Origin of the sequence: Zobellia sp. OII3 (genome assembly GCF_002211465.1) — a bacterium.
GTDB lineage: Bacteria > Bacteroidota > Bacteroidia > Flavobacteriales > Flavobacteriaceae > Zobellia > Zobellia galactanivorans.
Map to the genome: position 1 here is coordinate 173015 of NZ_MWRZ01000005.1, position 168770 is coordinate 341784.

Here is a 168770-nt window from a genome sequence, read left to right on the forward strand (position 1 = left end):
ATATAAAAATATAAACCCAAAAGAACCCTCTAAGACATGAATAAAAAAACAATAGTAATCTGTATAGGAGTCATGCTTTTGGCCACCTTTATGGGGCATTCGCAACTATTCGTTTCTCCCGAAGGCGGAGATAACAACAAAGGAAGCCGATCGGACCCTACCTCCTTTGAAGGGGCTATCGAGAAGGCTTCGGAAATCTTAAAACGGAAAGGAGTACCTAAAAAAGGACTTACCATTACGCTTGGCGGAGGGGTCTATCGATTTAAGAAAAAAATAGTTCTAGGTCCTGAATTTAAGGGGACAGAGGATAGGCCGATAATCATAAGGGCGGCAGCGGGGGAAAGTGTGTTGTTCGATGGAAGTATGCTCATTTCGCCCGAAAATTTCAGTGCGGTAAAAGCCCCCGATGAATTGGCCAGGCTATCCGCCCGAGCGTCGAACAAGATTATGGTGGCCACCATTACCGATACTACAATGTTGGGCAGGTTCAACAAAGACCTGATGCTCAACCTAAGCTATGACGATGTAGAATATTTACCTTCCGTTTTCCCGAATGAAGGCTATGCCAGTTTTGTGGAAGAGACGGTACGGGCAGAAGTGTCTCCTCCGGCCATTCCCGTAGGAAAACAAGATTATGGGGTTCGTGCAGGCTATGTGCCATATTTGGCGAAAGATAAGCCCAGGGGCTGGAAAGGTTCACTGCAAGACCCCCGTGGAGCCCAGGCCCAAATAGGGGATAAGGCAGACGAAATGGCCGGCAGTTGGCAACAATGGGAGAACGAACTTAAAAGAAACAATACCAGAAACCAGTTAACCGGTTTTATTGAAGCCAGTTGGCTGTTAAGCTCCCAACCCGTTTACGGCGCTGATGCCGCAACGAAATCCATTCATCTGACCCGTGCCTTGGGCTATGGGTGGGCTTGGAGAAAGAACGACAAACCTTTTCGTGTTTTTGGACTTCTATGTGAACTTGACCGGCCCGGTGAATGGCATTTTGATCCATTGACCAACCGCTTGTTCGTTTATCCGCCAAGCAATATAAACGGGAATACACAGATTGGATTATCGGTAGCGAATGGCTTTTTGGTCCTAAATGGAACCCGTCATGTTAAGGTAATAGGTCTGTCCGTTAAAAATGTAGGCAGCGGCAGCGTATATACGATCAAAGGCGACCATAACCTTGTGGCCGGTGCCCAGATTACCAATTCTACGGCGGCGGGAGTTGAAATTCTAGGAACCGACAATGTCGTTAAGAGTTGCGATTTGGTTGACTTAGATGTGCATGTACGACTAGAGGGAGGACTACGTTCCCCTGACCAAATTACCCCAGGGAATAACTTGGTGGAAAACTGCCAAATCTATCAAGATAGTTTTAAACACGAAAAGGTCAATATTGTAATGAATGGGGTAGGGAACATATTTCGTCATAATATGATCCATAATTCCTTGGGACAAGCCATGGTGGTTAACGGTAATGACCATTTGGTCGAGTATAACGAACTCTTTAATATCGGTTATGAGGAAGGCGATGGAGGAGCCATATATTCCGGAGCTGATTTGGGCGGTTTCGGAAATACATACCGCTACAACTTCTTTCATCATTTGATGCACGTACCCGGAAAGGTAGAACGTGCCGGATTGCATTTAGACGATGGACAATCGGGGGCGACCGTAATCGGAAACGTATTCTATAAATCGGCATCCAAAGGCGCATTTATGTTCGGAGGGGCCGGTCATACCGTAAAGGAAAACGTATTTCTAGAAGGCGATAGGGGAGCCTACTTCGTACAGAGCCTAGGGAATAAAATGTTCGATATTCAAAAGGAAATTGCAGCAGACCCCAATCATCATCGCAAGGGAACTAAGGAAGATTATATCGGCCGCGTAGAAGTGTACACAGGAAAAAGAGGATGGACCAAATCGCCATGGAAGGATAAATACCCATTGATGCGTACCATTTTGAGCGATACTTTGGAGTTTGGCCGCTTATGGCCGATCCATATAAAAGTAGAGGATAATTTTAACTATGCGAACAAGCGGGGCATCGATAAAATTATCGATTATCGCGTCGCTCCCGAAGCTATTGCCAAGTCTAGCGTGAAGAACAATAAAGAGGTTACACCCGATGACTTCGTCCATTACGATGCAATGAATTTTGCCTTCAAAGATGAGAAAAAACATGCGGCCATTCCTTTTGCACAAATCGGATTGTATGTCGATAGTTACAGGAAAAACACACCGGACAAAACCAAATACAGAACGGCCATAAAAGAACATTTTAAAGGTATAGTTAGCGGTCATCCGGGTACCTTGCTTCGAATCGATACGGCAAAATTGGTAAGGGAGGAAAAATAGGGGCGGCCTAGAAAATACTTTAAGCCCGTTTTGTACACCTTGTTTTTAGGAAGGCCTTATCGGTAGGCCGGTACTAGGCAAGCTGTCTTTTCAGGTAGCCTTGTTGGGTTTGAATGCCCCACGTTTTTCTTGATCTGAAATTTTAAGTTTCAATAGGGGAGTTGACTGCTTGGTAGGATACTACTTAAAATTAAAAGGTTTATATCATGAAAATTCAAAGTATTGCCCTATTGATGTTTTTGAGCATAGTTCTTGCTTCCTTCCAAGTCCGTGCTCAAAGTGAAGAACACGGTAATGAGCTGTCGGTGACCTTGCACGGGGCCAAGGCTACTTTTAAAAATAAGATACTGCAGGTAACAACCGGAAAAGTGGAGCGTACTTGGGAGTGGAGCGGTTCTGGCTTCAAGACGGTGAGTTTTAAAAATACGCGTTCGGGAAAGGAATGGTGCACGGAAAAATCGCCTTATGATAGCGATTGGGATTTGCCGACCAAAATCGATAATGCTTCCCCGGCCCGTTTGATAGCTGTGGAAGGTGTCAGTACCGATGATGAAAAGTTCACGACCGAACATATCTTGGTAAGGGCCTTGGTGAGATACGACTCCGGCATTGAACTGAACTATTTGGTTCGCGTTTACCCTAATGCTCCGGGAATATGGACGGCCCTCGAGGTCAGGGCCATTGACGGGTTTTCGCCAGAGGGCATTCCTGAAGATTTGGCCATGTATAAGTCCTATGGATCGAACCAGCCCATAAAAATTGCGAGAAACGAGTTTATTCCGGTCGATTTTTCGCAACCCAACCAACGACGGTATTGGGGAATTTACAACAATCCCGGAAACCGCTTGAATACCGATGACATGGTCAAGGAGCGTATTGTAAAGGGATACCCTATTTTTCAGGATGAGCAGAATACCTGGGCAAACGGCCTTGTGGTACAGGCCGGAGACGAAGGCTTGATTTTGGTCAAGGAATCGAATAAGACGGTAAACAAATACGGGCACCAGACCGGTAGCTTTTATTGCACGCCCACAGGTGTCGAAGTAACGGGATGGGGATTGAAGCCTAAGGAAATTACATCGGAGTTCAAACGTACTTGGGCTACGTGGAGTATTTTGTACTCAGGAGGTAGTGATGCCTCTGAATTGGCCTTCAAACGTTTTGATCGTATACGTTATCCTGTACAGTTAGATCGAGATATGCATATTTTGATCGATACCTGGGGTAGTGATTGGCAAAATGGCGAATATGATAAAATCTATGGTCGGGAGAATTCTGAATTTTCGGTTATCGAAAAGGAAATAAAATCGGCCGCCGATCTGGGTATAGATATCGTTCGTATCGATGACGGTTGGCAAGAAGGGGCCACTAAGAGCAAAAATTCATGGCATCCCAATACCAACGTGGGCTATGATGCCCACTGGAAGAAAACCAAAAAACTGTCGAAGAAATACAATGTGGGTATCGGCCTCTGGGCGGCCATCCGCTATATCACTCCAGAAGAGTTGATAAAGAACCAAGAACAACTGAATGTGGCTACCTGGAAGTTTGACTTCGATAAACTCGAAGATCACGATGCCTTTGCCGATCGCATTAAGGGGATTCGTGAATTCATCAAAAAAACCGATTATAGCACACAAACATCGTGGTGCCCCGAATACGATGATCAGCGATACGGTTGGTACAGTCCGGCACGTGAGGTCGGCCCGATGTACTTTCAGAACATACAGAACAACTTGCCATCGCATTTGGCCTATGTGCCCTATATCACGCTAAGACATCATTGGATGATGGCAAAGTATTACAATATGAACGATTTACAGGCCCATTGGCAGAATACCTCGAGAACCAATCCCAAATATTCCGATGCACATTTGCACAGCCAATCCTATGCGGCCATGTCGGCCTTCATGGCGGCACCTTCCTGTTTTATGCTGACACAGCTGCTAAAGCCCGAAGAACGCGACGAACTTCGTGATGTAATCGGAGTTTATAAGGAACACCGTAAGGGGATTTGGGAAAACTATGTGTTTCCTATCGGGGAAGAACCCAACAATGCCGCGTGGACAGGCTTTCAAATTGCCGATCCCGAGAAAAAGGAGGGATATCTCATGATATTCAGGGAAATCGGTAACAAGGATTCCCAAGGAAAAATAGCCCTTAAATTCCTAAACGGAAAAAAGGTAAGCCTAATGGATCTTGAAAAGCCCAAGGCTAACGCGTCTGAAGAAATGAAGGTCGAGAACGGAAATCTTATCCTTACCATTCCTGAACCTGCAGGTTACCGGTTTATTAAGTATGAAACCAATTAAAGGAGGCAGGTGTTCGTAAAGGACAAGATTATAACATAAGTAGATTTCGATAATAGGGGGCAATATTCCTTCTCTAAAAAAACGTTTTACAGACTATGGGAAAATCAGATGCAGTACTAAGGGGAATTTACAAATGCGCATTGATGACTTTTATAATGCTATTGTTTTCATGTGTAGATAAGAATCCCCAAGCATTGATGCTACATACTTCCGGACTGACATTGGGGTTTAATGCAGAAGGGGAAATAAGCAAGGCGATATTTGAAAAAGGGCAGGTTGAAAAAGCGCTTGCAGGGCATTCCTTGCTTAAAGGATGCGTAGTGACCGATGTTCGATTGGAAAAGAAATCGGATGACGAGATCGTATTCTTGAAAACGGTGGAGAACAGTACCACAAAACAGACATTTCAGCTTACGGAAACTTTTAAGGCAACAGAAAATAGCATTCGTTGGGAAATACAGATCAAAGATGATGGTGAAAATTGGTCTACACCCATTCAAACCATTTTGAACTATCCAGCTTCCGAAAATGTAAAATTTTGGGCCCCATGGGCCGACCCAAGGGGCGATTTGAGTGGCGGAGGAACGGATAATAAGGAGATTGCCAATGCCATTATCGGTGAAGGAGACCTAGATGATTTAATGAGTTGGGCCGACCCATTGGAGCCTATAGATGTGGCTGATGGACTTTGGCATTATGGCGCCCCTCGCTATGAATATGAAAATCCAGGTTTGTTGTATTGTCCGTTTCAAGGAGATGTAATAACCATTCCCATGGTAAGCTTTTGGGAGGAAAAAGATGATATAGGACTAAGCTTGGTGCTTTCGCCAGAAGATACTTTACTGGATATTAACGTGCAGACCACTAAGGCTGGAGAAGTCACTTTTTCAAGGTACAACCATAGGATAGGACAAGGAAAGGAACTCACCTTTGCCATGGATATTGTACCGCATCAAGCCGATTGGCGTAGTAGTCTTGGTTGGGTGGTAAACCGTTATGAAAATTATTTTCAGCCCGTCAATCCCTTGGCGGATCAAATAGCAGGTACGGGCGCATACTCCAATAGCGATGTCTCATTTGACGTAGAAAAGATGAAGAAAATGGCTTTCCGGGTAAATTGGAGGGCTTCCTTTGATTTTCCGTATATGGGCATGTTCGCCCCTCCGGTCGACGAAACGGCCGAATGGTCAAGCTTCGTCCGTTTTCGCAATAGGGGTAAAGTGGCCCGAAAAACCACTTCAATGCCTATTATGCAGAACTACGCCAAAAAGATGAAGGATGCCGGTTTTTATGTGCTGAGCTATTTCAATGTAACGGAGTTCGGTACGCAAATCGAATATCCACGGCCAAAATCCACTCGGACAAAAGATACCCCGCTTTGGCGAGATGCAAATGACTACCTCTACGAAAACTTGGCCGATGCTATACTTTTTGCCCCTAAACAACAGAAGGCCGTTTTAGATAAAGGCATATATAGCGTAAAGCCCGGAGATCCTTTTTTTACTTGGGAAAAGGCAATAGCCCTAGATCCCGGTGTTGAGAGCTATCAAAATTTTCTGGTCGGACAGGCCGAGCGTACGGTCGAGGGAATACCCGATTCCTTCGGAATTTGCATTGACCGAATGGATTGGACCCGCTTTTATAACCATAGCACCGATGATGGCGTAAGTTGGATGGGAGAACAACCCGTAGGGTCTTTGTTTATGTCGTGGATGGGCATTATGGAAAAGCTCCATCCCATATTTCACGACGCCGATAAGGTTATCTATGTGAACAACCATGTAAAACGTATTGAACAGCTGAAATATGTAGATGGTATTTTTGACGAGTTCACCTATTCCGGTTCCGCCTTGAATGCCATTGCCTTTTTGGGCAACCAAAAACCAACCTTGGGTTGGATGAGTACCGACAAGCAATTGCTTCCCGATCCCGATCAGGTAATTCAAAAATTCATTTACATGGGCGTTTTTCCCATGGCGCCGTTTCCGGGGAATGACCATTCCATGCGACCTTCGGATCTGGCCGATAAGGTGTATTTAGATTATGGCCCCTTGTTCGATCAAATGCGGGGAAAGAAATGGGTGTTCGAGCCACATGTGATCGCTATTACCAAGGGAGAAGCAAAGGTAAATCTGTTCAAGACCAATGGTGGGTATAGCATTCCGGTGATGTATGCGGGCGACGGGGAAGCTGTTGAGGTGACCGTGCGAAAAGAAGACTTGGTGAAAGAAGGATTAAAGGTGGTAGCCTATTATCCTGGAGATGAACAGCCAACAGTGCTAGAGACAAGTGTAGAAGCGGGGGAACTGAAAATCAAAACTCCCATCAAACGGGGCTGTGCTATGATCAAGATTGAAATATAAAAAAGGGAAATCTAAAATATGGTGAAATTTATACGTAATTCCGTTTTAACGCTCAAGGGTATAGGGGTAATCTGTAGCTTATTCATGGTTCAGCTTTCCATTGCCCAAGATAAAAAGAAACCCAATATCATTTTTATTATGACCGATGACCATGCTGCCGGGGCAACGGGAATATACGGAGGTCGTTTGGCCGATCTGGGGGCTACGCCAAACCTAGATGCTTTGGCAAAGGAGGGTATGGTTTTTGAAAATTGCTTTGTGACCAATAGTATCTGTACGCCAAGTCGAGCCTCGATCATTACGGGGCAGTATAGTCAGACCAACGGTGTTCTCGATCTGTGGAACGAATTGGATGCCAATAAACAATACCTCCCCCAAGAAATCAAAAAACTGGGCTATGAAACGGCCATGATCGGAAAATGGCACTTGCACCAAGAACCAAAGGCCTTTGATTATTACAAGGTCTTTCCCCTGCAGGGTACATATTTTGATCCTGAGTTTAGGGCTAAAGATAAAGGAAAGTGGCCCGATAATACGGTGCAATACAAAGGACATAGTTCTGATGTGGTCACGGACCAAGCTTTGAATTGGGTGCATAATCGTAAGAATCCCGAAAAACCGTTTTTCCTAATGTATCACTTTAAGGCACCGCATGATATGTTTGAGTTTAACCCCAAGTATGCTTCGTATCTTGAAGACATAAAAATACCTGAGCCCCAAAGCCTCTACGATCAACCTCATTGGGGCTCTGAGGCCACACGTGGTAAAAATGATAGTTTACTGCACGTGATCGGTTCTTCAATTTCGAGTCGCCACCCGAACCGAAATTATGTGGATATATATAAGACAGGGAATTTGCCTACGGAAAAAGAGCGAACAAGTGCCGCCTACCAAGAATATTTAAAACGCTACCTGCGCTGTGTCAAAGGGGTAGATGATAATTTAGGCCGTTTTTTTGAGGATTTAAAAAAAGAAGGACTTTGGGAAAATACCATTATCGTTTATACCTCGGATCAAGGCATGATGCTGGGCGAACACGACTTTGAGGATAAGCGTTGGATGTATGAAGAATCGATACATATGCCGTTTATCGTGAGATATCCAGAAAAGATAAAGGCAGGTTCACGAACGAGTTATCTGATCAACAACACCGATTTTGCACCTACCCTGATTGAACTGGCCGGGGGAAGGGCTCCCGTTTATATGCAAGGGAAAAGCCTAAAACCCATTATGGAAGGAGAGCGACCCGATGACTGGCGTAAGGCAACCTATTACCGCTATTGGATGCAGATGATCCACCACGACATACCCGCACATTTTGGATTACGGAGTGAAAATTACAAATTGATCTTTTTCTATGGACGATACCATAACCTAGAAAAAGAAGGAAGTCTTTCTATGTATTGGAACGATGAGGAGCATTCCAATAAGGTGGAACCTACTCCCGCTGCCTGGGAATTCTACGATTTGAAAAACGATCCCGGAGAACTGGTCAACGCGTACGGAAATCCGAAATATCAAGACATCATTAAACAAATGAAAGCTGAGCTGAAAAGCACGAGGAAAGAACTGAATGAAGAAGATGATAAATATCCCCATTTACAGGAAATCATAGTCCGCCATTGGAACGACGAATAGGTCAAACGACCATATTCGCATGGCCGGAACTTTAGAATAAGGCCCTATATCCGCGACCTCGTTGAACGACGTTTGGGTTTTGGCCGGACCGAATACAAGTTTCAGACAACTACTCTTAGGTAAGATCACGGCTACTTTTTGATAGGCTGTGGTTACCTCGTTTTTGTAATTACATATTTTTTGAGGGATAATCTTGATATTTTAACATATTATGAGCTTTATTTTTAATAAAAGGTTATTTTTTATTTGCACAAATAATATATTATTATAATATTTGAGGGAATAAAAATAAAAGCAATGCCAGCAACCCGATCCCTTCCGACAGAACAATTAGAGGCTGTACCTACAGATGCTCCGGATCGCTTATTGGTAGGGAAGGTAAAGTTGGGGTGTGCCCTGTCTTATGCCAAGCTCTTTGAGCTTTACGGCGACAAACTTTATTATTTCGCCTTGGGGTATATAAAATCGCCAATCGAGGCAGAGGGTGTGGTACAAGACGTTTTTGTAAAGGTTTGGGAGAAGCGCGAATCGTTAAAATTGGAATGCTCCTTTAAGTCTTACATTTTTACAATTGCCTTTAATTTGGTAAAAAAGGTCTTCAATAAGAGGAAGCGTTTGCGTAAGTATATTGATTCAAAGGAAATTATACATGGGTTTGATTTTTCTACGGAGCATCAAATCGAATATAATTTTATGATGGAATGGTTGAATAACCTAGTGGGCGAAATGCCGGAACGGAGAAGGGAAACCTTTATCCAGAGTCGGTTCAATGGTCTTCCCGTAAAAGAAATCGCCAAGGAGATGAACGTTAGTCCCAAAACCGTAGAGAACCAAATAACGGCGGCCTTAAAATTTATCAAGGCGCATTGGGATATCGATGTGGTGTCTAAACGGTACAAGGCCAAGCCGAAGGTCAAGTTGGCCCAAATCGAAGCGGCAGAATTAAGTTGCTAGTGTATACAGAGACATTGAAGGGCATGGTAGATTATATTATTATATTTTTTAACGTAAATTCCGGTATTTTGATAAAAACACATTTTAATTCAGGAATTTGAAGAATAAAATACCACTATACCATAAGGTTTACGACTACCTTTTAAAGAAGATAGAGAAGGAATTCAATCCAGGGGATCTACTGCCCACCCAATCTGAAATCGCCAAAGAAACGGAGACTAGTTTGATTACGGTCAAAAGGGCCATTAAGGAATTGGAAGCTATGGGCTATGTAGAATCTAAGGCAGGAAAGGGCACAACGGTCAAGAAGCCCCAAATTGTCGATAGCCATGTGGGCGTATCAAGTTGGACGGACTCTATAATCGGTCAGGGGAAAGTACCGAGTACGGCTTGGACGAAAATAGAAAAAAGGGCGCCGAGCCATAAAGTTTCGGCGGCTCTGGGTCTAAAGGCCCGTCAGAAAACCATTTATGTAGAACGGCTCCGATTGATCGATAGTAGGCCTATTTGTTTAATGTACAATGAAATGCCCATGCACTTGGTGCCGGGGTTTAACGAAGAAATAAAACTAGAGGAATCGATCTATACCTATTTGGAAGAGAATTACGGACTTATCGGTGTTTCGGCCGATGAGGAAGTATATGCAAGGGAGGCTACCGCTTATGAGATCAATATCTTAAAACTAAAATCGCCCATCGTTTTGGTTATCGAAAGAACATCGTATCTGCAAGACGATACGCCTTATGAGGCGTCTTGCATCATTGCTGCCGCCGATTCTTACGTTTACCGTTCCAGACAGATCAATAAAACGGTAGACACCGAAATATTACGAAACTTATTAACCGAATAAACATACTATGAGCCTAACATTTCCAGATCAACTAGATATAGTGAAGGAAGGTCTAAAAAAACAAGAAAAACTATTAAAACAAGTAGCCGGATTTTACGCCGACGCTATAGAAAGTGGAGGTTTGGTGCATTTATATGCTAACGGGCACTCCCGTCAATCGGTAGAGGAGACGGTCATACGTATGGGGGCACTTACCGGCTTTAAGCCCATATTGTCCGATGCCATCACCACTTTTAATGACGTTACCGGGGCCAACGGTATACGGGTAGACCAGTTTTACGAAAAAGTAGAGGGCATAGGAAAGATACTTTTAAAGGAAATCCACTTCGGCCCTAAAGATGTACTTGTAGTGATTACCGCTACGGGCACGACCCCTGCCGCGGTTGACATGGCCGCCGAGTTTAGTAAGCAATACCCTGGTCTAAAAATTATAGGTATTGCCAGCGCGACCCAATCGGCCAAGATTCCGCCACGCCATAGCGGGGGAAAGAACCTGATCCATATTCTGGAAGAGAACCCTAATGGCTATTTTATTGATAATTCTATGCCCAATGGTGACCTGTCGGTAGAGTTTCAAGGTAATACGGGGCGATATAATGTATGCCCCCTGTCTACGGTAGGCGCCATTTCGGTAACACAAAGCCTAAATGAATTGACTATTAAGGAGCTGGATAAGAGAGGGGTAAAACACTATGTGTTACGGAACATGCATATCGCCGATACCACTGATAATTATGACGAATGGCTGGATGATCAAAGAAAGCGATATGCCCTTGCCAGCCATAACCCTAACCGCGTGCAACCGATTCAATAAGGCCTGGTGGCCCGGCCATTTCAGAAAACCTGTATGCCCTGTGCATAAATGGCACAATGATCCAAGAAATGAAAGACAAGATTTTTATTATAACAGGCTCTTCCGGTATTGCGGCGGAAACCATTAAGATGGCCCTTACACAGGGGGCAAAGGTGTTTTACATTGGTCGTGATGCCGAGCGCTGCCAAGACTTTCAAGATCAACTAAGAAAAGAGGGCCTTGATGCCGATTATATCGTTGGCGATTTGGTCGATCCAGAGGTAGCCCCCGCCTTGGTAAAGGCCTGCATTGAAAAATACGGTCGTATAGACGGACTTTTCAATGTCGCGGGAATAAGTGGCCGACGTTTTGGTGATGGTCCGGTACACGAGTGTACGGAAGAAGGATGGAACATTACCATGACGACCAATGTAACCACCCAATATAGAATGTGTCGCGAAGTGGTACGGCAAATGTTGGATCAAGACCCTGATAATGATGGCTTGCGGGGCAGTATTCTCAATATGTCGAGCATTTTAGGGCTATCTCCCGAACCGAAATTTTTCAGTACGATAGGGTATGCCGCCGCTAAAGGGGCTATAATCAGTATGAGTACCTCTATGGCATCAAAGTATGCACTGAACAAGATTCGCGTAAATACGATCGCACCCGGACTGGCATTGACGCGAATGAGTGCCAGGGCCACCCAAGATGAGGCCATTACGGCCTTTATGAAAGAGAAACAGCCCCTTGAAGGAGGGGTTATGGATGCCAAAGACGTGGCTTCCTCAGCTATATTCCTGCTAAGCAATCAAAGTAAATCTATTACAGGGGAAGTACTAAAGGTCGATGCAGGCTGGAGTATTTCCTAATCAAAATTAAGAGAGGTAAAATTATGCAAATATACAACAGATCATTGCCTATATCCGATAGTTACGACCTAATTGTGGTAGGCTCGGGCTCGGCAGGTTGTCCTGCAGCCATAGCGGCAGGTAGAAGAGGGGTGAAAGTATTACTATTGGAACGTTTGGGCTTTTTAGGAGGCACCAGCACCGCCGTTTTGGATACGTTTTATGGGTATTACACCCCTGGTAACCGTTCAACAAAAGTAGTGGGTGGTATTGCCGACGATGTTGTAAAAGGTTTGGCGGGCTACAATGCCTATTTGGAACGCCCGAATTCTTTCGGGGCGGGTACCGGGGTTACCTACCATCCCGAATATCTCAAAGTGGTATGGGAACAACTGGCCAAAAACGCTGGGGTCGAAATCCTGTTGAACGCTTGGGTACAAGATACGGTAACCGACGGCGACAAGGTAGTCGGTTTGGTGGTGGCTACAAAAAGCGGACTCCAATATATTAAATGTAAACAACTGATCGATGCTTCCGGTGATGCGGATATTTGTCATCAGGCCGGCATCCCTTACGAATTGGCGGGGGCTATCGATCCGGCACAGACCTTGACTACCACGTTTAAAATGGTGAATGTCGATTTGGTCAAACGAAAAACGATATCCAAGGCGGAAATCAATACTTTAATGGAAAAAGCTGCGGCTACGGGGCGGTTTAACTTACCACGAAAAGAAGGTAGTGACCATATTACCCCGGTAGATCATATGACGGCAACCATCATGACCCGCTTGTCGTCCTACAAAAAAGACGTCAATGGAAGTGTTATCAATGCTGCTGACCCGAAATTATGGTCCGATGCCGAAATGGAAGGACGATTGCAGGCTTTGGAGTATATTCGGTTTTTAAAGGAATATGTTCCAGGCTATGAAAAGTCGGAACTCTCCACTTTCGGGGTTCAGATAGGGGTTCGTGAAACCCGCAGGGTACACGGGCATTATAGACTGACGGCAGAAGACGTCTTAGGGGCCCGTAAGTTCAAAGACCAAATCGGACTCTGCGGTGCACCAATGGAAGACCATCACGATGGTGAGGGCGTTCGCTGGCAATATATTCCCAATGGGGAAACAGTGGGAATTCCATATCGTACCTTGGTTCCTTTGGAAAGTAGCAATATTTTGGTGGCCGGCCGCTGTTTTTCGGCTAACCACGTGGCACAAAGCAGTGTGCGATCTATGGGGCAATGCATGGTAATGGGGGAGGCCGCAGGTGTGGCTTCGTCAATGGCATTGCAAAAAGGGTGTGCTCCCATCGATATCGATACGGATGAATTACGGGCAATCTTGAAAAAACAAGGCGCCTTGGTAGATGCTCCCCAATAAGGAGCAAAATTATGCGAATGAAAGACTACACAATAGCAATAGATGTTGGCGGTACCCGAATAAAGGCGGGAATTGTCGATTCGGAAGGGAAACTATATCGTTCTGAAGAAGTAAACTCCAATGCGCATTTGGGAGCCGATGCTATGCTCGAAGTGGTAAAGGAATTGATAAAAGATCGCTTGCCCAAATCCGAAGAAGATGGTGTCTGTATCGGAATTGGACTGGGACTTACAGGTCCGGTAGACCCCCATATGGGAGTAGTTTTGTTGCCGGGAAAGTTTGAAGGACTCGAGGGATTTCCTATAGTGCCTATGCTGAGGGAGGCCTTTGACCTCCCCGTTCTTGCTGAGAACGATGGCCGTTTGGCAGCTTATGCGGCCAAATATTACGGAAATGCCAAAGATGTCGATTGGGCAGTGGTCATTACCTTGGGTACCGGCATTGGTTCTGGGGTTATCATCAATGGACAGATTTTGGTTGACCCGCATTTTAATTTCGGTATTCAAATGGGGCATCTGGTGATGGACGCCAGTAATAAGCAATTTTGCCTGACCGGAAATTATGGTACGGGAGAAACCTTGTGCTCGGCTACCGCCTTGGTAAATCAAGTGAAGACGGCAATTCAAAGAGGCCTCCCCTCGGTCTTGTCCGAGAGTTATTTTAAAAACCCTTTCCAAATAGGTTTTAAAGAAATAGCTGAGGCCTGTAGAAATGGTGACGCATTGTGTCTTAGAGAATTAGAGATGTGGAAGGAATACCTGGCGGTATTGCTTGTTAATGCTACCCATGCCTACGGTCCCCAAAAGATCATATTGAGCGGTGGGGCTACCTTGGCGGCGGACCTTTTTCTAGACGATGTCCAGGAAAAAGTAAATAAACGCGTATTTCGCTATCCGAAAAATCAAGGCGTCCCTATTGAGATATCTACCATAAAAGAGTATGCGGGAGTCTATGGCGCCGCGGCCATGCTAAGGGAAAAACTTTCCGCAAAGGACTAAATCGGCAGGGTTATGAGCATCCTGTTAGGGGCTAGACCTCTTTTTAGGATATAATCTATATATGTCTTTTTTTCAAATAGAAGGAAAACCTTGGAACCATAGTAAACTATCTCGGGGCAAGCCCGAGCGGTATTAAAAGGAATACACCTTGATTTCGAAGCAAGTCTTGGAGTATTTAATCTCGATTATCGAGTAAACAGAAAGTGGCTTTAAAACAGTAATCTATATAAGCGAGCAAATGAAAGAGTGGCTAAAATTGACATCGGAAGAGATTGGGAAACTAGATAGGGCTATACCGGTTATAGTACCCTTAGGTTTAGTGGAGGCCCATGGGCCACACTTGGCTACGAGTGTCGATATCGATACCGCCAATTATTTTAGCAGGAAAGTCGCCGAAAACACGGGAGCGATTCTCGCACCTTGCGTAAACTATGGTTTTGCGGATGAAATGCGCGATTACCCCGGTACGCTTGGGGTGACCGTCGAGACCTTTATGGCCATAGTTCAAGATCTGATACAGCGTTTCTATAAAACCGGATTTAAGAAAATCGTTTTTATAACGGGGCATGGGGCCAATAAAACGGCCTGCGAATTGGCTTTCTTTAAAATATGGGAAGCACATCCAGATTTTAAAGGCGTCTGTTGGAACTGGTGGAGCGATTGTGGCATAACGGGCATTCACCATGCGGATAAGGGGGAAACAGAGGTAGCCATGGCCGTTGGTACACCGTCAAAAATGGAAGCCGTACGTGATTTTGAGGTAAATAAACCGTGGTATAAAATAGCTTCCCGATATGAGTTGGATCCAGATTCGGGCGGTATTAACGGAAAACCGAGTCTCGCCGATATTGAAAATGGAAACAAGATTTGCGATAAGGCGGTTGAAGCACTGACCGAGAAAGTTAGGCAAGCCTTCAAATAGAAACAGTTAACATTTTTAAAACAGAGCATGCAGCACAAATTCAATTTTAGATATATCTTTTTTATATCGATTACTTCGGCAATGGGAGGCCTTCTTTTTGGTTATGACTGGGTGGTTATAGGTGGGGCCAAACCATTTTACGAACGGTTTTTTGAAATCGCCGACCTTCCTTCCTTACAAGGATGGGCCATGAGCAGTGCCCTGATCGGATGTATTGTTGGGGCCGCCTTCGCAGGTAAAATAACCGAGCGTTTCGGTCGAAAGAAACCATTGGGGCTGGCCGCTTTTTTGTTTGTGGTTTCCGCTTTTGGTACAGGTTGGTTTGATGATTTTAATATCTTTATCCTATTTCGAATTTTAGGAGGCCTGGGTATCGGACTGGCATCTACCATTTCGCCAATGTACATTGCGGAAGTGTCCCCCTCAATTTATAGGGGAAGATTGGTGTCTCTCAATCAACTGGCGATTGTAGTCGGTATTTTGGCCGCTCAGGTTATTAATTTTGGAATTGCCGAACCTGTAGTGGCAAATGCTTCAAACGCTCAAATACTGGATTCTTGGAACGGTCAGATGGGATGGCGATGGATGTTTTGGGCGGAATTGGTACCTGCGGGACTGTTCTTTATCTTGATTTTTGCCATTCCTGAAAGCCCTAGATGGCTATCGAAAAATTCACAAAATGAACTTTCCTTAAAAATACTATCGAGCATAGGAGGCGACGATTATGCGCGACAGACCCAATCGGAGATAAACGATAACCTTGTAGGAGCCGAAAATAAAGTGAGTTTATCGCAATTGTTCAAAGGGAAAAATAAAAAACTTGTGATTACCGGGGTTGTATTGGCCTTTTTGCAACAATGGTGCGGAATCAACGTCATCTTTAATTATGCGGAAGAGATTTTTACCAGTGCGGGATATGGGGTAAGCGATGCCCTTTTTAATATTATTCTAACCGGTGTCGTGAATTTGGTCTTTACCCTTTTGGCCATGCAGGTAATTGACCGATGGGGAAGACGTAATCTGTGGTTGTTGGGATCCGTTGGGCTGGGACTTTCATATGTCTGTATTGGATTATTCTACTTTTTTGCATTAAAAGGATTTGCCTTAGTGGTCTTGGTAGTCATTGCAATCGCTATTTACGCCTTGACGTTGGCCCCGGTTTTTTGGGTGCTGATATCGGAGATTTTCCCGAACCGAATACGAGGGGCAGCTATGTCATTGACCACCACGGGGCTATGGGTGGCCTGCTTCTTGTTAACGTATAGTTTCCCAATATTAAATGTATCAATGGGTTCGTACGGTACTTTTTGGTTGTTTAGTGGTATTTGTGTTTTGTGTTTTCTTTTTGTGAAGTATTGGATTCCCGAAACAAAGAATAAATCCTTGGAAGAGATTGAAAAAATATTTGATGCTTAAGAACATAAAGGGAAGCGCCTTATAAGTAGTTATTCGAGGGGAGGACTATATACTGAAATGACAGGGAAAGTGTTACCGATTTTTGAAGGTTTGGTTTGTTTCCCTACATAAAAAAGAGGAGATTATACAAAAAAGGGCACATCATAATTGAACCAAGGTGGCGCATAGAAAAAACGATATAAGAAGAACCCAAATCGATGGTCATACTATTTTGGAATGCATCGATAGTGAAACGGAAAATTCATTTTCGGTCATACCCGATTATGGGGGGAGCCTTAATTCTTTTGTCTGTAAGGGCGAGGAAGTACTCTTGGGGGCGCGTACTGAAAAGGAATTTCAAGAGTTTACCGTAAATAGCTATGCCGGGGCACAGCTGTTTCCTTACCCCAACAGGATCAAAGGAGGGAATTATACTTTTGACGGTGAAGAATTTTCATTGCCACTCAATGATCATCCCTATAAAAATGCCCTTCACGGTTTAATTTATAATCGCCCGTTCAAGGTTGTCGATATAGCGGCAAGTCATGGTCGGGTAAAATTGGAATACCGATATCAACACGATCATGGGGGCTACCCTTTTGATCTGTTGTTGTCCAATACCTATCGCCTTTCCGGTAATACGCTTTCAATCTACACGGTAATTGAAAACTTAGGTAGTGATACGGCACCGGTGGGGCATGGGTGGCACCCTTATTTTATGGCGCCTGAAAAAGCGGATGTCTATAGCTTGGAAATGGAGCAACAGGGATATTATGTCATTGATCATGATTTGATCCCTACAGGTGAATTGGTAGATACCTTTATCGCTTCCGATTTGAAGCCTATTGGATCTACTGAACTAAATCATTGTTTTGCTTTGGAAAAAGGGAAGGCCTCAAAAGTAAAATTGATAAATTCAATAAACGGCAGGGAGGTAGAAATTAGTACAAAGGGATATCCGTATATGCAAGTATATATTCCTCCAAATCGGAACTGTATAGCCCTAGAACCCTGTACTTGTATTCCTAACGCATTTAACAATCAAGTAGGATCCCGATATCTGGAGCCTAGTGAGGTCTGGGAATTACAATTTGATATCACTATCAAAGCTTAGGAAAGACATAAAATAAACCATACTTTGAATCAATGGCCAATGCCATATAAGTAAAGGGTGTATCGATTTAATCCGAATTAAAATTGTATTGCTTTCTGTAAAGGGTAGGGGTTTTTCCTGTGATGGTTTTAAACGAGCGACTAAAATAGGTGAAACTGTCAAATCCACATTCATAGCAGATTTGACTGGTCGACAAGTCATTGCTTTGTAAAAGCTTACAGGCATATCCGATTCTCGCTTCCTTGACAAATTGGGAAAATGTTTTTCGGGTCTTCTTCTTAAAGAATCTACAGAATGCACTCTTGGAAAGGTTCAAGAGTTCTGCCGCCTTGTCCAAGTCTATTTTTTCGGTCAAATGTTCCATAACGTACTCATATACCTTATCCAGTCTCTCGTCGTTTCCTTTATTGAACGATTTGACAAAACCGGAAGTCGCCAAGACCTGGTGGTCGGTATTCGTTGCAATATCGTTCAACACCTCAAAGAACAACATCAGCTTTTCAAAACCTTGAACATGGGTCAACTTCTCGATTTTGGCACCGATTTCAATTCGGGCGGGACCATCTATGCGAATCCCGTATTTTGCCTTTTTCAGCAGGTCGTCTATAGCTTTTAGGCCTTCGAGGGTCAAGAACCGGCTTCCCCAGAGTTCAGGTTCAAAATGGATGATTATTGCCGAAACGTGGTTGCCCGAAGTATTCTCGTAATAGGGGGCTTCGTTCTGCCAAAGGTGGGGTAGGTTAGGCCCTATTAAAACCAAGTCGCCGGGCAAGAACTGATCAATATGATCACCGATAAACCGCCTTCCCTTACTTTTTAATATTAGGGTGAGTTCAATTTCACTGTGAAAGTGCCATGAATTGTAAAAATGGGGCAATTCATCCTTTCGAATTTCAAAAGCCTTATTAGAGGATAATGTGATTTTCTGTGAAATGGCCTTCATAATTGTTTATATTGTCATAATTTGACTTCATTTTTTATTAAAATGTAAATATAGTGTATTTTAATGTGAATAATGTGCAGGTGTGGAGTGCTCCTGTACATTAGCTTTGAGTTTCTAACCTATTTTAAAATAAAGAGTATATGAATGTACTTGATCTGACGGACGAAGAATTGTTCGCAGCGGCGCGAAAAGAATTATTTACGGCCGTAGTTGGCGATGCTATGGATAAGATGAAACTGTACCATCAGTTTTTGCCGGCTCGAATACAGCCGCTTAAACCTGACATGTTGTTAATCGGAAGGGCCATGACCGTGCTTGAAGCCGATACTTTTGAGGAAACCCCGACTTTTACGAACAATCCTATTCTAAAAAAACCTTTTGGGCTAATGCTCGAAGCTTTGGACGACCTTAAAAAAGATGAGGTCTATATATGTACGGGAGCCTCTGATCACTATGCCTTGATCGGGGAAATTATGATGACGCGCGCCCAAAAACTCGGTGCCGCCGGTGCCGTGGTCAATGGCTATTCAAGGGATACCCATGGAATGCTGGATCTCGACATGCCTATTTTTTCCTATGGAAATTATGCGCAAGACCAAGGGCCTAGGGGCAGGGTAATCGATTTTCGGGTGCCTATAGAAATTGAAGGGGTGCGAATCGAACCCGGAGATATCGTGGTAGGCGATGTAGATGGGGTATGTATCGTGCCCAAAGCTCATGAAAAGGAAGTTTTTGAACGGGCCTTTGAAAAAGCAAGGGGCGAACGAAAAGTATTGAAAGCGGTACAGGAGGGGATGAGCGCCGTAGATGCCTGGAATACATATGGCATCATGTAATCCTTTAAATAGTAGAAACGAAATAAATAATTCGAATATAGTATAATGAAAATAACCGAAGTAAAAGTTTGGCTGGTAGAAGGGGTAAAGTATAACTGGACACTGTTAAAAATATATACCGATACTGGCCATACCGGTGTTGGCGAATCAACAAACTGGCCCGGTAGCCAGATTGTAGAAGCCGCTACCCGCGAACTTGGGGAGCGAATTATAGGATTGGATCCTATGCGTACCGATTTTATATGGACAAAACTTTATCGTGATTTAAATTGGGTCGGACCTTATGGCGCCAGTATGTGTGCGATAAGTGGCATTGATATGGCCCTTTTGGACCTTAAGGCCAAGGTGTTAGGGGTTCCTATGTACGACCTGTTAGGTGGGCAGTACCGAACTGAAATTCCCCTATACGCCAATTATTGGTTCATAGGAGGGGGGCATAATACCGAAGATTATGTGCAACAAGCCAAACAAGTAAAGGAGGCCGGCTTTAGCGGATTGAAATTTGATCCCTTTGCGCACACCAATTATTTTTACGGGGATGACCTTGCTACGGAGCTTTCCCTTACCAAAACACAACAAGACCTGGCCTTTAATATCAGTAAGGCCGTACGTGAGGCCATCGGTCCGGATATGGACATGATGATCGAAACGCACGCCATGTTGAATTTTAAGGTGGCCGTAGCCATGGCCGAACGATTTGCCGCCTTGGATATCGCTTGGTTTGAAGAGCCGGCAGGACCGGAAAGTACGAAGACCCTTAGGGCCTTTAGGGAGCGCATCGACCCTAAGGTTTCTATCTGTGTTGGGGAAAGGCACTATACGCGCTATGGAATACGCGATGTTCTCGAGAGCTATGTGGCCGATATTATCATGCCCGATATAACGAGGTGCGGTGGGCCTAGTGAAATGAAACGTATGGCTACAATGGCGGAAGCCTACAATGTTTTGGTGGCCCCGCACAACCCTAATGGACCTTTGTCTACATTGGCGAGTTCACATGTTTGTGCTTCTATTCCCAATTTCTTCCGCCAAGAGTTTATTTTCAACGATGTGCCTTGGAGGGATGAGGTGTTGAGCCACCCCCTGAATATTCAAGAGGGTAAACTGGTACTTTCGGATAGACCGGGATTAGGGGTGGACCTCATTGAGAGCGAAATGGAAAAACACCCAGGAATACGAAAACACAAGGAAGGGTATTACATTTAATAAAAATACTAAGCATATATGGTCGAAACGGTTCTAAATACTACAGCAACACTGGGTGAAGGTGTTTTTTGGCATCCCAAGGAGAATAAAGTCTATTGGGTGGATATCTATGGCAAGGAAATACATGCTACCGATCCAAAGACCGGAAGCAACCAGATTTTTAAGCTTCCCGAATATGTGGGCACTATTGCGCCCATTCGTTCAGGAGGATTGCTGGTAGCCTTAGAAAATGGCGTAGTGGAACTGGATACCGAGACAGGCGGTTTTTCCTCCGTTTTAGAACTCGAAAAAGACAAACCCGATAATAGGTTTAACGACGGCAAGTGTGATCCAAAGGGCCGCTTTTGGCTAGGAAGCATGTGTCGCCAAGGCCTAAACGCAACGGGGGCTTTATACAGTATCGAGGCAGGTATGGGCCATGTAAAAAGAGCCGACCATAATACGGTGTCAAACGGTATTACTTGGAGCTTGGATCATAAGACCATGTACTATATAGACTCGCCGACAAGAAAAGTGGTCGCTTATTCCTACGATGTGGAAACAGGAGCTATATCCAATCCGATAAAAGTGATCGACATACCTGAAGAATTTGGTTTTCCCGATGGAATGACCATTGATAATGAGGGAATGTTATGGATCGCGCTGTGGGGCGGAAGTGCGGTATCCCGATGGAAGCCTGATACAGGGGAGCTTATCCAAAAGATAGGGGTGCCGGCCCCACATGTAACATCATGTGCTTTTGGGGGAGCGGATTTGAACAAGCTTTATATCACGACGGCAAGGGAAGGGCTTACCGAAGCACAGTTGGCCGAATACCCATTAAGTGGGAGCCTTTTTACCATAGACCTTCCTGTCGGAGGTCCGGAGGTCTTCTTTTTTAATGAATCAATGGGCCCTAACAATTAATTATATATCGATATGCTGAACATAGACTTAAAGAATAAGGTAGTACTGGTCACAGGGGTGACAAGTGGTATAGGGGCTGGAATAGCCGCTATATTTTCCCAGGCCGGCAGTGTCGTCTCAGGTTGTGGAAGAAGGGAAGAATCCCATACCGATGTGCAAAACTTCCACGGCAAAGGGGCCGAATACGGAAGGGATACCCTGTACACCCAAACCGATGTCACCAACGATGATGACCTAAAAAACCTAGTGGATCGTACCGTAGATAAATTTGGGAAAATCGATTTTTTGATATCCAATGCAGGGGCGAATTCCTTTCAGGGCAGTAAGGAATGTAGCGATGGGGATTTTGATAAAAACCTGAACCTGAATTTGAGATCGCATTGGAAAATAAGCCAATTATGTGAACCCCATTTGAGCAAGAGCGATAATGGAACCATAGTTATTATCACCTCAAACCATGCCTTTTCCACCATACCGGGGTGTTTTCCATACAACACCACCAAAACGGCATTAAGGGGGCTGGTACAGTCCTTGGCCATTGAATGGGGCCCAAAGATAAGGGCAGTGGGTGTAGCTCCGGGATTTATAGAGACTGCGGGAACACAAACCTGGTTCGACTCTTTTCCCGACCCAGGGGCAGAACGCGAGAGAACCAATGCCTTTCATCCTAGCGGAAGGATCGGAACGCCCGATGAAGTCGGTGCCTTTTGCGCTTTCTTATGTAGTGAATACGGAAAATTCATGAACGGAACCACATACCTAATGGACGGGGGAAGGTCCGCACTAATGCAAGATACCTGAGCACTTTAAGGCAAAGGCACATATAAAATTAAAAAAACAACGATTGTTATGAATACTAGATTTCTTTTAATGGGCACTTTCCTCTTTGCGCTACTGGTTATCGGTGGGTGTGGAGCAGTGAAAAAAACGGATATACCGAAATCTTTTTCCCCTGATGGGAACATTGAAGTTTTCTTGAAACTTGACGAGGGGAGTGGGGCATTGCGCTTTTCCGCCCGACTGTTCGACAATACGGTTTTGGAGGCCTCGCCCCTAGGAATTATCATGGCCGATAATGAACATCGTTTTTCCGATCAACTAGAGTTTGTTCAACATGAGCGTAAGCGTATTGATGAGCGCTATGTGATGGTAACGGGTAAACAGAAAGAAAGGCATAACTACTGTACTGAATCGCGATACACCTTTAAAAATACCAAGAACGAAACCTTTACGGTCGTATTCAGGGTTTTTAACGAAGGCATTTCATTTCGATATGAACTGGAAAACCAAAAGGAAACAAGCGTAACCAAAGAAATGTCCGCCTTCAATTTTAAAGGCTTGAAAGCATTATGGTCTATCGATTACCAGTCTGGGGACGAGAATATTTTTGAAAAGAAAACGGGCACCCAAACCGTACAGAACAAAGCCTTGTCCTTCCCTGTTTTGGTAGAATCAAATTTAGGGAATTGGATGCTGGCCTCCGAATCGGATGTCTCCAATTTTCCCTTGGCAGGAGCCATGTTCAACAACGATCAATTGAACCTGATATATCCGGGAGGTAAGAAAGGTGAAAATGTAGTCGGGGCAAATTTTAAATCGCCTTGGCGCATATTGATGATGGGCAAGGAACTTAGTGCCATCGCCCAAAATTCTATGGTGGACCATTTGGCCCGACCATCGGCTATCCCCGATATTTCATGGGTCGAAGCGGGAGTCACTTCATTTCCCTGGTGGGGAGACAATCTCGCCAATAGCTCTCCGGAAACCTTAAAAAAGTACATCGACCTTTCGGCTACAATGGGGTGGGGTTATATAGAATTCGATGTTCCCCTTATCAATTCTCCGGCCCATGCCATTGACGACTGGAAAACGACCCCTTGGGTAAAAGATGTAGTAGATTATGGTCTCGCCAAAGGTGTGAAGTGCTATGGGTGGGATGAATTTAAAAATTTAGATACCCCGGAAAAAAGAAAGGATATTTTCGGAAGGTACAATCAGTTGGGTATTGTCGGGTGTAAAGTCGATTTTATCAATGATTATTCACAAAGGGCAAGAAGAATCTTGGAAGAGATCATCAAGGATGCGGCAAGATATAAGCTCATGCTAAGTTTTCACGGAGCCCAAGCGCCAAGAGGTTTTGCCCGTACCTATCCCCACATTATGAGTTATGAGGCCGTAAAAGGTTCTGAATACTACCTAAGTATCAATGGGGCCAAGGGATTAACCCCCTACCACAACGCTACCTTACCGTTTACGAGAAACGTACTGGGGAGTATGGATTATACCCCAGTGGCATTTTCAACCCCTTTAAGAACGACTACAATGGCCCATGAATTGGCACTTTCGGTAGTTTTTGAATCAGGTTGGCAAGGCATGTGCGATATCCCTGAGGCCTATCTTGACTCACCGGGAAGGAAGTTTCTAGAGAATTTACCCGCGGCTTGGGACGAAACGAAATTGTTGGCGGGCTACCCTGGGGAGTACTGTGTTATGGCACGAAGAAAGGGAGATGATTGGTATGTAGGCGGAATAAGCGCCGTGGGGAAACGGGAATTTTCCATAGACCTTTCTGAAATAGTTTCAGGCCCTAAAGAGGTCATTGTATATCAAGATGTTCTTGATGAAGACAAATTGAAACTCGAAAAAAGGCAGTTGACGGAAAAAGGAAACCTTAAGGTGGCCTTAAAGAAAAATGGAGGTTTTACACTTGTGCTAGAAGGAAGTGGGCAATAGTGTAGGCTGTAGGTAAGAGTGTCTGTACAAAGCAAAAATAAAATATGATGGAAGAAAAGGATAAAGTTCTGGTAGGGAATTTGAAAACGGGGGATATAAAAGCTTACGAGGCTCTATATGAAAAATATAGGGGCAGACTCTATCACTTTGCATTTGGATATTTAAAATCGCACGTGGAAGCGGAAGGTTTGGTTCAAGATGTTTTTGTCAAAATATGGAAAAAGAAAGCCGACCTCAAGCCGGAATGCTCCTTTAAGTCCTACATCTTTACCATAGCTTTCAACCTGATTAAAAAGACATTTATAAAACGAACGGCCCGGAAAAACTATATCAACTCCGAAGCAGACCGGGAAAGTATCGATTACTCTACATTGAACCTGGTCGATTATACTTTTTTAATGGAGAGCCTCATGGGGCTTGTTGCCCAAATTCCGGAACGAAGAAGGGAAACTTTTACCAAGAGTCGGTTCGATGGTCTTTCGGTAAAGGAAATTGCACAAGACATGGAAGTCAGCCCTAAGACGGTAGAGAATCAGATTACGCTCGCATTAAAATTTATAAAATCAAATTTGGCGGTTGAAAATAACCAAGTGAATTAACCCTGACCCCTATTTGATTTACGAACACCAAACTCATCTAACAGCAAAACAAATATTATCTTACTATGAACACCAAAAAACTACTTCGTCCCCTTTTATTGATTTTAACCCTGACCTTCATTTCGTGCTCCAATTCCGAAATCAAGGTAGAGAGTCCTGATGGAAACTATACATTGGTTTTCAACCTCAATGAAAAATCCGAAGCCATTTACCATGTAGATTATAAGGGAACTGGCATTATTGAAGCATCTAAGTTAGGTTTGGGTATAGATGGTCTGCCAACGGAAGGCTTGAAAGCGACTTTGGTCGAAACCAAAATGCATAATGCTATTTGGAAACCTCCCTATGGAACTAAAACCGAATATCCTGAAAAGTACTCGGAAGCCTTGGTCAAAATAACGACGGATTCTGGAGAACCCCTTTACAACCTCCGCTTTCGTGCCTATGATGAAGGCATCGCCCTTCGATATGAATTTCCTGAAAATAAGGAAAAGGTCACTATTGAAAAGGAACTCACGGAGTTTTCGGTAAAGCAGGGAGCTATAGCTTATACCACCCGAGTTTCCCAAGGCGTGATCGAAAAAACTCCTGTTGACGAAATTAAGGAGTGTATGGAACGTCCTCTGTTGATCAACCTATCGGACTCCTTGTACGTGGCCATTGGCGAAGCGGCACAAATCAACTACTCGCGAATGAAACTCAATTCTTATGGAAGCCATACGCTTCAAGCCGATATTGAGGGAGAAGTGACTTTTGACCATCCTTTTGTTTCCCCATGGCGTTTTGTAATGGCAGGTAAGACTGCGGGAGAAATCTTAGAGAACAATTATTTGGTTTTGAACTTGAACGAACCCAATAAAATTGCCGATACCTCCTGGATGAAACCGGGCAAGGTGATCAGGGACCTTACCTTGACTACCGAAGGGGGAAAGGCCTATATCGATTTTGCGGTAAAACACAATATCCAATATGTGATAGAAAGTGCCGGATGGTATGGCAATGAATTTACAAAAGAAGCAGATGCTTCGACCGTTACCGTCGATCCAGAAAGGTCAACAGGACCGCTTGATATGCCGGAAGTCATTCGCTATGGCAAAGAACAGGGTGTAGATATTATGGTATATGTCAACCGTAACCAATTGGAAAAACAACTGGATGATATTCTTCCCCTATATCGCAGTTGGGGCATTAAGGGTATAAAATACGGTTTCGTGAGAACCGGTGACCAATACTGGACCAATTGGATGCACGAGGCCGTTCGAAAGGCTGCGGATCACGAAATGGTATTGAGTATTCACGATGACTACCGTCCGGTAGGGTATTCGAGAACGTATCCTAACCTTATGACCATGGAAGGGATTCGGGGAGATGAAGAAAGTCCGTCGAACGAACAGACCCTAATGACCATGTTTACCCGTATGATTGCCGGGGCGGGGGACAATACCGTCTGTTATTTTGCACCAAGGGTTACCGAAAAAATGGGTTCCCATGCGTCACAATTGGCAAAAACCGTTTGCTTATATAGCCCCTTGTTGTGGCTGTATTGGTATGACCGACCGGAAACCGCAACTTTGGATAGTGGTGGTGCAGGGGGGGCAAAATCCATTATTAAGGAAGTGCCCGAACTGGAGTTTTTTGATAACGTACCGACCGTTTGGGACGATATCAAAGTGCTTCACTCAGAAGTAGGGGAATTGGGTACTATAGCCAGAAAAAGTAAGAATGACTGGTTCATAGGAACAATAAACGGTCAGTCTGCAAAAGACGTAAGCCTTCCCTTGGATTTTCTTGACGATGATACGGCCTATATCGCTACGGTCTATTTCGATGACCCTTCGGTCGATACCGAAACCAAGGTAGGTATAGAGCGATTGGAGGTCAACAGTACCTCTTCTATCCAAAGAAAGATAGCTGGCAATAATGGAATGGCGATTCATATTACCTACAAGACTGACGCCAAATAGTCGGGATGATATCTTATTTCGTGCGGAAAAATAACATGATAAGTACTCACATTTTCTATTGGATTGAGTAGGTCTTTATTTCCTTGAAAAAGCGGAGTAGAATTTTATAGGGACGCATTGTCCTGAATTCGACAACATACCACACCAAAATAACCCAAATTTTAAGGTGTGTAGATTAAAGAAATGCCCCCGACCTCTAGAAGGTTGGGGGCATATGCTTTTAAGGGCTTAGGCTTCATCAAGTCTTATCTCGAACAGGCATACATCCGCTCCGTGATAGTGCGTCGGTAGGCCCTCGGTGTTTTTTAGCTTTTTTATTCCCAAAAAATCAAAGCCGCAGCGCGTATAGTGATCGATCAACCTTTGGTTATTGCCGCAGGTATCCATTCTGATGAATTGTCTGTCTTGCCCTTTAGCAAATCCTATGGCCCAATCCACAATGATTTTTACAAAGTTGTTGCCCCTAAAATCGGGATTCGTGGCAATTCTATGGATATATATGGAAACAGGGTTGTCATCTTCTTCCCAAATATTGGGATCGCTGAAGGTTATCGCCCAAACACAGGCGATTTGATCGTCGATCAGTAATTTAAACTGTCTGTTCTCGGTAATCTCGCCACGTATCAAGGCTTCCTCGAAAACCGGCCATTGGTTTTCGGGGAATTTGATTTTCTGAAAATCGGTAGCGACTTTATAGAGCTCGAAAATCTTTGAAGTATCTTCCTTGGTACAGTTTTGTATTTCCATTTTTTCTTCGATTCATCTAGGTTTGTATTCCTTTCTTAGCAACTTTTTTGCTGTCCAGATCCGTTATTTTCCTTGCGTGTTCTAAGGTAAATCTTTTCTATGGACTTGCTTTTGTGGTGGCGAGGGCGATTTGCTTTAAAATGTGCGCTATGTCTTCCTTGTGTTTTTCAATAAGGGGCGCTTGCAACTTATGATATGCCCTGAGCGCTAAGCCAAGGCCTGCCAATTGCCAAAAAAAGTTGGGATCTTTGGGATAGGGGATGCGAAACGAATCGTTTTTAAGGGCCGTATTGTGAGCTTTCTGATAGGTGGGTGAATGCCATATCGCGTAGATGTAGCCCATTAGGTCTTTGTGGTCAAAGGTGTCTTTGTACTCGTTTCGGACTTCGGGATTATTGGCCATACACACGTTTCCGTGTTCGTCTTTTTCGGGAAGAAAGCTCAGTCCTAATGCCCTTTCCATGTTTGGGACAATTTTAGGGCCAAGGTCAAAGGGGGGAGGGGCCTTCTCCGGGTTTTCCGTGGTAAGGGGCTTGAGTAGGGTCTCTATGTTTTTTACATAGGTCATAAGCATAGCCCCCGAAACGCAAAAGTCCGTTGTTGCTTCCGATGCTTCCCCCATGTTTTTTGATGCTTTGCCATCGGCCTTATAGCTCATGTTTCAGTTCTTTTTCCAAGGTCTTGATTTTGGGGAAAAGGATGTTGTTCTCTAAATGGATATGTACCAACAGGTCGTTCACGAATTCTTGAAGCGCCGTAAAGGCGGTTTGGTAGGCATCGCGGCCATCATCGGGTAGGGCATAGTTGTTGGTTAGCTCCACAATATGACTGAAACGCTCGCTTTCGGTCTTGTGGGCGTTCTTCATCTTTAAAACAGGGTTTTTCAGGCTCCCGAATTGACTCTTGGTCAATTTTACCCTTGAGTGTTCGGCCTTTACCATTTTACGGACAGACGGAAAAAGAAAGAGTTCTTCATTCTCCATTTGGCTCGTAAATTTTATAACGGAATCATTGAACTGTTCGGAAAGGGCTATGAGTTCAGGATGTCTTTCGCCATTTGTTTCGGCCAGTTCTTCTAACTGCGCCTTGACGATCGGTGCGTTTTTCTTTATGTAGCGGTGATGTTTTTTTTCAATATAATCGACCAGCAGGTCTAAAGGCCAAGATACAAAGTCGATGTTTTCCTCGCTTTCGAGACTTTGAATGGCTTCTACTTCCTCTAGCAGGAGTTGGGCATCCAGTTGATGTTCTTCGGCGACTTGGGGAATCGTTCTATTTCCTAAAAAATAAAAATTGATTCCGTGCTTTTTGAAGATTTTGACCGTGCGAAAATCCTCGGCAACGATTTGTCCGATAGGTTTTTTCGATAAAATATGCATCATTGATTTGAAGTTAAGTAAGGGGGCAGCTTGTTGACATGGACTTTAGTCGCAGGCTGTCCCAAAATAGCTGCTTGCCACGTTGCAGACGTGTTCGGGTTTATTCATGACGATTGTTAGAACAAGGCTAGGCCCGTGAAAAACAATCTAGGTTTTTTAAAGAATATTTTTTGTATCAAAGCTTGTCAAAGCTTCTATTATTGCAGGAAATTCAGGGTTGACAAAAGATTGATATCGGTTGAACTACAAAAATAATAAATTGATCGTATTTGAGGGCTATGTTGACCCTTCCTAATTTGATTTAATACTTCGATTTTATGTCGAGATGGTCTGTGTTCGCTGTCGGATACTTATATTTTATTCCGCATATTTGTGATTTTTTCCATCGATAAAAATTAAGGAGGAGATCTTGCTCCTTTAAGAATAAGGCTCGAAAATTCTTTTCTATGATGCTCATTTATAGGGGTAAAAAACAATTCGGAAGGGCAGGGCTACTTGAAGGAAGCTGCTGATAAAAGGGGAGAACGACGGTGCTTAAAGTGTAGGGTTTCGGTTTTCCGTTGAGGAAATATACGTATTATTGTACATGTTCGATTTTCGCTTAAAAGTTTTTTATACGGTTGCAAGAAGGCTCAACTTTACCAAGGCGGCCGAGGAGCTGCTGATATCGCAACCCGCGGTAACCAAGCATATCAAAGAATTGGAAAGTGGTTTCAACTTGGCACTTTTTGACCGAAAGGGCAACAAGGTCGTGCTCTCTCCCGCAGGGGAGGTATTGTTGAAACATACCGAGGATATCATGGATATCTACAGGCAAATCGAATTTGACCTGAACCAGTTTAACCAAACCCTCAAAGGGGTATTGCACATCGGTTCAAGTACCTCCATTACCCAATACATCCTCCCTCCCTTGTTGGCCCGATTCCATAGCATTCACCAAGACGTAAAGGTGGAGTTGCTCAGCGGTAATTCCGAACAGATAGAACAGGCCCTCTTGAACAAAAGTATTGAGCTCGGGGTCGTCGAGGGAAAATCCAAAAGGCGTGAGATCCACTATACCCCGTTCTTGAAAGATGAGATCGTTTTGGTGTGCAGTAGCAAGAACCATCTGATCAAAAAAGAGGAAATCCGTCCCGAGGAACTGAAAAACATCCCCTTGCTTCTTAGGGAACCGGGTTCGGGAACCTTGGAAGTGATCGCCAATGCCCTAAAGGAAAAAGGGATTCGTTTGGCCGATCTAAAAATTGAAATGCAATTGGGCAGTACGGAAGCGATCAAGTCGTACCTACAGCATTCCGATTGCATGGCTTTCTTGTCTTTGCATGCCGTTCTTAAAGAGCTTGAGAATAATGAACTGAAAATAATAGAAATCAAAAAAATGCCCATTCCCAGACATTTTTACTTTATTACGCCACAGGGTCCCGAAGGCGGCTTACCGGCCTTGTTGATCCAGTTCTTGATCCGAAATCACAAATTGTAAAACCTCATTGTTGCACAAGGTCTAAGCAAACGCTTATCGCGTTCAAGGGCTTCTTTCTTACATTTTATCATAACTATTTTATTGGAAATCTCGCATTAGTATAACTTCAGGTTATTATGAATCAAAATTTGCTATGAGCGATTCATCGGGCTGGCGGTTACCTTTGTCTTCACGGAAAGCTAGAACCGACAGGTACGATGCTTTAATACATAACCAAATAAAAAGTAAAACAATGAGTTTAAGAATTGGAGACTACGCACCTAATTTTTCAGCCCAGACCACGCTAGGGGAGATTGATTTTCACCAATGGTTGGGAGATAGCTGGGGAATCATTTATTCCCACCCCGCCGACTTTACCCCTGTTTGTACCACCGAGCTTGGCCGTACCGCACAGCTAAAGGACGAATTTGAAAAAAGGGGCACCAAGGTAGCCGCGATAAGCACCGATGATTTGGATTCCCATATCGGGTGGATCGATGATATCAACGAAACCCAAAACACTCAGGTTGAGTTCCCTATAATTGCCGATGCCGATAAAAAGGTAGCTACGCTCTATAACATGATCCATCCTAATTTTTCTACCACGGCAACCGTACGTTCGGTGTATTTTATAGACCCCGACAAAAAGATACAGGCCATCATTACCTATCCGGCCTCTACCGGAAGGAACTTTGCCGAAATTTTACGCGTACTCGATAGCTTACAGCTTACGGCCGAACACAGTGTGGCTACGCCAGTAGATTGGGAGCTAGGGCAAGATGTTATTATTTCCCCTTCGGTAAAGCAGGAAGATGTCGAGGCTAAATTCCCAAAAGGACATCGCGTTATAAAGCCTTATTTGAGGTATACGCCACAGCCTAACAAATAACCTGAAATTATTATAAAGCATGGAACTGAAAAAGGGATTGGAAAGAGGTCCGTTCAACGATAGGCAGGCGGAAAAACTCAGTGAGGCACTGTCGGGACTCGATACGGAACAGCTTTCTTGGCTTAGCGGATATTTTTCGGGCCTCGGCCAAACATCGGCGACAACTGTTGCTGTAACCGATACGAATGTAGGCATTCCAGCCCAGGCCCTTGCCGAAGCAAAGCCGGAAAAACTGAATATTTTGTTCGGCACCCATACGGGAAACAGTGAGGCCCTGGCCCAAAACCTTGCCTTACAGGCCAAGGAAAGAGGAGTGGAAGTCGAGGTTTCCGATATGGCTTCCTTTAAGACCCGTGACCTGAAGAAAATCAAAAACCTGGCAGTAATCGTGAGCACCCATGGATTGGGCGAACCCCCTGTACAGGCCGAAGACCTTCATAAATACCTTCACGGTAAAAAGGCGCCCGATCTTTCCCATCTCAATTTTTCGGTTCTAGCGCTTGGTGATAGCAGTTATGTCGATTTCTGCCAGACCGGTAAGGATTTTGACGCCGTTCTGGAAAAGTTGGGGGCAAAGCGACTCGCACCCCGTCAAGATTGCGATGTAGATTATGGGGAAACGGCGGAGGCCTGGCAAAAAACACTTTTGGACAGCCTTGTAAAGTTAACTCCCGAAACGGGCACCCCAACTGTGCCGAGCAATGAAACCGCAACGGTCGGGGAGGTGAAGTACTCCCGGAAAAACCGCTTTGAGGCGACGGTTTTGGAAAAGATAAACCTTAACGGAAAAGGCTCCTCAAAAGAGACGGTACATATTGAATTGGACCTGGAAGGTTCGGGCCTAAAGTATGAGCCAGGGGATGCTTTGGGCGTATACGGCAGCAATTCCCCCAAATTTGTCCAGTCCGTTTTAGAGGCAACAAACCTTTCGGGCGAAGAATTGGTGGAAAGCCATGCAGGGGAAAAAACCTTGCGCGATGCCCTTACCTATGATTATGAACTCACGCCCTTATCTAAAACCACCCTATCGAAATATGCCGAGTTGACCGACAGTGCACGATTAAAGAACATATTGGCAGACCCTACCTCGCTTCCTGAATACCTCCAGGGACGTGATATCTTGGATCTGATAAAAGAGGAAGCCCACGATTTTTCGGCCAAGGAACTGATTTCGGTCTTACGGAAAAATACCCCGCGTATGTATTCGATCGCTTCTTCGCAAGAGGCGGTAGAAGACGAAGTGCACCTATTGGTGTCGGTAGTGCGCTATCAAGCTTATGGAAGGGATAAGGAAGGGCTCTGTTCAACTACCATTGCTGACCGCTTGGAAGTGGGCGACAAGGTGGAGGTATTTGTGGACAGGAACACCCGTTTTAAGCTTCCGGAAAATCCTGATGCCCCTATCATAATGGTAGGTCCAGGTACGGGGGTTGCCCCTTTTAGGGCCTTTATGCAGCATCTTGAGGTATCCGAAAATAGAAGGCCTTCGTGGCTTTTCTTCGGAGATCGGAATTTTACCACCGACTTCCTATACCAAACCGAATGGCAACAATACCTGAAAGAAGGGGTGCTGACCAAGGCCGATGTGGCCTTTTCCCGAGATCAGGAAGAAAAACAGTACGTGCAACACAGGATGTTGGAAAATGGCAAGGAATTGTTCGATTGGCTGGAAAACGGCGCCCATTTTTATGTTTGTGGCGATGCCCAAAAAATGGCCAAGGACGTAGACCTCGCCCTAAAAGAGATCATTCGGCAGCAGGGAGGCGTAACGCTTGAAAAAGCGGAAGAGTATGTGAAAAACCTTCAATTGGCAAACCGGTATCAAGCGGATATTTATTAACTCGGTCGGGTATTGGTAGCAACAGCCCGTAAAATACAAGTATGGACAAACAATTTGCACAAGATAATCTGTCGGAAGACGAACATATCAAAGATAAAAGTGACTTTCTTAGGGGAAGCATAAAGGAAAGCCTAAAGGATCGTTTGACCGGGGCCTTAGACCCCGACGATGTCAAGCTTATCAAATATCACGGGTCGTACCAACAATACGACAGGGACCTCGAGAGCGAGCGGAAGCAACAAAAATTGGAGCCCCTATACCAGTTCATGGTCAGGGTAAGGGCCGCTGGTGGCATTACCACCCCTGAACAATGGTTGGCCCTCGACGGACTCTCCGACGAACACGGCAACGGTACGCTGAAACTGACCACGAGGCAATCCTTCCAGTTTCACGGGATATTAAAGCGAGGGTTAAAACCAACGATCCAGGCCGTGAACGAGGTCTTGTTGAGTACCCTTGCCACCTGTGGCGACGTGAACCGAAATGTAATGTGCAACCCCAACCCCTACCAATCGGCCATACACCAGGAGGTCTATGCCCTCGCCGGTGAAATAAGTAATTATTTCCTTCCGAAGACCACGGCCTATCACGAGATCTGGCTCGACAAGGAAAAAGTGGCGGGGACACCCGATTTTGAACCCCTTTACCACCACACCTATTTGCCTCGCAAATTTAAGATCGCACTGGCCATTCCGCCCCATAACGATATCGACGTTTTTGCCAATGACCTCGGGCTGATTGCCATTGAGGAAAACAATAAGCTGAAAGGTTTCAATATTTGTGTCGGAGGCGGACTCGGAAGTACGCTAGGGAACAAGGCCACTTACCCACGGCTGGCCGATGTCATAGGTTTTGCACCTAAGAACAAAGTCATAGAGGTGGCCGAAACCATAATCGGTATCCAGAGGGATTACGGGAACCGATCCGACCGCAAGCTGTCTAGGTTGAAGCATACCATAGACGATAGGGGACTTGAGTGGTTTGTAAGCGAACTGAACACCCGATTGGGATGGAAGCTCCAGAGTCCGAAACCCTATCGGTTTGTGTCGAATGGCGATACCTATGGCTGGCTCAAAGGGGTAAACCAAAAATGGTTCTATACCTTGTTCGTAGAACACGGAAGGGTCAAGAACGAAGAAGGTTATACCTTAAAGGAGGCGCTAAGGGAAATCGCCCACATCCATAAGGGGGACTTCAGGTTGACGGGAAACCAGAACCTGATTATTGGAAACGTCGAAGAAAAAGATAAGGAAGGGATTGAAGCTATCTTAAGGAATCACGGGATCAAAGACCACAGAAAGCTTACCGGCCTTCGAAAAAACTCCATGGCCTGTGTGGCTTTGGGTACTTGCGGACTCGCCTTTGCCGAATCGGAACGTTACCTTCCTTCCTTGATCGACAAGCTCGATGTAATCATGCAAAAACATGGACTTGAGCAAGACGAGATCAATATTCGAATGACCGGCTGCCCCAATAACTGTGCCCGTTCTTCCCTCGGGGAAATCGGTTTCGTGGGCCGTGCCATTGGGCGCTATAACCTGTACTTGGGAGCGAGCCACAATGGCGATAGGTTAAATTCACTCTACAAGGAAATGTTGTCTGAGGAAGATATCCTTGCGGAATTGGAACCCATTATAGCGGCCTATGCGCAGGAACGGGAAGCCAAGGAAACTTTTGGCGATTTTGTGATCCGAAAGGAAATCGTGGAAACCAGCCATCGCCCGTTACAGTTGCTTCAGTAGGGGAAGGACCACACCGGGAGGGCGATGAAATAATGTGATGCCCTAGGGAACCGACGTGGGAAATTCTTTATTCCGATAATTTTGTCCGAAATAAAAAAGCCATTATCTTTGCCGTATCCAATAGACAAAAAATGTTTTCAAAAGCTTGTGAATACGGCATCAGGGCAACGACCTATATCGCCCTACAGTCCATGCAAAACAGAAGGGTAAGCCTAAAGGAGATCTCTGAAGAAATCGGATCTCCTACGGCATTTACGGCCAAGGTGCTGCATCAATTGGCCAAAAACAACATCTTGGACTCAACTAAGGGGCCTTCGGGCGGGTTTCAGATTGCAAAGGAACGAATCGACGGTATAAAACTGGGCGATGTCGTCTTCGCGATCGATGGTGATTCTATCTATGAAGGTTGCGGTCTAGGCCTGGATAAATGTAGTAATGATAGGCCTTGCCCCGTACACGATAAGTTTGCCGTGGTTCGCGATGAACTAAAACATATGTTGGAGCATACCAGCCTCCTTGAATTGGCAACAGGTTTGGAAACCGGGGAAACCTATTTAAAAAGGTAAAAACCTTCCCATTAATGATGATATAATGGTCAAAATATCTAAATCTGTAAGCTGGCGGAAGCCCAAACCCCTAAAAGCCCTTTTTTGATGAAACGAGAGATACTGCATTTGGAAGATGTACAACTTTTGGTAGATACCTTTTATACCAAGGTAAGGCAAGATGGGCTATTGGGGCCCATTTTTGAAAATGTGATACAAGACCAATGGTCGAAGCACCTGAATAAAATGTACACTTTTTGGCAAACCGTACTCTTGGGCGAACATACGTATTCGGGACATCCGTTTATGCCCCATATCGATCTTCCGATTGAAAAGCGGCATTTCGAGCGCTGGCTTGAACTTTTCTACCAAACTTTGGACGAAAATTTTGAAGGGGAAAAGGCGGATGAGGCTAAATGGAGGGCGTCGAAGATGGCCGAAATGTTCCTATACAAACTTACCTATTTCAGAAATTCAGGTTCAACCCATCTCATATGACCATAAAAGTCAAGTATCCCCTGGCATTGGCGTCCGTGTTTCTGTGGATCGGCTTCGTTGGGGCCATTAGTTTTATGGAGGCCTGGCTGAAATTCAGGGCACCGGGGATTACCATTCCCTTGGGGCTCGGTATAGGGCGCTTGGTTTTCAATGCCCTCAACAAGGTCGAATGGGTTCTGGCCCTCGTGGTTTTAATCAACCTCCTAATCGTAAATGAAGGTGTTTTTTCCAAAAGGAACATCACTTATTTTATTGCGCTCTTGGGCTTGGCGATTCAAACAGGATGGCTTTTGCCGGCATTGGACCTTCGGGCGGAACTGCTTATTCAAAACTTAGAGCCGGGAGCTTCATATCTTCATTTTTATTATGTCGGGATTGAGATGGTCAAAATACTTTGCCTCTTTATCTTTGGCATCAAACTTTTTAAAACCTAAGAAATGTCCGATACAGGAAATAAAATCAAGGAAAAGTACGAACAGCTGGGAGAGAACCCCGAAACCTATCTTGAGGGACTTCTACATGCCAAACCTATTAATTACTGGGATTATGTAGAGGTTGATACCTTGCTTTCGCTTCAAAAGCCCCGTACGGATTTTAAGGACGAAACGATCTTTATCATGTACCATCAGGTGACAGAGCTTCTGCTAAAGATGATGCGCCACGAATTGGAACAGATCGTTGATGAGGAGAAGATTACCGAAGCATTTTTATTGACCAAATTGGGAAGGGTCAACCGCTATACCACCATGCTGATCACTTCTTTCGATATCATGAAAGACGGTATGGATTATGACGATTACAACCAATTCAGAAAGGCATTGACACCGGCCAGTGGCTTTCAGAGTGCCCAGTTCCGTTATATCGAAATTCTTTGTACAAGTCTTGATAACCTGGTCAATGACGAAGGAAAGAAAAGGTTGCCGACCGAACCCTCGGTCGAAGATTACTTTGAACAGATCTATTGGAAGGATGCCGGGTTGAACCGAAAAACGGGCAAAAAGACCCTGACGATGGAGCAGTTTGAGGAAAAATACCTGGAAAGCCTGATGGCCTGGGCCCAAAAAGTGCAGGGCCGTACGGTTGAAGATAGGGTGTTGGAGTTGCAAAATCCGTCCGTAGCGCTCACCGAAAAGCTTAGGGATTTCGACCGGCTATACAATATAGAATGGCCCCTGGTACATTTAAGGACGGCGGAACACTATCTGAACAGCAAAGGGGAGAACAAGGCCGCTACAGGGGGTTCGGAATGGAAAAAATACCTGCACCCCAAATACCAACAACGCAAGTTTTTCCCGCTATTGTGGACCGAGAGTGAAAAAAAGCACTGGGGAGAAACCGCAGACCTTAAGTAGGGAAACTGGGGTAGGGGATATAGGGAAGTATAAAAGGGGGCTTCCCTTCCGACATTAAACCACAATATGCCAATCTTTTGCCTATCCCATAGATGTCCCGATTTTTTGTGTTCCAAAGAAACCAGACCTTCCTTGTCCCTTCAGCAACTAGGTTTACACCGCTTCAAAACCTGTTTAGGGGATGCAATGGGGGAAATCGGTATATTTGATGCTGATACCCTTGGTTTTAGAGGTTTGAAAAACGTTGACAATGGATTATTTCAAGAAGGTTTGGCGCTACTTGCTCGTAGTAACGGTTTTTACTTCCTGTGGAAAGGATGCGGTTGATACTTCGCCCCTTGTACTGTCATATGTGCCCATAGATTTTTCAAAATTGGAATCCGTTGTGGCTTTTGGGGAAGAGATCAATGCCGAAAAGAAGAGTCCCGCCATAGAATACATCCTTCTCGATGCCAATGCCGATATCCATGCCATGGCATCGGGCTATGTTGAAGCTTTGGTCATGAACGAAGGTATTGCCGATTATGAAATACGGGTAAGAAATAAGAAATCGCCCGACTGGCTCGTCATTTATGACCATGTTTTAGATGTAAAGGTTTCCGAGGGCGACCCTATTGATCCGGGAATGGTCTTAGGTAAGGTAGGAATCGGTCAACGAACCGAAATACAGCTCAATGTAAAGACCAAGGGAACCGAATTGTCGTATTGTCCCTTGGGCAACGCAAGCCCTGAATTTGTAAGGGAACACCAAGCGTTTATATCAGATTGGTGTCTTGAAGATTCGGTAGTGCCATAGCGTTCGCAGCCGACCGATATGCTAGACTAGCGCTTTTTGTGTAAACATAAGGGCCGTGAATTGCTTCTTTTTAAAGGTAGAAACCGATAACATCCTTTGGCGGGGTAGATCGTAAAAAAAAATCCCTTTTAATTTTTTTAAAACTGACGAAGGTCATTCTTGGCCTCGGGAAAAATGCTAAGCTTTGTAACCAAAGTTACTTCGCAGATTATCAATCCGTTGTAATTTTACCCTAATTAAAAATAAAGCAAAGCATAATGAAGATAGAACAAATTTATACGGGATGTTTGGCACATGCGGCCTATTACTTGGAAAGCAATGGGGAGGCAGCTATTTTTGATCCACTTCGTGAGGTGCAGCCTTATATCGATAGGGCGGAAAATGACCATGCGAAAATTAAATATGTATTCGAGACCCATTTTCACGCCGATTTTGTGAGTGGCCATTTAGACCTGAAAAAGAAAACGGGGGCCGAGATCGTTTTTGGCCCTACCGCAAAACCGGGTTATGATGCCTTGATTGCCGAAGATGGTCAAATTTTTACCGTAGGAGCCTATAAGGTGAAGGCCATCCACACCCCAGGGCATACCATGGAGAGTACCACATACCTCTTGATCGACGAAAAAGGTAAGGAACACGGACTCATTACGGGGGATACCCTTTTTATTGGCGATGTGGGTAGGCCGGATTTGGCCCAACACGTAGTGGCCGACCTCACGGAAGAGAAATTGGCAGGCCATCTTTACGATTCGCTCCGCAACAAGATCATGCCATTGGACGATAACCTGATTATATACCCTAACCACGGTGCAGGTTCTGCTTGTGGAAAGAAGATGAGTAAGCAAACGACAGACACCCTACGTCACCAAAAAGCGACCAATTATGCCTTGCGTGCCGATATGGGCAAGGAAGAGTTCATTAAGGAACTGTTGACGGGTTTGACCACGCCTCCGAGCTATTTTCCACAAAACGTGATGATGAACATTAAGGGCTATGATAGCTTGGATACGGTTATGGACCGCGCCAAAAAACCGCTGTCGGCCGAAGCTTTTGAAGTGCTTGCCAATGAAACCGGGGCATTGTTGCTCGATACCAGGGATGCTAAGGATTTTGCCAAGGGCTTTGTTCCCAACAGCGTTAATATAGGCCTTGATGGAAGTTTTGCCCAATGGGTGGGGGAAATGATCCCCGATGTAAAACAGGAAATTTTACTGATTACCTATCCCGGTAAACAAGAAGAGGCCATCACCCGATTGTCGCGTGTAGGTTATGACAATACCATAGGCTATCTCAAAGAAGGATTCGACACTTGGAAAAATGCCGATAAAGAAATTGAAACCGTTGGTCGTATTACTCCCCAAGAATTGGAATTGGCCTATGCTTCGGAAAAACCGCTGATCATCGATGTGCGGAAGAAAAGCGAATTCGATTCCGAGCATGTTATCGGGGCAATCAATGTTCCGCTCAATGAAATCAATAGGAATTTGGCCCGCTTTCCAAAAGACCGGCCCTTTGTTATCCATTGTGCGGGCGGGTATCGGAGTATGATCGCAGCGTCTATTTTAAAGCAAAGGGGCTGGGACGATTTTGTAGATGTCGCCGGCGGATTTGAAGAGATGAAAAATACTGGGATACGAATATCGGAATACGTCTGCCCGACCACACTACTCTAAAGCGCAAGCTTGAATACCCGTAATTTCCTGTAGATAAAAACGGAATGTCGGGACATAAAAAACAAAAACAGTAATTGAATTTGGTTGGTTATTTTTATGGGAAGCGGTCTTATTGATCAGGCCGTTTCCTTTTTTAAATCCCTTCCCTTAAAATAAAAACTATGTCATTCTTAAGTACAATATTCGGTCATAATAACGAAGCCTCCGATAAGATAGTGGTCTTGGACAAGACCGATTATGCATCGGCCATTTCAAATAAAAAAGTGCAATTGGTAGATGTGCGTACCGCTAATGAATTCAGCGGCGGACACATCAAGAACGCTTTGAACATCGATTTTTTCAATGCGGCCAATTTTGAGATTTCTTTTTCAAAACTTGATAAAACAAAACCCGTCTACATCTATTGCCGTTCAGGGGCAAGGAGTCAGAAAGCTGCCAAAAAATTAGTAGATATGGGCTTTTCGCAAATCTTTGACTTGAAAGGGGGCTATTCAAGATGGTCATAAATACGATTCACAACGAACAGGTTTAGCTTGATACAATAAAAGGTAAAATCAATATGAAGACAACGATTATAGTACAGAATTTAAAGTGCGGTGGCTGTGCCCATACCATAACCTCCAAAATTTCAGGGATGGAGGGTATATCTAACCTTACGGTTGATGTAGCATCGGCCAAGGTGTCCTTTGTTCACGAGGATATTAACGATGCCTTAGTGGTAAAAGACCGCTTAAAGGCCTTGGGATATCCCTCTATCGAGAGTGATAATTCCATGGCGGCCAAGGCCATTTCCTTCTTTAGCTGTGCAACGGGCAAGATGTCGAAATCGTAAAAAGGCCTCTTGTCAGAGGTCAATAGAGTGGGGAAGCTAGGCGAGATACGCGTACAAAGATCTAGAAACAACTAAATTTTATATATTATGAGAACAAATATGGGGCGTACAGATCGTATAATTAGGCTTATTTTCGCAATCATTGTAGGGGTGTTGTTTTGGCAACATGCAATAGGAGGTATTTTGGCCTATGTGCTGTTGGCAATAGCGGCTATTTTTGTGATAACAAGTTTTATAGGTTTTTGTCCGCTGTATACCCTCTTCGGCTTTTCAAGCTGTAAAATAAAGGAAAAGTAAACCGCTTTAAGGGATGAAGCTTGATTGGGCAAGGAGCAAGGTCGATCGCCTATAGGGAAAAGGACTGAATTATTAGAATGAACCAACATTTAAAAGAGAAGTACGGACATATTTTTGAGAGCGACCTTCTTCAAGAAATCGATAGGGTGGCTACCTATAAGGAAATACCCGAAGGGTTTAAGCTTATTGAAATAGGGGAATTTATCAAAACGATGCCGCTCTTGGTTTCGGGGGTGGTAAAAGTACTTAGGGAAGATGATAAAGGAGATGAATTGCTGCTTTATTTCCTTGAGCATGGCGATACCTGTGCCATGACCTTAAGCTGTTGCGTAGGCCATAAAAGAAGCGAGATCCGTGCGGTGGCCGAAACCGAAGCCGTATTGATTATGGTGCCCGTGGGGAAAATGGAGGAATGGATGGCCAAATACCCAAGCTGGCGCAACTTTATTCTACAAAGCTACCACAACCGTCTGAATGAAATGCTGGAAACCTTGGATAGCATCGCATTTTTAAAGATGGATGAACGCCTATTGAAATACCTAAGGGAAAAATCACGGGTTACCGGCAGTAGCACCATTAACAGCACCCACCAAGAAATTGCCTACGAACTACATACATCGCGCGTAGTGGTGTCGCGTTTGCTCAAAAAACTTGAGAATATGGGCAAGGTAAAACTACACAGATACCATATTACCCTGGTGGACCTATAAATTTTTCGATAGGGCGGCATCTTCCTTGTAAAGATTTAACCTGTTGTAAGCTGTCGCGAGATAGACTGCTCAATGTTCTACAACTTCATTCAAGCTATTGTTTTTAATTCGTATGGGACTAGCCCCAAAGCAATTGAATCAAGGGACAGGGGTTGATTTACAGACCCGGCATTAGTTTTTTGCAAATTCAATTAACTGTTTATAATTGCCATTGTCTGCTTCTCTTAGGGCTTTTATATATTGTTTTCTTGTTTCATTAGCTTCAACCATATTTGATTGATGCCAAGAAAATATTTCATTTCCAAATATTGATTCCATAATAATGTCGGCCATCATTCTAGAGTGTCTTCCATTTCCATTTGGAAAGCAATGAATGGATACTATGCGATGTTTAAATCTTATAGCTATTTCTTCAGGTGGAAAAGTTTTGTTTTCTATCCAATACTTAGTGTCGTCCAGTAAATTTTTTAATTCAATTCCAATTTGCGTCCACGGAATTCCAATGTTCTTTTCGGTCTTTCTAAAATCGCCTGCCCATTTCCATACATCACCATACATTCTTTTGTGCAAGCCTCTTACAAACTTTTCAGTTAAAATTTTTTCAAGTTTGAATTTTGTATGAATAGTCCATTCCACTGCTTTTTCAATATTCAATTGCTCAAATTCATCTAGTTCTCCTTGAGTAGTAATAGACTTTATTTTAAGGCCTTCCTTTTCTTCTTCGTCTAAAGGTGTTTGTCCATCTTTATAATCGAACTCTAATCCCATAATGATTTTTTCATCTCTCGTTTTATTTCACTAGCAAGTTCTTTTATGGTTTTATTTAATTTTTCATCCCCAATTCCTTGGTTCTCTAATTTCATGTTTTGATTCGTCCTTAAAACTATTTTTCGTGCTAGCTTTTCGGCCTTTAAGTTTACTAAGCTTTCAATCGTCCCATCTTTCGGAATAAAACCATAGACAAGTTTCATATTCAAAGCATTACCGACATCTTTTAATTTATTGAGGGTTATCTGGCCTGTAGCTTCACGTTCCTCGATTTTTTGTATAGCTCCTTTAGTTAAGTTAAGTTTGGTCCCTAATTGGTCCCTCGTCATATTAAGGGTAGTTCTAATAGTATTCACCCATCCCTTTTGTGGGACCAGGACCGTTCCGGCATCTTTAAAATTCGCCAATTTTTGGTCTAGTTGTTCTATGAGCAGTTTTTTCTTGTTTCTCATTTGTTCGTATTTTATACATATAAGTATGTAATTTAATTTAAAAGTATACATATAAATATAAAAAAAATAATAAAAGAATACTTATATGTATCTTTTTTGGATTTTGATTATACAAATACGTATTACCAAGTTTGTGTGAGAGCCTAGGTTTTAAATTAATGTCAAGGGTCTTGGCTAAGCGTAGTTGCGTGGGTTAGCACTTACATTTTGCAAGTACGCACCAAGCTGACACGGGCGCAGCGACCTGGCGCAAGCAAAATCTGCGGGGATTTTCAGAAGTAGGTGAGAACAAGCAATTATTTATGGCCATTGTGCCTGTTGCGCAACTATGAATTCCATCTGCCTAATCTTGACGTTTCGGAGCGTATTCTGTGAGAAATATATCAACGTAAACTTGCTCACGTTTCCGTTTATATACACTTGCTAAAATCCGTTTGTGTTTTATCTTTCTGTAAGCTTCCAGTTAGCTGTCTTTTGACATTTCAATCTTCCGCGAAAGTGAATAGCAGCTTTACAAGAAACATTTTGCAATGGAGTAAAAAACAATGCTCATGTTAACCTATTATTTTTTTCTTCATCAAATGGTCAATCATAATACTAGAGGTCATGAGAAAAATAGAGATAATTACGATAAAAATTTTAGCACTTTGCTTAATTGTAAGCTGTTCGGCACCAGAAGTTGAAATTATTCCAGAAACCGAAACCCAAGGAGAATACGTAAACCTTATAAACCAGCAGTCAGAACTAAAGCCTCAAGGTGGAAGGGGTACATGTATTGTGTTCGCAGCGGTAGCAGCTGTGGAGGCCAACTTGAAAAGAAAGGGTTTTGGAGAAGTGGATCTGTCTGAAGAATTCGTAAACTATGCCAGAAAGGCATTTTATATTCATCCCGTAATGCAAGATTATGTAGATGGAAGAAAAACAGAAAATCAATTAGGATCACAAGGCGGTGGTGGAGGTTTTTATACTGCTTCGCATATGCTAGCCGGATTAAAAGTGCCAAAGGAAGTGGTTATGCCCTATCAAACGAGTAATAATTACTACACACAAAATTACCCTATACTAAATCGTTTATTGAATGAAGACGAATTTAAAACCCAATTTAATTACAATACTTTTAACTTGAATCCTGAAATTTTAACTGACGATTTGTTGAGGGGGGAGCATACTTGGTATTCCGTTACCGGTGTTCAAGAAATTATTGACCCAAGGCAAAATATCGACCAAATAGAAAATGCCCTGCGCAATAGAAATGAGGTCATTATAGATTTTAGGGTTCCTGTAGATTTTAACCTTGATGAAAATAATACGTGGAGAGCCTCATCTAATGATTCGGCAAATGGTGCCCACTCGGTGCTATTGGTTGGTTTTGATAAGAGAAATCCAGATGCTTCAAAACATTATTTTATCGTAAAAAATTCATGGGGAAATGTTCGTACGGATAAACGGGAAGAGTATGCTGGGTACACTACTTTTAGCTATGATTTTATTCAGAAAAATGTTACTGTTGCAGGTTTTATCAAAGACGTTAAAACCCTTAGTTTTGGAAATGATGGATTTAAATGGCCAGAACTAAAATTTATTGGGCGTTGGAAAACAGTTTTTCATGGACAAAACGGAACTTTAGACATCTATAATATTCCAGGATTGAATGATGCCGTGATTGAAAGTCATTTTCAACAGGGCAGAATAAGTTCCAAACATGAAGATTATCGTATTGGGACTTATTATGACGAAAATGGCACTGTTTATCGCGTTAATGGAAAAATGGAAGGAAATAAATTAACATTCAGTCTCAATTATGAACAGCCCATATTACCATGGGAAGAGCCTTTTCCCGGTATATTTTCAAACGAGGAGACCTATGCGAGAGATGGTTATAAAAAATTCACATTCTACTTAGATAAAAATAATTTTATGGGTGGTTATGCCACCAAAGGGGAGTATTATAGCAGTGCGCATAAATATGTAGGTGGATTTGCAACAAAGATGGAACGCCCTAATATTAATTATACCATATTAACACGTACAACACCTTCCAATTATTTACAAAGACCGTTTAAATTTTATTCAGAATTGATTGAGGGTGATATATATTTTGATAAAACAAGCTTGTATTCTAGTTCATATTTTGAAGTGAGTGGTCAATTCATAAGCGAAAATAATTTTGGTGTCTCGGTTAAGCTGTTAGTGCCAAGGGATGCTAATGAAAATACTATTTTTAAAATTGTATATCCTAATAAAGAATTACGTTTTGAATGTAAATTAGCACAACGAAAAGATGCATTTATAGGGATTCTCCCAGATGCCGATGAAGATAAGGTTATCCCCTTTTTACTATACGTTAACGAGTAATAAACTCTGATACGAAATCAGCATAGGATAGGTTTTTCGTAACTGTTTTCCGGTCAAGATAATTTTTATGACATAGGCCCGGAAACTGGGCTAGGGCTTTTCTTTCCGCAAACTTTCTAGCGTTGGCAGAAGACATACTCTTTTGAAATTTTCGGCGTAGTTGTTGGCTGGAGCAATTGCGAATGTGTATCGCTTTTTAGTGTTGGTTATTTCAAGTATAAACCGATTCCTAAACTAATTCCTATTGCCATTAAAACAACGACTAAAATCTTCAATGTTTTCAATTTTTTAGATTGTAATTCAAATCGTTCTTTTATTTTACCTTCCATTGTGCTAAAGTTAGAGTTCAAAGTAGTTTCAAATGCTCGCTGTATTTGTGTTCCTTCGTTTCTAATTTCAATTTGAATGTCAGATTTATGTTTATCAAGTCTTGTTATAAGTGTTGCGTCAAGCTCTTTTTGAAAAGATTTATTGTCTTTATAAATCTCTCCTATTTTTTGCTCAAGAAAGTCATTCGCAACTTTTAATTGTTCTGTGTTTTCTTCCGTTTTCTTCTTAATGACGTCACTAACAGAATTTAAGCTTTTATTATTTTCTTCAATTAACTCCAAGTTGCGACTTATATTCGATTGTAGTGTGCTTATTTCTGAATATACAGCTGTAAAACCTTTTAGTTGTTTGGAATTATGTTCCAATTCATTAACAACATTATCCAATTTTTCTAAATCCATAGTCTATATTTTTATTAATGTTTTTAAGTCTATTGTTGTAATGAATTAATATCGTTTCTGTGTCTCCTAATTCTTTAGCAAATCTTAGTTTCTCTTCTTCTGTTCTACTGAATTTGTATAGGAACTTTAACAATACTATTTTCCCTTTTTTGTCTATTTTTTTCGATATTTCAAGAATGTGGTCGATAATAAAATCAACGTTTTAATCCTCCGTCATTTTTAGCTTCATTGTTTACAGGCCATTCATTCCCGTTTTTTCCATTTAGAGAAAAATCAAGAGCTTCTAAAACAGAACTTTTCCCAACTCCATTTTCTCCGATTAAACTAGAAAAGTTTTCTCCTTCTGAAATAGGGACAAAATTTATTCCTTTATATATCTTGAAATTTTTTATGAATATCGATATAATCATTTTTTAGATTCTGTTTTTCTAATTAGGCACAACGTACGTATATGTGTACAATTACACATATACCTCTATATTTGGGTATAAATGTAATAGTTTTGCTTGCCCAAATACATGCCAATATAAAAATTCTTACAATTCTGTTCTTACAGAAAAGCGTAATCCTATTAAAACAAAGTGGTTTAAGATTATAGTTTAAGCCCCTTTTTAAGGTTTAAAAATTTGCGCTTCCGATACTCTAAAAAAGGGGAGGGGCACATCAAAGCAATTTGTTGTTGCTCTTCAGGGGGCGTTGAGTCGAACCTTGATTGAACAAAGAAATATTATAGACGGTCGCTTATGGGGAGCTATTCTTTAATTAAAGGTTTTCCGGAACTCCAAGGGAGACATTTCCGTTTTGTTCTTAAACAGTTTGTTGAAGGAGCTTGGGTATTCAAAGCCTAAATTATACGCAATCTCGTTAATGGGCAAAGGGGTGGTTGAAAGCTGTTCTTTTGCTTTTTCGATCAGTTTGTTATGGATATGCTGTTGGGTGCCCATTCCGGTCAAAGACTTCAACATACTGCTCAGGTAACTTGGGGAAAGGTGGAGTTCTTGTGAAATATGTTCTACCGTCGGTAGGCCGAGTTCCATTAAGTTTTCTTGATTGAAGTACGCTTGCAATAGCTGTTCTACCTGCGCTAAAAGTTGATGGTTCGGGGTGTTGCGCGTGATAAATTGACGTTCGTAAAACCGTTCGGCATAGTTGAGCAAGAGCTCCAATTGCGATACGATAATTTTCTGGCTGAATTTATCGATTGGGGAGCGATATTCTTGTTCTATACGCTTAAAGATATCGATCATCATCTCTTCTTCCTCTTCCGACAAGAACAAAGATTCGTTGATGTCATATCCAAAGAATGCATAAGATTTCATGGTTTGGGCCAAGGAGGTATTCCACAAAAAGTCAGGATGAACCAAGAGGAGCCAACCCGTAGGTTTTGATGCTCCCTTTAAATTGATATTCGGATTCCTTTCCATGCCCATCACTTGGTCCGGGGCCAAAAAGGTCATTATGCCCTCGTTAAAATCGTACTCCTTTTGTCCGTAAAACAGTTTATAGGGCACGTTTCGCTTTAAACCGATGGTGTAGTATTTCTGCACCAATTTCAGTCCCTTTAGGTCTTCGGGAAACCTTACCTGGCCAAAATCGATCAGACTTATTAAAGGATGTCTGGGGGCGGAAAGATTCGCAAAACGGTGAAAGTCCAGAATTTTCGGAATGTATTTGAGATGGCCCATATTCGTATTTTACTCGATAATCGAGATGACATGCCCCGAGGCTTGCCCCGAGGTAGTTTACGGTAAGGTATATTTTTTTTTGATACTGCCCCGTGGAATATCTTCCGATTGGCAAAGATAAGTTCCAAAATACTATAGGTATTCCACTTAAAACGCTTTGTGCCGAGGCTTTCTTCGATTAGGCCATGCCGCCGTTGACCCCAATATTCTGGGCATTGATCCATTTGGCTTCGTCACTCGCTAAAAAAGCTACCACCTGGGCGATATCAGGGGTTTCGGCAATGCGTTGAAAAGGGGAAAGTGCGGCCAAGCGGTCTACGGTCTCTTTTGTTTTTCCTTGCATAAACAACTCGGTATTTGTCGGTCCCGGGGAAACCGAATTTACATTGATCCCACGACCGCCTATTTCTTTGGAAAAAATCCGTGTAAGTTGCTCTACGGCCGACTTTGTAGCGACGTATGTACCGTAGGTTGGGAGCATCAACCGGTTTACCGAGGTGGAAACATTGATGATGCTTCCGTTTTCCGAAAGCTTTGTAGCGGCCTCGCGAAGTGTATTGAAAACGCCCTTTACATTGGTGTCAAATTGAAGTTCGAAAGCTTCGTCAGTGGTGTCTTTTATCAATTGATTGACCATAATTCCGGCATTGTTCACCAAAATATCCACTTGGCCAAAATGGGCAATGCTTTGGTCGAATAAACGGCTTACGTCTTCCTTTGACCTTACATCGGCCTGAATTTGTATGGCTTCGCCGCCTTCGGCGATAATCGCGTTCACTACATTTTTAGCGGCTTCTTCGTTACCGGCATAATTGACTACTACCTTTGCCTTGTTTTTGGCCAAGGTTTTAGCGATTTCCGCACCGATTCCTTTAGATGATCCCGTTATTAAGGCCACCTTGCCTTCTAGATTACCCATGTTTTTTTCGTTTAAGATTCATACGACAAAGTTGGGGTATTTGGTCGACTTAAACTTGTCCAAATCGGGTTTTTACTTGTCCTTATTTGCTATGGTTTGAGTTGCGAATAGTGATAACTTCATACGTCTAGTGAATTGGTTTTTATTTAGGATGTAGGAAGGCCCCTTTGTTATAAAGAAGACCCCATACATAACAATATTATGAAGATGTGGTGACAGAAAGATGGACAAACTTCTTGAAAGCATGGACAATCTTCTTATTTAGTTGTCAAATCCTCAAATTAATTACATTTGATTACTAATTTATAAAAATGAAAACAATAAAAATGATAAAATAGCAACGCAAGGCTTCCTTTTTTTATTTTTTTGACCGCCTAGATTCGTTCTAGGCCTTATTCTTATTGCGATTGTCGGTGTCTTGTTGATGAAATGCCAAAATTGATTTTGGAAATTTTGGAAAACTATAACGGGGCTTTAAGCCTTTATATGTAGTTTTTTCTCTGGTATTTGAACTCCGCACATTTAAATTATTCAAAGGTTTTGAACGATTTTTCCGGATTAAATGAGGGCTAAGGGATTCGTTTTTAAAGCGCTGTTTAACGAACGGAAAGGTTAATTTTAAAAGGAAATCTATGGGCTCAAAGCATAAAGCGAAAAAAGGCCTACATTAGCCGAAACCAATAAGATTACCATGAGCGAATTACAAGATTTTCAAAAACTGGTCATTTCAAATGCGGCCCATGTCAAAGGATTGTCAGTAGGCGACAAGGCTCCCGATTTTTCCTTGCCGAACGCCGTAGGTAAAAACGTCTCGCTTACCGAAATGTTAAAATCAGGAATTGTAATCATCAAGTTTTACCGTGGGGAATGGTGCCCTATTTGTAATCTAGACCTAAGGGAGGTACAAAAGAATTTGGCGGAAATTAAATCGTATGGAGCTTCATTTTTGGCGATAAGTCCGCAAAGTCCCGATAACGCCCTTACCGCAAAAGAAAAGAACAGTTTGGATTATGAGGTGCTTAGTGATGCGGATCAGAAGGTAATCAAGGCCTACAAGCTTCAGTTCGATCCAGGAGATGATTACCACGGAAGACGCGATTTGACCCTTTTGAACGGTGATGGATCAAAAACCCTTCCCGTACCCGCCACTTTTATAATCAATACCGACCAAACCATTGAGGCGGCCCATGTTGAAGCCAACTACACCGAAAGAATGGGAGTGCCTGAAATATTAGCGGCACTAAAAGTATTGACCGAACAAGCCTAAAACAAAAGTGTTTTTCGCTGTTCAAAAGGAAATAGGAATTATCCTGTTCTAACCTATTGTAACATATTGTTGAGGTATTCGGTAGGCGATTTTCCGTATTGTTTTTTGAATGATTTGCTAAAACTCGAGGGGTTTTTAAAACCGACCTGCCAGGCAATTTCAGAGATGTTGAATTTTCTTTCCAAGAGCAGTTTCATTCCATTTTGCAATCGAATGTAGTAGATGAATTCTACAGGACTCATTTTTGAGATGCTCTTTACTTTTCGAAATAAGTTACTTCGGCTCATCGACATTTTTTCACTAAGTTCTTCCACGCTAAAGTCCCCATTATCCAAATTCGCTGTAATGTGTTCTACAACTTTCTGTATAAAGGCTTCGTCTAGAGGGTTTTTGGTAAATGCCGAAGAATCCACTACCTGTTCCTTGACCAGTTTTTGAATGAGCATTTTCCTGCTTTTTACCAATGCATGGATGCGAGTTTTAAGGATGTCGGGGTCAAAGGGTTTTTCCAAATAGGCATCCGCTCCAAGATGAAGTCCTTTCATCTTTTCTTCGGTCATAGTCTTGGCAGTCAGTAAGATAACGGGGATGTGTAGGGTCTTTTGATTTTCTTTAAGGCTTTGGCATAGGCCATATCCGTCCATTTTGGGCATTAACACATCGCTAACGATTACGTCAGGAGGTGTTTTCCCCACCACTTCGAGGGCTTCAAGGCCATTACTGGCCGTTTTTATGATAAAATCGTCCTTCAGTAACAGAGTTAGGTATTCTAGAAGCTCGTTATTGTCATCCACTAGTAGGATATTCATTTTTCCCGATTCCCCATAGGTAGTTTCATGGGGTTCGTCAAAGGACCGGTCATCACCCAGATAGGGTTCCAAAGCAAGTATTTTTGAAAATGATGCGGGATCTGTATTCGTATCCTCTAGGGGGGAAGTGGCATTTCCTTTTGGAAGGAGGATAGTAAATTCGGTTGTCTGGTGGTCGCTTTTGGCGTGGATGCTTCCGTTGTGTAGTTCTACGAGTTCCTTGGCTAGCGATAAACCTATGCCCGTTCCTCCATGGGCGTCGTTTCCTTTGTAATAGCGGTCAAAAATACGTACAAGGTTTTCCTTGGAAATACTAGGTCCCGAATTGCTTACGGAGAGACGAATCCACGAATCGCATATTTCCTTTTGGGGGACATCTAGTTTTTTCTGGGCCTTGATCTTGATTTGTACCACCGAACCTTCGGAACAAAACTTTAGGGCATTGGCCATTAGGTTGTTGATCGCTTTATAGAGATGGGTGGCGTCGGCCAGTATTACATTGTCTTTTAAAAGGCTGTGACAATTGATGATGACTTCCTTTCCTTCAGCGAACAGTTGGAAACTTTCACTGATTTCTTGCACAAAATGAAGAATATTGATGGGTGTCGGTTTAAGGACAAGCCCCCCTTTTTCAAGTTTCCTAAAGGTAATCAGCTCGTCGATTAAGTGTATGAGCTTGTCGCTGTTCCTCTTGATAATCTTGGCCTTTTTTCGAATATCGACAGATATGGTATTGTTGGAGATGATATCCTTTATTGGCCCTGAAATCAAGGTAAGCGGGGTTCTGAACTCATGGGAAATGTTGGTGAAAAACTGTAATTTTAAATTGTTCAGTTCTTTCATTTGTTCTTTTTCCCGCTTTTCAAGGAGAAGTTCACTCTCTTTTCTTGCATTTGCCGTTCGGTATCGGATAAAAATGTAAATGAGTCCGTTTATAATGGCCACATAGGTCAAAATGGCCCACCAGGTCTTCCAGGGCGGGGGTAAGACGCCGATGCTAAGTTTGGTAGGTTTTGAGTTCCAAGAGCCACTATGGTCTTTGGCCTTGACTATAAAGGTGTAGCTGCCCGGACTAAGGTTGGTATAGGTGGCTGTATGTTCCTCGCTTTTATTGTATACCCAATCATTGTCAAATCCCTCTAGTTTATAGGCGTAGTCCCTACTTTTTTCGAAACTGCCATTAATGTTGGCATATTCCAAAGTGAACATATCGTTTTTATAATTTAGGGTGATGTTTTCGGTATTGAAGATTTGTTTGTCAAGTATAATATCACCATTGATACGTTCTTTGACTTTGACGGGTTTGTTTAAGATCCGAAAACCTGTAATGAGTACGTCGGGCGGGCTTTTAGTAAAGGAAATTAGCTTGGGGTCAAAACTGATAAATCCATTGGCATGACCAAAGAAAAAGTCGGTATCGCTTTTCTTATAAAAGCATGAGGGACTGAAGATTAAACTGGGCAAGAAATATTCAAAATGCTTTTCTTTATCGCTATACCTCATTAACCCCTTGATGCTGCTGATCCAAAGGTTGTTTTCGTTGTCTATAATCAGGCCGTGTACCGATTTATCGGCGAGGCCTTCGCTTACACCGATCAATTCGCAGGTATATGGCTTGCTTCCGATTTTGGTGAGTTTGTTGAGGCCACTTTCCGTACCGATCCACAAATGGCCGTCGTTATCCTCTTCCATGGCATTGATCATAGAGCCAAAAAAGCGGTCAGGTATGGCTAAGGGGACAAAGTCTCCTTCTACATCTTTTTTATAGATGAAGGGGCCATCTATTCCCGAATATATGGTCCCATTTGGCGATTTGTAGAGCGATCGTACAAATCCTTTCAGTAAGGGGAGCTTGCTGGCCAAAGTGTTTTTTTGCATATCGTAAACGAAAAGTCCGCTTATGGTGCCAATGTAGACTTTGTTGTCGGCGGTGTCGAGTAAAAGACTGAACACATTCTTACTAGGTAATAGATGTTGTACTTGGCCGGTTTTCAAGTCTTTTATTACGAGGCCATCTAAAGACCCAATAAACAATTTTTGACCCATAGACGCTATAGAACGCCCCATATTGGCCTCGGCCCCCATATTCAGTGCCAATTTTTTAATGGTTCCATCTTCATTTGAGATACCCGATGTTCCCTTTGAGGATGTGGTATACCATAGGTCGCCTTCGGGTATGGCCGTGATGCCCCTTACTTCGTCTTTGTTCGTACTTTTGGTGAAACTGAAATTTGAAAAATTCCGGTTTCGATTGAGCAAGGTGCTTAATCCGAGATTGCTGCCGATCCATAAATTATTACCTGCATCAAAGTTTAGCTTGAATATTCGGTCGTTGCTTAGACTGTAATCGTTTAGATAATGTTGCTGATAAAAAATAATCGGGCTATCGTTTCCATTAGGTTTTTGTCTTTCTATTTTACCCAATCCCTGCGTGGTTCCCAACCAAATATCCCCCGAATTGTCCATGGTGAGGTCATAAATTTCAAGATTCGGGGAAACCCCATCGCCAAGAAATAGTTTTTGAAAGGCACTCCCCCCGTGAGCGGTTAGCGAATCGGTTTTTGAACGATAGATACCATCACCGCCACTGGCGACCCATAGTTCGTCTTGTACAAAAAGTATATCCCATATTCTATCGTTATAGGCGTTGGGTTTTACATTAAAGGGGAAATAGGTTTGGGATAGGTTTTTTTTCTCAAAGCGTACGATACCTGTTTCACAACTCACCCATATATGTCCCTTTTCGTCAGGAACGATAACATTTACGGCATTATTGAGCGGGTAATCTTTAAACTGATGTACTTTGCCGGTTTTGATTTCCAATATGCTGAGCCCCCTTTTCGTGCCGATCCATAAACGTTGTTTTTGGTCGATATAAAGGGATTTGATTTCCTTATGGGGCAAAAAATCGGAGGTTTTGAAATTTAGAATGGAGTCTTTGTTGCGTTCGATCTTACTTAAGCCTTCGGTAGAGCCTATCCAAATATTCTCTTCCTCATCTTCGGCTATGGCATAGACCCAATTTCCTGCAATACCGTTACCCTGCACGTTTTTTGAAAATTGTTTAAAGGTATACCCATCGTATCGACAAAGGCCGTTCATCGTGCCTATCCAAATAAATCCTTTTTTGTCTTGGTAGATGCTTCTCACCCTGTTATCGGGAAGTCCATCCTTAGCGAAAAAACGATTAAAGGCCAATCCTTTTTGTATGGTACTTTCTCCTTCTGTCTTTTGGGAAAAGCTAGGTGTAGTCAAGAATAAGACCGCTAGCACTACGAGTAGCATTTTGATTGTGAGATAGTAGTGTTTGATGGTCATGGTATCGTCTGTTTTTGAAAATGTACCGGTCTGTGTTGAGTTTTATTAATTTATGCTTTACGGTCGTAAGGTCTTCGTTATAGATGCCCACAATGGGCCGATAAGTACTAAAATTGGAATCGTTGTCTATGGTCTTATCCTTCAAGTCCTTAATGCTCCGTTTCAAGGTTTAGGAAAAAAAACATCCATTGTACGATGATGTATTGGGGTGAACGGGGTGCTTTAATAGTACAATAGGGTGATAATCAAAATAGTACTCAGAATTAGTATTGAAATATAGAGCAATATATAGGTTACATACTGGATTTTCTTTTTATTTCGTTTTTTCTTTTTTGGTTCCTGTGGCATATGTTAAGTTTTAATGGACGGGGAAAAGAATTTTTTCTCTAGTCCAAAAAACTGAATTTCCACCGATAAGGGCATGCCCCAAGTTTCATTTACATGTCTCCATCGCCCATCTTCTTCAAATTCAACTAGAATAGCAGCTTGCAACATATAGAAAAGCTTTTGGCACTTCCGGGCACGTCTATGAGTTAATGTATTCTGACTTTTGGGTGCTAGTATTTACGAATATAATAACTACAACCAAAAAATTATGAAAAAATGTAAAAAGCAAACTCTGGGGCTGAAATTGGTTTATTTCTTGATGATTTTATCAGGGAGTATCTTTTCCGCACAAGCACAACGAACGGTTTCCGGAACGGTTACCGATAATAAAGGGGGGTTACTTCCTGGGGTAAATGTGGTAGTCAAAGGTACCAATAGGGGGGTAGTCGCCGATTTTGATGGTAACTATAATATTAAGGTTGACACTGGGGAGGTGTTATTGTTCTCCTTTGTAGGTTTTGAGGCCAAGGAAAAACTTGTTGGAGGAATGACTATTATGAATGTTGTGTTGCAAGAATCTTCCGAGAATTTAGATGAGGTAGTTGTTGTTGCCTACGGTACCAAGAAAAAACGTGATGTAATAGGGTCGATAGCAAAGGTAGATGGCGCCAAGATTGCACAGACGGCAACAGGATCGATAACAACTGCTTTGGCAGGAAGGGCGTCTGGGGTGCAGGTTACGAACGGACAGGTTACCTTGAGGGGTATCAGTTCCATAAATTCAGGAAATTCCCCTCTTTGGATAGTTGATGGTGTTGGCGGAGGTCAAGGCGACATCAACCCAAATGACGTTGAATCTATTGAAGTGTTGAAAGATGCAGCGGCTACGGCGGTGTATGGTTCAAGGGCTTCCAACGGGGTAATCATAGTGACGACCAAAAGAGGAAAAAGGGGTAACCCGCGTTTTAATTTGAACTATCACTCGGGTATATCCCAATTGACAAATACGGATTTGGGATATGCTGGTACCGATAGACTATTCGATATTATGGAGATTGGCAGCCAAAACTACGATGGTACCAGTTGGGATTTTCAGCAGAGTGTAATGTCCCAAAACCCATGGGCAACGGGTAATGAAACGATTACCAATGAAGAGGCTCGAAGCATCAATACCAATTGGAATGATTTGCTCACACGTGCCGGTAGTTACCACGATGTCAATTTTTCCGCCTCTAGTGGTACCGAGAACTCTAATTTGTATGCAACGATCAACTACAGAAGCTATGATGGCAATTACATACATGATGAGGGTGAAAACGTGTCGGGCCGTTTAAATGTGGAGTTTGTAAAAGGAAGTCTCACCTATGGATTAAGGGTTTTTGGTAAGTATAGTGAAAGCAGTAATAGCGGGGCGGGTTTTGTACACGGTCTTACTTGGCTGCCTGTTTATAGCGATACCAATGCATCAGGTTATTGGAATGCCGAGACCGGGGCCAATCCATTGGCAAATTCGGACCCTAAATTCAGGTCTAATAATAACCGTAATTTTGGGGTTAATTCAGTAGTTTTTGCCAAGTGGAAGATGCCGTTTGTTCAGGGTTTGACATTGTCGGCAAATTATCAGCCCAATATAAGTATGGGCAAAAGCGATTCGTACAAAGCGGGAGCCATTACACAAAATTTCGCAACCCAAGGCAATACGGGTAACGGAAGCGCTACTCAGAGCTACGGATATGTTTTTAATTCACTCGTAAACTATAACCATACTTTTGGCGAGGATCACAATATTGATTTTGTGGGCGGATTTGAACAAGGGGCTTCAAAAAGTACATGGACCGGTGTTCAGGGTACAAATCTTTTAGGGGTGTTTCACGAGGTTAAAAAATCAACTGATCCTATAACGGGATCTGATTATTTGAGTTCTGAAGGTTACCGGAGAAATTTCTTTTCGCGCTTGGACTACAAATTTAAAGACCGTTATTTAATTGGTGTTAGTGCAAGTAGGGAAGGGTCGGCTAAGTTCGTGAAGGAAAACCGGTGGGGAACCTTCTATTCCGGGTCGGCCGGCTGGATTATCTCAGATGAGAACTTCTTGTCATCGGCAGATTGGATTTCGCTGTTGAAGTTAAGGGGAAGTATCGGACAGACCGGTAATTCAAGTATTCCTTATGTAACGGAAACCAATTATTCTACCAATATATCTATTAGAAATTATGGAGGAGTAGGAAATACTTACATCACTAATTTCGCCAATAAATTGGCATCATGGGAAACTTCTACCATGAGCGATTTTGGAGTAGACTTCGGATTTCTTAAAAATAGGATTAACGGTTCCATTGCATACTACAAACAAGATGTGGAGGATATGTTATTGGCAACACCACTACCTTATTCTTCTGGTTTGGCTAGCGGAAACGGGGGCACGGCAAGAGGAGGTTCTTTTGTAGAGAACATTGGAGACATGGTCAATAAGGGAATTGAATTGGATGTTTCATGGATAGCCGTGAACAACGATAAATTTTCATGGACCGTGGGAGGTAATGTCGCTTTTAACGAAAATAAAGTGGTAGCTCTTAACCCTGAAGCCGATATAACAGGAAAGGGAATAATTAAATATGCCGCCAATAGATACTATACACTTACAAGGTCAGGGGCGGCAATTGGTCAATATTATCTACCTGAATCTGCCGGAGTGGATCCTCAAACCGGGGTTTCAATGATTTATGAGGTTGATAGGGAAGTTTATGAAGAAACAGGTGCTACCGTCAAAACGGGAAGGTTGATTCCTGCAACTACCAATAACAAAGGAAATAACAGAATGATTCAAGAGGATAAGACTGCCTTACCTACTTTTTACGGAGGTTTTTTCAATGATTTTAAATATAAGAACTTTGATCTTTCTGTCTTATTTTCTTTTCAAGGGGGCAACTATATCTATAATGATGACCTATACAAAGGTTTAGGGACGGGAAGCGCTCCGGTCTTGGCTGACGCCTATACCAAATCTTGGGAAAAACCGGGAGATATTACCGAATATCCACAGTTGATGTATGCAAATCGATATCCATATGATGATGAGGGCGAATATGTAGAGGGGGGTAAATTCTTATACGACGGAGCTGAATCCAAATACCTTCAAAGAGGAGATTATATGAAATTAAAAGAGCTGGTTCTAGGGTATTCCATTCCCGCTTCCGTTCTAGATCGTTTAGGGGTTTCAAAATTCCGTCTGTATTTTAATGCCACGAACTTATTCACTATTACCGATTATACCGGGTTTGACCCCGAGCTTCAGCGCTATGGCGGTGATGGTGTTCTTAATGGTATGACTTCTCGCTCTTCTATGCCGCAGACAAGAACATTCTCCCTCGGTATCAACCTTAATTTCTAATCAAAAAAAGACAAACGATGAAAAATAGATATAGTACTTTAATATTGTTATCGCTATTGGCTTTGGTTTTTGTACAGTGCAATGACGATGAATTTTTTGAGTTGGAACGCCCTCAATTGTTCCCTTGGAACAGTGTGGATGAGTTTGAGCTTTCCGTTGTGGATTCTTACTACGGATTTTTTCTTAACTCAGGTTGGACTGCCCCTTATGGTTATTCGGCATATCGCGATTTTGTAATAAGTGATATTTCAACCCATACTGACCATCAACCTTTGGAGCATGCCGCGATCAATCAATACGACCGTGATTTTACGGCGGTATCCAATTCAGAGGGCGATGCCGAGTTTGCCCAACTATACAGGGTTTTGAACCAAATATTACCAGGTTTGAAATTTATTGAGGAGAAAGAGCAAGAAGGTACCGATGCCTTTTCTGCTATGACTCCCGAAGATCGAAATCAGCTGCAACAGCAAAAGGGGGAGTTGTACTTCATGAGAGCCTGGACCAATTATCATTTGGCCAAGGGCTTTATGCCTACCTACGTACCGGGAGGGGATAATTCGGGAAGATATATTCCGTTAAAACAGAATTTTGACGAAACGGCCGATGCATTGCGGAGTTCACAATTGGGAAGCGTTCAAGAATTTTATGATTTGATGGTTTCCGATTTGCAAAAGGCAAAAGAGCTGCTTCCTGAACAACACGCTAAAGCGGGTCGAGCTAATAAGTATGCAGCAGCGACCCTATTGTATCGCATAAAATTTGCTATGGGCGACCATGCCGGGGCCTTGGATGAATGCAATTTTGTCATTACCGATGCGGTAGATGCCAAAGGGTATTATGACCTTTCCCAAGATCCTGAAATGGCCTGGACAAGAAATTTTGGCGACGCCAAAGCGAATGAGGTGATTTGGGAGGTGGCTTTTCGTCCTGAATCAAGTGATAATGATATTCCCTTTGCGCGAATGACCAAAATAGGCTATTACAGGGCCAATGGAGGCGGTAGAGGTGATGGTACACTTGACGAGAACGGTAATGTGAACGGTTGGGTACAGAGTTGGGCCGGAACCATGGCATTGTCTTATTACGCCTTGGGGCGAATGGGTTGGATGGATATGACTACAAATACCCCTACACCTGAAGCCTTGGCCGATAAAAGGTTCAATCAACTTTATTATTTCCTAAAGGCAGGAGCAGATAGAAATGCTGCAGTGGATACCGTGGGTATGTCGGTACCGGAAAGAGTGGCATATATGACTTCTTTTGACGGTAATCCCAAGGTAACAAAAAACCATATTTGGATCGATAAGTATTATCGGGCCGAAGATGGAAGGTATGCCCAACTGCCTTTGATGCGATTGGCTGAGCTTTACCTGTCACGAGCCATGCTTCGCCTTTCTGTAAACAATGATGTAATCGGTGCTACCGCCGATGTTAATGTGGTGCGACAAAGGGCAGGTCTGACGGGTCTGGCTTCGGTTACTGCACAATCGGTAGAGGAAGAACGATTAAGGGAGCTTGCCGGTGAAGGTGGAGATCGCATGTTGTACATGAAAGGTTTTAAAAAGGAAATTGACGGTAATAAATTCAACGAAGCCGGAGTTGCTATTCCTGCCATTGCTTTTCCTTATGAAGGCATGTATACCCCCGTTCCTTTGGGAGAAACCGATTATAACGACAATTACAACAACTAATAAACAAGTAGAGCCAAGAGTTCTATATATTGCCCTTGATTTGGCAGTTTTTTTAACTGCCATCTTCAACCTTTCGATTTTTTGAGGCACCAGAGGTCCCTTCCGGTATGACGCTGTATTTTAAATGCAACCATCATATGGGAAGGGAGGTCGGTGGGGTTTTTTTCAAAAGGAGTTTCATCGCAGACAGTAGAGCAAGTAAAATAAAGAACAGGATTATCTTTAAACCTGCTGTTTTATACGATTACCGACGATTTCCTTTCCAAAACCTACCACTAAACTTATATCGTCGATACTACTGTTTTTTCTGTCATAGACAGTAATCACGGGGAATGGGCGTAAACAATCCCTCCTTTAAAACCCTCTGAAAATACCAAAATTCGGGCAACACCCTTGTCTTAATTTTTTTGGAATCCCAAAGGGCATTGTACCTGATATGGGGCATTTATATAAACGGTAGGGCGAGAGAAAACTTCATACAGAACGAAATAAAAAGAATAAAGGGAATGTTCACTATGCAAAAAAGAACAAATGCGTAATTCATTGAAAATGGTAAGGGCCCTATTGGTCCTATGCATCGGTACGATAATGGGTAGCTGTGGCGAGATACCTGAAGTTGAGGTAAAACTCGATTGGCCGTCCTTTCTGTCCGATCACGATTTGGTTTGGGAACAATTGCCTGAAGCCTACACGGAAGGAGCTTTTATGGGGAACGGTATGCTAGGGAATATGCTCTATAAGGTTCCCGGTAAAAACGCTATTCGAATGGAAATCTGCCGTTCCGACGTTCAAGACCATAGGGGTGATGATCAAGGGGAAACACCGTATAGTCGAGGGCGTTTGCCAATAGGCCATTTTCTGTTAGTGCCCAAAGGGGAAATAGAAGAGGCTTCTATGCGCCTTGATTTGTGGAATGCGGAGACTAGCGCTAAAATTAGAACCAGTGCAGGTGAAATACATCTCAGGTCTTATGTTCATGCCGAAAGTATGCTGGTGGTTACCGAAGTGAACGCCACCGAAGGGGAGAATGGTTTTGAATGGAAGTGGGAGGGGGAAAAGGCTATCAGCCCCAGACAATTGTGGGGTATTGATAAGGATCAGCCGTTTAGGGTTTTTGAAGGCTACAAAGAGAATCCTCCCTTTGAACTGGGGGAAACCGAAGGTATTTCCTATTGCTTACAGCCCCTCTTGGAATCGGGACAGACGGTAACGGCTTGGAAAGAAATCGATACGGGCAAGGGCAGGACCTTGGTGGTAAATGTATCCCACAGTTGGCCCGATAACAAAGCCAAAGACCTAGCAGTGGCAACAGTGGCCCAAACTCGCGCAAAGCACTTTTCGGAATTGGAGCGTAGCCATAGACAATGGTGGCATAACTATTATCCACAGAGTTTTGTATCCATTCCCGATAATAAGTTCGAAAGCTTTTATTGGATACAGATGTACAAACTGGCATCGGCAACCAGAAAAGACCGGGCTTATATTGATAATCACGGCCCTTGGCTCGAAAAAACGGCATGGCCCTATGCTACATGGAATTTAAACGTACAATTGACCTATTGGCCGGTTTACACCTCAAACCGCTTGCCTTTAGGGGAGTCTTTGCTCAATGCTTTGTGGGATAATCGTGAAAACCTAAGGAACAATTTACCAGAAGTTTACCGAAAAGAGTCCTATGGAATCGGTAGGGCGGCAGGAACTGACTGCATTGCCTCGGTGGGTATTCCGGGAGTCGATTCGGGAGATTGGATACTTGACCAAGCGAATACACCTGAAATCGGGCTGCTTCCTTGGGCCTGTCATAATCTGTGGTTGCAATACCGGTATTCTATGGACGAATCGTTACTGAGAGAAAAGGTCTTTCCCTTATTAAGGGGGGGCAATCAATTATTACCTCTATTTTCTTAAGGGAGGTCCCGATGGAAAATTACACTTACCCAAGACCTACTCCCCTGAATATGGGCAATCTTATGACGATTGTAATTTTGACTTGGCGTTGATCCGTTGGGGGTGTGAAACCTTGTTGGAGAGTGCGGAAATACTGCAAATTTCCGATCCCTTGGCTCCAAAATGGAAAGATGTATTGGAAAACCTAGTTGATTTTCCCGAAAATGAAGAAGGCTTTATGATAGGAAAGGACCAAGCCTATGACAGATCGCATCGTCATTTTTCACATTTATTAATGGTTTATCCCTTGCACCTGGTACATATTGATCAGCCTAATGGACGGGAACGGATACAGCGGTCATTAAATCATTGGCAATCTAAAAAAGAATACTTAATGGGGTATTCGTATACGGGTGCTTCGTCTATGGCCGCGACCCTAGGGGAGGGCAATCTGGCCTTAGACTATTTGAAAGGACTGTGGGGCGAATTTCTTCGGCCGAATACCTTATATGTTGAAGATGGGCCTTGTATCGAGACCCCGCTTTCAGGGGCCCAAAGTATTCATGATATGCTTCTGCAAAGTTGGGGAAACAAGATACGGGTATTTCCGGCAATGCCCGATGTCTGGGCCGATGCCAGTTTTGCCGACCTGAGAACGGAAGGGGCTTTTCTGGTTTCTGCCAAACGCGAAAAAGGAAAAACCGATTTTGTGAAAATAAAGAGTCTGGCAGGGGCCCCCTTGATAATAGCACCGGGAATAAAAGGGAAAATATTGACCTCGGGGAAGCGAAAATTTAAAATGGAGAACATAGGGGAAGGACTCTTTTCCATTGATTTGAAAAAAAATGAAGAGGTCATACTGCATACTGACCAAACAAAGCATTTCGTATTAAAACCCGTGTCCGAAAAACGACGCGTTGGCAACTACTACGGTTCAAAGGCCATGAAGAAAAAAATGGAGTATAAGGGCTTGGAATAACTTGTTTAGCCAAGTTGATAAAGGGTAGATGCCAAGCTCCTTTCTGCTTGAAATATTTTTATGAACGCCCATTATATAGGCCTTAAAACCCTGTTGTGCAACCTTAGCGTAAGAGATTGCACCTTGGGGACCGATAAAAAAAGGGAAGGTGGCCTTATTTTGTTCTCAGCAGGATCTCTTTCCCAAGAGGGGGCGGAAAAGGCGTATTGAAGAAATAAAATTTTGAGTCGAATATAAAACTTGAATCTAGTTATGAATAAAAGAATAACTGTAGCACTTTGCTTTATAGGGCTGTTGGCCTATAACGAAAGTGAGGGACAGGTCTCTGGTGGGGGACAAGAAAATTTGCTAAAAAAGAAGGAGCTTCCGGGCGAATATTCCGCGGAACAAATTCTTAATGGGGAATATCAATGGCCCGCTTCCCCTGAAATCAAGATGGAGGCCCTTGATTCTCCTTTCTTTGTAAAGGATGCCTTCGGAACCGTACCTGAACCTGGGGTGCATCCAAGAATTTTATTTTCCCCGGAGGATTTGGAGGATATTAGAAACCGGTCCAAGAATACGCAGACCGGAAGGCTCGCCTTAAAAAACTTAAGGGCATACCAAGATGTATCGATCCGTAAGGAACATACGGCCAGTTACAATGTCTATCAAGCCTTATTGGCCGGAAATATAAAGAAAGCTAAGGGTTTACTTGATAATTATGCCAAAGCAGGGGAAAGCGATGGGGTGAGTTGGCACCACCGTCCGCAGTTTCTTTATGTCCTTTTATTGGAAACATTCGACTGCCTATTGCGAGACGACACGGAAAAAGGGGCTGAACTGGCCACGGTGATAACCAACCTCGGGAAAGTCTATCAAAAGAATTTGGATCAAATGGACCGAGCCTTTAAAAGCGCGTCGGAAATTCTATCCCAAGGAGGGGATGATGGCAATGCTTTAAAATTCAATTCACAACTCAACAGTGATGTGTGGCGTAGCGGTCGAAAAGACGCCATTGGAGGTGAGCCTTATTTTGCCTTTTTATATGATTTCGCCTATAACTGGATGAATAAAAGACAGCAGAAGAGCTGTAGAAACCTTTTGAATACTTACACCAAAGGAAAGACGGCCATGGGCTCACATATGCCCCATCATTTCCGTAATTGGAACTGGGTTGCCGTAGGATCGGGACTATTGCTGACCTCTTTGGCTACTGAAGGGGAAGAGGGTAACGATGCTCGTGTCTACGAACACCAGAAAGAAGTTCAGACCGATTACCAAAAATACGGATGGTCAGAAATGGGGATGAGCAAAGAGGCTATAGGATATACCCAATATGGTTTGCGATGGCACGGGCCCGCACTTGTGGCCATGGCCAGAAGAGGGCATAATCTATGGAATCAGAAGCGTTGGTACAACTCATTGAAATGGTATGCCAATTCGGTACAGCCGGGAGGTGCACGTTTTCTTAGCCATGGTGATGGGGGAGAGGCCGGGCCTACCCTGCAGACCCTTCTCGCCTGGAAGCGGAGTTATCCCCAAGATCCTTTGGTAAATTATGTTTTACAAGAAACCCTCGCCTATCAAAATGGCGGCGGCGATAAGTTGGACGGAGGAAGAGGCTATGTCATATATCAAATTATTTTTGCGGATGACCCCTTGCCGATCGATTTTGAAGCGGGAAAGCGATTAGGACTCCCAAATACGTATTTTGATCCCGAACGCAAGTCCTTGATTACCCGTTCGAATTGGGGTGACGATGAGGTACAGCTACAATTGGAATGCCGCGATGACCAAATAGGGCCAAGCCATCAACATGCCGATCGCGGTAATTTTACCTTTTCTGGAGTCGGAAGGGCATGGGCGATCGATCGTTTTAGGGGTATAGAATCACGACATCATAATTGTGTGATCATCGACGGTAAGGGACAAGGTTATGTGCCGCCCCCGGGAGAATGGTTGGGCCTTGTAGATAACGACGACGCTACGTTTGGGGTTTTGAACGCCAAGTATGCGTACGATTGGTATTGGCAAGGTACATTGAGCGGGTTTGCCGACAAAGACCAACCAAGACGCCGTTTTAAACGATGGGAATACTTGACCGGGGAAACCGATAAATGGCTGGCCAAACACCCAAATTTTGACTGGAAGGCGAATATCGACCGTTCACCTGTGGTCGAAGCCTACTACAACGGCTTTGAAAGTGGCGATCCCAGAATGTGGGATGAATATGCCCGTCCGGTTCGTGTAAAGCACAATCCCGTTGAAAAAGCGTTTCGTTCGGCAGGACTCGTTCGAGGGGCACATCCTTATGCGCTGGTGGTAGACGATATTCAAAAAGACAGCAAAGACCACACCTATGAATGGATCATGATGGTCGATAGCGATGTGGAAATGCTTAGTCTTCAAATTGACGAAATCATACTAGGCGGTGATACGAAAAGGACCGAAGGGGCCTGGGGTACCTTAAAATTCGAACCGAAAGAGGGAGACGCCCAATTATTGGTCAAGGTTTTGGATCGTACCGTTCCCGAAGATGAGTTCAAGAATCCCCAGATACGGTTGGAAACCTTTGAATACAAAGATGCAAGAGATTGGCCCGATGGCAGAAGTTTTGGTATGGCCAAGCGCTTGGTCATTCCTTCCTATGGGGTGAATCCTAATTTCAAGATGCTGCTTTTTCCCTACTATCATGGAGAGGAAAAACCGCTGGTAAAATGGAACGAATCTAAGACCGAAGTCTCCATAGAATGGCAAGACCAGAAAGATAGGGTCATTTTTAAGGAGGACGAAAAGGGGCGTACCACCTACAAGGTAATCCGTAAGGGAAAAGTAATCGCAGAAATCTAAAAAGGCTTGTGCGAAGCGAAACATAATTTACCGATTCACTATCTGGGGTTAGGGCCGGCCCTGTATCGCCCGGTCGTATTGTACGATTGTAAAACCGATAAACCGACCCCGGGAACAAAGACCAAACCAAATGAAAAAAACGTTCGAAACATTCCTTTTTGCAGCTTGTCTATTCGTTATGGCACTTTTACCGACGGAGGCAAAGGGCCAATTAGACCGTTCATATGACCATCTTGATAAAGAGAGGGCCAAAGACCAACTGAAGCATTTCTTTACGCCCGAACGCTTGGCCTACTTTTCAAAACAGGGAGAGTGGAAAGGAAAGGAAGAGTGGGGTTTTACCCGTTCTTTGGAACCGCTGGCTTATTGTCAAGCGGCCTTTGCCTCGGGCCATAAAAAGGCCATTGCCCAAGCCAATCGCTACCTCGAAAATTTTCCCGATTACTATCAAGAGTGGCATCGTGTCAACTTTTTACTGTCAAAATACGGCGCGCTGGTCAGTGAAAGGGCCAAAGTAAAGCTCGAAGGTCACTTAAAAACCATTGCCGATGGCTTTTTGGAAGACCATTGGAACTTTGTAGGGACCAATGATAATTTTCCCTGTATGGCCACCTGTGGCAATATTTTGTACGGCGAGCGTACCGGTTATACGATACAGGTCGACAAAGGCAGGGAACGTTTGCAAATGTTCAAGGAGCAACTTACCCGTAGTGGGGTAAACACGGAATACAGTTCGCAGGCTTATTGCTTTTTACAGATAGAGCCCATAGCTATGATCGCCGAGATGACGCAAGATAGCACGATTAAAAAATTGGCCCTCGAAATAGAGGAGCGTCTTTGGATCGATGTATTGGCACATTACCACCTCCCTACGGCCAAAATGGTAGGGCCTTGGTCGAGGGCATATCAATGGGATATGAGAGGGGTTGGACTTCCGTTCGCTATGTTCGATTTTGTATTGGGCGACCTTACTCCTTACTTCCGTCTTGACGATTATTTCCTTCCCAGTGAAGAATGGATAAAGGTGAGGGCGGCTTCCTGTTATGGAAATGAGTACCATTGTCCGAAATATCTTGTCGATTGGGTAAAGAACCGACAATATCCATTTCATTTCCTTGCTACCGCAGATGGATGTGCCAGCTATGACGATAGGGGAATGGAGAAGTTGGGGCTCAATGCCGATGCCATGGACCCCTTTGTCGATTACGATTTGGAACCTTACGGGGCATGGAACAGTCGCATAGAAACCTATATGACCGAAAAGTATACCATAGGTTCCGCTTCTATACCTTACCATTCAGGTGAGCAGACCGAAAGTTTTTTGCTTACCTATCCTAAAAAGAACATAGATAAGAGCCCCAAAAATACAGCGACCATCTTTTCGCGCTTTATTGTCAATGGGCAGGAAAAATTATCGGGACCGACCGACGGATATGGAGATCGGGGAATTCTATACAGTGAAAGGGGAAGACGCCTGGTCACCCAACATAAAAATACCGCCGTGGTTCTCTATCGTCCAAAACGATATAACCGGGAACAAGTAAGTAGCCTAAGCGTAGGTATCTATATTCCCAATGATCACTGGGGGGATGGGGCCAACACCATAGATGAAATATGGGTGGGTGATGATAATATCTCGGGAAAAGACTTTACGGCCAAAGGCCATAAGACCATTTATGTGAAAGATGGGGATGTGTATATGGCGTTTGTGCCACTGGTACCCGTAAACTATGGTTCGGAATACGACCTTCGGATTCAAGAGAGGGAAGGTTATACGGTCATAGAGTTCTTCAATTATCAAGGGAAACCGATCGACTTTACACGTAATCAGTTCGCTTTAATAGGGAATGGTTTTGTATGTGAAGTGGCTTCTACGAAGGAGTATTCATCTTTTGAACAGTTTAGGAAAAAGATGGGCGGGGCAAAGGTGGAAGATAATTATAAGGCGTATCAACATTATAGGAAGAATCCCCATAGATATGTGAAGTATGACCGGGGAGATCTCTTTATAGAAACGGAATACAGCCCCATAGACGAAGGGGTCCGTTATCAGACGGTCAATGGAAAAAACGTGATAAAACCGGTACTTGAGACCGATGGCTTGGAGATAGGGCGAATCCCCTTTTTAGGATATTGATATAAACTTTACTACAGAATTTTAACAGAATGCACATGTGTACTAAAAAATTGACTTTATTAGCTTTTTGCATAACCCTTTTTTTAGGGGAAGGGCTTGCCCAAGAATATATTCCGAAAGGCGAACAAGATTTCTATAAGGGAAGCCACGGACCGGATGCGGATTATATTTTGGAAGGCGGATTAATAAAAGATTTGCCTCCCATGCCCAAGGTCGATTTTGATTTTAAGGGTGAAGGTTTTGATTCGGAAAAACTGAGCGAGGTACCCGAGCCAGGGGTACATCCGAGGGTAATCATGAGCCCGTCGGATGTTGAGCGAATGAAGAAGATGGTGGCTATGGGAGACCAGGCCCCGAAATTCTTCAAACTGCAGTTAGAAGATCTGCGCAAGAATGTACAATGGGAAGTGCCTGAAAATTTTGAGTATTATGCCAATCCTTTCGGTGCGGACGGTAATATTGCCAAATGGGCCCTCTTGGCCTTGCTGACCGATGATCAAGATTTAGGGAGGCGCGCAGCGGAGGCAACTGTGGCGCATGCCTTGTATTTGGAACCTCGTATCGATATCCTAAATCATGAGGAAACCGCGGAAAGCTTCAAAGATGTATCCTACGACTTTGTTAGGACCGATTTAAAATTTGGCCCCTATACCTACGCCCAAGCCTATTATTCCGGAGGACGTAAAAGAGTAGAGGAGCTAAAGGAAAAATACGGCATGGAATACTTCTTTTCCAACACCCCGGGAGGTTATTTTACTTTGGGATGGGAATACGACTATGGGTATAATTTTATGACCAAGGAAGAGCGTACCATTGTACGTAGGGTCATTGCTAAGGCCACCTATGGAAAATACGACACGGGAATGGCCATTCCCGGGCAGATGTACATCAATAACCATATGTCGTGCCAGGCCAACTGGATTCCCTTGGCACTTGCCATTGAAGGGGAAAAAGGATATGATGAAAGGATCTTGCCTATAGCTACGTGGAGTTTACAGAACAAATTAAATTACGACCTGTCTTCCAGTGGTACCACCTATGAGAATACCAAGGGATTTATACCCATGTTGGCCGTATGGGCCGCTGGTAGAAGGGGGAATCGCAACTTATTAAAGCATAGCCATCTTTTGGCAAGGGCCGAATCGGAGGCCTTGAATGCCCGAAAAATATACAACCGTTATGTACATCGGCCTCGTCAACGCCCAAATGCCCCCGGATTGGAAGATATACGAACAGGTTTTGATGAACCCCGATTTTGGCGTACCTCCCCAGGGAGTGGTACAGGCGGACATTTAGAGTTTTGGCACATAATGAAATACTTTTACCCTAAAGATACCCGGGTAGATTTTGTATACAACATAAAGAACTCCATATTCAATGCCGATATGTTTGAAGGCAAGAAGGGCGAAGATTATTCGGGAAAACTTCATAAATCGTGGTTTCAGTTACCAGGGATAACCCTCATAACGGCCTCTGAAATTACATCCTACGAACAGAAGGAAGAATTAGACCAGTTTGAAGATATGCCCCGCTTTTGGTATGACGGAGAACGGGGTATGGTCACCATGGGCAATGGTTGGCAACAAGATGATATGTTGGTACATATGGAGAATAGGGTAGACCAATACTACGCCGGACATGAGACTCCACAACATGGTGATTTTCAAATATGGTCACATGGTATTCCTTGGAGCCCAAACGTAGGGGCTTACCGAGATGCCTCATATAGGGCCTTGGTGACCGTAGACGGACTTGCAGGGGTCTATCAGCCTGTCTCTGGAGATTCGATGACGGCGACCAATACCGCAGAGGCGGCCTCAAGTGTAGTGGAAATGACCACGGCTTACGGCTGGAGAAAATATGAAAAGTTGATGGAACTAGACCATCCGGCCTTGGCACAGGTCAATCATATTATGGGACGTTTTAAGGAGTCGGCCTATAAATTAGATCGCTTCTCTGAACTGCCTTTCCAACCGAGGATAAAGGAACACTATGACGGATTCGGCCACTTGGATTACGGTCCGTGGCATGGGGAAACCCGTGGTGTGGAACGATATGGAAAATGGGCCAATGATATGGACCACGTGTTTCGTACCATGCATTTTGCACGTGGAAAAAAACCTTATTTATTGGTCATTGACGATTTGAAAAAAGACGACAAGGCCCATCAATACGATTGGCGAATGCCCCTTATAGGTGATTCGTATGTATATGAGGTAAACCCGGCGGCACAGAACCGTCATTTAGAATTGAATACCAAGGGCGTAATAGGAACCGATATCATTATGGCCATGGCCGATAATAATGTGAATAGGGGTAGGGCCGCAACATGGGAGGCCTCATATCCCGTTATGAAACCCAATCCTAAAAAGGGAGATCCCATGCTCTTGGTAAGGGTTTTATGGAGAAACAGTAATTTTCCGTTTCCCTTGCCCAATGTTCAAAAAGCTTGGGGATACAATATGTTGAGTATTCCGGCGAATGCCGTTGATCCAGAGTATAAGGTAATGCTTTTTCCTTTTCGATTTGGTGACAAATTGCCTACCACGGTGTGGTCGGATGACCTTACCCAACTTACGGTAAACGTTGGGGGGAATACCGATATCTACACTTTTGGGAGAACCGATAAAGAACGTACGGTCTACGCAATGGAGCGTAATGGCAAGAATGTTATGAACTCTAAAGCCACTCCGAGTAAGCCTATTTTAATTGAGAAGGGGCAGTGGACCATAGACCACAATAATCCAGGGTATCGCCCTGCCCGCCTCTTCATAGGCAAAGAGATGGTTTCTTTTGAGCCTTCCCAATTGGGTAGCGTGGTGTATTATACTACTGATGGAACCGAACCAGGTCCCACTTCAAAAGTCTATGACGGTCCCATTAAAATTGACAAGTCTTGTCTTTTAAAGGCGCGTACCTATCAAGACTCATGGGAATTTGGCGAAAAATGGAGTCCGGTTTCCGAATTTGCCTTCCAAAAGGCCAGTCCTTTGAAAGCTTCCGGTCAGGTACAGAGTGTTCAAGGCCTTTCTGCCAAGGTCTACGAGTTGAAAACAACGATATATGATAAAAAGGGATTCTTTCAAGGAGACAAAATATCTTTACCTGAAGTAGAAGATCACAAGCCTATCCTTACCTCTACAAGCTCCAATTTTACGGTGCCATTTGCAGAACCAAGGCAATCCAGTACCCTAATGACGAAGTCTTTCTACCTTTTTGAAGGGTATTTTGAGGCCAAGGAAGATGGTGTTTACAGGTTTGAGGTAAGCTCTAACGGCCCTATCGATTTTAGCATGGGAACTGCTTCGGTCTTACGTGTAGACAAGCAATACGGACTCTCGTACAAGAGTAGGTATGGGGAGGTGGCCCTCGCCAAAGGCAAGCATAAGTTCAGGCTTTTGGTTTGTGATCCCATGTTTTGGAAAGGCGATATCGAGGAAGCTTATAAAATTAAGGTGGGTGTTAAGCGACCGGGAGAAAAACAATATACACCGGTGCAAGACCAAGAGTTGACTACCAAGGCTCCCTTTGTACTACGTGGAAACGAAACCCATGTAGATCAAGTTAGGTTAAAACTGTTGACCGATCATTCCAAACTTAAGTATGCCTATACGCTAGATGGTTCCGACCCTCTTGTAGCAAAGGCAAGGGAATTACAGGAAATCGTGGTCACGGAACCCGGCTTACATTCGCTACACGTGGCTGCTTTTAAAAACGGGTCTAGGCTTGGGGAAATTATCGGGAAGCGTATCCACGTGCTAAAGGCCCACCCTGCCGTGGAGGTAGCCTCCGTACAGGGAATAAGGATTCAAAAATATGATCGAATCGATTTACTGGGAGGCAATAATGACATTCCTGAAAATGGATTGGCTCCTTCATATTTTGAAGTGAAGGGATCAAAACCTTACGAAGATCGTTTTGTAACTGCACTTTCTGCCAATGATACACCTAGAAAGCTGATGGTCTATACCGGTCTATTTGAGGTCGTGGCCGATGGCGTCTATGAATTTATGATGCCCAATGGTAAGGATAACAGTGTGCAATTGGTGATAGATGGCGAAACCGTCTTGCATAGAAGGGTACACGCCCCTGCCTTACCTGGCAGTATTTACCTCAAAAAGGGAAAGCACCGGATACAGATCAAAGTGGCACTTGGTAAGGCGGAAATCAGTGTTAAATATCCCAACGACAATGCCGTACAAGACTTTCCGGTATCGGCTATTACCGTGCCTTTGACGCCGACCTTTAAAATTGCAGGGGAAGAACTAAGCAATAATGCCATAGAAATTTTTGAGGATACTCAGTTGTCATTGGCCGCTCCCGACAAGGCGTACAAGATCCGGTATAGTCTCAATGACGGAAAGATTCAATCGTACAAACGCCCCTTAAAAGTGTCAAAGTCGACGGTCGTAAAGGCTGGATTGTTCAAGAACAAGACATTGATTGGTGAATTTAGGGAAGTCCACCTAGAAAGAAACGAGATTCCGGAAAAAGGTTTGGTCGCCTATTTGGCTTCAGAGGAAATTACAAACGGACTTACCCCGGTAAACGGAGGGGGCAATGTTTCCGCAGTCGTTGAGGGTGGTGTAATCGTCCCAGGGAAGATAGGCAACGGAATAGGGTTGTTCAAGAAAATTTCACAGTTGGTGGTCGATGAAATGCATACGCATGAAGATGCGGCGACCGTTAGTATGTGGATAAATTTTAAGGATAAGTCAAACGTCATGTTCGTTACGGGACTACCTTATTTCTATGAAGAATATACCTTAGAGAATAGGGGGAGTGCTCTTCAGGCAGACTATGCCAGGGGCATCGGACTGATAAAAAAGGAACTGAACGAAGCCGACATGGCCCCAGGCAAATGGTTTCACGTGGCAGCGACCTACGGAGAAGAAATCCGACTGTATTTTAATGGGCAAATGATCAATTCGGTACAAGTACAGAACAAATCGGCAAGAAGGGGAAGCGGCCGGGCGTCAAAAATCAACCTGATGGTCAATAGGTCAGGGGCTGCCAATGCTACCATGGACGAATGTCGCATATACGATAGGGTCTTGACCGCTAAGGAAATCGAAACTATCTATAATGCCGAAAAATAGTTTTATGCGATTTCTATATTATTTGTTGCTCGTAGTGGCTTGTTCCTGTATAGGGGGCAAGCATACAGATCCTGTTTGGAAAACATATGGCAGTATTCCTGTGCGGCCTCCAGAATCTACTATTTCCTTGACTTATGACGGTGGGAATACATATTGGGCCCTTACTTCGAGCAAAGGCAGCAAGGGAAATACGCTCATGGTACTCCCGGCGGGAAAGAAGGTCTGGGAGAAGGAGACTTTAAGCCATGCTCCGTCAGGACTTTGGCATACGGTACTGGCCGACGAACATGGGATGTTATGGTTGGCGAGTAACAAGAGCTTGTTGTATTGTGACCTTAGGGATTTAAGTCAAGGGTGGGCCGAATTTACGGGCTTGGCCGAAGGCGATATTATGGACCTTGCCATAGGCAGCAATGGTTCCGCCTTATTGGGGTTGAACTCGGGAAACCTCATTGAGGTCGATTTGGAGAAAACCACAAAGGACGGAACTAGTTCCTATCTCCCTAGTTTAAAAGTTCACCGTATACCAAAGGGACTAAAATCGTTGAGCCTCGATGATCGAGGTGATGTAATTTGTGTAACCACGGAAGGCAGCCTTAGCGTAGATTTGGGGGGGGCATGGATGGAAAACTGGGAAATGGTCGCCCGTATGCCCGGGAGTAACCACGATCTTAGAGGTGATGTGTTAGACCATCGGTTTTATATGGCAGGAGGGCTTACGGCCGAGTATGGCTATCCTATGGACAGCTATGCGTATTCCAAGCTTTTTGCCTTCGATCCCGAAACGAATAATTGGGAGGTCATCGCCGACCTTGGGGTTCCAAGAGTATACTGTGCCACCGGCACCCTAAACGGACAGCTTTGGGTAGCGGGGGGAGACCTACTGCCCGAAAAAGGGGAAAGGCACACGACCCGTATGGTCCAAAAAGTAGACCCTAAAAGCGGAACTGTAAAAACAGCACCCTCCTTAAATAACAACCTCTCCGCGCCCTTGGCCTTTAATTCTAGGGGAAGGCTCTATGTTATGGGATATACCAACTGGTTAGGGGATGCCCAAGCGCCCTTATATGTGACCAGTATAGGTGAAGGGGAAACCCAATGGCGCACCGAACCGACAGGACCGGAAGGAAAAGGAGCCATTTACGGATGTAAGTATAAAGACCAAATTTGTATCGTAGTAGCCAACACGTATCTGGCCCTCTTTGATCCGATTACGAATCAGTGGACTACTATAGATATGCCCCTAAAAGTACGCTCTCCCCAAGTGGCGAGTATAAATGATGAAATTTGGGTGATGGGCGGACGTGATACCAATAATCAGGCCGGTGTACAGATATACAACCTTAAGAACAAACAGTGGAAAATGGGGCCTGACCTTCCTCGCGAATTGGCTTGGGGTGTCGGTTTTAATCTAAATGGGCAGCTCTACGTTACAGGTGGGGCTGCAGGAAAGAGTTATAACAACAGGACTTTTCGCTTGAAAAACAAGTAGGTAATCTGTTGCTATACCCATAGTTCTATCAAAGACAACGATTCTAAGAGAATAATGGCAAGGACCAACTGCCTCAAGACCAATAAATCAAAGTAAATACTATGAGCATTTTTAAGAAACGTTTTATACTACCGGCTTTGTCCGTTTTAATGGCAATGGGCAGTAGTTGTAAAAAAGAGTTACGGGATACGGGCAAAATTTATGAAAAACCCCTTATCGTCAGGGATCCTGCCGTTAGGTCGTTGACTCCCGAAGAAAGTATGGAAACTATGCATTTGCCAGAGGGCTATCGTGTAGAGCTCGTAGCCAGCGAGCCAATGATCCACGAACCAGTGGCCATTGCTTGGGGACCCAACCAAGAACTCTATGTGGCAGAGATGCTGACTTATATGCAAGATATAGATGGTACCAATGAAAATGAACCATGGAGTAGGATTTCGGTATTGGAAGACCTTGATGGCGATGGGGAAATGGACAAGAGTACCGTATTCATTGATAGTTTGATTTTACCAAGGATTCTTTTGCCTTTAGATGATAGGGTAATCGTGGGACAAACCTATGACCGTAGCTTATACAGTTACCGCGATACGGATGGGGATAAGAGGGCCGATGAGAAAATACTGATTTTGAAAGATACGGTTCGGGACAACGCCAATCTAGAACATCAATCCGCCAATATGATGTGGAGTATAGACAATTGGTTGTACGTTTCACGAAATTCGTTTAGATATCGGTTTACCCGAGGTAAGATGGAGATAGATACCCTGAGGGATGCGCCTGTTGGGCAATGGGGACTTACCGAAGACGAAAATGGACAATTGTTTTATTCGAGTGCAGGGGGGGAAGTACCTGCCTTAGGATTCCAACAACACCCTACCTATGGTAATTTGGAGATGCCCGGCAAATGGGAGGAAGGATTCGAGAAGGTATGGCCGATTATCGGCACCCCTGACGTACAGGGAGGAAATAAACGTCTACGGGAAGATGGTACCTTGAACCACTTTACGGCGAGTTGTGGCCAATCTATATTTTTGGGCGACCAGCTTCCGGCCTATGGCGACCTCTTTATTCCGGAACCGGTGGGTAGATTGGTGCGTCGCGCCAAAGTAGAACACATAAACGGCAAGACTGTCTTGCGGAATCCTTATGGGGAAACCGAATTTTTGGCGTCCACCGATGCCAATTTTAGACCGGTAGAATCAAAGACCGGACCTGACGGCTGCCTGTATATCGTCGATATGTATAGGGGAATCATACAAGAGGGAAATTGGGTCCGTAAAGGAAGTTTTTTACGTCCCGTGGTCGAAAGAAAAGGCTTTGATAAACATATTGGCAAGGGAAGAATTTATAGAATCGTACATGAAAGCGGGAAACCTAGTAGGCCGGAGAGGTTGTTGGGGCGAACCAGTGAGGAATTGCTTTCGTATCTCGGTCATCCTAACGCATGGTACAGAAAAACGGCACAGAGGTTGTTGGTTCTTCGTAAGGACATTGCCGTGGTTGGCGAACTCAAGGATATGGTACAAGGTGAGGAAGCTTTTTATAAGTCGTGGTTCAACGATACGGATTTGGCCCTGGGCCGACTTCATGCCTTGTGGACCTTGGAAGGTATGGATGCCATAGACGAAACCCTCGTACTATCGGCTTTAGCGGATGAAGACGCAAGGGTAAGGCGTGCGGCCCTCCGGATCAGCGAACGCTTTCTAGAGGTATCGAACAAAGAAGTCTTTGCCGCGGTAAGTCAACTAAAGACAGATTCCGATAAGGAGGTCCTGGTACAGCTATTGTTGAGCCTTAGGTCGAGTCCGATAGGGGAAGCAAAGACAATGATGCAACAGGTCGTTTCTGGAAATGCTGAAAACGAGGCTCTAACGGTTATTGGCGAAGAAGGCATCAAAGACGTTCCTTTGGAAATAGAAACCTTGAAGAAGAAATACATTTTAGAACGTCCTGAGCTTAGGAATAGTGTGGTTAACGGATATGGTCATTTTAAGACAATTTGCGCGGCTTGCCACGGGCCAAATGGCGAAGGGATTAAGAATACGGCCCCTCGATTAGTCGGCTCTTCTAGGGTAAAGGGCAGTATTGATGTACCCTTGAAAATTGTCTTGAACGGCCTTACCGGTCCGGTAGATGGCATTAAATATGCTGGTGTAATGGCAGGAATGAAAGGGAACGACGATCAATGGATCGCCGATGTCTTGACCTATGTAAGAACCGAGCTGAACGATACCAATAGAATTACCGAAAGGGATGTGAAAAGGGTACGCGAAGAGGTAAAAGACCGCGAAGCGTATTGGACCCTTGAGGAGTTAACGGGAGGAAAGTAATATTTTTGGAAGTGGGGGATAACTCGATTGTTAAGGTTCCGAAAGAAAATAACAAAAGGCCATTTCGTTTTAGAAAATGGCCTTTCTTCACTCAACAAACTAAACTATTCAACTAATAAAACCCAATTTCTAAGGGGGCGTGGTATAGCTCCTATTAATACCACATATAGTCTTGATAATCTTTCATTTTATGGATTTCTACCCCGGCCAGCAATACGGCGCCCAAACCATGCGGGTCGTTCAAGGGGCGGGGGCGATTGTAGTAATATGACAGGTCTTGCCGTATGTTGAAGCCTTCGCTAATATTGGTAATCTGTCCGTCGGCCATTATGTTTTCTGAAATTCCCTTCCATCCATTTATGGCAATGGACGAATATATTTCGGGAATCCATTTTTCATTGACCGCTTTGGCTACCGCATAGGTAAACATGGCGGTACCCGATGTTTCCAAAAAGGAATCGGGTTTGTCAATGAGCTGACGCCACATGCCGTTTGCCGTTTGGTACCTAGATATGCCTATAATCTGCTCGAAAAGGGATTTCCGAACTTCTTCCCAACCAGGGTAATCCTTAGGGATATATTCCAGTAAATCGCATTTGGCAACGATCGACCAGCCATTGGCCCTTCCCCAGTGTGCAACTCCTTTTTCGCCTATTTGGGTACAGTACGAATGCCAGTATAGCCCTTTGGAATCGTCAAATAGCAATTCGTGGAACCCGAGGGCATTTGAAATGGCATCGTCCCAAAATGAAGTGTCACCGCTCATTTTGCCCATGCGTACCAAAAAGGGAACGCTCATATATACGTCATCGGCCCATACGGTAGTATAGCCTTTGTAATTTCTGCAAAACACACCGTTTTGCAACCGGTCTTGCCCCGATGAAACCCAAGCTTTTACTTTTTGGAGCCTATCGAGCCAATGGTCGTTCTTTCGTATCTGATATGCCTCAATGAGACTGCCGTCCATGGCCCCGCAATCATCAAGCCTGTCGAGCCTAAAAAATTGATGGAAATTGGGGGCATATTGCTCGGGGTCGAAATCGGCGAATTGTTTTTCAAAAAAATCAAGGTTTTCAAAGATGAAATCAAAATTACGTAGCACATAATCTTCGTATTTTTGGTCTTGAAGAAGGTGGGCCATTTTGAACAATGCAATATGGGTTACCCCGTTCCAGTATTTCCAGTCTTCGTAACCGCTCTTAAGCCAAACATCCTTGGTAGGAGCTACCGTTTTTAAATCGTCTAGGGTTTCTCCCGAAGCCTTGTCAATGAACCGATAGGTGGTGTCTTCTATTATCCTGTCCGCAACGAGCCGTATTAGGCGCTCTACTTCTTTTTTATCGTGTAAAAAACTCATTTTTTGGTTTTAGGGTTATTGCAGCTCACTGATCGGATAAGGAACTATGGGGTCGTCATCGCCCGCCATTCCCCATATAAAACTGTAGGGAGAGGTTCCTGCCGCACAGTGGATGCTCCAAGGCGGGGAAATGACCGCTTGCTCATTTGCTACCCATAGTATTCGGGTCTCTTGGGGTTGGCCCATGATGTGCGCCGCAGCCTTTCCTTCGGGAACGTCAAAATAGAAATAGGCTTCCATCCGGAGTTCATGTACGTGGGCAGGCATAGTGTTCCATGCATTTCCAAGTTCAGGCGAGGTAATCCCCATCATTAATTGACAGGTTTCGACGGTATGGGGAACAATGTGTTGGTATAATTTTCGTTTGTTCGATTCTTCTGTAGTCCCCAGTTCAAGAACAGGGGCGTCGGCAAATGATATTAATTTTGAGGGGAGCGCTTTATGGGCGATACAGGCATTCAAATAAAACTTGGACGGTTTGCTGGCTTCTTCACTTTCAAAAGATATATCCTTAACGTCACTGCCCAAGTATAGGGCGTCTTTATGTTCAAGTTCATAGGTCTGACCGTCGGCGATAACCTTGCCCTTCTGGCCAATGTTGATGATTCCCATCTCCTTCTTTTGCAAAAAGTATTTGGTGGCAAAAAAGGGAATGGACTCCAATTGCAACTTTTCATGAACTGGCATGGCCCCGCCCATGATGAATCGGTCATAGTGGGAGTAGGTGAGGTTTACTTCGTCTTCGGTAAAGATGTCGTTTACCAAAAAATCCTTTCTCAATCGTTGGGTGTCATATGTTTTGGCATCTTCGGGATGTGTGGCGTATCGTATTTTAAAAGTACTCTTCATATGTATAGTTTATTTATGGGTATCGATGGAATCAAGGCAAATTGCCTAATACTATCCATATCGCGATATGGAGATGTTCAACAAGATTGGCCGAAGGTTGAAAACGGTGGTGTTTGTTCCAATTTTCAACTGTTGGCCCGTTATTTTTTAAAGGTTAATGTGATATGTCCTTGCTGAGGTACCGTTACAGGTTTGGCTTTCAGTAGGTAATTGGTTTCCAGAAACAATTGTCTTTCCTTAAGGTCTTCTTCCCAAATCTTGACCTTCGCCTCCATTTGGGTCGGGTTTTTTACTTTCACTTTTATGTATTTGGGAGTATCCTTAAGTATCTCAACGGTGAGATTGTCAAAAGAAATTACTTCAGATTTGGCCGCACAGACATAAATACCTGGAATTTCGGTATAAGTGAGCATCAGTGCCGTCTCGGCCCAAGTTGAGCCCACGAATATTTCCCCGATGCCTTCGTTCCAGTCGGTGGTACTTAAGCGTTCGCTCATCCATCCGTCAGGCGCATCCATTATCCTTCTTGAAGGAACGGAGAGGCATTGCGGAATGGCATGGGTAATATCGGATAGGAGTTCGGCATAGAAAGGCTCGCCCGTAGAACGAAATAGTTTTAAGAGGGCCAAGCCGCTATGGGTGCAAATACCGGGCGACCCATGGGTGTTTTGTGTATTGGCCCATACTCCACCGATAGAATGGTTGCCCAACTTGCCAAAGGTAGATTCTTCGGGAAATTCGTAATTATAGGCAATGACCCAAGATGAGAATTGCTTGGCGGCTTCCTCGGCAGCGACTTCCCATTGTGGATCGCTAGAGGCTTCATAGAGGCTGTAGTAAGACTCAATTAAAGCATAGGCGGACTCGCTATCGAAATTCTGTAAGGCATCGCCCGGACCACCGCATGAAATGCCTTTTTCCGTAAAATTGCTATAGAAATACTGGCCAATTTCCTTAGCGGTGTCCAAATAGTTCGGGGCCTTGAAATAGTCGGCGGCAAGCACCAGTCCGGCAGGCAATATTCCGGCAGAGGAAGAGCCCCCTACCTGAATGGTACCGGTTTTGGCGTCTACAAATTGGCCTATTTGCCCATATGTTTGCCATATGTTGACAAAGGTATCGCAGGCGGTTCGAATTCCCTTCTCCCATTGTGGGTCGACCGGAATTCCCTTGGTCTTCATAAGTTTGAATTGTTCGAGTACAAAAAATATGGCGTCGGCACTTTTTCGGGTCAGCAGCCAATCTTTGGTATGGTATTTACGCTTGTCTCCGCCAAACCAATCCGTGCCTCCTTCACAAAATCCATAAAAAAGTCCCGAGGGAGAAGTACTGTTGGGAAAGAACCAATCGAAATTTTTGATTACCCGTTCACGCGTGTCCCTCTTTTCCGAAAAGAGCAGGGGATAGGTCGAAATCATTCCTCCCGTCCAACCGGTTTGAAAATCCTGCAGGAAGTTTTCACGTAGGCCTACTGAAAAATATCCAAGGTCGTCAATGGGTACCCAATTGTCCCTTTTGAACTTTTTTTCTATGGTTTCAAAGGCATAAGAAAGAGGTATAACATTGTTGTAGGCCTTATTGGTATTGAGTTCTTTCCTGACCATGGCAAATTTGTTGAACAGGTCTTGAACGTTTTGGGCCTCAAATGAATAGGATTTAAAGTGGAAGGTAAGGGTATCGCCGGCCTTGAAATCGGCCCCACGGTCATTGGAAGGGGCCAGGTTGTCATTGGCGAAATATTGGTGCTTTTCCCTCACTAGGGGAGAGCTTATCGAAAATTCGGCATGCTCGCGGTTTCTTGATTCTACTATGCCTAGGCCGAAATCCCCTAAGCTATTGCCTTGTTCGCTTAATAAAATGTAGCCTTTATTCTGTATGGAATCAAAATAGGAAATGGAAGGGGAGGTGGTAGCCCCGCTTCTGAGTTGTACTTCTGAAACGCCTTCATATTTGTTGAGACGAGGAACGTCTGTAATGATAATGGGTACCTCTGGAGCAATGTCCCTAGGGTCCATGAGTTTGGGCGAATATCGGATTCTTCGGTAATCGTATTTATTCCCGTTATAAAGGGCACCGGGCATTAGTACATAGTTGGAGTCGTGCCAATTGTCCATCTGAAAGACAAGACCAATACTACTTTGGGGTACTTGACCGGAAACACATCTTAAGCTGATCCTAAGGTCAATGGTTCCCGATTCATTGTCGATTCCTACCGTATCTATTTTACGTATCCAACTCGATTCTTGAAAATGAAGAGGACCGTTTTCGGCTAGGGAAAAGTCTTTTTGGGCGACCCTTTGATTGTATTTCTGATGGTCGTACTGTTTGAACCGTATTTGTGGAACAACAGTTTCCGTTTGGGAATAACCGTTAAGACTGATAAGGAGTAAAATAAGAATACTAAGAATTCTGATCATAGGTATACACATTGATTTATAATATGAATAGGGAAGAGCCATCGAAAATGGAGTGTTCCATATTTTGGGCAGCTGCTTCTTACAACAAATCGCCTCACTAAAAGGCTGGTATAAAATTATCGGTTTGCTCGGCATATGCTTAGGGCGAAATGTCTCATATCATGTTTCCGAGGTTGCAGTATGTCGTTTTGTTAGTGGTATAGTTGTAGATGTGAAGCGGGTCGATATCAATTAGGAAGTTTGCGGACCCACCTAGCCATGTGATTTTTGGGAGTTTGGGGTGATTTTTCAAGGAAAACTACGGGCAACAGAGCTTTTAAAGAGCATCAACTTTAGTTGAGATCGTGGTTCAATATGCCCTTTTTATAGGGAAATATGTTTTCTCTAGAGGGTATTGGCTTATCTCCAATAGCTTCTGCAACATCTCTAAGCCATCACGATCTGGGGATGGTCTTAATTGCACGGGAATTAATGGCGGTTCGCTAAAATAAAAGACATATGTTCGGATTAAGTACTATCGACCTAGTGGTAATTGTGGTCTATTTTGTGGTAATCATAGGGATTGGTATCAGGTCTATGTTAAGAATTAAGAATCAGGAAGATTTTTTTCTAGGAGGGAGAAAATTTGGAAAGATCGTGCAGATTTTTGCCACCTTTGGCCAAGCAACAAGTTCTGATACCGGCCCGTCTGTTGGTACAGCTACATTTAATAATGGAGCGGCCGGCGTATGGGCCAATTTGTTGATGCTTTTTAGTACGCCCCTATTCTGGTTTATAGGGCCTTGGTATAGAAGGATGAGGTGTACGACCTTGGCCGATTTTTACACCGAAAGGTTTACGAGCAAAGGATTGGGGAGAATGTATGCCATTATTTCGAGTATTGGCTTGGGTATATTGCTTTCCCTAGGGTTTATAACCATTATCAAGACTGTATCGGTAATGACCCCGAAAACGTATGAGGAATTTACCTTTGAAGAAAAAGAGGAGTACGGACAGGCCGAACGAATGCGTGTGCTCGAAGCAAAGGATTTTACCACCTTAGACGCTCCTGAACTGAAAGAGCTTACTTATTTACGGCAGTTACAACCCGAAAAATCGTTTTCCCACATCAATAAGTATTGGTTGGTATTCATCATCGTGGTCATTGTGGCCGGCTATTCTATGATGGGAGGGCTCGAAGCGGCATTCTTAAGTGACCTTATTCAAGGGGTTTTTATCATATTCCTCTCTATAATGCTCGTTCCCTTTGCTATTATGGCCATCAACGATAAATACGGCGATACCGGTGTGATGGGGGCTTTGACCCGTATGCACGACAACCTCCCCGAGAGCTTTTTTGAAATTTTTGGTTCTCCATATTCATTGGATTTTACATGGTACTATATAGCGGCCTTATCGATTATGGCCATCATAAATACCTGTGCGCAGGCCAACACCTTTGTGACTCCTAGCGCTGCCAAAGATGAATACTCGGCAAGGGTAGGGTTGACCTTTGGATCGTACCTCAAAAGGATTACCACGGTACTATGGGGTTTTACGGCCCTACTTATAGTGTTCTTATATGCCGATGAGATTACCGATCCCGATAAAATATGGGGGTATGCTTCCTTTAAATTGTTGGGCTCGGTCAATATGGGACTTGTGGGATTAATGATTGCTAGTTTAATGGCGGCGCTAATGTCTACGGCCGCCACGCTTATGATTACGACTTCAGGTTTGCTTACCAATAATGTATATCGACCTTATTTTCCGAATAAAAGTGAACGCCACTATGTAGCCATAGGACGCATATTGGGAAGTCTGGTTATCGTTGCCGCGGCTGGCATTACCCTTTTAAATGACAATCTGTTTCAAATCATGAAATTGTGGTGGGAATTTGGGGTAATATTTTCAGCAGGGTTTTGGATGGGTATTTTGTGGCGCAAGACCAGCCGCCTTTCTGTCAAGGTCTCTATTATTTCTACTTTTTTGGTATTCTTTGGAATACCGATACTAATTAATTTAATAAATCCCGACATTAAGGAAGATCTTTACTTTTTAAAGACCACCTCCGAAAAATTCGAGATACGCACCTATTTTGCAAAGGAGTCGGACGTAGAAAGCAGAAAACAGGAAATAGCGGCTTGGAAAACCGATCACATTGGCGATAGACCTGAAGAACTAATAGTGGGGCAGGAGTTTGTCAAAAAGTTTAAACTGCCTAGTAAGTCTATCTTTTGGAGTACGGGCATAAAAATTGATAAAGAGGGTAAGCCTGTTGGCACGGGTATGATCAATCCCGAACTCTTACTTCTTGATAAAATGGGCTTCGCCCTAGAAAATAATTCTTATTCCTTGAACGAAACCTTGAGAATTTTGATTCGGATGAGTTTTCCATTTTTATTGATCATTTTGATCAGCTCTATTTTTCCCCGAAAAGAAGATGAGGAGTATAATATTAAAAGGTTCTATGCGAAAATGAAAACCCAAGTAGGGGAAACCAAGGAGGAGGATGAAATGAAATTGGAGTGGTCTTATGCCCATATGACTGACTGCAATGAAACCAAATTGTTCGGGCCCGATTCCAATTGGGAATTTACCCGATGGGACCGTACCGATGGGGTAGGCTTTATTGCGGCCTGCGGTTTTGTTCTCGTGGTTTTGGCCTTGTTGTACTTCTTGGTGAATTTGGGAGGTTAAGCTAGTTCGTACCATAAAGGAAGGCCTAAACGGGGCGGTAAAGGAATACCCGTCAAGATTCTATAGGGAACCAGAATATTATAAAGTAAAAAAATATAAGAACATGTCAAAAGAATTGTTTGACCTGACCGATAAAATAGCCTTGGTCACAGGAAGTACGCACGGATTGGGAATGGCTATGGCCAAAGGTCTTGGACTGTCAGGGGCGACTATTGTAGTGAATGGGAATTCTTCCCAACAGAAGATCGACGATGCGGTGGCATATTATAAAAGTGCCGGTATACGGGCCTTCGGATTTAAATTTGATGTTACCGATGAAGCAGAGGTGAAAGATGCCGTAGGGCGCATTGGGAAAGAGGTCGGTAATATTGATATTTTGGTCAATAATGCGGGCATTATAAAAAGAACACCTTTGGAAGCCATGGAAGTGGCCGATTTCAAACAGGTCATCGATGTGGACCTTGTGAGTCCTTTTATTGTATCAAAGCATGTGGTAAAGGGAATGATTGCCCGAAAGCAGGGAAAGATCATCAATATCTGCTCTATGATGAGCGAATTGGGAAGAAACACAGTAGGTGCGTATGCGGCGGCCAAAGGGGGGCTTCAAATGTTGACAAAGAATATGGCTACGGAATGGGCCAAGCACAATATACAGGTAAACGGGATAGGACCGGGTTATTTTGCAACTGCTCAGACAGCCCCTATTCGCGTAGACGGACACCCTTTCAACGATTTTATAATTAACCGAACCCCTGCGGCAAAATGGGGAAACCCCAAAGATCTTTCAGGAGCGGCTATATTTCTGGCCTCCCAGGCAAGTGATTTTGTAAATGGACATATCTTATACGTAGATGGTGGGATTTTGGCCACCATAGGAAAACCAATCGGTGAAATTTGACCTCACTTTAATTACACCTTCCTGATTTCGCCAAGAACAAATGAGGGATAAAATAATGTGCCGAGATAAAGGTCTGGAATAAGTGAAAAAGAGCCGCCAATATTAGGTTCGTGTTCTTTGGCGAATAACTTATGTTTTAAAATATAATTCCAAACCATAAAAGGGCTAAAGAAATTAAAACCGTATAGGGTCGCTCACTAGAAGTTACTTCATTAGCTTCCCCGTTCCCAAGTCAATGCTGAATTGAACTGAAGGCTCCCCTTGCATTTGTTTTTTGAAAATGGCGGCAAATTGCTTTAAGCTACTTTTTCCTTCATTTTCTGACCATTTTTTCAATAGAAATTGATATGCTTTTAAGCGCACGGCATCTATATCCCGTTTGGCGAGTTCGTCCCCGTTTTTAAATTTGTAAAAGTCAACGATAAGGTCGGCGCCTTCCCAACCAATGAAGTCCTGTTTTGTAAGTCCCACTTCCTGTAATTGGGTTACAAGGTTTTCTTCACGCTCCAAAACGGTCAATAGTTCCCACCCCCTCCTGTTCAATAGCTGCTGGGTGAGTTCTTCGGGCCAATCCGTAGGTATGAATCTTAGTCGTATCAATTCCTGTAAATGCATTTGGGTATACGCTAGATACGAAGTGGAGGAGAGTATCTTTTTCTTCCATAAATCATTGGCAATATCGGAAGCTAAAAAAGCATATTCTTTTTCATATGTACCAAAGAATGTATCGTATCCTTTTACCTCGTCCAACACTACGGTTTCGACCTCAAGTTGGTCATTTTTCACTGTAATTATTTTATAAGCGGGTACATAGGCAGCTAAAGACGGACTCTGAATATTTACCAAGGTATGGCCTTCCGCCGTGGTTATTACCCCTGTGTCGTTTATATGCATATGGCCGCCTACATGTATTTTCAGCCCCGCATTGGCAAAGGTTTTGCCGACCAATTGAGAGGGGATACGGTGTGCCTGAAAGGCTTTTTTGCCGAATAGGGCTTTGATGTCTTCTGAAGCGCCATCATTAAAATCTACCATAGGGTAATGGCTAAAAGCGATTAAGGTTTTACCTAGTCTATCGGCCTCTTGTACCACCTTTTCCGTCCAACGTATGAGATGTTTTTTGTGCGTGAGCACTTCGTTATACCCGATTCCTGCGCCACTAAAACCACTGCTGTTTTCTTTGGGCAGATATACATTGGCATCTAGGGCCAACAACCAAAGTCCGTCTACAGGCTCTACCAAGTAACTCACATCTGGTAAGGCCACCTCCGCAACATCTAAATTATAAGTTCTACGTTTTAGGCCGGAAGCTTTCTTGGCCTTCTCAAAACCATAATCTTCATAGGCATATTCAGAAAAGGGAGTGGACCAAAAACGATAATCTCTCTTTGGAAAAAAACCGTGATGCTTCAACTCTTGAACCATATCCGCATAACCCCATTCTTTTAAATCGGTCACCACTTGGGTCGGGTTTTGAGATTTTTTATCCGCCTTATATTTACCGACTTCGCTCATGAGCGGTTGCGCTTTGCCATTGGCTCCTAAAAAATCGCTTTTACCGCCTTCCTCACCAAAAGGGGTGGTCGGGTCGTGATTTCCGTTAATGAGAAAGAAGGAAATACCGTGCTCCTCGGCATATCGGTCTAGTATTTCCCCCAAACCTTTAATGTGCAAGGGCTGGCCGTCATCACTAAAATCACCGGGTAAGGCAATGGTTTTGATTCCTTTTGCTACGGCATCGTCCAAAGCGGCGAAAAATGCAAAATAATTCTCGTTGAAAAGTCGGGTGGAATGCAATTGGGCATTCATTGTCCTAAGTAAGGTACTCCGGTTATGTATACTATCGTAAATACCTTTATAGTCACTTCCTTCCAAATTCGGATAAACGTCCGCGAAATGGACATCCGCAATAAAGGCGACCTTGATTTCTTTCTGTGGGATTTCTTTTTGGGACGGCTCCGCCTTACATCCACATAAAATGAAAACCAACAGGTATGGCACTATGTTTCTAAGCATTTTGCTTACTCTGGGGTTCTTTCGTAGGTGTTGTTCTCAAAACTAACTTTATAATCGGACTTAAAAAAAGTGCTGGGCAGGTAATAATCGGTAGTGATAACCTGCGCACCGGAGGCCTTTGCTTTTTCAAATCTGCCGTAGTCGTTTTCCCTGGCTTCCTTGGTGTCGGCATCGGCACGTGTACGGACCATATAGCCTAAGTCTACCAACTTCTTAATCTGATCAAAATTCTCTACAGGGTCGTTTATGATCCGAAAGGCGGCAGTAGGGTTTCCTTCTTCTTGGTTGACAAATAGGGTCGCCCCTTTTAAATTTGGAAAACGGGACAAATACGCATCTATTTTTTCCGTCCCTTCATCCAAAACAAATAAAAACCGATTCTGAACTTTGTTCAGCTGTGGCCAACCCTGTTGTAAGACCGCTTCCTCCAAGGTATCGAAATTACCTCGAACCAAATCAGGTGTTACCAACCTTTCCTGGGAAAATACGGCAGCTATTTCCGTATTTAAATTTTGTAGAGCTTCGGCATCAAACTTTAAGGGATTTCTGGTCTGTGGTATTTCGCTATCCTTGGTGTTGATGGTGACGATTATCGGGAGATGCCCTTCATTGGCGTCGGACCAGGCTTTTAATTCCTCCAGAGCGTTCTTAAACAATAATTGATGGCTTCTAAAATCTATCTCTTGGATATGAAAAACTTTTAGCCCAGGTGTTTTCAACTTTTGTTCCGTATCGAAAGGTTTCGGCTCGGAACCCATAGATTTTATGATTTCCAATCCTTTTGGGTTGGAATAGTGACCGCCTTTGGGGTCGTGAAAAACGTCGAGTTCCAGGCCACGGAGCCCTAGGTCCAATTGTTTCGACAGGGGGATATGTCCGTATTCCAGACCGCTCATAGCAGGGTTTTTTTGCCACAGATAATCGAATAAAGGTTTTTCTATTGCAATTTTATAGCTGTTATGGCTACCGATGACCTGAAAGTCGTTCATCTTTGATTTTTCTTTATTGTTCGTAACACAATCCTTAAAAAACAGAGAGGTCAAGATTACGGATAGTACGATGTAAAATGTTTTCATATGGGTATGATAAATAGGTATTTCCTTTAATTTTTGAGCTTGATCAAATATAGATGGAAAAAAGGCGGCAAGAAATCAACTTCCTTGCCGCCATCTTTTTTTTTCCATTTTTTGGAATTAGTATCCTGGGTTTTGCTCTAAGAACCCTGCTTCGCTTGAAGCGCCGTCCATTGCTTTTTGAGGAATGGGGAACAATCTTTTGTTTACGTCGGTATCGGTCTTTCCGGTCCAACTTCCTTCGTATTTTCCAAAACGGATTTGGTAGTTTCTTCTAAACCCTTCCCAATATAACTCAAATCCGGATTCACGGAACAAAATATCCAAATCGATATGGTCCAATGGTTGTGGGATTTGTTCTGGCCGGGCAGTTCTTGAAGTTCTCAAAGTGTTGATGTCGGTCAACGCACCAGCGGCATCACCCTTTCTTAACTTCGCTTCGGCACGCATCAGATATATTTCGCCCAAACGGATCAAAACCAAATCTACACTACTGTTCGTACAACAGTTTGGGGCGGTATGACTGAACTGGTATTTAGAGAATCTATACCCTGTATTGTGTAAACTGCCCTCATCGGTAAAGTCCACTTTAAGGGTATGGTCTACATAACGGATATCGGCACCGCTACTTCTTTTATTGATAACCGGATAAATACGCACTTTTCCATCGTCGCAAGTTAAAATATTACCTCCGTCATCTTTTCTAGGCCCCCAAATGATGCCCCTGATTATTCCGCGATCCACTTCAAACTGCTCGGCCTCTACACAATAGTAGTGTTCCGAATCGTTTGTTGGGTTTACCCCTGTAAGGTCTTGAAGTTCTTCGGGAATAATAGTATTGGTTTGAGAGAAGCGGGCATCGGCATCGGCAGGGTCTACATCGCCATAGGCATCTACCCACGTCTGGTAAAAATCTGAAGTAGCTGCTACCGCATCGGTACCACGGGTACTAGGAAATTCAGGTCTTGGGATCTGATCGCCAGACATAGACCAATAGGCCCACCGGCTATGCTCTGTTTGAAGAACCCCTCTTTGGTCTAAGGCGAATATAAGCTCGGGGTTGCTATGGTTGTCATCATTGAACAATTCAAAATATTCGGGAGACAGGGCATAGGGGCCGGCAATGATATCGTTGGTATAGGCAATCACCTTGTCCATGTCCTCGCTTTTAAAATCCGGTGTTCCGTAAGGATCCCGGTATACGGCGGCGTTCAAATACAAACGGGCCAATAAGGCCTTTACTGCAGCTTTGTTCAGCCTGCCCGGGCCTTTATCGTCGTTGATGAGGTCTACGACGGATAAAAGTTCACTTTCGATATAGTCTATGGCTTCTTGGGCCCTTAAAATTTCAGAAATTTCATCAGAACTGGTTTTCTTGAATACCAGGCCCCAGTTATCAAGGGTAAGCATATTGAGGTATGCTTTCATGGCGATCATTTCATACAATGCGGCTTGAGCTTCCGCATCACCGGCTTCCGCTTCGGGTCGTAGTCTTTCCTCTGCCAAAACCGTTCTTGAAATGGTCAAGGTAATATTTGTCCAAGCATCGGATACCAAACCGTTACCGGGCGTCATAAGGTGCTGGTGAACCGCAATAAATTTACCACCATCAAACCAATCCGTGCCACCACGGTAGGGAAGAATACCTTCGTCAGAAGCCACTTCTTGAAGGCCAAAATTGACCGTATGGTACCATACGGCGCGTAGATTTCCGTATACCGGGGCTATGGACCCACTCACCACTTCGGCCTCGCCGGTTCCGGTGAGCGACTCATCAAGGATTTCTTCTTCTAAATCCGTACAGCTGAAGAATGCAAATAACATTACCGCTATGGGGAGTGCTCTGTTAACTATTCTATTTTTCATAGTATTCTATTTTTCTAAATGATATTAAGGCTATCTCTTGTTTTCTTCTTAGAAGGTTACGTTAAGACCAACCATAAACGTTCTTGCTTTTGGATATGTAAAACGGTCGATTCCGAAAGTTTGAATTCCTGCTTCCGTGGTCCCGGTGTTTACTTCTGGGTCGAAGCCTGAATAATCGGTAATTACGAATAGGTTTTGCCCTGTTACGGAAAAACGGATGTTCTGAAATGCATCGCCAAACCCGATTTTATCGGGACTAAGATTGTATGACAAGGTAGCATTGTTCAGTCTTAGGAAAGAACCATCCTCTAGGTAACGGGTGGAAACGGTATTGGAATTGTTGGGTGATTCATTTGCATATTCCGTAGCAAAATCCGTAGAGTTATTGGAACGGGACAATTGGGCCTTGCTAAAAAGCGTCATAGTGGTATGGTTGTAAATCTCGTTGCCCGATACCCCGTTGAAGTTTAAACCTAGATCGAAGGCTTTGTATTTGAAGTTTAGGTAAAAGGCATAGATCAAATCGGGAATTGCACTTCCGACCACGCTACGGTCGTCGTCCAAAACTTCGCCATCGCCGTTAATGTCTTTGAATCGGTTCAGTCCGTTCTCGTCTATCCCATCAAATGTCAACATGTAGAAGGCACCAATGGATTCATTGTTGATGTACCCGTTTATGGTGGCATCCGTTTGGCCTGAACCTTGGGCGGCGCCTGTTGTCAGTACGGAATAGGGCGAGTCTTTTACTTCGTTTTGGATATAGGTGATGTTCCCTCCAATGTTATAAGAGAAGTCGTTTTCAGAATTGCTGCTATAATCCAAGCCCAGTTCTACACCGGAGTTATAGATTTTCATATCCTCAATATTGTTCCAATAGGTAGACGTGGGTTCAACGGGATCTGCAGGAACGACCTCCAATAAAATATTGGAAGATTTTTTGTTGAAGTAATCTAAAGTACCGGTCAACTGGTAATCAAAAAGGGCGAAATCGATACCTAAATCAATTTGAGTCGATACTTCCCATTGTAAGTTAGGATTGGCCAAACGGGTATATACAATTCCGTAAGGATAGCCATCGATAGAGTTGGCATCGGTATCGATTGGGTAGGTATTTAAACTTTCGCTTCCTGTTATCAGTCTATCTTCCGCAAAACTCGCTTTTGTAATCTTCGAGGGAATCTCTTGGTTCCCCGTTCGTCCCCAACTGGCTCGTAACTTTAGGTTGTTGAAAACCGAGTTGGCCATAAAATCTTCGTTGCTGATGTTCCATCCCAGGGCAAAGGAAGGAAAGTATCCGTATTTGTTGTTCTCGCCAAATTTTGAAGAACCATCGGCTCGAAACGTAGCGGTAGCCAAATATCGGTCATCGTAAGTGTAGTTCAACCTCCCGAAGAAAGACTGTAGTTCGTTCTTAACGGCGGAAGCACTCACCGAGGTCGGGTATTCGTCCGTGCTGGTCTGATCTTGGTACTTGGGCTCTATATTGTTATTGGCGAAACCGCGGTATGAAAATTGTCTGGCTTCGTCCAGAAATTTTTGGTACGAATGTCCTGCCAAAAGAATTACATTGTGTTTGCCTTGGTTCCAGTTATACGTAAGGGTATTTTCTACCAATTGATTGGTGTTCGTCCTGATATAGCTCTCCAGGGAACCATCGGATACATTGGACTCGTTTACGACCGAAGGAAACGGTTTGTACTGTTTATCCCTGTTGGTAGCGGAATAATCAACACCTAGGTTCATTTTATACACCAAACCGTCTACGATAGTTACCGATGGGGAAATGCTCGCCAAGATACGGTTGTTCATGGCCGTGTCACTATATAGGTCGTTTCGTAAAACCGGATTCAACGCGTTGGTGTTCAGCAAGGTCGGTTCACCGTTAGTGTAGGGGGCTATGGTAGGGTTGAGACTCAACATATCACTGATTGTGGACGAAATGTCCGGTCTCAGGTTTTCCGTGTGGGAAGCGGTAATATTATAATCGATACTCAATTTGCCATCAAAAGCTTTTTGGTTCATATTGAGTTTTCCCGAATACCGCTTGAGTTCACTGTTTTTCAAAATTCCTTCTTGGTCTTGGTATCCTGCCGAGGCGAAATACGAGAACTTTTCGCTGGTAGCCCCGCTCATGGAGAAATTCACATTTTGGGTTAGACCGGTTTGCGTCAGTTCATCTTGCCAATCGGTGTTTGCACCGAAATCTTCAAGGGTTCCCCCTGCGGCAGCTACTTCCCTTCGGAAATCATCGGCACCGAATACGTCGATCGTATGGGCGATGGAAGACATGGCCGTAGAAACGGAAAAGTTCATTTCGGTTTTTCCCGACCTTCCTCTTTTTGTCGTGATCACTACCACCCCGTTCGATGCTCTTGAACCGTATACTGCGGTAGCACTGGCATCTTTTAAGACATCTATACTTTCAATATCGTTGGGGTTCAAAAAGTTCAATGGATTCGTGTCAAAACCTGTAGAAGAATTATCGAGCAGGAAACCATCGACCACATAAAGCGGCTGTGTTCCTGAACGCAGACTACCAATACCTCTTATGATTACATTTTGTGCGGCACCCGGCTCGCCACTTGTAGTGGCAATATTTACACCGGCCATTTTGCCCTGTAAAAGTTCGCCAGGGTTGGCCACCACACCTTGGTTGAAATCTTCACTTTTTACGGAGGCAATGGCCCCTGTAATATCGGACCTTTTTTGAGTACCGTAGCCTACCACCACTACATCTTCCAATTGTGTAGCGTCTGGATCCAATTGTACGTTCAAGTTGTTTTGTCCGTTTACGGCAACTTCTTTTGTAGAGTATCCTAAATAAGAAACTATCAGTACGGCATTCTGTGAAGCACTGATTTTATAGTTGCCATCAAAATCGGTTGTGGTACCGTTGGTCGTACCTTTTTCTAATACGGTAGCACCGGGTAAGGGGGCACCTGTTTCATCGGTAATGGTACCGGAAACGGTTTGCTGCACCGGAGACAATCCTTCGTTAACGCCTTTTGTAACGGTTAGGCTGGGGGCAACTGACATTTTAGCGAATGAATGGGAGTTGTTGGAGGCAAATCCAGCCCATGTAACCAAGCATGCCGAAGCACAGACGATTTTAGAAAATCGGGTTTTTGAATACATAAAGTTTAGTATTGGGTTATCGAGAATGTCTCGGGGTTTATTTATCGGAGCCCAAAATGAAAGCTCTTTTTACGAGCCCAAAACTATTCTATTTGGAGAGCGGCATAGTTAACGGAGCTTTAGCAATACATTAACAATACCCTAAATTTTAACGGTTATGTTATGACAATGTAAGGCCGTAGTTTTTGTGGTAATTCCGATTGCGAAAAATCCGACCTTGGTGGAAGGGTGGCTTTGTAGCCTTCGTTTTGGGAAGTACTGGACTGTTGTCAGGGGGCTATGTTGCTGATGGCGTGTGGATTTATGTTGTTGAAAAACAATATTTTGTGTATTTGTTTTTTAAGGAGCACATCACTCCCGTAGGAAGGGGGGTAGATTTGATGTGACCCCCGCTGCCCCTGTTTCGCAGCTTTAAGGGGTAGGACGACAGTATAGGTGTTGTTTAAAGCAATGTGGTATAGAATGGCTGTAGTTTTTCCATCAGCCCTGCCTAGTTGCTATGTCGTTGATTTCCCGTATTAGAAAACGAAGTGTGACGTCCCATGGTTGATGATGTGTTATGTTTTGATAGGGACTCGATTCTCTAGACCAATATCCTTTAGTTTCGCGTATACCCTATTCATGATTACTATCGAAACACGAAGAAATTTGCCGTACATGGCAAAGTTTTTACCTATATGTAGTCGAAAAGTGGGTTTGCGAAGCACACTTTTGTCCTAAAAAAAATGCAATTTATCGGTTTTGGTCCATAACATTTCAGGGCCCTTATTTTTTTCTTCGGGCGTAAGCCTCTTGTGTACAATGCCTTTCCTTCTATAAACAATGCGTTGTTAATAAAAGGCTGAAAAAACAAATTTCAGAACGATGAATCGAGGGAGATATGTTACGACCTTTGTACTTCTTATTTAGAGCATTCTAACATACAAATCATGGAAATCACACATCTTATTAAGAGGGATTTTACCAAAAAGCCCTTTCAATTACATAAAATAACGGATGCTATTCTGAAAGCTATGAGGGCGGTAGACCATGGCGGCCCGGATGATGCCGAGCGAATAGCCAACAATGTTCATGCCTCACTTCTAGAGCGAAAGGCGCTAGATGAGAATTATCTGCCTACGGTAGAAGAGGTACAGGATTTTGTGGAAAATAGACTCATGGAAGGCGGGTTTTTCGATGTGGCCAAAGGATATATACTATATCGTAACGAGCAGGCCCAAAAGAGAAAACTGAACATTTTTGAAAAGCGTATTAATCTAAAACCTTACGAATACCCACAGTTGTACGAGTATGTACCCGCTATTCGTCATTCGTATTGGATTCATACCGAATTTAATTTTACCAGTGATATTCAAGATTTCAAGACCCGGCTAACGGAGACCGAAAGAAGCGCGATTAAGAATACCATGTTGGCCATCTCACAGATCGAAGTGGCCGTAAAGAGTTTTTGGGGCGATATCTACCATAAGATGCCCAAACCTGAAATAGGCTCGGTAGGGGCGACCTTTGCGGAAAGTGAAGTGCGTCATGCGGATGCTTATTCCCATTTGCTCGAGATTTTGGGACTCAACCCCGAGTTCAAGAATTTAAAGAAAAAGCCCGTTATAATGAAGCGGGTACAGTATTTGGAAACGGCACTTAAAAATGCGAAAAGTGACGACAATAAAGAATATGCGGAATCTATCTTATTGTTCTCCTTGTTTATCGAACACGTTTCCCTTTTCTCGCAATTTTTGATAATAATGGCCTTCAACAAACATAAAAACATGTTGAAAGGTATTTCAAATGTGGTAGAGGCAACATCAAAAGAAGAACAGATCCACGGCGACTTCGGTATTGATATCATTAAAATTATCAAGGACGAAAACCCTGATTGGTTCAATGAGGATTATAATATCATGATTCAGCAAATGTGCCGAGAGGCATTTACGGCTGAAAGCCAAATCGTGGATTGGATCTTTGAAAAGGGCGAACTCGATTTCTTGCCCAAAGATGTTGTCAATGAATTTATCAAGAACCGTTTCAACAATTCATTGACCAGTATCGGAATAGACCCCATATTCGACGTAGACGAAAAACTATTGGCCGAAACCGAATGGTTCGACGATGAAATCATAGGTACCAAACATGGCGATTTCTTCGTAAAGCGCTCGATCAACTATAGCAAAAGAACACAAAGTATAACCAGTGAAGACCTTTTTTAAATGAACGAATTAAACACTACCCAGCAAAACAAAACAACAACTTCTGAGGGCGATCAGCTTATACTCGCTAGAAAGCAAGCCCTTAGAGATCATAAAAAAGAGTCGGACACAGGTTTTGAATGGCTTACCGAACACAGTCGTAATTTCTTGAATTCAGGGTATTTGACCGAAGGTGTAACTCCCGAACAACGTATTCGTGAGATTGCCGATAGAGCGGAGAAATTATTGCAAATGCCTGGGTTTTCCGATAAATTTTACGGGTATATGTCCGAAGGGTTTTTCTCTTTGGCGTCTCCCGTATGGTCAAATTTCGGAAAGGAAAGAGGCTTGCCTATTAGCTGTTTCGGATCACATGTTGACGATGATATGGGGAATATTCTTTTTACCCAATCGGAAGTGGGAATGATGTCGAAACTCGGTGGGGGTACCTCTGGTTATTTTGGTAAGATCAGACATCGTGGTGCTGAGGTTAAGAATAACGGACAGGCTTCTGGTGCCGTACACATTATGCAGCTTTTTGAATCAATGGTCGATGTCGTAAGTCAAGGGTCTATACGTCGTGGTCGCTTTTCACCATATTTGCCGATCGAACATCCCGATATAATGGAATTTTTGGAAATTGGTACCGAAGGGAACCCTATTCAAGAACTTACCCACGGGGTAACAGTAACCAATGCCTGGATGCAGGAAATGATCGATGGCGATGTAGAAAAACGTTCTATCTGGGCCAAAGTATTACAAAGAAGGGGCGAGATGGGATATCCGTACATATTCTTTAGCGATAACGCCAATAATGGGGCGTCGGATGTTTACCGAGATAAGGACTTACCTATCTATGCCAGTAATCTTTGTACCGAAATCATGTTGCCTTCAAACGACAACTGGTCGTTTGTTTGTGTCTTGTCTTCGTTGAACGTGCTTCATTATGAGAAGTGGAAAGATACCGATGCCGTAGAGACCATGGTGTTTTTCTTGGATGCCGTTATTACGGAATTTATTGAAAAATTGGAAAGGTATCGCGACTCCGATAGCCGTGAAGACCGACAGACCTTTCTCTTTATGGAACGTGCCTATAATTTTGCCAAAGACAACCGTGCCCTTGGTTTGGGTGTCCTAGGATGGCATTCGCTGTTGCAGTCCAAGAGATTGGCCTTTAATAGTCAAGAAGCATATAACTTGAACAGTGAAATATTCAAGAATATAAAAGAAAAATCGTACCAAGCTTCTGAGGCTTTGGCCGATAAATTTGGCGAACCGGCCATTCTTAAGGGCTATGGTAGAAGAAATACCACCCTTAATGCCATTGCACCGACCACTTCTTCGGCCTTTATCTTGGGTCAAGTTTCACAAGGTATCGAGCCTATCTGGTCGAATATTTACGTAAAGGATATCGCTAAGGTCAAAACAACGATTAAAAATCCTTTCTTATTGGAATTGTTGGAAGAGAAGGGAATGAATACCACCGAAATATGGCGTAGTATTCGTGAACGGGACGGATCGGTACAGCACTTGGACTTTTTATCGGAAGAGGAAAAGGATGTGTTTAAAACGTATTCGGAAATAGACCAATTGGATATCATATACCAAGCGGCCAACCGTCAAAACCACATTGACCAAGGACAATCGGTGAATATCATCGTACACCCCGATATGCCCGTAAAGGAAATCAATAAGATTCACGTTACGGCATGGAAACTTGGGTTAAAATCACTCTACTATCAACACAGTATGAATGCGGCCCAAAAATTTAAGCAGAAAAAAGAATGTGCGAGCTGCGAAGCATAAACGATAAAATGGGCGGTGCGTTAGAATATGCCTTTTTAAAACCGCTATCGGTAGTTCAAGAACAAAGGCAAGCCAAGATTACCCTTAAGTCAATGTAGTTCGGATTTCTTTTGAGGTAGTAAGGGCAACGTAACAAACGCAAATGATTTAAACGGATAAGGGTCGGCCATCAAAGCCGACCTTTATTGTGTTATACCCCTTCGGTAACTTGATTATGACGGTCCGAAACTGTCCTAAGTCAAACCGATTCGGCTTAGTGAACATTAATGCGTATTCCGTTTTATAACTGTGAGTGGATGAAGTTTACATACTCTTCCATAAGGGCGTCATAGAGCATGTCCAAGCGGTGATGAAAATCTTTGGTCATCGGAAAGAGAAAATCTTTAAAGCCGATCTGCAATTGCATTTGCCCGTTGATCTGCCCGTATAAAAAATCGTAATCATAGCACGCCTCATCCTTCGACTCCAATGGTTGGGCGGCAAAATATAACATCCCCAATTTGGTTTTACGATAGGAATATCGCACATCAAATGAAATGGAAGGATAGTGTTTTGTTTATTCAATGAGTGGCGAACCGTCTATAGGCATGTATTCTGGTTTTGGCTTGGTTAAATCTTAAGAACCTGTCCAAAATGTACCATAAATTGAGAAAAAGAAATAGAATATTCGTCTAACGTGCCATATCTAAGACGTAAGTCGGTTCTTGACGAAACGAATAGGTACGTAGGGAAAGCAAACAGCTATTGGAAGAAAAATAAGAGAGGAAATTCCAGCGGATCTAGGTAGTGAAAAACTAATGGATCTTTACGGAAGAATTTCTTCAAGAACCTTCACTGTTAATTATAATTTCATGAATTTAGCCATATATTAAAAAAGGGGAAGGCCGTGCAATGAGCAAAGCTAGTAGTAACCCCCAACATTAACGCATATTTAAACCGTTTCCCCTGTCTTACTTCAATAGCTTTTTCTGTCTGCCGAGATCAATACGGTTCAAAAACCTGCTTTGTACAAGCCTGTTTGCCTTGTCGGCCATGGCCTCCTCCTTGGCACAGGGTTTTGATTATAAGATCAGTGTTCTTAACAATGAACTCAGTATCACGGACAATGTGGCGTCTTCTTTTTACAAGGATAAAAAAGGATTTTTGTGGATCGGTAAGATGGATGGCCTGTATCAATATAACGGCTACGACTATGAGGTCTTTCCGAATACCTTTAATGGTAAAACAGGACTGAGCAATCCTTGGGTAACAAGCCTGAACGGATTACATGACTATTTGGTGGTAGGTACCAAAAACGGGCTAAATCTCTTCAATAAGACCAATCGCAGCTTTGCTTACATTTTTCCGTCGGAAACCAATCCGAAACGAAGTAGTTATATAACGAGTGTAGATATTGGTTTCAATAAAAAGGGAATGTATGTGGGCACGATAAACGGGCTCTTTTGGGTTCTTCTTGACCCCGATGGTTCTTACGTGATTCAAGAAATCGATTTTAAGGGATATAGTGCTACGGCCGATGATCATCCCGAAGTACACCAAATCATTGTCATATCGGAAGGAGTGTTACTACGGACTTCAAAAGGGCTTTTCTTTTTAAGGATAAATTCCCGTGTGGCCGAACCCATGTATGTAGGCTTGGATAAGGGGGAAGGCTTCCTTGAAAACTTAGAGACCTTACATCTTACCAATTCGGGGGAGTTGCTGATCTTTTCAGAGGGTAACACCTATTTTTCCGATTTAGGTATTACCACAGAAGATAATCGTTTATCGATTAAGGCCCAAGCCATTTACGATAAGTACAAAAATTGGCCACGTCCGGTTCAGATCAACAATTTTTTGGAAGATATAAAGGGAAACATTTGGATAGGTACCGAAGGAGAAGGTTTGTTCGTGTACAATAAACAAAATGCAAATTGGAGAAATTACCGGCATAAGATCAATCGGGCCAATGTATTGAAAAACGATTATATAAGAACATTGTATGAAGATCCTTCAGGAATGATCGTGGTCGGTACCGATGCCGGCGTCAGTACCGTTATTACCTTGGATAGTAGGTTTCGTACGATCAATAAAATCGATAAGGAAGGGCAAGCAGGGGCCGACATTATCAACGTTCACGGAATTTTGGAAGATGCCGACCATAATTTATGGCTAGGAACCCGGGGAAAGGGACTTTTCGTACTGAATTCGGAAGAGCAAATACGGGTTGACTCCGATACGAATGGTGCATTGGGGCATGTGAGGTCAATAATTCAGGATAGGGACGGGGCCATATGGATCGGTACACAAGGAGGAATCTTTATCATAGATAAGTTTTTAGGGGGCGATCGTGAACTAAAGGACCATTTTTACCATAAAAAGGCAAGTCTTTTGCCCGGTAAGCGTGTTTACTCGATCTTAGAGGATAAAGATGGGAACAAATGGATCAGTACGGCCGGGGGGTTATACGTGTATAGCGTAGCGGGAAAACTAAAACAGATAACCAACACGGCCATTGCGACCTCCCTCGATAACAAGATCATTTATTCCTTATTGCTTGATAGTAAAGGAACCCTCTGGTTCGGAACACTGAACGGAAGGATAGCCTATTTGGAGTATAAAGACTATGGGATTCAAATTTCAAAATACGGTAACTTGGGTAAGCCGTTGAATTTTAAAATTATCAGGATAGACAAGACCTATAAGAAATACTTTGAGAACTACGAATCTTATAATCTATGTGAGGTTGCCGATAATAAAATAATGGTAGGGACCAATTTTGGAGTTTGTGAAATCGATTTTATAAAGAAGGAAATAAAACCCTTCTTTCCATTGAACAGTTCGTCAGATGTGTTGAACCTTGGTAGGGGCTATGTATATGGTTTATTGTACGATAAAGCCAAGAATACGCTTTGGGCAAGTTCCAATAATGGAATATTCACCTATAATTTAGATACTTCCGAACTGGAACGCTATGGTGTAAAGGATGGTCTGCAATCTTTGGAATTCAATGGCAACTCTGTATATGCCGGTAAGTCGGGTAACTTCTATTTCGGTGGGGCAAATGGCTTGAATAGTTACGATTCGTCAATCGATATCAGTAAAAACGACTATAGGCCGAACCTCGTTTTGACCCGTTTGATCGTCAACAGCAAACCTGTTAAGGTAAATGATGGAAGCCAGATACTGTCCGAAGAAGTATCCTATGCCAAGGGCATTCAATTAAGAGCGAAACAAAATACGGTAGGACTCGAATTTGCATCCTTGCATTTGCCGTATAGCAGCAATAACACCTATAAATGTAAATTGATAGGGGTCGATAACGACTGGCGGTTTTTGGGTAACGAAAGGTCTATTAACTATGCGAACCTTCCCCAGGGCGATTATAGGTTTCATCTTTTGGGCACTAATAATGATGGGGTTTGGAACACCGAGGAACTTGTTTTCGAAATACAGGTATTGCCGGCATGGTATGCCACATGGTGGATGAAACTCTTGTGGTACTTGCTTGCCGCCGGAATCGTTATGGCTTTCGTTTTTGTACTAGTGAAGAACAGGGACAGTAGGAACGAAGTGAAAATACAGGAAATAGAACGGAAAAAACTATCGGAAATTTACGAATCAAAGCTAATATTCTTTACCAATATTTCCCATGAACTGCGAACGCCCCTATCGCTGATATCCGACCCTATTCAGAGTTTGATCCAACAAAAAAGGGCCGATCAAGACAATGAATTACTGGGCATAGTCAAAACCAATGTAGAACGGTTGCGAAGGTTGGTCGACCAAATAATGGATTTTAGAAAATACGAGTACGGGAAATTGGAATTGGATATAAGTGAAGGGGATATAGTCGAGAGTGTTCGGGTCATTAGCCATTCGTTTCTACATGTTTCTAAGATAAAGAATGTTACGTATAAGGTGAAACTGCCTGAGGAACCCTTGTTCATGTTCTACGATCACGATAAGGTAGAGAAGATTTTGTACAACTTATTGTCAAATGCGTTCAAGGCCGTACAAAATGGGGGACAGGTAAAAGTATCGATTGGGGCTTTGAGTACAAAAAAGAAAAGGTTTGGAGGGAAAAAATATAAACTCATCTGTGGGGAAAGGGAATATCCAGATCCCGATAACCATATTTTTTTGAAGGTAGAGGACAATGGTGTTGGAATTTCCAAGGAACATGTACAAGATGTTTTTGATCGTTTTTACCAAGACGATACCACAAATTCAGGAACGGGCATAGGCCTATACATGGTCAAACAACTGGCTGAATTGCACTTTGGCTCCGTTTTGTTGAAAACGAGGCATAATAAAGGGGCCTCTTTTGTGGTGCTCCTTCCAAAAAACAAAGATTTGTACAAGGTCTCAAAAAGGGTGCTGCCCTCGGTCATGCCTCCTGAAGTCGCTATCGAGACATTTCAAGAGCCTGTTCCCGAAGAAGCATTGACCGTTGCTAAGGTAAAAGATTATAGTGTGGCCATTATTGAAGATAATGATGAATTACGAATGTATTTAAAGCGGATCCTGCAAGGTAATTTTAATGTATATACTGCAATTAATGGTGTGGAAGGCGTCGATTTGATTCGGGAAGTGACCCCCGATGTAGTTGTCAGTGATATCTTGATGCCCGAGATGAACGGCCTTGATCTGTGCAAAAGGATAAAAGGTGATTTCGAAACGAGCCATATCCCTATAATTATGCTTACCGCCCGGGCCTTCGATCAGCAAATAGTAGAAGGTATAAATTCGGGAGCCGATGCCTACCTGACAAAACCCTTTAACAAAGATATCTTGATCGCCAAGATCAACAACCTGATCAAAAGCCGTGAAAAGCTTCGTTTGATGTTCCAAAATGCAAAAATCTTAGAGCCGTCGGAAGTGACCGTAACCTCCATAGATGAAAAGCTGTTGTGGAAATTAAAGCAAACCATCGAAGAGAATATACAAGACCAAAACCTGACCTTGGAAAAACTGGCCACTGAGGTTGGGGTCAGTAGGGCCCAGTTGTTTAGAAAAGTAAAAGCTTTAACTGGATTAACCCCGAACAATTTTATAAAATCAATTCGCCTAAAGTATGCGGTCTTGCTTCTTGAGGAAGGAAAATTCCAGATTTCGGAAATTGCCTTTCTTTCCGGATTCAAGGAAGCAAGTTATTTTTCAAGATGCTTTAAAGAGGCCTACGGATGTAGCCCCAAAGAGTACAAAAAAGGCAAATAATGCCTTCCCTCTAAAATCCCTTTTCCATTCTTCACCGGGTGCCGTATAAAGTGTTCCCCCTTCCCAATACCCCTGTTTTTAGGGTGTTTGGTACTATTTTATAAGTATTTGATACGTAGGGATAAGTTTTGAAGCCGATCATTCCGATAATTTTACCCAAAACAAATCCCTTTCTTTTGAAACGTATTTGTGAAGCCCGCTCAAACGGGTTTATGAACCGAGCTAACTTAAAACTTTAAATCTATGAAGAAACAAATTAGGGGCCTGATCTCTAAAGCCAGGGTTGTCGGCTTTTTAATCTGCAGTGTTGCTTTTGCGTATAACGCGAATGCAAACTACAAATCGCCATTCCCGACGGATGCGAAAGACAAAGAAATAACGGGTAACGTTGTAGACGACCAAGGTATACCTTTACCTGGGGCGTCAATCGTGGTCAAAGGTACTATGAAGGGTGCCTCTGCCGATTTTGACGGTAATTTTACACTTCAAGTGCCTGCAGAAGACGCGGTATTGGTAATATCATACTTAGGGTATAAGACCCAAGAGATCAGTGTAGGTTCATCATCCCATATTGTGGTGCAGATGGAGCCTGAGGCCAATTCTCTTGAGGGGGTAATGGTCGTTGGATATGGAAAACAAAAGGTTAAAGACCTTACCGGAAGTGTCGGTTTTGTCAACGAAAGTGTTTTAAAGGAAAGCTCGGTACCTACGGTTTCACAAGCGCTTCAAGGCAAAGTTGCCGGGGTGCAGATTACTGCTGATTCCGGCGAACCGGGAGGAGGCATCGCTGTTAGGATTAGGGGTACGGGTACATTTGGTAACAATGATCCCTTATACGTTATTGACGGATTTCCAACAAAATCGGGCATCAGTTCGGTAAACCCATCGGATATCGCTTCGATTTCCATTCTTAAGGATGCCGCGGCATCTGCCATTTACGGTGCACGAGCGGCCAATGGGGTCATCATAATTACGACCAAAAAAGGGAAGGCCGGTGTGTCTAAGATCAATATTGAGAGCTATTATGGTTTTCAACAAGCGGCCAACCAGATCGATGTATTGAATTCGCACGATTATGTGATGATCACTAAAGAGGCTTATAGAAACTCAGGTCTACCTGACGATGAGTTTTGGGGAGACCCCAGTGAGTACGGTCCAGGTACGGCCAATCCAACCGATACCAATTGGCAAGATGAGGTATTCAGAAATGCGCCTATTCAAAACCACCAGTTTACCTTTTCAGGAGGATCTGAAAAATCAGATTACCTATTGTCGTTAGGGTATTATGGCTTAGAAGGTATTGTCGTGGGAAGTGGATTTGAAAGAATCTCGGCCCGTATCAATGGTAGTACCAAGTTTTCCGAGAAGTTTAAGGTGGGCACCAATCTGTCCTTGACTACCAATACACAAGATGTAGTGCCCGATGACCATTCTTGGACAAGCGTTCTTTTCGGTGCATTACGCGAAAGACCTATGGTGCCTGTCAAGGATGCCAATGGCGATTGGGGAGGAAACATCGGTCCGGCAGAATACGTTGGTGATGGTGGTAACCCATTGCGTTTGGCCTTGTTGAACTACGATAGCAGAAAAAGCTATAGGGTGCTAGGAAATTCGTATTTAGAGTATAAGCCTTTTAAAGATTTTACCTTTAAAAGTTCCTTTGGATATGATTTTCTGTACTCCAAAGGAAAGGATTTCGACCCTACATATACCGAGGGTAGCTCACAGGCCATCCAAAACCAACTCTCCGAAACCTCTTCGATCTATACCACTTGGGTATGGGAGAACACGCTGAACTATACATTCGATTTGGGAGAAGACCACCATTTTGATGTTTTGGCGGGTATTACTAAAGAAGAAAATAGGTACGAAACCTTAAATGCGAGTAGAAAAGACTTTCCCAATAACCAAAAATACATCTGGTACCTAGATGCGGGAACGGGAACAAGGGACAACAGCGGTGGAACTTCGGAATATGCCCTAATGTCTTATTTGGGACGACTTAATTATAATTTTAAAAACCGATATCTTTTTCAAGCCAATGTAAGGCGAGATGGCTCTTCCCGATTTGGTGAGTCTAACCGCTTCGGTACTTTCCCTTCCGTATCTGCCGGATGGATCATGAGTGAAGAAGGTTTCTACGATAATACAAAGACGTTCAACTACGTAAAGCTACGTGCCAGTTACGGTAAATTGGGGAACCAAGATATTTATAGCAACTACCCATGGGCCAATAACCTAGATTTGGTGTACTATCCTTTTGGTACCTCGCAGGCAACCGTGCCGGGTTATGCACCTAATGCCGCATCCAATCCCGATGTTACCTGGGAGACTACGATTCAGAGCAACTTCGGACTTGATCTAAAATTGTTCAATAGTAGTGTTTCATTAACGGCCGATTATTTTATTAAGGATACCGAAGACATGTTGTTGACCTTGCCGGCACCGGCTACCTCGGGTTATTCAACAACGGCCTATACCAATGTGGGGAAGATCAGGAACAGTGGTATTGAGTTGGCGCTAGATTATCAATCGCCTTCCGATAAAGCGTTTACGTACAATATCGGCGGTAACTTTACAAAAATCAGGAACGAAGTGAAAGACCTGGGAAGTGTCGATTATATTTGGAGCGATCAAGCGTACTTAGGAGAACGATGGACCCGTACCGAAGTAGGCAAGCCTATTAGTCAGTTTTTCGGATATGTAGCGGACGGACTATTTCAAAACGATTCCGATGTTACCGCCCATGGAATGCAACCCGATGCCAAACCGGGTGATATTCGCTTCGTAGATGTGAACGAAGATGGTGTTCTTGACGATAAAGACCGTACCTATATCGGTGATCCCAATCCCGATTTTACTTTCTCGGCATATGCACAGACGAATTATAAAAACATAGACTTCAGTGTGCGTGTGTACGGTTCTTACGGGAATGATATTTACAATGGTATGATCCGTCAGGTAGAGACGGCCTCGGAACCTTATAACAAGTGGAGCAATATCTTGAACCGATGGACGGGCGAAGGAACTTCCAATTCTGTGCCAAGGGTGACCCGTGATGATATAAACCAAAACACAAGAAGCTCTTCACGTATGATCGAAGATGGTTCTTTTATAAGGATCAAAAATGTACAGTTGGGCTATTCTTTGCCGAAAAGTGTTTTGGAAAAATTGAAAGTAGACCGCCTGCGCTTTTATATCAGTGCCGAAAACTTGCATACGTTCACCTCATACCGAGGCTATGATCCAGAGATGTACCAGACCAAGGGGTCTAGAACCGACCTTGGTGTCGATAGGGCCAAATACCCTGTTGCGAGTTCTTTGGTGCTGGGCGTAAACTTATCCTTATAATTCAAATAAACGAAACCATGAAGAAATACATATATATCACTTTACTGGCTTTAGGCACATACGCTTGTGACGATTCTTTTTTAGATAAGGAACCCTTGGGTTCATTGAGCGTAGGTACTTTTTATACCAATGAAGAAGAGGCCACACAGGCCGTTAACGCCATTTACGACGGAATTCAGAGCTATACCCTCTATGGAGCCATGTCTATTGTAGAAGACGTACAATCGGACGATGCGGAAAAAGGCGGGGGAGGGCCTTCGGATCAACCGGGTATGGATCAAGTGCAAAAGTTCATTGCATCGGCCGACAACCACATTTTTGTAGACAAATGGAAGGCTTATTTTGTACCTGTATTCAGGGCCAACCTGGCAATTCAAAAAATTCAGGAAATGACCGAAGAGAGCATTGATGCCGATGTTAAAAAAACATTGGTGGCCGAAGCCAAGTTTCTTAGGGCATTCTGTTATTTTGATTTGGTGATTCGCTATGGCGATTTACCTATTGTCACCGAACCGAACAGTCCTGAAGATTATGAGATTTCAAGAAGTCCCGAAACCGAGGTTTGGGCGTTCATCGAAGGAGACCTTACTGCAGCCATGGAAGGGCTGAAAACACCTGAAGGTCTATCTGATAACGATTTGGGCAGGGCTACCGTAGGAGCGGCAAAGGCCCTGTTGGCCAAGTCTTATATCTTCCAGAAAAAGTGGAAGGAAGCAGATCCCCTGCTAACGAGTGTGATCAACGATTACGGCTATGGTCTTTCCGATGATTTTTCCGCCATTTTCGGCATAGGAAACGAAACCAACAAAGAAGTGATTTTTCAAGTAAACTTCCAGACAGGTGGAGCCAGTGACCGTGAAGGATATAACCGTAACGGATGGATGTCTCCTAGGTCTTCCGATATTGATTGGGGTGGAATCGGTTTTATGTTGCCGACCCAAGATTTGGTAGACGAATTTGAACCGGGCGATATCCGATTGGAAGCTTCCGTTCTAAGGGATGGCGATTTATTTAGTGGGGATGTCTATAAAGGAGAATGGTCGCCTACGGGATACAACTGTAAAAAAGGCTTGGTTGCCTTTGACGATTATACGGCGGGAACCCCATATTTTGTCGACAACAATTACGTAGTCATACGTCTAGGGGATATTCTTCTCTTAAAGGCGGAAACGCTGAACGAACTCGATCGTACGGGTGAGGCCGTCAACTTTATCAACCCTATTCGTAAACGGGCCGGTGTTCCGTTAATTGATGGAGGTATTGCTAAAGAGGAAATGCGGGAGGCTATTTACCACGAACGAAGGGTAGAATTGTGTTTTGAGCAAAAACGATATTTTGACCTGGTTCGCTGGGGCAAGGCGGCAGAAGTAATGACCGACAAAGGCTATGCTTTTATAGCGGGCAAGAACGAATTGTGGCCCATACCTCAAAGTGAGATCGATATTAACCCGAATTTGGCACCCAATAACCCGAACTGGTAGTTTGGCAATAGATAAGAATTGAGTTAGTTGTGAGTTGAACGAGAACGCTTTTACTGGTCCGTGGGGCTACCGTTAAGGAAGATGCACCATGGACTAGGGCGTTCTTTTCAATTGATTTGAAAACCAAGGGAACACAACTGTTACATAAAAATATGCCCAATTATGATAGGGGCGAATAAATCATTAGATAGATGAAAAAAGCATTTCTACTTTGTATGACCATAGGGATGATGGCGGGCTGTAATCAAAAAAAAACGCCTAATAATAAAGCTATGGTAAATACGGAACTAGCAGATGATTTTACGAATGACGAAAAACTAAAGGAGCTATATGCGCAATTGAGCGAGAGTTTTGTTGGGCAGTCTAAGAAAGTCATCCAACCGGGCGAGGGTTATTTGGAATATCCATATCTCATCCCTTCCGGATTCTATAAACAAATGTGGGATTGGGACGGTTTTTTTATGGGTAACTATTTTGTCAGTAAGGGAAAACCAGAGTATTTAAAATATTGGGCGCTCAACCTTATCAAGGGAATCGATAAGGAAGGCTATGTTTCCGGTTGTGCGACCACCAAGGGTCCCCGGCCTATTTTTGGAAAATTTGCCATGAAGCCTTTTTTGTCGCAAGGCGTTTACTTATCGTCAAAAGGGTTAAAGGATTTTTCTTGGGCCCAACCTTATTACGGGCAGTTGAAAAAAGTATTGGAGTACCGTGAACGTACCCAACAAGATGAAAAAACAGGACTGTTTTATTGGGATATCGCCATGCAAAGTGGTGCGGACAATAATCCGGCCATGAATTATTTTCAAGAAGACAAGCGGTCTTTTTTGGCTCCCGATGCCAGTACCCTGCAATATAAGGAATACCTGGCACAGGCAGGCATTGCTAAAGCACTCGGCAAAGAAAATGACGCTAAGGTATACGCAGAAAAGGCCGAGGCCTTGAAGAAGGCTATCAATACCTATTTATGGTCGAAGGAAGATCAAATGTATTATACGATCGATCGTGAAACCGGACATTTTTATAAAAGGGTGAGTTATTCTTCCTTTGTGCCCCTTATGGCCGGTATAGCCCCACAAGAGGAGGGAAGGGCCATGATTCAAAACCACTTGTTGGATCCAAAGCAAATGAAGGCCAAGTACGGGTTTAGGTCACTTTCGGCAGAAGACCCCGATTACAATAACAAAAATATAATTGTACCATTTTCCAATTGGCAAGGGCCTGTTTGGCCGATTGCCAACTATATCTATTCGATCGGACTGAAGAAATACGGTTTTGAAAATGAAGTAGCCTGGTTGGGGGAAGCCTTGGGTACCTTGTTGTTGAAGGATATAGAAAAACACGATACAATGCACGAAAACTATAGTGCGGAAACCGGTGAGCCGTTGGCGCCCAGTGATGACCATGTAGATGAAAATGGAAATATAGTCGGCTTTGTAAGCTGGAACCTCTGTACCGAAAATATACTTGATGGCGTAGTCAATGACAATTGGATGTTACTTGATATCGATTAAAGGGAAATTGAATATAACACAGATCGTAATGGGAATAAAAAAGCTAATGATTATGGTTGGCCTTTTAGTATCGCAAGGGCAAATGGCGCAGGAGGGGCAACACTGGACAATTGAAAAACCCGATGAAATACGGTTGGACGCTACCCAGAGTTACAACCATCCGTACGACGACAATATAGAAATGTCGGGGAAAAGGGTTTCGGGTATTATTGGCTATTCCATTAACGAAAAAAGGGAGGTATCGATTTCCAGGGAAATTTTCTTCCCACAGTTACGCACCCTACTGAAGACCAATGATGCCGACTGGAAGGCCTACCGCGCCTACTTGAAAGGGGTCTACACCGACAATATCCTGCCCTCTATCGCTATGGGGAATAGGATCTATGTTCCCGGACGCGTAAAAGAGGTAAGGATCAATGGTATGTTGAAAATCGTACACGAGGCGGTAAACGGCGTTAGCCTTAGCCGTACTTTCTTTCCCTCCATGGGTCAACGATTGTTTGTGGAACAATGGACAATGACCAATACCGGTAGCACTCCGGTCGTGTTACATGGCGGGCAGAAGGAAGTCATGGAGACCCTTGATGGGGCAAAAGGGGTATATACGATTCATGTCGGGTCGAACATCAAGAAGGAAACCACCTTGGCACCGGGCAAGTCGTATACCTTTTCCATTGGAATTTCGGCCACGATGAACGATGAAGCCAAAATCGAGATTTCCGGAAATGAATACTATAATGAGCGCTTGGCCTTTTTAGACCAAATGAAAAATTCATTGGAACTACAAACGCCCGACCCAACATTGAACACCCTATTCGGGTTTTCTAAGATAAGGGCCTCCGAAAGTATTTTTGAGTCTAAACTGGGGCTGGTACATTCCCCGGGAGGGGGGCGCTACTACGTGGGGTTTTGGGCGAATGACCAAGCCGAATATGTAGGGCCGTTTTTTCCGTACTTGGGCTATGATACCGGTAATGACGCCTCATTGAACGTATATCGCCTATTTGCAAAAGAAATCAACGACGCGTATGACAACTTGCCGTATTCCTTTGAAATGGAGGGAGACGCCCCGAAAAGCACCTTGGATCGTGGCGATGCGGCCATGATAGCCTATGGCGCCGCTCAATTTGCCTTGAGTACGGGCGATAAAGAAATAGGCAAAGAACTTTGGCCATTGATAAAATGGTGCTTAGAATACAATAGAAGACAGTTGAACGGTGCAGGAGTAGTGGCATCCGAGTCGGATGAAATGGAAGGGAGGATAGCCACGGGAACGGCCAATTTGTCGACTTCGAGCTTGTATTACGGAGCCTTGGGCCTGGCGGTAAGTCTCGGAAATTCCTTGCACGGAAGTAGTAGTACGACGCGTACGTACGCAAAGCAGGCCAAGGCACTCAAGAAAAATATCGAGGCGTATTTTGGGGCTACTATCGAAGGATTGGAAACCTACCGATATTATGATGGACATACGAAACTAAGACATTGGATATGTTTACCCTTGGTTACGGGCATATACGACCGAAAGGAAGGAACGATCCAGGCCCTGTTTGATAAACTATGGTCGGAAAACGGGGTACATGTCGAAAAGAACGACGAGAACAAGGCTATATCTGAAATATTTTGGGACAGGGGCACCCTATATGCCCTTAGGGGAACTTTTTTGGCAGGGGCCAATGCCCAATCTTTAGAGAAATTGGAGGAGTTTTCAAACAAGCGGTTGTTGGGGAGTCGGGTGCCTTATGTGGTAGAGGCCTATCCCGAAGGGAACATGGCCCAACTATCTGCAGAAAGCGGTCTCTATTGCCGGGTGTTTACCGAGGGGGTTTTTGGAATTGTCCCTACCGGACTAAATAGCTTTAAATGTACGCCACGATTGCCCGCGGAATGGGACCATATGGCCCTAAGGAAAGTAAAGGCCTTTGGTGAAGATTTTGATATTTCAGTAAAAAGGCAAGGAAAACTCTTGAAGGTCTCAGTGGTTAAAACTAACGGAACGGTAATACTGAACAAAACGATTAAGGACGGAAAATCGGTTCAGGTGTTCTTTTAAGGGAGTTGGGTAGATCCGGTAGATGAAAATCGGAGATGAGGTTTGTAATTAAATAAAAACACCATGTTGAAAGTGAAGGCTTTGGCCACTCTGATCGTATTGTCAATGCTTGGTACATCTTTACAGGGCCAAGAAAATGCAGGGAAGCGTTCTGAGCTCGATTTGGCCATTGGGTTTAGATTGGGACTCCTTATGGACCCCCAATTGGAGGCAAGCCTTGAAATGACCCAGCAAAAAATTCTTCAATACGGAGTAAAGGAAGTCCGAATTTATGGAGGAGGAAATGCCATAGCCTATAAATACCTCGACATAGAAGGGTTTCCAAAAATTGAACAAGGGGGAAGCCTAGAAGAAAAGGCCAAATATGAAAGGCGGTTACAATGGTTCAAAGATCATGGTGTCAGAATTACCTTGAGTGGGGGAGAGCCCAGTTTGCCCGGAACGGATTATTACAGCGACGACAAGAACAGTTTTTTTAACCTCTATCCAGAGGCCAGGTATCTTGAAAACGGTCTCTTGTGGAAATTCTATGAGGAAAGGACCTATGCCCTTTTTAAAACATTTCCACAGGTAGATGCCACGGATTATTTTTTATGGGAAACCCCAATATTGGACGACCTTAATTATTTTCCGGGAATCAAATGGCAAAAGCCACTTACTTGGCATAAAGGGGAAAACCAATACTATTCGCAAGCGGATTATTTGACCGAGTTCATGGCCGCCGTGATACGGGGCGCCAACCGTGCGCAAAAGGATTTTTCTATTTTGACCTTCAGTCATTATCCCTACCAAGAAAAATTATTGTTGGAGTCGTTGAAAGAACTTGAACGGAGAAATGAGTCCTTTTTGATGGTGCATAAGTCCCAGTCGGGTGATTGGGACCCGTATAAAGGGCCGAATCGTATAATGATGGAAACGGATACCAGGGCCTCCCTATTGTTTGATGGTGTAGGGGAATATTGGGGGAGGTCTTTTATTCCTTATTGTTTTCCGGAAGAGATACAGGTGAGGGTTCAGCATGCCTTAAGCCACAACAAGGCCATACGTACTTTGGCCATGCGTACCTATTGGGAAAAGGACCAGACCCTGTTCGAAAATTACAATGAAGTAAATCTGTATGCCCTGTCACGCTTTGCGAAAGACCCTTATGTAGATGTAGGGAAAGTGTGGGACGATTGGGCGATGGATAAATTCGGAAAGGAGGCGGCACCAGCTATGGTCAAGGCTCTAAAGCGGACCAACGATATCGCTAACTCCGTGTATTACTTTAAGGGAGTTTGGGTGCAGGAACACAGTAAGATGGCCTCGCTTGATTATATGACGGCCCAAGTGCTTCATACCGGAAAATCAATGGTCAAATGGAATCCTGATGATATAAAGAACAATGCTTTGATCGAGGCATTCGTCTATCACCCAACCGAAGAGATTATAAAAATGGCAATGGCCGAACGTGAAGAGGCCTTGGTGTTATGCCATGAATCGATTTCAGATATAGAATCGGTGAAAAAATTCCTCTCAAAAAAAGAGTATCAAAAGGTAAAGGGGCAATTTTTGCTTATGGAAGACTTTGTGAAACTTAGTATGCCCCATATAGAAGCCTATCTGAGATACATCATCAATAGAGACCGCCCAACGGGGAAAAACCGTAGTGCATTGTCCCGAAGTCTTCGAAAGTTAGAGGGCATAGCGACGCAAATGGATAAAAAATATGGAACGACCAACTATTTGATCTCTAGTGATGCCATCCTAAAATTCGTCGCGGATATCGAAGAACGCATCGAACCTCTACATAAGTAATGTTGCGTATAAAAGGAAAGCAGGTCTGTGTTAAGGGTAAAAGTCGCAACAATCGTTTCTGCCCATAATTTTAAAAACGGGCAAAGGAAAATCCCTTTGCCCGTCTGTAATCCTGTAAAAATTGATTTTTAGTTACTCCACGAGTATCTTTTTTGAAACCTCTCCATCTGGTCCACTAATTTTAACGATATATAGACCGCTCTTGAATTTAGATTTGGATTCTAGGAGCTGAACCGAAGTTTGATCGACAACATTTCTTCTTAAGAATGTTCTACCGTTTAAACCGGTGATTTGGACCTCGCCGCTGAAGGGTTTGCCAAAATCGATTGTCAATGGACCGTTTTTATAGGGATTCGGATAAATGTGTATACCTTTTTCCAGTGCTGTTTCAGTCTCATTTTCATTGAGTTGTGAAGCTCCGCTGTTTATTTCAACAAGGTTAAAATCATCGCAATAGGCTTGCCCGGAAGACCAATACCATATGCGATATGATTCCTGAACATTTCCAGTTCTTATCTCAATCTCGCCTTTGGAGTATGAGGTTGTTTTGAATTCAAAATTGCTTATGAGTTCGTTGTTGGATGCTTTACTAATGCCTAGATAAGCCGATGTTCCGGGTGAGCTGGCCTTTCCGAAAGCCGATACCTTATATGAAGTATTCGCTTTTAATGTTACTATCTGGGCGATGCTCGCGTTGTTCACTGAACCGGCATATTGACCTGTCTTTGTATTGTTACTGACAGCCGAAATAGTCCCTGTACTTGCATCCCAATGGGTCAAATCACCAGTTTCGAACCCTTTGTTTTTTAGTGTGCCGACCTCGCTGGTTGGGGGATTGGTAGTGTTACCTCCTGATTTTTCCCAGACCCGAACGTAATCCACATACATCGATGTAGGTATATCCGATAATTTTTCCCTTGCCTTGGCATCGGTTTCTGGATTTATGGCATTGTTCTTATTGTCGAAAAATTTCACAAATGGTTTTCTGAGTCCCAATGAAAGGGTAACGTTCATGGGGCGATGCCAATATTTATTTGGTTTTCGGGCAACCTCGACACCGTCAACATACCATATGATTTCGTTCTGGTTCACTTCACAACCATAGATATGAAAGTCTTTACTCGGGTCCCATGGGGCTCTCCATTTGTTCAACTGTTCTTGAGGGTACATTTTTGGCCTTCTCCAAACCCCCTCTCCGTTTTCTTTGACAACGGCGTGTAGATTTAAATCCATGTCGTAAATGTCGTCCTGATGGCCTTCATACCAATCGAATTGTTGTAGTTCAACTACATCTATTTCACTGTATACCGTTTCCCCATTGGCTACGGAATAGTCGAAATCACTATAAAGCCAAAACGATGGGCATACGCCTTCACCTATATCCGCTCCTTGGATTTTGGCCTCAAAGTATCCATACGTAAATTTTTGGTACGACTTAAATATCCCAGAGGTGAAATAGGTTCCTCCGTCAGGGGTATTATTGGCGTTATGCCTCATCGTTAGTTCCGCAATTCCGTTGGAAATCTTTACGTTTTTTTGATTGTTCCATTTCCATGCCGATGTATTCGGAAGGTTTCCTGTCTGGATCCATTTTGCCCAGTCGGGGTCATTTTTGTTGAATTCGTCCGAAGCACTCCATTTGATGGTCCACTGATCGTTCGGATTTGAAGTCTTCGTAGGTTGTTGCCCATACACAAGGCCTAGGAAAAAGAGGTAGAAAAGACTTGAAAGTGCAGTTCTACCCATCTTGCCATAAAAATTTGGTTTTTTCATTACTATAATTGTTTTTGTTAGCCGACTAAAGTAGAGGCTATGGTTCAATCTGAGTAACCCAATTTTACCATTTTGTAGTATTATCTTAACTAATTTTAGTAATTTCCTATAATGATTGTAGGAAATAACCTTAACTGAATTTTGATATGGAATATGTTTTTATTTAAACGTTCGCGGTCGAACGGCCCTCCTTTATTCTTGTTGGACATCTGTTTTTAATAAAGCTCCATGTCATGGTAAGCCCTGTTTTTTCAACTAATTATAGCCATGATCTTCCTTTGTCACTTATTGTGTTTTATAAATCATATCTTCAAGTAAACCGCTCTTTTGGAGGCTTTACCTTTCTTCTAAAATTGAATCGGACCCCGTTTTTGATTAAATTTATTACCGAACGTTTGGTAAAATTGAATGTTTGTTATAGATTTGTCCCATGAGACCGCAAAAAATATTGGATAAAGATTTAATGGTGGCCTTGGCCAAGGTGTTTCGGGCCAAAGGTTATGAAGGAACCAGCTTGGCGGAATTAGCTGAAGTAACCGGTTTAAAAAAGGCAAGTCTGTACCATAGGTTCCCAAAGGGGAAGGAAGCCATGGGTAGTTCCGTATTCAATTATATAGGTGACTGGGTCCAAGCGAATGTATTTGCGGCCCTAGCCGATGAAAGTAATACCCCTGAAGTAAGGCTAAAAAAGGGGTTGAAGCATATTGGAACCTTCTACGATGGGGGGCGGGAAAGCTGTATTTTTAGGGCCTTTTCAATGGAAACCGGGTTGCATTTGTTCGAAAAGAATATTGAGTCCGGAATGAATGAGTGGATAAGTGCCTTTACGAAAATCGGAGTTGCTTTAAAACAGAGTCCCGAATCGGCCAAAGCGAATGCGGTACAAACATTGATCGAAATTCAGGGGAGCCTTATCGTAACCAAAGGATTAAACGATACCGATGTCTTTGAAAAAACCTTACAAAACATAGAGAATAGGTATTTGAACAAATAAAAAATTTTATTCTATTTAATTACCGAACGTTCGGTAAAATTCGTATTTCTGTTATAGTAAAAGGAAAGACGGTAAAAATGTAAGCAGCGATGAAGAAAACCGTTCCGATTTATATGCTTTTCTGATGTCAAATGACAAAAACGGGGGCGGCCCATTCAATTATATAAACATAAAACATATCTAAAATGCAAAACACGAAATACAGAAAAACAGTGGTCGAGGGTGTTAACATAGCTTATCGCGAAGCCGGAAATCTTGATAATCCGACCCTGGTATTGTTACACGGATTTCCTTCATCCTCCCATCAATATAGAAAGGTCTTGAACCAATTATCGGACGACTACCATTTAATTGCGCCCGATTATCCGGGATTTGGTAATAGTGATTTTCCTTCGCCCGACGCATATGACTATACTTTTGATCATATAGCCTTGACCATTAACGGGTTTCTAGAGCAAAAGGGAATACATTCTTACGCCCTTATGATACAAGATTACGGTGCACCGGTAGGTTTTAGGATAGCCACGGCCCATCCGGAAAGGGTTACGGCTATTATTAATCAAAATGGCAACGCCTATGAAGCTGGGTTGGGCAAGGCCTGGGCCAGTACAAGGGCATTATGGGAAAACAGGAACGAGGAAACGGAAAAGGCCTTGTCCGCCGTATTTTCCTTGGAAGGCCTTGAGTGGCAATATACCCATGGTACCAGAAATCCGGAAAATGTTAACCCCGATACCTGGCATTTAGATTATTTGAGGCTATCACGGCCCAATGCACATAAGGTAAATCTTGACCTGTTCTATGATTATCGAAACAATGTAAAATTATACCCTGAATGGCAGAAATATCTAAGGGATAATCAACCTCCCCTTTTGATCGTTTGGGGTAAAAACGATAAATTTTTCCCAGAAAGCGGGGCGGAGGCGTTTAAAAAAGATGTCAAGAATATAGATTACCATATCTTCGATACGGGACACTTTGCCCTTGAGGAAGACGGAGACGAAATCATTGAAAAGATCAGGGGTTTTATGAAGGAAGTTATGGTGTGAAGTCCTGTTTGAACATATTAAGTCAAACAAAAAGCGCAAGTGATAAAGACTTGCGCTCTTTTTTTAACTGTTTTATTTGCTTCGCACCATATTTCTAGAGCTCGGTTCTTGATTTGAAATCATTCCCCTTGTTCGAGGGTCCACATTTTTTCGGCATAGCGTTTCCCCAATTCCCTTACCCCATCGGAGTCAAAGTGTACATGGTCTTCCCTTACGGTACAGCCTTTGGAGGAAACGATATGGGCCGTAGGTATGGTTTGGGGCAAAATATTTATGATCTTGTTCATACTTGCGCAAACACCGCCTTGGTCTTCTCCGACCACCTCACCCGCCAGCAGGGGAACATTTTCAGCCTTCAGCCCTAAATCTTCCAGCATATTCCGGTATACCTTTTTTACGTATTGGGGCCAATTTTTATCATCTTGGTTGGTCTCTCCTTGATGCAATAGGATGCCTTTGATCACACCGGTTTTCTGGGCTTGTTTTGCCATGGTGATTAAGCGTTCGTAGGGATTTCCGCCATAGGCCTTAATCTTGTCGGTAAACCAACTTTCCTTGTAGGTTTCCGTATAATCCCCGTAAATCTCCTTATCAAATAAACGAATGTCACAACCGCCGATAGCAACATTGATTACTCCTACCGAAATACTGTCCGGTAGTTTTTGTATCATGGTGCGCCCAAAATAGTCGGCAGGGGAGAGTCCGGCCCCGCACTGGCTTAAAGGGGGGATTGCGGTATACCAAAAGCCTTTTTGCTTTCCTACCGCTTTACAATCAGTGGAAGGCATTAGCTTGAACCGGCTACTGACAATAAGGTCTTCTGGCTCTATCGATGCGGAACCTTCCATGTTAGATTGGCCAAAACATAGGTAAATATGAAAATTCGGGTCTTGCGTAAACCCCTTTAGGGAGGTAAAAACAAATAGGATGAGTACAAGAGATCTTGTTCTCATTTTTCTTTTATTTTTTAATTGTTTCGATCTTTAAATGCCATTGATTTTGTTTCCATGTACCGAACCTTGTAGGGCAGGCTTCTTAGGCAAATATGAAATACATGAAAAAACAGGCCATTACCAATAGCAATGAAAGAAACCTGTGGTTTTTGTACCACACGACCCCTTTTAGGGCTTTGGTTTCTTCCTTCCATATTTTTAGGGTCCAAGTGTTTTTCAGGACTTTCTCTTGATCGGGTCTTGGTGTCAAGAGGCTGACCAAAACATTTACGGTTACGCTCAAAACCATGATCAAAGGGGCGATCAATAGGAAATGATACGGAACGCTAACGTTCATGGCGTATTTTACGATCATAAGAAGGGCTGCGACTACAATACCCGAAATCAGTCCCCATAGGGCACCAGCAGCGTTGGAACGTTTCCAGAAGAGGCCGAGGAAAAAAGTCCCCACAATTGGAGGGGCCAGATATGAGGCCACCTCTTGGTAATATGAGACCAGGGAATCGAATTTTTGAATGAAGGGGGCCCATAAAATAGCAATGACGAGTACGACTATGGAGGTAATTCGCCCTACCTTGACCAGCTTTTTACTATCTGCTTTTTTATCTATCATGGAATAAAAATCCATGGTGAATAGGGTGGAAACGGAACTAAGGGTGGCGCTTAGGGTCGAGGTCAAGGCCGATATCATTGCGGCAAGGATCAGGCCGATCAAACCGACCGGAAGCAATTTGACGATCAACCGAGGATAAACTTGATCGGTGTTGATCCCGTATTCCGATTTTAAGGTAGATCCATCAATGATCTCTTGCGGGAGATTGTCGACCCCGAACAGGTCTATACCTCTTGCCGCTAAGCCTGGGAGGATAAAAATAAAAATGGTGAAGAGGTACAAAAAGCCCACGAACAATACCCCTTTTCTACCATGGTCTACTGATTTTGCCGATAGCACACGTTGCACCATTACTTGGTTGTTCGCCCAAAAATAGAATCCAAGAATGGGGATACCTACCCACATACCTAGCCAAGGCACGGTGGGGTCATCTAAGGGGCGGGTAAGTTTTAACCAGACACCTTGGTCGAAACGGGTATAGAGTTCTTTCCATCCGCCAATTTCATGAAGGGCGAAGAAGAACAGTATGGCCGAACCTATAATCAGTATAGTAGCCTGGATGATGTCGGCATTTATTGCCGAAGATAGTCCCCCGACAATGGTGTAGCTTCCTGCGATCGCCGCCATGATCAAGATGATATAGAAAAGTTCGACTTCAGGAAAGATCAGTTTTATGATCAAAGCCCCCGTATATAAAGTGGCGGCGGCATCTAAAAATACATTTCCGAAAATCGTAATGAAGGAAAAATAATAGCGCGATCGTTTATCAAACCGTTTTTCCAGAAATTCGGGCATGGTGAAAATGCCCGATTTGATATAGAAGGGTAAGAAGAAAAGCGAAAAAAAGACCATGACCAAAACAGATATCCAATTGTAATTGAATACCGCTATACCCGAAATAAAACCTTCTCCCGAATGCCCCATTAGGGTAGAACTCGATACACTGGCGGCAAAAAGAGATAGCCCTACCACCGGCCAAGTCATGTTTCTTCCGGCCAAAAAATACGAAGTAGAGTCAGAGCTTTTCCCGTTTCTCAAAGCCCACCATATAATACCGACAATAAAAAGTATTAGAATGATTATATCAATTGCACTAATATTTATCATAAATCTCCTTTATCTATTCTTCAAATTTTAGCAATTATAGGGGGCGCTTCAATACGGCCTTGAGGCCCCGACCCAAAGCATTTACCTTATTGAATATACCAGACATCCGGAATCGACAGGGTTACTTCAATTGGGGGCGGAACCTTTGGTCTATTGTTATAGCCTGTATTTTTTCAGGTAGTCAAGTACGTCATCTATTTTACATGTGGCCAACCCGATATATTTGTCGGCGGCGCCATAATATACGTACAATGTATCATCTACGATAACATTTCCTGTTGGAAAAACGCATCCTTGATATGGGCCGTCTATTTCATAGTCATGTTCGGGTTCCATGACAAAATCGGTAGCGCGTGCAATTACCTTGGTAGGGTCGTTCAAATCGAGTAGCGCTAGGCCAACCCTGTAATACCCCTTGCCACCGTTTTCAACGCCATGGTAAATGATCAGCCATCCTTCAGGGGTCTTTAAGGGAGGCGTGGATCCCCCGACTTTTTCTTCCCATGTGCCCTTTCGGCCAGAGATCAGTAAAGTGCTCGGCTCGTTCCATACCATAAGGTCTTCGGAAAAGCGAATCCAGATGGAGGGTTGTTCACAGCCGTATTTTTCCCCGATCCATTGTTTCGGGCGATGTAACATGGCGTACTTACCATTGATTTTTTCAGGAAAAAGAATAACATCACGATCATCTAAATTGGTGTCGGTTATACGTCCGAGGCGCATCCAATCTTTAAAATCCTTGGTGACGGCAAGGCCTGAATTGGCGATGTTTTGCTTCAAAACCGCCGGGGCATCGGCTCCCACATCGGGAAGCAAGATGACATCGTGTTCAAATTTCCAGTATTGACCCGGATAATGAGGTCTATAGGCATAGGTTACGTAGAACTCTTCTCCAAACTTAACTATGCGGGGATCTTCTATACCTCCTTTATCCGGGCCATCTGTACTGGGTTCAAATGCGGGCTCATCGGAGCACCTGTTAAAGTGTATACCATCGGTGCTTTCGGCTCGGCCCATACGTATTAGATGCTGTTCGTCATCTCCTGCAGCTCTATATAACATGGTGAATTTTCCGTTCTCAAACCAGACTCCTGGATTGCAGACGACCAAGTTTTCCCAATAATTCGTTGGATGGGGTTTTAAAATAGGATTGTTCGGGTTTTTCTTTAATTTCATTATATAAAAGTGATTGTATTTTTTTCTGATTCGGTGTATTGAACCGAGTTTGTATATCGATTTTCCCTAGGGCATGTTGGTCAAAACGATGACCGAGCGGGCAGGGATGTTTACCTTGTGTTTACCGTCTAGTGGTATAGACATATCTTGTTCTAGGGGAAGGGCGAATCCGTTAGCGTCTACCTTGGCTTGAAAACTGCCGTCGGGCATGGAAGTGCAGACGTATTGTGAAACCCCATCAAAGGAAAAATTATCTTCCGCCTTGATGCTCAGGTCATCGTATGCTACGAAGTTTGAATTGACGATTGCCAAGGTGTAGGTATCTCCTTTTTTAGCGGCGATAGCGCGTAGGCCTTTTTTGTTGGGAAGTTGTACTTCATAGATATCCGCCCCTTTCGGAAAGTACCGGCACAATAAGGAAACCGGGTAGAAAAAGGGTCTGATTTCCTCATCGGAGGCACCTCCGAAGGCTTCCTCTCCAAGAATGTTCCAAAACCCCCATCTTTTCAGCTTTTTGGCATCCGGGCCAGACCCAGACCCGCTTTTATTGTACATGGCATCGTCTACATCCCATACCAAGGCCCCTGAAAATCCGGCCATCATAGATTGTACCATGGCGTCACTGATGTCGATGGCATAGGTGCCATCGTAGACGGACATATTGCTGTCGTCGGAAGCATAGGGGTCGGCGTTTATCCGCTTTAGGTTTTCGGTCTGTAGGTCGGCATCGGCACCATAAAATTTAATACCGATTTCGCCGAGTACTATTTGTTCCCCCTCAGGTATAGCTCCCTTGTAGGCCTTGAGCATTTCAAGATAACCGCCCTCGGTAACAAAACTCTTGGTAGGGTAGGCATGAATATCGTACAGCCCAAGTTTTTCGTTGAATTTTGATTTGCTCCGTGTGATCCAGCTGACGGCACCGGCATCACCGAAAACGGCAATGTCAGGGCCTGCCAGTTTCACGGACTGATGCAGGCCTTTACTTTCCAATCGGGATTGGAAACCCGATGCCACCTTTTGCCATAGCTCATAATCGGTATTGGTAGAAGACCAATCGCCATTGGGTTCATTGACCATATTGTAATACTTGATACAACTGTACCCTTTGGTGTCGATCAAGTAATCGAGGTAGTTGACCGCATTGTCGAGCCAGGTTTCGTCAACCTGGTTTCTGTCGTCATTTAAATAACTATGGCCCCATTCCCCGAACATTACGGTAATCTGATTGTCGGTGCAGTACTGCATCATCCTGTGAAAGGCGTTGTTGCCCTTTTCCGGTTGAAATGCACCGTCGGTATCGGTATAGTTCCACCCGGAGCTCACCATGATCCTCATAAAGGATGGACGCATAAAATCGATTCGTTCTTTCAGGGTATTCCAATCGGCCTCGTTAAAATCGTCTACGCCTGTAAAGTTTTCAATAAGCTCATAACCGCCCCATTGCGCCCCGTTTCCCACAAAATCGACCGAAAGTGGATTTTGGTTTTTTATCAATAGGGTTTCGCCCGGTTTTTCGGTTGATAAATCTTTGTCTGCCGGGGGGGTATCGGTAGAACTTTCACTTGAGCAGGCCAAGATTAACAGGAGGAACAAATTATATAGAATCATCTTTTTCATCGTTGTTTGATTTGGGTAAAGGGGGGCTGGCCCGACCCCTTCGCCTTATTTATTTTTTTGATAATGCATAGTAATAGTAATGGCAAGCCTCGAGGGTGTATGATGGGTTGTAGTGTGCCCAATTATAGTCCCAAGGCGTGGCGAACATCAATTCGAGTTTGCCGTTTTCCAATTTCAAGGGGTTTGAGCTAGACTCGTTACCGTCTTTGTCAATAAAGGTTACCACATTGGTCTCGAGGTTGTGTTCCCAAATCCCTTCGCCGACCGGTACTTTTCTGAATTTATAGGCAAAATCCTTAGGCTCTCCAGATTCGGTAGCAGAGGTTATAAAAGAGGCGTATTTGCCATCAGGCCCAGCCTTATTGGTAAAGCTTCCAAAAAGATTTCCGTCGTCGGTAACCCCTTCTAGAACAAACTCAAGTTCATTGTCGGTTTCGAAACCGGCTTCGGGTATAACATTGGCCATATCTTCATGCCAATTGCCCCATGCCCAGCTATCGACCCCATCGGTGCCAACAAACCATCCGTAGGTAAGGTTTTGTGAGAGCGACCAAGTGCCTTCGAGGTCGGATTGAAAAGGTTTTAAAATGACTTTCCACTCAAGTTCTTTACCCTCTTTTGATCGAACTGCAATCGATGAGGTCTTTTCAGGATTATCAAAGTTCAGTTTGTCGCCCACCTGGATATCGGTAGAAGCGTCATAGGAAACGGCAATGCTGTTAACGTCTACCGCTTTAAAGTCGAGTCCGTTTGTATTGACCGAAATGGTGATGCTCGCATCATCTTTGGTACGGACGATTTCACTGGGGCCTATTTGGTTTTGCAGCTGAAGGGTTAAAATATTGCGCTCCATATTCCAATCGCCTTCATCGACCTCTTTCATCAGGTCCTTTTCACATGAAAAGAACGAGAAAGCAGTGGCCAACATGAGGATGCTATATGCTAACTTTTTCATTTTTTTGGTTTTTAGATACATCATTATTTTGCATTGGTATTCAGATCGACCTCTCTAAGTGGAATGGCGTAGAAAGCGGCCTGATCTTCGGTTAAACCGGCGGCCTGCGCGGCAGGAACGGTAGTAACTACCTTTGCCGTTCTACGTAGGTCGAACAAATGATGGCCTTCAAAAGCAAGTTCCCAAGTCCTTTCCTGCAAGACGGCCTCCCTGAAGTCTTCCAGTCCCAATCCCGACAAGGGGTCGAGTCCTGCTCGGTTTCTTACCCTGTTAAGCCACAATAGGCCGTCTGAAGTGGGGCCGACGGCCTCTGCATAGGTTAAGGCGATATCGGTAAAACGGATCATGAATGGTCTGGCACTGGTGCGGTCGCCCTTAAAATCGGGGTCAAGGTATTTGATACTGAATATCCCGGGAACGTTGCCATCGTTGACACTACCGATGACGTTTCCTTCCTCATCATAGATGGTACTTCGCATCAGTTCATTGGCACGTTTGTCATTTTCATCGAATGTGGACTTAAAATCGGGGTTTACGCGGTAGACTTCCCATCCATTTGTGGTTTTTACAAAATCACCATCGGCATTTTTGACGAAATAGGCCGAGCCAGGTCCCCATGGCATCCACATTAAGGGGGTAGAGGAAAACTCACCGGGTTGGTTGCCCGAGCGGTCCATACTGATTTGCCAGATATGCTCGGGACCGTCAGGTTTGTTCACATCGTAAATACTTTGTAGGCTTTCGTCAAAACCATATTCACTTTGGTCGTTCAAGACTTTGCCCGACCATTTTGCCGCCTCTTCGTACATGGCATTGGCATCTTTTGACATATCCCTATAGCCTGCGGCATTATAGGCTTTTCCCGATGCAATGGTCAAGTATACTTTTGACAATATGGCCCATGTGGCTACCTTGTCGAACCTACCGGTTCTTCTATTTATGGATAGGTAAGATTCGGCGGTAGTCAGGTCGGAGATAATAAAATCGTATACCTCGTCTAAATTTTGCGCCATCTCGGGATTGGTCTGTGCCTCGGTAGCCACAAGCTCGGTCTGCATGGGAACCCTTCCAAAGGTACGGGCCAGGCTAAAATAACTCCATGCCCGAATGGTGTAGGCCTCACCAAGAATACGTTTTTTGTCGTCTTCGTCAAAGCCTTCATCCTTTACGTTTTGAATGACGCCATTTGCACGGTTGATGGCGATATAGCAGTATTGGAAAAAATTGGACAGGGCCTCGTTGCTATTGGTGGCCTTCCAGTTAACAATGGTTTCCACGCCACCACCTTCGGTAGGTTTTAGATCTGTGGTTTCGGTGGGTAGGTCGCCGACATCTATAATCCCCCGGTTATACTCTATAAAATTAAAGGCGTTATATGCGTACAATAAGGCCGCATCGGCGTCATCTACGGTTTTATAAAAATTTTCATCGGAATAAAACCCGTAAGGTTCTTCTTTTAGGTCACATGAAGTCAATGTGATGACTAAAAATCCAACCAAATATATAAGTGTATTTTTCATTGTTTCTTCAGATTAAAAAGTTAGATCTACACCTAAGGTGAGGTTTCTCAAACGCGGATATCCGCCCCAGTAAATTCCATCCAAACCGACTTCGGGGTCATACCCGTTAAAATTGGAAAAGGTGTAAAGATTGGTGGCATTGATATATAGACGGGCCTTTGTAAAGAAGGAGGTGTCGTCTTTATCGAAATTGTAGCCAAAGGTGAGGTTCTGTATCCTTAAAAACGAACCGTCTTCAACGAACCAATCACTAAGTTTGGTGTCTCTGGTAGCCATTAGTTTAGGATAGTCGTTGTTGGGGTTGTCGTTCGTCCATCGAAAAGGCATTTCATTTGCCTGATCGAATTTTCCGGGATAGAAAACATCATTGCCGTACACCCCGTTGAGGAATATGGAAAGGTCAAACTTCTTATAGGTGAAGTCTAGGCCGAGACTCGCAATTAAATCGGGGTTCGGGTCACCGATTACGGTTCTGTCCTTTTCGTCTATCGTTCCGTCTTTGTTCAGGTCGACATATTTGAATTCACCAGGCTGGGCTAGGTCTCCCGTTAGTCCGGCAGCCAGTCCTTCTTCTTCCGATTGAACGATGCCGTCTGTTTTATAGCCGTAGAACACGTTCAAGGGTTGTCCGATACCATATATGTTGGCAGTGGCCATACCGAAGTCTGAAAAACCTTCGCCCCTGAATTCGAAATCCATTCCGGTATTGGAATCCCTTAATAGGCCTGCTGCCTGGGAATTTCCTAAATCAACAACCTCGTTCTTGTTTACGGATAATACCAAGTTGGAAGAAAAGCTGAAATTTTCGGCGTTGACAATGTTCCCTTCTACGGAAACTTCTACCCCTTTGTTCTTTACCGTTCCATCGTTTACCCAAATACGGGTGTAGCTAGAGGATAGGGGCAAGTACTTTTGACGTAAGAGATCGTTGGTCTCTTTGCTGTAGAAATCCACGGTAGTGCGCAATCTACTGTTGAAGAAAGCCATGTCGAGACCGACATTCAACTGTGCGGTAGATTCCCATTTCAGGTCTTTGTTCGGAATGCCAGACCAATACCTGTAGCGGTAATCGGGGCCGTATTGACCACTGACGTAACCCGGTCCGATAGCGGTTTTCCATTGGCCGTCATCATAGAAATTTTCAATACCATAGCGACTTAAGGTTTGGTAAGGCGAGATGCCTTGGTTACCGGAGATGCCGTAACTGACACGGGCCTTAAGCTCTTGGAATATGCCAAGGTCTTCAATGAATTTTTCTTTATGGGCTTTCCAGCTGATGGCGCCCGAAGGGAAGTATCCCCATTTATTGTTTTCCCCGAACTTTGACGAACCATCGGCGCGCATGGTTGCGGTAAAGAGGTATTTGTCGTTCAGGCCATAGTTCAAACGTCCGTAAAACGAGAGTAATTGCGACTCTTGCTTTCCGTTGCTTATTTTGTTGCTTTCAGGATCACCTGCCGACATATTTTCGTTTTGTAGGGCTTCGTTAACAAAGCCTTCGGCCCTTAAATCGGAAGTTCGTGTTACATTGTTCTGATATGAAGATCCAACCATGACATCAAGCTTGTGCCTTTCGTTGAAAGTGTTGGTGTAGGTGGCAAATGTTTCGGACAAAAGGTCGTGGTTCTGCCAATTTTTAATTTCACCTACCCCGTCATAGAAATAACCTTCCCAAGTATATTCTTTTGGCATGTACCTGTCGGAAGTGCTGTTGCCGTACTTGTAATTTAATTGGGTCTTTACGTTTAAATGGTCGCTAACCGAGTAATCTAATAGATATGATGAAATTATATCCAAGCCTTTTGACTCGTTCAGTACATTTTCGGTATAGGGGAGAGGGTGTCCGAAATCTTCTTCGGAAGTACGGAAGTAATCGCCGTTTTCATCGTAAATCGGCCATAAGGGATTCCTCCAATATTCAAGACCGCTATTGTTCTTGCGTACATCCCTTGATAAAATATTCGATGTGGTAAACTTTAGCCTGTCGTTAAATTGATACGAAACCCCTAGGTTCAATATATACTTTTCATAACCATCTTCTATATATACCCCATCATCGCTCAGATAATTGGCGCCAATATTAAAGGAAGTGGTTTCGTTTGCACCGCGCATGGAAACGGTAGTGCTTGTCAAAATGGGCGAACCCCTAAAGACCACGTCGCCCCAATCGGTATTATGTGGCCAGCTGCCGCTTTCGATCTCGTAGACGGAAGGGTAGTAGACCCCGGCAATGGTTCGGCCCGTATAAACCGGTTCGATACCATCGTTTATACTTCTTTCGTTTGCCAATTGTGCCATTAGCAATGGGTCGTCCCAGCTGATCAGGTTGGTCGTGAAGTCCTTTACCGTGGTCTGATGACGAACCTCTATGGTCGTCTTTCCTGCTTTGGCCCTTTTGGTCGTGATCATGATGACCCCGTTCGCGCCCCTAGACCCGTATATTGCGGCGGCGGAAGCATCTTTTAAGACCTCTACTGAAGCGATATCCGAAGGGTTGATCTGCTTTAGGTTTCCGGCGCCGCCCAAAGGAAAGCCGTCAACCACAACCAAGGGGTCGTTACTGCCATTAAAGGAACTGGCCCCTCTAATACGAATGGTGGCCCCGGCACCGGGGTCTTGGGATGAATTGATGACCTGTAGGCCCGCAACGCGGCCCTGTAACATCTTATCGATCGAGTTAGAAGGTATAGAACTTAATTCTTCAACCTTGACACTGGCCACCGATCCGGTAAGGTCACTTTTCTTTACCGAACCGTAACCGACTACCACGACTTCGTCAAGACCTACCAAGTCTTCCTCTAGGGTGACCTCAATATGGTCTTTTTCGTCAATGGCGACTTGAACCGTTTTAAACCCGATATAGGAGAACGATAGTACGGCCTCTTTCGGCGAAGTTTCTATTTTAATGGAAAACTCACCATCAAAATCCGATACGACCCCGTTTTTTGTTCCGATTTCCAATACGTTGACTCCAGGGAGGGGTGCTCCTGAGATGTCGTTAACCTTTCCGGTAATTGTTTTTTCCTGCCCCAGAATTGCCTGGGAACACATTAACAACAACATGAAAATTTTAACCGCACCGAATGCATTAAGTTTTTTCATAAATCTTTCAGCTTATTTGTTTGTAACAAGGCAAATGTATTATCAATTGATGATTTTTTATTTGCATCAATTGATAATTACAAATACTCTGTTGAATATTTAGCATTTTTTTAGTGTTAAAATCATATTAAATTTAAATTTAAGTGCTGATTTTTATAGATTTATATAAATACAAACAAATGTAGAAGCAATACTTTATTGATTAGAAAAGTATAATTTTGTATTCAAATTAGTACTATACAACCATTAACTATTGAAAAGATGAAGAGAATTGTTCGAGAAATTACTCCTATAAATGATAGTGATCTGTTTATTGTACTCAACCATTACAATGCAAAATTTGATTTTCCGGTTCATTATCATCCCGAATATGAAATCAATCTAGTACTCAATGCTTCAGGGAAAAGAGTAGTCGGGGATTCCATCAAAACATTCGGTCATCCTGATTTGGTATTGATAGGCCCTAATACACCCCATGCATGGACGGGAGAGGAAACCGAGGACGCCCATGTCATTACGATCCAGTTTCAACAAGACTTTCTTTCCGAGAAAACCCTATCTCGAAACATATTCAATCCTATTAACGATATGATGGAAAGGTCGAGGATGGGCATACATTTTTCCGAAGAATTTACCTTGAGTATGGTGGATAGAATAAGTCAATTGACGCAATTTAGGGGATTCGATTCCTTCCTTAATTTTCTGTCCATTCTCTACGATATGTCCACTTCAAGAAACCAAAGCCTTTTGTCTTCACCGAATTATGTGGATATGTACGATACCTCAAAAAGCAAAAAAATAACTTTGGTCAATGAGTATCTATCGAAGAATTTACAGCATCCCATAAAATTCGAAGAAGTAGCCAGCCTGGTGAATATGTCTCCTTCGGCCTTTAGCCATTTTTTCAAAAAAAGGACACAAAGGACTTTTTCGAATTACCTATCCGACTTGAGAATAGGGCATTCCGCTAAATTGCTGATCGAAACCGATAAGAATATTTCGGAGGTATGTTACGAAAGTGGATTTAACAATCTGTCCAATTTCAACCGGGTGTTCAGAAAACAAAAAGGATGTACTCCAAAAGAGTTTAGAATGCAACAAAAGCTAATTACAAAACACTAGAGGTTTCAGGCTTTACTTATGTGGATGAGCTTAGCTCGTATTCAATTTTTCCAAGCGCTTTACCTTGGGGGCGGGCTACCGTTTCAATGAGAGTTTTAGTGGACTTTTACTGTTTGATGTAGGGAAGGGATTTGATATCGGCTATGCCTATGAAAATGCTGTTGAAAGTCCCGTGAGCAGTATTGATGTAGGTACACACGAACTGTTTATGCGAATAAGGATATAATAGAAGCTTATCAAAAATATAGAAACTGGCTTACTCCGGTTCAGGGTTGGCCAGTTTCTTGTTTATAGGGACTATTCCTTTGTCAAAGTTTCGGGTAGGGTTTCTTGTATCAATGTCTTGACCATTGTATCTGTTCTCGATTATGTAGCCGAATGCATCTGCCGTAAAAACCACGACTCAAAACAAAAAGTCAACCCCGTGAACGTATTTCGCGCTTCATAAAGAGGATATACGACAATAGGAAGCACAACAGGGTCAAGGCGAGCAAGCCGGTAAACTGGGGCCAAACCAATAACACGCTCTGTCCTAAGGGCAGGCTGCTGGGGATGGCACCGTGCAATTGCTCCATGGTCAAGGGCCCTAAACTACGTACGGAAGGTACTAGGATGGCAGAGGTTATTTCATCGAACAGTTCGTTGGGCATGATTTGAAGCAAATAGAATTTCAATTTTTCATAAAAATAGATGGCCCTAGGGGAGGCAAATTTCGAGGGTTCGTATCCTTTGATGATCAGATTGGCGATCATCGGATAAAATAAGGTGAAAAACAACCATACGGCTATGCCCAGTAAAGCGGAAGTGGCCGGTTGTCGAAAACGCACCGAAAACAAAATAGAAAGGTTCAGCCAGAAAGATACATATACGATGCTTAGCACCGTGTACACCATAATGCGCATAAATTCTTCGGCGGTAGGTGGTATTCCTATAGCGACCAAACCGGCACCCAACACTAAAAAGCTTAAGGAAAAAAGCATTACGCTGATTACGATGATACCGGCCAAAAATTTGGCGTTGAGTATACTGTCCCTAGGTACGGGTTGGGCCAAAATACGGCTTAAGGTGCCCCTGTTCTGTTCCGAGCTAATGGCGTCGAAGCCCAGACTTATCCCGAACAAGGGGCCAAGGAATCCTACGAACACAAAATAGGGGGGTAGGGTACCGTCCGATTTGGTGAACAAATTCAGGAAAAAGAAATTGTTGTCGCTACTATCGGTAACAAGGGCCTTCATTCCGTCGTTTAAAGTAGAAAATAGGGTACCCAAACAGGCCAATGTAATAAGGGCGAATAGAATTATAAAGCGCCAGTTTCTGATATGGTCGGTTACTTCCTTTTTGACCATCGCCTTAAAAGGACTTAAGGTCAGCGTTCCATCATTACCCAAGGAGCCGTTCTTGAAAATGGGTAGGGAAGTATCGGGGAGTTGTAATTTCGGAATTTTTATAGCGGTCAGTTTTAATTTTGCCGCTTGAAACACGTTATTTTTCATATCTATTTTTCTTCCTGAAAGTATTGGTGATAGATGTCGTCCAGACCGTATTTTTTCTTGCTCAAATAAGCTAGTCCATAGCCTGAGTTTACAAGTAGTCTAGATACTTCGGGCGAGATATCCTTTTTCGATTCCACCACAAAGTGTTCGTTCTTAAGCTCTACCTTGGCCACCTCTTTGATTCCTTTAATTTTATCGATTACCTCTTGGAGGGCCTCAGGCGTTTGCTTCTCGGGCGGACTGCTTATTTCTCCTTCTATGGTAAAGGTGTTTTTGGAGAATAACTGCTCGGCCAAGGAACTGATTTTTCCTTCGGCCAATAATTTCCCTTTGACAAAAATGCCGACCCGATCACAAAGCTGCTGTACCTGATGCAAATGATGGGAGGAGAACAAAACGGTAATTCCTTTTTTTCTACTGAGGTCGACAATGAGTTGAAGGAATTTTTTCACGCCTTCGGGATCGAGTCCCAAAGTAGGTTCGTCGAGGATAATGACTTCCGGCTTTTTTATGAGTACGTCGGCCAGGCCCAAGCGCTGTCGCATTCCCCGTGAATAACTGGCCACTTTATTGTCTTTTACCTCTTCCAATCCTACATCGGCCAAGGTCTCCAAAGCGGTCTTTTGGGCTTCCTCCATAGGAATGTTGTTTAAGCGCGCTATATACAAAAGGTTTTGCAAGCCGCTATAATCATTGTAAAAGCCTACATCTTCCGGTAGGTAACCGACCTTTCTTTTTACCTCTAGCGGAAATCGGGTCGTATCGATTCCGCATACCTTAACACTTCCCGAATCTACTTCGGTAAGTCCGAGTAGCATGAGGATCGTAGTCGATTTACCGGCCCCGTTGGGGCCCAATAGCCCAAAGATCTCGCCTTTTTCTACAGAGAGGGTCAAATTGTCGACCGCCACATGCTCCCCGTACTTCTTGGTCAATCCGATGATTTCTATACTTTTCTCCGCCATTATCTTCTGCCATATTTTTTAAACAGGTAGTAGATGGCCCCTAAGGTCCCTAATATGATAAAAATGCCCAGCCAGCCCCATAACAAAGGTGTTTTTACCGAGAACCTAATAGATGCGGTGGATGAGACCTCAGGCGTTTTGGCGGTGATTTTGGGGAGGTAGTCCCCTGGAACCGCTTTATCGGCGGCTTTAATTATAGCCTTTACTTTTGCGCTGCCCCCGGCCTTTATGTGCGATACGGTATCGGGCTCGATGGAAACCTCCCAATCCTTGGGTTTGGTAGAGGTAAAGGTGACGTTCCTCAATTCGCTAGATCCGGTATTTCTGACCAAAAGCTCGAGTTGTTTGTCTCTTCCCGAGGTAATACTCGAACTCAATAATCCCGTAGGTGTGGTAAGTTCCATGTCATAGGTACCTTTGATAACCACCTCCAATGCCAATTCGGCCGTGGTGTACTTGTTGGTGGCCTTTATGGGTATCTTGTAAGAACCTGCCCTTACCAAGGATGAAGGGCTTACGTCGACCGTAATATTGGTGGTCTTGCCCGGTGCGATCTCAACCGCTGTGGCCTGTCTGCCGTTGGGCTTAAAAGCTACGTTCCATCCCCGTGGTGGCGCGGCCATCAAAGAGTAGACCTGCTTTTCCCCGGTATGGTTTTTCAATTTTGTGGAAAAGTTGAAGTTTGACTTGGAATGCCCTTCCATATTGATCTGGTCGGAAGTGAACTCGGTCTTAAAGGTGCCTTCCTCCGATACATTGATGGTTATGGGAAGAACGTCGTGGTTTTTGGCGATTAACTTAATGTTGTATTTCCCTTTTTCTACCTTCAAGGGTACATTGACGGTTAAGGTGAGCTTTTCCTTTTCGCCCGGAAGCACGGCAATCCGCTGTATGGTAAAGCCTCCTGCTTTTAAGGATGAAGTCCAGTCCTCTGGAAGTCCCGATAAACTGATTTCCACATCCTTTAACTGGCTTCCGTAGTTCTTGACCTGAACGGTATAGTCGATAGATTCCCCCGGAGGTACCGAAATATACGTATACGGCGTGTATAAGGTTATACCATTACCGGCCAAGGCAACCGGACTCATTGAAAATAGAAATACGAAAAAAAGTAGTAATATCTTGAAATTATATTTATTGGATTTCATAGTGTGTAGTTTGTATATCATAAAAAGGATAAAAAGTTGGGCCGATAGAACGGCAGGTTTATAACTAGGTTCAATTGTCGCTATTTTTAAAGTGGGTTTCATCGACGAACAATCGCTTGAACAACCCAAGGGAGTCGCTCTCCACGAAGGTGTTGGGGTGTTGCGACGAGTTGAGGAAGAGTTTGTTGCCAGGGAGGTCGCCGTAGGCTTTTACAACAACATCTTCCATGTCCTCCCCTCGAACGGTTATCGTGCGCAAGGCTTCCCCTTTTGCTTCAAATTCGTCCGCGAATTCGGAACTGCCCTGATTTCGAATGACGTTTAGGTAACGGGCTACCTGGGCGCTGTCTGCCGCTACGCCCGAAATGGTCCAGAGCGAATCTTTTTTTAGCAGGCTGAAGTTTTCTTGATCGGTGCTTTCGAATTTCACTTCCTTGATATCTTCCTTCTTCAATTTGATAAATTCCGAATTCCTCCATGCATTGAACTTGCGGTTGAAGGCACTCGCAATCTGGTTTTTCAGGGAATAGGTTTCGGGCCTGTCGTTGATTCGAAAGTAGGTCGACCCGGTCATGGATGCCCTGCCGTATTGAGGGGCGGCCGCCTGTTCATACGATGTTTTGCCGAAGTAAATGGCCGTTGTTTTACCACCGTCCTTTTCTTGGATTTCCAGTTTTCTTGCCAAGGAATCGGTGAGTTCGTAATGGTTCCACTTGTCCTTTGTCTTGGCGACTAGGCGTTGGGCCTTTATGTCTTGCAATTGCCCCAGTGCGCTGCGTACTACTGCTTGGTTGCTTTGCGACTTGATCTTGCCCTGGGCAACCTCCCAACCGTTTTTCGACTTTGAAATGACAATCGGCTCTTCTGCCGATTCGGCGGGCGGGTATATGGTGAGTTTTGCTATGGCAGAGGTGTCCAATTGTACGACCTCTGAGTCAAAGGTGGTACTGCTGTTCTTTTTGAAGTAATTTGTGGAAACATAAAGTAGCACCAATACGACCAAAACGGCGATCAATAGGTTGTTTTTCTTCATGGTTTATGGTTTTGTTGTAGCGATCATTCGTAGTTCTCTTCCAATCTTCGGCTGCGTTTGTTTTTGTTCATCTGCATCCTTACGATACCGTAGGCGATAACCAGCATAATGGGCAATAGGAAATTGGCATATTTCAAGGTGGTCTTGGTGCCCTCCTCCAATTTGTCCAGAGGCCTGTATTGTATTCCTTTGGTCCTAAGGTCGATCAAGCCGGTATCGTCGCTCAGCCAATCGATGGCGTTGACCATTAGGTTTACGTTGTCCGCCTGTACCGGTTGTTGGCCGTTGCCCACGGGGAAATCGCCATCGGCGACTACGTAAATGCGGGAACGGTTGCCGTTGGAATGGGTCTGTTCCAAGACGCCTGCGACCACTTGGTTGGGAGCGTTGAAATCGCTGTTTGTCCATTCCTTTTGAATGTTAAAAAACTGTGGGGCCGGCATGCGCGCCGAATTCTCGGAAGAAAAGGCGAGAGGGGTAAAGGTGGTCAGCGAATCCTTGGTCGTAAATTTCAGCGAACTGGCAAACTGCATAACTACGGCATCCAGGCCTTTGGTGCTGGGGTGCTCGGCAAATTTATTGATGATGGGGGCGTAGGGGAAGGCAACGTTCGAGGTAAAGTTAAAGAAGCCCTGGCGCTGCTGTACCGATACGGTGGCACATTGGGCATCGATGACAAAGTCCTCGCGCACTTCCAGTCCTTTTTCGTTCAGCCACTTCTCTACACCGGTGGTAAGTCCGGATCCATAGGAAGTGTTCAGGTCCCCGTTTACACGGTTCAGGGCAACGAACAGATTGCCCCCGTTTTCCAAAAAGGCGTCCAATTGATCCAAGGTAGCGTTATTGATGGTGTCGGTTGGGCGAACCAAGGCCAGGGTCTTTATTCCTTCGGGGGGCGCCACACTGTCGTTTACGGTTACCGCCTTAAAATCGTACAGTACGTCCAAGGCCGTTTTTACCTGTGCGAGTTCGGCAATGGAAGCTTGGCCATAGCCCTGTACCAGTCCTACTTCAGGCTTGTCGGTCACCGCTATTTTTTTAATGGAAGAGGACAGCAGGTATTCCAACGGGGCCCCAGGCTGCACGAAGGGAATGGTTTCCTTGCGGTCTTCCAATTGCAAGACGGCTCCCAAAAAGGCCTTTTGTTGTTTCATCTGGTCCTTTTCACGAACGTTGATCATTACCGGGTTGATTCCGGCTTCCATGGCCTCACGCTCCAAATCCTCGTTTTCGTTCGGGTTGATAAAGGAGTATACCAGGTTGTCGTCGGAGTGTCGGGCGTACTCGATCAGGTATTCCTCAAAATCGTTTTTGGTCTTGGCGATGTCGGGCGGAAGGTTCTCCGAAAAATAAGCCTTTACGGTAATCGGGTTTTCCAAGGAAGCCATAATGTTCTCGGTGGCATCGCTTAGGGTGTACTGTTGGTCTTCCGTAAGGTCTAGCCTAAAAAAATATTGCTTCGATACCAAATTGGCAAACACCAAGATCGCAATGATCAAGACAATGGTCAGGTTTGTTTTTTTCATTTGATGTACAAGCGTTTAAGAAATATGTCTTTTAGATAGGGACCATTCCCCTAGGTACAGCCCCAATACGGTTATAGAAATAAAGTAAACCAGGTCTTTGGAGTCTAAAACCCCTCTGGAAATGGACTCAAAATGCGATTGAAGGTCCAGGGTGTCAAAGAATTGCCCCAAGCTGCCGGTGAAGTTTTGGGCCAACACCCCGAAAATGATCTGAAAGAAAAGACCGATGAGCAAGGCGGTCATAAAGGCCACGATCTGATTGGTGGTAATGCTGCTCGCAAATATGCCTATGGCCGTATAGGCGATGCTCAGTAGCAATAGTCCCAAGTAACCACAAATGGTTCCGCCGTTGTCCAGATTCCCGATATTCGCTACGGTGATCACATAGGGCAGGGTAGCGGCCAAGGCTATACATATCAATAGGATAGACCCCAGGAACTTACCGAGAATCACCTCCCTGTCCGATACCGATTTGGTCAACAGCAGTTCCAAAGTGCCCGTCTTTCGTTCCTCGGCCAACATTTTCATGGTAATGGCGGGAATAAAAAAGAAAAGGCTCCAAGAGGCGATGTTGAAGAATACGCGGAGGTTGGCCTGTCCCACCAAAAAAATATCGTTTCCATAAAGCCAGGTGAAAAATCCGCTAAATCCCAAAAAAAGCGCTAGAATAATATAGGCGATAAGCGAATCGAAAAAGGTTGCCAGTTCTCGTTTGGCAATGGTCCAAATGGTATGCATATCTAATTTACCGTTAAGTTTCTAAAAATGTCTTCAAGTTTGGTCTCTAGGGGAGTGAGTTCGGTGAGTACCCATTTTTTCTCAACACAGAGGTTAAAAATCTTCCGTTTCGAAGATTGTTCGGCGACGCTTTGTACCTCGAACAGGTTTTCCTCCTTGTGTACGAGGTCGGCCTCCTGTACCGTATCAAGGGCCTTCAACGATTTCAGGATCGTTTCCACATCGCCATCCTCAATACGTAATTTCAGTACCTCATTGCCTTGGGCCTGTTTCCTAAGGGTTTCGGGCGTTCCGTTCGCGACGATATTTCCCCTGTTGATGATCAAGATGCGGTCGCATGTAGCTTCTACTTCGGGCAGTATGTGCGTACTCAGGATAACGGTCTTTTCCTTGCCGAGGTCGCGGATCAGCTTTCGTATCTCAATGATCTGGTTGGGGTCGAGGCCTGTAGTGGGTTCGTCCAAAATCAATATTTCGGGGTCGTGGATCATGGCCTGGGCGAGTCCCACCCGCTGCCGGTATCCTTTGGATAGCTCCCCGATCTTTTTGTGCTTTTCGCGGTTGAGTCCGCATAACCCTATCATCTCCTTGATCCTATCGTTGATCTTGGCCTTTTCCACCCCTTGGAGGGCGGCGCAGAATTCCAAGTAATCGATGATGGGCATGTCTAGGTAGAGCGGATTGTTTTCCGGTAGGTAGCCAATATGTTGTTTAAAGTCGCTTTCGGGGTCGGTAACGCTTTTTCCGCCAATTCTAATATCGCCCTTTTCAATGCCGATATAGCCGGTGATCATTTTCATTGTGGTCGATTTTCCTGCCCCGTTGGGGCCAAGAAAGCCAAGTACCTCTCCCGTTTTAACATCAAAATTGATGTTGTTTACCGCCTTTTGCGGGCCATAGCTTTTTGTTAGGTTTTCTATTTGTATATCCATGCTCGGTCTATCATGTATTAATGTGGTTCGATAGTGATTGCAAGTTTTTCTGTGGCTTAGTTTATGGTCATATTGTTTGATATAGACGATGCCTCTGAGGATGGTATGTTAGGGTTTTCTTTTTGCCCCGGTGTAGGTTGAATTTTGACAATGCCATTTTGAAAGCGGACCGAATTGAGGTGGCGATTCAGTCTGTCGGGAAGCCGAATATGGAAATCCATTGCTCTTCGATACGCTTCACGAGGTGTGGGCGCACCGTAATAATTATGGGCCTTTTCAGGGCGTTGAAGTTTAAGGTGCAGCATCCCGTTTCTCAGCCGAAGGGAATGGGGACTATTTTTAAGAAAATTCGGAGGAACAATGACTTGTGAACCGGCACCGAACAATTTCAGTTGAATGGTTTTACTATTTAGTGAAGGAAAGTGGTTGTGCTTGTGTAGTTGGTATTTGTATAAGCTGTTTTTCTTGCGTGAATCCATATCCATTTTTTAAAATTATACTTTGTCTTAAAAAAGTATTCGTCTAAACAAACAGAGCGATGAAACGATGTGTCGGGATTCGAATGAAATCCGATACAACCCTATGCCGAGTATGGGCGATAAGAAGAGAATGTTGCCATCATCAGTAAAAATTGAATTCAAAATTTCTATTTCTGGAATGGGATATAAAGGGTAGATGGTAAAATGATATCCCAAAGAAAGAAGTTTCCGGAAGTTGCCCACCTTTTGTGCTATTTGATAATAGATGGCCTAATATATTTTTAATGGGCCAAACAGAAAACGCGGGCAAAAAATCGTCTTCGTGTTTACTAAATTGCATAGTGTCGCTATTTCAAATTCGGAATAAAAATAAAAATTAAAAAAACACACAAAAAGTTAAAAATTGTAAAAAAAGTGTCGATTTTTCTTGTATTTAGGTGAATATTCTAACCTGAACGGGCTTTTCTATAGGTTGTAGTTTAAAATTACTTTTCTTGAACAATTTGTTATCTGCAAGGTCTTAAAAGGAGAATAGGGAAATGTGATATCAAAGGACAGACGTCTGAATTAACACTTAAAGCTAGGATGTTAGAAAGGTTTTTTACTAACTTAACTTTTTTAGGGTATAATCTGTTTATTGCCGAATGGCAAAAGGTTTTAATTATTTGTTCAACGAACAAGGAAAATGCAAGGATACTTGTTTTTATGAGAAAAACATTACTGTCATATATAGGCTTCCTGATTATGGTAAGCTTAAGTTGGGAGACTTGGTCCCAAGAAACTGTCCAAGATTTGGAGTTCAATAAAATCAAGGATGGTATTTCCCAAGTAGGTATACATACCATTACCCAAGACAATAACGGTTTTATATGGATAGGAACCCATGGATCTGGGATTTATCGTTATGATGGAATGGACTACGTTTCGTATAGGCCAAAGTTCAATGACAATAATAGGGTATTGGCCAGTAGTTTTGTCTACTGTACGTATTTGGACAAGGATAATAGGTTGTGGGTAGGTACCAATGTGGGATTGGGTCTCTATGATAGGGCAAAAGATGAGTTTCGCCATATTCCGCTCATTTCAACAACAAATCAAAACGAAGGGATTGTAGGGATAAACAGTTTACAAGGAGACGGCAATGGCCATTTATTTATAGGAACCGGTCAGCAAGGTATATTTATGATGCACCTCGATAGCCTTAAAATTGAGCGGATACCGTTCAATAATTCCAGTCCTGATTCTTTTCTTGCGGTCAACGAAATCAAAGCCAGCGACGACGGAGTGTTTTACGCGGCAACGAGTGCTGGACTTCTAGAGATAGACCTGAAAAATAAAAGGGCCGATCTTGCTCCGCTCAGAAATGGAAATGACGCCCTTACCATAACGGTGGCCATACAATCGTTGTTTTTTGATACTGAAAATACGATTTGGGCCGGTTCAATTTCTAACGGTATTTATAAAATACAGCTGGCCGATGGGCAACGGGTACCCTCGGTACAAAATTTTCAAATAACATCTAACAACATCTTTTCGGTAATTGAATCGCCATATGGGGATATTTTATGTGGCACCGAGAATGACGGATTATATCGTTTGACCAAGAATGGAGACATTATTCGCCATTACCTCTTCGATAAGAACGATGAAAAAAGTATTTTGTCCAATTCCATCTGGTCTTTGTACGTGGATAAAGATGAAAGAATCTGGATGGGCTTTTACAATAGGGGAATTGTGGTCCACGATAAGTTCCATAATAAATTCAGTGAGATCCAGAGTATCTACAATAAGCCCAATTCCTTACAGGTTAGCTCGGTAACCTCTATGGTTGCCGATGAAGAAGGTAAATTGTGGATAGCCATGGATGGTGGGGGCGTTGATGTACTCGATAAGACAACGAATACTTTTATCCATATCAATACAAGTAACAATTCGGTCTATAAAGGCTTGACCAGTGATTATATTCAGTCGCTATTTATCGATAGCCAACAGAATATTTGGGTCGGTAGTTGGGACAAAGGCTTATTTTTTTTGAAAAAGGGCTCAAATCGGTTTGTCAATTACAAATTTCCGGTAGTTATGGAAAGAAAAGGCTCTGAGGCTATAATGAGTTTTGCCGAAGATTCAAAGGGAACGATTTGGATAGGATCCTTCAACCAAGGATTGTATTCGTATAAACTCGGCGGGCAAGGCGTTACCGGTTTTGATGATGCTTCGTTTCAATCGCATGACCTAGCGGGCAATTATATAAATAAGTTAAGTGTTGATTCCCAAGATGTAGTGTGGGTGGCCACGACCAACGGTCTCTTCAAATTAAAACAGAACAAAGAGGGCAACTATGAGATGCTCTTAATGAATCATTTTTTGTCAACGGAGGAGGGCTCTGAATGGAACAATTATGATATTGTGTCGCTATATACGGATGATAAGAATACCTTATGGGGAGGAACTAGGGGAATAGGACTTTTAAAGTACAATACCACGGAAAATACCGCAATCTGGTACAATGCCTCAAATGGGCTGGGTATACCCAATGTTAATGCGATTATTGAAGATTTGCAGGGGAATTTATGGTTAGATGGTAATTCGGGGATTGCTAAGCTGGACAAGGAAACCCATGAGTTTACCTATTACAACAAAAACGATGGTCTTGTTTCCAATGACTATAATAAAAATGCCGTATACAAGGATCAAGAAGGACTATTGTATTTTGGGGGCAATGAGGGAATCGATTATTTCGACCCGAACAATATCAATGTCTTGGAAACCGCACCGAAGGTATACCTCAAGAACTTGAAATTGTTCAATGAGGACGTACTGCCTTCTACAAATGAATCGCCATTAAAGAAAGTGCTCTTTCAAACGGATAGTATTACCCTGAACAGTAAGCAGTCGGTGTTTACTATCGAATATTCGGGCATCAACTTTACCGTACCCGAAGAAAATCAATACGCCTATTATTTAGAAGGCTATGAAGATGATTATAATTATGTAGGGGAGATAAGAAGTGCCACCTATACCAATTTAGATGCCGGGCATTACCTTTTTAAGGTAAAGGCCGCCAATAATGATGGGGTTTGGAGCGAGACACCGGTTACGCTTCATATTGAGGTACTGCCCCCTTGGTGGAAAACCAATTGGGCCCTCTTGGGCTATGGTCTCCTTGTGTTGGCCTTGCTCGGCCTATTAAGACGCTTTGAGAAAAAGCGGATCATAGATAAGCAACAGGTTGAAAACGAGCGTCAAAAACGATTGAGGGAAGAAGAATTACATAAAGAAAGAATACAGTTTTTTACAAATGTAGCCCATGAATTCAGTTCTCCCCTTACCTTGATCCTCAACCCTATAAAGGATATTTTGGGCGAAGAGGGCTATAGTGGGAGCGGTCGGCTAAAAACTAAGCACCTAACAATTTACAAAAATGCCGAACGCCTTATTCGCCTTATCAATGAACTATTGGATTTCAGTAAATTGGAATCGAACAAAATCAAGGTCCGTGCCCATAGGTTGAACCTTATTCCGTTTATAAGAGAGGTTTCCGGCCATTTTAAGGAAGAGGCGCTGACCAATTGTATTGATTTAAAGATCGAGTCCGATACGGACATCGTATGGCTCTGGGCCGATAGGGGTATGCTTGAAAAGATTCTATTCAACTTACTCTCGAATGCGTTCAAGGTAACACCTGACGGTGGAACGGTTCGCGTAGCTGTAAAGCAAACGGAAGATAAGGTAGAATTTACGGTGTCTGACACGGGCCCTGGGTTGGAAGAGGGGGAACTCGAAAAGCTCTTTGAGCGTTTTTACCAGGCCGAACCATTTAAAAATGGGTATTACGGCGGGGCGGGTATCGGTTTGGAACTCGTCCATAGCTTTGTGAAACTGCACAAGGGTAAGGTCGATGTTCAAAGCGAATTAGGGAAAGGAACCGTCTTTAAAGTCGTTTTTCCTTCGGGAAACAAACATTTTAAAGATTCGGAAATAATCACCGAGGGTAGTGAACTGGCATCCTTTAAACAGAATTTGATCAAATCGAGTTCGTCCCAAGAACCAAAACCGCCTGTTCGGGTCAGTAAAACGGCAAAAACCTTATTGATCGTAGAAGACGATTCAGAACTGAGGAATTACCTGAAAAACGAGTTTAAGGGCCAGTATAAGGTCTTGGTGGCCAAGAATGGCACCGAAGGTTTAGGTTTGGCCACGGAAATGCTTCCCGATGTGATCATAACCGATGTGGTCATGCCGGAAATGGACGGATTCAAATTTTGTGAAGCCATACGGACGGATGTAAAAACCAGTCATATCCCCATAATGATGCTGACGGCAAAAGCACGGGTCGATGATAAAATATCAGGTATCGGAATGGGGGCCGATGTATACTTGGGCAAACCTTTTGAAATGAAATTGGTGCGTCGGCATCTTGAACAACTGATCCATAGTAGGGAGGTCATCTATAAGAAGTATTTTAAGTCCATGGGGGAGATTCAAGATGATGCCGGTATCACATCTTTGGATAAGGCTTTTGTTGAAAAGGCCATCAATTATATTCATGATAATATGACCAGTTCCAACCTTGGGGTCGAGTCTTTGGCCTCGCATTTGAACCTAAGTAGAAGCCAGTTGTATCGAAAGACAAAGGCACTTACCAATCAAACGGCCAATGAGTTTATAAGAAACCAAAGGCTTCAAAAGGCCAAGAAGCTTATAGAAAATGGTAATACCGACATGACCGATGTCTGTGCTAAGGTCGGTATTTCATCTACTACGTATTTTGCCCAGCGATTTAAAGACTACTTCGGAATTTCCCCAAAGGAAGTAAAGGGACAGAAGGCCTAGTTTGCGGCTTATCGTCTATAGGGCCCAGCCTTGGGCCGTACTCTTCTGTTGACCTATGGGGTGTAATATACTACGTTTGTCGGGAAGGTAGATGCTTTCCCTGTTTAGCCTTGAGCCTATACAGGCTATGCTTTCCCTTTGTTTATTCTTCAGTTGAACCTATGTAAAAGCGACTTCTTATAGTACGAAAAGCTCGCTCCCCAATCGTGTGTAAGGAAGCCTTAGGGCAACTTTTTTTGAATCGGGAGCACAGATCGTTTTGTTGGCTCTTTCGCCACTTTACGAATGTTGCATGAATTCTTACAAATGTTGCAATATGCGCCAAATGAAGAATAATTGCAACAAATAGGAGCGAAGCGGCATCATCCCTGTTTTTATTTATTTAATTTTTTTTTAACATTTACAACATCGAATTCATAATTATCCTAACTTCAAAAGAGAATTTGAAAAAAGGTTAAGATTTATTTATGATTTTAAGTAGTTTTTCGCTTTTGCCCTTTTACAATGATCATATGAATGATTCATGAGGTGGTAATTAGAAACAAGAGACTACATTCCTAAAGAATTATATAGAGTTTATTAAGAAAATATCAACCCACACTATAGCGGTATGAAAAAACGGATTCCTTGTACAAAACGGTCTATATTTTGTTTTAATTTTTTTGAGAAGATGAGGTTATTGGTAGCGTTTATTTTGTTTTTCCCTATTGCACTTACGGCAAATGAGTATCAGCAAGAACTTATTACGGTAAGTGGAAATGTATCTGAAGCCGATACGGGGCTGCCCATTATCGGTGCAAGTATATTGCAGCAAGGAACGACCAAAGGGGTAATGACGGATTTTGATGGTAACTATAGTATTGACGTTCCCCAAGACGCGGTCTTGGTATTCAGTTATATCGGTTTTGCCAAGCAGACCGTTAATGTAGATTCCAGAACGGAAATCGATGTATTTATGGTCGTTGAGGCATCTGAGCTTGACGAGGTGGTCGTTGTAGGTTACGGAACCCAGACCAAGGAAAGTGTTGTGGGCTCCATTTCACAGGTTACCGGTGCCGATTTAATGCAATCGGGCGGGGTATCTACTGTGGGTCAAGCTTTAACGGGGCGTTTGCCCGGTGTGACCACGGTCTCTTCAACAGGTCGACCAGGGGATGAATCCCCTCAAATTTTCATCCGAGGCCAAAGTTCTTGGAACGGTGGGGGGCAACCTTTGATCTTGGTTGATGGCATTGAACGGAGTATGAATGATATAGACTCTGGTGACATAGAAAGTCTGTCCGTTTTAAAAGATGCCTCGGCCACTGCGGTATTCGGTGTAAAAGGAGCCAACGGTGTAATATTGATCACGACCAAAAGGGGGAAGGAGGGAAAGGCCCAACTTTCACTTACGGCAAGCTCTGCTATAAAGACCTTATCTAGAATTCCTGAAAAATATGATTCCTACAATAGTTTAATGGTAGCCAATGAGGCTATTGAAAGAACGGTTCCTGTTCGGGAAGAGGCTTGGAGAAATTACACCCCGGTAGATATTATTGAGAAATACCGTAATCCGGCCAATGATTTGGAAAGAAGTATCTATCCAGATGTAGATTGGGTAGATGTGATGCAAAAGGATTTTGCAACAGATTATAGATTGAATTTTTCCGTAGCGGGGGGAACAAAGTCGGTTAAATATTTTGGTGCACTTTCGTATCAGCATGTAGGCGATATTTTTGATGCGGGAAGTTTTAATAACGGACGCGATTATACGCCCAATTTCAACTATGATAGATTTAATTATAGAAGTAACATAGATTTTGATATTACGCCTACAACACGCTTGTCGGTTAACTTGTCGGGTTACTACGGTCTTCAGAATTCAAACCAAGCGGACCCACAGCTATTGTACAGCAGTATCTATTCATTGGCACCAAACCTATATACCCCTATTTATGAAGATGGTACTTACGGTAGGGCGATTACTGAAAATTTTGAACTGAGCAACCCTGCCGTAATATTAACGGCAAAAGGTTTTACAAAAAACCATAGGGTGCAGGTGAACAGTGATTTTGTCCTAGACCAGAAACTGGACTTCCTTCTTAAGGGGTTGAGTTTTACGGGCCGCCTGTCTTATGACAATAATTTTAGAGGTGGGGGCGGAGTTGTAGAGGAGAATCCCGGTGGTATGGATAACGTAGTTTATAAAATTTACGACCAAGACGGGTCCGCTCAATTGGTTTCACCGGTTGGAACAAATCAGTTCGATTTTGTCTTGAATCCTTGGGAGCGTAACGGACTTACCATACAAGATTGGGAAACGAGCAGACGATTGTTCTATCAGCTTTCATTCAACTATAACAGAACGTTTGCAGAGAAGCATAATACGACCATATTAATGTTGATGAACAGGGAGGAATACGCCATAGGAAGCATGTTTCCCAGATATCGTGAGGACTGGGTGGCCCGGGCTACCTACAATTATGACGGACGTTATTTTATTGATGTAAACGGTGCCTACAACGGGTCTGAGAAATATGGGCCGGGCTATAAATTTGAGCTTTTCCCTTCCGTAGCCTTGGGTTGGATGGTGAGCAACGAGCCTTTTATGGAATCGGCGACTTGGTTGGACAAGTTTAAAATTAGGGGGTCTTACGGAGTTGTTGGTGATGACAGTGCCGGTGAAAGATGGGCCTACCTTTCGCAATGGTCTAGTGGCGGTAGTGCATTTATGAACAATGTGAGTCCCTACGGAACACGTTCGCCATATACCTTTAGAATGGAAAGTATTATAGGTAACCCCAATTTGCAATGGGAAACATCGGAAAAGGCCAATATAGGTTTTGAACTATCGGTACTTAAAAACAGCCTTTCCTTAGAGGTGGACCTTTTTAAGGAAGACCGGCACGATATCATCGTTCCGGCCGATTCCCGAAGTGTTCCCAGCTTCTTCGGCTTTCAGCCTGCAGATTTCAATATTGGGGAGACAACGGTTGAAGGAATTGAAATATCCTTGGACTATAAAAAACAGTTGACGCAAAATTGGGATGTATGGTCGAATTTCGCTTTTACCAAGGCAAGGGACGAAATCATCTATAAAGAAGATCCCCTTTTAAAGCAAAGCTATCAAAAGGAAGAAGGGTTTGCCATTGGGCAGCCCAGGGTCAACATCAGGGGCGATATGTTACAATCTTGGGATGATGTCTACGGTGCGACCCCTCAAGAGAACAGTCAAGAAACCAGACGCCCTGGCTATTATGATGAAATAGATTATAACGGTGACGGGGTTGTAAACAGTGATGATGCGGTTCCTTTTGGTTATACCGTAAGGCCACAGAACACCTATAACCTCACCTTGGGAACCGGGTATAAGAACTTTTCCTTTATGGTTCAATTTTATGGGGTGAACAATGCTACCAAAAACTTTACCGATAGGACGTTCATGCTCGAGACCCCGCTTTTCTTTGAGTACAAATCCGATTATTGGAGTGTAGATAACCCCGATGGCGAGGAAGTACTTCCAGCCTGGTTGGGTACAGGTGGGGGCACCGATCCATATAGGAACTGGTATGATGCTTCTTTCGTGCGACTTAAAAATATTGAGTTGGCCTACACCTTTAAAACCGGGAAAGGAAGTAGTTATAAGGTTTATGTTAGCGGTAACGACTTGGCATACTGGTCAGACTTACCTGACGATAGACAGGATAACACAGGTTCAACGGCCTCTGAATATAGAGGTGATTACCCTACGTTCAAAAGATATAACATAGGGCTAAACATTAACTTTTAATATAGTAGACAATGCGTAAGATATTCAAACTGGTATTAGGAATATGTTTTCTGGGAATATTCGCCTCTTGTGAAGATTACCTAGATAAATCAATAGAGACGGAACTCACAGAAGAAGAAGTCTTTAAAAACTTTGATAGTGCCCAAGGCTTTGTAGAAGAAATGTACGCCATGATCGTAGATTACAGTACGGCCGCACACTGGCAACATTTTCATTGTTATGCCGAAGATGCCGTGGGTATCGATACGTGGCAATTTGATTACGCCATTGATGAGGGAAGATACTGGGAATGGCAAAGAAGTGGTCCGGGAAGTATGTTTGACGGACCGACCAATACCAATGCGGAACTACCTTTTGACAGAGCTAAATTATGGCCGAGTAGCTGGGCCGGTATTCGTAAATCAAATATTGTTATTGCCGATGCGGATAGTCTAATGACGGGGGCCAACCAGGTAGAGAAAGATGTGATTTTGGGGCAAGCCTATTTTTTTAGGGCATTTTTTCACCATGAAATCATGAAGTTTTGGGGAAGCATTCCATATATAGACCGTGTTCTTGAGGATGATTGGAAATTGGAAAGACCTGCGCAATGGTCGGAAACCGCACTTAAAATAGACGAAGATTTTCAAAGAGCTGTTGATTTACTTCCGGTTGATTGGGACGATCCCGATTTTGCGCCCGGACTAAAATCGAGAGGCGAAAATATGTTCAGGCTTACAAAAGGGGCGGCCTTGTCCTTAAAAGCAAAGAACCTTCTGTATGCAGCCAGTCCGCTCATGCAAAATAGCAGTAGTACCTATGACTATGATAAAGAATTGGCAAAGCGCGCGGCGGATACCTTTGCCGAGGTTCTTAAAATGTCAAGATACAGTTTAACCCCTTGGGACGAGTATGAAAGTGTTTTCTATTCTACGCAGGGGAGATACCCTTATTCTTCGGAATATATTTTTAGTCAGGCAGGTTCTGTTGGCTGGTTTCAAAATTTTCTGTCGACCAACTGGCAGTTGGGGGCGATTGGTCAAAATAACCTCGCTTCGTTTCCTACCCATAATTATATTGAAGACAATTTTGGTATGAGTGATGGTTTGTCCTGTGAAGATAGTCCGCTATACGACCCGGCCAATCCTTGGGAAAATAGGGATCCAAGGCTGTACAAATGGATTGTTTTGGATGGGGACCAAATGGTAGAGAACCTTGGTGCCGCCACCGGCGAAAACGAGGTGCATCGTTATGCCCAATTCTTTAGGGAAGGCGCACACCGCTATCCTAACAAAGGAAATGGAACAAGAACGGGTTACGTAGCTAAAAAATGGTTTCCAATAGGATTTAACAATTTTGATAATCAAGGTGTATTTGCATGGCGTCTGCACGTACGATTAACAGATGTGTACTTAATGTATGCCGAAGCGGCATTGGTTGCTTATGGAATCAATGGAAAACCACAAGGTTTTGAACTATCCGCACTTGATGCCATTAACAAAATTAGAGAAAGGGCAGTGCCCGATGGCAGCTTAAACGTGCGGCCTGAATACCTTACCAGCGATAACGCTTTTATGGATGAAATACGTCGGGAACGGGCGGTAGAATTATCCTATGAATCGCATCGTTGGATGGATATTAGAAGATGGAAATTAGGAACTCAAGAAAAGTACAAGCTTAAAACTGAGATAATTTTTGACCGGAATGCCGAAGGCAAACCCATAAATTTTGTAGAAAGGGTCTTAAGAACCAAGGTTTTTGAGGATAAGCACTATTGGTTGCCCTTCCCTAAAAACGATACAGAAATATATGAAGGTTTCCCACAAAACCCAGGTTGGTAATTAAAACTGTTTTCACCACTAGACAATACCATATTTTATGATACGATTGAATATACTTACAAAACTCCTGCTCGGTGGATCCCTCTGTATGCTATGCAGCCTATCGGTAACGGCGCAAACAATAGATTCGACCAGTACGGTTATTTTAGAGAACGCACCTAATGGGTTGGAGTCCTATTTAAATGAAGATATAAACTTAGGTTTCCACACCGCGGAAAAACAAGATATTGTAGGGTCTTCGTCTACCGTAAAACCGGGTGACTTTTTAAAGTATGATACAACGCAATGGGTACGCGATGCCCTTGGGGGAAGGCTAACGGGTTTATCGGGAGGTAGCAGTGTCCGCGGACTAGGAGAGGCCTTGATCGTGGTTGATGGCATCCCGGGTCGTAGTATTGACCTATTGAATATGGAGGAAATAGAGGAGATAACCATATTAAAAGATGCAAATGTTTCCGCCCTCTATGGTTCCATGGCCAGAAACGGGGTCATAGTGGTAACCACAAAACGAGGTTCCACTCAAAAACAGTTTAATATTAGTGCCAGTACAGGGGTAAGGTTGCCTATTCGTATGCCCAATTATTTGAACTCGGCAGATTATATGGAGTATTTTAACGAGGCCCGTGTCAACGACGGTTTGGGCGAACTATATTCTGCGGAACAAATACAAAACCACAGAAGCGGTACTAACCCGTATAGATATCCAAATGTTGATTTTTATGACGATGGAAACTTTAACCCATTAACACCTTATTCCAATGTAACCGCAGATTTTGCGGGGGGCTCTGAAAATACCAAGTTCTATATTAACTTAGGGTTTAAGTCAGACGGTAGTTTTCAGTCGGTAAATCCTGAAAATGACAAAGGAGCCAAACGGTTCAATGTACGGGGTAATATAGATTTTAAAGTAAACGATTGGATCAAAAGTAGCTTAGATGTTGTGGCTATTATTGATAAGAATAAAACATCGCTTAGTAATATTTACGCTTCGGGAGGCCTTATTAGACCTAACTTGTATTCCCCATTATTGCCCATAAGTGAGATAGATTTTTCGGCAAATCCTGAATTACGCGGCATTGTTGATGCGGCCAACCAGTATGATGGCTTTCTTCTCGGAGGGAACCAAGTGTATAACGGGGGGGCCATAGCTAGTATTTATGCAGGGGGCTACCAAACGAACATGACCCGTATGAGTCAGGTGAACAATGCTATAGATTTCGACTTGAGTGCCATTACCAAAGGGCTGTCGGCAAAAAGCTACGTGAGTTTTGATTTTTACAACATTTATAACTTAAGTGTTCAGAATAAGTATGCGGTGTATCAACCGACTTGGAACGATCAAAATAAAATTGTCGATTTGGTCAACGTAAGGGATAATGACCTTAAGGACCAGGTTGAAAGTGTGAACACCAACGTTTTTGCCATCAGGTATGGTTTTTATGGTCTTTTGAACTATGAAAAACAAATTAAGGACAACCACTTTATAGATGCATCACTAATCGGATTTGCCAATAATACCTATGTAAAGGATGAAAAACAGTCCGCTAAAAACAGCCATGTAGCGCTTAGCCTTAATTACAATTACAAGAAAAAATTATACGCCAATCTAAGCGGGGCCTACGTGAACTCCGTAAAATTGGCCGATGGCAATAGAGGTAAATTTGCCCCGTCCTTGGGCTTGGCATATGTATTGTCAGAAGAGTCTTCTTTAAAAGAATCGTCTTGGTTAGATTATCTGAAGATAAGATCATCCATTGGTGTGATATATACAGACCTAGGTATTCAAGATTATTTTCTGTATGATGCCATTTATGAGCAAAACGGAGGGGGATACAATTGGGGAGATACCAATGGTGCGGGTTACTACAATGCATCTACAAAAATCTTACGGGGTCAGAATTTAGGTTTGGATTTCGAGAAAAGAACGGATTACACCTTAGGTTTTGAAGCATTAATGTTCAAAAAACTTTGGTTAGAGGCCAATGTTTTTCAGTCCATCATGGGAGAAAAAGTAATTAGGGCCTCTACCTTATACCCTGATTATTACAGCTCGTTTAGACCTTATAGTAACTTTAACGAGGATCAGTATTCAGGTTTTGAGGTCGGTGTAAACTACCACACAAAAACGGAGAACTCTACTTTTGATATAGGGGCTAGGGCATTGTACACCAAATCAAAGAGAACAAAGGTAGATGAGGTTTACGAAGACGAATATCAAAATAGAAAAGGCACGCCTGTAGATGCCATCTGGGGTCTTGAGTCTTTAGGATTGTTCGGTGTGGACGATTTTAATGAAGATGGTAGCTTAAAAGGCGACTTGCCAACACAATATGGTACGGTACGACCTGGTGATATTAAATATAAGAACCAAAACGGAGACGATGTTATAAACGATCAAGACATGGTGCAAATTGGATTGTACGGAGCGCCTTGGAGTTTTGGGTCTGATTTTACGTGGTCTTACAAGGCATTTACTTTGTTTGCTCTCTTTACTGCGGAAGTAGGTAGGGACGGCATTTTGTCCGGAGATTATTACAGACCACAGGGAGACGCGAAGTACTCCGAAGTGGTAAAGGGCAGATGGACCGAAGCTACAGCTGATACAGCTACGTTCCCAAGACTATCTTCCATTGGTAACACGAACAATTTTGATAAGACCTCTACCTATTGGATGTACAGTAATGACAACTTTAGAATACAGCGAGTGCAGTTAACATTTGACCTACCTTCCCAATTGGTAGACAAATTGAATATGAAGGATATCAATCTTTTTACTTCAGTGTCTAATTTGGCGGAATTTTCGAAAAACAAGGATATTAGGGAATTACAGCTAGGTTTTGATCCAATGTTCCGCTATTTCTCTGTTGGGGCAAGAATGAAGTTTTAATGTGAAAAATAAAATTGAAATGAAGAACATACTAAAAAATATAACCCTTTTCACGTTATTTTCATCAATTATGGCGTGTAGCTTGGTGGAACCCGTTGATGAAAATTTGTTAGGGGAAGACCGTCTGAATTTTGATCCTGCATTTGCCGAGGGGGTATTGCTCAATGCATATGAGGGACTGGTGAATCAGCTCTATTTTAATGATGCCGCAACGGATGATGCCGTAAACAACTTCTTGAGTAGCTACCGTAGGATGGCAACCGGCGAATGGAACGCCCAAAACCCTTTTACAAATAAGTGGGGTATGTATGAGCAGGTGCTCTATGCCAATAAGTTCATCACCCTGATAGATCAGGTAGAATGGAAGAGGGACGAAGAGACCAATGAGCTTTTTAAGCAACGCTTATATGGCGAAGCGGTTGCCCTTAGGGCCCTTAGACATTTTTGGATTTTACAGGAACACGGGGGGCGTGGTGTTTCAGGACAATTATTGGGTATACCATATATTTCCGAGTTCCTTGAATTTGATGCCGATTTCAACACGCCTAGGTTGGGTTTTGAAGAAACGGTTTCCAGAATTGTGGCCGATTTTGATGAGGCACTCGAATATTTACCAATGGATTATGATGGTGATTTGGCAAAAAGACCTTCCAGATATAACGATACAAATGACGATACATACCAATTTGTTTTTGGTAAAGATCAAGACGGTAGAATAAACGGCAGGATTATCAAAGCTTTTAAGGCCAAGTTGTATCTGTTGGCGGCCAGTCCTGCTTTTATGAACGGACAAGGCGGGTACTATCAAGAAGCTGCTGATCTTCTTGCGGAACTTTTAAATGATATCGGTGGCCTTGGCGGACTTGACCCCAATGGGTATTATAACTTCTATGAATTTCCGGTAGGTACGCGAAATTTTCCAGAAGTACTTTGGAGAAGCAATGCTTCTACTGATATGACTTGGGTAGAAAGCCAGCATTTCCCTCCTTCTCTTAATGGAGAAGGCAGGCTGAATCCATCTCAAAATTTAGTGGAAGCTTTTCCAATGTTAGACGGTTTTCCTTTTTCGGAAGCCCATCCTGACTATAACCCGGAGAATCCTTTTGAAAATAGGGATATGAGATTGCAGCGCTACATACTCTATAACGGCAATGATCTAAATGGAAGAGTGGTAAGCATTACTAACGATGGAGGTGTTGACGGTATTGATCAGATTTCCCAACGTTCAACACGATCAGGGTATTATTTAAAAAAATTACTGGATCAAAAAGTGGTAATAAGTGCTGATGGTTCAATTTCCAGTTCAGAAAAAATAAACGTTTATGTACGGTATACGGATCTGTTCCTTATGCTGGCCGAAGCAGCTAATGAATTGGGAGGCCCAGACCAAATGGTAGGTGGTATGTCCGCTAGAAATATCATTGGGGCCATAAGGCAAAGAGCGGGTATTGGCCTTGATAATTCAGATGCCTATTTGAGTAGTATTAGCTCTCAAGAAGACATGAGGAATTTAATCCGTAACGAGCGTCGTTTGGAACTTTGTTTCGAAGGACATCGTTTGTACGATTTAAGAAGGTGGAATCTTTTCGATCAAACCCCGGATGCCAAAGGATTGCAATTTGATGGAACTAATTATGAAAGTTTCACGGTAGAACCAAGGCTCTATAATGCGAATGCCAACTATGCGCCTATTCCACAAAACGAAGTGGTAAGGTTCAATTTAATTGAGCAAAACCAAGGTTGGTAGGGGTATTTTTAAAAGATATAAATTTAAGCTTCGGCCAAAATGTTAATTTAATTTTTTCATTTTATGAACACAAGATATTTTATTGGTATACTTTCAGTCTTATTCTTGGTATCGTGTAGCAATACAGAACCTGAATTTGATGATTTTGATACGCAAACCGTCTATTTTCCATACCAAACGCCTGCCAGAACATTAATTCTTGGTAATTATGATCAAGGAATCAACGAGGAGGATAATGCCTATCGTTTTGAAATTACGGCCTTGATGACCGGTGTTTATTCGAACGATGAAGAAAGAAAAATTTATTTTGAAGTAGATAACAGCCTATTGGCTAACGTGGCCAATGTAAAGCCCCTACCAGCGGATTACTACACTTTTGAGAGCATAAGTCCGGTAACCATTGCTTCCGGTGATACCAAGGCTCGCATACAAGTGCAGTTGTACGACAATTTTTTCAACGATACCTTATCTTTTGGAAAGGTCAATACGACCAATTATGTCATCCCCCTTAGAATTACCCAGGCCGATAATATCGACAGCGTGCTTTCGGGCCGTAGCTTTGATAACGTGACCAATCCCGATAGGGCCAATGCTGCGCATTGGGATATTCTTCCTAAAGATTATACCCTTTTCGGTATTAAATACATGAACCGATTTCATGGCAACTACCTGCGAAGGGGTAGGGATATGATTACCACCGGTACACCGATATTGGGTAGGGAGTATAATGCGGAATTTACCATTGATGATGAAATCGCCTTTGTTGAAACCAGCGGATTCAATAAAGTGCACCTAGAGAATATCATCGGGCGAGGCGAAAACTCCAGCCCCGGTAACGTAGCATTGGAACTTTCCTTCGATGATGATACCTGTTCTATTTCCAGCTATAAAGACGACCCCTACAACGTAAGTGGTACCGGTAAATTTGTCGAAGGTGGGGATACTTGGGGAGGAAAACCAAGAGATGTCATTTATTTGGATTATACCTATACGGATGTCGACAATTCAGAAACACATGCAGTTAAGGATACCTTGGTCATCAGGGATAGAACGGCGGTTTTTGAAGAGTTTGAAATTGAACTAAAATAAAATTGGAAAATGAAACATATTCTAAATTTTACACATAACAGAGTCGCGGCCTTACTGATGGTCATGGCCATCATGGTATTTTCTTCGTGCAATAACGACGATGACGGGGCAGAGGAGGTATCATCAAGCGTACGCATGAAAACCTTGCCGAAAGTGGCCTATGTATTGGGCGAGCAGCTCGACCTTTCCGATCTTGTTATTTCCATGCAAAAGAATGGCAGTATGGTAGATGTTCCCTTTGCTTCCTTTGGGGCCGAAAATATCACTACCGACCCTGCAAATGGTACCGTACTTGATTTTTCACATCAACAGCTTACCATAACCATTGGAGACTCCGGAAAAGGCTTGATACAGGCCATCAGCGTTACCAATAACGTCGTCGAACTTGAAGTGAAAACGAAGGCTAAAGCGAATTATGTAGACGGTCAAAAAATTGATTTGACCGGTATGGTCGTAACCTTGGTAATGGAAGACGGAACCAAGGAAGATGTGGCATTCGATGATTTTGGTACGGAAATTCAAACGGTTCCAATGAATGGTGATATCGTTTCCGTAGACGATTCTGAAGTTATGGTAAGCTATGTGTCTACCAAGGCAAAGGTTGCACAAGACATAGAAGTGGTTCCGTTTGCGCCTTTAAGTGGCGTTGTTACAACACCACCGACCATAAGCGAATACGAAATCGGGGAAAGGCTTGATTTGGAAGGTATGGTTTTGACCTTTACCATGTCAGACGGTCAAGAGGTGGTTGTTCCCTTCGAAAATTTTGAAGCCTTTGAACTTACGGCCACTCCCGCCAATGAAACGAAACTGATAGCTACCGATAGCGAGGTTCAGGTTTCGCATGCAACGGGACTTTCCTTAGCGGTTCCTATTACGGTCAATCCTCTTGATGTAACCGGAATGGCCATAGAAACGAAACCGGAGAAAACCTTGTATAAAGACGGGGAGGTAATAGCCCTTAAAGGCTTGACCCTAAGGTTGTCGATAAACGGGAAGGAAGATCTTATCGTTTCGAGTGAGGATTTTGCTATCTATGAGATTGTTACCACACCCGCCGAAGGGGAAGTATATGTAGATGGCACCACCGAAATAGTGGTTACTTATCCAGATTTTGTCGATACCGTTTCCATACCGCTAGGTTCTGAAACAATTTATGAGTCCGATTTTACAGGAGGACTCGATGGTTGGAGCGCCAATCAAAATGGTGGCGGCTCGGTAAACATCTCCGCGGAAGAGGGAGTTCTTGTGGCCCAAGACATTGTGCCAGGGGCCAATCCATGGGATGTTCAGTTGTTCAAGCCTTCCATAATATTGGAAAAAGGAGCCAAGTATAAACTTACCGCGGTAGTAAAAGCCTATCCTGGCCAAGGAGACTTCTGGTTTACCCTATCGGTAGGCGACGGTACAGGAAGGGACGGCTGGCAAGCATACGACGGTGGTGGCGGTATATGGTTGGCCGGTGATACCGAGTACCAGACTTATGAAAAGGAGTTTACCATGGGTAGCGAAACCACAACTGGAGGCCGGGTCTTATTGGATATCGGTAACCAGACCAACGGTATAATGGTACAGTACGTGAAGTTAGAAAAATTATAGTCTTTTAGTTGAGTAGTTAGTGTAACCTTTCGATCGGAGTAAAGCAACTATTACGGTCGAGAGTTACGGAAAAAAGGCCGGTTGATTACCACAATTGACCGGCCTTAATTATGCCCTTATGTTCCTAAGGTAACACGGGAACAACGCAATTTGAATTCATATAGAAAACCAATGGAGGCCTCTCTTTCTGGTCTCCCTAAACCCCTAAAATTTATATCGCATGAGAAAAACAGTTCTAATTTTTATGGTGCTTAGTGTAAACTTCAGTCTTTTTACGTCTTGTGGCGAAAAGGATCATTCAGACGGGGCTCATGTCTCGGGTGATCCTGACATACGCGAAATGTCAAAAGAAGAAGGGAATGAAGAAGATGGGGAGGATGACGGCAATATGAGGGAGATAGCCCCTAAGGAATTCGTTCTTGACATGGGGGCCGGTTGGAACTTGGGCAATGCAATGGATACCTATAACAGTGACGAGACGGCTTGGGGAAACCCCTTGACCACTAAGGCCATGATCGATGAAATTGCCAAAATGGGATTTAAAACCTTACGTTTACCGGTTACTTGGAAGTTTCATATAGGGGAGGGCCCAGACTATCTTATTGAAGCAAATTGGTTGGATAAGGTCGAGGCCATTGCCAATTTTGCCCTCGAAAATGAGATGTATGTGATCATAAATATACACCATGATGAAACATGGATCCTTCCTACCTATGAAAAGGCCGATGAAGTAAAAGATGAACTTTCGAAGGTATGGACGCAAATAGCCAATAGGTTCAAGACTTACGGCGATTACCTTATTTTTGAAACCCTAAATGAACCGAGACATAAGGGTACGCCCGAGGAATGGAAAGGAGGTACACAAGAAGGCCGTGATGCCGTCAATCAATATCACCAGGTCAGTGTCGATGCCATTCGGGCCACGGGGGGCAATAATGCAAAGCGAAAAATAATGGTGTCTACCTATGCTGCAAGTACCGCTTCAAATGCTTTGAACGACTATCTTGTACCCAATGGGGATAAAAATGTTATTGTATCGGTGCATAGCTATTTCCCTTATCAGTTTTGTTTGGATGGAACGGACTCCACTTGGGGAACCGAAGCCGACAAAACCGCCTTACTTGCGGAGTTGGATAAAATCCGTGATAAATTCATCGTCGAAGATAATAGGGCCGTGGTCATGGGGGAGTGGGGCTCAACCTTCAGTGATAATCCCGAAGACCGCTTGGTCCATGCCGAATTCTATGCCAGGGCCTGCGCCGAAAGGGGCATTTGTCCCATTTGGTGGGATAACGGGAATGTTGATGAGTTCGGTATTTTTAATAGAAATACCCTTGAGTGGAATTACCCTGAAATTGCCGAGGCCATTGTTAAGGAAACGACTGAGGTCCGTTCAAAGGCAAAAACGGAATAGTAGATTTTCGAACCTATGAAATATCAGGGGCGTGGCCAGCCCCTGCGTTTTTAAAGCTAGATACTTGAAATGTAATTTTCTAGGTTTTGTGAGCGCTCTAACCCCATTTTTTTTCGAATTCTAGAACGTGAGACGTGAACGCTATGGGGTTCTATATTTAAGATCCGGGCCATGTCTTTGGTCGTTAGGTTCAGTTTTATAAGCGCACAGTGCTTTTGTTCGGTAGAACTCAGGCTTGGGTGATGTTCTTTTAGTTTATCGTAGAAAGCGGAGTTGACCTGTGTAAATTGAAGGTTGAATTCGTTCCACAGGTCGTTAGATCCCTTTTTGTATTTGCTGAAAAGCGATTTGTAGCGGGGCGAGCCTTCTTTTTTCAACATATCGAGTAGCTCATCGATGGCACTGTCTTTGTCTATGAGTTGAAGGGCATAAGAGGTGAGTTGTTTGCTTTTAATCTCAATCTCGTTTTTGCTTCGTTCACTTATAAGTTTAGTGTGCAATTCCGCTTCTTTTTGGCGTAAAACGGTTTTTTTCAGTTTGAGCCTAGTACGTACCACAATAAAGATTACGATCCCGAGCAAAACCAAGAGCCCCATGATAATCTGAAGCCGGCGTTGTATCTGGAAGTTTTTCTCTATGATGATGTTTTTTTGCTCTAAAAGGGCATCCTTTTTTGAAATGGACTTGAGGTAGGTGTCCTTAATTTGAAAAAGTTCACTGTTCGTCTGGTTTTTTGCCTGTAGGATTTGGTCGGCGGTACGGGTCGATTCAATGAGATAGTCGTAGGCCAAGTCCTTTTCCCCGCTCATGGAATATACTTCTGCGATCTTACGTAGTACTTCGGCTTCTAAATCGTTTCTAAACCCGTGGTCACGGCTCAGCGATAAACTTTCATTGTAGAAATAGAGCGCACTATCCTTTTGGCCGAGGTCTTTTTTTAAATCGCCCAGGTACATAGAGATATTGGGGCGGTAGTTCGCTTGTTTGTCTAGCGTATGCTTGCGTGAAAGATGTAAATAAGTGCTTGCCTTGCCGTACTGTTTGAGTTCTTGCATGATTTTTCCTCGCTCGGCATCCCAGAAGGGCATCTCTACACTTTTTTCGAGCTTGACCGATGGGTTGATAAAGCAAGAGTCTAAGTACTGCATGGCTTTATGGTGATTCCTCGATTTACGCTGCCGTACGGCCATGTACATATAACTGGAAATCAGATGTTTTACCTGGGTGGAATCGAGAACGTATATTTCCTTTGCGATTTTTAGGGACTCTCCTAAATGTAAGACCGATTGTTCGTTCATATTGAACTCATCGTAAAGACGGGCCAGGTCAATACGTATTCGCACTTTCTGCGCCTTGTTTTTAAAAAAATCGCTTAAGTACTTGGCCTGCCATAGGTGATCGAATGATCGACTGAATTTTCCTTTCTTCTTTTGAATTTCCGACATGCCCAAGAGACAGTGTACTATATGTACCGTGTCTCTTTTTTTTTCAAAATAGGCTTTGGAAACATCGAACATGTGATAAGATTTATCGGGAAACAGCTTCGATTCGGTTACGGCCTTCTTTATTTGGTTTGTATAGTAGGATGTGCTGTCTTGTATATGGTTTTTATGCGCCTTGTTTTGACAAAACAGGCCCGTATGAATGTAGAAGAATAATATAAAAATATGTAAATATCTGAAATACAGTTTCATGTGGGGTTTTAAGCTTACTGGAATCAAGATATTAAATATTAAAGGGAATATCGTCTTTATGAGGGCGTAATTATCTTTTGTATAATATTTGTAAAGTATCTTTTTTAAGCTTTGTTGTTTTCTATGGCTAGTTTTGAGGGGTCGGGGGCGACTTGGAAAAGCGATGTGACATTAATGGGCAAAAGCTAAAAATAATTCTTTTCAATACATATGGAAAAATTTAAACGGATAACGAACAAAGGGATAAAGGGCGTATTCTTATTAGGGATGGCGCTTTTTCTGGGGAATGGATTTTCACAAGAGGTAAAACCGCCTAACGTGATTTTGGTAATGACCGATGATCAAGGGATAGGTGATTTGGCCTGCCATGGTAACCCGTGGATAAAGACCCCGAATATCGATAAGTTTTATAAACAGGCCGTACGCCTGACCGATTTTCATGTAAGTCCTATGTGCACTCCTACACGGGCGGCGCTTATGACCGGAAGATATCCCGTGAATAACGGTGCATGGGCCACTTATAAGGGGCGTGATGCCTTGGCGGAAAATGCACTTACCATGGCCGATGTGTTTAAAAGGAACGGTTATAAAACGGCAATGTTCGGCAAGTGGCATTTGGGCGATAACTACCCCTCAAGGCCTACCGATAGTGGCTTTGATGTAGCGGTCCACCATAAGGCCGGAGGTGTGGGCGAGTTATCCGATTATTGGGGGAATAGTTACAACGACGATGTGTACTACGTTAACAATGAGCCTAAACAGTTTTCAGGCTATTGTACCGATGTATGGTTTCAAGAAGCCATGAAGTTTATCGATAAGAACAAAGAAGCGCCTTTCTTTTTGTACTTGCCTACCAATGCGCCCCATAGTCCGTTTATCGTCGCGGAAAAATATGCAGCGCCTTACCGACATTTGGTAGGCGATAAAATAGTAGGTGCCGAATTCTATGGAATGATTACCAATATTGATGAGAATTTCGGAAAACTCGAAGCTTATCTGAAAAAACAAAAATTGGCCGACAATACCATACTGATCTATATGACCGATAACGGTTCGGGAGGCGGTGTGAGTGATGACGGTAAACTGGGTTTTAATAAAGGTTTTAGGGGAAAAAAGGGACAGCGTTACGAAGGAGGTCATCGGGTACCCTTTTTTATACGTTGGAAAGACGGTAAGATAAAAGGAGGGAAAGACTTGAACGAATTAACGGCGCATGTAGACCTGATTCCCACCTTGGCCGGTCTCTGTGGTCTTGAAATTCCCGAAAGAATGAAGTTGGACGGAATCGATTTTTCTCCACTATTGCTCAAAAACGGAAAGCTCGATGAGAAAAGAACGGTCTTTGTACACCACCGTCAAGATTGGCGTAGCCCACACGATACCGATGAAACCGCGATACTCAACAAGAAATGGCGGCTGGTAAACGGAACGAATTTATACGACATAGGGAAGGACCCGCATCAAGACCATGATGTGGCCTCAAAAAACAATAAAGTAGTAGAAGGTTTATTGGCTCAAAACGAAGCATTTTTGAACAGGGCCAAATCGGGGAATGAATACCAAGAGTTTCCGGTGAGTATTGTCGGTAACGATAACCAGAAAGAAATTAAACTGACCATTCAGCACGCCATTGGAGAAGATGGGGGTATCTGGAAACCGGAGCAGGTGGCATCGGGAATCAAGAACAGGAACAATACCCATCCTATTAAAGTCGAAAAAGCGGGGCAGTATAAAATTTCTTGTATGCGTTGGCCCAAAGAATGTTCCGGGCCCATTTGGGGCATTCCTGAAAAGAACCCTAAAAACCAATATGACTACAAAAGCATACATCCTGAAAAAGTACGGATCCAAATTGCCAATCAAATCCAAGAGCGGTCCATTGATGCCGGAGCCCACAGTGTAGATTTTATCTTGAACCTTCAAGAAGGAAAGACCATGTTGGTCAACGACTTTATGGAGGGAGGGGAGACCTATGGGGTATACTACACCTATGTTGAATATTTAGGAAAATAGAAAAGACAATAAAACCATAACCAGACCAAGCCATGAAAAACATCACTACAATCGTTGCCCTACTTTTTTTGTTGGGAGCATGTCAAGATCAGTCCGAGAAAAAACCATACGTAGAACAGCAAGCCGATCAAGGGGGCTTCCCTTTTATATTGCCTAGCGAAAAACCCAACCGAAAGATGAGTGCCGCAATGGAACGAATCTATACCGACTACGAAGCACCGCAGCCACAGCATAACGAGCTTTTTAGCCAATTTAAATATACTGAGCTCAAAGGTTTCGATTACAACGGAAACGATGGTACGATTACAAGAAGGGATCCTTCCAAAATACTCTTGCACAAGGGGAAGTATTACGTGTGGTACACGTATAGAAATACTTCTACGCCACCGCGGGGGGCAGATAAGAGTAATGATACCATTCCTTCTTCCGACTGGGACCTGTCCGAAATTTGGTATGCTACGTCTTCCGATGGTTTTACTTGGGAAGAACAAGGGGTGGCCATAAAAAGACCTAAAAAACCCTTGGTAGGATGGCGGTCGGTAACGACTACCGATATTTTGGAGTGGAAGGGCAAATATTACCTGTATTACCAAGGCTTTATGGAGGCGAGCGGAAAAAGAGGGGATGATTGCCCTGTTGCCGTTTCCTATGCCGATTCGCCCGATGGCCCATGGACCCCGTATAATAAGGTAGTGATCCCGAACGGGGGAGAAGGGGAGTGGGACCAATATTCCATTCACGATCCGTATCCCCTTGTTCACAATGGTAAAATCTATATTTATTATAAATCCGATTTTGGTGAAAAACCCGACAAGGTACGTATGCAAGGACTCGCTATTGCTGATGATCCCTTGGGGCCTTTTACAAAGCATCCCCTGAATCCCTTAATAACTTCGGGGCATGAGACTTCATTGTTTCCCTTCAGGGAAGGGGTTGCGGCTTTGGTCTATAAAGACGGTCCCGAACACAATACCGTACAATATGCCGAAGATTGGGTAAATTTTGAAATTGCCTCCATTACCGAGTTGATGCCCTATGCAGGCGCTCCCTATGTGCCGGATGCCTTTACCGATACCGATTATGGCAGGGGCGTTACTTGGGGCCTTGCCCACTTTATCAATTTAGGGGGCAAAGGCAAATACCATTCAAAACTCGTTCGTTTCGACTGTGACCTGAGCCTTGATCTAGATGACCCCGAAATGAAGGAACACCGGGTAAATCACCGGCCCGATGTCTATTACAGACAAGGCTTGAGTGCCAAACAGGTGGAACGCCTACAGTCCGAGGTACTGAAATAGAAATTGAGTTTTAAAATCAACGGAAGAGGGCATTTAGCGATGCTCTTTTTGGTTTCAAGACTTTAAGGAAGAAAGCTTTCAGAACGCTTAAAGTGGCCCAGTTTCTACATTTCATCTTAAAATAACGACTCGTCTATAGGTATCTAGGCATTCACATGTAGATAAACGCTGTTTATCGAAAACTATAAGTTTTTTCTGACTCTATACCCTAATTTTGGGGTATTGAAATACGGGCGATATATGTCTGATAGGAAGTTTGAGAAGGCCGTTTATCGCTGTTTATGATAGAACGAAATAAATGTTCCCCCTTTTTGAAAAAGCACGGGTCGGCCTAGATGAAAATATCGTTCGTATTTTATTATTTCTTTCGAAAATAGGAATCGCGTCTGCACCTATTGTCTTTTTTAAGGACTTCATCTGATGAAAGTTCTTTTTCTTTTACTCCCCGTTTTTTCCTTCATTTTTTTTATTTGGTACTTAGTGGTAATTTTAGCCCTTGTTCCCAATTGGTAATTTAGATACATCTAATGTCGTTTTATAGTGATTTGGTCGACATCGGCTCCCGTTTTATAGGCAAGCATAAATTATTGAAATACGGTTTTAACCTTTCGCCTATGTACCGTCGTAGCACGGCAAGGGTGAAAGCGGTTTCGTCCGATTTGCGAAAGGTGACGGTGAAATTGCCTATTGGGTATAAAAACCGGAATTATGTAAACACTATATTCGGAGGAAGTATGTTCTCGGCCGTTGATCCCATACCCATGGTTCAGCTCATTAACATACTTGGCGACGATTATGTGGTTTGGGACAAGTCTGCCGAAATTTACTTTAAAAGGCCTGCCAAAGAAGACCTCTATGCCGATTTTGAATACAGTTGGGAGGAAGTAGAGAAAATCAAGCAAAGGGTAGCGCAAGAAGATGCGATCGACATTGTAAAGACGACTTACTTGATGAACAAGGCTCGTGATATTGTCTTCTGTGAAGTGAAAAAGACCATTTATGTAGCCGACAAGGCATTTTATAAGAAGAAAAGGGCGTTGGCAGAAGCGAAGAAAAAAGAAGTAAATTAGTTTTGCTCCTTCTCTTTTTCTTCGTTGAGTTGTTTAATAAAGTATGAGGGGAGAATACCCAAACGTTTTTTGAAAGCCGAATAAAAGGTGTTTTGGTTGTTGAATCCACATACACTGGCAATATAACTTAGCTTACTATTTCTGAAATCTTCATCTTCGACCAAACGTTTGAGAAGGTAGTTTATTCTTAACTCGTTGATATAGTTGTTGAAATTCGATTTTTTTTCATGGTTGATTACCTGTGACAAGTATTTTTGATTGGTCTGTAGTTCTTCCGACAACGATGAAAGGCTGCATTTTTGATTTAGAAAATCGTTGTTTTTTTCGAATTTTTTCAGCTTTATTAATATGATTTCCTTGATATCTTCATCAATATATTCATGGGAACGAAATCTTTTGGGGACGGTTTCTTTTGGTTTGTCGGAATGGTGAGCCTTGTTCTGTTGGTGTATCTTTTCTTGTATGAGCTCTTTGGTCCTATAAAACAAGAGCCGGTTTTTCTTTCTTACCTTAAAATACGAATATGTGGCGATACCACCAGATATAAGGGTCAGCGTTAGTACAAGGAGTATAAATACATAGCGTTCTTCTTGGTTTTTGGTACGTATTTCAAGTATTTCCTTTTCTTTGGAAATTTCGTTGATTCTTCTGCTTGCCTCTAGAATTTGTATTCTCTGGTTGGTTTCTAAGGAAAAAAGCGAATCGCGAACGGCCCAATGAATGGCCGAGAAAGACTGTCCCAGTTCTACATTTCCTTTGGCTTGGTGAAGCTTCGCTAACTTCTGGCTCACGTCTTTGACCACATCGAAGGCATTGATTTTTCTCGCCGTTCCATAGCTTGCCGTATAACTTTTTATGGCCGCTGTAGTATCGGCCCTTTTAAGGCTGAGTTCGGCCCTCAGGATATAGGCCCTAGGAAGCCTGAACCTGTATTCGTTTTCATTGATAAGTTCGAACACCCTATTGAGATACTGTTCGGCAAGTGCAAATTCGCCTTGTTCTATGTATATACTTGCGATATTCATAAATACGGCACTCTCAATATAGCCTCCAGGGGCCGGTAATTTTTGTTTTAGCTTTAGATAGAAGGTGTAGATTTCGGAGGCGGGTCGACTACCTTGTAAAACATGGACCATTCTGGCCATCTCGTCTATCTTGGGTAAAATATTTTGTGTCCGTTTTAAGGCCAAGGAATGATCGATGCCCTTGAGGCAATTTTCAAGCGCCTTTTCATATTGCCCCAATCTTAAATATAGATGGGAAATCGAAGAGTAGGCCTTCATCAAAACATAAGGGTTTTCTATTGCTTCCCCATAGCGTAGATTTTTTAAAGAGGTGTCGAGAGCCAAATCATATGCTCCACGCTCGGTGTGGATATATGATTTTAGCGCACTGTTGTCAGCAATGATTTTAGGGTATTGATCTATTAGCTTTTCTGAATCTAAACGGTCCAATAATTCAGATGCCTGGTCAAACTTACCTTGCATGAAATATATAAATGCTTGATGGGTAATCGACTGCAGATAACCTTCCGTATAAGCTATTTCTTTAGAAAGTTCAAGAGACTCGTTATTATAGTCTTCTGCAAGTTCGGGTGATTTGTAGATGTAAAAGTTATATAATTTAAAGCAGGCCTGAACCTTTTCTTTTCCTTTGGTCCTTGACCGTTCGTCTAAAAGTCCCTTTTCGTCAAAAACAATATTTCCCTGCGCCAATTGTTCGTCTACCAGTTTTTCAAGACGTATGAGGTAAGCTTGAACATCTCGGGTAGTATAGGGCTGTCCTACCACTGGTAAAGAGACCAAAATAAACAGAACGATAACAATTCGCTTAAGATTCATAAAGTATTTGGGTTTCGGTAAAATGACATCGGATAAATGGGTAGCCGAGTATATTTTCCTAGGGCTAAGATAAAGGAGTTTGTAGGAATAGAATTTTAAGGAAGCATAAATCTACGATCAATTGCCACTGTGGGATGTATTTCGTCGAATATCTAGTTTTTGATGAAACATATAGTTTCCGGAAATATAAAATTCATGAATTTTCTAACGAATTAACTAGGCCTTTCCTACGTTAACAATTCTTTTCGAATATTTTGGTTGACTGGTTACTTTGGCCAGCTTTCTCAAAAAAAATACTTAACCCTTATGTATAAGTGCCTATGAAGAACACCCTTTAACTCAATTTCAATCTACTACTGGTCCTCTTTTTAAAGAGGGCATCTTAACTAACTAATCTGATTGTACCATGAAAAAACATGCAAAAACAAAATGTACAGGATGCACTTTGTTCAAAAGCTCCTTGTCGTTACAAATTCTATTTTTCATTATTCTAGTTCCCAATCTCTCAATTTCGGCGGTATCTCAACCGAAATCATTTCTGTCCCTTTCAACAAACACTCCTGATCTATTAGAACACTCTATCTCTAAAAACCTTAGTATCGCTAGCGCCCAACAATCGGAAGTTAGGGGAACCGTTGTTGACGAAGATGGTACGCCCTTACCGGGAGCCAATATTTTGGAAAAGGGAACAACCAACGGTGTGGTTACCGATTTTGATGGAAACTTCACTTTAAATGTACAAAGTGAAAATGCCGTGATTGTGGCTTCATACATTGGTTTTAAATCAAAAGAAGTAAAGGTTTCGTTCAGCTCTTCCCTACAGATACAACTTGCTTTGGATGCTTCAAAACTTGAGGAAGTCGTTGTTGTGGGCTATGGGGTTCAAAGAAAATCCGATGTTACGGGATCAGTAGCCAGTGTTGATGGCGATGCCATTCTGAAAAGGCCGGTGGGCAATGCCCTTCAGGGTCTTCAAGGCCGAGTTGCAGGTGCTAATGTATATTTGAATTCAGGTAACCCTACTGCCGCCCCTAGAATTATTATTAGGGGATTGGGAACCATCAACTCAAGTTCCGACCCTCTCTTTGTAGTCGATGGAGTGGTAATGGAAGATATTCAGTTCCTGAACCCGAACAACGTAGAAAGTATGGAGGTCCTTAAGGATGCCTCTTCAACATCTATATATGGGGCCAGGGGAGCCAATGGCGTAATTTTGGTTACTACTAAAAGGGGCGCTAAAACCGAAGGTGTTACTGTATCGTATGACAGTTACTTGAGTTTGGGCCATCTGCGAAAAAAACTAGACCTTTTAAATTCGGAAGAATGGTTGCAAGTAGTAAAGACAGGCTTCGCAAATACCCCGAAATACCGACCGGGTACCGACGCCCCCGAATTTACTACAGACGACCCCCGCCTGTTCGACAGCAGTGGCAAACCGCTGTACGACACCGATTGGCAAGATGAGGCTACGCGAACGGCCGTTACCCATAACCACCAATTGGCGGTGCAACAGAATAATGGAAAGTCGTCGGTGGGAGCCTTTTTTAATTTTTCCGATGTCGAGGGGATTATGCTCAATAATGATTTGGAAAGATGGAACGGCAAGCTTACTTACGATACCCAAGTGAGGGATTGGCTTTCTTTTGGTGCCAATGTTTTAGTGAATTATACCATTGAAAATGAATTTTCAGATGGAGGAGGCGGGCAAGTGCCAAGAAGAACGATGATTGAAATGCCCCCGATTTTTCCAGTGCGCTTTCCCGACGGTACTTATTCAAATAGCCGTTCGATTACCGATCCGTACAATGTTGAAGCCATGGCAAATCCGGTACACGTATTGGAGACCCAAGTACAACGGAACCTTAGAAACCAGATTTTCGGGAATGTCTACTTTCAGTTCCATCTTGCGGACGGACTCGATTTTAAAACACAGTTCGGTATCGATAAACAAGATCGTACGTTTCAGGATTTTTCACCCAATGACCTGATCAATACATCGGCTCCCTTGGGCCGCGCCAGTGTGGCAGAGGACAAGGTACTTTATTGGCAGCAGGAAAATTTCTTGTCATATAATAAAAGTTTAGGCGACTCACGTATAAACGCCGTACTTGGGGCGAGTTGGCAAAAGCGAAGCTATTTTGGTTTTAGTGCCCGATCGGAAGGTTTTCCCGACAATTCGCTTTCTTTTTACCGATTGCAATCAGGTAGTGTTTTTGGCGAACCCCAATCAGGGTATAACGACTGGTCCATCAACTCTTATTTTATGAGGGCGGGATACACCTATAAAGATCGCTATCTCTTAACTCTAACAGGTAGGGCCGATGGGTCTTCTCGGTTTGGGGCCAATAATAAGTATGGCTTCTTTCCTTCCATAGGTATGGGATGGGTGGTTTCCGAGGAAAAGTTTTTGGAAAACAACACTTTCTTGAATCAATTAAAGCTGAGAACAAGCTATGGGGTAACGGGTAATACCGAAATCAGTCCGTATTCTACCTTGGCTACCATTTCTTCGGGTACGGCTCTGGTCAACGGGCAAAGGGTAAACGATAGCTTTGTGAGTCGTATACCTAACCCCGATGTGGGCTGGGAGACGACTACCCAATTCGATGTTGGTATGGAAATGAGTACCAATACAAACCCGCAGATAAGCCTAGAACTTGATTATTATTACAAATTGACCGAAGACCTGTTGCTCGATAGGCCGATACCGCGCTCCTCAGGTTTTGGAAGTATTCGAGATAATATAGGTTCTATTTCGAATAGGGGAGCCGAAGTCGCTTTAAGTTCGGCATATTCTAAAAACGATTTCTTTTGGGAGTCCGTATTCAATCTCAACTACAATAAAAATAGGATTGAAAAATTAGGGGCGAACGATGAAGATATTTTTCCAGGCCCTAGTTTTGTATCGGGGAGTAATACCATCTTAAGGGTAGGGGAGCCGGTAGCTTCTTTCTGGGGATTGGAACGTCTGGGAATCTGGGGAACCGATGAGGCTGACGCGGCCGCTGAAGTTGGGGCTTTGCCCGGTGAAGCCAAACGATCGGCCGAGCGTACGATTATAGGGAACGGATTGCCCACATGGACAGGTAGCTTTATCAATAACTTTAAAATGGGCCGTTTCGACTTTTCGGTCGACCTTCAGTTTGTGTATGATGTAGACATTCTTCAGCAAGCCTTGCATTCTACCGAAGATCGATCAGGAATCGCCAATGGCCTACGTACGATACTGACCGAAGGGTGGACCCCTGAGAACCAAAATACGCAGGTACAGGAAATCAGAAACCAAGGTACATCCGGACAAAATAGTCAAGTTGACAGCCGTTGGGTCGCCGATGGGTCGTACTTGCGAGGCAATCTGTTTGTCTTGGGGTATACCCTTCCCGATAAATTTTTGGGCTCATACGGCATTAAGAACTTCAGGGTTTATGGAAGTGTAGATAACGCTTTTGTGGTACAGTCGAAAGACTTTCAGGGCTATGATCCCGAAGGCTCTTCCAACACCAGCCAGTTCGGTCAAAATATATTCTTTTTTCAATATCCAAGGCCTAGGACTTTTACCCTTGGGTTTAATCTTAAATTTTAATGGCTATGAAATACTATAAAATATTCGGTTTTTTAAGTTTAGTTCTGGCGGTGGTATCTTGTTCTGATTTTTTGGAGGAAGAGCCTAGGGATTCGTTAAGTGTTGACCAATACTTCTCTGAACCTGGTCAAGCGGAGAGTGCCGTGAATTATTTATACCAGAACGGTGTGCCGCAGATGTACCTCAGTGGAGGGGTGTTCAACGGTACCCGGGTCATGTACCTACAGTATCTGTCCGGTTTTTTCGATAATGAGTTTAACGGTCAGGAGCGTCAAGTGAATTTGGCCCAGCAATTGGCAATAACCCCCAATAATGTTGATAATGATTTAAATGGAATGTGGGAAGGACTCTACCGGGGGATTGCAGGAGCCAATTTGGCCATTGCCAATATACCGGAAACCCCTGGGCTATCTGAAGGGGAAAAGAAGAACCTGATAGCACAAGCCAGTTTTTTTAGGGGGTTCGCCTATTTCTATCTCGTTCGAATTTTTGGAGATGTACCATTGATAACCGAACCCGTCGGCGGATTGGATGAGATTTTTGTGGAACGTACTGCCATAGCGGATATATACGATCAGATTCTGGCCGATTTTAGTGTGGCTACTGTTGAAGGAAGCTTGCCCAATGGCAATATGGTGGATAACAATTACCGAATTACCCGGGAAACGGCCTTAATGGTATTGTCCGATATATATTTGACCATGAGCGGGGCTCCCCTGTCAAGTGACAATTATGCCAAAGCCGCTACAACTGCCCGTCAAGTAATCAATAGCGGGGCCTTTTCGCTTACATCGCACGATACCGACACCGAGGGCAATGTAATTTTAGGGAATAGTGCCTACAATAAAATAAGAAAGGAACAGGCCCTGGACAAGGAGTACATTTATCAAATTGAGTACGAAGCGGGGATACGTACTTCACCTTATCCGCAGTGGTCATTTCCGGCATCGGTCAGTGGGAGTGTGGGATCGGCCTATGGAAATATTCAAAATGCCTATGGTCCGCGACCCGAATTGTACGCACAGTATGATACGGAATTGGATTTAAGGGCCCAGGAAAAACAATATTTTCATAGTTCTTTTGTAACCGGGGCCGGTGAGACCATTACGTTTCCGGTAACGCCTTATATATGGCTCGATGAAGAAGCTTTCTTTTCAACTTCGCAATCGTCTAAAAATTTGAGGGCGTATAGTTATCCTGAAGCCCTGTTGGTTGCGGCAGAGGCAATTGCTCAATCGGAAGGGGTTACGGCCGAAGCGATCGATTATTTGACCCAAGTCAGGGCACGGGCCTATTGGACGACCGATATAGAAACGATTCGAGCCGAATTGACCGGACTTTCCGTTACCGATTTTGTTGAAGAAGTGTGGAAAGAAAGAAACAGGGAGCTTATATTCGATTTTAAGCTTTGGTTCGATATGGTTAGGACTAGAAAATATCCTGTCAATACCGATGGGGAAACCACTTTTGTCGATTTGGTAGGGCGGCAAAATACTTTTGGAAAAACCTTTGAAGAAAAACATTTATTACTGCCAATTGCTGAATCTGAAATTCAACGAAACCCAAATCTGACCCAGAATGTTGGTTATTAGACTTAATTGCTAGGTTAGGAAAAAGCCCCCAATTTGGGGGCTTTTTTACTTAATAGGGTAAATCGGTTTCTATTATTATGGTTTATGTCAAAAGATTTCCATTTTCGTCCCATTCGGCAATGTCGTTCCTTTTGCTTTGGTCGACACATTTGGCGATCCATTCGGGATCGTATTCCACGCCGTGCTTCTTGAGCACCTCGTCGGGCACCC

General features: G+C 43.4%; 110 protein-coding genes and 2 pseudogenes (1 of these 112 cut by a window edge). 73 read left to right on the plus strand and 39 right to left on the minus strand.

Annotated features, from left to right (window positions below; translation table 11 throughout):
* The 14 genes from B4Q04_RS14855 to B4Q04_RS14920 all read left to right on the plus strand — a co-directional run.
* On the plus strand, positions 1 to 14 hold the end of the coding sequence (locus tag B4Q04_RS14855) for a sulfatase (protein WP_088697281.1). The gene continues 1456 nt to the left of window position 1, outside the view; the window shows 14 of its 1470 coding nt (coding positions 1457-1470); the start codon falls outside the window, past its left edge; it ends in the stop codon at positions 12 to 14.
* Between the two features lie 22 nt (positions 15 to 36).
* Positions 37 to 2355: a right-handed parallel beta-helix repeat-containing protein gene (locus B4Q04_RS14860; protein WP_088697282.1), complete on the plus strand. Its 2319-nt coding sequence runs from the start codon at positions 37 to 39 to the stop codon at positions 2353 to 2355.
* Between the two features lie 206 nt (positions 2356 to 2561).
* Entirely contained in the window at positions 2562 to 4667 is a 2106-nt protein-coding gene (locus B4Q04_RS14865) for a hypothetical protein (RefSeq protein WP_088697283.1), read from the plus strand.
* 95 nt (positions 4668 to 4762) lie between these two features.
* Positions 4763 to 7030 (plus strand): hypothetical protein, encoded by a 2268-nt coding sequence (locus tag B4Q04_RS14870; RefSeq protein ID WP_123772386.1) that lies wholly within the window; start codon positions 4763 to 4765, stop codon positions 7028 to 7030.
* A gap of 18 nt (positions 7031 to 7048) precedes the next feature.
* Positions 7049 to 8668: a sulfatase gene (locus B4Q04_RS14875; protein WP_088697285.1), complete on the plus strand. Its 1620-nt coding sequence runs from the start codon at positions 7049 to 7051 to the stop codon at positions 8666 to 8668.
* Positions 8669 to 8965: 297 nt separating this feature from the next.
* Positions 8966 to 9622: an RNA polymerase sigma-70 factor gene (locus tag B4Q04_RS14880; RefSeq protein ID WP_013991717.1), complete on the plus strand. Its 657-nt coding sequence runs from the start codon at positions 8966 to 8968 to the stop codon at positions 9620 to 9622.
* Positions 9623 to 9719: 97 nt separating this feature from the next.
* Positions 9720 to 10472, plus strand: a complete 753-nt coding sequence (locus tag B4Q04_RS14885; RefSeq protein ID WP_013991715.1) for a GntR family transcriptional regulator — start codon at positions 9720 to 9722, stop codon at positions 10470 to 10472.
* Positions 10473 to 10479: 7 nt separating this feature from the next.
* Entirely contained in the window at positions 10480 to 11286 is an 807-nt protein-coding gene (locus B4Q04_RS14890) for a sugar isomerase domain-containing protein (RefSeq protein ID WP_013991714.1), read from the plus strand.
* 68 nt (positions 11287 to 11354) lie between these two features.
* Positions 11355 to 12137 carry an SDR family NAD(P)-dependent oxidoreductase gene (locus tag B4Q04_RS14895; protein WP_161496079.1) on the plus strand — a complete coding sequence of 261 codons (783 nt, stop codon included), beginning with the start codon at positions 11355 to 11357 and terminating at the stop codon, positions 12135 to 12137.
* A gap of 23 nt (positions 12138 to 12160) precedes the next feature.
* Entirely contained in the window at positions 12161 to 13495 is a 1335-nt protein-coding gene (locus tag B4Q04_RS14900; protein ID WP_088697287.1) for an FAD-dependent oxidoreductase, read from the plus strand.
* A 17-nt stretch (positions 13496 to 13512) separates the two neighbouring features.
* Positions 13513 to 14493 (plus strand): ROK family protein, encoded by a 981-nt coding sequence (locus B4Q04_RS14905; RefSeq protein ID WP_161496080.1) that lies wholly within the window; start codon positions 13513 to 13515, stop codon positions 14491 to 14493.
* Positions 14494 to 14731: 238 nt separating this feature from the next.
* Positions 14732 to 15415, plus strand: a complete 684-nt coding sequence (locus B4Q04_RS14910) for a creatininase family protein (protein WP_013991710.1) — start codon at positions 14732 to 14734, stop codon at positions 15413 to 15415.
* Between the two features lie 27 nt (positions 15416 to 15442).
* Positions 15443 to 16831 (plus strand): sugar porter family MFS transporter, encoded by a 1389-nt coding sequence (locus tag B4Q04_RS14915; RefSeq protein ID WP_088697289.1) that lies wholly within the window; start codon positions 15443 to 15445, stop codon positions 16829 to 16831.
* 157 nt (positions 16832 to 16988) lie between these two features.
* Complete coding sequence (locus B4Q04_RS14920; protein ID WP_088697290.1) at positions 16989 to 17924, plus strand: aldose 1-epimerase; 936 nt, start codon at positions 16989 to 16991, stop codon at positions 17922 to 17924.
* A gap of 67 nt (positions 17925 to 17991) precedes the next feature.
* Here the strand turns inward: B4Q04_RS14920 and B4Q04_RS14925 are convergent, their stop codons facing one another.
* Positions 17992 to 18867 carry an AraC family transcriptional regulator gene (locus B4Q04_RS14925; protein ID WP_013991707.1) on the minus strand — a complete coding sequence of 292 codons (876 nt, stop codon included), beginning with the start codon at positions 18865 to 18867 and terminating at the stop codon, positions 17992 to 17994.
* A gap of 140 nt (positions 18868 to 19007) precedes the next feature.
* On the opposite strand from B4Q04_RS14925, the gene B4Q04_RS14930 reads away from it, so the two are divergent.
* From B4Q04_RS14930 to B4Q04_RS14960, 7 genes are all read left to right on the plus strand, one after another.
* A complete protein-coding gene (locus tag B4Q04_RS14930) occupies positions 19008 to 19703 on the plus strand; it encodes an RraA family protein (RefSeq protein WP_013991706.1) in 696 nt (231 codons plus the stop codon).
* A 45-nt stretch (positions 19704 to 19748) separates the two neighbouring features.
* Entirely contained in the window at positions 19749 to 20909 is a 1161-nt protein-coding gene (locus B4Q04_RS14935) for a mandelate racemase/muconate lactonizing enzyme family protein (protein WP_013991705.1), read from the plus strand.
* Positions 20910 to 20927: 18 nt separating this feature from the next.
* Positions 20928 to 21815 carry an SMP-30/gluconolactonase/LRE family protein gene (locus B4Q04_RS14940; RefSeq protein WP_088697291.1) on the plus strand — a complete coding sequence of 296 codons (888 nt, stop codon included), beginning with the start codon at positions 20928 to 20930 and terminating at the stop codon, positions 21813 to 21815.
* A 12-nt stretch (positions 21816 to 21827) separates the two neighbouring features.
* Positions 21828 to 22616: an SDR family NAD(P)-dependent oxidoreductase gene (locus B4Q04_RS14945; RefSeq protein WP_088697292.1), complete on the plus strand. Its 789-nt coding sequence runs from the start codon at positions 21828 to 21830 to the stop codon at positions 22614 to 22616.
* 48 nt (positions 22617 to 22664) lie between these two features.
* Positions 22665 to 24548, plus strand: a complete 1884-nt coding sequence (locus tag B4Q04_RS14950) for a glycoside hydrolase family 97 protein (RefSeq protein WP_088697293.1) — start codon at positions 22665 to 22667, stop codon at positions 24546 to 24548.
* A 44-nt stretch (positions 24549 to 24592) separates the two neighbouring features.
* Positions 24593 to 25147, plus strand: a complete 555-nt coding sequence (locus B4Q04_RS14955) for an RNA polymerase sigma factor (RefSeq protein WP_088697294.1) — start codon at positions 24593 to 24595, stop codon at positions 25145 to 25147.
* Between the two features lie 65 nt (positions 25148 to 25212).
* Entirely contained in the window at positions 25213 to 27111 is a 1899-nt protein-coding gene (locus B4Q04_RS14960; RefSeq protein ID WP_088697295.1) for a glycoside hydrolase family 97 protein, read from the plus strand.
* Between the two features lie 228 nt (positions 27112 to 27339).
* Here the strand turns inward: B4Q04_RS14960 and B4Q04_RS14965 are convergent, their stop codons facing one another.
* From B4Q04_RS14965 to B4Q04_RS14975, 3 genes are all read right to left on the minus strand, one after another.
* Positions 27340 to 27858, minus strand: coding sequence for a GNAT family N-acetyltransferase (locus tag B4Q04_RS14965; RefSeq protein ID WP_088697296.1), 519 nt, complete (start codon positions 27856 to 27858; stop codon positions 27340 to 27342).
* A gap of 97 nt (positions 27859 to 27955) precedes the next feature.
* A complete protein-coding gene (locus B4Q04_RS14970) occupies positions 27956 to 28516 on the minus strand; it encodes a type ISP restriction/modification enzyme (RefSeq protein WP_088697297.1) in 561 nt (186 codons plus the stop codon).
* On the minus strand, positions 28506 to 29240 hold the full coding sequence (locus tag B4Q04_RS14975; protein WP_236631029.1) for a DUF542 domain-containing protein: 735 nt from the start codon (positions 29238 to 29240) through the stop codon (positions 28506 to 28508). The genes B4Q04_RS14970 and B4Q04_RS14975 overlap by 11 nt, the downstream gene beginning before the upstream one ends.
* A gap of 583 nt (positions 29241 to 29823) precedes the next feature.
* On the opposite strand from B4Q04_RS14975, the gene B4Q04_RS14980 reads away from it, so the two are divergent.
* The 14 genes from B4Q04_RS14980 (at position 29824) to B4Q04_RS15045 (ending at position 41870) form a co-directional block, all read left to right on the plus strand.
* Positions 29824 to 30717: a LysR family transcriptional regulator gene (locus B4Q04_RS14980; protein WP_013991693.1), complete on the plus strand. Its 894-nt coding sequence runs from the start codon at positions 29824 to 29826 to the stop codon at positions 30715 to 30717.
* Between the two features lie 232 nt (positions 30718 to 30949).
* Positions 30950 to 31585 carry a peroxiredoxin gene (locus tag B4Q04_RS14985; protein WP_088697299.1) on the plus strand — a complete coding sequence of 212 codons (636 nt, stop codon included), beginning with the start codon at positions 30950 to 30952 and terminating at the stop codon, positions 31583 to 31585.
* A 19-nt stretch (positions 31586 to 31604) separates the two neighbouring features.
* The gene (locus tag B4Q04_RS14990; RefSeq protein WP_088697300.1) at positions 31605 to 33425 is read left to right on the plus strand and encodes an assimilatory sulfite reductase (NADPH) flavoprotein subunit; all 1821 of its coding nucleotides are present in this window, start codon (positions 31605 to 31607) and stop codon (positions 33423 to 33425) included.
* 41 nt (positions 33426 to 33466) lie between these two features.
* Positions 33467 to 35167 carry an assimilatory sulfite reductase (NADPH) hemoprotein subunit gene (cysI, locus tag B4Q04_RS14995; protein ID WP_088697301.1) on the plus strand — a complete coding sequence of 567 codons (1701 nt, stop codon included), beginning with the start codon at positions 33467 to 33469 and terminating at the stop codon, positions 35165 to 35167.
* A 131-nt stretch (positions 35168 to 35298) separates the two neighbouring features.
* Positions 35299 to 35733, plus strand: a complete 435-nt coding sequence (locus tag B4Q04_RS15000; protein ID WP_046287689.1) for an RrF2 family transcriptional regulator — start codon at positions 35299 to 35301, stop codon at positions 35731 to 35733.
* Positions 35734 to 35820: 87 nt separating this feature from the next.
* Positions 35821 to 36210 (plus strand): group III truncated hemoglobin, encoded by a 390-nt coding sequence (locus B4Q04_RS15005; protein ID WP_013991688.1) that lies wholly within the window; start codon positions 35821 to 35823, stop codon positions 36208 to 36210.
* Entirely contained in the window at positions 36207 to 36644 is a 438-nt protein-coding gene (locus B4Q04_RS15010; protein ID WP_088697302.1) for a hypothetical protein, read from the plus strand. Before B4Q04_RS15005 ends, B4Q04_RS15010 begins: the two co-directional genes overlap by 4 nt.
* Before the next feature lie 3 nt (positions 36645 to 36647).
* The gene (locus tag B4Q04_RS15015) at positions 36648 to 37562 is read left to right on the plus strand and encodes a tryptophan 2,3-dioxygenase family protein (RefSeq protein ID WP_088697303.1); all 915 of its coding nucleotides are present in this window, start codon (positions 36648 to 36650) and stop codon (positions 37560 to 37562) included.
* A 250-nt stretch (positions 37563 to 37812) separates the two neighbouring features.
* On the plus strand, positions 37813 to 38358 hold the full coding sequence (locus B4Q04_RS15020; RefSeq protein WP_013991684.1) for a peptidoglycan DD-metalloendopeptidase family protein: 546 nt from the start codon (positions 37813 to 37815) through the stop codon (positions 38356 to 38358).
* A 257-nt stretch (positions 38359 to 38615) separates the two neighbouring features.
* Positions 38616 to 40031 (plus strand): MBL fold metallo-hydrolase, encoded by a 1416-nt coding sequence (locus tag B4Q04_RS15025; protein ID WP_013991683.1) that lies wholly within the window; start codon positions 38616 to 38618, stop codon positions 40029 to 40031.
* Positions 40032 to 40192: 161 nt separating this feature from the next.
* The gene (locus B4Q04_RS15030) at positions 40193 to 40537 is read left to right on the plus strand and encodes a rhodanese-like domain-containing protein (RefSeq protein WP_088697304.1); all 345 of its coding nucleotides are present in this window, start codon (positions 40193 to 40195) and stop codon (positions 40535 to 40537) included.
* A gap of 53 nt (positions 40538 to 40590) precedes the next feature.
* Positions 40591 to 40863, plus strand: a complete 273-nt coding sequence (locus B4Q04_RS15035) for a heavy-metal-associated domain-containing protein (RefSeq protein ID WP_088697305.1) — start codon at positions 40591 to 40593, stop codon at positions 40861 to 40863.
* An 87-nt stretch (positions 40864 to 40950) separates the two neighbouring features.
* Positions 40951 to 41160, plus strand: coding sequence for a DUF2892 domain-containing protein (locus tag B4Q04_RS15040; protein ID WP_088697306.1), 210 nt, complete (start codon positions 40951 to 40953; stop codon positions 41158 to 41160).
* A 77-nt stretch (positions 41161 to 41237) separates the two neighbouring features.
* Complete coding sequence (locus tag B4Q04_RS15045; RefSeq protein WP_088697307.1) at positions 41238 to 41870, plus strand: Crp/Fnr family transcriptional regulator; 633 nt, start codon at positions 41238 to 41240, stop codon at positions 41868 to 41870.
* Positions 41871 to 42041: 171 nt separating this feature from the next.
* Here B4Q04_RS15045 and B4Q04_RS15050 read toward each other — a convergent pair whose 3' ends face one another.
* Together B4Q04_RS15050 and B4Q04_RS15055 are read right to left on the minus strand one after the other, a co-directional pair.
* Entirely contained in the window at positions 42042 to 42638 is a 597-nt protein-coding gene (locus B4Q04_RS15050; protein ID WP_088697308.1) for a mobile mystery protein B, read from the minus strand.
* Positions 42629 to 43090 carry a mobile mystery protein A gene (locus B4Q04_RS15055; protein WP_088697364.1) on the minus strand — a complete coding sequence of 154 codons (462 nt, stop codon included), beginning with the start codon at positions 43088 to 43090 and terminating at the stop codon, positions 42629 to 42631. Before B4Q04_RS15055 ends, B4Q04_RS15050 begins: the two co-directional genes overlap by 10 nt.
* Before the next feature lie 606 nt (positions 43091 to 43696).
* On the opposite strand from B4Q04_RS15055, the gene B4Q04_RS15060 reads away from it, so the two are divergent.
* The gene (locus B4Q04_RS15060; protein WP_088697309.1) at positions 43697 to 45445 is read left to right on the plus strand and encodes a C1 family peptidase; all 1749 of its coding nucleotides are present in this window, start codon (positions 43697 to 43699) and stop codon (positions 45443 to 45445) included.
* Between the two features lie 206 nt (positions 45446 to 45651).
* Here the strand turns inward: B4Q04_RS15060 and B4Q04_RS15065 are convergent, their stop codons facing one another.
* From B4Q04_RS15065 to B4Q04_RS15080, 4 genes are all read right to left on the minus strand, one after another.
* Positions 45652 to 46176, minus strand: coding sequence for a hypothetical protein (locus B4Q04_RS15065; RefSeq protein WP_088697310.1), 525 nt, complete (start codon positions 46174 to 46176; stop codon positions 45652 to 45654).
* Positions 46177 to 46370: 194 nt separating this feature from the next.
* Complete coding sequence (locus B4Q04_RS15070; protein WP_088697311.1) at positions 46371 to 46586, minus strand: AAA family ATPase; 216 nt, start codon at positions 46584 to 46586, stop codon at positions 46371 to 46373.
* Between the two features lie 348 nt (positions 46587 to 46934).
* Positions 46935 to 47861: a helix-turn-helix domain-containing protein gene (locus tag B4Q04_RS15075; RefSeq protein WP_088697312.1), complete on the minus strand. Its 927-nt coding sequence runs from the start codon at positions 47859 to 47861 to the stop codon at positions 46935 to 46937.
* 178 nt (positions 47862 to 48039) lie between these two features.
* Positions 48040 to 48780, minus strand: coding sequence for an SDR family oxidoreductase (locus B4Q04_RS15080; protein WP_088697313.1), 741 nt, complete (start codon positions 48778 to 48780; stop codon positions 48040 to 48042).
* Between the two features lie 691 nt (positions 48781 to 49471).
* Between B4Q04_RS15080 and B4Q04_RS15085 the strand changes: the two genes are divergently transcribed.
* Positions 49472 to 50047, plus strand: coding sequence for a peroxiredoxin-like family protein (locus B4Q04_RS15085; protein ID WP_088697314.1), 576 nt, complete (start codon positions 49472 to 49474; stop codon positions 50045 to 50047).
* A 53-nt stretch (positions 50048 to 50100) separates the two neighbouring features.
* On the opposite strand, the gene B4Q04_RS15090 is transcribed toward B4Q04_RS15085, so the two are convergent.
* Positions 50101 to 54174: a two-component regulator propeller domain-containing protein gene (locus B4Q04_RS15090; RefSeq protein WP_088697315.1), complete on the minus strand. Its 4074-nt coding sequence runs from the start codon at positions 54172 to 54174 to the stop codon at positions 50101 to 50103.
* Positions 54098 to 54340 (minus strand): hypothetical protein, encoded by a 243-nt coding sequence (locus tag B4Q04_RS22740; protein ID WP_161496081.1) that lies wholly within the window; start codon positions 54338 to 54340, stop codon positions 54098 to 54100. The genes B4Q04_RS15090 and B4Q04_RS22740 overlap by 77 nt, the downstream gene beginning before the upstream one ends.
* Positions 54341 to 54769: 429 nt before the next feature.
* Here B4Q04_RS22740 and B4Q04_RS15095 point away from each other — a divergent pair, with 429 nt between their 5' ends.
* From B4Q04_RS15095 to B4Q04_RS15130, 9 genes are all read left to right on the plus strand, one after another.
* Positions 54770 to 57892, plus strand: coding sequence for a SusC/RagA family TonB-linked outer membrane protein (locus tag B4Q04_RS15095; RefSeq protein WP_088697316.1), 3123 nt, complete (start codon positions 54770 to 54772; stop codon positions 57890 to 57892).
* Between the two features lie 17 nt (positions 57893 to 57909).
* The gene (locus tag B4Q04_RS15100) at positions 57910 to 59586 is read left to right on the plus strand and encodes a RagB/SusD family nutrient uptake outer membrane protein (RefSeq protein ID WP_013991652.1); all 1677 of its coding nucleotides are present in this window, start codon (positions 57910 to 57912) and stop codon (positions 59584 to 59586) included.
* Positions 59587 to 60117: 531 nt separating this feature from the next.
* Positions 60118 to 61494 carry a glycosyl hydrolase family 95 catalytic domain-containing protein gene (locus tag B4Q04_RS22855; protein ID WP_201723403.1) on the plus strand — a complete coding sequence of 459 codons (1377 nt, stop codon included), beginning with the start codon at positions 60118 to 60120 and terminating at the stop codon, positions 61492 to 61494.
* Positions 61469 to 62452, plus strand: a complete 984-nt coding sequence (locus tag B4Q04_RS22860; RefSeq protein ID WP_410543975.1) for a glycosyl hydrolase family 95 catalytic domain-containing protein — start codon at positions 61469 to 61471, stop codon at positions 62450 to 62452. Before B4Q04_RS22855 ends, B4Q04_RS22860 begins: the two co-directional genes overlap by 26 nt.
* Before the next feature lie 252 nt (positions 62453 to 62704).
* Positions 62705 to 65284, plus strand: a complete 2580-nt coding sequence (locus B4Q04_RS15110; protein ID WP_088697317.1) for a hypothetical protein — start codon at positions 62705 to 62707, stop codon at positions 65282 to 65284.
* 130 nt (positions 65285 to 65414) lie between these two features.
* Positions 65415 to 67421 carry a hypothetical protein gene (locus tag B4Q04_RS15115; protein WP_123772387.1) on the plus strand — a complete coding sequence of 669 codons (2007 nt, stop codon included), beginning with the start codon at positions 65415 to 65417 and terminating at the stop codon, positions 67419 to 67421.
* 35 nt (positions 67422 to 67456) lie between these two features.
* A complete protein-coding gene (locus B4Q04_RS15120) occupies positions 67457 to 72520 on the plus strand; it encodes a chitobiase/beta-hexosaminidase C-terminal domain-containing protein (RefSeq protein ID WP_161496082.1) in 5064 nt (1687 codons plus the stop codon).
* 4 nt (positions 72521 to 72524) lie between these two features.
* Positions 72525 to 74012 carry a Kelch repeat-containing protein gene (locus tag B4Q04_RS15125; protein ID WP_161496083.1) on the plus strand — a complete coding sequence of 496 codons (1488 nt, stop codon included), beginning with the start codon at positions 72525 to 72527 and terminating at the stop codon, positions 74010 to 74012.
* Between the two features lie 101 nt (positions 74013 to 74113).
* A complete protein-coding gene (locus B4Q04_RS15130) occupies positions 74114 to 76342 on the plus strand; it encodes a c-type cytochrome (RefSeq protein ID WP_088697321.1) in 2229 nt (742 codons plus the stop codon).
* A gap of 154 nt (positions 76343 to 76496) precedes the next feature.
* On the opposite strand, the gene B4Q04_RS15135 is transcribed toward B4Q04_RS15130, so the two are convergent.
* From B4Q04_RS15135 to B4Q04_RS15145, 3 genes are all read right to left on the minus strand, one after another.
* Positions 76497 to 77699: a glycoside hydrolase family 105 protein gene (locus tag B4Q04_RS15135; RefSeq protein WP_013991642.1), complete on the minus strand. Its 1203-nt coding sequence runs from the start codon at positions 77697 to 77699 to the stop codon at positions 76497 to 76499.
* A gap of 15 nt (positions 77700 to 77714) precedes the next feature.
* The gene (kduI, locus tag B4Q04_RS15140; protein WP_088697322.1) at positions 77715 to 78548 is read right to left on the minus strand and encodes a 5-dehydro-4-deoxy-D-glucuronate isomerase; all 834 of its coding nucleotides are present in this window, start codon (positions 78546 to 78548) and stop codon (positions 77715 to 77717) included.
* 140 nt (positions 78549 to 78688) lie between these two features.
* Positions 78689 to 80965, minus strand: coding sequence for a hypothetical protein (locus B4Q04_RS15145; protein ID WP_088697323.1), 2277 nt, complete (start codon positions 80963 to 80965; stop codon positions 78689 to 78691).
* 498 nt (positions 80966 to 81463) lie between these two features.
* On the opposite strand from B4Q04_RS15145, the gene B4Q04_RS15150 reads away from it, so the two are divergent.
* A complete protein-coding gene (locus B4Q04_RS15150) occupies positions 81464 to 83644 on the plus strand; it encodes a sodium:solute symporter (RefSeq protein ID WP_088697324.1) in 2181 nt (726 codons plus the stop codon).
* A 103-nt stretch (positions 83645 to 83747) separates the two neighbouring features.
* Positions 83748 to 84542, plus strand: a complete 795-nt coding sequence (locus B4Q04_RS15155; RefSeq protein ID WP_088697325.1) for a gluconate 5-dehydrogenase — start codon at positions 83748 to 83750, stop codon at positions 84540 to 84542.
* 204 nt (positions 84543 to 84746) lie between these two features.
* Here B4Q04_RS15155 and B4Q04_RS15160 read toward each other — a convergent pair whose 3' ends face one another.
* The 4 genes from B4Q04_RS15160 to B4Q04_RS15175 all read right to left on the minus strand — a co-directional run bounded on the left by B4Q04_RS15160 (position 84747) and on the right by B4Q04_RS15175 (position 92632).
* Positions 84747 to 86558 carry a metallophosphoesterase family protein gene (locus tag B4Q04_RS15160; protein ID WP_088697326.1) on the minus strand — a complete coding sequence of 604 codons (1812 nt, stop codon included), beginning with the start codon at positions 86556 to 86558 and terminating at the stop codon, positions 84747 to 84749.
* Positions 86559 to 86563: 5 nt separating this feature from the next.
* Positions 86564 to 87634 carry a phosphatidylinositol-specific phospholipase C1-like protein gene (locus B4Q04_RS15165; RefSeq protein ID WP_201723405.1) on the minus strand — a complete coding sequence of 357 codons (1071 nt, stop codon included), beginning with the start codon at positions 87632 to 87634 and terminating at the stop codon, positions 86564 to 86566.
* Positions 87635 to 87751: 117 nt separating this feature from the next.
* Entirely contained in the window at positions 87752 to 89497 is a 1746-nt protein-coding gene (locus tag B4Q04_RS15170) for a RagB/SusD family nutrient uptake outer membrane protein (RefSeq protein ID WP_088697327.1), read from the minus strand.
* Between the two features lie 48 nt (positions 89498 to 89545).
* Positions 89546 to 92632 carry a SusC/RagA family TonB-linked outer membrane protein gene (locus B4Q04_RS15175; protein ID WP_088697328.1) on the minus strand — a complete coding sequence of 1029 codons (3087 nt, stop codon included), beginning with the start codon at positions 92630 to 92632 and terminating at the stop codon, positions 89546 to 89548.
* Positions 92633 to 93561: 929 nt separating this feature from the next.
* On the opposite strand from B4Q04_RS15175, the gene B4Q04_RS15185 reads away from it, so the two are divergent.
* Together B4Q04_RS15185 and B4Q04_RS15190 are read left to right on the plus strand one after the other, a co-directional pair.
* Complete coding sequence (locus B4Q04_RS15185; protein ID WP_088697330.1) at positions 93562 to 94836, plus strand: ribonucleotide-diphosphate reductase subunit beta; 1275 nt, start codon at positions 93562 to 93564, stop codon at positions 94834 to 94836.
* The gene (locus B4Q04_RS15190) at positions 94837 to 96621 is read left to right on the plus strand and encodes a ribonucleoside-diphosphate reductase subunit alpha (protein WP_013991630.1); all 1785 of its coding nucleotides are present in this window, start codon (positions 94837 to 94839) and stop codon (positions 96619 to 96621) included.
* Positions 96622 to 96901: 280 nt separating this feature from the next.
* Here the strand turns inward: B4Q04_RS15190 and B4Q04_RS15195 are convergent, their stop codons facing one another.
* Positions 96902 to 97114, minus strand: a complete 213-nt coding sequence (locus B4Q04_RS15195; protein ID WP_088697331.1) for a hypothetical protein — start codon at positions 97112 to 97114, stop codon at positions 96902 to 96904.
* A gap of 539 nt (positions 97115 to 97653) precedes the next feature.
* On the opposite strand from B4Q04_RS15195, the gene B4Q04_RS15200 reads away from it, so the two are divergent.
* The 6 genes from B4Q04_RS15200 to B4Q04_RS15225 all read left to right on the plus strand — a co-directional run bounded on the left by B4Q04_RS15200 (position 97654) and on the right by B4Q04_RS15225 (position 112013).
* A complete protein-coding gene (locus B4Q04_RS15200; protein WP_088697332.1) occupies positions 97654 to 101820 on the plus strand; it encodes a hybrid sensor histidine kinase/response regulator transcription factor in 4167 nt (1388 codons plus the stop codon).
* A 243-nt stretch (positions 101821 to 102063) separates the two neighbouring features.
* A complete protein-coding gene (locus tag B4Q04_RS15205; RefSeq protein ID WP_088697333.1) occupies positions 102064 to 105171 on the plus strand; it encodes a SusC/RagA family TonB-linked outer membrane protein in 3108 nt (1035 codons plus the stop codon).
* A 17-nt stretch (positions 105172 to 105188) separates the two neighbouring features.
* The gene (locus B4Q04_RS15210; RefSeq protein ID WP_088697334.1) at positions 105189 to 106652 is read left to right on the plus strand and encodes a RagB/SusD family nutrient uptake outer membrane protein; all 1464 of its coding nucleotides are present in this window, start codon (positions 105189 to 105191) and stop codon (positions 106650 to 106652) included.
* A gap of 191 nt (positions 106653 to 106843) precedes the next feature.
* The gene (locus B4Q04_RS15215; protein ID WP_013991625.1) at positions 106844 to 108166 is read left to right on the plus strand and encodes an MGH1-like glycoside hydrolase domain-containing protein; all 1323 of its coding nucleotides are present in this window, start codon (positions 106844 to 106846) and stop codon (positions 108164 to 108166) included.
* A gap of 28 nt (positions 108167 to 108194) precedes the next feature.
* On the plus strand, positions 108195 to 110216 hold the full coding sequence (locus tag B4Q04_RS15220; RefSeq protein ID WP_088697335.1) for a six-hairpin glycosidase-like protein: 2022 nt from the start codon (positions 108195 to 108197) through the stop codon (positions 110214 to 110216).
* A 63-nt stretch (positions 110217 to 110279) separates the two neighbouring features.
* Positions 110280 to 112013, plus strand: coding sequence for a hypothetical protein (locus tag B4Q04_RS15225; RefSeq protein WP_088697336.1), 1734 nt, complete (start codon positions 110280 to 110282; stop codon positions 112011 to 112013).
* 132 nt (positions 112014 to 112145) lie between these two features.
* Here B4Q04_RS15225 and B4Q04_RS15230 read toward each other — a convergent pair whose 3' ends face one another.
* Positions 112146 to 113786: a family 16 glycosylhydrolase gene (locus tag B4Q04_RS15230; protein WP_088697337.1), complete on the minus strand. Its 1641-nt coding sequence runs from the start codon at positions 113784 to 113786 to the stop codon at positions 112146 to 112148.
* A 430-nt stretch (positions 113787 to 114216) separates the two neighbouring features.
* On the opposite strand from B4Q04_RS15230, the gene B4Q04_RS15240 reads away from it, so the two are divergent.
* Positions 114217 to 114780 carry a TetR/AcrR family transcriptional regulator gene (locus B4Q04_RS15240; RefSeq protein ID WP_013991621.1) on the plus strand — a complete coding sequence of 188 codons (564 nt, stop codon included), beginning with the start codon at positions 114217 to 114219 and terminating at the stop codon, positions 114778 to 114780.
* 185 nt (positions 114781 to 114965) lie between these two features.
* Positions 114966 to 115829, plus strand: a complete 864-nt coding sequence (locus B4Q04_RS15245; protein WP_088697339.1) for an alpha/beta fold hydrolase — start codon at positions 114966 to 114968, stop codon at positions 115827 to 115829.
* Positions 115830 to 115948: 119 nt separating this feature from the next.
* Here the strand turns inward: B4Q04_RS15245 and B4Q04_RS15250 are convergent, their stop codons facing one another.
* The 7 genes from B4Q04_RS15250 to B4Q04_RS15280 all read right to left on the minus strand — a co-directional run bounded on the left by B4Q04_RS15250 (position 115949) and on the right by B4Q04_RS15280 (position 126875).
* Positions 115949 to 116782 (minus strand): sialate O-acetylesterase, encoded by an 834-nt coding sequence (locus tag B4Q04_RS15250; protein ID WP_088697340.1) that lies wholly within the window; start codon positions 116780 to 116782, stop codon positions 115949 to 115951.
* A gap of 82 nt (positions 116783 to 116864) precedes the next feature.
* Complete coding sequence (locus tag B4Q04_RS15255; RefSeq protein WP_088697341.1) at positions 116865 to 118502, minus strand: sodium:solute symporter; 1638 nt, start codon at positions 118500 to 118502, stop codon at positions 116865 to 116867.
* Positions 118503 to 118658: 156 nt separating this feature from the next.
* On the minus strand, positions 118659 to 119678 hold the full coding sequence (locus B4Q04_RS15260; protein ID WP_013991617.1) for a glycosidase: 1020 nt from the start codon (positions 119676 to 119678) through the stop codon (positions 118659 to 118661).
* A 66-nt stretch (positions 119679 to 119744) separates the two neighbouring features.
* Positions 119745 to 121298 carry a hypothetical protein gene (locus tag B4Q04_RS15265; protein ID WP_088697342.1) on the minus strand — a complete coding sequence of 518 codons (1554 nt, stop codon included), beginning with the start codon at positions 121296 to 121298 and terminating at the stop codon, positions 119745 to 119747.
* 49 nt (positions 121299 to 121347) lie between these two features.
* Positions 121348 to 122253, minus strand: coding sequence for a hypothetical protein (locus B4Q04_RS15270; protein ID WP_123772389.1), 906 nt, complete (start codon positions 122251 to 122253; stop codon positions 121348 to 121350).
* Positions 122254 to 122276: 23 nt separating this feature from the next.
* Positions 122277 to 123773, minus strand: a complete 1497-nt coding sequence (locus B4Q04_RS15275; protein ID WP_088697343.1) for a RagB/SusD family nutrient uptake outer membrane protein — start codon at positions 123771 to 123773, stop codon at positions 122277 to 122279.
* 12 nt (positions 123774 to 123785) lie between these two features.
* Positions 123786 to 126875 carry a SusC/RagA family TonB-linked outer membrane protein gene (locus B4Q04_RS15280; RefSeq protein WP_088697344.1) on the minus strand — a complete coding sequence of 1030 codons (3090 nt, stop codon included), beginning with the start codon at positions 126873 to 126875 and terminating at the stop codon, positions 123786 to 123788.
* A gap of 261 nt (positions 126876 to 127136) precedes the next feature.
* Here B4Q04_RS15280 and B4Q04_RS15285 point away from each other — a divergent pair, with 261 nt between their 5' ends.
* Both B4Q04_RS15285 and B4Q04_RS23175 read left to right on the plus strand, forming a co-directional pair.
* Complete coding sequence (locus tag B4Q04_RS15285) at positions 127137 to 127997, plus strand: AraC family transcriptional regulator (RefSeq protein WP_013991612.1); 861 nt, start codon at positions 127137 to 127139, stop codon at positions 127995 to 127997.
* 49 nt (positions 127998 to 128046) lie between these two features.
* A pseudogene (locus B4Q04_RS23175) lies at positions 128047 to 128223 on the plus strand (type IX secretion system membrane protein PorP/SprF); the annotation flags it as partial.
* 190 nt (positions 128224 to 128413) lie between these two features.
* Here B4Q04_RS23175 and B4Q04_RS15295 read toward each other — a convergent pair.
* From B4Q04_RS15295 to B4Q04_RS15330, 8 genes are all read right to left on the minus strand, one after another.
* Positions 128414 to 129490 carry an ABC transporter permease gene (locus tag B4Q04_RS15295; protein ID WP_088697346.1) on the minus strand — a complete coding sequence of 359 codons (1077 nt, stop codon included), beginning with the start codon at positions 129488 to 129490 and terminating at the stop codon, positions 128414 to 128416.
* A 2-nt stretch (positions 129491 to 129492) separates the two neighbouring features.
* Positions 129493 to 130455: an ABC transporter ATP-binding protein gene (locus B4Q04_RS15300; protein ID WP_013991608.1), complete on the minus strand. Its 963-nt coding sequence runs from the start codon at positions 130453 to 130455 to the stop codon at positions 129493 to 129495.
* The gene (locus B4Q04_RS15305; protein ID WP_088697366.1) at positions 130455 to 131603 is read right to left on the minus strand and encodes an NEW3 domain-containing protein; all 1149 of its coding nucleotides are present in this window, start codon (positions 131601 to 131603) and stop codon (positions 130455 to 130457) included. Before B4Q04_RS15305 ends, B4Q04_RS15300 begins: the two co-directional genes overlap by 1 nt.
* A gap of 70 nt (positions 131604 to 131673) precedes the next feature.
* Positions 131674 to 132636 carry a DUF4340 domain-containing protein gene (locus tag B4Q04_RS15310; RefSeq protein ID WP_088697347.1) on the minus strand — a complete coding sequence of 321 codons (963 nt, stop codon included), beginning with the start codon at positions 132634 to 132636 and terminating at the stop codon, positions 131674 to 131676.
* A 23-nt stretch (positions 132637 to 132659) separates the two neighbouring features.
* Positions 132660 to 134162 carry a GldG family protein gene (locus tag B4Q04_RS15315; protein ID WP_088697348.1) on the minus strand — a complete coding sequence of 501 codons (1503 nt, stop codon included), beginning with the start codon at positions 134160 to 134162 and terminating at the stop codon, positions 132660 to 132662.
* Between the two features lie 15 nt (positions 134163 to 134177).
* Positions 134178 to 134900 (minus strand): ABC transporter permease subunit, encoded by a 723-nt coding sequence (locus B4Q04_RS15320; RefSeq protein ID WP_088697349.1) that lies wholly within the window; start codon positions 134898 to 134900, stop codon positions 134178 to 134180.
* A gap of 2 nt (positions 134901 to 134902) precedes the next feature.
* Positions 134903 to 135832, minus strand: a complete 930-nt coding sequence (locus B4Q04_RS15325; protein WP_088697350.1) for an ATP-binding cassette domain-containing protein — start codon at positions 135830 to 135832, stop codon at positions 134903 to 134905.
* Positions 135833 to 135888: 56 nt separating this feature from the next.
* On the minus strand, positions 135889 to 136311 hold the full coding sequence (locus tag B4Q04_RS15330) for a hypothetical protein (RefSeq protein WP_123772390.1): 423 nt from the start codon (positions 136309 to 136311) through the stop codon (positions 135889 to 135891).
* 705 nt (positions 136312 to 137016) lie between these two features.
* Between B4Q04_RS15330 and B4Q04_RS15340 the strand changes: the two genes are divergently transcribed.
* The 8 genes from B4Q04_RS15340 to B4Q04_RS15375 all read left to right on the plus strand — a co-directional run bounded on the left by B4Q04_RS15340 (position 137017) and on the right by B4Q04_RS15375 (position 155469).
* Positions 137017 to 141144, plus strand: a complete 4128-nt coding sequence (locus B4Q04_RS15340) for a hybrid sensor histidine kinase/response regulator transcription factor (protein ID WP_088697367.1) — start codon at positions 137017 to 137019, stop codon at positions 141142 to 141144.
* A 670-nt stretch (positions 141145 to 141814) separates the two neighbouring features.
* Positions 141815 to 144913, plus strand: coding sequence for a SusC/RagA family TonB-linked outer membrane protein (locus B4Q04_RS15345; RefSeq protein WP_013991600.1), 3099 nt, complete (start codon positions 141815 to 141817; stop codon positions 144911 to 144913).
* Positions 144914 to 144924: 11 nt separating this feature from the next.
* Positions 144925 to 146733 (plus strand): RagB/SusD family nutrient uptake outer membrane protein, encoded by a 1809-nt coding sequence (locus B4Q04_RS15350; protein WP_013991599.1) that lies wholly within the window; start codon positions 144925 to 144927, stop codon positions 146731 to 146733.
* A gap of 37 nt (positions 146734 to 146770) precedes the next feature.
* Positions 146771 to 149620: a SusC/RagA family TonB-linked outer membrane protein gene (locus B4Q04_RS15355; protein ID WP_088697352.1), complete on the plus strand. Its 2850-nt coding sequence runs from the start codon at positions 146771 to 146773 to the stop codon at positions 149618 to 149620.
* A 19-nt stretch (positions 149621 to 149639) separates the two neighbouring features.
* Positions 149640 to 151367, plus strand: coding sequence for a RagB/SusD family nutrient uptake outer membrane protein (locus tag B4Q04_RS15360; RefSeq protein WP_013991597.1), 1728 nt, complete (start codon positions 149640 to 149642; stop codon positions 151365 to 151367).
* Between the two features lie 63 nt (positions 151368 to 151430).
* Positions 151431 to 152456 (plus strand): DUF5627 domain-containing protein, encoded by a 1026-nt coding sequence (locus B4Q04_RS15365; protein WP_013991596.1) that lies wholly within the window; start codon positions 151431 to 151433, stop codon positions 152454 to 152456.
* A gap of 9 nt (positions 152457 to 152465) precedes the next feature.
* The gene (locus B4Q04_RS15370; RefSeq protein WP_088697353.1) at positions 152466 to 154055 is read left to right on the plus strand and encodes a carbohydrate binding domain-containing protein; all 1590 of its coding nucleotides are present in this window, start codon (positions 152466 to 152468) and stop codon (positions 154053 to 154055) included.
* 220 nt (positions 154056 to 154275) lie between these two features.
* Positions 154276 to 155469 (plus strand): glycoside hydrolase family 5 protein, encoded by a 1194-nt coding sequence (locus tag B4Q04_RS15375; protein WP_088697354.1) that lies wholly within the window; start codon positions 154276 to 154278, stop codon positions 155467 to 155469.
* 56 nt (positions 155470 to 155525) lie between these two features.
* On the opposite strand, the gene B4Q04_RS15380 is transcribed toward B4Q04_RS15375, so the two are convergent.
* The gene (locus B4Q04_RS15380) at positions 155526 to 157163 is read right to left on the minus strand and encodes a hypothetical protein (protein WP_088697355.1); all 1638 of its coding nucleotides are present in this window, start codon (positions 157161 to 157163) and stop codon (positions 155526 to 155528) included.
* Between the two features lie 210 nt (positions 157164 to 157373).
* Here B4Q04_RS15380 and B4Q04_RS15385 point away from each other — a divergent pair, with 210 nt between their 5' ends.
* The 3 genes from B4Q04_RS15385 (at position 157374) to B4Q04_RS15395 (ending at position 161544) form a co-directional block, all read left to right on the plus strand.
* Complete coding sequence (locus B4Q04_RS15385; RefSeq protein WP_236631030.1) at positions 157374 to 159176, plus strand: arylsulfatase; 1803 nt, start codon at positions 157374 to 157376, stop codon at positions 159174 to 159176.
* 32 nt (positions 159177 to 159208) lie between these two features.
* The gene (locus B4Q04_RS15390; protein ID WP_088697356.1) at positions 159209 to 160474 is read left to right on the plus strand and encodes a glycoside hydrolase family 117 protein; all 1266 of its coding nucleotides are present in this window, start codon (positions 159209 to 159211) and stop codon (positions 160472 to 160474) included.
* Positions 160475 to 161001: 527 nt separating this feature from the next.
* Entirely contained in the window at positions 161002 to 161544 is a 543-nt protein-coding gene (locus B4Q04_RS15395; protein WP_088697357.1) for a DUF4442 domain-containing protein, read from the plus strand.
* Here B4Q04_RS15395 and B4Q04_RS15400 read toward each other — a convergent pair.
* Positions 161541 to 163385: a helix-turn-helix domain-containing protein gene (locus B4Q04_RS15400; RefSeq protein WP_088697358.1), complete on the minus strand. Its 1845-nt coding sequence runs from the start codon at positions 163383 to 163385 to the stop codon at positions 161541 to 161543. The genes B4Q04_RS15395 and B4Q04_RS15400 overlap by 4 nt on opposite strands.
* Positions 163386 to 163791: 406 nt before the next feature.
* Here B4Q04_RS15400 and B4Q04_RS15405 point away from each other — a divergent pair, with 406 nt between their 5' ends.
* On the plus strand, positions 163792 to 166968 hold the full coding sequence (locus tag B4Q04_RS15405) for a SusC/RagA family TonB-linked outer membrane protein (protein WP_088697359.1): 3177 nt from the start codon (positions 163792 to 163794) through the stop codon (positions 166966 to 166968).
* 5 nt (positions 166969 to 166973) lie between these two features.
* On the plus strand, positions 166974 to 168560 hold the full coding sequence (locus B4Q04_RS15410) for a RagB/SusD family nutrient uptake outer membrane protein (protein WP_088697369.1): 1587 nt from the start codon (positions 166974 to 166976) through the stop codon (positions 168558 to 168560).
* Between the two features lie 82 nt (positions 168561 to 168642).
* Here the strand turns inward: B4Q04_RS15410 and B4Q04_RS22500 are convergent.
* Positions 168643 to 168770 (minus strand): annotated as a pseudogene (locus tag B4Q04_RS22500) (gluconate 2-dehydrogenase subunit 3 family protein); the annotation flags it as partial.

Bases quoted from the DNA above. Each gene is read 5' to 3' on its own strand.
- B4Q04_RS14860 (WP_088697282.1), top strand. From the start codon at position 37: ATGAATAAAAAAACAATAGTAATCTGTATAGGAGTCATGCTTTTGGCC.
- B4Q04_RS14865 (WP_088697283.1), top strand. From the start codon at position 2,562: ATGAAAATTCAAAGTATTGCCCTATTGATGTTTTTGAGCATAGTTCTT.
- B4Q04_RS14870 (WP_123772386.1), top strand. From the start codon at position 4,763: ATGGGAAAATCAGATGCAGTACTAAGGGGAATTTACAAATGCGCATTG.
- B4Q04_RS14875 (WP_088697285.1), top strand. From the start codon at position 7,049: ATGGTGAAATTTATACGTAATTCCGTTTTAACGCTCAAGGGTATAGGG.
- B4Q04_RS14880 (WP_013991717.1), top strand. From the start codon at position 8,966: ATGCCAGCAACCCGATCCCTTCCGACAGAACAATTAGAGGCTGTACCT.
- B4Q04_RS14890 (WP_013991714.1), top strand. From the start codon at position 10,480: ATGAGCCTAACATTTCCAGATCAACTAGATATAGTGAAGGAAGGTCTA.
- B4Q04_RS14895 (WP_161496079.1), top strand. From the start codon at position 11,355: ATGAAAGACAAGATTTTTATTATAACAGGCTCTTCCGGTATTGCGGCG.
- B4Q04_RS14900 (WP_088697287.1), top strand. From the start codon at position 12,161: ATGCAAATATACAACAGATCATTGCCTATATCCGATAGTTACGACCTA.
- B4Q04_RS14905 (WP_161496080.1), top strand. From the start codon at position 13,513: ATGAAAGACTACACAATAGCAATAGATGTTGGCGGTACCCGAATAAAG.
- B4Q04_RS14910 (WP_013991710.1), top strand. From the start codon at position 14,732: ATGAAAGAGTGGCTAAAATTGACATCGGAAGAGATTGGGAAACTAGAT.
- B4Q04_RS14915 (WP_088697289.1), top strand. From the start codon at position 15,443: ATGCAGCACAAATTCAATTTTAGATATATCTTTTTTATATCGATTACT.
- B4Q04_RS14925 (WP_013991707.1), bottom strand. From the start codon at position 18,867: ATGAAGGCCATTTCACAGAAAATCACATTATCCTCTAATAAGGCTTTT.
- B4Q04_RS14930 (WP_013991706.1), top strand. From the start codon at position 19,008: ATGAATGTACTTGATCTGACGGACGAAGAATTGTTCGCAGCGGCGCGA.
- B4Q04_RS14935 (WP_013991705.1), top strand. From the start codon at position 19,749: ATGAAAATAACCGAAGTAAAAGTTTGGCTGGTAGAAGGGGTAAAGTAT.
- B4Q04_RS14940 (WP_088697291.1), top strand. From the start codon at position 20,928: ATGGTCGAAACGGTTCTAAATACTACAGCAACACTGGGTGAAGGTGTT.
- B4Q04_RS14945 (WP_088697292.1), top strand. From the start codon at position 21,828: ATGCTGAACATAGACTTAAAGAATAAGGTAGTACTGGTCACAGGGGTG.
- B4Q04_RS14950 (WP_088697293.1), top strand. From the start codon at position 22,665: ATGAATACTAGATTTCTTTTAATGGGCACTTTCCTCTTTGCGCTACTG.
- B4Q04_RS14955 (WP_088697294.1), top strand. From the start codon at position 24,593: ATGATGGAAGAAAAGGATAAAGTTCTGGTAGGGAATTTGAAAACGGGG.
- B4Q04_RS14960 (WP_088697295.1), top strand. From the start codon at position 25,213: ATGAACACCAAAAAACTACTTCGTCCCCTTTTATTGATTTTAACCCTG.
- B4Q04_RS14965 (WP_088697296.1), bottom strand. From the start codon at position 27,858: ATGGAAATACAAAACTGTACCAAGGAAGATACTTCAAAGATTTTCGAG.
- B4Q04_RS14970 (WP_088697297.1), bottom strand. From the start codon at position 28,516: ATGAGCTATAAGGCCGATGGCAAAGCATCAAAAAACATGGGGGAAGCA.
- B4Q04_RS14975 (WP_236631029.1), bottom strand. From the start codon at position 29,240: ATGATGCATATTTTATCGAAAAAACCTATCGGACAAATCGTTGCCGAG.
- B4Q04_RS14980 (WP_013991693.1), top strand. From the start codon at position 29,824: ATGTTCGATTTTCGCTTAAAAGTTTTTTATACGGTTGCAAGAAGGCTC.
- B4Q04_RS14985 (WP_088697299.1), top strand. From the start codon at position 30,950: ATGAGTTTAAGAATTGGAGACTACGCACCTAATTTTTCAGCCCAGACC.
- B4Q04_RS14990 (WP_088697300.1), top strand. From the start codon at position 31,605: ATGGAACTGAAAAAGGGATTGGAAAGAGGTCCGTTCAACGATAGGCAG.
- cysI (WP_088697301.1), top strand. From the start codon at position 33,467: ATGGACAAACAATTTGCACAAGATAATCTGTCGGAAGACGAACATATC.
- B4Q04_RS15000 (WP_046287689.1), top strand. From the start codon at position 35,299: ATGTTTTCAAAAGCTTGTGAATACGGCATCAGGGCAACGACCTATATC.
- B4Q04_RS15005 (WP_013991688.1), top strand. From the start codon at position 35,821: ATGAAACGAGAGATACTGCATTTGGAAGATGTACAACTTTTGGTAGAT.
- B4Q04_RS15010 (WP_088697302.1), top strand. From the start codon at position 36,207: ATGACCATAAAAGTCAAGTATCCCCTGGCATTGGCGTCCGTGTTTCTG.
- B4Q04_RS15015 (WP_088697303.1), top strand. From the start codon at position 36,648: ATGTCCGATACAGGAAATAAAATCAAGGAAAAGTACGAACAGCTGGGA.
- B4Q04_RS15020 (WP_013991684.1), top strand. From the start codon at position 37,813: ATGGATTATTTCAAGAAGGTTTGGCGCTACTTGCTCGTAGTAACGGTT.
- B4Q04_RS15025 (WP_013991683.1), top strand. From the start codon at position 38,616: ATGAAGATAGAACAAATTTATACGGGATGTTTGGCACATGCGGCCTAT.
- B4Q04_RS15030 (WP_088697304.1), top strand. From the start codon at position 40,193: ATGTCATTCTTAAGTACAATATTCGGTCATAATAACGAAGCCTCCGAT.
- B4Q04_RS15035 (WP_088697305.1), top strand. From the start codon at position 40,591: ATGAAGACAACGATTATAGTACAGAATTTAAAGTGCGGTGGCTGTGCC.
- B4Q04_RS15040 (WP_088697306.1), top strand. From the start codon at position 40,951: ATGAGAACAAATATGGGGCGTACAGATCGTATAATTAGGCTTATTTTC.
- B4Q04_RS15045 (WP_088697307.1), top strand. From the start codon at position 41,238: ATGAACCAACATTTAAAAGAGAAGTACGGACATATTTTTGAGAGCGAC.
- B4Q04_RS15050 (WP_088697308.1), bottom strand. From the start codon at position 42,638: ATGGGATTAGAGTTCGATTATAAAGATGGACAAACACCTTTAGACGAA.
- B4Q04_RS15055 (WP_088697364.1), bottom strand. From the start codon at position 43,090: ATGAGAAACAAGAAAAAACTGCTCATAGAACAACTAGACCAAAAATTG.
- B4Q04_RS15060 (WP_088697309.1), top strand. From the start codon at position 43,697: ATGAGAAAAATAGAGATAATTACGATAAAAATTTTAGCACTTTGCTTA.
- B4Q04_RS15065 (WP_088697310.1), bottom strand. From the start codon at position 46,176: ATGGATTTAGAAAAATTGGATAATGTTGTTAATGAATTGGAACATAAT.
- B4Q04_RS15070 (WP_088697311.1), bottom strand. From the start codon at position 46,586: ATGATTATATCGATATTCATAAAAAATTTCAAGATATATAAAGGAATA.
- B4Q04_RS15075 (WP_088697312.1), bottom strand. From the start codon at position 47,861: ATGGGCCATCTCAAATACATTCCGAAAATTCTGGACTTTCACCGTTTT.
- B4Q04_RS15080 (WP_088697313.1), bottom strand. From the start codon at position 48,780: ATGGGTAATCTAGAAGGCAAGGTGGCCTTAATAACGGGATCATCTAAA.
- B4Q04_RS15085 (WP_088697314.1), top strand. From the start codon at position 49,472: ATGAGCGAATTACAAGATTTTCAAAAACTGGTCATTTCAAATGCGGCC.
- B4Q04_RS15090 (WP_088697315.1), bottom strand. From the start codon at position 54,174: ATGACCATCAAACACTACTATCTCACAATCAAAATGCTACTCGTAGTG.
- B4Q04_RS15095 (WP_088697316.1), top strand. From the start codon at position 54,770: ATGAAAAAATGTAAAAAGCAAACTCTGGGGCTGAAATTGGTTTATTTC.
- B4Q04_RS15100 (WP_013991652.1), top strand. From the start codon at position 57,910: ATGAAAAATAGATATAGTACTTTAATATTGTTATCGCTATTGGCTTTG.
- B4Q04_RS22855 (WP_201723403.1), top strand. From the start codon at position 60,118: ATGCGTAATTCATTGAAAATGGTAAGGGCCCTATTGGTCCTATGCATC.
- B4Q04_RS15110 (WP_088697317.1), top strand. From the start codon at position 62,705: ATGAATAAAAGAATAACTGTAGCACTTTGCTTTATAGGGCTGTTGGCC.
- B4Q04_RS15115 (WP_123772387.1), top strand. From the start codon at position 65,415: ATGAAAAAAACGTTCGAAACATTCCTTTTTGCAGCTTGTCTATTCGTT.
- B4Q04_RS15120 (WP_161496082.1), top strand. From the start codon at position 67,457: ATGTGTACTAAAAAATTGACTTTATTAGCTTTTTGCATAACCCTTTTT.
- B4Q04_RS15125 (WP_161496083.1), top strand. From the start codon at position 72,525: ATGCGATTTCTATATTATTTGTTGCTCGTAGTGGCTTGTTCCTGTATA.
- B4Q04_RS15130 (WP_088697321.1), top strand. From the start codon at position 74,114: ATGAGCATTTTTAAGAAACGTTTTATACTACCGGCTTTGTCCGTTTTA.
- B4Q04_RS15135 (WP_013991642.1), bottom strand. From the start codon at position 77,699: ATGAGTTTTTTACACGATAAAAAAGAAGTAGAGCGCCTAATACGGCTC.
- kduI (WP_088697322.1), bottom strand. From the start codon at position 78,548: ATGAAGAGTACTTTTAAAATACGATACGCCACACATCCCGAAGATGCC.
- B4Q04_RS15145 (WP_088697323.1), bottom strand. From the start codon at position 80,965: ATGATCAGAATTCTTAGTATTCTTATTTTACTCCTTATCAGTCTTAAC.
- B4Q04_RS15150 (WP_088697324.1), top strand. From the start codon at position 81,464: ATGTTCGGATTAAGTACTATCGACCTAGTGGTAATTGTGGTCTATTTT.
- B4Q04_RS15155 (WP_088697325.1), top strand. From the start codon at position 83,748: ATGTCAAAAGAATTGTTTGACCTGACCGATAAAATAGCCTTGGTCACA.
- B4Q04_RS15160 (WP_088697326.1), bottom strand. From the start codon at position 86,558: ATGCTTAGAAACATAGTGCCATACCTGTTGGTTTTCATTTTATGTGGA.
- B4Q04_RS15165 (WP_201723405.1), bottom strand. From the start codon at position 87,634: ATGAAAACATTTTACATCGTACTATCCGTAATCTTGACCTCTCTGTTT.
- B4Q04_RS15170 (WP_088697327.1), bottom strand. From the start codon at position 89,497: ATGAAAAATAGAATAGTTAACAGAGCACTCCCCATAGCGGTAATGTTA.
- B4Q04_RS15175 (WP_088697328.1), bottom strand. From the start codon at position 92,632: ATGTATTCAAAAACCCGATTTTCTAAAATCGTCTGTGCTTCGGCATGC.
- B4Q04_RS15185 (WP_088697330.1), top strand. From the start codon at position 93,562: ATGGAAATCACACATCTTATTAAGAGGGATTTTACCAAAAAGCCCTTT.
- B4Q04_RS15190 (WP_013991630.1), top strand. From the start codon at position 94,837: ATGAACGAATTAAACACTACCCAGCAAAACAAAACAACAACTTCTGAG.
- B4Q04_RS15195 (WP_088697331.1), bottom strand. From the start codon at position 97,114: ATGTTATATTTTGCCGCCCAACCATTGGAGTCGAAGGATGAGGCGTGC.
- B4Q04_RS15200 (WP_088697332.1), top strand. From the start codon at position 97,654: ATGGCCTCCTCCTTGGCACAGGGTTTTGATTATAAGATCAGTGTTCTT.
- B4Q04_RS15205 (WP_088697333.1), top strand. From the start codon at position 102,064: ATGAAGAAACAAATTAGGGGCCTGATCTCTAAAGCCAGGGTTGTCGGC.
- B4Q04_RS15210 (WP_088697334.1), top strand. From the start codon at position 105,189: ATGAAGAAATACATATATATCACTTTACTGGCTTTAGGCACATACGCT.
- B4Q04_RS15215 (WP_013991625.1), top strand. From the start codon at position 106,844: ATGAAAAAAGCATTTCTACTTTGTATGACCATAGGGATGATGGCGGGC.
- B4Q04_RS15220 (WP_088697335.1), top strand. From the start codon at position 108,195: ATGGGAATAAAAAAGCTAATGATTATGGTTGGCCTTTTAGTATCGCAA.
- B4Q04_RS15225 (WP_088697336.1), top strand. From the start codon at position 110,280: ATGTTGAAAGTGAAGGCTTTGGCCACTCTGATCGTATTGTCAATGCTT.
- B4Q04_RS15230 (WP_088697337.1), bottom strand. From the start codon at position 113,786: ATGAAAAAACCAAATTTTTATGGCAAGATGGGTAGAACTGCACTTTCA.
- B4Q04_RS15240 (WP_013991621.1), top strand. From the start codon at position 114,217: ATGAGACCGCAAAAAATATTGGATAAAGATTTAATGGTGGCCTTGGCC.
- B4Q04_RS15245 (WP_088697339.1), top strand. From the start codon at position 114,966: ATGCAAAACACGAAATACAGAAAAACAGTGGTCGAGGGTGTTAACATA.
- B4Q04_RS15250 (WP_088697340.1), bottom strand. From the start codon at position 116,782: ATGAGAACAAGATCTCTTGTACTCATCCTATTTGTTTTTACCTCCCTA.
- B4Q04_RS15255 (WP_088697341.1), bottom strand. From the start codon at position 118,502: ATGATAAATATTAGTGCAATTGATATAATCATTCTAATACTTTTTATT.
- B4Q04_RS15260 (WP_013991617.1), bottom strand. From the start codon at position 119,678: ATGAAATTAAAGAAAAACCCGAACAATCCTATTTTAAAACCCCATCCA.
- B4Q04_RS15265 (WP_088697342.1), bottom strand. From the start codon at position 121,298: ATGAAAAAGATGATTCTATATAATTTGTTCCTCCTGTTAATCTTGGCC.
- B4Q04_RS15270 (WP_123772389.1), bottom strand. From the start codon at position 122,253: ATGAAAAAGTTAGCATATAGCATCCTCATGTTGGCCACTGCTTTCTCG.
- B4Q04_RS15275 (WP_088697343.1), bottom strand. From the start codon at position 123,773: ATGAAAAATACACTTATATATTTGGTTGGATTTTTAGTCATCACATTG.
- B4Q04_RS15280 (WP_088697344.1), bottom strand. From the start codon at position 126,875: ATGAAAAAACTTAATGCATTCGGTGCGGTTAAAATTTTCATGTTGTTG.
- B4Q04_RS15285 (WP_013991612.1), top strand. From the start codon at position 127,137: ATGAAGAGAATTGTTCGAGAAATTACTCCTATAAATGATAGTGATCTG.
- B4Q04_RS15295 (WP_088697346.1), bottom strand. From the start codon at position 129,490: ATGAAAAATAACGTGTTTCAAGCGGCAAAATTAAAACTGACCGCTATA.
- B4Q04_RS15300 (WP_013991608.1), bottom strand. From the start codon at position 130,455: ATGGCGGAGAAAAGTATAGAAATCATCGGATTGACCAAGAAGTACGGG.
- B4Q04_RS15305 (WP_088697366.1), bottom strand. From the start codon at position 131,603: ATGAAATCCAATAAATATAATTTCAAGATATTACTACTTTTTTTCGTA.
- B4Q04_RS15310 (WP_088697347.1), bottom strand. From the start codon at position 132,636: ATGAAGAAAAACAACCTATTGATCGCCGTTTTGGTCGTATTGGTGCTA.
- B4Q04_RS15315 (WP_088697348.1), bottom strand. From the start codon at position 134,162: ATGAAAAAAACAAACCTGACCATTGTCTTGATCATTGCGATCTTGGTG.
- B4Q04_RS15320 (WP_088697349.1), bottom strand. From the start codon at position 134,900: ATGCATACCATTTGGACCATTGCCAAACGAGAACTGGCAACCTTTTTC.
- B4Q04_RS15325 (WP_088697350.1), bottom strand. From the start codon at position 135,832: ATGGATATACAAATAGAAAACCTAACAAAAAGCTATGGCCCGCAAAAG.
- B4Q04_RS15330 (WP_123772390.1), bottom strand. From the start codon at position 136,311: ATGGATTCACGCAAGAAAAACAGCTTATACAAATACCAACTACACAAG.
- B4Q04_RS15340 (WP_088697367.1), top strand. From the start codon at position 137,017: ATGAGAAAAACATTACTGTCATATATAGGCTTCCTGATTATGGTAAGC.
- B4Q04_RS15345 (WP_013991600.1), top strand. From the start codon at position 141,815: ATGAGGTTATTGGTAGCGTTTATTTTGTTTTTCCCTATTGCACTTACG.
- B4Q04_RS15350 (WP_013991599.1), top strand. From the start codon at position 144,925: ATGCGTAAGATATTCAAACTGGTATTAGGAATATGTTTTCTGGGAATA.
- B4Q04_RS15355 (WP_088697352.1), top strand. From the start codon at position 146,771: ATGATACGATTGAATATACTTACAAAACTCCTGCTCGGTGGATCCCTC.
- B4Q04_RS15360 (WP_013991597.1), top strand. From the start codon at position 149,640: ATGAAGAACATACTAAAAAATATAACCCTTTTCACGTTATTTTCATCA.
- B4Q04_RS15365 (WP_013991596.1), top strand. From the start codon at position 151,431: ATGAACACAAGATATTTTATTGGTATACTTTCAGTCTTATTCTTGGTA.
- B4Q04_RS15370 (WP_088697353.1), top strand. From the start codon at position 152,466: ATGAAACATATTCTAAATTTTACACATAACAGAGTCGCGGCCTTACTG.
- B4Q04_RS15375 (WP_088697354.1), top strand. From the start codon at position 154,276: ATGAGAAAAACAGTTCTAATTTTTATGGTGCTTAGTGTAAACTTCAGT.
- B4Q04_RS15380 (WP_088697355.1), bottom strand. From the start codon at position 157,163: ATGAAACTGTATTTCAGATATTTACATATTTTTATATTATTCTTCTAC.
- B4Q04_RS15385 (WP_236631030.1), top strand. From the start codon at position 157,374: ATGGAAAAATTTAAACGGATAACGAACAAAGGGATAAAGGGCGTATTC.
- B4Q04_RS15390 (WP_088697356.1), top strand. From the start codon at position 159,209: ATGAAAAACATCACTACAATCGTTGCCCTACTTTTTTTGTTGGGAGCA.
- B4Q04_RS15395 (WP_088697357.1), top strand. From the start codon at position 161,002: ATGTCGTTTTATAGTGATTTGGTCGACATCGGCTCCCGTTTTATAGGC.
- B4Q04_RS15400 (WP_088697358.1), bottom strand. From the start codon at position 163,385: ATGAATCTTAAGCGAATTGTTATCGTTCTGTTTATTTTGGTCTCTTTA.
- B4Q04_RS15405 (WP_088697359.1), top strand. From the start codon at position 163,792: ATGAAAAAACATGCAAAAACAAAATGTACAGGATGCACTTTGTTCAAA.
- B4Q04_RS15410 (WP_088697369.1), top strand. From the start codon at position 166,974: ATGAAATACTATAAAATATTCGGTTTTTTAAGTTTAGTTCTGGCGGTG.